Genomic DNA, 224,114 nt, shown 5'->3' on the forward strand with positions numbered 1-224,114 from the left:
TCGACGATTGCTGCCGCGAGAACCTGTGTCTGGTCCCCGACACCAGCATCTCGGGCGCAAGGGTGGCCCGAGAACTGGATGCACTGGTGCGGATCTATGGCAAGCCGGCTTGCATCGTCAGTGACAATGGGACGGAGTTCACCAGCCGGGCCATCCTGAAGTGGGCCGATCAGAACGACGTTGCCTGGCATTACATCGACCCCGGCAAGCCGCAGCAGAACGCCTTTATCGAAAGCTTCAACGGCAGCCTGCGCGACGAACTGCTGAATGAGGAGATTTTCGACACACTGGACGATGCCCGCCGAAAGATCGCCATCTGGCGCTACGACTACAACACCGTCAGGCCGCACTCCTCACTCGGCAACCTGACGCCACTCGAAGCGCGCCGGACGCTTGCGCTAACCGAGGGTTCCACGCCCGGCGCGCTTGCCCTGAAACCATCCGCCGACTACCAATCTCAAACCGGCAGACTCTCGTTATGACCGAGGGACCCACGGGGGGCAGGTCAAACCACGTGGCAGGGGGCAGATAGTCCTGCCTTCAGCGGTGGGAAAAATTGCGTGAAAACAGTGGGGCCTATCGCCGATGCGAAGATGGGATTGCCTTTTTTGTCACAAAGGTCTGCCTCTGATGGGCCGCAGCCCAATCTCTATTCCGTGTCTCGATCCGGTCCGACATGTCGTGGCGCTCCTTCCTGTTCCGCCAGTGGCGAAGCCATCGCTGCTTTTCACTTTGGATGACCTCATGTCATCCGAAGGGCAAAGCAGGGTGGGCGCAGCCCGACCTGCGGCCGGACGGTGATCTGACACACGGGGCCGGAGCGGTGAAATCGGGAGGGACCCGCGCGCTTGCGTGTGGGAGGAACCGGATTTCTCCGTGGAGGCTGACGCGCAGCGGCACCAGAGCCCGTGTTCGGATCGCCGGCCGGATGGCAGGCGGAAATACGAAATGAAGGATCGTCAGCCGTGCCAGAGCGAAGCGGAGGCGCGGCTGTCCTTTGGATCAGCGATCGCGGTGCCTGCGATCACCATATCTCTGAAAAGCAGCCTCTCAGCGACCTGGTCGCATCGACGCGAAGAGCCGAGGCTGTGTGGAAACTCGGCCTTATGGTAGACTTCGACATGGTGGCGGGAGATCGGCATGTCGGGTTTCATCGAAGGGACTGCGCGGGGACAGACGGCTCTTTTTCCAGATCGTCTTGAGGATTGGATTGGCGAGGATCACCTGGTTCGGGTGGTTGATCTGTTCGTCGATGAACTCGATCTGCCTGCGCTCGGATTTGCGCGATCGGCGCCGGCGCGGACGGGGCGACCCGGATATCATCCTGCCGTGCTGCTTAAGCTGTTCATCTACGGCTATCTGAACCGGATCCCGTCTAGCCGCAGATTGGAACGCGAAGCCGGGCGGAACGTCGAGCTGATGTGGCTGACCGGCCGCCTTGTCCCAGACCACAAGACCATCGCTGACTTCCGACGTGACAACGGCCCTGGTATCCGCCGCAGCTGCGCCCAATTCGTGGAGTTGAGCCGCCGGATCGGCGTGCTGAAAGGCGCCTGCGTTGCCATCGACGGGAGCAAGTTCCGGGCCGTCAACAGCCGGGATCGCAACTTTACCAAGGGCAAGATCGCCAGCCGCATCGCCCACCTGGAGGCGGACGTCGAGCGCTACATCGCGGAGATGGCGCGGGTCGATCGACAGGAGGAGGGCGAGGTTCGGGCTGAGAAGGTCGCGCATCTGGCCAAGCGTTACGGGCGTGTCCGGCAGCATATCCAACACCTGCAAGCCATGGGGCGGGCCTTGGCCGATGCGCCGGATGGGCAGATATCGCTGACGGACCCCGATGCCCGCGCCATGGCGACCAGCGCCCGGAACAGCGGAATGGTCGGCTACAATGTCCAGACCGCCGTCGACACCGAGACCCACCTGATCGTCGCGCATGAAGTCACCAACCAGGGTCATGACCGTGATCTTCTGGTGCCGATGGCAAAAGCGGCCAAGGATGCGCTTCGCCGCGACGAGATGCATGTGCTGGCCGACAAAGGCTACTTCAGCGGGCGGCAGATCCTGGCCTGTCACAAAGCTGGAATCACCACGACGATCCCGCGCCCCGAGACGTCGGGCAACCGCCTCAAGGGCATGTATGAAAAGGCGGACTTCGCCTATGAGGCCAACGCGGATATCTATCGTTGTCCCGCAGGGGAAGCGCTACCGTATCGCTACACGACCGAGGAAGACGGCTTGGAACTCCGCCGCTACTGGACCAGCGAGTGCGGCACGTGCCTGATGAAATCGCGATGCACGACCGGCAAGGAGCGCCGGATCACGAGGTGGGCGCACGAGCATCTGGTCGAGGCGGCGCGGGCGAGGCTGATCGGACCGACCGAACCGATGACAATCCGCCGAGGCACGGTCGAGCACCCGTTTGGCACCATCAAGGCGTGGATGGGCACGTCCCACTTTCTGACCCAACGACTGAGGAATGTGAAAACAGAGATCGCGCTGAACGTCCTCGCCTACAATATCAAGCGAATGGTAGCGCTGATCGGGGTCCAAGGGCTGATGAGCGCTTTGAAGGTGTGAAAAGCGCCGCTCCATGTGGTTTGTCTGCACTTCGCCAAACGCAAGTCAGATCTTCGCGTCAGATGCCCTTGGATGCCAGCATGCGCCGGCGTTTCCACACAGCCTAAGCCCGAAGCGGACAGGTTATGGCACCAACGAGAGGTCGGTTGGCTCTGGCTCTGCGCCCGCCGCTGTCAGCATAGCGTGGACCTGACCCCGATGGTGGCTTTCGTGATTGAAGAGTTCAACAGCACAGAGAGCTGTTGGTCTCTCCATTCGGGTTGAACCGTCCCCAGGATACCAAACAACTGTCCCGTTGAGATCAGCATCGACCAATCGGGCTGCCCATTCTTCGATTTCCTCGTTGCGTTGTGTACGCAGCACTTTGAAATCATCCCAGTTCGATGGGCTGGCAAGGGAATGCTTGATGGTTTCCTCTGGGCGTCCGTTTCCTTTTAGTCGCTCCAACATCAAGGCATCAGCCCAGTAAATGTGGTTCAGAGTAGCCGCAATCGATTGGAAGAAAGCACCTCGATCCTTCCAACGATCCGAATTTGTGAGTCCATCGGCGGCGTTTACCAAAGAGGTGTTCTGCCATGTACTGTAGCGGGCCATGAGACGGCAGTATTCGGATGAGATCATTTTCTCAGCCTCCGATGTTTCTGATGTGGGTTGATTCTGGAACGCTTATCCGGAAGCGTCGTCTATGGCGCTATTCCACGCCGGAGTGTCTGGCACGATCATCCTGATCAGGATGCCGGTACGACCAGCCAACTATGTTAAAATCAGCTATTTTATGGAAAGCGTCAAGCATCGGGTGTGACTGATTTTTCCCGCATAGCGGCCTTTCGACCGCCACCCTATTCAGTCTGCTATGCGGGACCTTCCGGTCATTCGCTGCAGTTGCATTGCAGCCACCTTTACCGCGAGGAGTGCGCGGACGAAGGGCGGAGAGCTGCCTCACGGCAGTGCAGAAGAATGCACTTCGCCAGCGGAAGCGGACGCTCGTGGAACCGAGCGGCGCGGCCCAGCATTGGTCTAAACATCGCCAGCGACGGCACGAGGACCGCATCAATCTTTATGCAGGTCCTTTAATGAAAAGCTATCGATAATATCTGAGGCCTGATTCAGTCCAGCGCGGTGGTCGCTCGAGGTTTTCGGCAAGACCGCCACATCAATTCCGCCAAATTCTACCGGCGGAGTAAACTTCAAGTGCTTTCCTTCCTCGGATCGTGCAAAGCCCAACCTGGAAAAAATAGCACCCATCCGCTTCGGCATTTCGTTTACATCACGACACGCTGACTTTATCTCATTAACTAGGCCCAACGAGCGACCGCTGAATTGACTTGCGTCCAAAAGCCTCTGGATGAGATGGTGCTCTCTCTTCGACTTGTTTATTTTCTCATCACATATGTAGAAATTCAGTGCTCGCCTGATGCGGTCCGAAACCTCTCCGTCATACAACTGCCTGCCAATAACGCTCGAAAGTTCGGCAGGTATAATCCCAATACCTGAGGTAATTTGCGTTGCGTCTGCAGAAAGAGCATCAGAAAGAGCGTTTTCTAGCTCTAGGATCCTAGCATCTTTGGTGCTCATCTCTGCATCGAAGGCGGCGATATAAGTGTCTACCTCATGGCCATCTGAAGCGCGAATATCCCTTAGTTTCCCCTCAATGCCCTTGCGCAACTCACGACTTTGAGCTTCTTGTAACGCCCGCCAATCCATCGCGTATGGACGACTAATGCTCGCATGATACTGGACTATGAAATCGATCATTGAGTTCGTAGTTGACGCTTGATGGTCTGCGTCAGATCTCTTGTAAAATTTTCGAATTATACCTCTACCGGGCAGGCAGATACCCACAGTTCCGCCATAAGGATTTTTGCCGTTAGTTACCTCCATCAAATCGATAGAAAAGCTTCGGTCTGGTTCAACAAATACATGTGCCAACCCCCCAAGGTCAAATGCCAACTTATCCGCATTAAGGCCTAGCTGATTATCATCATCTCTGCTTAGATAGATTTTCGGCAAGAGGCCATTCTCCATGCCGCTAATTATTCTAGAAGCCAAATCAACTTCATCACTGGTGATGCGATGTGGTTTATCGTCTATTATATGGTCGCCGTCTATTGACGCCCAACCATCCTTCAGCATCATCTTTATAAGAAAGGGCTTCTTCGGGCGTTGGAAGATTGCACCGACATCCGCAATGACGCACTGGCCGCGAATATGAGCCCATGCTTTATCTCGGTGAGTCAAAACGCACTCAGTTCGCCAGATACGTCCTTCATTATCTAGGATTTCGTGCTGCATACCGAGAGCTGAATGCTCAGCGCCGTTTACGTTTTTGATCCTTAAAGTTTCCGCTCCATCTTTTGATTTGAGAAGTATGTCATCGTCATATATTTCGGTTAAAGATTGTTCTACGAGAACCTTACTTGCCTTTACTCCATCCAACCAAGATATAAGTAGCTGAATAAAATTTGATTGCGTAGCCGGCCGACCAACAGGAAAGCACGTAGAAAATTCGTTCATTTTCACGACCTCGGATCATCTAAAATGTTCTTGCGAGTGCTACTACTACGAGTTTCAATGATGTAGCAGTCAGCCGCGATCTCTAAAAAGATAGACCACCTGATTTATCAGCCGTCAAGCAGCGGTATGACGGCATCGAAGACGCTATTGACCCAATATCGCTGCGTCACGCACCAGCAGCCGCTCTTGGTTAGCTGGACTGCACCTCCTGTCTAGTGACGACCGGCTGCTTTGGGCCGAGTGCGCGAGCCAGTGACGGCCCCATGCCGGTCCTGGCACCAGGGCCGGCAGATAGAGGCGAAGAGCCATTCGCCGACCCTTGTAACAGCCACAGCGAATGCGGGTGCAGCGAATACTAGCTTCCGCAGAACTGTCGGTCACGCTGATCCGGTTATTGCAGTGCAGCTGATTTAAAACAGCCGTTAGCCTTAGGCGCGGCGTGACTGGCCGTCCGGCGGTGGCATCTAAAGATGGCCTACCTACGCGCAAGGGCAATCTGCCCATAGAAGTCCCGAACGTCCGGAAGACCCGCGGCAGTTCGAGGGGAACGTTATCGAGGTGCCTGCCCACACAATCCTGACGCGTAAGGAGCTCGCCTACGCAGATGGACGTAGGTCCAAGCGTTCAATGGGAAAACTAGTCTTGCACCGCACGCCGCGATTGCAATCGAGCATCCTCGTCGGCAAAGTTCCGCCATAGATTGTCACGGATGGATTGAATGGAACCTGTTGCCGTTGTCGCATTGGTCTGGATGTTGCTGCCGTTCGTGCTGGCCGTCCTTTGGTTCCGAGCCAGGTCATCATCCCGACGTTCGTCTCAGGAAGCAACGGCTCTCAAGGAGCGTTTCGCTCCCGTTGTCTCGCTCGATACCGAGATCGCCCGCATGCGCGATGAGGCAGACGCAGCTCGTCGGGAAATGGCCCAGGTGCGGTCGACGTATGCCGAAAAGCGCGAGCTTCTAGATCAGCTGGAGCAGCAGGTGGCCGTTTACGATGAGCGGCTTTCGTTCGCGGAACTTGGTGTCTATGAGCCCCATTTCGATTTTTCGGACAGCGAGGAATACAAAGACTCAATTCGTAGATGCCGTGAAGAGCAGAAGCGGATAGTTTCCGATAAGTCCGCTGTTTCTGCCAACAACAACTGGACCGTCGACGGGAGTAAGTCGAAGGGACAGACCATGATAAACCGCCAAACGAAGCTGACCTTGCGGGCCTTTAATAATGAATGCGAGGCTGCCATTGCCAACGTTCGTTGGAATAACGTGAACGCAATGGAGAAGCGTATCCGCACGTCAGCCAGCCAGATTGATGGCGCGAACGCCTCGATGAACCTGCAGTTGGAGGAGGACTATATCGAACTGCGGATAGAGGAGCTCCGGCTCACGCACGAATATCGCGAAAAGCAAAAGGCGGAGAAAGAGGAACGTGCTGAGATGGCGCGCGCCGAGCGAGAGGAAAAGAAACTGCTCGCTGAGGCTGAAGCCGCCGAGAAGAAGGAAAGAGAATACAAGCGCCTTCTGGATAAAGCTCGCTCCGAAGTAGGTGCCGATCAGTCGAAAATTGCCGAGCTTGAAGCTCTGCTGGCCGAGGCTCATTCGGCGGCCGAGCGCGCACAGGCCATGGCGACGATGACGAAATCCGGCTACGTATACGTCATCTCGAACGTGGGGAGTTTTGGGGAAGATGTCGTCAAGATCGGGCTCACGAGGAGGCTCGATCCTGACGACCGTGTGCGGGAGCTGGGGGACGCCTCAGTGCCATTCGGTTTCGATGTCCACGCTATGATCTACTCGGAAGAAGCTCCCGCCCTGGAATCGGCGCTCCATCGGGAATTCGCTGAGCGGCGGATCAACATGACGAACTTCCGCAAAGAATTTTTTCGGGTCGGCCTGGAGGAGGTGGAAGAGGCGGTAGCTCGCCTCGCGCCGTCGGCATCGTTCTTCAAGGATCGTGAGGCGCAGGAGTGGCACGAGACGATGGCTCGCCGAAATGAGACACTCGCTCAGCTGCGGGCGAGGGTTGAGACGGCGCTGCCGGCTGAGATTTAAGCTTTCCCGGGATGAGGATTGAGAACGTGAGGAACTTTCCCGTCGCCGTTGCCGCGATCATTTTCGCGCTACCCGCAGCCGCAGAAATGACACCGCTTTCGGAGATTCTGACCCGACCGCCTGACCGCATAGAAGTGGGATATCCTTGGATCAGATGCGCGGCGCTATACACGGGAATAGAGCGCTACGCAGGCGTGAATTTAGGTCCGGATCTACTAGAAAGTTCCCGGAAAGCCGCCGAGCGGAGCTTAATATTTGCGGCGATGCTCCGCGTTCAGAAAGCCGAAGAGAGAGGGTTCGGCGAACTAGATGTTCAGAAGCAGGTTGATCATGCCATCACAGAGATGGAGCCAATCATGCTTGAATATGTCGACCGCTTTCGCGCAAACTTCGCCGCACAGGGCTCATTCATGGATGGCGACCAGATGTCGATGCAGGACTATAGTCTCTGCGCCGAAATGAGGTCGGTCGTATTGGGTGAGTAACCAGAAAGTTCGTGTCGCACGGCAGCAGGCAGTGGCCTTCCGATTTTGCTGCGCCAAGCACGAGCGTCTGCTCTCGGGAAGCAGCACGGCGCCGCCGCGACTATCTCGACCGGCCGCAATGGGCCGGAAGGCACTTGATGCTTGTCGTGTTTGAACGTATGCTTTCTTTGAGTTGACGCCCCAGCCTCCCCCCTCCGACGGGAAAGCATTCAGCATGTAGGGTAGAACGAGAGCTTTTTCTGTTCGAGCGCGCACATAAGGAGGGATTGTGTATATTTGCTCGCAATAGGAAAAACTCAGATGAACCTATCTGCGCCGATCAATGAACTGAAACGTAAAGCGAAGCTGTTGTGCCGGTCCGAAGGCATAGCGCTCAATCAGGCGTATGCGCTTATCGCCAAAGATGAAGGATATGCGAGCTGGGGTCTCTTGATCCGAGATCATGAAGCACAGACGACGAAGCCGAATGTGCCGCTCAAGGCAGGCTATATGATCACCGCTCTGCCGGTGGATGACGCACACCGCAAGGAAGCGATTGAGCTGGCCGACAGTACTTTCGAAATGGTGATGCGCCGAATTGAACCTGATAACCCAATTGAAACACGGCGGCTTTGGAATGCGGCAGAGTATATCGACCATCATCATTTAACCTCTGATATGCTTCCGATCGATAGTGAATACGCGTTTTCTTTGATCGAGGCGTTTCTGTTTCACTACGTAATAGATCTTGCAGTCCAAGCTGATCTCAAGGCGGAGACCTAAGCAAGGTGAAGCTGGTTGGAGGGCTCCCGTCCTCCAACCAATGACTGCTTCGGGGAATGCTTCGGTGCAGCATTCTTTCATGTGTTGAACGGAAGCTCCGGGCCGACTGCTCTTGCTGCGCCTGCATTCGCTGCGGGACAAACGAACGTCAGAGAAGGGCTCTTCGCGTCGATGATGCGCTGACTGCAGACCGTCTGCTTTCGTTAGTGTAACGCACGAGAGGCAGACTGCCTGACAGAAAAGGCAGCACTATGTGCCACAGAACACCACGAAAATGGTCGGAGCGAGAGGATTCGAACCTCCGACCCCCTGCTCCCGAAGCAGGTGCGCTACCAGGCTGCGCTACGCTCCGACCGTAGGACGGGCAGGTAGCGCCAGATGCGGGCGAATGCAAGCCCTCTCAGCGGCGGGGCGCCCACAATCTTTGCAGGATCGTCGACTTGGGCGCGGTCACCACCTCGGCGCGCAGGCGGGCGCTGGAGGCGGGGCGGTGGGCGCTGACGCCGCCCCTCCCCTCGCGCCAGACGACATAGATGCCCGAGGCAATGATCACCCCCGCGCCCAGCAGGGTGGCCGGGTCCACCCCCTCGCCGAACAGGAACCAGCCATAGATCGTGGCCCAGAGGATCTGCGAATATTGCATGGGGGCGACGATGGCGGCCTCGCCGGCGCGATAGGCCAGGATGACCAGGAAACCGCCCCCCAGGCCCAGCGCGGCGATGATGCCGGTCATCGCCAGGTGGATCAGCTCCATCGGCTGATAGGCGACGGACAGCGCCGCGCCCGTGGCCATGAAATTGCCCAGCATCGGCCACATCATCAGCACCATCGGCCGCTCGGCCCGGCCCAGGCGGCGGATGATGACGGCGGCCATGGCGCTGGCCACGGCCCCGGCCATCGCCGCAACATGGCCCAGCTGCAGATCCTGCGCGCCGGGGCGCAGCACGATCAGCACGCCCGACAGGCCCACCACCACCGCGGCCCAACGGTGCAGTCCGACCTTTTCGCCCAGGAGAGGGATCGACAGGATGGTGATCAGCAGCGGCGTGGTGAAGAGGATCGCATAGACCTGCGTCAGCGGCAGGGTCGAGAAGGCGTAGAACCCCGCCATCCCGGCGACCACCGCGCAGAGCGTGCGCAGGACCACCCAGCCCGGGTTGTTGGGGCGCAGCGTGCCGGGCTGCGGGTCGCGCATCAGAACGATCGAGACCAGCGGAAAGGACAGCAGCGAGGCGAAGAACAGGATCTGCATCGCCGGGTAGGTCTCGCCCAGCGTCTTGATCACCACGTCATGCGTGGCGTAGAGGCCCATCGCCGCAAGCTGCAGCAGGGCCCCGCGCAGATTTCCCGTCAGCGCCAATCAGGCCTCCAGCGCGGCGACGATGCGGTCGCCCATCTCGGCGGTGCCGACCGGACGCCCCCCCTCGGGGGTCATCAGGTCGGCGGTGCGCACGCCGTCCGCCAGCACCCGCTCGACCGCGGCCTCCAGCGCATCGGCGGCGGCCAGTTCCCCGAAGGAATAGCGCAGCGCCATCGCGAAGCTGAGGATGCAGGCGATCGGGTTGGCCATCCCCTGGCCCGCGATGTCGGGGGCCGATCCGTGGACGGGCTCGTAGAGCGCCTTGGGCCGGCCATTGGCCATCGGCGCACCCAGGCTGGCCGAGGGCAGCATGCCCAGCGATCCGGTCAGCATCGCCGCCGCGTCCGACAGGATGTCGCCGAAGAGGTTGTCGGTGACGATCACGTCGAACTGGCGCGGGTTGCGCACCAGCTGCATGGCGCCGTTGTCGGCGTACATGTGCGACAACTCCACGTCGGGATATTCCTGCTGGTGGACCCAGGTGACCTCCTCGCGCCACAGGATGCCCGATTCCATCACATTGGCCTTTTCCATCGAACAGACCCGGTTGCCGCGCTTGCGGGCCAGCTCGAAGGCGGACCGGGCGACGCGGCGGATCTCTCCGCTGGTATAGCGCTGCGTGTTGATGCCCACGCGACCGCCCTCGTTGTCGGGGTTGTTGTCGTCGGAATGGATGCCGCGCGGCTCGCCGAAATAGATGCCGCTGGTCAGCTCGCGCACGATCAGGATGTCGAGGCCCGCGACCACCTCGCGCTTGAGGCTGCTGAAATCTGCCAGCGCGTCGAAGCATTGCGCGGGGCGCAGGTTCGCGAACAGGTCCATCTCCTTGCGCAGGCGCAAGAGCCCGCGCTCGGGCTTCACGCTGAAGTCCAGCGCGTCGTATTTCGGGCCGCCGACCGCGCCCAGCAGGACCGCATCCACCGCCTGCGCCCGTGCCATCGTGGCGTCCGACAAAGGCGCGCCATGGGCGTCATAGGCCGCGCCGCCGACCAGATCGTGGCTGACGTCGAATTCCATGCCCCGGTTGGCCGCAAACCAGTCGATGACCTTGACGACCTCGGCCATGACCTCGGGGCCGATCCCGTCGCCGGGCAGGATGAGAAGCGAATAGCGGTCGGACATGATCCCTCCTTCTGGGGCCCGCGGCGCGGGGGGCGCGGGCTGCGGGTTCGGGTTAGACCCCGCCCGGGCCCCGGTCAAGATCGGCAAGGCTCCGCCGACCGCTCACGACAGTTTGCCTTGCGCCCCGCGCGCGGCTGGCCGACCTTTCGCGCGCAACACCAAGGGCCGTGATGGGGACCGCGATGAAAAGCCGGAATGTCATGTGGAGTGCCGCGATCTGCGTGGCCGCGATGGGGGCGCCCGCCATGGCGCAGGACGGGGTGCCGGGCGACCGGCTGGTGGTCCCGCTGCCCGATGTCTCGGCCCTGTCCGACGACGAGGCGCAGGCCCTGGCGCGCGAGCTGGCGCAGATGAACGTGATCACCTCGGAATGTCCCGACCACGATGTCAGCGACCCCGAATGGCAGCTGATGAACGGCACCACCGATGCGCTGCGGGAGCGGTTGGGGCTGGACCCGCTGGCCTATGACCGCGAGTATTTCCGCCCCGCCTTCTCGGTCCTCGACGATCCAGATGCCTGCGATCGCTTGGGCCCCGAGGCCCCCGCCCTGATCGCGCGGCTGGAACAGCTGGGCGGCGGCACCACGCCCGTCACCCCGGGCCTGCAGGCCGAACCCGGCACCGTGATCGACGCCGACACGCCCCCCGAACCCGACCCCGAGGCCGACACCGCCCCCTGACGCCGCCCCTCCGCAATTTGCACGTCTTGCAGCTTTCCCTCCGTTGGACCAGCGTGGCGCCGGGGAACGGAGGATCACATGCCCATCGTCACGGCCGGATTGGTCAGCCTCGTGCTGGCCTATATGCTCAGTCAATTCTATCGCGCCTTCCTGGCGGTACTGGCCCCGGTCCTGCAGGACCAGGTCGGCGCCACGCCCGGGGACCTGGCTTTGTCCTCGGGGCTGTGGTTCATCGCCTTCGCGCTGATGCAGATGCCGGTGGGGGCCAGCCTGGACCGTGTCGGCCCGCGCCGCACGGTGGCCTGGCTGCTGGCGGTCGGCGGATGCGGGGGCGCGATCCTGTTTGCGATGGCCGGGGCGCCGTGGCACCTGCATCTGGCGATGACGCTGCTGGGGATCGGCTGTTCCCCGGCGCTGATGGGCCCCTATTACATCTTCGCCCGCGAATACCCGCCCGCCGCCTTCGGGATGCTGGCGGGGATGCTGGTGGGCTTCGGCTCTCTGGGCAACATCCTGGGCGCCGCGCCGCTGGTCTGGGTGATCGAGGCCCTGGGCTGGCGCCAGACCCTGTGGGGGCTGGCCGCCGTGACGCTGATGGTGGCGGCGCTGGTGCTGGCCTGCGTGCGCGATCCGGCCCGTCTGGGGTCGGACCATCCGCAGGGCTCGATCGGCCAGATCCTGCGGCTGCGCGCGATCTGGTTCATCCTGCCGCTCTTTGCGGTCAACTATGCGGTGACGGCGGCGATCCGGGGGCTGTGGGCGGCCCCCTGGCTGGAACAGGTCCATGGCGCCGATGCGACCCAGATCGGGCGCGTCACGCTGGCCATGGGGCTGGCGATGGTCGCGGGTAGCTTTGCGGTGGGGCCCGCCGCCCGGCTGGCGGGCGGCCCGCGCCGCGCCACGATGATCTTCTCGGCCGTGATGATCGCGGTCATGGCGGTGATGATCGCGCAGCCCGCCCTCCCGCTGCCAATCATCACCGCGCTTTTGGTGGTGCTGGGCTTCTTCGGCTCAGCCTATCCGCTGCTGATGGCGCATGGCCGGTCCTTCCTGCCCCCCCATCTGGTGGGGCGCGGGATGACCTTCCTCAACATGGTCTCGATCGGCGGGGTGGGGATCATGCAATTCGCCTCGCGCCCCGTCTATCGGGCCGCCGAGGCCGCCTATCCCCCCGCGCAGGCCTTCGCTATGCTGTGGCTGTTCTTCCTGATCCCGCTGGTCGCGGGGTTCCTTCTGTATTTCCTGACGCCCGAGGCGCAAACCGACAAGGCCCCCGCATGACCGACACGCCGCTGGTGATCGCCCCCAACCTCAAGCGCCGCCTGTCGGGCGTGACGGCGACGGTGGTGCGGCTGATCCCGGTGCAGGCCCGCCTGATCGCCATCGCGGCCACCGGCCCCGGCCTGCCGCCCGAGGTGCCGCATATCCCGCTGTGGCGCGCCGCCACCCTGCCCCGCGACCGCTGGCGCATCTGGCATGCGCGGCGCAATACGGAAATGGCCCTGGGCCTGATCCTGCGCCGCCTGCTGCGGCGGCGCTACCGGCTCTTGTTCACCTCGGCCGCCCAGCGCCGGCACACCGGCTTCACCCGCTGGCTGATCCGCCAGCAGGACGCGCTGGTGGCGACCTCGCCGCAGGCGGCCAGCTATCTGGAACGCCCCGCGACCGTCATCCTGCACGGGGTCGACACGCAGGTCTTCACCCCCGCCCCCGACCGCGCCGCCCTGCGCCGCGATCTGGGGCTGGACCCCGATGCGCTGCTGATCGGCTGCTTCGGGCGCATCCGCGCGCAGAAGGGGGTCGACCTGCTGGTGCAGGCGGGGCTGGAGCTGCTGCCCGACCGCCCCCGCGCGCAGATCGTCTTCACCGGCCGTATCACGCCCGACAACCGCGCCTTTGCCGACGAGCTGCAGGACCGGATCAGGGCCGCGGGCCTGTCCGACCGCATCCGCTTTCTGGGCGAGCTGCCCTGGGACCAGCTGATCCGCCACTATCAGGCGCTGGACCTCTTCGCCGCCCCCGCCCGGTGGGAGGGTTTCGGCCTGACGCCCTTGGAGGCCGCCGCCTGCGCCGTTCCCACCGTCGCCGCCCGCGTCGGCGCCTACGAGACGCTGATCCAAGACGGCCGGACGGGCAGCCTGGTCCCCATCGACGACGCCCCGGCGCTGACGGCGGTACTCGCCCGCTGGCTGGACGACGACCCGGGCCGCGTCGCCGCAGGCCAGGCTGCCCGCGCCCATGTCGTGCAGACCCATGCGATCGAGGGCGAGGCCCGTGCCCTCGTCGACGTCTATCGCGACCTCCTGGCCCGGCCATGATGCCGCCCCGCCTGCCCTTCAGCCTCTCGGCGCTGGTTCCCGACCTGTCGCCCGCCCGGTTGGGCTTCGCCGCCGCCCGTCTGGCCCGGGCCGAGGCGCCCCTGGCCAACCTCTCGGTCCCGCAGCCCGACCTGCTGGCCGATCTGGCGGGGCGCCACGTGGCGCTGATCGGCAATGCCCGGGCGCTGGCGCAGGGCCGCCATGGCGCCGCCATCGACGCCGCCGATCTGGTCATCCGCATCAACCGCGCGCCTCTGCCCGACCCGGCCAGCCACGGCACCCGCACCGACTGGCTGGCGCTGGCCGTGCGCCTGTCGGACGCCGACCGCGCCCGCCTGTCGCCGCGCCGCATCCTGTGGATGTCGCCCAAGCGCAAGCGGCTGGACTGGGACAGCGCCCGCAGCCCGGGCTTCTACCTGCACCCGCTGGAGGATGTGCGGGCGCTTCGCGACCGGCTGGCCGCACCCCCCACCACCGGGGCGATGATGATCGACCTGGCCCTGCGCTCGGACCTTGCCTCGCTGACGCTCTACGGGTTCGACTTCTTTGCCAGTCTCAGTCTGTCGGGACGTCGCGCCGCCGGCGACGTACCCCATGATTTCGCCGCCGAGGCGGCCTGGGTCGGCGACCTGCGCCGGAACGACCCCCGCCTCAGCCTTACCACCTGAACCTTGACGAACCGTTAACGCCGGGCCCGCAAGCGGTGTACGCCCTGTGCCTCGTCGGTGCCGCCCCGGTGCACGCCCGGTGAGGCCCCCTCCCCAGCGTTTGCTGGCCTTTCCCGGGCCCCTTCGCCGCCCCCCGTTGCGCGCACAGCGCGTGCAACGCCCGCAGCCGTTGCGCGCGGCCCCCGCCAAGACCCTTCCCATGCGGGGCCGTTTGCGGTAGACGCCCCCGATCGCAGACAAAGGAGTTTCCCGACATGGGTTACAAAGTCGTCGTCGCCGGCGCCACGGGCAATGTGGGCCGCGAAATGCTGAACATCCTGGCCGAGCGCCAGTTCCCGGTGGACGAGATCGCCGTCCTGGCCTCGCGCCGCAGCCAGGGAACCGAGGTCAGCTTCGGCGACAAGACTTTGAAGATCAAGGATATCGAGCAGTTCGACTGGACCGGTTGGGACATGGCGCTGTTCGCCATCGGCTCGGACGCGACCAAGATCCACGCCCCCAAGGCGGCCGCCGCCGGCTGCGTGGTGATCGACAACTCCTCGCTCTATCGCTACGACCCGCAGATCCCGCTGATCGTGCCCGAGGTGAACCCCGAGGCGATCTTCGACTACAAGAACAAGATGATCATCGCGAACCCCAACTGCTCGACCGCGCAGATGGTGGTGGCGCTGAAGCCGCTGCACGACCGGGCCCGCATCAAGCGCGTGGTTGTCTCGACCTATCAATCGGTTAGCGGCGCCGGCAAGGACGGCATGGACGAGCTGTGGGACCAGACCAAGGGCATGTATGTGCCGGGTCAGGAAAAGGCCCCCAACAAGTTCCAGAAGCAGATCGCCTTCAACGTCATTCCCCAGATCGACGTCTTCATGGAAGACGGCTCGACCAAGGAGGAATGGAAGATGGTGGTCGAGACCAAGAAGATCATCGACAAGTCCATCAAGGTCAGCGCGACCTGCGTGCGCGTGCCGGTCTTCGTCGGCCATTCGGAATCGATCAACATCGAGTTCGAGGATTTCCTGGACGAGGACGAGGCGCGCGACATCCTGCGCGAGGCCCCCGGCATCCTGGTGATCGACAAGCGCGAGCCCGGCGGCTACATGACGCCGATCGAATGCGTGGGCGATTACGCGACCTTCATCAGCCGCATCCGGCAGGACGGCACGGTCGAGAACGGCCTGAACCTGTGGTGCGTCAGCGACAACCTGCGCAAGGGCGCCGCCCTGAACGCGGTGCAGATCGCGGAACTGCTGGGCAATCGCTGCCTCAAGAAGGGCTGATCCGGGTCACCCGGTGAACGACAGGGCGGCGGGGCACAAGCTCTTGCCGCCCTTGCCTTTTTGCGGCCCCCTCAGACCGTCACCCAACGCTTGCCGCCATCCTCGGCCTGGACCAGCGTGCCCTCAGTGATGTCATGCACGATGCCGTGCAGCGAGGTCTCTCCGGCCTCGACCGCCGCGCGGACGAAGGGAAAGGTCATCAGGTTCTCCAGCGAGACCAGCACCGCCTCGCGCTCCAGCGCGGGCACCTGGTCGGCCTCGGGCAGGTCCTTCACCCGCTCGTAGCCCGGGCGCAGGATGTCCATCCAGCGACCCACGAAGCTGGTCTTCTCCTCCAGTTCGGGGGCGGCGCCCGAGCACATCGCATGGCAGCCCGCGACGCCGCCGCAATTGGTGTGTCCGACGACGATCAGATGCGCGACCTTCAGCGCCGCCACCGCATATTCCACCGCCGCCGAGGTGCCGTGCTGCAGCCCGTCGGGTGCATAGGCGGGCACCAGATTGGCGATGTTGCGATGGATGAAGAACTCGCCCGAATCGGCGCCGAAGATGCTGGTGACATGCACGCGGCTGTCGCAGCAGGAAATCACCATGGCGCGGGGGCGCTGCCCCTCGGTCGCCAGGCGGCGGAACCAGGCGCGGTTCTCGGTATAGGAGGTCGCCTTCCAGCCATGATAGCGCTTGATCAGGTATTGCGGCAACGGAGACAGGTTGTGCATCTGGCACCTCGTTTCTGATCTGCGTGATAGGCCCTGATTGTGACAAATTCGAGCCTTTTCTTCTATCCCGATCAAGGCTTTTTTCACCGCTTCCTTGCCATCCTCGCCTCTGCAAGGATGGATCCTGCCGGAGGAAAGCTTGGTACATATTTCGGCCCTCGTCATTTCGGAAGCGGTCCGCGTGGACAGCCGCCGCGTGGCGGACATCATCGGCGAACTGGGGGAAACCGCGGCCCAGAACGTCATCGGCCTGGCGCTGGAACAGCTGGCCGGAACGCTGGTCGCGGTCCAGGAGGCGCTGGAGCGCGAGGACCTGGCCCAGGCCGCGGCCCAGTCCGACCGCCTGTCGCGCCTGTCCTGGCAGGTCGGGCTGCTGTCCCTGGCCGGGGTGGCGATGGATCTCAGTTCCATGGCGGAACGCGGTGATCTGCCGGCGGTGGCCGCGATCGGGGCGCGGCTGGCGCGGGTCGGCAACCAGTCGCTGACCGCGATCTGGGACCGCACCGCCCTGTCCTGAGGGACGGGCCTTGCGCCGGGGTTGCGGGCACGGGCCGGTCCTGTAGGCTGGCCGCCGATCTGCCAAGGATGCTGCCATGACCCTCGACTTCGCCCCCGCCTCGGACCCGGACACCGCGCTGCCGCTCTGGCTTCTTTGGTCGGACGAGGCCCTGCCGCCCGAGGCCGGGCCCTGGCCCGAGGCCAGCGGCTTCGCGGGCAAGACCGGCCAGATCTGCCTGCTGCCCGACAGCGCGGGCGGGCTGCGCGGCGCGATACTGGGCTTGGGCGACCGCGCGCAGGCGGGGCGGGACCGATTTCCGCTGGCCCGCGCCCAGGCCCTGCCCAAGGGCGACTGGCGCCTGGCCGGCCTTCCCTCGGGGCTGGACCCGGACCAACTGATCCTGGGCTGGCTTCTGGGCCAGTACCGCTTCACCCGCTACAAGGGCGCGCCGGTGCAGGGCCCGCGCCTCGTCTGCCCGGACGGGGTCGACGGCCCCCGCCTGCTGGCCATCGCCGAGGCCGAGTTCCTCACCCGCGACCTGATCAACACCCCGGCCAGCGATCTGGGCCCCGACCGGTTGGAATCCGCCGCCCGCGCCCTGGCCAACCAGATCGGCGCCCGGGTCGAGGTCATCTCGGGCACCGCGCTGGTCAAGCAGAACTTTCCGCTGATCCACGCCGTGGGCCGCGCCGCCGCGTCCGAGCCGCGCCTGATCGACATCCGGCTTGGCGACGCGGGGCCGATGCTGACCATCGTCGGCAAGGGCGTCTGCTTCGACACGGGCGGGCTGAACCTGAAACCCGGCGCCTCGATGGGGCTGATGAAGAAGGACATGGGCGGGGCGGCGACGGCGCTCGGCCTGTTGAAGATGCTGGCCGGCACCGGGGCGGCGGCGGGCCTGCGCATCCGGGTGCTGATCCCGGCGGTCGAGAACAGCGTCGCCGGCAATGCCTTCCGTCCCGGCGACGTGCTGTCCAGCCGCAAGGGGCTGTCGGTCGAGGTCAACAACACGGATGCCGAAGGGCGGCTGGTGCTGGCCGACGCGATGACCTACGCGGCCGAGGAAAACCCCGACCTGATGATCTCGCTGGCGACGCTGACGGGGGCGGCGCGGGTGGCGCTTGGCCCCGACCTGCCGCCGCTCTATTGCGACGACGAGGCGACCGCCCTGGCGCTGCAGCAGGCCGGGATGGCGGTGGGCGATCCGCTGTGGCGCATGCCCTTCTGGGACGCCTACGGGCCGCTGATCGAGCCCGCCATCGCCGATCTGGACAATGCCCCCTCGGGCGGGATGGCCGGGTCGATCACCGCGGCCCTGTTCCTGCGCCGCTTCGCCGAGGGCGCGGGGCGCTACGCGCATCTGGACATCTATGGCTGGCAGCCGGTGGCCGCGCCGGGCCGGCCCAAGGGCGGGGTGGGCCAGGGCGCCCGCGCGATCCTGGCCGCCCTCCCCCGGCTGTTCTGACCATGGACCGCCGCCTGACGCCCGCCACCGACCGTGTGGCGCTGGAGGCCCTGCGCGGCCAGCTGGACCGCCCGGCCTTCACGCCCGGCCTCCCTGCGCGGCTGGCCGTGCCGCTGGCCGACCTGCTGAGCGCACCGGACGGTCGCCGCGACCGGCAGGTGAATTTCGGCGCCGACCTGACGGTGATCGAGGAGCGAGGCCCCATGGTCTTCGTGCAGGCCGCCCTGGACGGCTATTGCGGCTGGCTTCCCCTTTCCAGCCTGACCTTCGAGCTGCCGCCCCTGACCCATCGCGTCACGGCCCCCGCCACCCATCTCTATCCCGGCCCCGACATGAAGCTGCGCGAGATGGCCTCGCTATCCCTCGGCGCCCGCCTCTCGGTCACGGGAACCGAAGGCGGCTTTGCCCATCTCGCCACCGGCGGCTGCGTCCCCCTGCAACATATCGGCGACCGCCCCGCATCCGACCCCGCCGCCGTGGCCGAGACGCTGCGGGGTACCCCCTATCTCTGGGGCGGCAACAGCCGGGCGGGCATCGACTGCTCGGGCCTCGTGCAGGCAGCGCTGACCGCGGCGGGCATCCCCTGCCCCGGCGATAGCGACCTGCAGCGCGCCGCCTTCCCCCCGACCGACGACATCCGACGCGGAGACCTGCTCTTCTGGCCCGGCCATGTCGCCATGGCCCTCTCGGCCGACCTGATGATCCACGCCACCGCCTGGACCATGTCCGTCACGACCGAACCGATCGCCGCCGCCCTGGCCCGCATCGAGGCCGCAGGCCAAGGCCCCTATCAAGGCGCGCGCCATCCGGCCTGAGCCAGCCTTTTCATCTTGGCGAAAATATCCCGGGGGAGTCCGAAGGACGGGGGGCAGCGCCCCCCTGCCCCCCTCACAGATTGAACACCCGCTCGGGCTGCACCATGCCGCCCTGATAGCGCCCGATGCAGACCGGCCCCTGCGCATCCATCACCCAGACCAGCTCGCCCCATTCCGCCCCGCCGGTCACCTCGCCGGGATTGCCGTTGCGGATGCGGATGCCGCCCTCGGGCGTGGCGCGCAGCATGGGGAGGTCCGTGAGCCCCGTCTCCAGCGGCAGGATCTGGCTCTCTAACCAGTCCTGCGCGTCGCGATCCACCCGGTCGAAGGCCACGGCATGCTCGACCTCGAAGGGCCCGGACCAGGTGCGGCGCAGATGGGCGACATGGCCCAGACAGCCCAGCACCCGCCCCAGATCGCGGGCGATCGAGCGCACATAGCCGCCCTTGCCGCAGACCATCTCCAGCCGGGCGAAGCCCTCGCCCGCCTCCAGCAGGGTCAGGCTGTCGACCCAGAGGGGGCGGGCGGCCAGCTCCATCTCGACCCCCTCGCGGGCCAGATCATAGGCGCGCTCGCCCTCGACCTTGACGGCGGAAAAGGCGGGGGGGATCTGCAGGATGTCGCCGGTGAAGCCCGCCAGCGCCGCCTGCACCTCGGCCTCCGACGGCCGCGCCTCCGAGGTCCGCAACACCTCGCCCGAGGCATCGTCGGTGGTCGTCTCGGCCCCCCAGGTCACCACGAAATCATAGCATTTCAGCGCATCGGTGACGATGGGCACGGTCTTGGTGGCCTCGCCCAAGGCGATGGCCAGCACGCCGGTCGCATCGGGGTCCAGCGTGCCGGCATGGCCCGCCTTCTTCGCATCCAGCGCCCACCGGACCTTGGCCACGACGGCGGTCGAGCCCACCCCTGCGGGCTTGTCCACGATCAGCCAGCCGCTGATGTCCCGGCCCTTCTTGCGCGCCATGCGATCACTCCTGCAAAACCAAGCGCCGGGGCATAGCGCCGCCGCATCGGGGGGTCAACCGCCCGGCTGGACCAGCCCGATGATCGGCCCCATGCTGCGCCCGAAATCCGCCCGGCGCACCGCAGGCGCATAGAGCCGCGAGATCGAGCCGTCGAAATAGAGCGCATCCCGCACCCCCAGCCGGTCGCGGAAGAAGCGCCCGAACTCGTGGAAGGTCACCGGGCGGCTGGAGATGGCGAACCACGCCGTCTGCCCGCCGGGCGCCACGCCCACGCCGTTGCGGATATAGCGGCTGTCGCTGTCCACCAGGAAGCGCGGATGCAGGTCGCCGTCGATGACCAGCATCGGACCGGACTGGCTGGCCAGACGGCAGTCGGGACGGGTCTCGGCGAACTCCAGCGTCTCGATCACCGCGAATGGCCGGTCTCCGCCAGTGCAGAAGACGCCGTTGGGCAGCATCCCGAAATTGTCGCGGCTGGCGCCGGTGACGATGGGCGACAACTCGACCCCGTCGATCACCAGCAGGCCCACGGCGCGGTAATCGGCATGGAACATGCCCGCATTCATGGCGAAGGACAGATCCTCGTCCGGGCCGAGGGTGCGGCGGACATTGGCGAAGTTGCGCAGGGGCGCGCCGTCCGGGCCGTCCTGCCACAGGCGCAGCGCGGGCTCCTGCGCGGCGGGAACCTCGCAGAGGACATAGCCCTGCCCGTCATGGTCCACCCGCTCGCAGGTCGCGGCCCCCCCGGGCAGCGCCATCGCCATCAGCATCCCGCAGGCCACCGCCAGGCGGCGCGGCAGGTCAGCGGGCATCATCATCCTCTGGGATGTCGTCGGGCGCCTCGACATCGCGGCGCACGCGCTCGTCCTCGAACAGGCGGCGGGTGTCGTCCATCATGTCGAAGGTCTCGTCCAGCTGGAAGCGCAGCTCGGGCGCGTATTTCAGCGTCATCCCCTTGGCGACCAGATGGCGCAGCTCGGGCGCGTTGCGTCGCAGGGCCAGCAGCGCCTCGTCGGCCTCGCGCCCGCCCAGGGGCAGCACGAAGGCCGTGGCGACCTTGAGGTCGGTCGAGGTGCGCACCTCGCCCACGGTGATGGAATGCCGGGTCAGCTCGGGGTCGTGGACATCGCCACGCGCCAGCACCTCGGCCAGCCTGCGACGGATCAGTTCGCCCACCCGCAGCTGACGCTGCGCCTTGGAGCCCTGACCATGGGAATTGCGGTTCTGTGCCATGATCCCCGATGTAGGGGGTCGCGGGCCGCGCCGCAACGGGGTAAAACGCCCCGAAACGCGGGGAGAATGACATGAGCGATCTGCAGAACACCGACCAGCCGCCGCGCCCCGGCGTGGTGGTCACCGGCGCCTCGGGGCGGATGGGGCAGATGCTGGTCCGGCTGGTGCTGGACCATCCCGACCTGCGGCTGGTCGGTGCGCTGGACCAGCCCGGGCAGCCCTGGATCGGGCAGGATATCGGCACGGCCATGGGCGGGGCGCCCGCGGGCGTGATCGTCAGCGACGATGCGGTGACGGCCATCGCGCAGGCGCAGGCGGTGATCGACTTCACCACCCCCGACGCGACCGTGGGCTTTGCCGAACTGACCGCCCAGGCCCGCGCCGTCCACGTCATCGGCACCACGGGGCTGGGTCCTGACCACTTGGCCGCGCTGGAGGCCGCCGCCCGCCACGCCCCGATCATCCGGGCGGGCAACATGTCGCTTGGCGTGAACCTGCTGGTCGGTCTGACCCGCAAGGTCGCCGCCGCCCTGGGCGAGGGCTGGGACATCGAGGTGGTCGAATCCCATCACCGCCACAAGGTCGACGCCCCCTCGGGCACCGCGCTGATGCTGGGCGAGGCCGCCGCCGAGGGGCGGGGCACGACCCTCGACGATGTGCGCACGCCCGCGCGCGAGGGGATCACCGGCGCCCGCCCCCCCGGCACCATCGGGTTCGCCGCCATCCGGGGCGGCGACGTGGTGGGCGAGCATGACGTGATCTTCGCCGCCGAGGGCGAGCGCATCGTGCTGCGCCATCTGGCCACCGACCGCGCGATCTTTGCCCGCGGCGCGATCCGGGCGGCGCTCTGGGGCCAGGACAAGGGTCCCGGCAGCTATGACATGCACGACGTGCTGGGGCTTTAGTCGCGCGGCTGGACCGAACAGCAGCCCGTCAGCATCCGGGGCCGGTCGCCCTGCAGCACGACCAGCGCCCGCAATCCGAACTGCCGGTCCGACATGCCGTCGCTGCAGGCCTGCGGGGTGGCGGTCAGGGTCATCCCCTCGGCCACGACCGCCCGGGTCGGATCGCGGAAGACGCCGGTCGACAGCACCGCCGTCAGCGGCATCGTCAGGTCGGGCTCGCCCAGTTGCTGCAGGGCGACCGCGTCCTCGGTCGCGCGCAGGTTCCAGAACGGCTCGGTCCCGTAGCACGCGAAGCCTTGGGGCAGCGCGCCCTCCTCCCAGACATCGGTGCGGTAATCCAGATAGCGCGACGAGACCCAGCCCGTCCCTTCGCCGCTGTTCACCCGCGCCCAGCCCCGGATCTCTTCGACCACCTCGATGCGGGTGGCATCAGGGGCCAGCGTGCCGATGATGTCCGCGCTGGCCGAGGGCTCGGCGCGGATGTTCAGCACATCGTCCGGGGCCACGCGGGCCACGTCGAACAGGGTGGGCAGGATGTATTCCTGCGTGGCCAGGGCGGGGCCTGCAAGGGCCAGGGTCAGGACAAGGGCGGTGCGCAGCATGGGGACCTCGGGGAATCGCGTCGGGCTATTCTAGCCCATCCGCGCGCCGGTTCGCACCCGGTTCCCCCCGACCCGACAAGCCGCTAGAACGGCGGGCATGAGCACGCGCCTGATCGCCTCCGAACCCCTGACCGCCGCGCTGGCGCGGATGCTGGCCGCCGATCTGGCGCCCGGCGCGACCGTGCTGCTGGAGGGTCCGGTGGGCGCAGGCAAGACGCATTTCGCCCGCGCCTTCATCCGCGCGCGGCAGGGCGATCTGGCCGAGGACGTGCCCAGCCCGACCTTCACGCTGGTCCAGACCTATGACGACCCGAGGGGCAGCCAGATCTGGCACGCCGACCTTTATCGCCTGACCGATCCGTCCGAGCTGTCCGAGCTGGGCCTGGACGAGGCGATGGACGAGGCGATCTGCCTGATCGAATGGCCCGACCGGCTGACGGCCCCGCCTCCTGGCGCGCTGACCGTCACCCTGTCCCCCTGCCCCGATCCCGACCTGCGCGGGATCGAGCTGGACTTTCCCGGCGCCGCGCGGCTGGCCGCACGGGCCGGCTTCGTCACGCAGGCGGGCTGGGACGAGGCGCGGGTGCTGCCCTTGGCGGGCGACGCCTCGGCCCGGCGCTACTTCCGGCTGGAGGGGCCGGGGGGCACGGCGGTGCTGATGGACGATGCCTCGGGCGCGGTGGCGCCCTTCGTGGCGATGACGGACTGGCTGCGCGACCGGGGCTTCGGCGCGCCCGCCCTTCTGGCGCAGGATGCCGCGCAGGGCCTTCTGCTGCTGCAGGATCTGGGCGACGATCTGGTCGCCCGCGTGCTGGCCCGGCAGCCGGATCTGGCGCCGGTCATCCAGGATCGCATCACCGACCTGCTGGTCGACCTGCACCGCCAGCCGGTGCCGGGTTTCGTGGCGCCGCTGGACGGCGCGGCCATGGCGGATCTGGTGCGGCTTTTCACCCAAAAGTACCCCGGCGCGGCTGCGGCGCCGCGGATCCCCGCCCTGATCGCCGAGCTTCACGACCGGCTGTGCAGGGACCTGCCCCCCGCCCTCAGCCTGCGCGATTTCCATGCCGAGAACCTGGTCTGGCGCGATGCGGCACCCCTGGGCCTTCTGGACTATCAGGACGCGGTGGCTGCCCATCCGGCCTATGATCTGGTCTCCTGCCTGCAGGATGCGCGGCGCGACGTGGACCCGGCGGTGGAACAGGCCCAGATCGCCCGCTATCTGGCCGCGACCGGCGCCGACGAGGCCGCCTTCCGTGCCGCCTATGCGCTGATCGGCGCGCAACGGGCGCTGCGGATCCTGGGCATCTTCGTCCGGCTGGCGGTGCGGGACGGTAAGCCGCGCTATCTGGACTTCATGCCCCGGGTCTGGGGGCATCTGTCGCGCAACCTGGCCCATCCGGCGCTGGCCCCGCTGGCCGATGCGCTGGCGGGCCTCCCCGCCCCCGACGCCGCGACCCGCGAAAGGATCCATGCCCGATGCCGCCCCTGATGATCTTTGCCGCAGGCCTGGGCACCCGGATGCGGCCCCTGACCGACCTCTGCCCCAAGCCGCTGATCGAGGTCGCGGGCCGCAGCCTGCTGGACCGCGCGCTGGATCTGGGGCGGCAGGCGGGGGCCGGGCCGATCGTGGTCAACACGCATTACCTGGGCGCCCAGATCGAACGGCATCTGCAGGGCCAGGATGTGGCCCTCAGCCCGGAGCCGGGCCAGATCCTGGAGACCGGCGGCGGGCTGCGCCACGCCCTGCCGCTGCTGGGCGACGGCCCGGTGATGACGCTGAACCCGGACGTTGTCTGGACGGGGCCGAATGTCCTGACCGCGCTGGCCGGGGCCTGGCGCGACGACATGGACGCGCTGCTGGCGCTGGTGCCGCTGGACCGCGCGACGGCCCGGCAGGGCGCGGGGGATTTCAGCCTGGATGCGGATCAGCGGCTGATCCGCCGGGGCGATTTTGTCTATGCGGGCGCGCAGATCATCCGCCCCGACCGGCTGGCCGAGATCGCCGACACGGCCTTCTCGCTCAACCGCTTGTGGGACCTGCTGATCGCCGAAGGGCGGGCCTTCGGGATGATCCATTCTGGCGGCTGGTGCGATGTGGGCACGCCGCAGGCGATCCCCCTGGCCGAGGCGCTGCTGCGTGAGTGAGATGCGCGGCCTCTATGCCCTGCCCCCCGGCGTCGATTTCGCGGAAGGCTTCGTGCAGGGCCTGCTGGCGCGGATGCGCGATCAGCCGCCCGAGGCGCTGGCCCGCGTCACCGTGCTGACCAATGCCGCGACCACGATGGGCGCGCTGCGCCGGGCCTTCGACAAGGCCGGGCCGCTGCTGCTGCCGCGCCTGCGCTCCATCACCGGGGTGGATCCGGGGCCGCTGGTCATGCCCGACCCGCCCGAGGCGCCGCTGGCCCGCCGCCTGCAGCTGGCCCGGCTGATCGCGCAGATGATGCGGCTGCGCCCCGATCTGGGCGCGGGCCATTCGATCCCCATGCTGGCGCAGTCGCTGTCGCAGCTGATGGTCGAGATGCAGACCGAGGGGCGCGACATCACCGCGCTGGAGGCGATCGACACCGGCGATCACGCACGCCACTGGCAGAACGCGCTGGCCTTCCTGCGGATCGCGGCGGATTTTCACCTGGGCAACCCCGCGCTGGACCGCCCCGCCCGGCAGCGCGCCGCCGCCGAGGCCGCGCAGACTGACTGGCCGCAAGGCGTGAACCTGCCCGAGGGGCCGGTGATCGTGGCGGGCTCGACCGGCTCGCACGGGGCGACGCGGCTCTACATGCAGGCGGTGGCGGCGCTGCCCAATGGCGCGGTGGTGCTGCCCGGCTTCGATTTCGACCAGCCCCCCGAGGTGTGGGAGGGGCTGGAACAGGCCGACGACCACCCGCAGGCCCGCTTTGCGCCGCTGATCGCCGCCGCAGGATACCCCACCCGCTGGACCGAGGAACGCCCTTGGTCCGAAGGCCGGGGCCGCCTGATCTCGCTGGCGCTGCGCCCCGCGCCGGTCACCGACCAGTGGATCGCCGAAGGGCCCGGCCTGCCCGACCTGATCCCCGCGACCGAGGCCCTGACCCTGATCGAGGCCGACCAGCCGGGGCAGGAGGCCGAGGCCATCGCGCTGGTCATGCGCGACGCCGCCGAACGCGGCACGCTGATCACCCTGATCGCGGCCGACAGCGGCCTGATCCGCCGCGTCACCGCCGCGCTGGACCGCTGGCACATCCGCCCCGACGACAGCGCCGGGCGGCCCCTGCCGCTGACCGCGCCGGGCCTGTTCCTGCGCCAGGTCGCCGCGCTGTTCGGGCAGCCTTTGACCATCGACCGGCTGCTGATCCTGCTCAAGCATCCGCTGACGGCCACCGGCTCCGAGGCGATCGGCCGCAACCAGATGCTGCGCGAGACGCGCGAGCTGGAACTGCAGCTGCGCCGCAACGGCCCGGCCTTTCCCGACGCCGCCACCTTGGCCGATTGGGCGACCAAGGGCGACGAGACGCGCAAGATCTGGGCGGGCTGGCTGGCCGGGATGCTGGAGCGCATCACGCCCCTGGCCCGCGACCGCGCGCCCCGCCCCCTGCCCGACCGCCTGGCCGACATGCTGTCGCTGGCCGAGGCATTGGCCGCCGGGCCGGGCGGCACGGTCGACGCCTCGCGCCTGTGGCAGGACAAGGCGGGCCAGATGGCGCAGGCCGTGCTGGCCCATCTGGCCGAACACGCGCCCCTGGGCCCCGAGATCGGCCCCACCGATTTCAGCGCGCTTCTGGTCACCGAACTGCAGGCCAAGGCCCTGCGCGAGGATGTGGCGGGCCATCACTGCCTGCGCATCCGCGGCCCGCGCGAGGCGCGGCTCTACGCCCATGGCACGGTGATCCTGTCGGGGCTGAACGAGGGCGGCTGGCCCCAGCCTTTGTCGCCCGACCCCTGGCTGTCGCGCCAGATGCGCGCGCAGGCGGGCCTGCCCCTGCCCGAACGCCAGATCGGGCTGGCCGCGCATGACTTCCAGCAGGGCATCGCCGCCGACCGGGTGTTCCTGACCCGCGCCCGCCGCGACGCCGAGGCCGAGACCATCCCCTCGCGCTGGCTGAACCGGATGCTGAACCTGATGGGCGGCCTGCCCGACCGGAACGGCCCGCAGGCCCTGGCCGCGATGCGGGCGCGCGGCGCCGAATGGCTGGCCATGGCCGAGGCGGTGGCCCGCCCCCCGGCGCCCGTGGCCCCCGCCCCGCGCCCCTCTCCAGTGCCGCCGGGGCCGCCCTTCCGGGAACTGCCGGTCACCGATGTCTCGCTGCTGATCCGCGATCCCTATGCGGTCTATGCCAAGCGGGTGCTGGGCCTGCGCCCCTTGCCGCCCCTGCGGCCCCAGCCCGATGCGGCCCTGCGCGGCCAGACCCTGCATGCCATCGTCGAGGCGCTGCTGAACAGCCGCCCCACCGCCGACACCCCGCCCAAGGCGCTGCGCGCGACCTTCCTGTCGCTGACCGCAGAGGTGCTGGAGACCGACGTGCCTTGGCCCGCCGCCCGCGCCTTCTGGTCGGCGCGGATCGCGGCCATCGCCGACCGGATCGTCGCCGACGAGCTGGCCCGCCTGGCCGAGGGCATGCCGATGGTCGTGGAAAAGCGGGGCCGGGTCGCGCTGTCGGGGATGGACTTCACCCTGACCGCCAAGCCCGACCGGATCGACCTGCTGACCGAGGGGCGGGTCGTCGTCTACGACTACAAGTCCGGCACGCCGCCCACCGATGCGATGATCCGCCATTTCGACAAGCAGCTGATGCTGGAGGCCGCGATGGCCCGGCGCGGCGGCTTCGACGCGCTCGGACCCGTGGACGTGGCGGGGCTGCGCTACATCCAGCTGGGCGGCGAGGGCAAGACCCATGACCGCGAACATTCCGACCAGATCGAGGGCGAAACCTGGGACGGCTTCGTGCGCCTGATCGAGGCCTATCTGACCGGGGATGCGGGCTTCACCGCCATGCGGGCGCCTCAGCGGACTTCCTATGCCGGGGATTACGACCATCTGGCGCGCTTCGGGGAATGGGCGCTGACCGATCAGGCCCGACCGCAGAAAGTTGGCGATCATGGATGAGGCGACGCTGAACCAGATCGCGGCGGCCGATCCGCTGCGGTCCACCTGGCTGACGGCCAATGCGGGCTCGGGCAAGACGCGGGTGCTGACCGACCGGGTGGCGCGGCTGCTGCTGGCGGGCACCCCGCCCGAACGCATCCTGTGCCTGACCTATACCAAGGCCGCCGCGACCGAGATGCAGAACCGCCTGCTGGCCCGGCTTGGCCGGTGGGCGATGCTGCCCGAGCCCGAGCTGCGTGCCGAGCTGGCCGATCTGGGCGAAGGTCAGGAGGCCGCCCCCGACTTGCCCGCCGCCCGGCGCCTGTTCGCCCGCGCCATCGAGACTCCGGGCGGGCTGAAGGTGCAGACCATCCACAGCTTCTGCGCGGCCCTGCTGCGGCGCTTTCCGCTGGAGGCCGGGGTGCCGATGGGGTTCGCGGAACTGGACGACCGCAGCGCCCGCGCCCTGCGAGGCGAGATCATCGAGGAGATGGCCGAGGCGGACGACCCGGCCATCGCCGACCTGACGCGGCTGCATTCGGGCGACGATCTGGACCGCTTCCTGGCCAGCCTGTCGCTGGCCGATTTCGAGGCCGCGCCCGATCCGGACGCGCTGTGGGCGGCGCTCGACGTGCCGCCCGGGCTGACGGCGGACAGCCTGCTGGCGCATGTCTTCCTGGGTGCCGAGGGCGATCTGGCCGACGCACTGATCCCCGCCCTGCGGACCGGCAAGGTCACGGATGCGAAGCTGGCCTCGGCGCTGGCGCAGGTCCGCTGGCGCGATCCCGGCATGGTCGATCTGACGCGCCTGTTCGGCTGCCTGCTGTTCGGCGGCAGTGCCAAGGTGCCCTTCGGCGCCAAGACCGGCAAGATTCCCACCAAGGATCTGGCGACCGGCGCCTGCGCGCCCTTCATGGACGATCTGAACGACCTGATGGAGCGGGTCGAGCTGGCCCGCCCGCAGGCCCTGGCGCTGACGGCGGCGGAAAGGTCGCTGGCCCTGCACCGCTTCGGCCATGCCTTCGCCACCCGCATGAATGCCGCCAAGACCGCGCATGGCTGGCTGGATTTCGACGACCTGATCCGCCGCACCGCGCAGCTGCTGGAGGAATCCAGCATGGCGCAATGGGTGCTGTGGCGGCTGGACGGCGGCATCGACCACATCCTGGTGGACGAGGCGCAGGACACCAGCCCGGAACAATGGCGCGTGATCCGCCGCCTGACCGACGAGTTCACCAGCGGCGCGGGCACCCATGACCGGCCCCGCACGCTGTTCGTGGTGGGCGATCCCAAGCAGTCGATCTATTCCTTCCAAGGCGCCGACATCGCCGTCTTCGAGGCGATGCGCGACCTCTTCGACCGGGATTTCCAGGCGGTGCAGCAGCCGATGCAGCGGCGCGGGCTGGCGCACAGCTTCCGGTCATCGCCGGCGATCCTGCGGCTGGTCGATGCGGTCTTTCAGGGCGAGGCGGCGGCCGGTCTGGGCGATCCGCCGCGCCATCTGGCCTTCCGCGACGCCCTGCCGGGCCGCGTGGACCTGTGGCCGGCCCTGCCCAAGCCCGACAGGACCGAGCCCGAGGACTGGACCCGCCCCGTCGACGCGCCAAGCGAGAACGATGCCGAGACGCAGCTCGCCCGCCACATCGCCGCGCAGATCGGCGCGATGATCGGCACCCCGATCCTGGACGCGAAGACCGGCGCCGCGCGGCCCATCGCGCCGGGCGATATCCAGATCCTGGTGCAGCGCCGGGCCGATCTGTTCGCCGCGCTGATCGCCGAGCTGAAATCGGCGGGCCTGCCGGTGGCGGGCGCCGACCGGCTGCGGCTGGCGGGCGAGCTGGCCGTGCGCGACATCACCGCCACCCTGTCGGTGCTGGCCACCCCCGAGGACGACCTGGCCCTGGCCGCTAGCCTGCGCTCGCCCCTGTTCGGGCTGTCCGAGGATGACCTCTACCGCCTGGCGCAGGGGCGCCACCGGGGGGAATACCTGTGGATGCGGCTGCGCGAGTCGCATCACCGCCATGCCCATGACGTGCTGAACGACCTGGCCGATCACGCCGACTACCTGCGCCCCCATGACCTGATCGCGCGCCTGCTGACCCGGCATGGCGGACGGGCCGCCCTGCTGGCGCGGCTTGGCCCCGAGGCGGTGGACGGCATCGACGAGCTGATGTCGCAGGCCCTGGCCTATGAGCAGGTGGAAACCCCCTCGCTGACCGGCTTCCTGGTCTGGCTGGCCAGCGACGAGGTCGAGGTCAAGCGCCAGCTGCCCGGCGGTGCGGGCGGGCTGATCCGGGTGATGACCGTGCATGGCTCCAAAGGCTTGGAGAGCCCGATCGTGATCCTGCCCGAGACGCAGACCCGCCGTGCCGCCAGCCGCCAGCCGCTGGTGCGGCTGGACCGGTTGCCCGTCTGGCGCGGCGCGGCGGCGGATCGCTGCGATTCCGTCGCGCTGGCCGTGGCCGATTGGGACCGGCGCCAGGACGAGGAACGGCGCCGCCTTCTGTATGTCGCGATGACCCGGGCGGAAAGCTGGCTGATCGTGGCGGCGGCGGGTGAGACGGGCGAGGGGCTGGACAGCTGGCACGCGATGGTGGCCGAGGGCGCGGGCCGCGCCGGGCTGGACCGATCCGACCTGACCGTCGAGGGACTCGGGACGGGCCTGCGCCTGTCCTGGGGCGACTGGCCCGAACAGGCCCCCTCCGCCGCCACGGCCCTGCCGCCGCGGCGCGATCCTCCGGACTGGGCGCTGCGCATGGCACCGCCCGCGCCCGCGTTCGAAGCCCCCGTCATCGCCAGCGGGCTGGGCGGCTCCAAGGTGCTGGCCGCCGCCTCGGACGGCGACCGCGAGGCCGCGATGCTGCGCGGCACCCGCCTGCACCTGCTGCTGGAGCATCTGCCGGCCCATCCCGCCTCCGACTGGCCCCGCATCGCGCAGGCGATGCTGTCGGGGGCCGAGGGCGGGTTGCCGGACGCCGCCGACATGGCCGAGCTGTTGGCCGAGGCGGGCGACATCCTGTCCGCGCCCGCGCTGTCGCAGGTCCTGCAGCCCGGCCCCGAGGCGCAGATCCTGTCCGAGGTCGCCCTGACGGCGCCCCTGCCGGGCCTTGGGGTGCTGAACGGGGTGATCGACCGGCTGGTCGTGACGCCCGACCTGATCACGGCGGTCGATTACAAGACCAATGCCGATGTCCCCGCCACGCCCGAGGCGGTGCCCGAGGGAATCCTGCGCCAGATGGCCGCCTATCGCGCCGCCCTGCGGGGCATCTGGCCGGGCCGGCCCCTGCGCATGGCGGTGCTGTGGACGGCCAGCCGCAGCCTGATGGACCTGCCCGATGCGGTGCTGGACCCGGTCATCGCCAGGCTGGGTGTCGAGATGCCTGCCTCTTGACCCCGGGCGCCTTGGTTCATAGCTGTTGAGGGAACCCATCCTGCCGGTCCCGTCCGGCCCCCCCCTGACAGGAGCTGACCATGGCCACCGTGCATGTGAACGACACCGATTTCGACGCCGAAGTGCGTCAGGCCGACACCCCCGTGATCGTCGATTTCTGGGCCGAATGGTGCGGCCCCTGCAAGCAGATCGGCCCGGCTCTGGAAGAGCTGTCGGACGAATATGCCGGCCGCATCAAGATCGTGAAGATCAACGTGGACGAGAACCCCGAGCAGGCGGCGGCGCTTGGCGTGCGCGGCATCCCGGCCCTGTTCATGTTCAAGGGCGGCGAGGTCGTCTCGAACCGCATGGGCGCGGCCCCCAAGGCGGCGCTGAAAAGCTGGATCGACGAATCGGTCTGATCCCTTCAATGCACTGATGGCAAAGGCGGCGGCCCCTCAGACGGGCCAGCCGCCTTTTCTCATGGCCGCCAGCAGCCGCTCGTCGGCATCGGGGGCCATCATGTCCAGGCTGGTGCGGCGCAGGAACCAGTCGAGATATTTCGCGGTCTGCGGCGCGTGATCGGGGGCGCGGGCCAGCGCCTTGTCGGCGCCAAGCCGCCCCGCATTCAGCGCGATATGGTGAAAGTCGCTTTGCGCATAGAGGACGACCGGCTTGCCCAGGATCAGCCCGTCGAAGCCGACCGCGCTGTTCTGCGTCACCACGAAGGCGCAGTCGCGCAGCCGGGCGGCAGTGTCGCCGCCGATGGTCACATTGCCATAGGCGCGGGCCAGCCAGTCCAGGGCGGCGCGATCCTCGTCGTCATAGACCTCCTTGGGATGCAGGGTGACGATGCAGGGGCGGCCGGTCGCGGCGGCATCGCGGATCATCTGCAGCGGGCTGGCCGACTGGAAGCTGCGCTGGCGGCGGATATGGCCCTGCAGCGGGATCAGGATGTGATCGCCGCGTTCGGGCGCGGGGCCCGGCAGCACGCGATTGCGCAGCCTCTGGACGAAGTCGCGCGCGGGTTCTGCCTCGATCCGCGACGGCTCGAACCGGGTCAGGGCGACCGGCCAGCGCCAGCGCTCGGCCTCGCGCTCCAGCCGCCAGTAGGGGAAGTGATAGGCCAGGCGGAAGGTCAGCGCCCGGTCATGGGTCGGGCGTTCCATGTTGTAGAGCGCATAGCCCGGGCGTCCCGGCGCCTCGGCCCGGGGGCCGGTGCCCGAGGGGCGCACCTCGACCCGCCAGCCGCGCGGCGCCAGGAGCGCCCGGATGCGGTTGAGAAAGCCCAGCTTGCCCGCCCGCGCTGTGTGCAGGATCGGCGGATGCAGATAGACGGTCAGCAGCAGATCGGCGGTCATGGCGCGACGCTAGGGCGGGACGGGTCGGGTTTCAATGGGTTGCATGGCCTGCCCGGCATCCATATCTGCGCATGGACAATGAATGATGAACGGAGCAGGCCCCATGGCAGAGGACAGATTTCCCGGCTGGCACGGCACGACGATCTTGGCGGTGCGCCGGGGCGGCAAGGTGGTCGTCGCGGGCGACGGGCAGGTCAGCGTCGGCCAGACGGTGATGAAGGGCAGCGCCCGCAAGGTGCGCCGCCTGTCCCCCGGCGGGCGCGACGTGGTGGTGGGCTTTGCCGGCTCGACCGCCGACGCCTTCACCCTCCTGGAGCGGCTGGAGAAGAAGCTGGAGGCCGCGCCCGGCCAGCTGCAGCGCGCCTGCGTGGATCTGGCCAAGGACTGGCGCATGGACAAGTACCTGCGCAATCTGGAGGCCATGCTGATCGTGACCGACGGGGTTGATCTGCTGGTCGTGACCGGCGCGGGCGACGTGCTGGAGCCGGAGCATGACGTGGCGGCCATCGGCTCGGGCGGCAACTTCGCGCTGGCGGCTGCGCGCGGGCTGCTGGAAAGCGACTTGGATGCCGAGGCGATCGCCCGCACGGCGATGGCGATCGCGGCGGATATCTGCGTCTATACCAATGGGCGGCTGACGGTCGAGACCATCGGTTGATGGGTATTTGGACAAAGAAGAAGGGGCGCGCGGTGCCTGGCGCCAAACCCCATGACCCCGTGACCGGAGAGAAGCATGAGTGACCTGACCCCCCGCGAGATCGTGTCCGAACTGGACCGGTTCATCATCGGGCAGACCGATGCCAAGCGCGCCGTCGCCGTGGCGATGCGCAACCGCTGGCGCCGCAAGCAGCTGGGGGACGATCTGCGCGACGAGGTCTATCCCAAGAACATCCTGATGATCGGCCCCACCGGCGTCGGCAAGACCGAGATCAGCCGGCGCCTGGCGAAGCTGGCCAACGCGCCCTTCATCAAGGTCGAGGCGACCAAGTTCACCGAGGTCGGCTATGTCGGGCGCGATGTCGAGCAGATCATCCGCGATCTGGTCGACGCCTCGGTCATCGACACGCGCGAGCGCATGCGCGAGGCCGTCAAGGCGCGCGCCCACAAGGCTGCCGAGGAGCGGGTCGTCGAGGCCTTGGCCGGCAAGGATGCCCGCGACGGCACCCGCCAGATGTTCCGCGACAAGCTGAAGCGCGGCGAGCTGGACGACACCATCATCGAGCTGGAGGTGCAGGACACCTCGAACCCCCTGGGCGGGATGGAGATGCCGGGCCAGCCGGGCCAGCCTCTGGGCGGGATGATGGATCTGTCGGGGCTGATGAAGGCCTTTGGCGGGCGGCGGGTGCGGCGCAAGATCGCCGTGTCGGAAAGCTATGACCTGCTGATCGCGGAAGAGGCCGACAAGCTTCTGGACGACGACGCGGTCAAGGCGGCGGCGCTGGAGGCGGTGCAGGAGAGCGGCATCGTCTTCATCGACGAGATCGACAAGGTCTGCGCACGCTCGGACGCGCGGGGCGGCGATGTCAGCCGCGAGGGGGTGCAGCGCGACCTGCTGCCGCTGATCGAGGGCACCACCGTCAGCACCAAATACGGCGCGGTGCGGACCGATCACATCCTGTTCATCGCCTCGGGGGCGTTCCATGTCGCCAAGCCCTCGGACCTGCTGCCCGAATTGCAGGGCCGCCTGCCGATCCGGGTCGAGCTGCGGGCCCTGACCGAGGAGGATTTCATCCGCATCCTGACCGAGACGGACAATGCCCTGACGCGCCAGTATACCGCGCTGATGGCGACCGAGGGGGTCGACGTCGCCTTCACCCAGGACGGCATCGCCGCGCTGGCCCGGATCGCGGCCGAGGTGAATGCCTCGGTCGAGAATATCGGCGCGCGGCGGCTGTACACGGTGATCGAGCGGGTCTTCGAGGAGCTGTCCTTCAACGCTCCCGACCGCAGCGGGCAGTCGATCAGCGTGGATGCGGGTTTCGTCGAGCAGCATCTGGGCGATCTGTCGCGCTCCCCGGACCTGTCGCGCTATGTGCTCTGATCGGGGGCATCATGGCCGGGGGGCGGTCCGCAGGGGAACCCCGGGCCGGCATGCGGTGTTGGCCCGCTGAACGCATAAGGGGACGGCTTCCATGGGTTGGCTATTCAGCATCATCATCTTTATCTTGGATGTCTGGGCCATCGCCCAGATCATCAACACGAACGTCGCGACACGCACCAAGATCCTGTGGATCCTGCTGATCGTGATCCTGCCGGTTCTGGGCCTGATCATCTGGTATTTCGCCGGACCGAAATCCAACGTTCGGATGTAGCCGGACCCGACCTCGTCACCCGGCCTTGGCCGGGCCCGCCGCAAGGCACAGGCGCGCGCGTCCCGGCAAACGGGGCGCGCGCGTCGTCATGTGAAGCGGCGCAGATAGACGTAATAGGCCCCGTCGCCGCCATGACGGTAATGCGCCGCCGTCACCTGCTGGACGGCAGCGGCCAGAGGCGGGCTGTGCAGCCAGTAGGGCACCTGATGGCGCAGCGCGCCGGGGCGGGTCGGCAAGGGGCCGTGATCTCCGCGCCCCTTGCCGGTGATGACCAGCACCAGCCGCAGCCCGGACCCCTGACAGGACAGGATGAAATGGATCAGTTCGGGATGGGCCGCCGACAGGGTCAGCCCGTGCAGGTCCAGCCGCGCCTCGGGCGCCAGGCGGCCTTGGCTCATCTTGCGATGAACCTTGGCATCCATGCGCAGCCCCGCCTGCGCCAGCCGCTCGGCGGGGGTCGAGGATCGGGCGAGATGGGGCGCGGGGGTGCCCGCCGCCTGGCCGATGCGGAAGCGCGGCAGGGACGCGGCGGCGGCGGCCGCGGTGGACGGCGAGACGGACAGGGATGCCGCCGGGCGGGCCGGCGGCAGGTCGGTCATCTGGGGAAGGTCGGCGGCCTGAACCTTGCGCTTGGGGTCAAGCGGAACGGCGGTCCGGGCCACCCGCGACCACAGATCGCGGTCCTCGGGCGACAGGCCCTTGCGACGTCGCATCAGCCAGTCGCGACAAGCTGCCAGTTCGGGTCGTCCTGACCCATCGGGCGGGCAAAGGTCCACATGTCCTTCTGCTTGCGCGAGACCTTGGGATCGCCCTCGATGACCTTGCCCTCGGCATCGCGGGTCGCGGCGATCAGCTCGCCCACGAAGCGGACCGAGACCTCGGCCATGCCGGTCGCCGGGTCGAACTCGGCCAAGGCCAGGCTGGTGTCGCGGGTGCCCAGATACTGGGCCTGCACGGTCTGGCCGTTGGCGACGCGCTGGTCGATGACCGACTGGAACGCCTCGGCCACGGGATCGGACAGGAAGGGCCGCACCTCGGACAGGTCGCCCCGCTCGAAGGCCATCAGGATCATCTCGTAGGCCTGGCGCGAGCCGCTGAGGAAGTCGCGCAGCCCGAAGGAGGGCTCGGCGCGCTTCATCGCGGCCAAGGCCTCGGCCGAGGGCGATCCCGCCTCGGCATGGTCCAGGATGTCATGGTCGATCTCGTCCGCCGTCCCGTCGATCACCTCGAATCGGGCCGGACGCACCACCGGCTGGTCGACCTGCGGCGGCTCGAAGCCGTCGCGCGTCCCCAGCACGTTGCGCAGTCGCAGGATCAGGAAGATCGCGATCCCGGCAAGGACGATCAGCTGGAGAAGCGGGTTGGACATGCAGGCAACCTCTGGGTCAAACGGGTCGTTGGTATTGGGCGGTCAGTGCATTATGTAGGGAGTGCCTTGGCGCAAGTCCAGTTTCCGCGCAGGCAGAAGGGGAATTCCGATGCGGCTGTTCGCACTGTTTCTTGTGGTCCCGATCATCGAGATCGCGCTGTTCATCCAGGTCGGCGGCCTGATCGGGCTGTGGCCGACGCTGGCCATCGTCGTGCTGACCGCCGTGCTGGGCACGATGCTGATGCGCAGCCAGGGGGCCCATGCCTGGCGCGAGATCCAGCGCAGCTTTCAGGAAATGCGCGATCCGACCGGGCCTTTGGCCCATGGGGTGATGATTCTGGTCGCGGGCATGCTGCTGCTGACGCCGGGCTTTTTCACCGACACGGTCGGCGTCCTGCTGCTGATCCCGCAGGTGCGGGCGGCGGTGATGCGGCAGGTCGGGCGGCGGATCACCGTCACCCGGATGGGCGCGGGATCTGCGACCATGGGCCGCGATCCGCACCGCCCGCCCTATGACGATGGCGTGATCGACGGCGATTACAGCGTGGCCGAGGATGAACCGCGTCCTTCCCGCCCTCCGGTGGACCTGCCGCCCGAGATCGACGACCTGCCGCCGCAGCGCAGCCCCGGTGGACCGGGATCGCGCGGATCGGGCTGGACCCGCCATTGAGGGCGGGCGGGCGGACTGATACAAGCAGGGCCGAATTCGCATCGAAAAGGTAGGACCCATGGCCGAAGATACCCCGCAGAACGGCGCCGCACAGCCGCAGGCCGCCCCGGCGCAGACGCAAGCCGCAGCGCAGCCGCGGATGCAGATCCTGGCCCAGTTCATCCGCGACCTCTCGTTCGAGAACGCGGTGGCCCAGAAGGGCGCGCCCCAAGGCGAGGTCCAGCCCGAGATCACCGTCCAAGTCAGCCTGGATGCACGCAAGCGGGGCTCGGAGACGCAGTTCGAGGTGATCACCAAGTTCCGCGTCACCTCGACCAACAAGGCCGACGGCGCGACGCTGTTCCTGGCCGAGCTGGATTACGGCGGGGTCTTCCAGATCGAGGGCGTGGCCACCGACCAGCTGCACCCCTACCTGATGATCGAATGCCCGCGCATGCTGTTCCCCTATGTCCGGCGCATCATTTCGGACCTGACGCGGGATGGCGGCTTTCCGGCCTTCAACATGGACCCGGTCGATTTCGTCGCCCTTTATCGTCAGGAACTGGCCCGGCGTGCCCAGCAGGCCGCGCAAAGCCAGGTCCCGGCCGACCAGAAGCTGTCCTAGGCCCGATGGCGCCGTCGCCCCGGCGGGCCTGGCAGCGAATGCTGTCGGGCCGCAGGCTGGACCTGCTGGACCCCACGCCCCTCGACATCGAGATCGAGGACATCGCCCACGGCTTGGCCTTCGTGGCGCGCTGGAACGGGCAGACCCGGGGCGACTGGCCCTATTCGGTAGCCGAGCATTCCCTGCTGGTCGAGGAGATCTTCGACCGGCAGGACCCGGGAGGCGATCCCTGCTGGCGTTTGGCCGCGCTGCTGCATGACGCGCCCGAATACGTGATCGGGGACATGATCTCTCCGGTCAAGGCGGCCTTGGGGCGGGAATACGGGGCGATGGATGAGCGGCTGGCCTCGGCCATCCATCGCCGCTTCGGACTGCCGGGCAGCCTGCCCCCGGCGATCAAGAAACGCATCAAGGCCGCCGACCGCATCTCGGCCCGGCTGGAAGCCATCTCGATCGCGGGCTTCGGCGCCGCCGAGGCGCGGCGCCTTTTCCCCGTCCCGGATGCCGCGATGATGGAGGGGCTGACGATCGCCCTGCGCCCGCCCTCGGACAGCCGTCACGCCTATCTGGCGCGGTTCGCCGACCTGATGGCGCTGATTGACGGGCGGATCTGACGGCGCCGGACCGTCCTGCCGGCAGACAGGAAAAAGGGGGCCGCGAAGGGCCCCCTTTTCCTTTTGTCCGAACCGGATCAGATCAGCAGATCGTCCAGTTCCTTGCCGCCATCCAGGCTTTCCTGAACCCATTTGGGTTTGCGGCCCCGGCCGGTCCAGGTCATCGTCGGATCGGTGGGATTGGCATATTTCGGCGCGACCGTGCCCGACCGCTTGGTTTTCGTGCCCGTCAGTTCGGCAAGGTTGAAGCCATGCTCGCGCGCGGCTTCCTCGACGGCGGACATCGCCTCGCGGCGTTTCCGGTCCTCGTAGGAATTGATCGCGCGGTCCAGCTTGACCCGCAGGTCGCGCATTTCCTTGAGGGACATGGTGTCGAAATCAATGCTCATGATGGTGCTTTTCTTTTCCGAGAATTATCTATGTCCTCCGAGATAACCGGAAAACATTAACTCTTCAAGAATGACATATGTTTATCTTGGACCGCGCTTTGCAAGAATGCGCTGAAGCGTGCGGCGATGCATATGCAATCTGCGCGCGGTTTCGCTGACATTTCTTTCGCATTGCTCATAAACCCGCTGAATATGTTCCCACCGCACGCGATCCGCGGACATGGGATTTTCCGGCGGCGGCGGCAGGAATTCGCCGCTGGACAGCAATGCCGACGTCACGTCATTCGCATCCGCAGGTTTTGCCAGATAATCGGTGGCGCCCATCTTGACCGCCGCCACCGCCGTCGCGATGGCGCCGTATCCGGTCAGCACGATGATCCGGGCATCGGCGCGCTTGTCGCGCAGCGCCTCGACCACATCCAGACCGTTCCCGTCCTCCAGCCGCAGATCCACCACCGCATAGGCCGGCGCACGACGTTCGATCAGCCGCATGGCGGCGGCCACCGACAGGGCGGTTTCGCTTTGAAACCCGCGCTTGTCCATCGCCCGGGCCAGGCGAGTCAGGAAGATCTCGTCATCATCGACCAGCAGCAGGGAGGGGTCAGAGCCGATCTGTGTGTTCATGTCATCCATTTCAGGCCCTTTGGGTCGGGAAAACTGCGATTTAAATGGGCTGCCTGTCCGGGAATATCAAACCCCATGCGACAAACTGCCTTAACTGGCTGCGTCGATATGACAGGCCACCGTCTCGGCCATCACCTCGGGCGGAGTATCGCGCGAAAAGAACTCGACGGTTTGTTCACCCGGCATGACCAGATAGGTATTCGTCATGTGGTCGACCAGGTAATATTCCTGATCCTCGGCATCGTTCGCCTTGTAGTAATTGCGCCAACCCTTGTTGACTGCGGCGATTTCCTCGTCGGTTCCGGTCAGCCCGATCATGTCGTCGGAAAACAGGCTGGTATAATCGGACAGAACCTCGGGCGTGTCGCGACGCGGATCGACGGTGATGAAAACGGTCTGCACTTCGCGCCCGCCCTCGTCGACCTGGGCTGCGGCCTCGGCATTGCGGGCGCTGTCCAGCGGGCAGACATCGGGGCAGAAGGTATAGCCGAAATACAGAAGCGAGGGCTTGTCGAAGACCTCGGCCGAGGTCACGCGCTGCCCGTCCTGCCGCGTCAGGGTGAACTCGGTCCCGAAGGCGTCCATTCCCCCCGCGACGGTGCTGGCGCTGCAGCCGGACGCGGCCCCGCCCTGCTGGGTCAGGAACAGGGCCCCGCCCGCCAGCAGGCCGATGGCTGCGGCAGAGCCGATCAGCAGGATCTTGCGGTCGCCCATGGCGGACCTCCTTCGTGTCAAATGCGCGCATTGATCGCTTATCCCCGCGCGGGTATCAAGATCAGGCAATGTCGCATCGAGGACCCTTGATGATCGCATCCGAGGTCCTGCAGGATCTGACCCCGATCGAGACGCCCAAGGCGGAACCGATCCGCATGCGCACGCTGGTGCATCTGCGCTGGTTCGCGATCGGCGGGCAGATGGCGGCGGTGGTGGTGGCCTGGTCCATGGGCATCGGATTCCCCAAGACGCCGATCATCCTGCTGATCGCGGCGTCCATCACCATGAACCTGTGGCTGTTCCTGCGCCCGCCCAAGCGGACCTCGGCCGGCCGGGCCGTGGGACAGCTGAGCTTCGATCTGGTGCAGATCTCGACGCTGATGGCGCTTACCGGGGGGATGGCCAATCCCTTCGCGCTGCTGGTGCTGGCGCCGGTGACCATCGCCGCCGCCTCGCTGAACGCCCGGCAGGTGCTGGCCCTGGGGCTGGCGACGGTGGCGCTGATCTCGGTCGCGGCGGTCTTCGGCGTGCCCTTGCGCGAGCCGGGGGGCGAGATCCTGCGGATGGAGCCGATCCTGGCGCTTGGCCACTGGGTCGCGCTGGTCATCGGCGTCGTGTTCTTCGCGGGCTATGCGCATCGGGTCACGGCGGAACTGTCGGACACCTCGGGCGCGCTGTTTGCCACTCAGATGGCGCTGTCGCGCGAACAGCGGCTGCAGCATCTGGGCGGCGTCGTCGCGGCGGCCGCGCACGAGATGGGCACCCCCCTGGCCACCATCAAGCTGATCGCCGGAGAGCTGGCGGACGAGCTGAAGGACGACCCCGACCTGCATGCCGATGCCATCGCGCTGCGCGTGGCCGCCGACCGCTGCGCCGCGATCCTGCGCAGCATGGGGCGGGCCGGCAAGGACGACCTGCACATGCGCGCGGCCCCCCTGCGCGCCGTGCTGGAGGATGCCGCCCAGCCCCATGCCGATCGCGGCCCGCTGATCGAGATCCATGCCCAGGGCCCCATCGTGCGCCGCGATCCCGCCATCATCCACGCCTTGCGCAACCTGATCCAGAACGCCGTCGATTTCGCCGAAAGCCGCGTGGTGATCGAGACGCAGGTGACCCAGGGCGCGCTGGTCGTGACGGTGCGCGACGACGGGCCGGGCTATCCGGTGCAGTTGCTGTCGCGGATCGGCGATCCCTACCTGACCCGCCGCGCCGAGGCGCAGCGCGGCAGCTACGAGGGGATGGGGCTGGGCCTCTTCATCGCCAAGACGCTGCTCGAACGCTCGGGTGCGCGGCTGACCTTCGCCAATGGCGGCCCGGGGGCGGTGGTGTCGGTGCGCTGGCCGCTGGACCGCATCCGCGCCGAGGATCGCATCGCCCTGGCGCACAACCCGAACTTCGAACCATGATCATCTTAACCGCATTTTAATCCTGTATTGTCTATGCTGGCCCGAACGTCTGAGTCGAAATGGGGCGGTCGTGAATATTCAGGGTGCGGCATTGGTTGGGACGGCGGTCCTGTGCGGGACCATCTCGGTGCTGCTGGCCGTGATCGCGATCCGCCTGTGGGACCGGGCCGGAATCCGGATGGGCGGGGGCCGGGGCGCCGCGCCGGCGCTGGAGGGGCAGGTCGAACCGATCATCTTCCTGTTCCGCGGCACCGTCCTGATCGACGCGACCCCCCCGGCCCGCGCGCTTCTGGACCGGATCGGCGGGTCCCAGGACGACTGGACGCGCCTGATGCGCTGGATCGGTCCCCGCTTTCCCGAGGCGCCGGACCGACTGGCCCAACTGTCCCGCCGCGCCCGGGTCGAGGTTCTGGGCCGGGAGGGGCAGGGCAGCGCGACCCTGCGCCTCGTGGCCCAGGATCTGACCGACGGGATCTGGCGGCTGACGGTCTCGGATCCCGCTGCAGACCATGCCGGGATCGTGATCGATTCGATGTCTCTTCAGGCGATGGAGGAGGAATTGCACCTGCTGCGCGGCGCGCTGGACCAGACCCCCATGCTGGTCTGGCGGCTTGATCCCGACGACCGCGTGACCTGGGCCAATGGCGCCTATCTGCGCCGGGCCGAGGCGCAGGGCGATGGCGCGATCGGCTGGCCCCTGCCCCGCCTTCTGGACGTGCCCCGACCCCTGCCGGGCACCGAGCCGGTGACGCGGCGGGCGGCGCTGGAGGATCGCGGCATCGCCTCGTGGTACGACTGCCACAGCCACCGCATGGGCGATCACATCATGATGTTCGCCCTGCCCGCCGATGCCGCCGTGCGGGCCGAACGCAGCCTGCGCGAATTCGTCCAGACCCTGACCAAGACCTTTGCCGACCTTCCGATCGGGCTGGCGATCTTTGACCAGGGGCGCAAGCTGCAGCTGTTCAACCCGGCGCTGATCGACCTGACCAGCCTGCCCACGGGCTTTCTGACCGCGCGCCCCTCGCTGGTCGACTTTCTCGACCAGCTGCGCGAACAGCGCATGGTGCCCGAGCCCAAGGATTATCGCAGCTGGCGCCAGCACATGGCCAATCTGGAAACCGCCGCCGCCACCGGCCATCACGTCGAGACCTGGTCCCTGCCCGGCGGCCAGACCTATCGGGTCACCGGCCGTCCCCATCCCGATGGCGCCGTGGCCTTCCTGTTCGAGAACATCACGACCGAGATTTCGGTCACCCGCAGGTTCCGGGCCGAACTGCTGCTGGGCGCGCAGGTGCTGGACGGGCTGGACGATGCGCTGGCGGTCTTTGCCGCGACGGGCCAACTGGTGCTGAGCAACCAGGCCTATCGCAGCCTCTGGGGTCCGCCCCCCGCCAGCCTGTCCGACGCGATCGCGGGATGGGAGGCGATGAGCGCCGCCAGCCCCGGCCTGTCCACCCTGCGCGGCGCGCTGACCTTGAGCGAAGGCCCCTCCTCCAGCACCCGGTCCAGCGGCACGATGACCGGACCACAGGGGCAATCCCTGGGATGGACGGTCATCGACCTGTCGGGCGGACGACGCATGCTGCGGTTCTGGACCGCCTCGGCCCAATCGCAGATGCCCGAGGCGACATCGCCCCCCCTGCGCGCGCTCTCCGCCACCCGGACCGCCGAGTGATGCCGGGCCGGACCGGGGCCGGCGCTGCCATCAGTAGTCGCGCTCGAAGAACAGCCCGAGCGAGCTGCCGCCGTCGCTGCCCACCGATCCCCGCGCCCGCAGAGATCGCGTGATGTCCAGATTGAGGTTGATCGAGGTGCGGCCCCCTTCGCCGACGGACAGGTCGGTATAGACGTTCTCGGTCAGATAGCGCCCCGCCCGCAGCTCAATATTGCCCTCGTCGTCGGTGGTCAGGTCCAGATCGTCCAGGCCCGCGCTTTCGCGCAGGTTGCCGATGATCCCGTCGCCGCCCCGCCCCGCCAGGACCGCGATGGCATTGGCCAGCTGCGCCGCCTGCAGCGGGCTGATGCTGTCCAGCCCGCGACCGAAGAGCAGCTGCGACAGCACCTCCTCCTGCGGCAGTTCAGGCGAGGATTCGAAGGTGATCTCGGGGTCGCGGACCTCGCCGTCGATGATGATGCGGGTGGTGATGCTGTCGCGCTCGGTCTCGGCCACCAGGCGGATGACCGGGATCAGGCTGCCCTGCAGCTCGACCAAGCCCTCGGTCAACACGAAGCGGTTGCCCAGCAGATCGACCCGGCCCCGGATCAGTTCCAGATTGCCGATCGGCACGACGTTGCGCGGCGTGCCGGTGATGCGGAAGCCGCCGCCCAGTTCGGCATCGACGCCCCGACCCCGGATGAAGACCCGGCTTGGCGCGGTGATGACCAGATCCAGCCGCGGCGGATCGGCCGGCGGCGTGGCGGGCGGCCCCGACAGGCCCGCCTCCTGCGCTGCCTGGCTGGGATAGCCCTCCAGCCCCGCCCGCGCCCGCGTGGCCCGGACCGGCGGGCGCTGGCTGCCCACATGGGTGATGTCGGGAATGGCCCGCGCGCCGCCGAGGCCCGTGGAGGGGATGCGGATCTCGGTCTCGCCCAGGGCGATCTGGCCCGCGATCAGCTGCCCCGCCGCCTGCGAGCCGCTGAAGCGGACATTGCCGGTCACGCTGGTCTCGTACAGATTGGGGTCGCGCAGGACCACCTCGGCCAGCACGACGGCAATGTCGACGGCGCCGTTCGACAGATCGACCGGCCCGTTCAGCGTCACGCGCCCCCCGGCCGAGACATTCGCCGCCCCGTCGATCTGCAGCCGACCGCCCTGAAATCCGGCGGTCACGTCGATCGCCTCCAGCCGCAGGCCCAGCCCCGGATCGGCCAGCTGCCCGTTCTGCAGCCGCACCTGCCCCGACAGGGCCTGCAGCGAGGGCGCGCCCTGCAGCCGCAGATCGATCGCCAGTTGCCCCGAGACGCTGCGGGTGCGCAGGGTCGTGTTGGCCAAGGCCGAATCGGCGCTGCCGGTGATCGCCAGATCGGTGGTCGATCCGTCCCGCGCCGCCGTGCCGGCGATCGCCAACTCGGTGCTGCCCGGGGCGGTGGCCCGCAGATCCAGCGCGAAGTTCGGCCCCTGTTCGCGCACGGTGCCGGTCACGGCGACCGCACCGGGGAATTCCGGAACGATCAGGCCCAGATCGGCCAGCCGCGCTTGCAGGTTGATGCCCGAGGCGGGTGCCCCGTCCGCCGTCACCTGCAGCTGCGGATTGGTCACGTTGAGGCGCTGGACAGAGAGCCCCTCGGCCCCCTGGCTGGCGGCCAGATCGAAGCTGGTCTGCCCCGCCAGGATCGGATCGACCTGAGGCTGGCCGACCGATAGGCCATTGGCCTGGCCCGTCGTCTCGATCCGGCGGGTGGTGCCGTCATCGGTCAGCCGGGCCTCGGCCGAGACCGCGCCGCTGATGCCATTGCCCAGAAAGCGCAGATCGACCGCCTCCAGATCGACCGCGACATCCGTCGCATCCGCGCCGACCTGGCCCGTCGCGCTGGCGGTCAGGCGGGGGTTTTCCACCTGCGCCGTCTGGATGGTGAAGATGCCGTCCTGTTCGGTGCCGGTGACGGCCAGCCGGGTCTCTCCGGCCAGCGCGCCATCGACCTGCGCCTGCCCGAAGGACAGGTCGCGCCCGGTTCCGGTCAGCTCGAGCTGCCGCAGGCCGTCGCCGGCCTCGCGGAAACTGCCCTGCGCCTGCAGGCTGCCGCGCCAGCCGGGCCCGAAGGGCGCCAGCGAGGCCACGTCGACATCGCCGGTCAGGTCCGTGACGCCCTCGCCATAGACGCCCTGCACGACCGCCCGAAGCTGATCGTTCGTCAGCCGACCGTCCGAGATCGTGATGACGCCATCGCGTTCCGACGCCTGGAAGGCCAGTTGCGTCGTGCCGGTCAGCGCGCCATCGGCCGCCGCCTGACCAAGCGACAGGTCCTGCCCGCTGCCGGTGACGTCGATCAGCCGCGCCCCGTCCTCTTCGGTCAGGGTCGCGCGGGCCTCGAACCCGCCCGACCAGTCGGCGCGGATCGAGGACAGGTCGGCGACCGCCACCTGCGCCACCGCATCCAGCGCGCCTTGGGCAAAGCTGCCTTGGGCCTCGGCGTTCAGCTGCGGGTTGGTCAGGCTGAAATCCTGCAGCTCGAAGCCCTCGGGCGACTGCTGGGCAGAGAGCGCCAGCTGCGTCTGGCCGCCAAGGGCGTTGTCCAGCGCCTCGATGCCGATGCGCAGGTCTTGGGTCTGGCCCGAGACGGTGACGCTCCGGGCATCCTGCGGACCGGTCAGCGCCGCCTCAGCCTCCAGCGCGCCGCCGAAATCGGGGCCGGCATCGGCCAGCGAGGGCATCGAGATGCGTGCCTGCAGGGTGCTGTCGGTGCTGCTGACCAGACCCTGAGCGGTCGCGGTCAGGCGGTTGGCATCGATGCGGAAATCCTCGATCTCCAGCCCCAGCTCGTCGCGCCGCGCCTGCAGCAGGATGTCCGAGGCCCCGCCCAGCAGCGGGTCCAGCTGCGGTTGATTCAGCGTGATGTCGCGCCCGGTGATGCGGGCGTCGATGTCGAAGCTGTCGTTCAGAAGGATGTAATAGCCCTCGACCGTGGCATCCGCGGCCCCGGTCAGCGGGCGGCCCGCCACCCCCGAGAGCCGCGCCAGATCAGTATAGCGCGCGCCGGCATCCACCGACAAAGTGATGCCGCTGCTGAGGCCCGAGACCAGGAAATTGCCGTCCAGCCCGTAATCGGACCCCCTCACCCGCAGGTTCGTGATGTCCAGCGCATTGCCGGGCGTGAAGTTGAAGCCGGTCCGCCCGGCGATCCCCGCGCCCACGGCCTGCGCCAGGTCGGCATCGTCGAAGGCCAGGTCGCTGACGTCGAAATCGATCGCGCCGATCACCTCGGACAGGGCGCCATCGTCCAGGAACACCTGTCCGCGCCCCGCCAGATCCAGAGCACCCAGGGCGACACCGTCCAGGGTCAGCGCGCCCACGCGGCCATCCAGCCGCCAGCCGTCGCTTTGCGCGGCATCGTAATCCAGCGACAGGCGGCCGGTCTCGACCGTCGTCTCGGGCCCTGCGAAGGGCAGCGGGACCGGCACCTGCGCGGCCCCGGCATCCTGCCCAAGGGTCATCTGCAGTTCGGCGCGCTGCGGGGCGGACAGGTCGTTGGTCGACAGCGATCCGGCGATGCGCAGCGCCTCGGTGCGGATGTCCAGCACGGGGATCTCCAGCCGCCCGGTCTCGGCCCGCCAGCCCTCGGCCAGCAGCTGCGTGTCGCGGCCGAAGAAGGCGCGATCCTCGGGGCGCAGCAGCGTGGCCACGTCGCCGCCCAGCTGGAACCGGAAGCCGGTGCCCGGCGTGCCATCCTCGCCGGTGCGGCCCGAGGCGCTGACCTGCCCGGTGATCCGGGGCTGGCCGTCGGTCGCCAGCCGGATGTCGGCGGCAAAGTCGCGGATCTGCCCCTCGCCGCTGATCTGGGCGGTGACGGCGGGGCGGTCGTGGACGCCGACCAGGTTGACCAGCAGGCCGTCGGCGGCCTCGTCCAAGCCCAGGTTCAGGCGCAGCACCTCTGTCTCGTTGCTGTAGCCCGCGTCCAGCACGAACTGGCCGCGTGGCCCGTCCAGCCGGTCGATGGTCAGCTGGGCCTCGCCCTCGCCGCCCTCCAGGCTGAAGCCGCCCGCGATGCGCAGCGCCGCCTCGACGCCGATCACCGGCTGGCCCAGCTCGACGCGCTCGACGGTGATCTGGTCGATGTTCAGGGACACGGGCAGTTCGGGCAGCGCGAAGACCGGCGCCTCGGCCTGAACGGCGGTTTCCTCGCCCTGCGGCAGGCGGGGCAGGATGATCTCGGCGGCGGACAGTTCGGCGATCTCGACCCGGCGGCGCAGCAGGGCCGAGCGGTTCCACTGGATCGCCCCGTCGCGCAGGGTCAGCCACGCGCCCTCGTCATCCGAGATGCGCATCTCGGTGAAGGTCGCGCGCGAGGACAGCGCGCCCTCGAAGCCCTCGATCACCACCTGGCGCCCGGCACCCGACAGGTTGCGTTCCAGAAGCCCGGTCAGGAAGCCGCGGTCGTCATCGGCCCCGGTCGTCAGATCGGACAGCCCCTGGGCCAGCACGGCCAACGGAAACAGCAGGGCGGCGAGGATGATCCAGAACTTGCGCATCAGAATGCCTGCCCCAATCCAAGGTAAAGTTGCACGCCGCTGCCGGTGTCGCCGCTGACCGGCCCCGCGACGTCGAAGCGCAGCGGCCCGATCGGCGTGTCATAGCGCAGGCCCAGGCCCGCGCCCGCATGGTCGTCGGTGTCGCCGCCGAAGCTGCCCTCGGTCCAGACCTGTCCGTAATCGGCAAAGGCCACCAGCCCGATATTCTCGCGGACCTGAAAGCGGACCTCGGCGGTGGCGCTGGCCACCGACAGGCCGCCGGTCTTGATCGGCACGCCGCCGGGACCGGCGATCTCCTCGACCCCGAGCGACTGGTAGGGATGGCCCCGCACCGTGCCGCCCCCGCCCGAGAAGAACAGGTAGTTGCGCGGCGTCGTCTCGATATCGGTGCCGAAGACCGACCCGGCCCGCGCCCGGCCCGCCAAGGTGAAGCGGTCATCCGCCCCGAACGACCGGTAGGCGCGGCCCTCGCCCAGGGCCCGAAAGCCCGAGCTGGTGCCGTCGAAACCCGAGAAGGGCGTGGCCTCGCCGGACAGGTAGAAGCCGCTTTTCGCGTTGTTCTGGTCGTCGCGGCGGTCCCAGATCACGTCCATCGGCAGGGCCAGCACCTTGAAGTCGGTGCGGCCATTGGCGTCGAAGACGCGCGAATACTGGTATTCCAGCGCGATGTCGGCGGTCAGGCGGTCGCTGAAGATGTGGGTGGCGCCGAAGCCGAGCGTGACGGTATCCTCGTCATAATCCTCCTCGCGCATCTGGGCGACCTCGGCCTCGACATAGGCGGTGGTGTCGGCGGTGATCGTGGCGGGACGGTCCAGGCGGATGGTCAGCTCGTCGTCGCGGTCGCTGGTCTCGGACCCGATGTCCTTGATCTGGCCGTCGATGCGCAGGCGTTCGCCCCCGCCCAGCAGGTTGCGGTGCATCCAGTAGGCCGAGACCAGCGCCCCGTCGAGGGTCGAGACCTCGAACCCCGCGCCGATGCGGCGGGGGGCCTGCTCGACGACGGTCAGGTCCATGTCCAGCGTGTTGCCGGGGCTGAGGGTGTCGGCCTCCTGCAGGGTGATGGCCGAAAAGATGCCGGTCCGGCGCAGGCGCGTGCGCACCGTCTCCAGTTCCTCGGGGTCGAAGCGGGTGCCCTCGGGATAGCCCGCGATCTTGCGCAGGCGGCGTTCGTTCAGGCGCTGGTTGCCGCTGACCGCCATGCGGCCGAAGGTGACGGCGGGGCCGGGCGCCAGGGCGATCCGGCTGTCGACCTGGGCGGCATCGTGATCGGCCACGATCTGCTGATCGCCCACATCGGCCTTGGCATGGCCGTGATTGCGCCAGCCGTCCACGCCCGCCAGCGCCGCGCTGCGCATCAGGCCGGTGCCGGCGATCTCTCCCTGGACATAGTCGGGGGGGATCTCGCTTCCGGGGGCGATGGGTGCGATCTGGGCGCGGGAAAAGCGGAATTCCCGGCCGGGATCGACGGCGACGACGATGCGATCGACCTGCGGCGGGGCGTCCAGCGGCGCGACCTCGGCGGCCTCGACCCCGTCCAGCGTGATGCTGATGGCGGCGTCGTAGAAGCCCTCGTCATACAAGAGGCCCAGCACGCGGGCATAATCGCCCCGCGCCGCCGCCAGAAGATCCTGTCCGGTGGTCCGGTCCTCGTCCAGCGCGCCGGTGATCAGCAGGGACTGGCGGATGCGCCGGGTCAGGGCGCCATCCTCGCCCCCCTCGTCGCCCGAGACCCGCAGGTCCAGATCGACCGGCCCCTCGGACCGGCTGCCGCCGCCGAAGAGGCCCGAGAAGGGCGACGAGCTTTGCGCCAGCGCCGTGCCGACGCCCGCGCCGCCAAGCGCCACCCCGGCCACCAGGAGTGCCTTGAAATATGCCTGCATCGCGCCTGCCCCGTTCTTCTTGCTTGCGCCAATAGAAACAGGATCGACCCTTTGAATCCAGCAGACTTTGGCCTTTTGGGCGGTTTCGGCGTTAACCTTTGTATGATCGGACGGGCGTCAGGACAGGGCGGCCAGGCAGCCGTGCAGGGCGGCCATGTCATCGCGGATCAGGAAAACCGGCGTGTTTTCGGGGATATGGCGCATATGCGCCTCGGCCAGGAAGGCCGGTTCGAACAGGGGCATCCGGTCGGCAATGCTGCGCCCCACGCTGCCCGCCAGAAACAGCCCCTCCAGCGGCATGAAGCGCAAAGCCAGCTCACGGCACAACAGGCCCACCAGTTCCGCGAACAGGTCATAGGTCGCCACGGCCTGCGGATCGCCCGCCTCGGCGGCCTCTGCGATCTGCTCGCTGCGGATCGTCCCGGTGCCGGTCAAGGCGGCATGCAGGCGCGACAGCCCGCGCCCGGCGAAGGTTTCCTCGGTCGAGAAGAACCCGGCCGCCGCATCCGGGCCGCAGCGGTCGATCAGCCGGGCCATGATGTTGGCGGGCAGATGGGTGTGGCCCTCTTCGGCCTCGAGGACGGTGATGGCGCCGCCGGGCAGCACGCGGACCGCGCAGACGTTGAAGCCGGTGCCCAGACCCACGACCAGCGCCTGCCCGTTGCGCGACCGGTCGTCGGGCGCGGCGCGCAGGGTGGCCAGATGATCGCCGGTCAGCGCGGGTGTGGAATAGCCCAGGGCGGACAGGTCGTTGATCAGCCGCACCTGATCGGCATCGGTCAGCCGCGCCAGGTTGTCCTCGTCAAAGGACCAGTCGCGGTTGGTCAGCCGCGCCTGGCCGCCGCTGACCGGGCCCGCCACGGCGATGCACATGGACGAGACATGGGGCTGATGCTGTTCGGCCATGAACTGGCGCACCACATCGTCGAAGCTGGCAAAGTCGTCGCCCCGGAACCGGGTGACGGTGGCCGGATCGATGGTCCCGTTGCGCGCGATCGCCAGCCGCGCATTGGTTCCGCCCACATCGCCCAGAAGCATCGCCATCCACTTACCTCATCAGTTCAACCGTTCCCCATCTGTAGGCGAGAAGTAGGACACTTTCGAGAGGTCGAATGCCAAGGGGAACATCGCCCGGGGCCGGACCGCGCTTTCGGCCCGCAGCCGCGCGGTGACCGCCTTGCCGCCCAGATGGGTGACGGCGAAGGTGTCGGCGCCCGCCGGCTCGACGATCTCGATCATCACCTCGCCGCCCGCGCCCTGCGCGGTGCCGGGCAGATGGGCGTTGCCGGTGGCCTCGTGGATGTCCTCGGGACGCACGCCCAGGATGATCTGGGCGGGCAGATCGCGGGCCACCGGGTCGGTGATGACCAGGGGCTCGGCGCCGTCGCGCGCGATCTCGATCCGGGTCTGGCCGGCATCGACGCGGACGCGGGCCGGGATCAGGTTCATCGCCGGGCTGCCCATGAAATCGGCCACGAACATGTTGGCGGGCCTGTTGTAGATTTCCGCCGGCGTGCCGATCTGCTGGATCACGCCGCCCTTCATCACCACGATCTTGGTGGCCAGCGTCATCGCCTCGATCTGGTCATGGGTGACATAGACGATCGACGCGTTCAGGTCCTGGTGCAGCTTCTTGATCTCGGTCCGCATGCTGACGCGCAGTTTCGCGTCCAGGTTGGACAGCGGCTCGTCGAACAGGAACAGCTTGGGATCGCGCACCAGCGCCCGGCCCATGGCGACACGCTGGCGCTGGCCGCCCGACAGCTGGCCGGGCTTGCGGTGCAACAACGGCTCGATCTGCAGCTGGCGCGAGACCTCGGCCAGCTTGGTGTCCTGCGTCGCCTTGTCGACACCGCGCACCTTCATGCCGAAGGTGATGTTCTTGGCGACCGTCATCGTCGGGTAAAGCGCATAGGACTGGAACACCATCGCGATGTCGCGGTCCTTGGGGCTGACGCCGGTCACGTTGCGCCCGGCGATCTGGATGTCGCCGCCGGTGATCGGCTCCAACCCCGCGATGCAGTTCAGCAGCGTGGATTTCCCGCAGCCCGAGGGGCCGACCAGGACCAGGAAGTCGCCCTCGTCGATGCTGATGTTGATGTCGTGCAGGATATGGGTGTCGCCATAGGCTTTCTGCAGGTGATCGATCTGAAGGATGGGCATGGGTTATCCCTTGACGCTGCCGGCGGTCAGGCCGCGGATGAAATACTTGCCGGCTATGACATAGACCAGCAGCGTGGGCAGGGCGGCGATGATCGCCGCGGCCATGTCCACGTTGTAGGCCTTCACGCCGGTGGTGGAGTTGACGATATTGTTCAGCGCGACGGTCACGGGCTGCGATCCGGCCCCGCTGAAGCTGACGCCGAACAGGAAATCGTTCCAGATCTGCGTGAACTGCCAGATGACCGACACGGTGATGATCGGCAGCGAGATGGGCAGGAAGATCGACCAGAAGATGCGGAAGAACCCCGCCCCGTCGACCTTGGCCGCGCGGACCAGTTCCTGCGGGATGGTGACATAGTAGTTGCGGAAGAACAGCGTGGTGAAGCCCAGGCCATAGATCACATGGACGAAGATCAGCCCCGGGATCGTGCCCGCCAGCCCCATCAGGCCCAGCATCTGCGCCATGGGAAGCAGCACGACCTGGAACGGGATGAAGCAGCCGAAGAGGATCGCGGCAAAGAGTAGGTTCGCGCCCCGGAACGTCCATTGCGCGAAGACATAGCCGTTCAGCGCGCCGATCACGGTCGAGATCAGCACCGCAGGCACCGCCATCAGCACCGAGTTCCAGAAGAACGGCCGCAGCCCCTCGCATTGAGTGCCGGCGCAGGCGGTGGACCAGGCCTCGGCCCAGGGGGCGAAGGTGATGTCGCGCGGCAGGGCCAGCAGGCTGCCGGTGCGGATCTCCTCGAGGCTTTTCAGCGAGGTCGTCAGCATGACGAACAGCGGCATCAGATAGAACAGGGCGAACAGGATCAGCATCCCGTACAGGCCCCAACGCAATGCGGTGTTACTGGTCACGGCGCGGCCTCAATTCACTGTACAGATACGGGACGACAATGGCGAAGATGACCATCATCATGATCATGGCGCTGGACGCCGCCTGCCCCAGATCGCCGCGCGAGAAGGCCATGGCATACATGTAGGTCGCGGGCAGGTCGGTCGCATAGCCGGGGCCGCCGCCGGTCAGTGCGATGACGAGATCGAAGGCCTTGATGGCCAGATGCGCCAGCACGATGAAGGCCGACAGGAAGATCGGCGCCATCGTCGGGATGATGATCGCGGAATAGATGCGGTGCGTCGGGATGCCGTCGACCTGGGCTGCGCGGATGATCTCGGTGTCGACCGACCGCAGGCCGGCCAGGAACAGCGCCATCACGAAGCCCGAGGCCTGCCAGACGGCGGCCAGCACGACGGTGTAGATCGCCATCTCGGGGCGGATCAGCCAATCGAAGGTGAATGTCTCGAACCCCCAGCCCCGCACGGCCTCCTGGATGCCCAGACCGGGGTTCAGGATCCATTTCCAGGCGGTGCCGGTGACGATCAGTGACAGCGCCATCGGGTACAGGTAGATGGTGCGCAGCACGCCCTCGGCCCGGATCTTCTGGTCCAGAAAGATTGCCAGCATCAGCCCGATCACCATCGAGATCACGATGAACAGCCCGCCGAAAAGGAACAGGTTGTTCATCGCCACGTCCCACCGGGGGGCGTCGAACAGGCGCTGATATTGCGTCACCCCGTCCAGTTCATAGCGCGGCATCAGCCGCGAGCGCGTGAAGCTGATCCAGGCCGTCCAGGCGATGAAGCCATAGACGAAGATCATGATCGCCGCAAAGGACGGCGCCAAGACCAGCTTGGGCACGTTGCGTTCAAGCCATTCCATTTTTCGGTAAACCCCCAGGGAAAAACCCCGCGCCCGGATCGGGGCGCGGGGTCGTCAGGCCGAGATCACATCGAGTTCGCGACGGCGTCGGCCAGCTGCGCCACGGCGTCATCCGACGACATGTCGCTGTTGAAATGCGCGGTCACCACATCGGTGATCGCACCGGCCGGCGCGCCACGCAGCGCCATGCCATGGGCATAGCTGGGCAGCAGCGAGCCCGCCTCGGCATCCGCTGTCATGTCGGCATTGGACTGGGTGGCGCAGTCGTCGAACCCGTCCAGCGCCACGTCAGTGCGCGCCGGGATCGAGCCCTTGTTCAGGTTGAAGGTCTGCTGGAAATCCGGCCCCATGATCAGGTTGGCCAGCAGCGCCTGGCCCTGCTGCTTGTCTTCACCATCCAGCTCGAAGAAGGCGAAGCTGTCGACGTTGTAGAGGAACCCCTCGCCCGGGGTCGGCGCGCAGACGAAATCGACGCCCGGCTCTTTCCCGGCGGCCAGAAACTCGCCCTTGGCCCAGTCCCCCATGATCTGGAAGGCGGCCTCGCCGTTCATGACCATGGCGGTGGCCAGGTTCCAGTCGCGGCCCGAGAAGTTGTCGTCGACATAGCCGCGAATGGTGCGCATCTCGTCGAAGACCGACTTCATGGTGTCCGAGGTCAGCGCCTCGGTGTCCAGATCGACCAGCGCCTGCTGGTAGAATTCCGGCCCGCCCAAACCCAGCACGACGGTCTCGAAGATGGTCGCGTCCTGCCAGTTCTGGCCGCCATGGGCCAGGGGCGTGACGCCCGCGGCCTGCAGCTTCTCGGCGGCGGCGTTGAACTCGTCCCAGGTGGTCGGCATCTCGATGCCATGCTCGTCCAGGATCTGCTTGTTGCCCCAGATCCAGTTCACGCGGTGCACGTTCACCGGCGCGGCGCACCACTGGCCCTCGCATTTCATGTGCTCGGCGATCTGCGCGGGCAGGACGTCGTCCCAGCCATTCTCCTCGGCCACGGGGCCGATATCGGCCAGGCCGACCTCTTCGTACCATTCCTGGATGGCGGGGCCCTTCAGCTGCACGGCGGTGGGGGCGTTGCCCGACAGCACGCGGGCGCGCAGCGCGGTCATCGCCGCATCGCCGCCGCCGCCCGCGACGGGCATGTCGGTCCAGGTGCCGCCTTCGGCCGCGAACTGCTCCTGCAGGACGGCGACGGATTTCGCCTCGCCGCCCGAGGTCCACCAGTGCAGCACTTCGGCGGTGGGTTCGGCCAGGGCGGGCCCGGCCAGCATCACGGCGGTCGAGGCCGCCAGCACGGATTTCATGTTCATGGATCCTCCCAGATCTCTGCCGCGCGGACATCGGTGATCCGCGTGTGGCGCCATCATGCCAAACCGGCAGCCATGTCCGCAACGCAGCACAGCCATGCGCCCAGCAGATTTCACGACCTTGCGTTACAGTCTGTTACGCAAACCGCCGCGCCGGTGTAGAACGGGCCCCGGAGGACCAAGGGGATGAGCCTGCACCGCCTGCTGCTGGTCGAGGATGATGCCGACATGGCCGCCATGCTGGCCGCCTATCTGCAGCGCCAGGGCTTTCATGTCGCCCGCGCCGCCGACCGGGCGGGCGCGCTGGCCGCACTGGCGGGCGCGCGGGTCGATCTGATCCTGATGGACGTGTCCCTGGGGGACGACAACGGCGTCGCGATCTGCGCCGAGATCCGCGCGGCGCAGGACGTGCCGATCATCATGGTCAGCGCCCTGTCGGCCGATCACCAGCGCATGGCGGGCTACGAGGTCGGCGCCGATGATTACATCGCCAAGCCCTTCAACCCCGACCTGCTGCTGGCCCGTATCCGGGCCGTGCTGCGTCGGGCGGGCCGCGCGCCCAGCCTGTCGCACCGGCGCCGCGACAGCCTGCTGACCTTCGGCGGCTGGCGCTATGACGCGCGGCGCGACGAGGTGACGGCGCCCGGCGGCTGGCAGGTGTCGCTGTCGGCGCGCGAGACCGCCCTGCTGCGGGTGTTTCTGGCCAACCCCCTGATTCCCCTGACGCGCGAGGAGATCGCCGCCGCACTGGACGACGACGAGGCCGCCGACAGGGCGTCTGCGGGCCGGGCCATCGACATGCTGGTGGGCCGGTTGCGCCACAAGACCGAGGCCGGGCTGATCCGGACCGAGCGCGGCACCGGCTATGTCCTGACGACCGAGGTCACGCGTGAGCCTCAGTGACCGCTTCAGCCTGCGCATGCTGGCCAGCCTGTGGGTGGGCCTTGCGATGGCGGCGGGGGGGCTGGCGGTCTGGCTGTGGATGGCCAGCGACGCCGCGTGGCGGGGGCATCTGGACCGGGCCTATGTGGCGGGGCTGGCCCTGGCCGACAGCCTGGACAACGGCAGCGGCCTGCCCGAGGGGATCCGGCTGGTGCAACTGCGCGACGCGCCCGCGCTGCCGCCGGGCTGGCGGCAGACGGTGATCACCCTGACCGGCGGCGGGCGCCCCGATCTGGCGCGCGGTGCGCGGCTGTCGCTGCGCATCCAGTCGCCCGACATCCTCTATCCCGTGGCCGAGGTGCAAAGCTTGGGCGGCGGCAGCCAGGCGGCGGGGCTGGCCTCGGTCGCGCGGACGATGGCACGGTTCTGCAGCGATCCGCACCTGTTCGTGCAGCAGGATGCCGGGCCGTGGCTGCGGGTCGAGGGCGCGGCGATCTGGGGCTGCGATGCGGCCCCGCCCGACCGGCGCCTGTGGGCCGGGGCGGCGGCCGTGGCGGCGCTGGCTTTGCTGCTGGGCTGGGTGGCCGAGGTCTCGGGCGCCTTCGCGGCCTTCGCGCGCGCTCTGGGCGATCACCGGGCCCGCACCGCCGCCCTGCCCGAGGGCGGGGTCGAGGAGCTGCGCCAGACCGCGCAGGCGGTGAACGCCTATGTCGCGCAGGACCGCGCCGCGCTGGAAAACCGCGCTCTGGTCCTGTCCGGCGTCAGCCACGATCTGGGCACCCCGGCGACCCGGCTGCGCCTGCGTTCCGCGATGATCGAGGATGCCGACCTGCGCGCCCGGCTGGAGCGCGACATCGACGAGATGACCGCGATGATCGACGGCGTGCTGACCTATACCCGGGCCGAGATCGGGGCCGAGCCCTTCCGCGACCTGTCCCTGACCTCGCTGGCCGAGGCGGTGGTGGCCGATTACCAGGATGTGGCGCTGCCCGTCACCCTGCAGACCGCCCCGCCCCGCCCCGCCCGGGCGGGCACGCTGTTCTCGCGCACGACCAGCCGGGCCGCGCCCGACGCCCAGACCATGCTGATGCGCGGCCAGCCGACCGCCCTGCGCCGCGCCCTGTCGAACCTGATCGACAATGCGCTGAAATACGGGCGCGAGGCGGTGGTCAGGGTCGGCGGCGATGCCGACGAGCTGTGGCTGACGGTCACCGACCGGGGCTCGGTCCTGACGGGCGACGACATGGCGCGGCTGACCGGCGCCTTCCAGCGGGGCGAGAATTCAGGGGCCCTGCCGGGGGTGGGGCTGGGTCTGGCGATCGTCTCGACCATCGCGGCCCAGCATGGCGGGCGGCTGGAGTTCGACCAGGCCCCCGAGGGGCTGGAGGCGCGGATGATCCTGTCGCGCCAATGGGCATGATGCAGCGAACAGGGCCCGAGGCCGTGCAAAACGGGAACCTTGGCCGCAAAGCCTGCGTTTTCCTGCGTATCATGCAAGAAAAGGCTGCATCCATGACCCGCGCAGATCGCATCGTCCGCCTTGGCCTCGCCGGCAGCGTCGTGCTGCTTGGCGCCATGCCCGCCCTTTCCGCCAGCCGGTCCGACCAGCCCGTTCAGGTCTGGAGCGCCATGCAGGGGATCGCGCCCGCGGCCCTGCTGGAGGATGTGCAGGACCTGCCTTTGTCCGACATGGCCATCGACGACCAGCCATACTGCGCCGGCGATCAGGAGATCGCCGCGACCCTGACCACCGATTTCAACGAGGTTCAGGTCGAGCAATCCGATACCAGCGGCACCGAGCTGTGGGGATCGGACCAGCTGGGCACCTGGACCCTTGTCGCGCCGCGCGCCGACGACACCAGCTGCATCATCGCCAGCGGAATCGGCTTCACCGCCGATCGCCAGACCGAGGCCTATTACACCGTCGCAGGCCTCTGATCAGCCCACCCGGCGCAGGAAGGCCCGCGTTCGGTCATCCTGCGCACGCCCGAACAGCTGTTCGGGCGGCCCCTGCTCGACGATCCGCCCCCCCTCCATGAACACCACGCGATCCGCGATCTCGCGGGCGAACTGCATCTCGTGCGTGACGATCATCATCGTCTGGCGCCCGTCCGCGATGCGCCGGATCAGGTCCAGCACCTCGCCCACCCATTCCGGGTCCAGCGCACTGGTCGGTTCGTCGAACAGCAGCAGATCGGCGTCCAGCGCCATCGCCCGCCCGATTCCCACCCGCTGCTGCTGACCGCCGGATAGGGCGGCAGGATAGCTGTCGCCCCGGTCGGCCAGCCCGATCTGCGTAAGGATGTCGTCAGCCCGCGCCTGCGCCTTGTCCTTGGACCAGCCGCGCACAGTCGTCAGACCTTCGGTGATGTTGGCGCGCGCCGTCTTGTTGGCGAACAGCGCATAGTTCTGGAAGACGAAGCCCGTCCGGCGCCGCAGGGCCAGCACATCGGCATTCTTGGCGCGCGCCGCATCGACGGTTAGGTCACCCACGCGGATCACCCCCTCCTCGGGACGATCCAGGTAGTTCAGGCAGCGCAGCAGCGTCGACTTGCCGGTCCCCGAGGGGCCGATGATCGCCACCCGTTCGCCGGGTTGCAGGCACAGGTCGATGCCGTCCAGCACGGTATTCGTGCCGAAACGCTTGACCAGGCCGGTGATCTCGATCTCGCAGCTCATCGTGCCACCGCCTTTCCCAGACTGATCTCAAGCCGCCGCTGGCCCACCGACAGCGTCTCGACGATGACCCAGTAGAACAGCGCCACCACCAGGAATGCCTCCAGATAGAGGAAGCTGCCGGCGGCCTCCTTCTGGGCGGCGCCCATCATCTCGGTCACGCCCAGGGTGAAGGCCAGCGAGGTGCCTTTGATCATGTCGATGAAATAGTTCATCAGCGTCGGCGCCGCCGTGCGCGCGCCCTGCGGCAGAATGATGCGGCGCAGCACCTGGCCCCGGGTCATGCCCACGGATTGCGCGGCCTCCCACTGGCTGCGGTCCACGCCCAGGATCGCGCCCCGGATGCTTTCCGCCATATAGGCCGAGAAATGCAGCGTCAGCCCGATGATCGCCGCCGTCACGCCGTCGATCCCGGTCAGCGCGGGCATCACCTGCGGCAGGCCGAAATAGAACAGGAACAACTGCACCAGCAGCGGCGTAGCGCGAAAGAAGCTGATGAACACCGCCACGAAGCGGTCCAGCACCGGGATGCGCAGCACCCGCACGATGGCCAGCGCCGCCCCCAGGGTCAGCGCGCCCACCATCGCCACGATCGCCATGAACATCGTCAGCGGCACATAGCCCGCGATGACCGGGATCAGGTCCCACATATAGGCGGTGTCCAGAGGCCGCATTTATTCGGTCGCAGGCTGGGTCACGTCGGCCTCCAGCCAGCGCTGCGAGATCTCGGCCAGGGTGCCGTCCTCCTTCAGCGTGGTGATGGCGGCGTCCACGCGGTCGCGCAGGGCCTGCCCCTCGGCATCGTTGCGGAACGGCAGGGCGTTTCGGATCTCGGCGAAGGGCGCCCCGGCCAGGGCCAAAGGCAGCGGGCTTTGCGCGATCACCTGCGCCGAGGACACGCGGTCCATGACGAAGGCATCGACGCGGCCAAGCGCGGTGTCCTGCTCGATATTGCTTTCATAGGTGCGGATCTCGATCTCGTCCGCATTGGGCAGGTCGCGCAGCAGCTGTTCGAAGTTCGACCCCAGGTTCACGGCCACCGTCCGGCCCGACAGGCTGTCCGGCCCGGTCACCTCGTCCTCGTTGCCCGCGCGGGTCACGACCTGCGCGCCGTCATAGACATAGGGCTGGGTGAAGACGAAGGCGGCCTCGCGGTCGGGGGTGATGGTGATCTGATTGGCGATCGTGTCGATCCGCCCCGATTCCAGCGAGCCTATCAGCCCGGAAAAGGACATGGTCACGAATTCGACCTCGTCCCCTGTTTCCTCGGCCACGGCATTGAGGAAATCCACCTCGAAGCCCTGCAATTGGTCGGCGCGGGTGAAGGTGAAGGGGAAATAGCCCCCCGACATGCCCACGCGAATCGTGTCGGCGGCGGCGGGAAGGGCTGTGGTCAGGGCAAGGGCTGCGGCGACGACAAGCTTGCGCATCGGAATTCTCCTGTAACTTCTGGCCCTTCAGGTGCGGGCGGAACGGGCGGTTCGCAAGCCGGGCGCGCGCAAATAAGAACGGCGTCGGCGTCCCGCGCAGCCCGAAGGGACGCGGTGATGCCGGGTAACGGCGGGGCCGGAACTTCGTTCCCGGAGCCTGCGGGGCCAAGGCCCTCAGATCGGGCCGTGCATCGCCTTGATCGCCGCGACATGCGCGGGCGTGGCGGCCAGCGCGTCGGCGGCCAGCGCCAGGGCTGCGGCCTGCAGGTCGGCCTCGGGCAGGATGCGGTCGACCAGACCCCAGGCCAGCGCCTCGGCCGCCTCGATCCGCGCCCCGCCCATCAGGATCATCCGGGCGCGCGAGGACCCGACCAGCCGCACCAGCCGGGCCGGATCGCTTGGCTGGGGCAGAAAGCCCAAGCGCATCACCGGATAGAAGAACCGCGCGCCGGGCACCGCCAGCCGGATGTCGCAGGCCAGCGCCATGCCGAAGGCGCCGCCCGCCAGCGTGCCGTTCAGCGCCGCGATGGTCAGGCAGGGCAGGCTGGCCAGCGCGCCCGACAGCGCCTCCCATTCGGGGGCGGTGGCCAAGGTGCCGGTCTGCGCCTCGGTCAGGTCGGCGCCTGCGGAAAAGACCCGCCCGGTCCCGGTCAGGACCAGCGCCCGGGCCTCGCGGCGCCGGGCCTCCTCGACGCCCGCATGAAGGTCGCGCAGCAGGGCGGCGGTCAGGGAATTGGCCTTGTCGGGACGGTCGATCGTCAGCAGGGACAGGCCCTGATCGTGGTGGCTGCGGATCACGACTTGTTCCCTTTCCCTTTCGAAGGCACTGTGTCAGGAATGCCACGGACTCTGGGTTTGCGAAAGGTCTTCCTCATGTCTCGTCCCCTTGCAACCTCGGCCCTTGCGCTGATTCTGGGCGCAGGCCCGCTGCTGGCCGATGTCACGCCCAACGAGGTCTGGCAGAACCTGCGCGACGGCTATGAACAGATGGGCTATCAGGTCCAGGTCGGCTCGGAAGAGGGCTCGGGCGACCAGCTGTCGCTGAGCGACGTGGTCCTGACCGCCGAGGACGAGACCGCCTCGGACATGACCCTGACCATCCCCCGGATCGACCTTGCCGCCACCGGCGACGGCGCTGTGCGCTCGGTCGTCGAGGGCCGGATGGTGCTGCAGATGCGCGACACCCTTCCCGAGGGCGAAGAGGTCGGCATCACCCTGACCCTGGACGCGCCGGGCAACCAGACGCTGTCCTCGGGCAGCGCCGACGAGATGCAGCACAGCTTCGTCATGCCGACCCTGGTGCTGGAAGGCCGCACGCTGGACGACAGCGACGAGGTGCCCGTCACCGCCACCCTGACCAATGTCGAGGGCACGCAGACCAATGCCACCGCCGCCGATGGCAGCGCCGCCCAGACCTATCTGGGCAGTGCCGACATGCTGGAGATGCAGATCAGCGCCACCGGCCCCGCCGCCGGCACTGACCCCGACATGCCGTCCGAAGACATGCCATCCGACGATGCCGCCCCCGAGGCCGAAGGCGAGGCCACCGCTCCGACCGACACGGCGGCCACCGACAGCTTCGATGCGACCTTCCGGATCAGCGACCTGACGCTGGAGGGCGAGGGCACCTCGCCGGCGGGCGACCTGAACTTTGGCAACCAGCCCGCCGCCGCGCTGGAAGCGGGCTTTTCGGGGGCGGGCCGCTTTGCGATGGGCGCCATCGCGGGCAGCTTCACCTCGGCCACGACCGGCGGCGAGGGCGAGGATGCCACGGCCAGCGGCGAATTCGCGGCCGCCAGCGGCGCGCTGGCCGTCTCGATGAGCGCCGAGGGGCTGACCTACGAGGGCAGCAGCACCGACATGACCACGCAGTTGACCTCCTCCGGGATGCCCTTCCCGATCTCTTACGCGGCGGCGCTGAACAGCTTCCGGCTGGCGATGCCCGTCGTGGCCTCGGAGGAGGAACAGTCCTTCTCGCTGCTCTACGCGCTGGAGGGGCTGACCTTGGACGACGCCATCTGGCAGGCGCTGGACCCCGAGGCCGCCCTGCCTCGCGATCCCGCCAGCCTGACCATCGACCTCGAGGGGCAGACGATCCTCAGCCAGAACTTCATGGATCCCGAGTTTGCCGATGGCAGCCAGACCGGGCCGGATGGCGAGCCGGTGATGCCCTATCAGCCGCGCAGCCTGTCGATCAACGACCTGTCGCTGGACGCGATCGGGGCCAGCGTGCAGATGTCGGGCGACCTGACCTTCGGTGACGATCCCAGCCAGCCGGTCGGCACCGTGACCGGCCTGTTCAGCGGCATCGACACGCTGCTGGACAGCCTGGCCACGATGGGCGTCGTCCCGCAGGACCAGCTGATGGCCCCGCGCATGATGATGGCGATGTTCGCCCGCCCGGTCGAGGGCAACCCCGACCAGCTGCAGACCGAGATCGAGTTCCGCGAGGGCGGGTCCATCTTCGCCAACGGGCAGCAGATCCAGTAAAACCGCGATCCGGCGGCCGGGGCCCCTGCCCCGGTCGTCGTTTTTTCAGACCTCCATTCAGATGAGCCCTTCATGACCGCCCACCCGACCGATCCGTTCCGCCTCAAGCATCTGGCCGAGGCTCTGGTCGAGGCCGCCCGCAAGGCCGGGGCGGATCAGGCGGATGCGCTGGCGGTCGATGGCCGGGCCATCGGCATCGACGTGCGGGCCGGCGGTCTGGAGCAGGCCGAGCGGTCCGAAGGGATCGAGATCGGGCTGCGCGTGCTGACCGGCGGGCGGCAGGCGACGGTGTCCTCGTCCGATCACGGCGACGAGGCCATCGCGCAGATGGCCGCGCGCGCCGTCGCCATGGCCCGCGAGGCGCCCGTCGACGACGATCTGGGGCTGGCCGATCCGGGGCAGCTGACCGCGCGCCGCGATGCCCGCCATCTGGACATCGCCGACGAGGGCGCCGAGCCCGACCCCGCCCATCTTCAGGACATGGCCCTGCGCGCCGAGGCCGCCGCCCTGTCGGCCCAGGGCATTGCCCAGGTCGAGGCCGCCCAGGCCAGCTACAGCCACCGCCGCATGTGGCTGGCGGCCTCGAACGGGTTCTCGGGCGGCTATGCCCGGACCGGCCATGCGTTGGCGGTCATGGCCATCACCGGCGAGGGGCTGGGCATGGAGCGCGACTATGCGAGCGAGTCCCGCGTCTATGCCGCCGACCTGCCCAGCCCGGAACAGATCGGAGCGCTGGCCGCCGAACGCACCCTGGAACGCGCGGGTGCCCGCAGGCCGCCGACCGGGGCCTTCCCGATCCTCTTCGACCGCCGCGTGTCGGCCTCGCTGATCGGGCATCTGCTGTCGGCGGTGAACGGCGCCGCCGTCGCGCGCGGGGCCAGCTGGCTGCGCCGCGACCTGGGCGAGGCCGTGCTGCCCCCCGGCATGGACCTGACCGAGGACCCGCTGCGCCCGCGCTATCCCTCGTCGCGCCCCTTCGATGCCGAAGGGCTGGAGACGGGCGTCCGCAAGATCGTGGCGGATGGCGTGCTGCAGGGCTGGACACTGGATCTGGCCACCGGGCGCAAGCTGGGCATGGCCAGCACGGCGGCAGCAGTGCGCGGGACGGCCTCGGCCCCGGCGCCGGGCCACAGCAATGTCATCCTGACGCCGGGCCGCGTCAGCCGGCAGGATCTGATCGCGCAGATGGGGCGCGGGCTGGTCGTGACCTCGATGCTGGGCGCGTCCATCAACGGCACCACGGGGGATTACTCACGCGGCGCCGCCGGGTTCTGGATCGAGAACGGCCAGATCGCCTGGCCGGTCAACGAATGCACCATCGCGGGCAACCTGCGCGAGATGCTGATGACGCTGGTCGCCGCCGACGATGCCCTGCCCTGGCGCGCGAACGAGGTGCCCAGCCTGCTGGTCGGGGGCATGACCGTTGCCGGCGCTTGAGGACGACCTGACCCTGCTGGCCGAGGCCGCCCGCGATGCCGGGCGGATCGCCCTGCGCTATTGGCGGCGCGATCCCCGGGCCTGGGACAAGGGCGGCGATGCCGGGCCAGTGACCGAGGCCGATCTGGCCGTCAACGACGCGCTGGAGGCCCGGCTGATGGGCGCGCGCGCCGATTACGGCTGGCTGTCCGAGGAAAGCGAGGCCGATCCGGCGCGGCTGGATGCGCGACGCTGCTTCATCATCGATCCCATCGACGGCACCCGCGCCTTCATCGACGGGCAGGAGGGGTTCTCCCATTCGCTGGCCGTGGCCGAGGGCGACCGCATCATCGCCGCCGTCGTCCATCTGCCGGTGCTGGACCTGACCTATACCGCCGTCGCGGAGGGCCCGGCGCTGCTGAACGGCGCCCCCATCGCGCCGACCGGGGCCGATATCAACGGCGCCACCGTGCTGACCTATCGTGCCGTGACCGAGGCCGCGAACTGGCGCGGCGCGCTGCCGCCCTTCCGGCGCGAGTTCCGGTCCTCGCTGGCCTGGCGGCTGTGCCTGGCGGCCGAGGGGCGGTTCGACGCCGCCCTGTCGCTGCGCGCGGCCTGGGAATGGGACATCGCGGCGGGCAGCCTGATCGCGGAACGCGCGGGGGCCGCGGTCAGCGACCGGCGCGGCCAGCCGATGCGCTTCAACAGCCCGCGCGCGCAGGTGGACGGGCTGATCGTCGCGGGCGACCGGCTGCACGGGCAGCTGCTGGCCGCGCTGGCCTGAGGCCCCGACCCTTCCGGATCAGAACAGTGGCGGCAGGCCGAATTCGTCGGTGGCGGGTTGCGTGGTCGCGATCGTGGCGCCCGGCCCCGACAGGGTCGCGATCTGCTGCGCCAGGATCGAGATCGCCTGGCTAAGCGCCACCGCCGTCTCGCCCGGCCCCTGCGCCGCCATCGGCACCCGGATGTCGAAGCTGCGCGCATGGTTGGTGCCGCCGCCGGTCAGCCCGTCATCCGACACGAAGTAGCGCCCCGACAGCCGATAGCTGTTGTCGGCCTGGGCCAGCGCCCGTTCGACCCGCACCTCCAGCCGGCGCGCGGGGGGCTGGGCCAGGGGCCAGGGCTCTCCGATCACGGTGGCGCCGGACACCTCGCCGATGGCACGGGCCAGCGTGGTGGTGAAGGCGCGCGAGGGGCTGTCGGCCCACAGGTTGTCCGGGTTCGACCGCACCGCGCCATCGGGAGACTGGTAGGCCACCTCCTGATCGCCCGCATATTCGGGCAGGGACACGTCCTTCAGCTCGGCGGTGCCGAGGCGGTTCGGGACCTGCACCCCGGCGGTGGGCGGGTCGATCAGGAAGCGGCCCGTATCCTCGGGGTTGGAACAGGCGGCCAGCAGGGCCGATCCCAGCAAAGCAAGAACGGGAAAAGAAGATTTGATCATGACTATCGTCCCAGAATGAAGGCGCGGGGATTGCGTTCGATCAGCCGGGCGACCGAGCCGATGGATTGAGTGGCACGGCGCAGCTCGCGCAGCGCGCCGATCAGTTCGCTGTTGAAGGCCGAGCGGTCGCCATAGCTGGCGAACAGCGTCTCGGCGCGTGCGGCGGTCTGCTGCAGGCTGCCGATCAGCTGCGGCAGCTGCTGGACCGAGGCCGCGATCTGGTCCGCCGCCCCCCTGGCCGAGGTCAGGGCGTTGTTCAGGCTGCCCACCGCCCCGCCGTCGCGCAGGTCGGTCAGCAGGCCCGTGGCGGCCTCCAGCGTGTTGGACAGGTTGCGCGGCAGCTCTTCGGCATCCTCGCTGCCCAGCATGGCGCGCAGATCGGCCAGGATTCCCTCGGCCTGCAGGCTGATCTCGGCAAAGCCGAATTCCTCGACCGAGGCGGCGGCGATGTCGATCTGGTCGACCATCTCGGGCACGCCCACGGCGGCCTCGCTGACGGCGGTGAAGGCGGCGGACGCCTCGTCCAGCATCCGTGCCAGGGTCTGGCCGCTGTCGGCGTCCCGCAGATCGCCGGTGATCGCGCTGATATCGGCCAAAGCCAGGCTGCCATCCTCGATGGCCTGCAGCACGGCGCCCGGAATCGCGCGGGTGTCCTGCGCGCTGGCCAGCACGGTCACGCTGTCCAGCATGTCGCGGGCCGAGGTCAGCACCTCCTCGATGGGCAGGTTGCCGATGCGGTTCACCAGCCCCTGAGCGCTGGCGGTGAAATCGTCCAAATCGCCCGGGACCGAGGGGATCAGCGGGTTCGGGTCCGCCGCCGTGTCCAGAGCCGCCTCGGCAGCATCGGGGATCTGCACCAGCTCGACCATCAGGGTGGTGCCGAGGAATCCGGCGCTGGCCACGCGACCGCGCAGCCCGCCCGCGACCTCTTCGGTCAGAAGCGCCAGTGCATCCTCGGCGGTCGCGCCATCGGGCAGGCCCATGCGGCGCGGCGAGATGATCATCGTGACCAGCTGCCGGGGCTGGGGCGCGCCGTCGGGACCCTCGGTCAGGCTGACGGCCAGATCGACGACGCGCCCGACCCGAAGGCCCTGGAACTGCACGTCGGCCCCCTGCTCCAGCCCTTCCAGGCTGTCGTCGATCAACATGCCGACCCGCAGCAACGAGCTGTCGTCGACCTCGAAGCGCGAGGCGCGGGCCGCGCCCTCGTCGGACTGGACGGCGAATTCCTGCCCCGGCGCGATGGGATCGCCGCCGCTGACGAAGGTCTCGAAGGCGACGCCACCCTGCAGCAGCGAGGACAGCGAGTTCACGTTCAGCGCCACGCCCTGCGCGCCAAGCGACACGGAAAAGCCCGAGGTGTCCCAGAAGACGCTGGCGCTGGTCAGGCGTTCGTTATGGGGGGCGTTCACGAAGGCGTCGGCCAGCACGCGGTCGCTGCCCTCGTCCAGCCGGATGTTCTCCAGCCGCCCGACCTCGACCCCCCGGAACAGCACCGGCGCGCCCTCGGACAGGCCATCGGCGCTGTCCATCGACAGGGTCACCCAGCTGCCCGGCTGATCCTCGCGGATCAGCGGTGGGCGGACCAGACCGACGAAGCGGTCGGCAGGGGCCGAGATGTCGGAATCCCAATAGCCTTCGATGAAGGCGCCGCTGAGGACGGTGTCCAGACGCGTCACCCCCTGCGCGCTGACCTGCGGGCGCACGATCCAGAAGGCGGCCTGATCGTCGATATATTGCGCGATCTCGGTATCCACGCGGACCGAGACGACGACGCGGGACAGATCCTCAGTGAACTTGACGCCCTCGACCTGGCCCACGGTGATCTCGCGAAAGCGCAGCGTGGTGTCGCCCGGCGTGATGCCGGTGGCATCGGCGAATTCGATCTCGACCACGCTGCCCCGGTCGCGGAAGGCGTTCCAAGCGATGCCGAGCGTCACGATCAGCGCCACGATGGGCACGATCCAGACGACATTGATCCCGGCCTGCGCCGCCTTGGCCGCAGTCTTCCGGACCGGACTGGCCGGTTGCAGGGGCGGGGGGGTCTCACTCATCAGTCGCTGTCCTTGGTCGTCATGTGTCGGGACCGATCAGTCGGTCTTGCTGCGCAAAGGCAGGCCCCGCCAGATCAATCTTGCGTCAAAGCTTTGTGCGGAAAGCATCGTGAAGGCAACGGAGAGCGCGAACGAGACCGCTGCCGGGCCGGGATGGATCGAGGCCACGAATCCCAGCTGCACCAGCGCCGACAGGATCGCCACCACGAAGACGTCGATCATCGACCAGCGCCCGATGAATTCCACCACCTCGTAGGTCTTCAGCCGGGTGTGCGCCTGATCGACCGTCGCGGGCCGCCCGGCCACCGTCGCCAGCCAGGCGATGGCGATGAACTTGCCCATCGGCACGATGATCGAGGCCACGAAGACGATGATCGCGATGTCATAGCTGCCGTAATGGATCAGCTCGGCCACGCCGCCCAGGATCGTCGCCTCGGAATTTCCTGCAAGGCCCGCGAAGGTCTGCGTGCTCATCATCGGAAAGACATTGGCGGGGATATAGCAGATCAGCCCGGCCAGCCACCACGCCCAGACCGCCTGCAGCCCGCGCCGGTCGGGCGGGACCAGATGCGCGCCGCAGCGCCGGCACTTGACCTGATCCGAGGGCCAGACCCGCCCGCAGCGCGCGCAGCCGGCCAGACCGGCGCGATGCGCGGTCAGGATCGGCGCGGCGGGCTGTCCGGTGGGCGCGCTCATGCGTCCTCGGGACGGGGCAGGGGTTGGGATGGGGGCGCGGGGGTCGCGCGGGGGCCGAATTCGGTCTGCAGCCCGGCATCCTCGATCGCGTCCCAGATCGAGGTCTGGCACATGAAGGCCCGGCTGGCGAGATTGACGAAGATCAGCGCGCAGAAGGCCCAGAAGGCCGGGCCCAGATGGACCGTCGCCAGGCCCGCAACCTTGACCAGCGCCACCGCCGTGCCGATCACGAAGATCTCGGCCATGGACCAGGGGCGCAGGATTTCCGACCAGCGATAGGCGCGGGCGGCATGGCGGCGGGGCGGGCGCCCCTGCGCCAGCGGCACCAGCGTGTAAAGCAGCAGGACGGACCGCAGGATCGGCAGGCCGATGATCATCGCCAGCACCGCCAGCACCAGGGGCAGCAGCACCCCCTCGGCAAAGGCCAGCGCCACGTCGAAGAGCGAGCTGGCATTGCCGAAGCCCATGGTCGAGACCTCGAGGAACGGGAAGAACACCGCCCCCACCAGCAGCACGACCGAGGTGAAGGCCAGCGCGATCAGCTGCGCGAAGGCCCCGTCGCGGGGCTTGGCCAGGACCGTGCCGCAGCGGATGCAACGCGCCGTCTCGCCCAGATCCAGGTCTTCCTCGACATGCAGGGCGTCGCAGCGCGGGCAGGCCATCAGCCCCCGTCCGGTTTTCAGGTCATAGGTCGGTTCGCGTTCCATTTGCAGAAGATAGCTCAGCACAGCCTTAGCGCAAGCGCGCTGCACGCCGATTTGAGCGGCGTCGCGGCGCTAATGTCGCGATCCCGCCCGGGCCGCCGAGGTCAGCACCACCTGCCGGGGGCTACCGGCCGGACCGAGGTTTCCCTGCGACAGCGTGAAGGCCAGCGACAGGCGATAGGCGCCGTCCTCTTCAGAAGCGCTGATGTCGCCCTCGAGCTGCATCGAGAAGGCCTCGATCAGCTGGCTGCCCAGCCCGGTGCTGCCGGCGGCGCCGCCGGGACCGGTGGAATTCGACACCTCCAGCAGGCCCTGCCCGGGGCTGGGCGAGGTCAGCGAGACGCGCACCCAAGGCGGGCCACCCTGCGCCGGCCTGCCCGCATATTTGACGGCATTGGTGAAGGCTTCGGTGGTCAGCAGGGTCAGCGGCACCGCCTGATCGGGCAGCATGGTCAGCGGCTGGATGTCCGAATGGATCCGCAGGTCGCGGCCCGACACGCGGGTGGCCGTGCTCAGCTGCGCGATGATGTCGGTGATCAGCCGGTCGGCATTCACCGCGTCCAGCTGTTCGGCCTGATAGAGGTTGCGATAGATCGTGGCCAGCGCCGCCACCCGGTCCTGGACCGAGCGCAGCACCCGCTTGGCATCGGGGTCGTCGATGAGCCGGCTCTGCATGTTGATGATCGAGGCGATCAGTTGCAGGTTGTTCTTCACCCGGTGATGAACCTCCTTCAGCAGGACGGTCTTTTCGGCGACGGCCTTTTCCATCGCCTCTTCGTCGCGGATCAGGATGCGGGCCATGTTGTGAAAGGTCTGGCTGACATCGGTGATCTCGGTCGGCGCATCCTCCAGCACCGGGGGGGCGGTGTCACGGTTGCCGATGGCAAAGCGCCGCATCTGGCCGCGCAGGACGGTGATATGGCGCAGGACCAGCCGGAAGACCGCGAAATAGGCCACCGCCAGCGACACCACCCACAGCGCGGCGGGCAGCATCACCGCCCCGAAGCGTGACAGCTGGAAAAGACCGATCCCGGAGCTGCGGGGACTCCAGCTGCCCAGGGCATAGACGAGGTTCGGTACGACCGGAACAACGGTGAAGACCCGCATTTCCCCGTTATTGGCAATGTCGCGGAAGGTCGTGTCCTTGGCTCCGGCCAGACTGGCCAGCGTCACGTCGCGGGGCAGAAGGCCGGTGGGATCGCCCTCTTGCCCGTCATCGGCGATCAGGATGCGACCGGACTGGTTGAAGGTCAGGATCCGCGCGCCCTCGGTGCCGAAATCCATCGCATGGGTCGATCGCAGCAGCTCCTGCGTCAGCGACAGCGCCGTCAGGCCCAAGAATTCGCGGTCGCGATACAGGGGCTGCAGCACGACCACCACCGGCTGACCGCTGGCCGGACCGCGCGGCAGCGAGGTCACCGTGGTCATGGGCATGGCCATCAGCTCGGTGACCAGCTCGTGTCCGGACAGATCCAGCGTCGGCGCCCCCGGTTCGGCGGACTGGCAGGCCACCAGGCCGTCGATCGGAATGAAGGCCGCATGACGATAGGTGCCGCTGCGCTGCACGAAATTGCGCAAGAGGTCCGAACAGATGCCGGGACGGTCCAAGGTCTCCAGAATGGCCGGCCCCAAGGCATCCGCCGATCCGAGCGCGCTTTGCAGCAGGGCCCTTTCGCCGGAGGCCGCCGAGGCGGTGCGTCCCAGCAGCGCCGTCTCGGCACTGCGCTCGGCCTCGCGCGACAGGTGCAGGTTCTGGACCAGAGAGATCAGGCCGATGGGCAGGATCGCCACGGACAGAAGCGCCCCGAGCCGAAACCCGAGGCGCCGCGTGAAGTCCATCCGTTCGGTGAGCCGCCGCAGCACCGCCCCGACTCAGCGCGAGTGCGAGTTGTTCTGGGCCATCACGGCGAGGGTCGCCTGATCGGTCATGTTGAGTTCCTCGCCCTGTTCCAGATGCAACAGTTCGGCCAGCTTGCGCCGCCCGCGATTGGCGCGCGACTTGACCGTGCCGACGGCGACACCCGTCATGTCGGCGGCTTCCTCGTAGGAAAAGCCCGAGGCGCCGACCAGGATCAGCGCCTCGCGCTGTTCGTCGGGCAGCTTCTGGAACGCGGTGCGGAAGTCGCGCAGGGCCAGACGGCCGTCATGGTCGGGCCGGGTGGCCTGCCGCGCGGCATGGATGCCGTCGCTGTCGCTGACCTCGCGCTTGGTCTTGCGGCGCGACGAATAGAAGGTGTTGCGCAGGATGGTGAACAGCCAGGCGCGCAGGTTCGTACCGGCCTGGAACTTGTCCATGTTCGTCCAGGCCTTGACGATGGTGTCCTGCACCAGATCGTCCGCCGCCGCCCCTTCGCGGGTCAAGGACAGCGCGAAGGCCCGCAGGGCGGGCAGATGATCGACCAACTGGTCACGGGGATGGGCCGTCGAGGGTTGGGTCATGAGACTATCTTACCGGCAGGCTGAGGCAGAATGAGGGGTGCTGTCGGGGACACCGTCATTCCTGATCCTTCAGCTTTTTCAGCAGATCAAGAAACCGATCCGGAATCTGGTCGGTGGCGTCCTGCTCGTAGACCCGCTTGAGGTTCTCGTCGATCTGCTTTTCCACTGCCGCTCTCCGACGGTCGTCTCGTTTGGCTGTCATATTATTGTTAGTCCCGACAAACTTGTGCGCACGCTATGCAACCGATAGGAGGTTCCGATGGTTCCTTGCAAGACGCGAAATAAGAGGACTGTGTAGATGACTGCTGCCGATCTGGCCCAATCCATCGGGCGCGAGCTTCCGTTCCTGCGCCGCTACGCGCGCGCCCTGACCGGCAGCCAAAGCGCCGGTGACAATTATGCGGCCGCCACGCTGGAGGCGATCCTGACCGACCGCAGCGTGCTGGACGGCGAGGATGACCTGCGCATCGCGCTGTTCAAGACCTTTCATGCGATCTGGCAAAGCTCGGGCCAGCCCGTCGAAGAGGCCGATATCAGCGCGCGCGAACGCCGCGCCCAGGACCATCTGCGTGGCCTGACCCCGAACTCGCGCGAGGCCCTGCTGCTGCGCACGATCGAGGAACTGCGCAGCGACCAGATCGCCCGCGTCATGCAGATCGAGCCCGCCGAGGCCGAGGAGCTGGTCCAGATCGCCCTGAACGAGATGAGCAGCACCCTGCGCGGCCGCGTCATGGTCATCGAGGACGAGATGATCATCGCGATGGACCTCAAGGGCATCGTGCAGGCCATGGGCCACGAGGTCACGGGCGTCGCCCGCACCCATACCGCCGCGATCGAGTTGGCGGGCAAGCACCGCCCCGACCTGATCCTGGCCGACATCCAGCTGGCCGACGGATCTTCGGGCGTGGATGCGGTGAACGAGCTGCTGGCCAGCATGGGCGACATCCCGGTGATCTTCATCACCGCCTTCCCCGAGCGGCTGCTGACCGGCGACCGGCCCGAGCCGGCCTTCCTGATCTCGAAGCCCTATAGCGAGGAGCAGGTCCGCTCGGCCGTCAGCCAGGCGATGTTCTTCGCGTCGACCGAGGGGCTGGAGGCCTGAGGCCACCCGCCACCCGGACGGAACAGGGCGCCCCTCGGGGCGCCCTTGTCATTTCGACTTCTCGGCCAGCAGTTCGTCGAAGCCGCGGCGCGCCTCGCGGGCGGCCCTCAGGCGGCGGCGGCGGGCCAGCTCGACATTGATCAGCGCGCCCAGAAGGACAGAGAACCCCGCCAGATAGAACCACATCAGCAGCGCCACCACCGTCCCGATCGAGCCGTAGATGCGGTTGTAGCTGTTGAAGCTGCCCAGATAGGCCGAGAACGCCATCGACCCCGCCGACCACAGCACGGCAGCGAACAGCGCCCCCCAGGTGAAGATCCGCGTGCGCGGCGTCTTCACGTTGGGACCGTAGCGGTAGAGGACGCCGATGGTCAGGATCACCAGCAGGAACATTCCCGCCCAAGGCAGGACCGTCAGCAGGCTGGAGCGGACCGGTGCAAAGACCATCAGGTTCAGGACTACCGGCACCACCACGATGGTCGCCAACCCCGCCAGCGAGATGCCCACGATCACCAGCGTCAGCAGATAGGCCAGCAGAAAGCCGAAGATCGTCGAATGCGCGCGGACCCCATAGGCCGCGTTCAGCCCCCGGATCAGCGCATCGACCCCGGCCCGCGCGGCGATGGTCGCGATCAGGAAGGACACGAACGAGGTCCAGCCGACCGAGGTCTGGCCGTTGTCGGTCAGGGTGGCGACCTGGTCGTCGACGATCTCGGCCGCGCCGCCGGGCAGGAACTCGTGCGCCACGTCCAGATAGGTCAGCACCACCAGCGGATCGAACCACAGGCTCCATAGCGCGATGATGGCGGCCAGGCCGGGAAAGACCGCGAACATGGCATAGAAGGCCACGCCGGCGGCGATCAGGGTCATGTGGGTCTTGTCCATCCGCTCGAAGATGGCGCCCCAGAACGACCCTATGTCACGCAGCCAGTTCAGCATCATTCCCCACATCGCTTTGGTCCAGCATGAGCCCGGGGGGGCCTGCGCGCAAGGACAGCCTCAGGGTGCGGCAAAACGCGCCCAGATGGCCTGATCGCCCAGGGCGGCCACGAAATCGGCGTGCGCCCTGGCCTCGGCCTCGGTCACCCGAGGCGGCAGGGCGCGCGGGCGCGGCGCGCGGGGCTGGATCCGGCCATCGGAATCGCGCGGGGCGTCGTCCGCGGCGGGCCTGTCCAGCACCAGGTCGGGCTGCCGGCCGCCGATCAGCTCCAGATAGACCTCGGCCAGCAACTCGCTGTCCAGAAGCGCTCCGTGCAGCTCGCGACCCGAATTGTCGATGCCGAAGCGGCGGCAGAGCGCGTCCAGCGAGGCCGGAGAGCCGGGAAACTTGGTCCGTGCCATGCCGACCGTGTCCAGCGCCCGCGACCAGGGCAGGACCGGATGGCCCGCGCGCTTCAGCTCGGCATTGAGGAATTTCATGTCGAAGCTGGCATTGTGGATGACCAGCTTGGCCTCGGACCCGACGAAGTCGAGGAAATCCTGCGCGACGGCGGAGAATTTCGGCTTGTCCCGCAGGAAGTCGTCGCCCAGGCCGTGGACGTCGAACGCCTCCTTCGGCATCGCGCGTTCGGGATTGATGTAGACGTGGAAGGTGCGGCCGGTGGGCAGGTGGTTCAGCAGCTCCAGCGCGCCGATCTCGACGATGCGGTCGGCGCCCTCGGCGTCGAAGCCGGTGGTTTCGGTGTCCAGAACGATCTCACGCATGGGCGGTGACCTCTCTCACGATGCGGGCGACGGCGGCGCGGGCCGCCTCGGGCGTGTCGGTCGGAATGATCCAGTCGGCCCGCCGGCGTTTTTCCACATCGGGCATCTGCCGCGCAAGGATCATCCGCAGCGTCTCGGGTGTCATGCCGGGACGCGCCAGCACACGGGCCGCCTGCGTGTCGGCATCGGTGGAGACCACAGCCACCCCGTCCAGATCGGGGGGCGCGGCGCTTTCGAACAGCAGCGGGATGTCCAGCAGGACCAGCGGGCGGTCGGCGTGGCGCGTCACGAAGGCCTGCCGGTCTCGGGCGACCAGCGGATGCACCAGTGCCTCGAGCCGCGCCAGCGCCCCCGGATCGGCGGCCAGCGCGTCCTTGAGCGCCGCGCGGTCGATCCCGCCGTCGCGCAGCGCGCCCGGAAAGGCCGCCGAAACCGGTCCCACCGCCGCACCGCCGGGGGCGTAGAGGTCATGGACGACCGCGTCGGCGTCCCAGACCGGATGGCCCAGGTCGCGGAACAGGCCTGCCGTGGTGGATTTGCCCATGCCGATGCTGCCCGTCAGGCCAAGGCGGTAGGTCATCCCAGGGCGATCCGCCGCGCCTCGTCATCGACCTCGGGGCGCTGGCCGAACCAGCGCTCGAACCCCGGGGCAGCCTGGTGCAGCAGCATGCCCAGACCGTCGACCACCTGACAGCCCCGCGCATGCGCCTCGGCCAGGAAGGGGGTCATCAGGGGCGTATAGACCAGATCCGTCACCACCGCGCCGGGCAGCAGCGCGTCCAGCGGCACGCGCAGGGGCTGCTTGCCCTCCATCCCCAGAGAGGTCGCGTTGACGACCGTGGTCGCCCCCTCCAGCATGTGGCCGACCTGCGCCCAATCATAGACGACCAGCCGGGCACCGAACTCGGCCCGGATCTGCTCGGCCCGCAGCCGCGTGCGGTTGGCGATGCGCAGTTCCCGGACACCGCTGTCCAGAAGCGAGGCCACCACGGCCCGCGCCGCACCCCCGGCCCCGATCAGCGCCGCCGGGCCCCGGTCGGGCTGCCAGTCGGGCGCATGCTGGCGCAGGTTGGCGATGAAACCGTAGCCATCGGTGTTGTCGGCATGGATCTTGCCGTCGGGGCGGAAGATCAGCGTGTTGGCCGCACCGATCAGCGCGGCGCGGTCGGTCACCGTGTCGGCCAGCGTCAGCACGGCCTCCTTGTGGGGGATGGTGACGTTCGCACCGACGAAGCCGGCGCGGGGCAGGATGCGCAGCACCTCGGCCAGATGCTCGGGCATGACCGGAAGCGGCACGTAATGCCCGGGCAGGCCATAGCGCGCCAGCCAGTGCCCATGCAGCCGGGGCGAGCGCGACTGCGTCACCGGCATGCCGATGACCCCCACAAGGGGCGCGTGGCGGATCTGGCTGGCGGGGACGGCGTCTTGCATGGGTTCATTCATCGCTGACCGGATTGAACCTGCAGACTAGGGCGAGATGAGGCGAGGCGAAAGGTCTTGTTGATCCGCCTCGGCCGGCGGGGGCGGAGGTGGCCTGCGCGCCTGTGGACAGAAGGCGGGGGGAATCGGTGCGGCGCCTGGAGACAACAGGCGTCAAGCCCTCGCGGGCGCTGAGTTTCACCCGGAACGGATCCGGAACGGGCTGGGCTTCTCCACAGGTGGACAACCCGGGCGGCGCTTTGGCCCGATCTGTGGACAGATTAAGGGCGCCGGCATTATCCTCAACCTTATCCACATTCGATCATTTTGTTTACAAACGATTATCAGGCATCGTGCCACTTTGCCCACGGGGTTGTCCACAAGCCCTGATTCTGAGGAAATCACGGTGGGCAGAGTCCAGATCCTTCTGTCCACAGCCCCTACTACAACAACATTCCTTTCTCTCTTCTTTCTCTTTAAGGGGAGGCAAGAGACGAGGTTGCGCGATGTTCGACTGGCTGGCCCTGATCTATCCCTATGCGAAGGCATTCCACGTCATGGCGGTGATCTCGTGGATGGCGGGGCTGTTCTATCTGCCGCGCCTGTTCGTCTATCATGCCGAACGCGGCCCGAACGGCCCCGAGCCGACAGCCAGTTTCGTCATCATGGAAGACAAGCTGCTGCGGGTCATCATGCGCCCGGCGATGATCGCCACATGGATCAGCGGGCTGAGCCTGGTCCTGACCCCGGGGATCGTCGACTGGTCGATGATCTGGCCCTGGGTCAAGGCGGCCTCGGTGATCGCGATGACCGTGTTTCACGTCTGGTGCGCCCGAGAGCGGCGGTCTCTGGAGGGCGGGCAGGCCCGGGCGGGGCGCAGCTACCGGATGATGAACGAGGTTCCGACGCTGCTGATGATCGCCATCGTGACCGCGGTCATCGTCAAGTTCTGATCGAAAAGATTGACTCGCCGGGGGTGGCGGCTTATGTGCGCCGCAACCCCGGCCGTCCGGTACGGGATTCCCGAAACACACCGTCTTCCCCGTCCGATCCGTCGCGCGGCCGAAAGTATTTGCCAAGATGACCGAAGAACGCCTCAATCTGCTTGATCTGAAAGCCAAAAGCCCCGCCGACCTGCTGTCGATGGCCGAGGAATGGGAGATCGAGAACGCCTCGACCATGCGCAAGGGCGAGATGATGTTCTCGATCCTCAAGGAGCATGCCGAGGAAGGCTGGGAAATCGGAGGCGAGGGCGTGCTTGAGGTCGTGCAGGACGGTTTCGGCTTTCTGCGGTCGACCGAGGCGAACTATCTGCCGGGACCCGATGACATCTATGTCAGCCCCGACATGATCCGGCAGCATTCGCTGCGCACCGGCGATTCGGTCGAGGGCGTCATCCGCGCCCCGGGCGAGAACGAGCGCTATTTCGCACTGACCAAGGCCGAGAAGATCAATTTCGAGGATCCCGAAAAGGCGCGCCACAAGGTCGCCTTCGACAACCTGACGCCGCTCTATCCCGATGAACGGCTGTCCATGGAGATCGAGGATCCAACCCTGAAGGACCGCAGCGCGCGGATCATCGACCTGGTCGCGCCGATCGGCAAGGGCCAGCGGTCATTGATCGTGGCCCCGCCGCGGACCGGCAAGACGGTGCTGCTTCAGAACATTGCCCATTCGATCGAGCGCAATCATCCGGAATGCTATCTGATCGTCCTGCTGATCGACGAGCGGCCCGAGGAAGTCACCGACATGCAGCGCAGCGTGCGTGGCGAGGTCGTCTCCTCGACCTTTGACGAGCCCGCCAGCCGCCACGTCGCCGTGTCGGAGATGGTGATCGAGAAGGCCAAGCGCCTCGTCGAACACAAGCGAGATGTTGTGATCCTGCTTGATTCGATCACAAGACTTGGTAGGGCGTTCAACACTGTTGTGCCCAGTTCGGGCAAGGTGCTGACCGGTGGTGTCGATGCGAATGCCCTGCAGCGTCCCAAGCGGTTCTTCGGCGCCGCGCGCAACATCGAAGAGGGCGGCAGCCTGACCATCATCGCGACCGCGCTGATCGATACCGGCTCGCGGATGGACGAGGTGATCTTCGAGGAATTCAAGGGCACCGGCAACAGCGAGATCGTGCTGGACCGCAAGGTGGCCGACAAGCGCGTCTTCCCGGCGATGGACATCCTGAAGTCGGGCACCCGGAAAGAGGAACTGCTGGTCGACGCCAAGGACCTGCAGAAGACCTACCTGCTGCGTCGCATCCTCAATCCGATGGGAACGACCGACGCGGTCGAGTTCTTGATCTCGAAGCTGAAGCAGACCAAGAGCAATGCCGAGTTCTTTGACTCGATGAACGCCTAGACGGGGCAGCGATGGATCTGATCTTTGCAGAAGCCACCCCGCCTGGTCGGGGGGGCGTTTCCGTCATCCGCCTGAGCGGGGAGGGCGCCCGAGCGACGGCTGAGCGTCTGGTCGGACCGCTGGATCAGCCGCGATACGCGTATTTTCGCGACCTCAAACATGATGGCGAGCCGATTGATCAGGTTCTGGTGACATGGTTCGCGCAGGGATCGAGTTTCACGGGCGAGGAAGTGGCCGAGCTGCACCTGCACGGGGCTCCGGTCATTGCGCGTCGCGTCGGGCGGGCCTTGGCTGACATGGGCGCGCGCCCTGCCGAAGCCGGGGAATTCACGCGTCGTGCCTTTCTCAACGGTCGGATGGACCTGGCTGAGATCGAGGGTCTGGGTGATCTGTTGGCCGCGGAGACCGAGGCACAGCGGAAACTGGCTCTGCAGGCCCTTTCGGGGGAGGTCGCCAAGCGGGCCGATGCGTGGCGGGCCTTGCTGATCGAGGCAGGGGCCTTGGTCGAAGTCAGCGTCGATTTCGCGGATGAGGATGTCCCCGAGGAGATCCCTGCGCGGGTCTTCGAGGCCGTGGCGGACCTGCGGGGCCGCATCCAGGCCGAACTTGATGGATTTCAGGCGGCAGAACGGATCCGGGAGGGGTTCGAGGTGGCGATCATCGGTCCCCCCAATGCAGGTAAATCGAGCCTTCTCAACCGCTTGGCTCGACGGGAGATGGCGATCGTCTCGGAGACTGCAGGGACAACGCGCGATGTCATCGAGCTTCGTTTCGATCTGAAGGGGATCGCCGTCACATTCCTGGACACGGCGGGCCTGCGGAACGCAGAAGATGGTATCGAAAGCGTCGGGATCGAGCGCGCGCGGATCCGGGCACAAGGCGCTGACTTGAGAATCCACCTTTCGGATACGGCCGAGCCCGTGTCCGATCTTTGGGCACCGGGAGATGTGATCGTGCGAGGTCGCGCGGACCAAGATCCGGGATATGGCGGTCTTTCGGTGTCGACACGTACAGGCTTGGGCATAGACGATCTCTTGGCACGCCTTGCGGACGAACTCTCGACGCGCATTGCGGGCGCGGGGATTGTCAGCCATGATCGCCAGCGGACAGAGTTGGTCGAGGCGGTCCGCGCGCTTGAAGGCTTGGAGGATCTGCCCGTCGAGTTGGTTGCAGAATCGCTCCGCATTGCGGCATCCTGTCTGGATCGGCTGGTGGGTTCGATCGGGGCAGATGACTATCTCGATGCGATCTTTTCATCTTTCTGCATCGGTAAATGAGGAATGTTCCACGTGAAACATTATGATGTTGCTGTCATCGGGGGTGGACATGCCGGTGTCGAGGCTGCTGCAGCCGCCGCTCGGATGGGATCGTCGGTCATTCTGGTGACGATGCGTCAGTCCGATATCGGCGCCTTGTCCTGCAACCCTGCGATCGGCGGGCTGGGAAAGGGGCACCTTGTCCGGGAAATCGACGCGCTGGACGGTGTCATGTCGCGGCTTGCAGATCGGGCAGGCATTCAGTTTCGGTTATTGAACCGCCGAAAGGGTCCTGCGGTCCGCGGGCCAAGAGCGCAGATGGACCGGCGGCGGTACCGGGAGGCATCTTGGGACGCCATGCGGACCTATCGGGGCGTCGATATCGTATTCGGGACAGTTACGGACCTTCTGCAGGTGAATGGCCGGGTACAGGGTATTCGTCTTGATGAAGGCCAAGAGATCAACTGTGCCGCAACGATCCTGACGACGGGAACATTCTTGAACGCCACCATCCATATCGGAGACGTATCTCGGTCTGCGGGCAGATGGGGTGATGGCGCATCGACCGGCCTCGCGGACGCTTTGCATCGGCTTTCCTTGCCGCTTGGTCGCCTGAAGACAGGAACGCCCCCCCGTTTGGATGGTGCGACGATCGATTGGGCGGCGCTGGAAATGCAGCCGGGCGACGCTGATCCGTCCCTGTTTTCCTACCTAAGCACCGGTCCGGAGATGCCGCAGATCTCCTGCGGGATCACGCATACCAATGAAGTGACGCATCAAATCATCAGAGATAATCTGGCCAGATCTGCCATGTATGGAGGCCATATTGCAGGTCGCGGCCCGCGGTATTGCCCCTCGATCGAAGACAAAATTGTCCGATTTGCGGACAAGACGTCTCACCAGATCTTCCTTGAGCCTGAAGGGGTCGACGAGACGTCCGTCTATCCGAACGGCATATCAACATCGCTGCCGGAAGACGTTCAGGATGAGTATGTCCGTTCTATTCGAGGGCTGGAACAAGTTCGGATTCTCCAGCCAGGGTATGCCGTCGAATACGATTACGTCGACCCGACATGTCTGGACAACTCACTCGCCGTGAGGTCTGTGCCGGGCTTGTTTCTGGCGGGGCAGATCAATGGGACGACCGGCTATGAGGAAGCGGCGGCTCAAGGACTGGTTGCCGGTATCAATGCCGCGATCGGGGCCGCTGGCAAGGCGCCGACATTTTTCAGCCGGAGTGAAAGCTATATCGGTGTCATGATCGATGACTTGGTCACACATGGTGTTTCCGAGCCCTATCGCATGTTCACCTCCCGGGCGGAATTCCGGCTGACCCTTCGCGCGGATAACGCCGACCAACGATTGACGCCATTCGGGATTACCCTTGGGTGTGTGGGTGATGCGCGGCGCGATGCTTTCGAGAAGCGGCAGTTGGCCTATGTCGAAGCGCGTGCAAAGGCTGAAATGACGTTGATGACACCATCCGAACTCAACCGCCTTGGCATCCAGGTGCGAAAGGACGGGAAAGCGCGGTCTGTGTTTGCCCTCCTCGGGCTGCAGGAGATGGATGATATAGAGGTGCAAAGCAAGATCCCTCTTCTGACATCGATCTCGGACGACACGTTGGCGCAGTTGAGGAACGATGCATTGTATGATCAGTATACGGACCGTCAGGATCGGGATGTGGCTGCCCTCAAGCAGCACGAGAACCTCCTGTTACCGCAGGATATGGACTTTCTCTCCCTTGGTGGCCTTTCAGGGGAGCTATCCCGGAAATTGGACGAGCGGCGGCCAAAGAACCTGGCGGAGGCCGCAAAGATTGAGGGGATGACGCCAGCGGCGCTGACGTTATTGATTGCATCCGTCCGGTTCGGGCAGCGGAAAATGGCATGACGGCTGTTTCACGTGAAACATTGCTACGCCTGGATATGTACCGGGGCTTGGTCGAAAAGTGGAACCCCAAGATCAATCTTGTTGCGGCATCGACTTTGCCGGATTTCCAATCCCGCCATTTGGACGATAGCCTCCAGCTTGTCGACATTGCTCGTCCTTCAGGGGGAACCTGGCTTGATCTTGGCAGCGGCGGCGGATTGCCAGGCATCGTGGTTGCGATCATGACCGCCGACCGCCCGCTCTCGATCATCTTGGTCGAGAGCGACCGTCGAAAATCTGCCTTCTTGCGAAACGTCGTTCGAAAGTTGTCCCTGCCAAACGTGTTGGTCATTTCTGATCGTATCATGTCGATTCCGCCCCAAAAAGCTGACCACATTTCCGCCCGCGCCCTCGCGCCTCTTCCGCAGCTGCTCGAGATGGTCCACATGCATCTGAAACCGACAGGAACGGCATATTTGATGAAAGGTCGAACGTGGCGCGAGGAATCTGCGTGGACGAAGGACGATTGGCAATTTGATCTCGAGGCCGTTCCGAGTAGAACAGATCCGGAAGCCGCAATTCTGAAAGTGACCGGAGTCTCTCATGCCTGAACAGCACATCGTGGCAATCGCCAATCAGAAGGGCGGTGTCGGCAAGACGACCACGGCGGTCAATCTGGGGGCAGCCTTGGCGCAGGCGGGACATGCCACGATTCTCGTGGATCTGGATCCTCAGGGCAACGCTTCGACGGGGCTGGGAATTTCGGCAGATCAACGTCAGCATACGATCTACGACCTTCTGACAGGCGACGTTGATCTGGAGACGGCATCGGTCGCGACCGACATTCACAACCTGCGTTTGGTCCCGTCCACGTCTGACCTCGCCTCCGCGGATGTGCAGCTGTCACACGTCATGGACCGAACCCGCCTCCTGGAGCGGCAGCTCGCCTCGGCCCCAGCAGGGACCATCATCCTGATCGACTGCCCGCCTGCTTTGGGCCTTCTCACCGTCAACGCGATGGTCGCGGCTTCAAGCGTGCTCGTTCCCTTGCAGGCAGAGTTCTATGCACTTGAGGGCCTGTCGCAGCTTCTGGCCACCGTCAAGCAGGTCCGGCAGGGCGCAAATCCCCGCCTGCGCATCAATGGCATTCTTCTGACCATGTCGGATTACCGGAACAACCTGTCTCAGCAGGTCGAGGCCGATGCACGCGAGACCTTGGGCGATCTGGTCTATCCCACGGTCATTCCCCGCAATGTCCGCGTATCAGAGGCCCCGTCGCATGCCCAGCCCGTGCTGATCTATGACCCCAGCTCGAAGGGCAGCGTTGCCTATCGTCAGTTCGCGACCGAGTTCACCGCACGCCTGAAACTTCAGCCGGAGATTGCCTGATGTCGGACAACAAGCTTGCCAAACGCGGCCTTGGGCGGGGCCTGTCGGCGCTCATGGCGGATATGGATCTGGATGGCGGTCCCGCAGGCCCTGCGGCGGCGACTCGTGATCGGACCCTGGTTCCGATCGAACAGATCACCGCAAATCCCGATCAGCCGCGACGGAGCTTCGATCCCGAGGCTTTGCAGGAACTGGCAGCGTCCCTCAAGCAGCGCGGGGTTTTGCAGCCGCTCATCGTGCGCCCTCACCCTCAGGACAAGGGGCTGTACCAGATCGTTGCCGGGGAACGCCGCTGGCGCGCGGCGCAGATGGCGCAATTGCATGACATTCCGGTCATCATCCGCGAGATGTCGGATACGGAGGTTCTGGAGGTCGCGATCATCGAGAACATCCAGCGCGCCGACCTGAACGCGATCGAAGAAGCCGCATCCTTCCGCCAGTTGATGGAGCGTTTCGGGCATACGCAGGAACGCCTCGCCGAGGCGCTCAACAAAAGCCGCAGCCATATTGCCAATCTTCTGCGCCTCCTGTCGCTGCCCGACTCGGTGCAGGACATGGTCAAGACGGGAAAGCTAAGTGCCGGTCATGCGCGGGCCCTGATCACGGCACAAAATGCCCCTCAGCTCGCCCAGAAGATCGTCGAGAAGGGCCTTTCAGTCCGGGACACGGAAGAGATGGTTCGGAATCTTGACCAGTCCGGGACCAAGCCTGCGCGCAAATCCTCCGCACGGGCCCATGACAAGGATGCAGACACCCGGGCGTTGGAGGCTGATCTGTCCGCCCACCTGAAGATGAAGGTCGACATCACCCATGTCGGGACCGAGGGCGGGCATCTCACGGTCACCTATCGAGATCTGGATCAACTGGATCGGCTATGCCAGCTTCTGGGCGGGCAATCCTGACCACATCTGGCGTTTCAACACGGTCAGTCCGCTAAATGTGCTATGCCTCGGGCCGGCTGATCAGATAAAGTGCGACGGTCGCACAGACCGCCGCCTGAACCCCCACGACCCAGGGCGGCATCCCGACATACCAGGACAGCGCGACGCCGCCCGTCATGGCGCTGATCGCCCAGATCTTGGCCACCCGCCCGACGGCGCCCCGCTCCTGCCACGCCTGAACCGGCGGGCCATAGGTCGGATGCTCGAGGATCCTGCGGTGCAGTACGGGCGAGGATCGTGCGAAGGCCCAGGCTGCCACCAACAGGAAGGGAACGGTCGGCATGACGGGCAGGGCGACGCCCACGATTCCAAGACCAAGGAACAGCCAGCCCACCATCAGCCATAACCGACGTCGCATGGCTCAGGCCGCCAGATCGCGCAGGATGGCGTTGAGGACCGGACGCCCCTCGGCAGTGGCATGAATCCGACCGTCCTGCCGACGGATCATCCCCAGATCGATCAGAGAGGCCACCGCCGCCGCGTCAAAGCCGTGGCCGGCCAGCGCGGCATAGCGCGCTTCGTCCAGCCCTTCGGTCAGGCGCAGGGCCATCAGCAGATACTCCGTCGCCTGTTCGTCCTGCGGGATGAACTCGCGCAGGCTCTCCCCCGTTCCCTCGGCCTCGACCGCGGCCAGCCAGGCGCCCGGAATCCGATGCGCCTCGGTCGCGATCCGTCCCTGGGGCAGGGTCAGCCGCCCATGCGCCCCCGGCCCGACCGCCGCCCAGTCCCCCTGGCGCCAATAGACCAGGTTGTGGCGGCTTTCCGAGCCCGCCCGCGCGTGGTTCGAGATCTCGTAGCAGCCCATTCCGGCAGCCTCGCAGATCTCCTGCGTGTCGAAATACATGTCCGCCGACAGGTCGTCATCGGGCAGGTCGCGCAGCGTGCCGGCGGCGGCGCGGCTGCCGAAGGCCGTGCCGGGCTCGATGGTGAGCTGATAGAGCGACAGATGGTCCACCGTCATGTCCAACGCTGCGCGCAGTTCGGCCCGCCAGGCGGCGCGGTCCTGCCCCTGGCGCGCATAGATCAGATCGAAGCTGACCCGCCCGAAGACCTCGCGCGCCACGTCGAAGGCCGCCCGCGCCTCGGCCACCGAATGCAGCCGCCCGAGGCGCCGCAAATCGGGGTCGTTCAGCGCCTGGATGCCCATGGACAGCCGGTTCACCCCCGCATCCGCAAAGCCGCGAAACCGGCCCTTCTCGACGCTGGTCGGATTGGCCTCCAGCGAGATCTCGATATCGTTGGCGAAGCCCCATCCAGCCTGCGCGGCCCGGATGACCGCATCCACCGTCTCGGGCTGCATCAGGGACGGGGTGCCCCCGCCAAAGAAGATGCTGCCCAGATGGCGGTCCGGCGTCTCGGCAGCCACCCGGGCGATCTCGGAGGTCAGGGCCGCCGCCCATCGCTTCTGGTCGACATGGGCGGTGACATGGCTGTTGAAGTCGCAATAGGGGCATTTGGCCGCGCAGAAGGGCCAATGGACGTAGAGGCCGAAGCCGCCCGCCCGCCAATCCTCCGACTGCACCGCGCCACTCGGTGTCATCCGCGGACCGCCCCGATCTCCGTGCAGAGACCGCAGGCCCGTCCGGCGTCTCGGGGCCATTGGGCGATCGGCTTACGCAAAGGCCGCCTCGATCATCCGGGCCACGGCGCGGGCGCGGTGGCTGAGGCTGTTCTTCAGCTCGGTCGGCATCTCGCCCAAGGTGACGCCATGGCCCTCGGGCTGGAAGATGGGGTCATAGCCATGCCCCTCGGCGCCGCGCGGAGGCCAGACGACCTGACCGGGCAGCACGCCCTCGAAGACCTCGTCATGCCCGTCAGGCCACATCAGCACCAGCGTGCAGCGGAACTGCGCGAGATAGGGGGCAGGGATGCCGCTGGCCTCCAGTTCGCGCCAGGTGCGGGCCATCGCCATCGGGAAGTCGCGGCCTGCGCCGGTCTCGGCCCAATCGGCGGTATAGACGCCCGGCGCGCCCCCAAGCGCATCGACGCTGATGCCGCTGTCATCGGCCAGCGCGGGCAGGCCCGTCGCCGCCACGGCGGCGCGGGCCTTGATGCGGGCATTGCCGACAAAGCTGTCCTCGGTCTCGACGGGCTCGGACAGGCCCATCTCGGCGGCGCCCACGACCTCGACGCCGTAGGGCGCCAGCAGCGCGCGCATCTCGGCCAGCTTGCCCGCATTATGCGTGGCGACCAGCAGGCGCTTTTCGGCGAATTGCCTCATGCCACGGCGGCCTTCTGGGCGGTGACCAGATCGGCCATGCCCGCTTCTGCCAGATCCAGCAGCCGGCCCATCTCGTCGCGCGAGAAGGTCGCGCCCTCGGCCGACATCTGCACCTCGATCAGACGCCCGGCGCCGGTCAGCACGAAGTTCCCGTCGGTTCCGGCCTCGCTGTCCTCGGCATAGTCCAGATCCAGCAGCGGCTGGCCCGCATAGATGCCGCAGCTGACGGCGGCCACATGGTCCAGGATCGGATCGCCGGAGATCGCCCCGGCCTTCAGCAGCTTGTTCACCGCCAGCCGCAACGCCACCCAGCCCCCGGTGATCGAGGCGCAGCGCGTCCCGCCATCGGCCTGGATCACGTCGCAGTCGATGCTGATCTGCCGCTCGCCAAGCGCGCTGCGGTCGATGCCGGCGCGCAGGCTGCGCCCGATCAGGCGCTGGATTTCCTGGGTGCGGCCCGATTGCTTGCCCTGTGCGGCCTCGCGGCGGTTGCGCGTGTTCGTCGCCCGTGGCAGCATCCCGTATTCGGCGGTGACCCAGCCAAGCCCGGTGCCCTTCAGAAAGCGGGGCGGGTTGTCCTCGATCGTGGCGGTGCACAGGACATGCGTGTCGCCGCATTTGATCAGGCACGAGCCTTCCGCGTGCCGCATCACCCCGGTTTCAATTGAAATCGGACGCATTTGGGCTAGATTCCGGCCTGACGGGCGCATGACTGTTCCTTTTCGTGAAGATACCGCCCCATACCGCCCGGGGGCACCATCACGCAACCCCGTCAGGGGTCACAAGACAGGGGCCATGGGTCAGGAAACGCTGCTGAACGAGCTGAACGACCGGTCCCGCGAAGTCTTTCGCCGGGTTGTCGAATCTTATCTGGACACCGGAGAGCCGGTGGGATCGCGCACCCTGACCCGGGCCCTGTCCGAAAAGATCAGCGCCGCCACGATCCGCAACGTCATGCAGGACCTGGAATTCATGGGTCTTCTGGACAGCCCCCACACCTCGGCGGGGCGTCTGCCCTCGCAGATGGGGCTGCGGCTGTTCGTCGACGGGATGATGGAGATCGACGCCGTCGCCCCCACCGACCGCGCGGCCATCGACCAGACGCTTGGCAATGACGATCCCGAGACCGGGGTCCTGCTGGACCGGGTCAGCACCGCGCTGTCCTCGATCACCAAGGGCGCCTCGCTGGTGCTGATGCCCAAGCACGAGGCCCCGATCCGACATATCGAATTCGTCAGCCTGGGGCCGGACCGGGCGCTGGTGGTGCTGGTCTTTGCCGATGGCCATGTCGAAAACCGCATCTTCACCCCGCCGCCGGGCCAGACGCCGTCCTCCATGCGCGAGGCCGGGAACTTCCTCAACGCCATGGCCGAGGGCAAGACCCTGGCCGAGCTGCGCGGCGGGCTGGCCCATCAGATCAGCACCCGGCGGCGCGAGCTGGACGTTCTGGCCGCCGAGCTGGTCGAATCGGGCATCGCGCTCTGGGGGGCCGAGGCCGCCGATCCACGGCTGATCGTGCGGGGCCGGGCGAACCTTCTGGACAGCGAGGCCGCAGACCTGAACCGCATCCGCATCCTGTTCGACGATCTGGAACGCAAGCGCGACATCGTCGAATTCCTGGAACTGACCGAACGGGGCGAGGGGGTGCGCATCTTCATCGGCTCCGAAAACAAGCTTTTTTCACTTTCGGGTTCCGCTCTGGTGGTTTCACCCTATATGAATGCCGACCGGAAAATTGTCGGCGCGGTGGGTGTCATCGGGCCGACCCGGCTGAATTACGGCCGGATCGTGCCGATTGTCGATTACACCGCGCAGCTGGTCGGACGTGTGCTGTCCGGCCGGAAAGGATGAAGTGACCATGAACGAGCAGAACGAACAGCCGATGGACGAATTTCTCGAAGACCCGCTGGCCGAGCAGGATGACGAGATCGCCCGCCTGACGGCGGAGCGCGACGAATTGCGCGACAAATGGATGCGGGCGCTGGCCGATGCGGAAAACTCGCGCAAGCGGGCCGACAAGGACCGCCGCGACGCCGAGCAATACGGCGGCTCGCGCCTGGCCCGCGACCTGCTGCCGGTCCATGACGCGCTGACCCGCGCGCTGGATTCGGCGACCGAGGAACAGCGCGCCGGCGCCTCGGCCCTGATCGAGGGGGTCGAGCTGACCCTGCGCGAGCTGTCCAACGTCTTCACCAAGCACGGGATCACCATCATCCGCCCCGAACCGGGCGAGCGATTCGATCCCACCCAGCACGAGGCCATGTTCGAGGCCCCCGTGCCCGGCACCGTCGCGGGCAATGTCATCCAGGTGATGGATAACGGCTTCCTGCTGCACGATCGCCTGCTGCGCCCTGCAAAGGTGGGTGTTTCCTCGACCCCGGCCAGCTGACGACCGCATCTGGCGGCCCGGCGATCGTGCCGGGCTGCTACCACCTTCCGCTGACTTGCCGAATGTTCCCAACAGCGCGACCTTTGGTCACGCCCGGTTCAGCCACAGGAGGGGATGATGACGAGCACTCAGGGGGTTCATATCCACCCGGCCATCGATCAAGGAATTCATCAGGCCAGTCCCGGCTTTTCGGGGGGGGTCCTGACCTGTCATTGCGCGTCCGACCCGGTCAAGGTCCGGATCGGCGCCCAGACCGCCCACAACCATGTCTGCGGCTGCACCAAGTGCTGGAAGCCCGAAGGGGCCGATTTCAGCCAGGTCGCCGTGGTCGCCCGCGATGCGGTCGAGGTTCTGGAAAACGGCGACAAGCTGGAAGTCGTCAATGCCGATGCTCCGATCCAGCGCCATCGATGCCGCGGCTGCGGCGTCCACATGTATGGCCGGATCGAGAACAAGGACCATCCGTTCTACGGCCTCGACTTCGTCCATACCGAACTGTCGCCCGAGCCCGGCTGGTCGCCGCCCGAATTCGCGGCCTTCGTCAGCTCGGTCATCGAATCGGGTGTTGAGCCGTCGCAGATGGACGGCATCCGGTCGCGACTGCGCGAGCTGGGGCTGGAGCCCTATGATGCCCTGTCGCCACCCTTGATGGATGCGATCGCGACTCATGTCGCCAAGAAGTCCGGTGCGCTGCCCGCCTGAGGGTCGCGTCGCCGGACGGTGATGCAAGAACCATGCCAAGGGGCCGCGTCGTCGGCCCCTTCGCCCTGAAAAGCCCCTGAGGGAGCGAGAGGAGACCAAGATGAGAACACGTGCCGCCGTAGCCCTCGAGGCCGGCAAGCCGCTGGAAGTGATGGACGTCAACCTGGAAGGCCCCAAGGCCGGAGAGGTCATGATCGAGATCAAGGCGACCGGCATCTGCCATACCGACGAATTCACCCGCTCGGGCGCCGATCCCGAAGGCATCTTCCCCGCGATCCTGGGCCATGAGGGCGCCGGAATCGTGGTCGAGGTCGGCGAGGGCGTCAGATCCCTGAAGGTCGGCGATCACGTGATCCCGCTCTATACCCCCGAATGCCGCGAATGCGCGTCCTGCCTGTCGGGCAAGACGAACCTGTGCACCAAGATCCGCGCGACCCAGGGGCAGGGCCTGATGCCCGATGGAACGACCCGGTTCAGCATGCTGGATGGGACGCCGATCTATCACTACATGGGCTGCTCGACCTTCGCCAACCACACGGTCCTGCCGGAAATCGCGGTGGCCAAGGTCCGAGACGACGCGCCCTTCGACAAGATCTGCTATATCGGCTGCGGCGTGACGACCGGCATCGGCGCGGTCATCAACACTGCCAAGGTCGAGATCGGCGCCAAGGCGGTGGTCTTCGGTTTGGGCGGGATCGGCCTGAACGTCGTGCAGGGCCTGCGACTGGCGGGTGCCGACATGATCATCGGCATCGATCTGAACAATGACCGCAAGGAGATGGCCGAGCGGTTCGGGATGACGCATTTCGTCAACCCGAAAGAGATCGACGGCAATATCGTCCAGCACATCGTCGAGATGACCAAGACGCCCTTCGACCAGATCGGCGGCGCGGATTACAGCTTCGACGCCACGGGCAGCACCAAGGTGATGCGGGACGCGCTGGAATGCACCCATCGGGGCTGGGGCGTGTCGGTCGTCATCGGCGTGGCGGCCGCAGGGGCCGAGATCAGCACCCGGCCGTTCCAGCTGGTCACCGGCCGCGTCTGGAAGGGCACGGCCTTCGGCGGCGCGCGTGGCCGGACCGACGTGCCCAAGATCGTCGACTGGTACATGGATGGCAAGATCGAGATCGACCCGATGATCACCCACACCATGCCGCTCGAGGAAATCAACAAGGGCTTCGACCTGATGCATCACGGCGAATCCATTCGCTCGGTCGTCCTTTACTGATCCTTCATGGCTGCTTAGGTATCTGTACGGCGGGGCCCCGGTCCCGCCGTCGCCATGAGAACAACGAGGAGCAGGCCCATGCGCCATCAATGGCTGGACGATGATGATGACGACGAGCCCGAGGACGATCGCCGTCATCAGGGCGACAAGGACGAGGGTCTGGGCCTTCCCGAAGGCGACAAGATCGGCAAGCTGTACTTCAAGTCGCGCACCGTGATCGTCGCGGGCGGCATCAACGACAAGCTGGCGCAGCGCACCGTGGCGCATCTGCTGGCCTTGGCCGAGGATGGCGACGGGCCGATCAACATGCTGATCTCCTCGCCCGGCGGGCATGTGGAATCGGGCGACATGATCCATGACGTGATCAAGTTCATCCGCCCCACCGTGCGCACCATCGGCTCGGGCTGGGTGGCCAGCGCGGGCGCGCTGATCTTCGTCGCGGCGAAGAAGGAAAACCGCTACTGCCTGCCCAACACGCGCTTCCTGATCCACCAGCCCTCGGGCGGGATCGGCGGCACCTCGTCGGACATGATGATCCAGGCCGAACAGGTGCGTCTGATGCGCGACCGCCTGAACCAGGTCTTTGCCGATGCCACCGGCCAGACCATCGAGCGGATCGAGAAGGACACGCAGCGCGACTTCTGGCTGAACACGCAGGAGGCGCTGGATTACGGCCTCTTGGGTCAGGTGATCCGGACCGTGGACGACCTGAAATGACCGGATCTGGCGGGGCCGTCATCCGCCCCGCCAGCCCCGACGATCACGACGCCATCTGGCAGATCCTCCGACCCGTCTATCGCGCGGGGAAGACCTACTGCATCCCCCGTGACATCACGCGCGACGACGCGCTGGCCGACTGGTTCGCCCAGCCCTTCACGGCCTTCGTGGCCGAGGTTGACGGACGCATCTTGGGCACCAGCCATGTTGGGGCGAACCGGCCCGGCGGCGGCGCGCATGTGGCCAATGCCTCCTTCGCCACCCATCCCGAGGCGCGGGGACGGGGCCTCGCCCGCGCCTTGGCGCAGCACGCCCTGTCCTGGGCCCGGGCGCAGGGCTATCGCGCGATGCAGTTCAATTTCGTCGTCTCGACCAATCTGGATGCCGTCCATTTGTGGCAGACGGTCGGGTTCGGGGTTGTGGGCCGCCTTCCGGGGGCGTTTCTTCATCCGCGACACGGGCCGGTCGATGCGCTGGTCATGTTCCAGACCCTGAAGGGAGACTCCGATGAGCCTTGAAACCCTGTCCGAAACCCGCAGCTTCGGCGGCACCCAGGGTGTCTATCGCCATGCCTCGCAGGCGACCGGCACCGACATGACCTTTGCGGTCTACCTGCCCGAGATGGCCCTGCACGGGCGCGTGCCCGTGCTGTGGTACCTGTCGGGCCTGACCTGCACCCATGACAACGCCATGACCAAGGCCGCCGCCCAGCAATGGTGCGACGAGGCGGGCATCGCCATCGTCTTTCCCGACACCTCGCCGCGCGGCGAGGGCGTCGCCAATGACGAGGCCTATGATCTGGGGCAGGGCGCGGGCTTCTATGTCAACGCCACCCAGGACCCGTGGAAGACGCATTTCCAAATGTGGGATTACATCACCGCCGAGCTGCCCGATTTGGTGGCCGAGAACTTCGCCATCGATGCCGATGCGATGGGGATCACCGGGCATTCGATGGGCGGGCATGGCGCGCTGACCATCGCGATGACCCATCCCGACCGCTACAAGTCGGTCTCGGCCTTCTCGCCCATCGCCAATCCGACGGAATCGGACTGGGGCCGCAAGCAGCTGACCGCCTATCTGGGCGAGGATCGCGACACCTGGCGGGCGCATGACGCCTCGATCCTGATGGCCGAGCGGGGCTATCCCGGCGAGGTGCTGATCGATCAGGGCGCCAATGACCAGTTCCTGGACCTGCTGCGCCCCGAATCGTTGGCCCATGCGATGATGGCCCGCCGCCAGCCGGGGCAGTTCCGGATGCAGCCGGGCTATGACCACAGCTACTTCTTCGTGCAGAGTTTCATGGCCGATCACGTGTTCTGGCATGCGGAACGGCTGATCTGAGGCGATTGCCGAAAATTCCCGGAACCCCTGCCGTTTAACCATAAGACTTTAGGGGCAAATGGCAGGGGCGTCGATTGACGCAAGGGGGTGCGCGACCAACACTCGTCCTATGGATAGTCGCGGATGGAGGAACTCCGTGGCACTGCATCCAGCGAGCGGAGGAGCACTCGATGAAACATCTCTTGAACAGCGCGGCTGTCGCGCTGATTCTGACTGGCGCGTCTGCATATGCGAACGAAAGCGTCCTGACCGAAACCGCCAAGCCCGAGCAATGGGCGATCCAGACCGGCGACTATGCCAACCAGCGCTATTCCGAACTTGACCAGATCACGCGCGAGAACGTGGGCGATCTGCGGGTGGCCTGGACCTTCTCGACCGGCGTTCTGCGCGGGCACGAGGGCGGGCCGCTGGTCATCGGCGACATCATGTATGTCCACACGCCCTTCCCCAACAACATCTTTGCGCTGGACCTGTCGGACAACGGCCGCATCCTGTGGCGGCACACCCCCCAGCAGGACCCCGAGGTCATCGCGGTCATGTGCTGCGACACCGTCTATCGCGGCGTGGCCTATGCCGATGGGCTGATCATCAGCCACCAGGCCGACACCACGCTGGTGGCGTTGGACGCGATGACCGGCGAGGTCAAGTGGTCGGTCCAGACCGGCGATCCGGCCATCGGCGAGACGAACACCGCGACCGTGATGCCCGTGGGCGACAAGGTCCTGGTCGGCGTCTCGGGCGGCGAATACGGCGTGCGCGGTCGCATCACGGCCTACAACCTCTCCGACGGCACCGAGGCATGGAAAGCCTATTCCACCGGTCCCGACGAAGAGATGCTGGTCAATGCCGAGACCACAATGCATCTGGGCGAGCCCATCGGCGCCGACAGCTCGCTGAACAGCTGGGAAGGCGACCAGTGGAAGATCGGCGGCGGCTCGACCTGGGGCTGGTTCAGCTATGACCCAGATCTGAACCTGGTCTATTACGGCACCGGCAACCCCTCGACCTGGAACCCCAGCCAGCGTCCCGGCGACAACCGCTGGTCCATGACGATCATGGCCCGCGACGCCGATACCGGCGAGGCGAAGTGGTTCTACCAGAAGACGCCCCATGACGAATGGGACTATGATGGCGTGAACGAGAACATCCTCGTCGACAAGGAGATCGACGGCGAGATGCGCAAGCTGCTGGTCAACTTCGACCGGAACGGCTTTGCCTACACGATGGATCGCGAATCCGGCGAACTGCTGGTGGCCGAGAAGTTCGACCCGGCCGTGAACTGGGCGACCGAAGTCGACATGGATCCGGAATCGGAAACCTATGGCCGCCCGATGGTCGTGTCGGAATACTCGACCGCGCAGAATGGCGAAGACACCAACACCACCGGCGTCTGCCCGGCGGCGCTTGGCACCAAGGACCAGCAGCCGGCGTCCTATTCGCCCAAGACCGGTCTGTTCTACGTGCCGACCAACCACGTCTGCATGGATTACGAACCCTTCCGCGTCGCCTACACGGCGGGCCAGCCCTATGTGGGCGCGACCCTGTCGATGTATCCCGCCCCCGACAGCCATGGCGGCATGGGCAACTTCATTGCCTGGGACGCCGTCGCCGGCGAGATCAAGTGGTCCCTGCCCGAGCAGTTCTCGGTCTGGTCAGGTGCCCTGGCGACTGCGGGCGACGTGGTCTTCTACGGCACGCTGGAGGGCTTCCTGAAAGCCGTCGATGCCGAGACCGGCGAGGAGCTGTACAGCTTCAAGACGCCCTCGGGCATCATCGGCAACACCATGACCTACGAGCATGACGGCAAGCAGTACATCGCCGTTCTGTCCGGGGTCGGCGGTTGGGCCGGGATCGGTCTGGCGGCAGGTCTGACGAACCCCAATGACGGTCTGGGTGCCGTGGGCGGCTATGCGGCGCTGAGCGACTATACCGAACTGGGCGGTCAGCTGACCGTGTTCGAACTTCCCGACTGAGCCTGGGTCTGACGGAACGTCTCATACTTTCGTTCCGCATACGCAGGCGTGATCTGTCAAGGCGCCGCCCCGGCGATAAGCTGGGGCGGTTCCGTTTTGAGGAGAGCAGACGGAAAATGGGAGGATATCCGACATGAAAGCGATCACCAGCCTGACGGCGCTGGCCCTAGGCGCATCCCTGGCGGGTATGGCTATGGCACAGACCGCACCGGCCCCCGATGCACAGGCCGGCGCCGGAGCGGCAACTGCCGTGTCCGGCGCAACCGAGACCCCGGCGACCGAGAGCGACACTGCCACCACCGACGAGGCCGCGCCCGAGGAAGCGGGCGCCGAGGTCGAGACCGCCGAGGGCAGCGTGCTGCCCAACGGCCAGGACATGACCCCGGTCGAGGAGATGGATGGCCGCTGGCGCAACGAGGAAGGCATCCCGACCTTCAAGGTCGAGGAGGGCGTGGTCGATTTCGCCACTTTCAACGGCTTTCGCCGCTATCACGCCGAATGCCATGTCTGCCACGGCCCCGATGGCGAGGGCTCGACCTATGCCCCCGCGCTGAAGAACTCGGTGCTGCGGATGGATTACTACGACTTCATGCAGGTCGTGGCCTCGGGCAAGCAGGGGTCGAACTCGGTGATGCCGGCCTTTGGCACCAACAAGAACGTCTGGTGCTATATCGACGACATCTATGTCTACCTGCTGGCGCATGGCACCGAGACGATCGGGCGCGGTCGTCCGGCCGAGCGCGGCGACAAATCGGACGAGTATACCGCGCAGGAAGATTCCTGCATGTCCAGCTGATGATGCGCCCGCGCATCCTGACAGCGATGGCCCTGGCGGTCGGCATGGCGATGCCGGCCGCAGCGCAGGTGGCCGATCTGCGGTCGACGACCCAGTTCCGGGTCTGCGCGGACCCGGCAAATGCGCCGATGTCCACGCGCGACGGGACGGGGTTCGAAAACCGGCTGGCCGATCTGTTCGGCCAGCAGCTGGGTCTTCCGGTCACCTATGACTGGTTTCCCTCGGGGATGGGCTTCATCCAGCGCACCTTGCGGATGGGCACCTGCGATGTGGTGATCGGCTATGCCCAGGGCGACGAGCTGGTCCAGAACACCAACCATTACTACACCTCGGTCTATGGGATCGTGACGCGCAAGGACGGCCCGCTGGCGCAGGTGGACCGGCTGACCGATGCCGCGCTGAAGGATCACGACATCGGCGTGGTCGCTGGCACGCCGCCCGCCACGCATCTGGCCCGCGCGGGGCTGGCGCCCAACATGCGCGGCGCCGATCTGTTCGTCGACCGCAGGGTCGAGGATCCGATGGGCGACATGCTGGAGGCGGTGCGTGCCGGCGATCTGGGGGCGGCCGTGCTGTGGGGTCCCCTGGCAGGGCCGCAGGTCAAGGACGATCCCGACCTGCAATTCGTGCCGCTGCTGCACGAGGAGGCCGCGCCGCGCCTGTTCTTCCGCATAACCATGGGCGTCCGGATGGAGGAGCAGGAATGGAAGCGCGAGCTGAACAGCCTGATCCGCCGCAACCAGGACGACATCAACGCCATCCTGGCCGAGGCGGGCGTGCCCCTGGTCGACGATTACGGCCGGGAGCTGCTGCCGTGATCCGCGCCGTGGCGCTGGCCCTGCTTCTGGCGGGGCCAGTCTGGGCCGAAACGGTCGCCGAACCCTCGGATTATCGCGGAGAGCCCTATCGCGCCCCGGTCCCGGTCACGCTGGCCGGGGCCGAGGTCATCGGCGCGGACCGGGCCCTTGCGCTGCATGACGAGGGCCGGGCGGCCTTCCTTGATGTGATGCCCCGCAAGGCCCGCCCCGAGGGGCTGCCCGAGGGGACGATCTGGAACGAGCCCCCTCACCAGACGATCCCCGGCGCGGTCTGGCTGTGGGATACCGGATATCAGGCGTTGGCCCCCGCCGAAGACGCGCGGCTGCGCGAAGGGCTGACCCGGGCGCAGGAGGGCGATGCCGACCGGCCGCTGGTCATTTTCTGTCGCACCGATTGCTGGATGAGCTGGAATGCCGCCAGGCGGGCCGTCGAATGGGGTTTCGATCCGGTGATCTGGTTCCCGGGCGGCTCTGATGCCTGGGAACAGGCGGGCCGGTCGCTGGTCAGGGCTGAACCGGTCGCCCCGTGAAACTGCCGAAGGCGCGGGGGCCCGAGGGCATCTCGATCGTCTGCGTGATCTGCAGAGTCGTCGCGTCCAGCACGACCAGCGTGTCCGAGTCCCAATTTGCCACCGCCACGCCGCTGCCATCGGGCAGGGCCGCGATTCCCTCGGGGTAATCGCCCACCGTCACCTCGTCCAGCACGGCCAGGGTCGTGGCGTCGAAGACGGTCACCGTGCCGTCATACTGGTTCGTCACGAAGCCGCGCCCGGCGGCGAAGGCCAGCGCATAGGGATGGCTGCCGGTCGCAAGGCTGCCCGTCAGCCGCCCGGTCCCCGGGTCGATCACCGAGACGCTGTCGCCCTGCACATCGGCCGTGAACAGGCGCCCGTCATGGAAGGTGATGCCGAAGGGATGCGCTCCCGCCGTGGCGACCTGATGCAGGCGCGTGCCGTTGGCCGCGTCGAAGATGCTGACCGCGTCGGCATCGCGATCCGCCGTGGCGACCAGCGCGCCATCCTCACTGACGGCGACACCTGCGGGCGCGGCCCCCGTCTCGGCGCTCCAGACCGGCTGCAGGTCCGCGTCCAGGCGCGTGACCCGGGCGCCGTACCAATCGGTGACCACCACCCCGTCGCCGGCCACCGCCAGCCCGAAGGCCCCGGCGCCCAGATCGGCCTGCGTCACGGGCCGGGCCTCTTCGTCCAGCACATGCAGGCGCCCGGTCTCGGCGGCGATGACATAGGCCCGCCTCTGCGCCGGAGCATAGGCCACCGGGGCGGGGGCATCGGGAATGTCGGCCTGTCCGAGGATCGTGCCATCGGCCAGATCGACGACCGACAGCGCATTGCCGTTCTGCGATGTCACGAAGGCAAGATCCCCGGACATGGCCGGGGATCCCAAGGCGGCGATCAGCGCCGCCGTCCAGAGGCGCATGGCGTTACTCGACCGTGCCGAAGCGTTCGGCCAGCGCCTCCAGCCCGGCGGTATAGATGCCGTTCACGCCCGCCATCGCGGCGTCGTCGTTCAACTCGGCCGGGGGGTCGTTGTTCGGGAACCCGCGATAGAAGCCGCCGCGCCACAGGACCTCGGCCTTGCCGTCCACATCCGTGACCGACAGGGTCGAGGAATAGTTCGTCACCGGCAGCACCGCCGTGTCGACCTCGGTGATCATGTAGCGATAGCTCATCTTCTCGGTGTCGATGCCCATCAGCTCTTCGGTCATCGTGGGCGCGCCCTCGGCGGCCAGGGTCAGCACCCGGGTCGATTCGTCGGGAACGTCGGCAGGCGATCCCTCGGGCAGCATCGCGGTCTCGGCCACGGCGGGATGCCAGCTCATGTCGTCGAAGCGGCCGATCACCTCCCAGACCTCGGCGGGGGTGGCGTCTAGCACGACCGTCTGTTCGGTCTTCAGCCGCGAGGGGCCATGAGCAGTCGCAGCACCCGTCAGGGCCAGGATCGCGCCAAGTGCGCCGGCCAGAATCGTCGTCGTCCTCATTTCTTTCGTTCCTCCCGAAAGATTACGTTTCTTAGCAGATAGCTGTAGCCACGCCGGAAGGCGTCGTCGGTATTGCCCCGGATCTCCACCGACCCGGCCTTCAGCGTCTGGCCGGTCTCGGCGTCGCGCAGGTGCAGGTTGATGGACTGGATCAGGTTCGACACCTTCTGCACCTCGCCTGCGATGACATAGTCGGACCCCATCTCGCGTGCGATCCGCGCATCTGCCCCGTTGGAATGGACCGGATTGCGGATCGAGGCCACGGCTTCGGCAGGTGGCTCGGTCAGGGTGAAGCCGCGCTCTGTCAGATCCGCGGCCACGAAATCCTCGGTCATCTCTAGTCGCGTGGTCTCGTCCGCGCGGATCCCGTTGATCGCCCCTTCGGTCGAGCTGTCGATGTAATGCAGCCCGAACCAGGTGGCCGTCCCGGGCGCGGGCACATTCTGCGCCAAAGCGGGCAGGGGGGCCAGCAGAGCCAGCGCAAAGGCAAGAGGGGGGCCGATCTGTGTCATCCTCCGACCATGCGCGCCTGTCCGGCGGGCGTCTATCAGACGAAAGGCGGAAGGCCCCCCGACCTTGGGATGAGGGAAAACTTCCCGTGTTCGACAGGAACATTAACCGTCTTGCCGCAACGGGAATCACCCCGCACCATGTCGGCAGGGAGAGACAAAATGCTCAAAGGAATCGTTGGACTTCTGGCGGGTGCCGCGGCACTGGCCCAGCCCGCTGCGGCCCAGGGAACCGATCCGGTGCTGATCCGCGCCGCCGTGTTGCGGGTGGACGATCCGGGCCTGCCGCCGATCTCGCGGCTGGATCTGCCGCCCGAGGATCTGGGCTTTGCCGGCGCCCGGCTGGCAATCGAGGACAATGACACGACCGGCCAGTTCATGGGTCAGGATTTCGAGGCCGTCGAGGTGACAGCCAGCCCCGACACCGCCGAGGCCGAAATGGCCAGGCTGCTGGACGAGGGGTTCGAGTTCATCGTCGTGATGGCCGACGACGCCATCACGCTGGCGCTGGCCGATCAGGTGGGCGACCAGGCGATGGTCTTCAACGCCCTGGCGCGCGGCGACAACCTGCGCGGCGCCGATTGCCGCTTCAACACCATCCATGTCGCGCCAAGCCGCGCGATGCTGGCCGACGGCCTGGCGCAATTCCTGATGTGGAAGAACTGGCCCGACTGGTTCCTGATCCACGGCAGCCATCCGCAGGATCAGGCCATGGCCGAGGCCTATCGCACGGCAGCTGCCAAGTTCGGCGCCCGCATCGTCGAGGAACGTCTTTACGAGGATACCGGCGGCGCCCGGCGCACCGACAGCGGCCATGTGCAGGTGCAGGCGCAGATCCCGGTCTTCACCCAACGGGCCGAGGATCATGACATCGTCATCACCGCCGACGAGGCCGATGTCTTCGCAGCCTACCTGCCCTATCTGACCTGGGATGCGCGCCCCGTCGCGGGCTCTGCCGGGCTTGTCCCGCGCAGCTGGCATCCGGCGATGGAGGCCTGGGGCGGGACCCAGTTCCAGTCCCGCTTCGAACGTCTGGCCGAACGCCCGGTGCGCGAGGAGGATTATCAGGCCTGGCTGTCCCTGCGCATCCTGGGCGAGGCCGCGACCCGCGCGCAATCGGGCGATCCCGAGGTCCTCAAGGAGTTCATCCTCGGCGACGATTTCGACGTGGCGGGCTTCAAGGGTCAGGCGCTGACGGTCCGGGACTGGGACCATCAGGTCCGCCAGCCGATCCTTCTGACCACGGGCGTTCTGACCACCTCGGTCAGCCCGCAGGAACAATACCTGCACCAGACCAGCCAATTGGACACGCTTGGCGTGGACCGTCCCGAAACCCAATGCCAATTCTGAGAGGCGACATGAAACATCTGCTTTCTGCCACCACCGGACTTGCCCTGCTGATGGCCGCAGGCCCCGCCATGGCCAACCGCGTCTTCGTCAGCAACGAGCGCAGCAATGACATCACCGTCCTGGACGGCGAGACGATGGAGGTGATCGGCACCTATCCCGCCGGCAACCGCCCCCGCGGCATCACCATCAGCCCGGACGGGACGGAACTGTATGTCTGCGCCTCCGACGACAACCTGGTGCGCGTCTTCGACCCCGAGACGATGGAGGAACTGCACACGCTGCCCTCTGGTCCCGACCCCGAGCTGTTCGTGCTGCACCCCTCGGGCAACCCGCTGTTCATCGCCAACGAGGATGACAACATCGTCACCGTGGTGGATGTCGAAACCCGCGAAGTGCTGGCCGAGGTGCCGGTGGGCGTCGAACCCGAGGGGATGGGCGTCAGCCCGGACGGCAGCGTCGTCATCAACACGTCGGAAACGACGAACATGGCGCATTTCATCGACACCGAGACCTACGAGATCACCTCCAACGTGCTGGTCGACAGCCGCCCCCGATTCGCGCAGTTCACCGCGGACGGGTCCAAGCTGTATGTCACATCCGAGATCGGCGGCACGGTCAGCGTGATCGACCCGGCGACGCAGGAAATCACCAAGAAGATCAGCTTCGAGATCCCCGGCGTGCTGCCCGAGGCGATCCAGCCGGTGGGCGCGCGCGTCACCTCGGATGGCAAGAAGCTGTATGTCGCGCTTGGCCCCGCCAACCGCGTGGCCGTGGTGGATGCCGAAACCGACGAGGTGCTCGACTATCTGCTGGTCGGCCAGCGCGTCTGGCAGCTGGCCTTCAACCCCGACGAGACGCGGCTCTACACCACCAACGGCAACTCGAACGACGTGTCGATCATCGATGTCGAGACGGACGAGGTGCTGCGCTCGGTCCAGGTGGGCCAACAGCCCTGGGGCGTCGTCGTCGCCCCCAACTGATCCCAACACCGGAGGAGAACACCCAATGAATACCATCACCAAATTGATGTCCGGGGCCGCGCTGGCACTTGTCATGGCCGCCCCCGTCCTTGCCCAGGACGCCGAGGCACCCGCAGCCGACGCGATGGCCGGCGAAGAGGCCGAGGCCGGCACCCAAGCGGGCATGGCCACCGATCAGGCCGCCGAAGGCATGGATGACGACGACGACGATGATGATGATGATGACGAGGAGGAGACGGAAGAGAGCGAGGGCGTCTACGAGGCGGGTGCCATGCACGAATACGGTTTCTCGGGCCTTCTGGCGCGCGAGAACCGCAGCGACCTGGCCCCGCTGACGCTGGCCTCGGGTCAGCCGGTCTCGGGTGGCGAATACACGATCAAGTCGGGCGGCTACTATCGCATCAACATCGTGGCCGACGGCAGCCAGGAACTGGCCCTGTCGGGCGGCGATTTCTTCCGCGCCATCTGGATCAACGAGATCGTCATCGGGGATACCGAGGTCCGTCCCATGGGCATCCACAGCCTGGAATTCGACGCCGAGGGCACGGCGGTGCTCAGCTTCGTGGCGGTCCTGCCGGGGCGGTACACGCTGTCGGTGCCGGGATCGTCGGGGGACACGATGCAGGCGGTCTTCAACATCCAGTGACCCCGTGACCGCCGCCGCGCTGCAGATCGACCATGTCAGCCACAGCTTCGGCGCCACGCAGGCGCTGACGGATGTGTCCCTGACCGTGCCGCGCGGCGGCTTCACCGCGCTTCTGGGGGTCAACGGGGCGGGCAAGACGACGCTCTTTTCGCTGATCACCCGGCTCTACAACAACCGCTCGGGCACCATCCGGGTCGGTGGGCATGACCTGCGGCGCGAGCCCTCGCGGGCGCTGGCCCGGCTTGGGGTCGTCTTCCAGAGCCGCGCGATGGATGCCGACCTGACGGTGCGCCAGAACCTGATCTATCACGCCAGCCTGCACGGCATCCCGGGGCGGCTGGCGCGGCCCCGGATCGACGAGGTGCTGGACCAGGTCGATCTGGCCGACAAGGCCGATGCCCGCGTCTCGGCCCTGTCGGGCGGGCAGTCGCGCCGGGCCGAGATCGCCCGCGCCCTGATCCACCGCCCCGACCTTCTGCTGCTGGACGAGGCGACCGTGGGGCTGGACGTGAAATCGCGGGCCGAGGTGCTGGCCCTGACCCGCCGCCTGATCGCGCGCGACGGGGTCTCGGCCCTGTGGGCCACCCATATCATGGACGAGATCGCGCCCGACGACGATCTGGTGATCCTGCACCGGGGCGAGGTGCTGCGCGCGGGCACCGCCGCCGCCATCGCCGGGTCGCAGGGCCTGACGCAGGCCTTCCTGGACCTGACCGGAGTGGCGCCATGACCCATCCCACCGGATCGGCCCGCGGCTGGCTGACCGCCTTTATGGGCATCTCACGCCGCGAGACGCTGCGCTTCATCAACCAGCGCGGCCGCTTCCTGGCGGCGCTGGTGCGCCCGCTGGTCTGGCTGTTCATCTTTGCCGCCGGTTTCCGCGCCGTGCTGGGCCTGTCGATCACGCCCCCCTATCAGACCTATGTCCTCTACGAGGTCTATGTGACCCCCGGCCTGGTCGCGATGATCCAGCTGTTCAACGGGATGCAATCCTCGCTGTCGATGGTCTATGACCGCGAGACGGGCGCGATGCGCACGCTGCTGGTCAGCCCCTTCCCGCGCTGGTTCCTGCTGGGGTCAAAGCTGATCGCCGGGGTGATCGTGTCGATCATCCAGGTCTTCACCTTTCTGGCGATCGCGTGGTTCTGGGGCATCCGGCCGCCGGTCTGGGGCTATGTCGCGGTGATCCCCGCGCTGATCGTCTCGGGGCTGATGCTGGGCGCGATGGGGCTGTTCCTGTCCTCGGCCATCCGCCAGCTGGAGAATTTCGCGGGGGTGATGAACTTCGTCATCTTCCCGATGTTCTTCGCCTCCTCGGCGCTCTATCCGCTGTGGCGGATGCGCGAAAGCTCGCCGCTGCTGCATGACATCTGCGCCTTCAACCCCTTCACCCATGCGGTCGAGCTGATCCGCTTTGCGCTCTATCTTCAGGTCAACTGGACCTCGCTGGCGGTGGTCATGGGATGTTTGGCGGGGTTCTTCGGGGCGGCCGCCTTCATGTATGATCCCCAGAAGGGCCTTTGGGCCCGCAGGAAAGGAGGCCCTGCATGATTCGTCCGACCCTGGCCGTGATGGCCCTGCTGGCAGCCGGCCCCGCCTTTGGCGCGGCGGGCACCGACCCCGACTGGCCTTGCATCCAGCGCAAGCAGCCCAACCTGTCCATGGGGCAGGTCTGGACCGGCCCGATCCCCGACGAGGCCGCCATTGAGCTGGCCCGCGACCCGCAGATCGTCCGGCTGGCCGACCGGCTGGAGCAGCGCCGCCTGCCGATCGAGGAGGCCGAGGCAACCATCGCCGATTTTGCCGCAGATGCCGAGGACGGCCAGCTGGTGGCCCTGATGCAGGCGATCTTCGACCGGATCGAGCGCGACCGCAGCGCGCTGATCGCGGGCATCGCCCGCTATGGCCAGTCGCAGCTGAGCCTGTCGCAGCGCATCGAGGAGCGCCGCGCCGAGATGGCCGCACTGGAGGCGGCCGAGAGCCCCGACTTCGACGCCATCGACGCCGCCGAGGAGGCCTTGGACTGGGATCAGCGCATCTTCACCGAGCGCCAGCAATCGCTGACCTATGTCTGCGAGACGCCGGTCATCCTGGAACAGCGCGTCTTCGCCCTGGGCCGCGCCATCGTCAGCCATCTGGACTGACGGGGCCGGGCAAGGGTCCTGACGGAAGCGCGGGCCCTTCTCCTGCGGGCCGCGATGCGCTAGGCGACAAGCGGCTTTTGGGACAGGAGGATGGCGCATGCTGCCGTGGATCGAGCTGGCATCGGCGGTGGCGCCGGGGGGCGACAGGTTGAGGCTGCTGCGCCGGGGCGACGAGTTCTCGATCCGCCTGCAGGGTGGCAACGAGCTGATGAACAGCCGGCTCGGTGGGTCCGAGGAGGCGCTGGCGACCCTGGCGCTGGACCGGCTGGCCGGCTGCCGCGCCCCGCGCGTGCTGATCGGGGGCTTGGGCATGGGCTTCACGCTGCGGGCCGCGCAGGCGGTCGCCCCGTCCGACGCCCGCCTGATCGTGTCCGAGATCCTGCCCGATCTGGTCGCCTGGGCCGGGCAGCACATGGCCCCGGTCTTCGGCACCTGCCTGTCCGATCCGAGGGTCGAGATGCGGCTCGGCGATGTGGGCGCGCAGATCGGTGCGGCGCCGGCGGCCTTCGACGCGATCCTGCTGGATGTCGATAACGGGCCGGGCGGGCTGACCCGGCCCGAGAACGACGGGCTTTACGGCGAGGCGGGCCTTGCCGCGGCGCATCGGGCGCTGGCCCCGAGCGGCGTGCTGGCGGTCTGGTCGGCCGAGCTCGATGCGGGCTTCACAAGGGCCCTGACCCGATCCGGCTTCGAGGCCCGCAGCCACACGGTCCGCGCCGCCCGGGGCGGGCGCGGATCGCGCCATGTGATCTGGATCGCGGTCCGGGCGAAGGGCTGAGGCAGGCCGCCCCGGCCTTTGCCCCCGCAGCGGGCGGATCCGCCGGCGCCGCCCTGACCGCCGCCCTCATTCGGCGGCGATGCGCGGGCGATGGCCGGCGACAAGGGCCGCCAGTTCGGGCCGGCACGAGCCGCAATTGCTGCCCGCGCCCAGGCAGGCGCCCAAGGCCTCGACGCTGTCCGCGCCCTCGGCCAGCGCGCGCAGGATGGTCGTGCGGCCCACATTGAGGCAGGCGCAGATCGTGGGGCCGGGATCGGGGCGGTCGGCGGGCGGGCGACCGGCCAGCGGATGGGCGTCGTCGCTGTCCAGAAGGCCCGCCAGATGGTCGCGCGAGAGCAGCACCGGGCCGGGCGAGACGAACAGCGCCGCCGCCAGCCTGCCGCCTTGGTGGAAGGCCATCCGGTGCACGCCCCGCAGCGGATCGCCCAACTGCATCGAGGGCGCGCCGAGGCCCAGCAGTCCCTGCGCCCAGTCCGACCAGTCGGGGGGCGTGGCGTCGCCCGCCATCTCGATCTGCCAGCCGCCGCGCAGGCGGGCGCGGGCCCAGTAGGCGCAGTCGGGCGTGACCTCGCGCGTGGTCAGCAGATAGCCGTGCCAGGCGGTGGCATGGCGGGTGACCGCAACCGGGGTCGACTTGCTGGCAGGCTGGCCCGAGACGGGATCGGTCAGCCCGGCCACCATCGCGTCGATGCGCCCGCTTGGCGCGGTCTGGCCGGTCCAGTGGATCGGCGCGAAGGGATGGCCCGGCGCCACGCGGTCGCTCACCAGGACGCGCAGGATCGCCCGGCCCTGCGGGCTGTTGACCCGGGCCAGATCGGCGGTGGACAGGTTCAGGCGGGCAGCGTCGTCGGGATGCAGCTCCAGATAGGGCTCGGCCAGATGGCGCGACAGGCGCGGCGACAGACCGGTGCGCGTCATCGTGTGCCACTGGTCGCGGATGCGCCCGGTATTGAGCAGCATCTGCCCCGGTTCTTGCGCGGGCAGGGCGGCGGTGACCGGCACCATCCGGGCACGGCCATCGGGCGTGTGGAAGCGACCCGTGCCGAAGAACCGCCCCCCCTGCTGCGCCGGCCCCTGCGGCCAGTGGATCGGGGCCAGCGCGTCGTAATCGGCGCCCTGCAGGTCCGAGATGTCGAAATCGCTGCCCAAGGCACCCGCCACGCCCGACAGCGCCGCATGCTCGGCAAAGATCTCGGCCGCCGAGGTCCAGTCGAAGCCCTCGAAACCCATGCGCCGCGCCACCTGCGCCACGGCCCACCAGTCGGGCCGCGCCTGTCCCGGCGGGGGCAGGGCGGCGCGCTGGCGGCTGATCAGGCGTTCGGAGTTGGTGACCGTGCCGTCCTTCTCGCCCCAGGCCGAGGCGGGCAGCAGCACATCGGCCAGGCGGGCGGTGTCGGTGTCGGGCCAGACCTCGCTGACCACCGTGAAATCGCAGGCGGCGATGGCGCGGGCCACGCGGTCGGCATCCGGCATGGTGACGGCGGGGTTGGTGTGGATGATCCACAGCGCCTTGATGCGGCCCTCTTCCACCGCGCGGAACATGTCCACGGCCTTGAGGCCGGGGCGGTCGGCCATGCGCGGCGCGTCCCAGAAGGTCTGGACCGCCGCACGGTGGTCGGGGTTCTCCAACTCCAGATGGCAGGCCAGCATGTTGGCCATGCCGCCGACTTCGCGCCCGCCCATGGCATTGGGCTGGCCCGTGACGCTGAAGGGGCCCATGCCGGGACGCGCGATCCGGCCCGTCGCCAGATGGCAGTTGAGGATCGCGTTCACCTTGTCCGTGCCGCTGTCGGACTGGTTGATGCCTTGGGAATAGACGGTGACGGTTTTCTCCGTGCCGGCCCATAGCTCGAGAAACGCCGCCAGATCGGCGGGGTCCAGCCCGGTCGCCTGGACCGTGGCGCCGCGTGCGGCGGTCAAGGCGGCATCGAAGCCGGTGACATGTGGCAGGAAATCCGCGCTGGTCCGTTCGGTGTCGAAAAGGTGGCACAGAAGCAGGTTGAACAGATGCGCATCCGCCCCCGGCGCGATGGCCAGATGCAGGTCCGCGCCCTCGCAGGTGGCGGTCCGGCGGGGGTCGATCACCACGATCTTCATGGCCGGCCGCGCGGCCTTGGCGGCCAGGATGCGCTGATGCAGGACCGGATGGCACCAGGCGAGGTTCGAGCCGGTCAGGACGACCAGATCGGCCAGTTCCAGATCCTCGTAGAGGCCCGGCACGGTGTCGGTCCCGAAGGCGCGGCGGTGGCCCGCGACGGACGAGGCCATGCACAGCCGGCTGTTCGTGTCGATATTGGCGCTGCCGATGAAGCCCTTCATCAGCTTGTTGGCGGCGTAGTAATCCTCGGTCAGCAGCTGCCCCGAGACATACATGGCGACCGAATCCGGCCCGTGCTGGGCCACCGCATCCGTGAATCGGTCCGCGATCAGGTCCAGTGCCTGGCCCCAGGGGGCGTCCACCCCGCCGATTCGCGGGGCCAGCAGGCGCCCCGCGATGTCGACGGTTTCCCCAAGCGCGGCGCCCTTGACGCAGAGCCGCCCCCGGTTCGCCGGGTGATCGGGATCGCCCGCGATCGCCAGTCCGCCCTTGCCGTCGGGCGTGGCCAGCACCCCGCAGCCCACGCCGCAATAGGGGCAGGTGGTCCGGACCGCGCCGCTCATGCGACGCGTCGGATGGCGGAGGCGTCCAGCAAGATCCGCCCGCCCTCGACCCGCACGGCATGGGTGGCGACCGCCCCGCTGTCGGCGCCCTGCGCCTGCCCGGTGGCCATGTCGAAGACCCAGTTGTGCAGCGGACAGGTGACCGAGGCGCCGTGCACGATGCCCTCGGACAGGGGGCCGCCCTTGTGGGGGCAGCGGTCGTCCAGCGCAAAGACCCGGTCGTCGGCAGTGCGGAAGACGGCGACGCAGCCCTGCGGCGTGCGCACCACGCGGGCGCCTTGCGGGGGGATATCCGCCAGCGCGGCGATGTCGATGAAACGGCTCATTCGGCAGCCCTCAGGCGCAGGTCGGCCACGGGCGCCCAATCGTCGGGACGGGCGGCATGTTCGGCCCAGGGGTCGGTCTGATAGATAGTCTGCGACAGGCGGAAACGCTCGATCAGCCCGGCGCGGATATCGGGATCCGCGACCTGAGCGCGGGCCCAATCCAGCCCCACCTTGTCCACCCATTTGTAGATCCGGTGCAGATAGCGCGCATGTTCGCGATAGAGTTGCACGAAGGCCGCGATCACGTCGCAGACCTCGTCCTCGGTCTCGACCGTCAGCAGCGGCACCGTCTCGCGCACATCCATGCCGGCGGCGCCCGCCACGCTGATCTGGAAGCCGCTGTCCACGCAGACGACGCCGATATCCTTGCAGGTGGCCTCGGCGCAGTTGCGGGGGCAGCCCGAGACGCCCAGTTTCACCTTGGCGGGCGTCCAGGAGCCCCAGAGCAGCTTCTCCAGACGGATGCCCAGGCCCGTCGAATCCTGCGTGCCGAAGCGGCAGAAATCCGTGCCCACGCAGGTCTTCACCGTGCGCAGACCCTTGGCATAGGCATGCCCCGAGACCATGCCCGCCTGATTGAAGTCCGACCAGATCGCGGGCAGATCCTCTTTCCGCACGCCCAGCAGGTCGATGCGCTGGCCGCCGGTGACCTTGATCATCGGCACGCCGTAGCGGTCGGCCGCGTCCGCGATAGCGCGCAACTCGGCGCTGGTGGTGACGCCGCCCCACATGCGCGGCACGACGGAATAGGTGCCGTCCTTCTGAATGTTGGCGTGATTCCTTTCATTGACGAAACGGCTCTGGCGGTCGTCGCGATAGTCCAGCGGCCAGTCCGCGATCAGGTAGTAGTTCAGCGCCGGACGGCAGGAGGCGCAGCCGCCCACGGTTTTCCAGCCCAGATCCTGCATGACGGCGGGGATGGATTTCAGCCCCATCGACTTGATCAGGCGCCGCACGTCCTCATGCGTGTGATCGGTGCATTTGCACATGGGCGGGTTCGCGTTGGCGGCAAAGCCGTCGCCAAGCGTCAGCGCCATGACCTGTTCGACCAGCCCGGTGCAGGTCCCGCAGCTGGCGCTGGCCTTGGTCAGCCCGCGCACGGCATCCAGCGTGGCGGCACCGCCCTGGATGGCGGTGACGATGGTTCCCTTGCACACGCCGTTGCAGCCACAGATCTCCGCCTCAGGCGGCAAGGCTGCAACGGCTGCCAGAGGGTCCGATTGGGCACCTCCGGCGAAGGCGGGGCCGAAGATCAGTGTGTCGCGGTCGGCGCTGATGTCCGCGCCGCTGCGGATCTTGTCGAAGAACCACGGCCCGTCGGCGGTGTCGCCATACATGACGGCGCCGATCAGGCGGTCGCCCTCCAGGATCAGGCGCTTGTAGATGCCGCGCCCGGGATCGCGGAAGACGATATCCTCGCGCCCCGGGCCCTCGGCGAAATCGCCTGCGCTGAACAGGTCGCAGCCGGTGACCTTGAGTTTCGTCGCGGTCTGCAGAGGCATGAAGGCGGCGTCCGTGCCCGCCAGCGTGGCTGCCAGGACCTTGGCCTGATCGTAGAGCGGCGCGACCAGACCGAACAGCTGCCCGTCATGTTCCACGCATTCGCCAAGCGCGAAGATCGCGGGGTCGCTGGTGCGCATCTGGTCGGTGACGGTGATGCCGCGCGCGACCTCCAGCCCCGCATCATTGGCCAGGCGCGTCTCGGGGCGGATGCCCACGGCCATGCAGACCAGATCGGCGGGATAGGTGGTGCCGTCTTCCAGCAGCACGGCCTCGACCTTGTCGGTGCCGAGGATCGCCTTGGTGGCGCCCTTGCAATGGATGCGGATGCCGCGCTTTTCCAGATCGCGTTGCAGCAGATAGCCTGCGGCGGGGTCCAGCTGACGCTCCATCAGATGGCCCATCAGGTGGATGACCGTCACCTCGGCGCCCCGCGCGGCCATGCCGGCGGCAGCCTCCAGCCCCAGCAGGCCGCCGCCGATGACCACGGCGGTCGCCCCGGGGCGGCTGGCCTCGATCATCGCGTTGGTGTCTTCCAGATCGCGGTACGCCACGACGCCGGGCAGCTTGTGGCCCGGCAGCGGGATGATGAAGGGCGCCGAGCCGGTGGCGATGACCAGCGCGTCGTATTCGACCGGGCCGCGCGCGCCATGGACGATCTGGGCCTCGCGGTCGATGCCCACGACAGCCTCGCCGAAGCGGCAGGTGACGCCCTGGGCGGCATACCAGTCCGTGTCATGAGTGACGATCTGGTCATAGGTCTTGTCGCCCGACAGGACCGGCGACAGCATCAGCCGGTTGTAATTGCCGCGCGGCTCGGCATTGAACAGGGTCACATCCCACTGGCCGGGGGCCTGGTCGAACAGATGCTCCAGCATCCGGCCCGAGGCCATGCCCGCGCCGATCACCACAAGTTTGCGTGTCATGGGCTTACTCCGCTGCTTCGACGAAGCGGTGACGTTCGTAGAGGAACCGCAGCACGGCCTCGCGCGCCTTCACGTAATCGGGCCGGCTGGCCAGGGCGATGCGGTCGCGGGGGCGGGCCAGCGGGACGGTCAGCACCTCGCCGATGGTGGCGGCGGGGCCGTTGGTCATCATGACGATGCGGTCGGCCAGCAGCACGGCCTCGTCCACGTCATGGGTGATCATGATCATCGTGTTGCCAAGCCGGCTGTGGATGTCCATCACCGCGTCCTGCAGATGCGCGCGGGTCAGGGCGTCCAGCGCGCCGAAGGGTTCGTCCAGCAGCAGGACCTTGGGCTCCATCGCAAGCGCCCGGGCGATGCCCACGCGCTGGCGCATCCCGCCCGAGATCTCGGCCGGGCGCTTGTCGGCGGCATGGCTCATCTGGACCAGATCCAAGTTCTGCATGATCCAGTCGTGGCGCTGCGCCTTGGTCTTGGACGATCCGAAGACCTTGGTCACCGCCAGCTTGATGTTGTCATAGACCGACAGCCACGGCAGCAGGCTGTGGTTCTGGAACACCACGGCGCGGTCGGGGCCGGGCGCGTTGACCTCGCGCCCGTCCAGCAGGATGCCGCCGGTGGTCACGTCGGTCAGCCCGGCGATCAGGTTCAGCAGGGTGGATTTCCCGCAGCCGGAATGGCCGATGATGCTGACGAATTCGCCCTTTTCGATGGTCAGGTTGATGTCGGACAGCACATGCGCCGTCTTGGCCCCGTTCACGAAGGTCTTGGACAGATGCTCGATTTGCAGGTATTTCATGGTCATTCCCCTTACACGGCCGTGCCGCGAGAGACGACGCGTCCGATCCAGCCGACCAGACGATCCAGGATGAAGCCCGTGCCGCCGATATAGGCCAGGGCCACGATGATGTCGCTGAGCCGCGAGGAATTCCACGCATCCCAGATGAAGAAGCCGATGCCCACGCCGCCGGTCAGCATCTCGGCCGCGACGATGGCCAGCCACGAGAGGCCGACCCCGATGCGGAGCCCTGAGAAGATGTAGGGGGCGGCGGCGGGGACCATGATCTTCCAGAAGAACTCGACCTGGTTCAGGCGCAGGACGGCGGCGACGTTGCGGTAATCCTGCGGGATGGCGCGCACGCCCGCGGCGGTGTTGATGATGACGGGCCAGATCGCGGTGATGAAGATCACGAAGATCGCGCTCGGCCCGCTGTCCATGAAGGCCGCCAGGCTGATGGGCAGCCAGGCCAAGGGGGGCACCGTGCGCAGGATCTGGAAGATCGGATCGAAGCCGCGCATCATCAGCGCCGATTGCCCGATGACCGCGCCGGTCAGCACGCCCACCACGGCCGCGAGGCCGAAGCCGTAGAAGACCCGCTCGAGCGAGGTCAGGACACGCCAGCCCAGGCCGATGTCCTGCGTGCCGTAGACGTAGAACGGCTCCATGAACAGAAAGCCGCTGTCGATCCAGACCTGCACCGGGGTCGGCAGGCCGCTGCCCTCGCCCGAGGCGCCGACCTGCCAGATGGTCAGCAGCACGACCAGCACCACGAGCGGCGGCAGGACGGCATCGACCAGCGCGCGCCCGCGCTTGCGCCAAGGCGCCAGACGGTCGGGGGTGCGGGGGGGCAGCGCCACGACGGGGGCTGCGGGCTTGGGGGTCAGGTCCAGCTTGCGCTTGAGGGTGGTCACGTTCACGGCCATCTCCCTCACACCATCGCCTTGATGGACTGAGCGTCCAGATAGGCCTGCGGGTCGGCGGGGTCGAAGATCTTGCCGTCGAAGAAGGTCTCGACGCCGCGGCTGTCGCCGAAATCGACCGTCAGGCCCAGACCCGCCGCCGCTGCCAGCCACAGGTCGCTGCGGTTGGTCGCATCGACCAGCGCGGCCGTGTCCAGATCGCCGGGCAGATAGCCCCACCGCTTGTTCTCGGTGATGAACCAGGCATCCAGCGACTTCCACGGATAGGAGGTCTCGCCGTTCTCGCCCCAGAACTTCATCGCCAGCTCGGGGCGCATCTCGTTCCTGCCATTGCCATAGTTGATCTGGCCTTGGATGCGGCCGACGATGTCCGCGACGGGGACGTTGTACCATTGGCGGCGACCGATGATCTCGGCCATCTCCTGCTTGTTCTCGGGCAGGTCGCACCACATCTGCGCCTCCATCACCGCCATCATGACGGCGATCGTGGCGTTGGGGTTGGCGTCGACCCAATCGGCGCGCATGCCCAGCACCTTCTCGGGGTGGCGCGCCCACAGCTCTCCGGTGGTGGCGGCGGTGAAGCCGATGTTCTGGTTGACCAGCTGCTCGTTCCACGGCTCGCCCACGCAGAAGGCCTCCATGTTGCCGACCTTCATGTTGGCGACCATCTGCGGGGGCGGCACGACGATCAGGTCGACCTCCTGGGTCGGGTCGATGCCGCCGGCGGCCAGCCAGTAGCGCATCCACAGGTCATGCGTGCCGCCGGGGAAGGTCATGGCGACCGGGATCTCCTCGCCGGCGGCGCGGCGGGCGGCGAAGATCTCCTTCAGCGGGCTGGAGTCGAGGCCCACGCCGCTGTCGGCATAATCCTGGCGCACGGACAGGCCCTGCCCGTCCTCGTTCAGGTTCAGCAGCGTGTACATCGGAAGGGACTGGCTGTTCTGCATGACGCTGCCGGTGGAATAGAGATGCACCTTGGGCCGCAGGATATGCCCGCCATCGATCCCGCCCGAGGCCGAGCCGAGCGCCATGTTGTCGCGCGTGGCACCCCAGCTGGCCTGCTTTTCGACCAGCACGTCGGGCATGCCATGCTTGGCGAAGAAGCCCTTCTCGACGGCGATGATCAGCGGCGCGCTGTCGGTCAGGGCAATGTAGCCCAGGGTGCAGCCGGTCACCTCGGGGGTGCCGGGGGTGGCGGCCCAGGCCCCACCGGGCAGGGCCAGGCGGGCGGCGGCCAGGGTGGCCAGCGCGCCGGTGGCTTGCAGGAAACGACGGCGGGAGGGCGGTTTGATCAAGCTCATCGGGCTTATCCTTGGCTGGCCCCCGACAGCGGGGGGCGGGCGCGAAAACGCGAAAAGCCACCGGTCGCCGCCCCAAGGTGGGGGCACGAACAGGTGGCGACATTGCCGTAATGGGGAGCCCGCGTCCTTGCGGGCAGATCGAAACGCGGTGCGCCGTTGCATCCGCCTTTCATCAACCATCGCCAGCGGGTGCCGGCCGGTCAATGCTTTCGACGCAGGGGGCGGGCGATCATCGCGCCATCGCTGCCGAACAGGGCAGCCTGCCCGCGATTTCAGCGCGTCGGAAACGCCGGGTCGAAGACATGGCCGTCGAAGAAGGCATCGGCGCCCAGAATCATCCGCCCCTGTTCGGCGGCGACCTGCGTCGGCGCGCGCATGGCGCCCTCGATCCGGGCCGAGGCACCGGGCAGATGCGCACCCGCCTCGCGCAGGTGGCGGCGATAGAGGTCGGTGCGGAAACACTCTGCCGCCTTCGCCGCCGCAGCGCCCGGGTCCAGCCCATGGCGCGCGGCCATCCAGGCGCCCATCATCGCGGCGATGCTGCGCCAGGGAAAGGTCGCGCCCTCGGCATGAAAGCGGATGAAGTCGGGGAAATCGCGCAGCTCTCCGGTCGAGGTGACGTGCAGGCGGCCCAGAAGGCCGCGCTCGCACAGTTCGGGCGACAGGTTCAGGTAATCGGCGCGCGACAGGATCTCGGCCGCGGTGCCGCGATTGCCGGGCCGGTCCAGCCAGCGCCCAGCCCGCCACAGGGCCCGCATCAGCCGCCCCGTCGCCTCGGGGCGCGTGTCCGCAAAGGCGCGGGTCGTCACCAGCCCCTTTTCAGGCGCCGCCGCCCAGATCGCCCGGCCCGGCAGCAGCAGCGCGCCCACCCCCCGCTCGACCGCGAAGGAGGCCCAAGGCTCGCCGACGCAAAAGGCGTCGACCTCGCCCGAGGCCAGCGCATCGGCCATCTGCGGGGGCGGGACGGTGTGCACCTGAAGCCGCGCCGACAGGGGGGTGTTCTGCAGCCAGTGGCGCACCAGCTCGGCATGGGTCGAGAAGGGAAACGGAACGCCCACGCGCAGGACGCCGGAATGGGCACGTTCCAGCGCGTCCCGCGCGGCGATGGGATCGTGGAAATCGAAGTCGTGGCCCTGATCGCGTAGGCGCTCCTCGATCGCCTTCGAGACGGCGATGGCCTGCCCGCCCTGCGACAGGATCATCAGCAGATCGAACGCGGGATAGGCAGGCCCCAGCCCCAAGCTTTGCGCGATGGGCATGGGCACCAGCATATGCGCCGCATCGAGGGCCCCGGTGCCCAGCAGATCGCGGCTTTGCGCCCAGCTGTCCACCCGGACCAGATCCAGCGCCAGCCCCTCTTCGGCGGCAAAGCCCAGCTCCTGCGCGATGATCAGGGTCGCGGCATCGGTCAGCGGCACATAGCCAAGGCGCAGGCGGTCGGTCATGTCAGCAGGCCCGCCGCCATCACCAGTTGCTGCGCGATATCGGCCACGCGGCGCTTCTGATCCATCGCGGTCTTGCGCAGCAGGGCATAGGCGGCCTCTTCGTCGATGCCGCGCGCCTTCATCAGGATGGCCTTGGCGCGGTCGATGATCTTGCGCTCCTCCAGCGCGGCCTTGGTGGCGGCCAGTTCGGCGCGCATCTTTCGGAACATGTGGAACCGGGCGATGGCGGCATCCAGGATCGGCTTGATGCGGTCGGTGTGCAGCCCGTCCACGACATAGGCCGACACGCCCGCCTCGATCGCCGCGCGGGTCAGCTGCTCGTCCGAGCGGTCGACGAACATCGCCACCGGACGCTCCAGCGGGCCCGAGACCAGCGCCAGCTCCTCCAGCACGTCGCGCGAGGGGTCGGCCACGTCGATCAGCACGATGTCGGGCTGCTGTTCGGCGATGCGGCGGGCCAGACCGGTTTCCTCGGCGATCACCGTCACCAGGTGATCGCCCGAGGCACGCAGCCCGTCGACGATCTTCAGCGCCCGGTCCCGGTCGCGCTCCACCACGATGATTGACAGCCGTTCCATGACGTTACCAGAGGCCCGCCGATCGCGGCTTGGCAAGGTCGCGGCGCCCGCAACGGCGCCGCAGATCGCAGATGCCCGGAAATCGGGCAGATCAGAGGAAGAAATCGCTCTCGGTCAGGGTCAGCGCGCCGGACAGGCGGATGATCCCCTCGGCGCGACCGTCGCCATCCGTGTCCAGCAGGACCCGCGTCTCCCGCCCGCCGCCGGTCTGGACATGGCGGAAGGTCAGCTGGCCCGCAGCGCCGGGCTGGAGGGCGCCGAAGCCCTCGAAGTCGAAGGCCTGGTTGCCGGGGCTGCGCCCGTCGGCGTCGATGGGGCGCAGGTCGATCCGGTCGGTGCCGTTGCGGAAATCGGTGATCAGGTCGGCCTGACCCACGCGGCTGTCGGCCAGGGTGCGGAAGACGAAGATGTCGGCGCCCGCGCCTCCGGTCAGCACATCCGCCCCCGCCCCGCCGATCAGCGTGTCGTTTCCGGCACCGCCCAGAAGTCGGTCGCGGTCGAGGCCCCCCAGCAGCCGGTCCGCCCCGGTTCCGCCGTCCAGCCTGTCCTTGCCCTGCCCGCCCAGCAGCGTGTCCGCCCCGGCGCCGCCGAACAGCCGATCCGCGCCGCCCCGGCCGATCAGCTGGTCGTTGCCCGCGCCGCCCTGCAGGGCATTGGCCCGCGCATTTCCCATCAGGACGTCGTTGCCCGCGCCGCCCTGGGCATTCTCGATGTTGCGGATGATGTCCCGGCCCATCCCCGTGTCCTGGCGCGAGGCGAGGGCCAGATCGACCCGCACCGCCCGCGCGCCCTGCGCCGTGATCCAGTCGATCCCGGTGCCGCCGTCGATCAGGTCATCGCCCGCATCCAGGGCCAGACGGTCATTGCCCGACCCGCCGAACAGCCGGTCCGCCCCGGTGCCGCCATACAGCATGTCATTCCCCGTGCCGCCGTTCAGCACGTCGTTTCCGGCGCCGCCGAACAGGGTGTCATGGCCGCCGCGCCCCGACATCGTGTCATTGCCGGCCAGACCGAAGGCCCGGTCGTTGCCCTGGCTGAGCGAAAAGACATCATTGCCCGCGAAGGCCCGCGACAGCAGCGCGAAATCATCGCTCCGCCCGATCGAGACGACGGCTTGGTCGACATCTCGCGCCGGTAGGCTCAGACCGGTGATGTCGAGAATCGGGAAGGTCTGGCTTCCCCTGTCATAGCCCAGCTCGAAAAAGGCCGTCACCGTGCCCGCCACGACATCACGGTTGTCCGTCATCCGAAAGCCGGACCCGCCAAAGATGGCCAGACGGGGAAAGTCTTCGGACATGAACTCGACCTGGATAATATCTTCATAGCGGGTGCCCCGGATCTCGACGAAGCCGTCATCGACAAATTCCGGCGCGCCGATGATGTCGATCCCGTAATGATGGATCGGGCTCAGATCGATCGCGGACTGATCGAACGGGGTATAGGCGGTCAACCTAGCCATGGGGCGTGCTCCTGCAAAGCGCATCGCAAATCCGACGTGTTACCATTGACTTATACAGAGCATATGTAGGTCGATCAGCGCTTGGGTTGTCAAACGTGATTTTCGGACAAGAACGTTTCCATGACCCGGGCGGGTGCGGGGCTACAGCCCCGCATCCTCGGGCAGGCCCAGCATGATGTTCAGGTTCTGCACCGCCGCGCCCGAGGCGCCCTTGCCCAGATTGTCCAGCACCGCGATGACCGTCGCGCATCCGGTCTCGTCATCGCCATGCACGCTGAGGCGCATCCGGTTGGTGCCGTTCATCGCGGTGGGATCGATGCGACCACCCAGCTCGGCGGCGGGAACCACCTGCACGAAGGCCTCGCCCGCGTAATGGTCGGCCAGCGCCTGATGCAGCGACGCCACACTGCGGTCGTCGTCCAGATGCAAGGGCAGCTGCACGGCCATGCCCTGCGCGAAATTCCCGACCGAGGGCGCGAAGACCGGCTGCAGCAGCAGCCCGCCATGGGTCATGATCTCGGGGATGTGCTTGTGGCGCTGGTCCAGCCCATAGATGAACTGCACCGGCGCGGTGCCCGCCTCGTATTCCGCAACCAGCGCCTTGCCGCCGCCGGTATAGCCGCTGACGGCATTGAGGGTCAGGGCCTGGGTCTCCTCGATCAGCCCGGCTGCGACCAGGGGCGCGATGATGGCGATCGAGCCCGTGGAATAGCAGCCCGGATTGCTGACGAACCGCGCCGCCGCGATCATCTCGCGCATCTCGGGGGCCAGTTCGGGAAAGCCGAAGACCCAGTCCGGGTGGATCCGATGCGCGGTCGAGGCATCGATCAGCCGCACGGACATGTCGGCGGTCAGCGCCACGGCCTCGCGCGCCGCATCGTCGGGCAGGCAGAGGATCGCCACATCGGCCTCGGCGAAGCAATCGGCGCGGGCGGCGGGGTCCTTGCGGTGGGCGGGGTCCAGCTGCACCAGACGGATGTCGTCGCGCCCCATCAGGCGGTCGCGGATCTGCAGGCCGGTCGTTCCGGCCTCGCCATCGATGAAGACGCTATGGGTCATGGGGCACCTTTTTCTGGATCACCGACTGTCTAGCGCAGGCCGGGCCCGGTCACAACGCCGCGCAGGCGTCAGATGCTGCACATCTCGGACCGGGTGAGGAAGCGCTTCTCGCGCCCGTTATCCAAGCTGAACATGCCGCCCCTTCCGGGCACGACGTCGATGATCAGATCGGTATGCTTCCAGGCCTCGGCCTGGCTGGCCGAGATGTAGAAAGGCGCGCCGCCGATCTCGCCCAGCTTCACGTCGCGGTCTCCGATGCGGAAATCGTCCTGCGGATAGCACATGGGCGACGAGCCGTCGCAGCAGCCCCCCGACTGGTGGAACAGGACCGGGCCGTGATCGGCCACGATCTCGTCGATCAGGCGCAGGGCGTCGGGGGTCGCGGTGACGGTGCTCATGGCTTCAGTCTCCTCCTCAGGAATGTCAGGACCTGCTTTTCCTCGGGGCGCAGGTCGTCATGGGTCAGGGTCTGCGCGATCTCGCCCTGCAGGTCCAGCTTCAGGTCATGGGCCAGATAGCCGTCGATGATCTGCGGATGGACATAGCATTTGCGGCAGATGGTGGGGGTGTTGCCCAGCCTGGCCGCGACCGTCTCGATCGCGTCGCGGACATTGCGCTTGGCGGCGGCCTCGCTGTCGGCCTTCTCGTATTCCGACAGGGCCAGCGCGGCCAGGACCGTGCCCGTCCAGGTGCGGAAGTCCTTGGCGGTGACATGGCGGCCGGTGATGTCGCGCAGATAGGCGTTCACGTCGCCCGAGGTCACCTGATGGCGGGTGCCGTCCTCGTCGACATATTGGAACAGATGCTGGCCGGGAAGCTCCTGCACCGCCCGAATGATCCGCGCCACGCGGCGGTCGCGCAGGCCCAGATCCCAGTCCTTGCCCGACTTGCCCTTGAAGCGGAATCGGATGCGGTTGCCTTCCAGCGAGACGTGGCGGGCGCGCAGGGTGGTCAGGCCGTGCGACTTGTTCTGCTTGGCATAGGTGGCATTGCCGACCCGGATCATGGTGTTTTCCAGAAGGAAGACGATGGTCGCCAGCACCTTCTCGGGCGGCAGACCGCGCCGCGCCATGTCGGCATCGACCCGCGCGCGAAGGCCGGGCAGCACCTGGGCGAAATCCAGCATGCGATCGTATTTGGTGCCGTCGCGGATCTCGCGGAAGCCGGGGTGATAGCGATATTGCTTGCGCCCCTTGGCATCGCGGCCGGTGGCCAGGATATGGCCCTGCGGATCGGGACAGATCCAGACATCGGTATAGGCGGGCGGCACGGCCAGCGCGGCCAGCCGCTTCCGCGTCGCCCGGTCGGTGATCGTCTGCCCCTGCGCATCGCGATAGGAAAAGCTCTTGCCCGCCCGGACCCGGCGGATGCCCGGTATGTCGTCGTTGACATAGACGAGGCCCGCGCTGATCGCGGCGTCCTCGGGGTCGATGATGGCATCCTTGGGCATGGCGCGCGTCTCTTGGTGGCGGTCCGGCTCAACGCGGCATGGGGGGCGGAGGTTGCGGGGACCCGAAGGCCCCCGCGCCCGGATCAGAAGAAGCCCAGCTTCTTGGGGCTGTAGCTGACCAGCATGTTCTTGGTCTGCTGGTAATGGTCCAGCATCATGCGATGGTTCTCGCGCCCGATGCCGGACTGCTTGTAGCCGCCGAAGGCCGCATGGGCCGGATAGGCGTGATAGCAGTTCGTCCAGACCCGGCCCGCCTGGATGGCCCGGCCGAAGCGATAGCAGGTGTTCGCGTCGCGCGACCACAGGCCCGCGCCCAGACCGTAGAGCGTGTCATTGGCGATCGACAGCGCCTCGTCATGGTCCTTGAAGGTGGTCACGGACACGACCGGGCCGAAGATCTCTTCCTGGAAGACCCGCATCTTGTTGTGGCCCTTGAAGACCGTCGGCTTGATGTAATAGCCGCCCGACAGCTCTCCGCCGTGATCGGCCTTGTCGCCGCCGGTCAGGATCTCGGCCCCTTCCTTCCGACCGATGTCGAAATAGGACAGGATCTTCTCCATCTGCTCGCTGGAGGCTTGGGCGCCGATCATCGTGGCGCTGTCGCGCGGATCGCCCTGCACGATGGCCTCGACCCGCTTTAGCGCCTTTTCCATGAACTGGTCGTAGATCTTTTCATGGATCAGCGCGCGCGACGGGCAGGTGCAGACCTCGCCCTGGTTCAGCGCGAACATCACGAAGCCCTCGATCGCCTTGTCGAAGAAATCGTCATCCTCGCGGCAGACATCCTCGTGGAAGATGTTGGGCGACTTGCCGCCCAGCTCCAGCGTCACCGGGATCAGGTTCTCGGCGGCATATTGCATGATCAGCCGGCCGGTGGTGGTTTCCCCGGTGAAGGCGATCTTGGAGATGCGCGGATTGCTGGCCAGCGGCTTGCCTGCCTCCAGACCGAAGCCGTTCACGATGTTCAGCACGCCCGGCGGCAGGATGTCGGCGATCAGCTCGGCGAAGACCAGGATCGTCGCCGGGGTCTGCTCGGCCGGTTTCAGCACGACGCAGTTGCCTGCGGCCAGCGCCGGGGCCAGCTTCCAGCAGGCCATCAGCAGCGGGAAGTTCCACGGGATGATCTGGCCCACGACGCCCAGGGGCTCGTGGAAGTGATAGGCGATGGTGTCGTTGTCGATCTCGCTGATGCCGCCCTCCTGCGCGCGAAGGACGCCCGCGAAATAGCGGAAATGGTCGACGGCCAGCGGCAGATCGGCGGCCATCGTCTCGCGGATCGGCTTGCCGTTGTCCCAGGTCTCGGCGGTGGCCAGCAGCTGCAGGTTCTGCTCCATCCGGTCGGCGATGCGCAGCAGCGCGTTCGAGCGTTCGGTGGTCGAGGCCTTGCCCCAGGCATCCTTGGCGGCATGGGCCGCGTCCAGGGCCAGCTCGATATCTTCGGCATTCGACCGGGCGATCTCTCCGATCGGGGCGCCGGTGATGGGGGTGGTGTTGGTGAAATATTTGCCCGAGCGGGGGGCAACCCATTTGCCACCGATGAAGTTGTCATAGCGGCTGGCGAAGGGCATCACGCCCACGCCCTTGAACTCGTGCGTCTGGTCGTTCGGCATCGGAATCCTCCTTGAAGATGGTCGCCGGACCTCCCCGTCCGGGCCTGAGGCAAAGATCGTGCACGACATGATTCGTGGCAAGCCGCCATCCACGCCGCAGTGCAGAAGCTGTCTCAGGGCTGAGACAGTCCCCCCGGATTATCGCCGATCCCCAAGCGCGCCATGCGCCGGTAGAGCGTCGCGCGCCCGATTCCCAGGGCCCGTGCGGCGGCCGAGACATTGCCCGAGGCCCGCGCCAGCGCCCGGATGACGGCGGCGCGCTCGCCCTTGTCGAAGCCGCGCAACTCGTCCTGACGGCCCAGAAGGTCGGCGGCGGGGCGCGGCCGCAGCGCGCCCTCGCGTTCCAGCCCCAGCACCCGGCGCGCGGCCCGCGTGGCCCCGATGGCCAGGTCGTCGCGGTCCACGGCCAGCAGCACCGCCTGGTCGGTCTGGTCGTCCGAGGCCATCACGATCCGCGCCTGGGGAAAGCTGAAGCGGAAGAACATCGCCTCGATCGCCCGGGCGGTCTGGGCGACCTGTGCCTGGATCAGCCGGTTGTAGCGCTCGGTCTGGTCGGCGCGCGCAGAGCTGACATCCAGCGCGGCCAGCAGCCGACCGTCCGGCCCCCAGATCGGCGCGTCCATGCAGGACATGGCGGTGTTGCGGGTGTGGAAATGCTCGTCGCGGTGGATGGTGACCTGCCGCCCCTCGGCCAGGCAGGTGCCGATGCCGTTGGTGCCCTGCGCCGCCTCGGACCAGACGGCGCCGCGCCACAGCCCCCAGTCCCGGAACTGCGCCGCGTCGCTGTCCGAGACGCGCTGGTCCAGCACCACGCCCTGCGCATCTGTCAGCAGCACGTTGCAGCCCGACAGGCCCACCAGCCCGTGCAGGTGGTCAAGCTGCGGCCCGGCGACATGCAGGAACGCCTCCATCGCCTGATGGCGTGCGGCCAGTTCGGGGGCGGACAGATGCTCGGGGCGGCGTCGGTCGGCAGGGTCCAGCCCATGCTTGACCAGCGAGCGCCGCCACGAGGCCGCCAGGGCCGAGGTCGCGCCGGGCGATTGCGACTTGGCGGCCACCAGGTCCGCATGGTTGCGCTGCATCAAAAGCCTCCCCTCCCCAAGGTCGGCGCAGCCTAGCACGGTTTTCCCGGTGCGATCAGCAAATTTGATCGCCTCCGCCGCCGGGGTCAGCGCACCGGGCCGACGGGCTTGATCAGCCCTTCCTCGATCCGGTCCCCACCCCTCTCATCCGGGGCTGTGGGCGTGCTGCCCATGCTGCCCGAGGGGGCGGCCGTGCGGGCCTGATAGGCGGGCGGCGGCCCGTCGCGATACAGCAGCGACTGCCCCTTGTGGAACAGGTGCAGCGCATGGGGATCGGCGGTCAGGCGCACGCGGCGGCCCTTGAGGTCGGGATGGATGCCCGGCAGCTTGGCGATGATCGGCACCGTGTCGGCATTGGTGCCGAAATAGAGCAGCGTGACCTCGCCCAGGGCCTCGGTCAGATCGACGGTGCTTTCGAAGACCGGGGTGCCCTCGGTCACGCGCATGTCCTCGGGGCGGACGCCCAGGTTCACCGGCATGTCCTGATCGCCCGCGCGGGTGGGGATGGCGACCTCGGCCTCCAGTCCGCCGTCCAGCGCGACGAGGGTCGTGGCGCCCACGGTCTTCACCCGCCCGGGCAGCAGGTTCATGGCCGGGCTGCCGATGAACTGGGCGACGAATTCGGTGCTGGGCCGTTCGTACAGCTCCAGCGGCGCGCCGATCTGCGCGATGCCGCCGCCCGCCAGCACCACGATGCGGTCGGCCAGGGTCATCGCCTCGGTCTGGTCATGGGTCACGTAGATCATCGTGCGGTCGGGCATGGAGGCCTTCAGCTGCGCGATCTCGATCCGGGTGGCGACGCGCAGGGCGGCATCCAGGTTCGACAACGGCTCGTCGAACAGATAGACCTGCGGGTCGCGCACGATGGCCCGTCCGATGGCCACGCGCTGGCGCTGGCCGCCCGACAGGGCCTTGGGCAGGCGGTCCAGATAGGGGGTCAGCTGCAGCATCTTGCCGGCACGGTCGGTGGCGGCGGTGATCTGCTCCTTCGACTGGCCGGCGATCTTCAAGGCAAAGGCCATGTTGTCGCGCACCGTCATGTGCGGGTACAGCGCATAGGACTGGAACACCATTGCGATGCCGCGCTGGCTGGGGGGGATATCGTTCATCACCCGGCCGCCGATCTGCAGCTCGCCGTCGCTGATCTGCTCCAGCCCGGCGATCATCCGCAGCAGGGTCGACTTTCCGCAGCCCGAGGGCCCCACGAAGACGATGAATTCGCCCGAGGTGATGTCCAGGTCGATGTCGCGCAGCACCTGCACGTCCCCGTAGGACTTGGCGACATGCCTCAGTTTCAGATCGGCCATTGCGGGTTCCTCCCCTATCCTTCGATGATCTGGACCTGCCACGGCATCAGCCCGCTTGCCTCGTCATCGGACAGGTTCGCGCGGATCAGCAGGGTCTGCTTGTCGTCCATCCGGCGGAAGGACAGGACCGGCCCCTCGGCCATGACATCGGTCATGGTGCCGCCGCGCAGCGCGCTGTGCTTGCGGCGCAGGCCGACGGCCCACCGGTAGTGATGCAGCATGGATTGCGCGTCGGCCTCCTGGGCCACGACGGTGCGCTGCAGATGGGTGTGCGGCACCGGCAGCCAGGGCTGGCTGGTGGAGAAGCCGCCATTCACGCCCATGTCCCAGACCATCGGCGTGCGGCAGCCGTCGCGGCCCTTGAATTCGGGCCAGAATTCGATGCCGTAAGGGTCGCGCAGCTCTTCGTGGCGCAACTCCGCCTCGGGCAGGCCCAGCTCCTCGCCCTGATAGAGGCAGACCGAGCCGCGCAGGCACAGAAGCACGGTCGCATAGGCCTTGGCGGCCTGATCGGGCAGCGACCAGCGGGTGATGTGGCGCACCACGTCATGGTTCGACATGGCCCAGCAGGGCCAGGCATTGGGCGCCTGGCTGGTGAGCCGGTCGAAGACATCGACGACCCGCGCCGCCGTCAGGTCGGTGCCCGACAGGAAGTCGAAGACATAGGACATCTGCACCCGGCCCGGCGTGCCGGTATAGACCTCCAGCAGCTCCAGCGCGCGTTCGCTGTCGCCGATCTCGCCCACGACCGAGGCGCCATAGGGCGCGATGGTCTGGTGAAACCGTTCCAGAAAGGCCACGTTCTCGGGCTGGGACTTGCTGAACTTGTGGCTCTGGTGGTTGTAGGGGTTCACGGCGGGCGCGGTGTCGGCCTTGCGCAGCCCGGGCGCCAAGGGCGGGTTGTCGCGCAACTCGCGGTCGTGGAAGTAATAGTTCACCACGTCCAGGCGAAAGCCGTCGACGCCCCGGTCCAGCCAGAACCGCGCCATGTCCAGAAGCGCCTGCTGCACCTCGGGATTGTGGAAGTTCAGGTCAGGCTGCGAAGACAGGAAATTGTGCAGGTAATACTGTTCCCGCCGCGCATCCCATTGCCAGGCGCTGCCGCCGAACATCGACAGCCAGTTGTTCGGCGCGGTTCCGTCTGGCTTGGGATCGGCCCAGACATACCAGTCGGATTTCGGATTGGCCCGGCTGGCCCGGCTTTCGCGGAACCAGGAATGTCGGTCCGAGGTATGCGACATGACCAGGTCGATGATGACCTTCAGGCCCAGATCATGGGCGCTGGCGATCAGCCAGTCGAAATCCTCCATCGTGCCGAACAGCGGGTCGATGCCCTGATAATCGGCGACGTCATAGCCGAAATCCTTCATCGGCGAGGTGAAGAACGGCGAGATCCAGACCGCATCCACGCCAAGCGAGGCGACATAGGGCAGCCTCTGGGCGATGCCGCCCAGATCGCCAGTGCCGCTGCCGGTCGTGTCCTGAAAGCTGCGCGGATAGATCTGATAGATGATCCCGCCCCTCCACCAATCCCCCGCCTGCACCGCTGCCTGTGTCGTCGTTGCCGTCAAGTCATCCACCTTTCACCGACCCGGCCAGCAATCCGCGGACCAGGTATTTCTGCATGGCAAAGAACACCAGCAAGGGAACGGCTATCGAGATGAAGGCCGAGGTTGCAAGGATCTCCCATTCACCTCCGCGCGAGCCCATCAGTTCGCGCAGAAGGCCGGTCATGACCAGCTGTTCGCGCGTATTGCCCAGAAAGACGGTGGCGACCAGCAGATCGTTCCAGACCCAGAGGAACTGGAAGATGGCAAAGCTGGCCAGGGCGGGGAAAGACAGCGGCAGGATGATCCGGCGAAAGATCTGGAATTCCGACGCGCCGTCCACGCGGGCGCTCTCGATCACCTCGCGCGGCAGGCCGACCATGTAGTTTCGCAGCAGATAGACCGCCAGCGGCAGGCCAAAGCCCGTATGGGCCAGCCAGATCCCCAGATATCCCTTGCCGATGCCCAGCTCGTTGTGCAGCCGCAGAAGCGGGATCAGCGCCACCTGCAGGGGCACGACCAGAAGGCCCACCACGCAGGCGGTCAGAAGCGCGCGGCCCGGAAACTGCATCCAGGCCAGCGCATAGGCGGCGAAGGCCGCGATCAGGATCGGGATGACGGTCGCGGGGATCGTCACCGTCATCGTGTTCATGAAGGCGCGGCCCAGGCCCCCCGCCGTCAGCACGCGGTTGTAATTGTCGATGGTGAAGCTGGGCGGCGACAGGGTGGTGGTGAAGATCCGCTCGCCCCGCGTCATCTCGAAGGGCTGGGCCGAGGTCATCTGATAGGTGCCGTCCCCGGCCACGGTGACGTTGACGCCGGGATCGATCTCGACCGTGTCCCCGGGGGCGAACTCGGCGGGGCTGCGGGCGCCGGTGCCCCAGGCCGTCAGCTCCTGCGTGCCCTCCAGCGCGGTGCCCTCGATCACGTAGAGCCCGTCGCGCTCGACCTGGTCGTCGGCGGTGCCGGTGCGGACGAAGCCGGTCTGTTCCGACCCCGAGAAGGACTGCCACCAGCCCGAGGTCGAGATCTGGTCGCGGTCGCGGAACGACGACACGAACAGACCCAGGGTCGGGATCGTCCACAACAGCACCAGCAGGAAGGCAGAGATGTTGACCACCCAGACCAGCGAGGATTTCTGTCCGGCCATGCCCTCCATCAGCGGACCTCCTTGCGTGCGTTGTAAATGTTCCAGACCATGATCGGGGTGACCAGGATCATCAGGACGATCGCGATGGCCGAGCCGCGCCCGTAATCGGGCGTGCCGCGGAACATCCAGTCATACATCAGGTTGGCCAGCACCTGCGTGCCCCATTGCCCGTTGGTCATGACGAAGACGATGTCAAAGACCTTCAGCACGACGATGGTGATGGTGGTCCAGACGACCGCGATGGTGCCCATGATCTGCGGCACCTTGATCTTGAAGAAGACCTGCAGGGGACTGGCGCCGTCCAGGATCGCGGCCTCGATCGTTTCCTCGGGGATGCCGCGCAGGGCGGCGGACAGGATGACCATCGCGAAGCCCGTCTGGATCCAGACCAGCACGATCATCAGCAGCAGGTTGTTCCAGACGGGCAGGGTCAGCCAGATCTGCGGCTCGCCCCCGAATTGCGTGACGATCCAGTTCAGCAGGCCGATCTGCGTCTCGCCCGAGGCGCGGTATTCATAGATGAACTTCCAGATGACGCCCGCGCCGACGAAGCTGATCGCCATCGGCATGAAGATCAGTGACTTGCCGATATTGCCCCATTTGATCCGGTCGGTCAGCTGCGCCGCGATCAGGCCGAAGACGGTGGACAGGGCCGGCACGACCAGCAGCCACATCATGTTGTTGACCATGGATTCGCGGAACTTCGCATCGCCCATCAGCCAGATGTAGTTGTCTAGCCCCACGAAGCTGGATCCGTTCGAGTTGAACAGCGACCGCCAGAAGCTGTCGAGGACCGGATAGACCAGATACATGGACAGAAACAGGATCGCCGGGCCCAGAAACAGCCAGGGCCGGATCTGGCCCGCGCGGCGGATGTTGTCGCCCGCCTTTGCGCCCCTCGGCGGATAGATCCGGTCCAGAAGCCAGTTCGACCCCCAGAACCACGCCACGCAGCCGAAGACGCCGATCACGATCGTGCTGACCGCCAACCACAGCAATTCCATCCCAGTCTCCCCCCTGAAGATAAAGGGCGCGGCGGACGGACCGCCGCGCCGACAGGCCCCTTAGTTCAGCGAGGCCCAGGTGCCTTGGATGCGATCCGCCACGTCCTGCGCCGGGGCGCCGCCGACGAAATCGATCATCCCGGTCCAGAAGGCGCCCGCACCGATGGCGCCGGGCATCAGATCCGACCCGTCGAAGCGGAAGACGGTGGCGTCCAGCAGGATCTCTCCCATCCGGCGGACGGTGGGATCGTCATAGGCCTCGACATTGGCGCCGCTGAAGGGCGTCACGAAGCCCTGCTGCGCCATCCAGATCTCGTGCGCGGCGGGGGTCTTCAGGAACTCGACGAAGGCCATCGCGGCGGGATTGTCCGACAGCACGGCGAACATCGTGCCGCCGCCCAGCACCGGCTGGCCCAGATCGCCCGAGGCGGGGGCGGGCATGTAGAAGAAGTCCGCATCCTCGCCCACGACCGTGCCTTCGGGGAAGAAGGTCGTGATGAAGCTGGCCTGACGGTGCAGGTAGCAGCCCGGAGGGCTGGCGAACAGACCCGCGGGGCTTTCGCGGAAATCGGTCGCGCTGACCGAGCCCACGCCGCCCGCCACGAAATCGGGGTTCTTGGCGAACCAGCCGAATTCCTCGATCGCGGCCACGACCTTGGGGTCGTTGAAGGGCATCGCGTTGGTGGTCCAGGCGTCGTAATCCTCGGGCGTCGAGGTGCGCAGCATCAGATCCTCGACCCAGTCCGTCGCGGGCCAGCCGGTGGCGCCGCCCGATCCCAGACCGATGCACCACGGCGTCTCGCCCTCTTCGGCGATCTGCTCGGTCAGGGTCTTCAGGTCCTCATAGGTCTCGGGGATCTCGTAGCCCGCATCCTCGAAGTTCTCGGGCACGTACCAGACCAGAGATTTCACATCGGCCTTGTAGGGGAAGGCATAGAGGGCCTCGGTCCCGTCGGCGCCCGCATAGGTGCCAAGCGCGGCCCAGCTTTCACCCGCCGCGTAGTTGTCGGTGATCCATTGCGCCGTCTCGTCGCCCAGGGGGCGCAGGAAGCCCCGTTCCGCCAGATCGGCGGCCAGGCCCGGCTGCGGAAAGACCGCCATGTCGGGAGGCGATCCCGCCTCGCTGTCGATGACGATCTGCTGCTCGAAGCTGTCCGAGCCGGAATAATTCGCCTGCGCGCCCGTCGCCTCGTTGAAATAGGCGATGACCGACTGGAACAGCTCCTGGTCGCCGCCCAGCCAAGGGCCCAGGATGTCGAAGCTTTCGCCTTCCAGACCCGGATGGGCGGCGGCGAATTCCTCAAGGCTGGCCCAGTTGATGCGGTCGTCGCTGCCGGGTTCGATCACCAGCTGCGCCTGTGCCATGCCGGTGCCAAGCGCAAGAACGGCGGCGGTCGTGAACAATGTGGTTTTCAAGTCTTCCTCCCTGAAAGTCCCGGGCATTCTTGCCCGATGTTATCGCCAACATCCGACGGTTCGCGCGAACCTGTCAAATGTTACTTAGTCCCACTCCAGCTCCTTGTAGGCAGCGGTCGCGTTGCGCGCCACCGTCGCAGGATAGGAATTCCAGAAGGTGCCGTAGGGTTGCAAGGCTTCGGCGATGACCGGAACGGCCTCGGACATGGCAAGGCCCGCTCCGATGGCGTCGCGGGTCTGGGTGGCCAGGGCGGTCAGGAAATCCTGCTGCGGGTCCACGGCCTCGGGCCATGATGTCGCAGCCGGTCCGTGGCCGGGCACGATCAGCGTCGCCCCGGCGGCGGGGTCGCCCGCCATCCACTCCAACCAGCCTTGCAGCGATCCGTCGATCACCGGAGTCAGGTCGCGAAAGATCAGGTCGCCGGTGAACAGCACCCCCGTGGCGCTGTCTCTCACGGTCAGGTCGCTGTCGGTATGGGCGGCGGGCCAGGCCCGCAGGTCCAGATGTCGGTCGCCCAGATCGATCCGGTCGCGGTCCTCGACCAGCCGGTCGGGCAGGGCGATCCGCGTGCCGATCCATTCGGGCGCGGGATAGAGGTCCTGCAGGCTGTGCAGATAGCTGCCCGCGCGGGCCTGCAGGGACTGGGGCAGGGCGTGATGGGCGGTGATCTCGGCCCCCGCCTCGGCCATGACTTCGGCGCCCAGCACGTGGTCGGGATGCATGTGCGTCAGGACCAGGTGGCGGATCGGCAGGTCGGTCAGCCGCCGGATCGCGACATGCATCGCCTGCCCCTCGGCGCGGGACACGCCGGCGTCGATCACCGCCACGCCCTCCTGCCCGATCACCACGCCCAGATTGGCGATGCGGCCATCCGCCGTCTCCTCCATCTGCCGCGAGGTGCCGAAATGGGCGAAGACGCCCGGCGCCAGTTCCTGCAGATCGGCGGCGGGCAGGTCGGCATTGGCACGACAGTCAGACGTGCCGCCGGTCAGATCGGGGCGGTCGGCCAGCCAGTCCGACACGATTCGGTCTGCCTGTGACCGGCACCCGGCCAGGTCCCCGGCATCCCCTGCCGGCAGCAGGATCTGCCCGCACTCGGCGCCCGACACGGCCAGGCAGGCACTCAGGATCAGGTGAAACATCGCGCCTTTTACCTTTTTCCCTGCATTTGATCACGAAATGGTCAGGAACATACGACCTAGGTCCTGTTGATTCATCCTGCCCCTGAACTACATTTGAATCCAGTCGCCTTCTTGCGCGGCAGTATTGGCATGTAGGAGGAGCACAGCATGGCCTGGACCAAACCGATCCTGACGGAAATTGCCTGCGGCATGGAAATCAACATGTACGCACCGGCCGAGGACGAACCCGTCCTGTTCTGAGCCTTTCATCAAGGCAAGAATGTGGCCCCGTCCGATTCGTTCGGTCGGGGCCTCTTTTTTCAAGGCACACCCCATGCAGATCATCATCCTGGGCGCCGCCGCCGGCGGCGGCCTGCCCCAATGGAACTGCGGCTGCGACAATTGCGATGCGGCGCGTGCGGGGCGGATCCCGTCACTGACGCAAAGCTCGATCGCGGTCAGCGCCGACGGGCAGGACTGGGCGATCCTGAACGCCTCGCCCGACATCCGTGCGCAACTGGCCGCGACCCCCGCGTTGCATCCGACCGGGCCGCGCCAGATGCCCCTGCGGGCCGTGCTGGTCACCAATGGCGACATCGACCATGTGGCGGGCCTGCTGACGCTGCGTGAAAGCCAGCCCTTCGATCTGTACGCGACGGCGGCGATCCACGACGCGCTGGCGGCCAACCCCATGATGCGGGCGGTGAACCCGGACTTCGTGCCGCGCCGCACGGTCGCGCTGGACCAGACGGCCGAGCTGACCCCTGGCCTGACCGCGACGCTGTTCGCGGTGCCGGGCAAGGTGCCCCTGTACCAGGAGGGCGAGGTGGTCGAGACCGGGTTGATGGGCGAGACGACCGTGGGGGTCGAACTGCGCGCAGGCGACCGGCGGGCCCTCTACATCCCCGGCTGCGCGGACCTGCCCGACGGGCTGCGGGACCGGATCGAGGGCGCTGACGCGCTGTTCTTCGACGGCACCCTGTGGCAGGATGACGAGATGATCCGCATGGGGCTGGGCCGCAAGACCGGACGCCGCATGGGGCACATGGCCGCGACGGACACGATGCCCGCCTTGGCCCAAACGACCATCGGACGGCGTATCTTCGTCCACATAAACAACTCGAACCCGCTGACCGATCCCGACAGCCCCGAGGCGGCAGAGGCCGCCGGGCAGGGCTGGCAGATCGGCCGCGACGGCATGGAGATCAGCTTGTGAAGGATATCCAGGACACGGCGCAATCGCCCGAGGATTTCGAGGCCCGGCTGCGGGCCATCGGGGCCGCGCGCTATCACGACCGCCACCCGTTCCACGCCCGCCTGCATGGCGGCGACTGCACCCCCGACGAGGTGCGTGCCTGGGTCATCAATCGCTGGATGTACCAGTCGCGCATCCCGATGAAGGATGCGGCCTTCATGTCCCGGGTGACCGATCCCGACCTGCGCCGCGCCTGGCGCAAGCGGATCGAGGATCATGACGGCGGCCCGACCGAGGGCGGCGGCATCCGCCGCTGGCTGGCGCTGGCGCAGGCCGTGGGGCTGGACCCCGATTATGTCGCCAGTGGCGTGGGCATCATGCCCGCCACGCGCTTTGCCGTGGACGCCTATGTGCGTTTCGTCCGCGACATGCCCCTGCTGGACGCCGTGGCCGCCAGCCTGACCGAACTGTTCGCGCCCCGGATCCATGCGCAGCGGATCGAGGGTCTGCTGCAGCATTATGATTTCGCCGACGACAGCAGCCTGTCCTATTTCAGGAAGCGCCTGACCGAGGCGCCCGAGGATGTGAAATTCGGCCTCAACTATGTCCTGACGCAGGCGGATACGCTGGAAAAGCAGGACGCGGCGGCGGCGGCGCTGACCTTCAAGACGGATGTGCTCTGGGCGCAGCTGGATGCGCTGTGGCACGGCTATGTCGAGGGGAACATTCCTCCCGGCGCCTGGCAGCCGGGCGAGGGGATGGCCCCATGACCCCGCTGATCGAACTGCATGACGTGCCCTATCTGCCGCGCGGCGTGCGGCTGCAGAGCGACCGGGTGCGCGGCATCCGCGTGCTGCAGGCGCCCGAGCGCGCGATGCAGCTGGACCAGATCGGCGAGGCGATCCTGTCGGAACTGGACGGCACCCGCAGCATGGACAGCATCGTGGGCGACCTCGCCGCCCGCTACAAGGCGCCGCCCGAGCAGATTGCCGGCGATGTGCGCGATTTCCTGACCGGGCTGATCGAACGGCGCATGGTCTTTCTGAAGGACGCCTCATGAAGGACGACCAGCAGCATCAGCCGCGCGATCTGGACGGCAACCCCGTCACCCCGGGCCTGCCCATGGCCATGCTGGCCGAGGTCACGCATCGCTGCCCGCTGGCCTGCCCCTATTGCTCGAACCCGGTCGAACTGGTCCGCGCCGCGTCCGAGATCAGCGCCGACGACTGGGGCCGGGTCTTCCGGCAGGCCGCCGATCTGGGCGTGCTGCAGGTCCATGTCTCGGGCGGGGAACCGGGCGTGCGCAAGGATCTGGCGCAGATCGTGGCACATGCGCGGGATGCGGGCCTCTATGTGAACCTGATCACCTCGGGGATCGGCATCACCCGCGACCGGCTGATCGAGCTGGACCAGGCGGGCGTCGATCATGTGCAGCTGTCCCTGCAGGGCATCCGCCCCGACATGGCCGACCGCATCAGCGGGCATCCGGGATCCTGGGACAAGAAGATGGCCTTCAGTGATTGGGTCACCGAGATCGGCTTTCCCCTGACCATCAACGCGGTCGTCCATCACCAGAACATGGACCGCCTGCCCGACATGATCGACCTGGCCGAACGTCTTGGCGCGCGGCGGATCGAGGTGGCGACGGTGCAGTTCCACGGATGGGCCGACCTGAACCGCAAGGCGCTGATGCCCACGCGCGAGCAGGCGGCCTTCGCCCGGCAGGTGGTGAACGAGGCCCGGCTGCGGCTGCGCGGGCGGCTGGTCATCGACTACGTCCCCGCCGACCATCATGCGATCTATCCCAAGGCCTGCATGGGGGGCTGGGGCTCGACCGGGCTGAATGTCGGCCCGGACGGGACCGTGCTGCCCTGCCATGCCGCGCAATCCATCGACTGGATGCGGTTCGAGAACGTGCAGGAGCGGTCGCTCTCCGACATCTGGCACCTCTCGGACAGCTTCAACGCCTTTAGGGGCACCGCCTGGATGCCCGAGCCCTGCCAGAGCTGCGAGCGCAAGACCGTCGATTTCGGCGGCTGCCGCTGCCAGGCGATGGCGCTGGCGGGTGACGCGCGGGCGACCGATCCGGTCTGTTCGAAATCTCCGCTGCATGCGGGTGTCGTGGCGAGGGCCGAGGAGGATGCGGGCGCCACGACAGCCGAGCTGATCTATCGGAGGATGAAAAAGGGAGGATAAGTGATGAAGCTGTGGCTGACCCTCGGCGCGGTCCTGCTGGCCGCGCCGGCCTTCGCGCAGGACAACGCGCTGCAACCCTCGCCGATCTGGGAGGATCTGCGATCCTCGATCATCGGCGTGGATGTCGATCCGCCGCTGGATGCCGTCGCGCTGGATCTGGAGGCGCCACCGCGCGCCCATGACGCGGCCATCGTGCCCGTGCGCCTGACGCAAGGCGCCGAAGCCCCGCCGCTGGAGGCCCTGACTTTGGTGGTCGACGGCAACCCCGCCCCGGTGGCCGCCGAATACGCCTTCGGTCCGGCGCTGATGCCTTTGGATTTCGAGGTCCGGCTGCGCGTCGACAGCTATTCCGATGTCCGCGCCATTGCCACGCAGGCGGATGGCACGCAGATCATGGCGGGCCGCTTCGTCAAGGCGGCGGGCGGCTGTTCGGCCCCTGCGGGCAAGGACATGGCCTCGGTCCGGGCGTCGATGGGGGAAATGCGCTGGCGCAGCGCTGCTGACGGACAGGACGGGCGTGCGACGGGCACCCTGATGATCCGCCATCCCAACTTTTCCGGCCTGCAGCGCGACCAAGTGACGCTGCTGAACATCCCCGCCCATTTCATCGACCGGCTGGAGGTGCGTCAGGGCGAGGATCTGCTGTTTAGCATGTCGGCCGGGATCTCGGTCAGCGAGGATCCGGTGTTCCGCTTTCAGTATCATCCGAACGGCCAGCCGGTCTCGGTCCATGTCGAGGACACCGATGGCAATGTCTGGGACGAGATCTTTCCCGTGGAGCGTGTGGAGGTCAACAAAAGCTAAACCCCTTCTCCGACTTTGGTCTGGGCATGACGCTTGCTTTATACGCAGGCGGGCCTAAACTGGTGGCAGCGGACGCACCTTGGAGGAGGGGCGCTTCGTTGAAACCCAGGGAGGACTGCCATGACCGCAACCGCCATGCAGGCGCGTCCTGCGCCGTCACCTCGACCGACCGCCGATCAGATCCGCGAGATCCTGATCGTGGACGACCACCCGTTGATGTGCGACGCGCTTGCCTTGACGCTGAAGATCAGCTTCGGGCTGAAGAATGTCCGCACCGCCCGGACACTGGCGGCGGCCGTGGAACAGATCCGCATGCAGGGCGCGCCCGATGCCGTGATCTTGGACCTGAACCTGCCCGATGCGCGGGGCGCCGAGGGGATCGTGACCCTGCGCCGCCAGCTGCCCGGCGTGCCGATCACCATGATCTCGGCCGATCTCGAGGGCTCGATGATCTCGACCGCGATGGCGGCGGGGGCGCAGGGCTATATCAGCAAATCCCTGTCGCGCGAGGGGCTGGTCGACAGCCTGCGCCGCATGTGGGAGGGTGAGCATGTCACCCCCGAATGCTATCGCCCCGAGCAGGACGGCGCAGGCGAGATGGCCAAGGCCGAGCTGGCGCGCAGCTTCTCGACCCTGACGCCGCAGCAGATGAAGATCCTGCGGCTGATCTGCAAGGGCAAGGCCAACAAGGAGATCAGCTACGAGCTGTCGATCGCCGAGGCCACGGTCAAGACCCACATCACCGCGATCATGTCCAAGATCAACGCGCGCCGCCGCACGCAGGCGGTGCTGCTGGCCAATTCCATCCGGCTGTTCGAGGCCGGCTGATGAACACCGGTCCGGAGGCGAGGGAGGGCGCCTCCGGGCCGGTCGCTGTGCAGGCCGACCGCGGCGGGACCGATCTGGTCCCGACCCTGCTGGACGGCCTGCGCGGCACCCATCCCGCGCTGGTGCTGCTGTTCGGCGCCCAGGGCGACGAGCTGGCGGCGCTGAACAATGCGCTGGCCCGAGAGCTGCCGCAGGATTGCGTGATCGCGGGCTGCTCCTCGGCCGGAGAGATCGGGCCGCAGGGCTACGCCTCGGACAGCGTGGTGGCGATCGGCTTTCCCGCCCGCCATTTCCGCGCCGCCGCCCTGATCCTGCCCGACCTGCCGGCGCTGCCCGTCTCGGCCTGGATGGCCAGCTTGCGCGCGATGGCCCGCGACTTCGGCCATGATCCGGCCCGCAGCCTGTTCGGGCTGATGCTGTCGGACGGGTTGACCGGGCAGGAGGATGTGCTGGTCGCCACGCTGGACGCGGCCTTGCCCACGGTCCCGGTGCTGGGCGGGTCCGCGGGCGATGGCCTGGATTTCCGCGTCACGACGCTGCTGGCGCAGGGCGTGGTGCAATCGAACGTCGCCGTCTTCCTGCTGGTCGAGACCGATCTGGCGATCCACGAGGTGACCTTCGCCCATTTCAGCCCCACCGCCACGCGCGCGGTCGTCACCGCCGCGCTTCCCGAACGCCGCCGCATCCTGGAGCTGAACGCCGAACCGGCGGCGGCGGAATATGCCCGCCTGACCGGCTTGCCGCAGACCGCGCTGACGCCGTCCGAGTTCGCGCGCTTTCCGCTGCTGCTGCGGATGGGGTCCCGCCACCATGTCCGCGCGATCAGCGCCATCACCGACGATGGCGGCCTGTCGCTGATGTCGGCCATCGACACGGGCACGGTGCTGACGCTTGGCCGGGTCGACGACATGACGCAGGGCTTTTCCGACATGCTGGAGGCGCTGCCCGCCCGCCCGCTGATGGTGCTGGCCTTCGACTGCATCCTGCGACGGCTGGCGCTGGAACGGGCAGGGCTCAGCGATCGGATCTCGGATCTCTACCGGCGCCACCGGGTCGCGGGCTTCAACACCTATGGCGAGCAGCACAGCGGCATGCATGTGAACCAGACCTTCGTGGGCCTGGCCTTCCTGAGGCCCGAACTGCCCGATCCGCCCGCGCCGTTCCCCGCGCCGGAGGGTGTCGATGCTGCGTGACGACGACCCGCCCGATCGGCAGGTCCAGAAGCTGACCCGGATCACCCAGGTCCTGATCGACCGCATCGACCGGCTGGAGGAAAAGCGCGGCTCGGCCTGGTCCACCTTCCAGGCCGCCGTCGCGTTGGAGCAGGAGGTGCTGGCCCGCACCCGCGATCTGGAACGCGCGATGGCCGATCTGTCGCAACGGAACCGTGAACTGGCCGTCGCCCGCGCCTCGGCCGAAGAGGCGAACCGGTCCAAGACCCGCTTCCTGCGCGCGGCCAGCCACGATCTGCTGCAGCCTCTGTCGGCGGCGCGGCTGTTCCTGTCGGCGCTGGCCGACACCGCGATGGATGCGAACCAGACCGAACTGACCAGCAGATTGGGCAGCGCCTTCGAATCGGTCGAGCAGCTGATGCATGCGGTCCTCGACATCTCGCGGCTGGACAGCGCGCGGATCGAGTTCAACCGCCAGCCTGTGGTGCTGGACGACCTGTTCCGCCGCCTGGCCGCCGAATTTGCCCCCGTGGCCCATGCCAAGGGGCTGCGGCTGACCTTCATGCCCACCGCCGCGATCGTGGACAGCGACCCGATCTTCCTGCGGCGCATCGCCCAGAACCTGGTGTCGAACGCGATCAAGTACACGCAGCGCGGCGGCGTGGCGGTGGGCGCACGCAAGCGCGACGGCATGTGCTGGCTGTCGGTCTATGACACCGGCATCGGCATCCCCGCCGTCGATCGCAACCGCATCTTCGACGAATTCCAGCGCCTGACGCATGATCAGGCCACCCCCGGCATGGGGCTGGGCCTGTCCATCGTGCGCCGCGCCTGTGCCAAGCTGGACCATCCGATCAGCCTGACCTCCGAGGCGATGCGCGGCACCGTCTTCCGCGTGGGCCTGTCGCTGGTCGGTGCCCGCCCCGAGACGGCGCCCCGGATCTCGGACACGGCGCTGCCGGCGCTGCGGGGGCGCGTGGCCTTGGTGGTCGAGAACGACGCCGACATGCGCCGCGGCTATCAGATGATCCTGCGCGACCGGCTTGGCATGGTGCCGCGCCTGGCCGGCGGCACCGCCGAGGCGCTGGCCACCATGGGGGACGAGCCGCCCGACGTGATCCTGGCGGATTATCATCTGGAGAACGGCGATACCGGATTCGCCGCCATCGAGGCCCTGCGCGCGGCGGCGGGCCGCCCGGTGCCGGCGGTCATGGTCACCGCCCATCGCGATCCGGCCATCTCGCGGCGCTGCGCGCGGATGGGGATGCATCTTCTGGAAAAGCCGGTGCGCCCGGCCGAGCTGGCCGAGATCCTGGCACGGCTTCTGGCCTAAGACCTAGGGGGGATGCGCAGCCTGCCGGGGCTTGCGCCCGGCCCCCTCTGCCCCCCATCATACCTGACGGAACGTTTGGGAGGACCGACCATGACACGCGCCTTTGCCCTTGCCCTCTGCGCCGGGTTGGCGGCCCTCGCCCCGCAGGCGATGATGGCCGCCGAGGCCGGAGACGCGGTCTTTGCCGAACGCGGCCCCTGGGATCTGGACGCCGCGCTGGAATGGCGCATGACGGTCGAGGGTCCGCAGGCCGAAGGGTTCCGTCCGCTGGCCGATGCCGCCGTGACCCTGGCCGAGACGATCGACCCCTCGGACCAGCAGCCGGTCCTGCAGCTGACGCAGGAGCTGGGCGCGAGCAGCCGCAAGATCGGGCCCTTCCCGATCTCGGGCGGCGATCCGGTGCTGACCTTCTTTCTGGAACAGACCGTGCGCGACATGTCCGCCCTGTCCGGCGGCAGCCCGCATTACATCCGCAACCGCATGAAGGAGGCGCTGTTTCGCGGCGGAGAGATCAGCCGCGACGGTGACGGCGTGACCGCCAGCTTCCAGCCCTTCGCCGAGGATGCGAACGCCGCGCGCATGGGCGGGTTCGACACGCTGCGCCTGACCTTCGTGATGGCCGATCCCGACCAGCCGATCCGTGAGCTGCGCGCCGAAACCGATGCCGTCCCCGGCTATCGCAGCGCGCTTGTCCTGCAATGAGGGCGCGGCATCCTGACGGCTTGGGTCCGAAAATATCCCGGGGGGGCGGGGGCTGGCCCCCGCTTCTGGCGGTCGTGGCCCTCCTGGCATCAGGATTGGGCGCCCCCGCCCAGGCTCAGGCCGTCAACGATTTCCCAACCAATGCGCGGGCGGAATACGTCTTCACCTGCCTGTCGACCAACGGCCAGACGCGCGAGATGATGGACCGCTGCTCCTGCGCGATCGACCGCATCGCCGAGATCCTGCCCTATCGCGACTATATCAGCGCCGAGACGGTCCTGCGCATGCGCCAGACCACCGGTGAGCGGTCGGGCATGTTCCGGGGCATGGCGGAGCTGACCGAGACGGTGGCGATCCTGCGCCGCGCCGAGGCCGAGGCGGAGATCATCTGCTTCTGAGACGCAGCCTCAGAGCGACAGGCCGATCCCCGCGCCCGCCGCCAAGGCCAGCACCGCCACCAGCCACAGGGGCACGGCGGGGCGGGTCTGGATCAGGGTCAGGCGCGCCTCCTCGGGATGGGCGCGTTCCCACAGCATCCGCTCGATGATGCGGGGCAGAAGCGGGCCATAGCGTCCGACGGTCTGGGCGATCTGCGCCAGATCATGGGCGGCGGCCTTGGGCCCGATCCCGGCCTTGATATAGTCCGACACGACCGGCTTGGCCGCGTCCCAGATGTTCAGCTGCGGATCGAGCGACCGCGCCACGCCCTCGACCACGACCATCGTGCGCTGCAGCAGGATCAGTTCGGTCCGGGTGGGCATGCCGAAACGCTCGGTCACCTCGAACAGGTAGGACAAGAGGTTGCCCATCGAGATCCGGCTGGCATCGGCGCCGAAGATCGGCTCTCCGACCGCGCGCAGCGCGCGGGCAAACGCCGCCTCGTCGCGGTCGCGGGGCACGTAGCCCGCCTCGAAATGCACCCGCGCCACCAGACGATAGTCGCGCTGGATGAAGCCGTACAAGATCTGGGCATAGACCCGGCGGGTATATTCGTCGATTTCGCCCATGATCCCGAAATCATAGGCGATCACGTCGCCATTGGCCGCAACCTTCAGGTTGCCGTGATGCATGTCGGCATGAAAGAACCCGTCGCGCAGCGCATGCGACAGGAACAGCTGGATCACCCGACGCGCCAGGTCGGTGGTGTCGTGCCCGGCGGCGATCAGCGCCTCGCGGTCGCCCATCGGCAGGCCCTCGGCCCAATCGGCGGTCAGCACCCGGCGCGAGCACAGCGCAAAATGCGGCAAAGGCACTTGGAAACCCGCATCGCGGGCGGTGTTTTCCGAAAACTCGGACGCTGCGGCGGCTTCCAGCCGCAAGTCCTGCTCGCCGGTGACGGTCTGCTCGAAATGGCTGACCACATCGCGGGGGCGCAGGCGGCGGGCGCCGGGCGACAGCATCTCGACCATGCGGGCGCCGAAATGGAAGGCGTCGATGTCGCGCTTGAAGGCCGGGCCGATACCGGGGCGCACGACCTTGACCGCGACCTCGCGGCCCGTCTCGCGCACGCGCGCCCGGTGGACCTGTGCGATCGAGGCCGCCGCCACCGGTTCCGAGAATTCCGAGAACAGCTCGTCGACCGGTGCGCGCAGATCGGCCTCGATCACCGCCTTGGCGATGTCGGTGGGGAAGGGGGGCAGACGGTCCTGCAGCATGCGCAGCTGGCCCGCCAGTTCCGGGCCGACGACATCGGCGCGCGTCGACAGGATCTGGCCGAACTTGATATAGGCGGGGCCAAGCGCGGTGATCGCCCGCGTGATCGGCGGCAGGGTCGGATCGCCCTTGTAGCCCAGCCAGCGGAACGGCCAGCCCATCACCCGCGCGGCCAGCCGTAGCCGCATCGGCGCATCCACCGCATCCAGCACGGCCGCCATCGCGCCGGTCCGTTCGAATGTGGCACCTGTGCGGATCAGGCGCAGGATGTTGTGGGGGCCGCGCATGATGCCTACAACTTCCAGCCGGAATGAAGCGCGGCGATGCCCAAGGTCAGGTTGCGCCATTGCACGCGGTCGAAGCCCGCCTGCCGGATCATCCGGGCGAACTCCTCCTGTTCGGGGAACTTGCGGATCGATTCGACCAGGTACTGATAGCTGTCGCGGTCGCCCGTCACCGCCTGGCCCATGGCCGGGATGACGTTGAAGCTGTAGCGGTCATAGGCCCATTGCATCGCGGGCACCGGGATCTGGCTGAATTCCAGCACCATCAGGCGGCCCCCGGGGCGCAGCACGCGGTAAGCCTCGGTCAGCGCGTCGCCGATGCGGGTCACGTTGCGGATCCCGAAGCTGATCGTGTAGCGGTCAAAGCTGTTGTCGGCGAAGGGCAGCGCCATCGCATCACCGGTGACCCAAGACAGGCGATCGGCCTTGTCCACGGCATCGGCGCGCTTGCGGCCCTCGACCAGCATCTGCTCGGTCATGTCGCAGACGGTCACGCGGCCGCCGGGCGTGCGGTCCAGAAAGCGGAAGGCCACGTCGCCGGTTCCGCCCGCCACATCCAGCAGGTGCTGGCCGTTGCGGGGCGCCAGCCAGTCCATCATCGCGGTCTTCCACGCGCGATGGATGCCGCCGCTCATCAGGTCGTTCATCAGGTCATAGCGCGAGGCGACCGAGGAAAACACCTCGTGCACCATCCCGGCCTTCTGGTCCTCGTCCACGGTCCGAAAGCCGAAATGGGTCTGTTTTCTGTCCGTCATCGCGCTTGCCGTTTGCCTGTTCCATCGCCAGATAGGTCCGGCCTGCCGCCCGCACAATGACCGCGATGCGTCATGGGTGCAATGCGACGGTTACGCCGCAGGCCTGCGGCGCGAAAGGACCCACCATGCCCGAACTGCCCGAGGTCGAGACCGTCCGCCGCGGCCTGGCCCCCCATCTGGAAGGCGCCCGCATCGCCAGAGCCGAGGTCCGCCGCCCCGACCTGCGCTGGCCGATGCCGGTCGATCTGGTGCAGGTGCTGACGGGGGCGCGGGTGACCGCACTGCGGCGGCGGTCCAAATACCTGCTGGCCGATCTGGACCGGGGCGGCACGGTGCTGTGGCATCTGGGCATGTCGGGCCGGATGCTGGTCGAGGGGGCGGGGCTGGCGGGGTTTCACCGCGATCCCGGCATTCATGCGCGCCATGACCATGTCGTGCTGACCACCGATGCGGGCACGACCATCACCTTCAACGACGCGCGCCGCTTCGGCATGGTCGATCTGATCCGCGAGGGCACGGCGCACCCGCTGCTGGACCATCTGGGCCCCGAGCCCTTTGATGCCGGCTTCACCCCCGACTATCTGGCGCTGGCCTTCGCGGGACGGCGCGTGCCGGTCAAGCAGGCGCTTCTGGACCAGCGGATCGTGGCGGGCCTGGGCAACATCTATGTCAGCGAATCCCTGTGGCGGGCGGGGATCGATCCGCGCCGGGCGGCGGGGCGCATCGGGGCGGCCCGCCTTGCGGCGCTGGTGGGCCATATCCGCGACGTGCTGACCGATGCCATCGCGGCGGGGGGCTCGTCCCTGCGCGATCACCGGCAGGCCAGCGGCGAGCTGGGCTATTTCCAGCACAGCTTCCGCGCCTATGACCGCGAGGGGCAGCCCTGCCTGCGCGCGGGCTGCGACGGCACCATCCGCCGCATCGTGCAATCAGGGCGGTCCTCCTTCTGGTGCCCCTCCTGCCAGAGGTGAACGCTTGGATTTACCCGGGCCAAGCTGATAGGACAGGCCCGGTAGCAACCTGGCAACGAGGTCCAAGCCTATGGCTTACGAAACCATCATCGTGGAGATCGAGGACGAGGTCGCCCTGATCCGGCTGAACCGTCCCGAGGCGCTCAACGCGCTCAACGCCACGCTTCTGGACGAACTCTCCAGCGCGCTGTCGGAGGCCGACCGCAACGACAAGGTCCGCTGCATCGTGCTGACCGGCTCCGAGAAGGCCTTTGCCGCCGGTGCCGACATCAAGGAAATGTCGACGAAAAGCTTCGTCGAGGTCTATGCGGCCGACCTGTTCGGCGCCCAGATCGAGGCGATCGGGCGCGTGCGCAAGCCGATCATCGCGGCGGTCAGCGGCTATGCCCTGGGCGGCGGCTGCGAGCTGGCGATGGTCTGCGATTTCATCATCTGCGCCGAGAACGCGAAGTTCGGCCAGCCCGAGATCAATCTGGGCGTGATCGCCGGCATCGGCGGCACGCAGCGCCTGACCCGATTCGTCGGCAAGTCCAAGGCGATGGACATGAACCTGACCGGACGCTTCATGGATGCGACCGAGGCCGAGCGCTCGGGTCTGGTCAGCCGGGTCGTGCCCACGGCCAAACTGATCCCCGAGGCGCTGGCCACCGCGCGCAAGATCGCCGACAAGTCCCTCATCGCCACGCGGGCGGTCAAGGAGGCCGTGAACCGCGCCTATGAGACGACCCTGCACGAGGGCCTGCTGTTCGAACGCCGGACCTTCCATTCGATGTTCGCGACCGAGGACCAGAAGGAGGGCATGGCCGCCTTCCTGGAAAAGCGCGAGGCGCAATTCCGCGACAAGTGAGGGCTCTGGCGCAAAGAGGCTTTTCTTTTTGCGCCCGTTGGCCTATAGGCCCGGGCTTACATGCGTGTGGGCCCGCTTTGGCAAGAATCATGACCGTCCCTGACTTGGGACGGCGCCATGGGGCTTTTGCACGTTCGATATTTTGACCTGCACCTGACCCGATAGGAAGATCCCATGGCCAATACGCCCCAGTCCAAGAAACGCGCCCGCCAGATCGAACGTCGCACCGACGTCAACAAGGCCCGTCGCTCGCGCATCCGCACCTACCTGCGCAAGGTCGAGGAGGCCATCGCCTCGGGCGACGCCGCCGCCGCCAAGACCGCCCTGCAGAATGCCCAGCCCGAACTGATGCGCGGCGTCACCAAAGGTGTCGTGCACAAGAACACCGCATCGCGCAAAGTGTCGCGTCTGGCGGCCCGCGTGAACGCGCTAACGACCGCCTGAGGGCCGGCCCCGAAAGGGGCGGGAATCCCCGGCTTTCGGGTCGTTGCGACCCCCATGACAGGATCGGGTGCAGGCGAAAGCCTTGCGCCCGATTTTCATTTCTGCAACCGCATCGATCCCGAAAATCGAGCGATTTCAGCGTTTTGCGAAAATTGTTAATCGAGTCAAAGGCCTCGCAGATTCGACAGGTCCAACGTGCTGTCAAGCGCAGAGTTCGGTTGCGGCGGTCGCATCCGTGGCGCTAGTTTCCTCCATGCGATTCACGTCGCTTGGGGGACGGGCCGGACCTCGCGGGATGATCTTCGGATCGTTCCGGGATGCATGGCCGGGCTGGGAAGAGCCTCTCTTCCGCCCTCGGAACCACATGGACGGCTGCCACCGACCATTGCAGGAACCGTGTCTTGAGATCGGAAACGGGCTGACGCCCCCGCGCGACCGCATTGCGGTCGTCGGGACAGCTGTTTTCCGCGATCAACCCCGGGTCGACGTGATTTCTGTCCCGCCGGATCATCCGGCGGGGATCGGGGACAGGCACGGGAAACGGGACGATGATGGACAGGATCTGGGGTCAGGCATGCGCCGAGCTGGAGCAGAGCGTGGGGCCGAACAACTACAACCACTGGATCAAGCCGCTTCGCCTGACCGCCATCGACGAGGGCGCGGCACGGTTCGTCAGCCCGACGCGGTTCATCTCGGATTGGGTGAACCGGCATTTTGCCAAGGACATCATGGCTGTGCTGACCCGCAACGGCGCGACGGTCGAACGCCTGCGCTTTGACGTGGGCAGCCCGGCGCCGCGCGCCACGGCCCAGGCCGCCGCCCCTGCCGGGCAGGCGCCCGAAGCGCCGACCACCCGCGCGCCCCGCACTGATCTGGGCGCGCCGCTGGACCCGCGCTACACCTTCACCAATTTCGTCGTGGGCAAGCCCAACGAACTGGCCCATGCCGCCGCGCGCCGCGTGGCCGAGGGCGGGCCGGTCGGCTTCAACCCGCTGTTCCTCTATGGCGGCGTGGGCCTGGGCAAGACGCACCTGATGCATGCGATCGCGCAGGACTATCAGGCCCGCCACCCTTCGGCCCAGGTGCTGTACCTGTCGGCCGAGCAGTTCATGTACCGTTTCGTGCAGGCTCTGCGCGAAAGTTCGATCATGGATTTCAAGGGGATGTTCCGCAACGTGAACATGCTGATGGTCGATGACGTGCAGTTCATCGCCGGCAAGGACAGCACGCAGGAAGAATTCTTCCATACCTTCAACGCGCTGGTCGATCAGGGCAAGCAGATCGTGATCTCGGCCGACCGCGCCCCCGCCGAGATTAAGGGGCTGGAGGAACGCATCAAATCGCGCCTGTCCTGCGGGCTGATCGTGGACCTGCACCCCACCACCTACGAGCTGCGCCTTGGCATCCTGCAGTCCAAGACCGAGGTCTTCTGCGCCCAGCAGCCCGATCTGGAGATCGGCGCGGGCGTGCTGGAATTCCTGGCCCATCGCATCACGACCAACGTGCGGGTGCTGGAAGGTGCGCTGCAGCGCCTCTTCGCCCATGCCAGCCTGTTGCGCCGCGAGATCACGCTGGAGGTGGCACAGGAATGTCTGGCCGACATCCTGCGCACCAACGATCGCAAGATCAACATCGACGACATCCAGCGCAAGGTGGCCGAGCATTTCAACATCCGCCTGGCCGACATGATGGGCCCCAAGCGGGCCCGCAACGTCGCACGGCCCCGCCAGATCGCGATGTACCTGTCCAAGCAGCTGACCAGCCGCTCGCTGCCCGAGATCGGCCGCCGCTTCGGCGGGCGCGACCACACCACGATCATGCATGGCGTGCGCAAGATCGAGGAGTTGCTGGTCGAGGACAGCGCCATGGTCGAGGATATCGCCGTGCTGAAGCGGATGCTGGAAGCCTGATCACGAAAATCTTGTGAGCGCCCGCGCGGGCGGTTACACATCAGGTCCGACGAACGGGCCGAAGCGCCTATGTGGACAGGGGACACAGATGAAATTCTCGATCGAGCGGGCCGTACTGGTCAAGGCCGTGTCGCAGGCCCAATCGGTCGTGGAGCGCCGCAACACCATCCCGATCCTGGCCAATGTGCTGATCGAGGCCACGCCCGAGGGCGTCAGCTTCCGCGCGACCGATCTGGACACCGAGGTCGTGGACAGCGCCATCGCGCAGGTGGAACGCCCCGGCGCCACCACCGTCAGCGCCGTGATGCTGAACGAGATCGCGCGCAAGCTGCCCGACGGGGCGCTGGTGCAGCTGGCGCTGGACGCGGCCACGGGGCGGCTGTCGGTGCAGGCCGGGCGGTCCTCGTTCAGCCTGGCCACCATGCCGCGCGACGATTTCCCGGCCATGGCCTCGTCGAAATACAGTGCCAACTTCAAGGCGCCCGCCACGGTGCTGCGGCGGCTGTTCGACAAGTCGAAATTCGCCATCTCGACCGAAGAGACGCGCTATTACCTGAACGGCGTCTACATGCATGTGTCCAAGTCCGAGGACGGGCCGGTGCTGCGCTGCGTGGCGACCGACGGCCACCGTCTGGCCCGCATCGACGCGCCCCTGCCGGTGGGCGCCGAGGACATGCCCGGCGTGATCGTGCCCCGCAAGACCGTGGGTGAGCTGCGCAAGCTGCTGGACGATGACGAGGCCGAGATCGCGGTCAGCGTCAGCGAGACCAAGGTCCGCTTCGCCACGCCCACGCTGACCCTGACCTCGAAGGTCATCGACGGCACCTTCCCCGATTACAGCCGCGTCATCCCGCAGGGCAACACCCGCAAGCTGGAGGTGGACGCCGCCGATTTCGCCCGCGCCGTCGACCGCGTGGCCACCGTCAGCAGCGAACGCTCGCGTGCGGTCAAGCTGTCGCTGGACGCGGACCGGCTGGTCCTGTCGGTGAACGCCCCCGATGCGGGCGCCGCCGAGGAGGAGTTGATCGTGGCCTATGCCGACGAGCCGCTGGAGATCGGCTTCAACGCCAAGTACCTGCAGGAGATCGCATCCCAGGTCGATCGCGACAATGCGGTCTTCCTGTTCAACGGCTCGGGCGATGCCGCCCTGATCCGCGAGGGCAGCGATCTGAGCGCGGTCTATGTCGTCATGCCGATGCGCGTGTGACGCTGACGGCGCTGCGCCTGTCGCAGTTCCGGTCCTGGCCCCGGCTGGATCTGGATCTGGATGCGCGCCCGCTGGCGATCTGGGGCCCGAACGGCTCGGGCAAGACGAATATCCTCGAGGCGGTCTCGATGCTGGCCCCCGGTCGGGGATTGCGCAGCGTGGCCGCACCCGATCAGGCGCGGCAGGGGGTCGAGGCGGGCTGGCGGCTGCGCGCCACCCTGGGGGACCATGTGGTCGAGACGCTGGCCCCGCCGGGCCAGACCCGCAGCGTCAGCATCGACGACAAGCCCGTGACGCAGACGGCGCTGGCGCGGCTTGTGCGGGTCATCTGGCTGGTGCCCGCGATGGACCGGCTGTGGTCGGACGCGCCCGAGGGGCGGCGGCGGTTCCTGGACCGCGTGACCCTGTCGCTGCAGCCCGACCATGCCGATCACGCGCTGGCCTATGAGAAGGCGATGCGCGAACGCAACCGCCTGCTGCGCGACGAGATCCGCGATCCCGGCTGGTTCCGCGCGCTGGAGGCGCAGATGGCCGAGGCGGGGGCCGCGCTGACCCGCAACCGGCAGGCCGCCCTGGCGGCGATCATGGCCGCGCAGGATGGCGGCAGCGATTTCCCCGCCGCCCGCCTGACCCTGCTGCCGGGCGAGGGGGCGGCCGACGATCCCGACCCCGCCAGCATCGCCGCCCGCCTGGCCGCGATGCGCCCCCGCGATCTGGCCGCCGGACGCACGCTCAGCGGGCCGCATCGCGCCGATCTGGGGGCCCATTGGGGGCCGCAGGACATGCCCGCCGCCCTGTCCTCGACCGGTGAGCAGAAGGCGCTGCTGCTGTCGCTGATCCTGGCCAATGCGCGCGCGTTGTCCGACCAGCCGGTGCTGCTGCTGCTGGACGAGGTCGCGGCGCATCTGGATGCGGACCGGCGCGCGGCGCTCTATGACCGCATCGCCGTGCTGCCGGCGCAAAGCCTGCTGACCGGCACCGGCCCCGAGCTGTTTCAGGCCCTGGGCCCCGCCGCCCGGCACCTGTCGGTCACGAAATCCGAAGGCCGCTCGCATGCCGAGGCGCCGGCCTGAGGCCACCCGGGCCCCGTGGCGTAGAAAACCCGCCGACGGAACCGAAAAACCCAGTCAAAGCCGTGACTTTGCCCGCCTCAGGGCCTATATCAGGGCATGATGTACAGGAAGCCCGACGCATGACCGACACCGCCGCCCAGCCTGCCGAATATGGCGCAGATTCCATCAAGGTTCTCAAGGGGCTGGACGCCGTTCGCAAGCGCCCCGGCATGTATATCGGCGACACCGACGACGGCTCGGGCCTGCATCACATGGTCTACGAGGTCGTGGACAACGGCATCGACGAGGCGCTTGGCGGCTTTGCCGACTATGTGACGGTCATCATCCACAACGACAGCAGCGTCAGCGTGCGCGACAACGGGCGGGGCATCCCGACCGACATCCACACGGGCGAGGGCATCAGCGCGGCCGAGGTGATCATGACCCAGCTGCATTCGGGCGGAAAGTTCGACCAGAACAGCTACAAGGTCTCGGGCGGTCTGCACGGCGTGGGCGTCTCGGTCGTGAACGCCCTGTCCGACTGGCTGGAGCTGCGCATCTGGCGCAACGGCAAGGAACATTACGTCCGCTTCGAACGCGGCGACACGGTCAAGCCGCTGATCGTCGTAGGCGATGCGCCCGAGGGCGAGAAGGGTACCGAGGTGCGCTTCATGGCCTCGGCCAAGACTAACGACCCCGAGGGGACGTTCAGCAACCTGGATTACAGTTTCAAGATCCTGGAGAACCGCCTGCGGGAACTTGCCTTCCTGAACAGCGGCGTGCGGATCATTCTGGAGGATCGCCGCCATGCCGAGGTGCAGACCTCGGAACTGTTCTACGAGGGCGGCGTGCGCGAGTTCGTCAAGTATCTGGACCGCTCCAAGACCTCGGTCATGGCCGAGCCGATCTTCATCACCGGCGAAAAGAACGGCATCACCGTCGAAGTGGCGATGTGGTGGAACGACAGCTATCACGAGACCGTCCTGCCCTTCACCAACAACATCCCGCAGCGGGACGGCGGCACCCATATCGCGGGGTTCCGCGGAGCGCTGACGCGGGTGATCAACAATTACGCGCAATCCAGCGGCATCGCGAAGCGCGAAAAGATCGACTTCACCGGCGACGATGCCCGCGAAGGCCTGACCTGCGTGCTGTCGGTGAAAGTGCCCGATCCGAAATTCTCCAGCCAGACCAAGGACAAGCTGGTCTCGTCCGAGGTGCGTCCGGCGGTCGAGGGGCTGGTCGGCGAAAAGCTGGCCGAATGGTTCGAGGAAAACCCCCTGCAGGCCAAGGCGATCACCGGCAAGATCATCGAGGCCGCGCTGGCCCGCGAGGCGGCGCGCAAGGCGCGCGAGCTGACGCGGCGCAAGACGGCGATGGACGTGGCCTCGCTGCCCGGCAAGCTGGCCGATTGCCAGGAAAAGGACCCGGCCCTGTCCGAGCTGTTCATCGTCGAGGGTGACTCGGCCGGCGGTTCGGCCAAGCAGGGCCGGTCGCGCCAGAACCAGGCCGTGCTGCCCCTGCGCGGCAAGATCCTGAACGTGGAGCGCGCGCGCTTCGATCGGATGCTGGGCAGCGACCAGATCGGCACGCTGATCACCGCGCTTGGCACCGGCATCGGGCGCGACGAGTTCAGCCTGAAGAAGCTGCGCTACCACAAGATCGTCATCATGACCGATGCCGACGTGGACGGCGCGCATATCCGCACGCTGCTGCTGACCTTCTTCTTTCGGCAGATGCCCGAGCTGATCGAGGGCGGGCATCTCTATATCGCGCAGCCGCCGCTCTACAAGGTGGGCCGGGGGCGGTCCGAGGTCTATCTGAAGAACGAGGCCGCGCTGGAGGATTACCTGATCCAGCAGGGCGTCGAGGGGGCCGGTCTGCGCCTGGCCTCGGGCGAGGAGATCCGGGGCCAGGATCTGGCCCGCGTGGTCGAGGAGGCCCGGGCCGCGCGGCGCATCCTGCGCGCCTATCCGACCCATTACCCTCCGCACATCACCGAGCAGGCCGCCATCGCCGGCGCGCTGGTGCCGGGGCGGCTGGATCAGGATGCGCAGGGCGTGGCCAGCGCCATCGCCGACCGTCTGGACCAGATCGCCGAGGAATACGAACGCGGCTGGCAGGGCCGCCCCACGCAGGATGCCGGCATCCGCCTGTCGCGCACCCTGCGCGGCGTCGAGGAGAACCGGACCCTGGACGGGCAGATGCTGCGCAGCGGCGAAAGCCGTCGCTTGGGCGAGATGACCGGCAGCCTGCAGGACATCTATGCCAAGCCCGCCCGCCTGATCCGCAAGGATCGCGACCAGCCGATCCACGGGCCTCTGGGCCTGCTGCAGGCGGTGTTCCTGGAAGGCGAGAAGGGCCTGTCGCTGCAGCGCTACAAGGGTCTGGGCGAGATGAACCCCGAACAGCTGTGGGAAACCACGCTGGACCCCGTCGCCCGCACCATGCTGCAGGTCCGCATCGAGGACGTGGCCGAGGCCGAGGATCTGTTCACCAAGCTGATGGGCGACGTGGTCGAACCGCGCCGCGAATTCATCCAGCAGAACGCCCTGAACGTGGAAAACCTGGATACCTGACCGGCCTCCAGGCCCTCCTGTTGCATAAATCACACGCCAAACCGACCGGTATCTCCGCCGTCGGTGAAAGCGTCTGCGCCATCATTTGCCCCATGTGTTAGTTCGTGCGCTAATTAATGCCGCGTTCAACAGTTCGCCGCAGGTTGCGGCTTAGTACATGGGGTCCATCATGACTATCAAATCCTTGCTCATCCTTTGCGTCGCTCCCGCTGCCCTGATGTCGGCAACGTCAGCCGCCCATGCCGGCGGCTCGGTCGCGTCGGTCGTCGATCTGGCCCCGATCGAGGTCGCCTTCGCGCCCGCCATCGGCCCGTGGGAGGGCGCCTATGCCGGCGGTGCGCTTGGCTATTCCTTCGGAGGAGATGACGAGGTCGGCCTGCAGTTCCGCGAAGGCGACGCGCCGGTCGGCCGCCAGACCGGTCTGGGCAAGATCAAGATCAATGGCCTAACTGCCGCCGCTCAGGTCGGCTATCGCTGGCAGCGCGATCGGTGGGTGTTCGGCCCAGAGCTGGGCGCCGAGTTCGGGGCGGTCATGGACGATATCGAGATCACCGTCGGGTCTGGTGCGGACGCCGTCTCGGGCGATGTCGAAAGCGAGATCAACAACATCCTCTCGCTGGTGATGAAGACCGGCTATGCCGTCGATCCGCAGACGCTGGTCTTCGGGACGTTCGGGGTCTCGCGCGTCGATGGCGATTACAAGCTGTCGACCGAGGACGGATCGTCGACGGTGGGCTACAATGCCACCGGCCTGACCGCCGGCTTCGGCGTCGAGCGGATGATCAACGAGACGACCTCGGTCTTCGGGGCCTATCAATACCGCGACTTCGGCACGTCCAATGTCGATTTCACGGATGGGGACGGGGTCGCGCGCACGGTCGGCACGCCCTCGCACAGCAACATCAAGGTCGGCTTCAACGTGAAGTTCTGACCTTCCGGCATCGCGGATCGACGGGCCGGCCCCCTGGGGCCGGCCTTTGTCATGCGCCGGCGGCCCGTGTGGCAGACCGGCGGCTGCGCGGTGCGAACCCGACAGGGACCGGCAGGGCGCGGGTCCCGCAGGCGATGGCCAGCCCCTGCGGGACCAGCGCCGACAGCACGCGGTCATCGACCGGCAAGCCGCCGGTATAGGCGCCGAAGGCCGGCAGGATCAGATGGTCGCGGCCGACCAGAAAGCAGCGCCGCCGCTGTCCGGCCAGCCGCAGGCAGGGATGGTAATGCCCCGAGACGTCGGGACCCACACCCGCCTCGTGGCGCAGGATCAGGCCGTCCTGCACCTCGTCCACGGCAGAGCCCGGCAGGCGCGGGCAGATCGCCCCGGGATCGTGGTTGCCGCTGACCCAGATCCAGACGCGCCCCTGCGCCAGCGCCTGCAGCCGCGCGCAGATGGCGTCGGGCAGGCCGCGCCCCGCCGCATCGTCGTCGAAGCCGTCGCCCAGGCTGATGACGCGGGCCGGATCGGTCGCGGCGATCTCGGCCTCCAGCCGGTCCAGCGTGGCCTGCGTCTCGTAGGGGGGCAGCAGCGCGCCGCCGCGCCGCGCCATGCGTTCGGACTTGCCCAGATGCAGGTCGGCCACGACCAGCCAGCGCCGGGCGGGCCAGTACAGCGCACCCGAGGCCCGGGCCTCCAGCCGCTGGCCGTCGAAGTCGAAGGAATGGGCGGTCACGTCAATCCTGCCTCTGCCATCAGGGCCTCGGCCTCTGCCTCGGCCAGCCGCTCGACCCCGTGGCCCGCGATGGGAACGCGCCCGTATTCCAGCAGCAGGGGGGCGGCCAGAGGCGAGACGCGGTCCAGCATCCGGTGATCCAGACGGTCCGAGCGATCCAGCATCTCTTCGATCCGGCCGAAATCCACAAGCCCCCGCCGCGCCTCGTCCGCCGTGATCCGCAGCATCAGGTGGTCGGGATCATAGCGGCGCAGCGTGTCGTACAGGATGTCGCTGGAAAACGTCGCCTGCCGCCCGGACTTGCGCGTGCCGGGCAGGTTGCGCTGGATCAGCCCGCCGATCGTGGCCACGTTGCGAAAGCTGCGCTTCATCACCGCATTGCTGCCCAGCCAGTCGCCCAGACCCTCGCGCAGCGCATCGCGGTCCAGCAGGGGGGCGGGGTCGGTGACCGCATCCAGCGACCAGATCAGCAGCGCGTAGTCGGTGGCGATGAAGCCCAGAGGGCCCAGGCCCGCCACCTCCATCGTGCGGGTCATCAGCAGGCCAAGCGTCTGCATTGCGTTGCGCCCGGCAAAGCCGAACAGCGAGAAATGCCAGCGCCCGTTGCGCGGGAAGGTCTCGCAGACCAGCGTGCCGGGGCGGGGCAGGGCGCTGACCCGGGCCTGCAGGGCCAGCCAGTCGCGGGTATCCTCGGGCAGGGCGGCGTGGCGGGTGGGATCGCCGATCATCGCCAGCACCCGATGCGACAGCTGGGTCGAGGTCGCCAGCTTGAGCCCGGAATAGAGCGCGATCTTGGGCTCCTTGGCGGGCTGGCGGGTGACCTCGACGACCATCTCGCGCAGGGCGTCATAGCGGACGGTCTGCCCGCCGATCAGGAAGGTGTCGCCCGGTTCCAGCGTGGCCGCAAAGCCTTCCTCGACCTCGCCCAGCATCGCGCCACCGCGGCCGCGATAGCGGACCTTCAGCGATTCGGGCTCGACGATGGTGCCGATGTTCATGCGCAGGTCGCGCGCCGCACGGGGATCGCGCAGCCGCCACAGCCCGTCGCGGGCCATCAGCCGCTGCCAGCGGTCATAGGCCCGCAGCGCATAGCCCCCGGTCGCCGCGAAATCCAGGCAGGCGTCGAAATCTTCGCGCGCCAGCGCCGCATAGGGGCCGGCGGTCCGCACCTCGGCAAAAAGCGCGTCGGCATCGAAGGGCCCCGCGCAGGCGGTCAGCAGGATATGCTGGCAGAGCACGTCCAGGGGCCCCGGCCCGCGCGGGTCGCCGTCCAGATCGCGCTCGCGCACGGCGGCGAGGGCGGCCACGCATTCGATCACCTCGAAGCGGTTGGCGGGCACGATGCGGGCGCGCGAGGGCGCGTTGTAGCGGTGGTTGGCCCGCCCGATGCGCTGGACCAGCCGCTTGACGTTCTTGGGCGCGCCGACCTGGATGACCAGATCCACCGCGCCCCAGTCGATGCCCAGATCCAGGCTGCCGGTGGCCACCACGGCGCGCAGCTCGCCCGCCGCCATCGCCGCCTCGACCCGCTGGCGGGCCTCGCGGGCCAGGCTGCCGTGATGCAGGCCGATGGGCAGGTTGTCGTCGTTCTGCGCCCAGATCGCCTGGAAGAACAGCTCGGCCTGGGCGCGGGTGTTCATGAAGATGATGGTCGTGGTGGCGCGCGCGACTTCGGCCAGCACGTCGGGAATGGCGTAATGCCCGCCGCCGCCCGACCACGGCGCCGAGCGCGCGGTCGGCAGCATGGCGATGTCGGGATCGGGGCCGGGATCTGCGTTGATGACCCGGGCGCCGCCCATGAACGCCGCCAGCCGGTCGGGGTCCTCGACCGTCGCCGACAGGCCGGTGACGATCAGGTCCGGCGCGAGCGTCCGCAGCCGTGCCAGCCCCAGCATCAGCTGATCGCCGCGCTTGTTCTCGGCCAGCGCGTGCAGCTCGTCCAGCACCACCCGGCGCAGCCCCCCGAAGATCGCGGGCGCCTGTTCATAGGACAGCATCAGCGCCAGCGATTCGGGTGTGGTCAGCAGAATGTCGGGCGGATCGACCTTCTGGCGCGCCTTCTGGCTGGCGCGGGTGTCGCCGGTGCGGTCCTCGATGCGGACCTGCAGGCCCAAGGCCTCGACCGGCCGCGCCAGATTGCGCGCGATATCCGCCGTCAGGGCCTTCAGGGGCGAGACATAGAGCGTGTGCATCCCCTTGTGCGGTGCCTGCAGCTCGACGAGGCTGGGCAGGAACCCTGCCAACGTCTTGCCGCCGCCCGTGGGCGCGATCAGCAGGCTGTCGCCCGTGGCGTTCAGCAGGTCGATCTGATGGGGATGGGGTTCCCAGCCCTGGGCCGCGAACCAGTCCCGAAACGCCGGGGGCAGGGTCACGGGATCATGTCCTTCAGCGTCTGCAACCGGTCAGCCTCGGCGGCGGGCTTGTCCCATCGGATGCGGCTGATGCGGGGAAAGCGCATGGCCACGCCGGACTTGTGGCGGGGCGAGGCGTTCAGCCCCTCGAACGCGACCTCCAGCACCAGCTTGGGGGCGACGGATCGGACGGGGCCGAAGCGCTCGGTGGTGTTGTTGCGCACGAATCGGTCCAGTTCGCGCAATTCCTCGTCGGTGAAGCCGAAATAGGCCTTGCCGACCGGGACCAGCACCTCGCCGTCCCACAGCCCGAAGGTGAAGTCGCTGTAGAAGCCCGACCGCTTGCCATGCCCGCGCTGCGCATAGAGCATCACCGCATCGACGACCATCGGATCGCGCTTCCACTTGAACCACGGCCCGCGCGGGCGCCCGCCGACATAGGCGCTGTCGCGGCGCTTGATCATCACGCCCTCGATCACGATGCTGGGGGGATCGGCGCGCAGGGCGGCCAGATCGTCCCATGTGGCGAAGGGCAGCAGCGGCGACAGATCGATCCGCTCGCTGCCGAAATCTGCCGTCTCCAGGATCGCGCGGCGCTCCTCATGCGGCAGGTCGCGCAGGTCGCGGCCCTGCCAGATCATCGCGTCATAGACCCGCAGCGAGGCCGGATGACTGTCCAGCATGGCCCGGCCCACCACCTTGCGTCCAAGCCGCTTCTGAAGATCGCCAAAGGGCGCCACGTCGAGGCCCCGCCGCACCAGCAATTCCCCATCCACCGCGCCGTCGAAGTTCAGCGCCTCCAGCAGGTCGGGGAAGGCGGCGCCGACATCCTCTCCGGTGCGGGAATAGAGGCGCCGCGTGCCGCCATCGTTGATCGCCTGCACGCGGATGCCGTCCCACTTCCATTCGGCGGTGTACAGCGCCGGATCGAAGGCCCGCAGCTGGTCCAGATCGACCGGGGTGGACAGCATGACGGGCCGGAAGGGCGCCAGCGCGGCATGTTCGGGCCGCGTGCCGCCCGCGATCCAGTCGAAGAGCGGCTGGTAGGGGGGCGTCAGGCCGTGCCAGATCTCCTCGATATCCTTGACCTGCGGCTCGCCCATTTCGGCCAGCGCGATCCGGGCCATGCGCGCCGACAGGCCCACGCGCATGTTGCCCGTCGCCAGCTTCAGAAAGGCCAGCCGCTGCGAGGGGCCAAGCCGGTCCAGCATCGCGGTGATGGTCGAGGGCAGACCCGCGCGGCCCGTCTCGGACAGCAGCGCCACGGCCTGATGCAGCGGCACATCCTCGTCGCGGTCCGTGTCCCACAGCAGCGCGATGGTTTCGGCCAGATCGCCCACGAAATCATAGGACATGGCGAAGAGCTGCCCGTCGATCCGCTCGGCCATCAGCCCGCGCAAGAGGCCCGGCGTGACGGCGCGCAGCTTCAGGTCGCCGGTCAGCGCGGCCAGCGCATAGCCGCGATCGGGGTCCGGCGTCTGTTCCAGGTAATGCCGCAGCAGCCGCAGTTTCGCGTTGCGCGCGGCGGTGAAGGCCAGCCGTTCCAGCAGATGCGCGAAACCCCTCATTCGGGTTCGTCCTCGTAGCCCACCAGCCGCAGGGGGCGCGAGGCGATGCCCTGCAATTCGCACCAGCGCATCAGGCCTTCCTCGGTGCCGTGGGTGATCCAGACCTCCTCGGGGGCCAGGTCCGTGATCGTCTGCGTGACCTGCGGCCAGTCCACATGGTCGCTGATGACCAGGGGTAGCTCGACCCCGCGCTGCCGGGCGCGGGCGCGGACCGCCATCCAGCCCGAGGCGAAGCCGATCACCGGATCGCTGAACCGCTGCACCCAGGCACTGGCAAAGGCCGAGGGGGGCGCGATGACCAGCTGGGCCTGCACCTCTTTCGCGGTGGCGGGCACCAGCGGGCCGAGGTCTATGCCCTGCTCCACATGGTAATCCGACAGGCGCTGCAGCGCGCCGTGGATGGCGATGGGGCCGTCGATGCCCGCCTGACGCGCCAGCGCGATCACCCGCTGCGCCTTGCCAAGCGCATAGGCGCCGATCAGATGCGGGCGTTCGGGAAACTCGGCCATGCTGGCGATCAGGCGCGTCATCTCCAGCAAGGGATCGGGGTGGCGAAAGACCGGCAGGCCGAAGGTCGCCTCGGTGACGAAGATGTCGCAGGGTACCGGCTCGTAGGACGCGCAGACCGGGTTCGGCGCCCGGCAGTAATCGCCCGAGACGACGATCTTGGGCCCCTTGTCCGGCATCACCGCGATCTGCGCCGATCCCAGGATATGGCCCGCCGGATGGAAGCTGACCTGCACGCCGCCGATCCGCGCCACGCCCTTTGCCGCTTGCCGGCTGGCGGTGAAATCCTCGCCATAGCGGATGGCCATGATGTCCAGCGTCTGCTGCGTGGCCATCACCGCGCCATGGCCCGCCCGGGCATGATCGCCATGGCCATGGGTGATCAGCGCGCGGGGAACCGGGCGGACGGGATCAATGTAGAAATCGCCGGGCGGGCAGTAGAGACCGGCCTCGGTCGGGTGCAGGATCTGGTCGGCGCGCATGGAATCCATATGCCAAGGGCTTCGGCGATCTCAACGCCCGACGCCCACCTGCGGGTCCGTCAGCTGGGGGGAGGCCGGCGCACCGGCGGTGCCTTGGACAGCTGCACGGCGAGAATCCCCAGCATGATGATCGCCACGCCGATCACGTCGCCCGCGCCCAGATCCTCGCCCAGCAGCAGGGCGGCGGTGGCGACGCCGAAGAAGGGCGTCAGGAAATGGAAGGTCGCCGCGCGCACCGCGCCGATCCGGCCCACCAGCAGGAACCACACCCAGGTCGCCAGCAGCCCCGGCACGACCGCCGTATAGAGGAACGCGACGATCAGGCGCGGGGTATAGGTGACGGTCCAGTCCTCGACCCAGGGCGCGATCAGGCCCAGGGTCACCGCGCCCACCAGCATCTGCAGGCCCACGATCATCATCACGTTGCCGCCCGAACTGGCGCCGCGCACCGTCAGCGTGGCCACGGCCAGCGCCAGGGCTGCGACGAAGCACATGACGATGCCGGTCGGGTCGCTGCCGCCCTGCAGCCGCGCGCCCATGATGATCGCCACGCCCAAGACCCCCAGCAGCAGCCCGCCGGTGCCCATCGGGCGCAGGCGCTCGCCCATCAGCGTCCAGCCAAGAAAGGCCACCAGCAGCGGCATGGTCGCGGCGATGATCGAGGCCAGTCCCGCCTCGATCCACTGCATCGCCGTCCAGTTCAGCCCCAGATAGAGCGCGTTCTGGCACAGGCCCAGGATCACCACCGCGCGCCATTGCATCCGCGTCAGCCCCCGCCAGCTCTGCCCCATCGCCAAGGCGATCAGGATGCCGATGCCGCCCGACAGCGCAAAGCGCAGTGCCAGCGACAGCAGCGGCGGCGCCTCGGTCACGATCATCCGGGTCGAGGTGAAGGCCGAGGCCCACATCACCGCAAACCCGAGGCCCATCAGCAGCGCACGAACATCCATGGCGGAGGCCTTTCTTGCAGGTGATGCAAAACGGCTAGCAGAGCGGTCCTGCGGCGGAAAGGCGCAAACGTGACCCCCCGGCAGGATTGCCGAAACCGGCGGCAGCCGGGGCACAGCAAGGGCGGGCAGAATGGAAAAAGGGGCCGCGCCCGAAGGCGCGACCCCTGATGTCATCGGCTCAGGCCGGGATCAGCTGTTGACGCTGTCCTTGAGGGCCTTGGCGATGGTGAACTTGACCTGCTTGTCGGCGGGCTTGGTCATCATTTCCTGGGTCTGCGGATTGCGGACCTGACGCTCGGGGCGTGCGCGGCAGGCGATCTTGCCCAGGCCGGGCAGGGTGACCGCGCCGCCACCGGCGACTTCGCGGGTCACGACCGCCACGATCGCGTCCAGCGCGGCCGTGGCCGATTTCTTGTCCGAACCCATTTCCTCGGCGATGGTCGCCACCAGTTGGGTTTTGGTCATCGGTTTTGCAGCAGCCGTAGCCATGGTCTGTCTCCTCTTGCCCTGTTCCGACGGGCCCACAAATTGCGCCTTTTGCGGCATAACGCCTGCTACACACGGTTTTCACCGGCAGATCAAGCCTTTTTCGCCCGACGCGCGAAAACCTGCATTTGCTGGCGTTTTGTCGCCACGTCAGAGAAATGCCGTCTCGGTGAAGGATCGCAGCTTGCGGGAATGAATCCGCTCCAGCGGCATCTCGCGCAGCTTCTCCATCGCCCTTATGCCGATCAGCAGGTGGTTGGCGACCTGGGTGCGGTAGAAATCGGTGGCCATGCCGGGCAGCTTCAGCTCTCCGTGCAGGGGCTTGTCGCTGACGCACAGAAGCGTGCCATAGGGCACCCGGAACCGGAAGCCGTTGGCGGCGATGGTCGCGCTTTCCATGTCCAGCGCCACGGCCCGCGACAGCGACAGGCGGTGGACCGGCCCGGACTGGTCGCGCAACTCCCAGTTGCGGTTGTCGATGGTGGCGACGGTGCCGGTGCGCATGATGCGCTTCAGCTCGTAGCCGTCCAGCTGCGTGACCTCGGCCACGGCCTGCTGCAGGGCGACCTGTACCTCGGCCAAAGCGGGGATCGGCACCCACACCGGCAGGTCGTCGTCCAGCACGTGATCCTCGCGCAGATAGGCATGAGCCAGCACGAAATCGCCAAGCGACTGGCTGTTCCTGAGACCCGCGCAATGGCCGACCATCAGCCAGACATGCGGGCGCAGCACCGCGATGTGGTCGGTGGCGGTCTTGGCGTTGGACGGGCCCACGCCGATATTGACCAGCGTGATCCCCTGCCCGCCCGCCCGTTTGAGGTGATAGGTCGGCATCTGCGGCATCTTGGACAGAGGCGTGATCTGGCCCTGCGGGTCGGTGATCTGCTGGTTTCCCGGCGCGACGAAGCCGGTATAGCCTAGGGAGGGGTCCGACAGGGCACGGCGCGCGAAGGCCTCGAACTCGTCGACATAGAACTGGTAGTTGGTGAACAGCACGAAGTTCTGGAAATGCTCGGGCGCGGTGGCGGTGTAATGGGCCAGCCGTGCCAGCGAATAGTCGACGCGCTGCGCGGTGAAGGCCGCCAGATGCTGGCTGCCATCGGGCATGGGCCCGGCCACCCCGTTGACGATGTCGTCGTTCATGGTGTTCAGGTCGGGCACGTCGAAGACGTCGCGCAGGCTGAAATCCAGCACGCCCTCCTGCGGGACGGCCAGATCGCTTTGCGCGGCGACGGCGAAATGGACGGGCATCGGCGTGTCCGAGGGGCCGATGCTGACCGGGACGCCGTGATTCTTGACCAAGAGGCCCAGCTGCTCGACCAGATAGCTGCCGAAAAGATCGGGCCGGGTGATCGTCGCCGCATAGACGCCCGGCGCCACGACATGGCCGAAGGACAGGCGGCTGTCGATCTTGCCATGCGTGGGCACGACCAGCCGCACCTCGGGATAGAAGGCGCGATAGCGCGCCTGAGGCGCCGCGCCGTTCAGGATGGCGGTGAAATGGTCCAGCAGGAATCCCGTCGCCTGAGCATAAAGCGCCTGCAGATGGTCCACGGCCTGGGCCGCGTCGGTGAAGTCGCGGCGGGGCTGGGGCTGCGGGCTGCTGACGGGCAGAAAGCGGGAATCTGGGGTCATCTGGTCTGGTCCTTCCGGTTGCCCTGACCCTGCCAGCAGGCTGCCCGGCAGGCAAGCATCTGGCGCCGCCCGTCGCGCGCCGTTACGGTGTGGTCATGAAGATGCTCGTATTCGGCCATGGCTATTCCGCCGGCTATCTGACGCCCCTGCTGACCGCGCGGGGCTGGCAGGTCACCGGCACCACCCGCAGCGACGCGGACCGCGTGGCGGCCTGCGGCGCCACCCCCCTGATCTGGCCCGGCCAGGAGGACGCGGTGCGCGCCGCCATCCCCGATGCCGACGCGATCCTGGTCTCGACCGCGCCGGGGGACGAGGGCGACCCGGTGCTGCACGCCTTTCGCAACGACCTGACCCGCGCCCGGCCGCGCTGGCTGGGCTATCTGTCCACCACCGGCGTCTATGGCGACCGGCAGGGAGGCTGGGTCGACGAGGACAGCGAGCTGGACGGATCGGGCGCCCGCGGCCAGGCCCGCATCCGGGCCGAGGCCGACTGGCGCGCGCTGGCGCGCGCCCATGGCCTGCCGCTGCATATCTTCCGGCTGGCGGGGATCTATGGCCCCGGGCGCGGGCCGTTCCAGAAGGTCCGCGACGGCACCGCGCGACGGATCATCAAGCCGGGGCAGGTCTTCTCGCGCATCCATGTCGAGGATATCGCGCAGGTGCTGCTGGCTTCGATCGACGCGCCCGCACCCATCGGGATCTACAACGTCTGCGACGATGACCCGGCCCCTCCGCAGGACGTGATCGCCCATGCAGCACGGCTTCTGGGCCTGCCCGTCCCGCCCGAGGTGCCGTTCGACCAGGCGCAGATGTCGCCCATGGCGCGGTCCTTCTATGCCGACAGCAAGCGGGTCCGGAACGACCGCATCACCCGCGACCTGGGGGTGCGGCTGCGCTATCCCGACTATCGCAGCGGCCTGGCGGCGCTGCTGGCCGCCGAAGAACACGGCTGAGGCCCCGCGCCGCATTGCCTTCAACTTGTCCCCATGCATTGATCCGCAAATGAAACATGACGTTGATGTTCTGATTGCCGGGGGCGGGCTGAACGGCCCGACCTTGGCGCTGGCGCTGGCCGGCGCGGGCCTGTCGGTGGCGGTGGTCGATCCGCGCCCCGCGACCGCCCGCTCGGGCGAGGGGTTCGACGGGCGCGCCTATGCGCTGGCCCTGGCCTCGGTCCGGCTGCTGACGGCGCTGGACCTGTGGGCGGAACTGGCGGACGACAGCCAGCCCATCCGCCAGGTCAAGGCGTCCCAAGGCCGCCCCGGCGACGGCGCGGCTCCGTTCTTTTTGCATTTCGACAGCGCCGAGACCGAAGACGGCCCGGTGGGCCACATGCTGGAGGACCGCTTCCTGCACCGCGCGCTGATGGCCGCGATGGCGGACCGGGTCACGCATCTGCCCGGGATCTCGGTCACCGGCCAGGAGCCCGGCCCGGCGGGCGTCACCGTCACGCTGTCGGACGGGCGGCGGATGCAGGCGCGGCTGCTGGTCGGCGCGGACGGGCGCGGATCGGGCGTGGCGTCCCGCGCGGGCATCCGGCGGCAGGGCTGGGATTACGGCCAGACCGCGCTGGTCGCGGCCATCGACCACGACCTGCCGCACGAGGGCATCGCGCATCAGTACTTCATGGCAACCGGGCCGCTGGCGATCCTGCCGCTGCCCGGCAACCGCTCCAGCGTGGTCTGGTCCGAGACGCGGGCCAATGCCGGCGCCATCGCGGCCCTGTCGGATGACGACTTCCTGGCCGTGCTGCGCCCGCGCTTCGGCGATTTCCTGGGCGGATTGCGGCGGGCCGGGCCGCGCTTCACCTATCCGCTCAGCCTGTCTCTGGCCGAACGCTATGCCGCGCCCCGCGTGGCGCTGGTGGGCGATGCGGCGCATGGGGTCCATCCCGTGGCGGGGCAGGGGCTGAACCTGGGCCTGCGCGACGTGGCCGCCCTGGCCGAGGTGCTGGTCGAGGCCGCACGGCGCGGCGAGGAGATCGGCAGCGAGCTGGTGCTGGAACGGTATCAGGGCTGGCGCCGCTTCGACGGCACGGCGCTGGCCTTGGGCATGGACGGGGTGAATCGGCTGTTCGGGACCGACAACGCGCTGATCTCGGCCCTGCGGGGCGCGGGGATGGGGATCGTCACGGCGCTGCCGGGGCTGCGCCGGGGCTTCATGCGGCAGGCGGCGGGCCTGTCCGTCGATCCGATGCCGCGCCTGCTGGCGGGACGCGCGCTCTAGCGGGTGGCGGTGATCGCGGTTTCGCGCCATAGGGGGCGTGCATTCCGAGGGGCCCCATGACGCATGATCACATGACGCTCGATCAGTTTCTGCAGGATCTGGACCGCGACATCCGCGCCGAGGGCGATTGGGGCGAAGTCGCCGATTACATCCCCGAACTGGGCCGGATCGACCCGGCCCAGTTCGGCATGGCCATCGCCTTGGCGGACGGTCAGGTGCTGACCGCGGGGCAGGCGGGCCAGCGCTTCTCGATCCAGTCGGTCAGCAAGGTCTTTGCCTTGGCCTGCGTGCTGGGCCGGATCGGCGAACAGCTGTGGCGGCGGGTCGGGCGCGAGCCCTCGGGCGACCGCTTCGATTCGATCCTGCTGCTGGAGCAGGAGAAGGGCCGCCCCCGCAATCCCTTCATCAACGCGGGCGCGCTGGTCGTCACCGACGAGCTGCTGACCGGGCGCAGCCCCCGGCAGGCGCTGGCCGAGATCCTGGCCTTCGTGCGCGCGGCCGCCGAGGATGACGACATCCATATCGACAAGGCGGTGGCCCGGTCCGAGGCCGGCTCCGGGCACAGGAATACTGCGCTGGTCCATTACCTGCGCAGCTTCGGCAACCTGAAGGCGCCGCCCGATCACGTGCTGGGCACCTATATCCATCAATGCGCCATCGAGATGAGCTGCGTGCAGCTGGCCCGCGCCGGACGGGTGATCGCCGGGCTGGATTGCGCGCCCGTGCTGCTGTCGCCGGTCAAGCAGCGGCGGATCAACGCGATGATGATGACCTGCGGGCAATATGACGGGTCGGGGAACTTCGCCTTCCGCGTGGGGATGCCCGCGAAATCCGGCGTGGGCGGGGGGCTTCTGGTGATCGCGCCGGGCAAGGCCTCGATCGCGATCTGGTCGCCGGGGCTGGATGGCTGGGGCAATTCGCGCATGGGGACGCTGGCCGCCGAGCGGCTGGCCGAGTTCACGGGCTGGTCGGTCTTCGGCTGAGCGCCGCGCGGCGGCGAGGGGAGAGGGGGGCTGCCGGCCCCCCTCTTGGCCTGCGGCCAATTCACCCCCCGGGGATATTTCTGCCAAGATGAAATCAGGCGGTGAGTTCGGCGGCGCGGGTCAGGTCGGCGCGCAGTTCCGCCAGCGCCGCGGGGGCGCGGTCGGGGGGCAGGCGCAGGATCAGGCTGGGATGCCAGGTGATGAGGACCGGGCCGCCGTCGAAGGCGGGCTCGATCGTGCCGCGACGGGGGGTCAGCGGCTTGCGGTTGCCGGTCAGGGCGAAGGCCGCGGTGGCGCCGAGCGCCAGGGTCAGGCGCGGGGCGGTGAAGCGGCGTTCGAGGTCCAGCCACCAGCGGCAATGCTCGATATGGGGGCGGTCGGGGGTCTGGTGCATCCGCCGCTTGCCGCGCGGGGTGAAGCGGAAATGCTTGACGGCATTGGTCAGCCAGGCGCGGTCGGCGGGCAGGTCGGCCTCGGCCATGGTGCGGCGCAGAAGCTGGCCTGCGGGGCCGACGAAGGGCTTGCCCTGCAGATCCTCGTGATCGCCCGGGGCCTCGCCCACGATCATCAGGGGCGCGGTGGGGGCGCCCGTGCCCCAGACGGTCTGGGTCGCGGCATGGCAGAGATCGCAGCGCGTGCAGCGGGCGGCCCGGGAGGCGGCCTGGTCCAGCGTTTCGGGCAGGCTGTCGTCGGGCTGCTGGCGCAGGCGGGCGGTGATCTTGGGCGCGAAGGCCGGGGCGTCGCTGGCGCCGGCGTCGCGCATGGCCTGCACCCGGCGCGGGGCATCGGCCAGCATCTCGGGGATCAGCCGCGTCTCGGGCAGGTTCTTCCAGTATTTCTTCGGCATCTCGGACCGCATGGCGTTGGTCTTGATGCGGGCCGGGTTGAAGATATTGGCGAAATAGGTCTGCCACAGGACGTGGTTCGCATCGTCGGGCAGGTCGGGGCGCGGGGCCGGGTCGTCATAGGCGATGCCCGCGCCGGTGAAGCGGGCGGTCCCCTCGGGCGTGGCGATCAGCCAGTCCATGTCGGCGAAGCGCTTGGCGAAGAACGGCGTGCCGGCCTCGAGGATCGGGTGTTCGGGTTCAAACCAGGCGCCGAAGCTGCGGCGGGGGCCGTCCGAGGGCAGTTCGTGGAAGCGGACGAAGGCGTGCATCTTGTGGATGTCGCGGCGCACCGACTTGGCCAGCCGCGTCAGCCGGTCCAGCATCGGATCGGCGGGGTTGCTCAGGTAGCGCCGATCGGACTGCGCCCGGATCAGTGCGGCGTAGAGCAGCGACCAGCGTTCCGGGTCGGAATGGCTGGCGACCTGGCGGGCCAGTTGCAGGAAGTCCTGCGTGGCGGTGACCGGGTGATTGCCGGGCGGCGGCAGGGGGTCGGCGCCGAAGAGATCGGGGGGCGTGTCGGGATCGGCCCAGGTCACCTCCTCGGGGGGGATGCGGGCGGAGGCCAGGTCGCGGGCCGCCGCGCGCCAGGCGTCGAAGCGGCCGAAGCGCGGCAGCGGGACGCGGATCATCAGAACAGGGACAGCTGTTCGGGCGGCGGCGCATAGCGGGCGCGCAGGCCCGCGCTGTCGGTCAGCGCGCCGGGGGTCCAGTCGGGCAGGGTCACGAAGGGCTGCGCCTTGGACATGATCGCGCCCATGCGCAGCAGGTCGGCGTAGCGCAGCGCCCCGTTGCGGCGCGCGGCCAGGATGCGGGTGACCGTCTTGGTGCCGAAGCCCGGCACGCGCAGCAGCATCTCGCGCGGGGCCTGGGCCACGTCGACGGGGAACTGCGCCCGGTTGGCTAGCGCCCAGGCCAGCTTGGGGTCGATGGCCAGATCCAGGTTGCCCGAGGGGTGGGCCGCGCCGATCTCGTCCGCGTCGAAGCCGTAGAAGCGCATCAGCCAGTCGGCCTGATACAGGCGATGCTCGCGCATCAGGGGCGGCTTGATCAGCGGCAGCGCGGCGGAGGCGTCGGGAATGGGCGAGAAGGCCGAGTAATAGACCCGCTTCAGCAGATAGCCGGAATAGAGATTGGCCGAGGTCGTCAGGATGTCGCGGTCGGTGGCCGCATCCGCGCCGATGATCATCTGCGTGGACTGGCCCGCGGGGGCGAAGCGGGGCGGGCGCTTGCCGGTATGGCTGCGGTCCTTGGCGGCCTCGCGGCCCAAGCGGACATCGGCCATGGCGGCGCGGATCGTCTCGGGCCGCTTTTCGGGGGCCAGCTGGCGCAGGCTGGCATCCTGGGGCAGCTCGACATTCACCGACAGGCGGTCCGCGAACAGGCCCGCCTGCGCGACCAGATCGGGCGAGGCGTCGGGGATGGTCTTCAGATGGATGTAGCCCTTGAAGCCATGCTCGATCCGCAGCATCCGCGCGATCCGGACCATGTCGCCCATGGTCTGATCGGGGCTGCGGATGATGCCCGAGGACAGGAACAGCCCCTCGATCATGTTGCGGCGATAGAATTCCAGCGTCAGCTTGACGACCTCTTCGGGCGAGAACCGGGCGCGTTCCACGTTGCTGCTGACGCGGTTGATGCAATAGGCGCAGTCATAGATGCAGAAGTTCGTCATCAGGATCTTCAAGAGGCTGATGCAGCGCCCATCCGGCGTATAGGCGTGGCAGATCCCCGAACCGCCCGCCGATCCGATCCCGCCCGAGCGCGAATCGCGCCGCGTCGTCCCGCTGGACGCGCAGGAGGCGTCGTATTTCGCCGCGTCCGACAGGATCGCCAGTTTCTGGTCGAGGGTGCGCTGTGCCATATGGGCAAGATATGTTCCGTTTGTGTTCCCGACAAGGCGCCTGCATTGAAACAAATGATGCGGAACCGTCACGGGGCCGCGATTACTGCCTCATCGTCCATCCGCCAGACGTGATGTGCATCGCGCAGGCGTTGGGATATGATCGAGGCCATGAACATACGCACCCTCGCCCTCGCGCCCGCCCTTCTCGTCGCCATGGCCTTTCCGGCCTTGGCAGAACGCATCTCGCTGAATGAGATATCTCGCTATCTCAACAGCCTCACCACGGTCACCTCCGAATTCACGCAGATCAATCCCGACGGCACGGTGTCCACCGGCACGGTCTATATCCAGCGCCCCGGCCGGGTGCGCTTCGAATACAACAACGACCCGACGCTGGTGCTGGCCTCGGGCGGCAACGTCGCCGTCTTCGATGGCAAGTCGAACAGCGGGCCGCAGCAATACCCGCTGTCGCAGACGCCGCTGTCGATCATCCTGGATGCGAATGTCGATCTGGGCCGTCAGGGCATGGTCACCGGCCATAGCGAGCAGAACAACGCCACCGTCGTCACCGCGCAGGATCCGCAGCGCCCGCAGAACGGCAATATCGCGATGGTCTTCACCGCGCCCACCGAACTGCGCCAATGGGTCGTCACCGATGACAGCGGCCAGAAGACCACGGTGATCCTGGGCGAGATGGCCAAGGGCGGGTCCATCCCCTCGTCGCGATTCTCGATCCAGTCCGAGATGGGGCGCCGCTGAGGCGCATCTGCCCGGCAGATTGCGTTCCCACAATTGCGTGATTGACGTTGTCCCCGACCGGGGGCAACGCTGCGAAACCGTCATAAGGTTTCGCCCATGTCCAATGCCCGCATCTTCACGCCGGTCCTGATCGGCGGCTCGCTGATCCTCTTGATCAACTTCGCGCTGCGGGCCAGCTTCGGCGTGTTCCAGATCCCCATCGCCGAGGATTTCGGCTGGCCGCGGGCCGAGTTCAGCCTGGCGATCGCCATCCAGAACCTCGCTTGGGGCGTGGGCCAGCCGATCTTCGGCGCCCTGGCCGAGCGGTGGGGTGATCGGTGGGCGATCATCCTGGGCGCGATCCTCTACAGCGCCGGGCTGATCCTGACGGCCTTCGCCACCACCCCCGCCGGGGTGCAGCTGCTGGAGATCGTGGTGGGCTTCGGCATCGCGGGCACCGGCTTCGGGGTCATCCTGGCCGTGGTGGGCCGGGCAGCCAGCGACGAGAATCGCAGCCTGGCGCTTGGCATCGCCACCGCCGCCGGATCGGCGGGGCAGGTCTTCGGCGCGCCTTTGGCCGAGATCCTGCTGGCCTTCTATGCCTGGCAGTCGGTCTTCATCATCTTCGGCGTCATCGTGCTGGCCACGATGCTGTTCCTGCCGCTTCTGGGCGACGGGAAGCCCGCCACCCGCAGCGAACTGGAGGAAAGCCTGGGCACGGTGCTGAACCGCGCCTTTCGCGATCCAAGCTTCATGATGATCTTTGCGGGCTTCTTTTCCTGCGGCTACCAGCTTGGCTTCATCACCGCGCATTTCCCGGCGATGATCACCGAGATGTGCGGCCCCATCGACCCTGCGGGAATGCTGGCGGGGCTGGGGATCACCACGACCTCGGCGCTTGGCGCGGTCGCCATTTCGCTGATCGGTCTGGCCAATATCGGCGGCGCGATCCTGGCGGGATATCTGGGCAAGCGCTATACCAAGAAGTACCTGCTGGCGGGCATCTACACGCTGCGCACCATCGCCGCCGCCGCCTTCATCCTGACGCCGATCACGCCCGGCACGGTCATCGTCTTCTCGCTGGTCATGGGCGCGCTGTGGCTGGCCACGGTGCCGCTGACCTCGGGGCTGGTCGCCTATATCTACGGGCTGCGCTACATGGGGACGCTCTACGGCTTCGTCTTCCTGTCGCACCAGATCGGATCCTTCATGGGGGTCTGGCTGGGCGGCTGGCTGTACGACGCCTCGGGCGATTACCTGCTGGTCTGGTGGATCGGCGTAGGGGTGGGCGCCTTCAGCGCGCTGATCCACCTGCCGGTGCGCGAGGCGCCCGTGCGGATCGCCGCCCCTGCGGCGGCCTGACGCGGACCCGCCGGTTTGACCCCGGCCCGCGCCCGGCCTAAGCCAAGGGCCGCGCGCGATGACAAGGACCGACCCATGACCGCCACCCGCATCCCCCATGACCATGCCATCGCCGTGCGCTACCAGCAGGCCTCGGCCGAGGTGCGCGCGTTGCAGCGGCAATGCTACATGCTGGCGACCCTGCGGCTGCGGGCGGCGGTGGATCAGGCGGGCGGCGGCGCCGGTCTGGCCGTCCTCAGCGACATCGACGAGACGATCCTGGACAACAGCGCCGTCATGGCGATGGCGATGGGCCACGAGGGGATGTTCCAGAACCACGACACCTGGAAGCTGTGGGAACGCGAGGGCGACCCGCATCTGATTCCCGGCGCGGCGGACTTCTTCCATCTGGCCGACAGCCTGGGCGTCACGATCTTCTACGTCTCGGACCGGTTCGAGGAGAACAAGCTGGCCACCATCGCCACCCTGTCGCGCTTGGGCCTGCCGCAGGTCCATGCCGACCGGGTGCTGCTGTTCGGCCCGCCCAAGGCGGAACGCCGCGCGCAGGTGGAGCGCGATCATCGGGTCATCCTGCAGCTGGGCGACACGCTGCACGATTTCCATGGCGCCTATGCGGGCGCCGCGCTGGAGGATCAGCACCGTCTGGCCACCGACCATGCCGACCGCTTCGGCCAGGACTGGATCGTCTTTCCCAATGCCGCCCATGGCACCTGGATGCAGGCCGAACTGCGCCCCTGGCAGCCCGCCTGACGCTCCGACGAAAAAAAATGCCGCGATCCTGCATCCGTTCGCCCGGGACGCGAGTCCCCCGATCAGGAGGCCCGCAAAAGGCCCCTGTCCAACGGATGAGGAGAACCCCATGACCCGCAGCACACGCCCGCTGTCCCGCGCCGCCCTGGTGTCCGGCGCAGCCTTCGCCGCCCTGCTGTCGACGACCGCGCTGGTGCGCGCCGACGAGACCGCCCCCTGCAACGTGGGCGCCGGTGCCAACTCGACCGAATGCGGCGTGAACACCACCGCCGACGGCGATTTCTCGGTGGCCGTGGGCGACGGCGCCACCACCGACGCGAGCGCCATCGACGGCGTGGCCATCGGCTCCGAGGCGATCGTGACCGGCCCCTCGACCACCGCCATCGGCGGCGAGACGGTCGCGACCGGCCCGGGCGCCAGCGCCATCGGCTGGCAGGCCGAGGCCACCGCCGAGCGCGCACAGGCCATCGGCCATCTGGCCACCGCGCAGGGCGAACGCTCGCTGGCCGTGGGCGAGAATGCGGATGCGGTCAGCGAGTTCTCGACCGCCATCGGCAATGAAACGATTGCCGATGGCATCGACGCGCTGGCCATCGGCGACACCGCTGCGGCCACCGGCCCCTCGACCACCGCCGTCGGCGGCGAATCCGTGGCCACCGGCCCGGGCGCCAGCGCCATCGGCTGGCAGGCGCAGGCCACCGCCGAACGCGCGCAGGCCTTCGGCCATCTGGCGACCGCGCAGGGCATCCGGTCCATGGCCATCGGCGAGAATGCCGATGCGGTCAGCGACCTCTCGACCGCCATCGGCAACGAGAGCATCGCGGACGGCATCGACGCGCTGGCCTTGGGCGATACCGCGATCGCGGACGGCACCTCGACCACCGCGCTTGGCGGCGAATCGGTCGCGATGGGCGCGGGGGCCAGCGCGATCGGCTGGCAGTCCATGGCCACGGCGGAACGCGCGCAGGCCATCGGCCACCTGGCCACCGCACAGGGCATCCGCTCGCTGGCGGTCGGTGAGAACGCCGATGCGGTCAGCGACTTCTCGACCGCCATCGGCAACGAGAGCATCGCGGACGGCATCGACGCGCTGGCCTTGGGCGACACCGCGATCGCGGAGGGCACCTCGACCACCGCGCTTGGTGGCGAAAGCATCGCGCAGGGTGCGGGCGCGACGGCCATCGGCTGGCAGTCCCGCGCCACGGCGGAACGCGCGCAGGCCTTCGGCCATCTGGCCGCCGCGACCGGCGTGCGCTCGACCGCAGTAGGCGAGGCCGCGATGGCCATGGGCTCGGGCGCCATCGCCATCGGCAACGAGGCCGTGGCCAGCGCCGACAATTCGGTCGCCATCGGGGACGGGGCCACGGCGACGCGCGCGAACGAGTTCGTGCTGGGCAACGGCGCGAACACCTATCGCGCCGCGGGCATCGCCTCGGATGCCAGCCGCGCCGCACAAGGCGTGCCCGTCGGCGTGGTGACCTCGGATGCGGCGGGCAACCTGGCCGTCGACCGCTCGATCGGGGCGACCATGTCCTCGCTGGACGGGCGGGTCCGCTCGCTTGGCAGCCAGGTCGCGGACAACCGCGAGGGCATCGCCATGGCGATGGCGCTGAACACCCCCTATGTCCCCGAGGACAAGACCTATGCGGTCTCGACCAGCCTGGGCGCCTTCGACGGATCGACCGCGCTGGCGGCCTCGATGGGCTATCGCTTCAATGCCAACACCCAGTTCGACGCGGGCATCACCTATGGCGTCGACCGCAATCAGGTCGGCGGCCGCATCGGCGTGACCTACGCGTGGTGACCTGCGCCAAACTTCTGTCCGGGACGGGGCCGCACGCCCTGTCCCGGGCTTTTGCCCTGTCGCTGGCCCTGATCGGGGCCGGCGTACAGGCGCAAGAGACGCCTGACACGGCGCCCCCCACTGATGCGGTCCCGCTGGTCGAGCCCAGCTACGCCACCGCCCTGATCCGCGACGTGCTGGCGGCGGTCAATCACGGCAACTGGACCGGCAATTACACCGTGCTGCGCGACCATGCCGCGCCTGAATTCGCGCTGGCCAACGATCCCACGCGGCTGGCCGGGCTGTTCACCACGCTGCGGACCGAGCGGCTGGACCTGCTGCAGGCGATGGTCGTCGACCCGGTGATCCTGCAAAGCGACCTGAGCCAAAGCGGGCAAGAGCTGCGCCTGACCGGCTATGTGCCGCTGCAGCCGCGCCATGTCAGCTTCGATCTGGTCTTCGGTCAGGAGGGTCGACGCTGGCTGCTGCTGGGCATCTCGGTCGGCGCCTTCGACCCGATCGAGCCCCCGCCCACGGAATAAGCTTCGGGGCTCACGCCGCAGGGTCCGCCCCCGACGGGCATCTCGCCCTCTTGCCCTGCCGAAGTCGACCGCAGGCCACGCCTCATGCCGTCACGGCCCGACGCTCAGAAGACGACCAGCACCACCGTGACCCACAGGATCAGGCTGGCGCCGTTTGCGGTGGGCCGTAACAAGGTGGTCCGGGTGGTCCGGGTGGTCCGGGTGGTCCGGTTCTGGGATGGGTCGCGGCGCAGGAACGCCTCGGTCTGGATGTCGAACATGATGTCCTCGGTCTGCTGCCGTGATGGCGGCGATCCGTTCGGGAAAGGCGGCGATGATGCCGACCGCAATCCTGACCGCCCGCCTGCCCGCGTCTACCACAACAGTGTTTACGGTGTCTTAACGGGCTGGAGTCTCTCCGTGACGGAAAGCGCCGCGCCCCCGGGATCCGCCTCCCGCCCCGCACGGCCTGCATTGCCCTCTCTGGTGCCGGCAAAGGCTTTGGCCTACACCCGGGATCAGCCGCAAGAAGGACGCCTCCGCCATGTTCACCGTCTCGCTGATCGCCCATCCGGACGCCGCCAATCTGGACGCCGATCTGCCCGGCGGCCTGTCCGATCGGTGGGGCGGCGACATCCCGCGCTGGCTGGCCCACGGCATCGCGGCCGAGTTCGACATCGCCCGCGCCCCCGAGGGTGCCGACACTGTCTGGGCCGACCTGCAGACCATCGGCATCGACCTGGCGATCCAGCCCGCCGAAGGCCGGCGCAAGCGCATCCTGATCGCCGACATGGATTCGACGATGATCGGGCAGGAATGTATCGACGAGCTGGCCGATTTCGCCGGCGTCGGCCCCCGCGTGGCCGACATCACCGCCCGGGCCATGAACGGAGAGCTGGATTTCAACCAGGCCCTGATCGAACGCGTGGGCTTGCTGGCCGGCCTGCCCGAAGCGGCGATCACCCAGGTCCTCGAACAGCGCATCACCCTGGCACCGGGCGGCGCGCAGCTGGTCGCCACGATGCGGGCCTTCGGCGCCTATACCGCGCTGGTCTCGGGCGGGTTCACGGCCTTCACGCAAGCCGTCGCCCTTCAGCTGGGCTTCGACGAGGAACGCGCCAACACGCTTCTGGCCCAAGACGGCACCCTGACCGGACAGGTCGCCCTGCCGATCCTGGGGCGCGAGGCCAAGATCGAGGCCCTGACCCAGATCGCCGCCCGCCTTGGCACCACGCCCCAGAATGCCATCGCGGTGGGCGACGGGGCCAATGACCTGGGCATGATCCAGCTGGCCGGCACGGGCGTGGCGCTCCATGCCAAGCCCGTCGTCGCGGCGCAGGCCCATGTCCGCATCAACCACGGCGACCTGACCGCGCTCCTCTATCTTCAGGGCTATGCGGCCGAGGATTTCGTCACCCCCTGACCCTGGCCCTGACTCCGCCGCCCTTTCGCCTTGGCGCAAATATCCCACGGGGGTGCGGGGGTGTGAAACCCCCGCCTCCGCCCCCGCCACCAGGACCACGCCCCGCCATGATCGACCTGAGCCTCGACCTGCTCCTTCTGCTGATCGCGGCGGCCTTCGCCGCCGGCTTCGTGGATGCCATCGCCGGGGGCGGCGGACTGATCACCGTGCCGGTGCTGATGCTGGCGGGCCTGCCGCCTGCGCAGGCGCTGGCCACGAACAAGGTGCAGGGCGTCTTCGGCGCGGGCACCGCAGCGCTCAGCTATGCGGCGCGGGGGCTGGTGGACCTGCGCAGCCAATGGCGGTCGGCGCTGATCGCCGCGGCGGCGGGGGCCGGGGGGGCGGCGCTGGTCAGCGCGCTTCCGACCGAAGGGCTGCGCCTGATCCTGCCGGTGATCCTGATCGGGATCGCGCTGTTCTTCGCCTTCAAGCCGGGGCTGGACGATCTTGACCGCACGCGGCGCCTGACGGCGGCGGTCTTCGCGCTGACGGTGGTGCCCCTCGTGGCCTTCTATGACGGGCTGATCGGACCGGGTGCGGGGGCCTTCTACATGATCGGCTTCGTGACCCTGGCGGGCTATGGCGTGCTGAAGGCCACCGCCCATACCAAGCTTCTGAACTTCGCCTCGAATCTGGGCGGGCTGGGGGCCTTCGCGCTGGTGGGCCAGCCGCTCTGGGCCTTGGGGATCGCGATGGGGGTGGCGCAGATCGCGGGGGCGATGCTGGGGGCGCGGCTGGCCTCGCGCATCGGGGCGCGGCTGATCAAGCCCTTGCTGGTCGTGACCTCAACCGTGCTGGCCTGCCGGCTGATCTGGCAGATGATCTGACGCCCGGGGCCGGCGCCGCCTCTGCCAAGGGGCGCCGGATCGGGGGCGAGGGACAGGGGACGCGTCCCGACGCCATCAAAGCAGAAAAACGCGGCAATTTCGTGACAATCCGCACCGGACGCCTCAGGTCGGAAAGCCCGGCGCGCGGCGCAGGGCGCCGGTGACGCGGCCCCGGCAATTCGCCAGCGGACCGTCCAGCAGCTGCTGGGCCGTCGGGTCCCGGGCATCCAGCACGCCCAGATGGATCAGCAGCGCGGTGATCGCGGCCTCGCTGGCGCGGGTGGCGCCGTCGGTGATCTTCAGCGCGATGCCCAGGCCCTGCTCGGGCAGGATCGCCACGAAGACCGCCTCGGCCCCGGTCTTGACCGCGACCGCCCCGCCCATGGCGCGCATGAGCCCGGTGCAGGACCGCCCCTCGCCGGCGACCATCTCGGGATGGCTGCGCATGGCATCGACCAGTCGCCGCATGGCCTGACCGCGCCGGTCCGGACCGGGATTGGCGAAGCGGGCCATGGCGCGCGCCAGCCCTTCCACCGTGCAGGCCCAGTTCGGGGCCGAGCAGCCGTCGATGCCGAAGCCGGGGCTGGTCTCGCCCGTGACCTCCTCGAAGGCGGCCTTGACGGCCTGCTGGACCGGATGGTCGGGCTCGACATAATCGGGGCCGCCCTTCAGGTGGCGGTTCAAGGTCAGGAAGCCCGCATGCTTGCCCGAGCAGTTGTTGTGCAGCTGGCAGGGGGCGCTGTCCGAACAGGTCAGGCGCCGGTTCTCGGCCGGGTCGCGGGGCATGTGGGTTCCGCAGCGCAGGTCGGGCTCCGACAGGCCCAGCCCCGTCAGCCAGCCATCCACGGCCTCCACATGCAGCGCCGCGCCGGAATGGCTGGCGCAGGCCAAAGCCAGCTGCCGGTCGGTCAGCCCCGCCGCGTCGGCGGCGCCGCTTTCGAGCAGCGGCAGCGCCTGGATCATCTTGCAGGAGGATCGGGGATAGATCACCTCGGCCGGGCGGCCCCAGGCCTCGACCACGCCATGGGCATCGCAGATCACCGCATGGCCGGCATGCCGGCTTTCGCACAGCTCGCCGCGCCACAGGTCGATCATCTCGGCGGACCGCATCGCGATTTCTCCCTGACAATTGCGCGATTGTGCTTGCGCAGCCTTCCACGGGCGGCGATTTTCGATATCCTGACGACAGATGGTTGAAAAGACCACAGCAATCAGGAAGAACGCTGCTTGACGTGGCGAAATGAATGGCAGGAGACCACAGCATGATGACCACCACCCTGCGCGGCATGGGCGCCAGCCTTGTCCTGATCGCCTCTCTGGGCACGGCGGTTGCGCAAGAATCCAGCAACGTCGTGGCGACCGAGGGGGACTGGACCGTCTTCGCGGCCGACAACCCGCGCGAATGCTGGGCCGTCTCGCCCCCCCGCTCGACGCTGAACACCCGCGACGGCCAGACGGTCGAGGTCGCCCGCGGCGACATCCGCCTGTATGTCGCCTATCGCCCCGGCCAGAACGGCGAAGTGTCGTTCAGCGGCGGCTATCCCTTCGCCCCGGATTCGACGGTCGAGGTCGATGTCGGCGGCCGCACCTTCGACCTGTTCACCGAGGGCGAGAGCGCCTGGACGGGCAGCCCCTCGGATGACGAGCAGATGATCACGGCCCTGCGCGCCGGATCGAGCGCCGTGGTGACGGGCCGGTCCTCGCGCGGGACGACGACCAAGGACACGTTCAGCCTGTCGGGTATCACCGCCGCGACCAACAGTGCCCGCGAGCGCTGCCAGTAAGGTTGGAAGGGGGGCGCTGCCCCCCGTCCTGCGGACTCCCCCCGGGATATTTGCGCCAAGATGAAAGAGGCGGCGGCGGTTGATTTCCGGCGCCGCTTCGTCTATTTGCAGGTCTTTCACGCAGATCTCTGGTAGGTTCATGACCGTCGTATTCCCGCAGGCCGCAGGCGCGGCTCCGATCACGCAAGATGTGCTGACCCTTCCGCGCAAGCTGCCGGAGGGTGGGCCGATCAATCTTGTCGGGCTGACGCGGGACCAGCTGCGGGATGCGCTGATCGCGGCGGGCACGCCCGAGAAGCAGGCGAAGATGCGCGTCGGTCAGGTCTGGCAGTGGATCTATCACTGGGGCGTGCGCGATTTCGCGCAGATGACGAACCTGGCCAAGGACTATCGCGCGCTGCTGGCGGCGAATTTCCAGATCACCCTGCCCGAGGTCGTGACCCGGCAGGTCAGCAGCGACGGCACCCGCAAGTATCTGGTCCGCATCGCCGGCGGCCACGAGGTCGAGGTCGTCTATATTCCCGAAGAAGGTCGCGGAACGCTCTGCGTCAGTTCCCAGGTGGGCTGCACGCTGACCTGTTCGTTCTGCCATACCGGCACGCAGAAGCTGGTGCGCAACCTGACGGCGGGCGAGATCGTGGGCCAGTTGATGCTGGCGCGCGACGATCTGGGCGAATGGCCCGTGCAGGGCGCGCCCAAGGACGAGACCCGGCTGATCAGCAACATGGTCCTGATGGGCATGGGCGAGCCCTTGTACAATTTCGAGAATGTCCGCGACGCGATGAAGATCGTGATGGACAACGAGGGGCTGACCCTGTCGCGCCGTCGCATCACCCTGTCGACCAGCGGCGTGGTTCCCGAGATCGCCCGCACCGCGCAGGAGATCGGCTGCCTGCTGGCCGTCAGCTTTCACGCCACCACCGACGAGGTGCGCGACCGGTTGGTGCCCATCAACAAGCGCTGGAACATCGAGACGCTGCTAGCGGCCCTGCGCGATTATCCGCGCCTGACCAACAGCGAGCGGATCACCTTCGAATACGTCATGCTGGCGGGGGTGAACGACAGCGATGCCGATGCGCATCGCCTGGTCGACCTGATCCGCGGCATTCCGGCCAAGATCAACCTGATCCCCTTCAACGAATGGCCCGGCGCGCCCTACAAGCGGTCCAGCAACAACCGCATCCATGCATTCGCGGACATCATCCACAATGCCGGCTATGCCAGCCCGATCCGCACGCCGCGCGGCGAGGATATCATGGCTGCCTGCGGCCAGCTGAAATCCGCGACCGAGCGGGGCCGCAAGTCCCGCGCCCAGATCGCCGCCGAGGCTGCCGAGTAATACCACTGGGCACCCGGGCGACGCGCCGGGTTCAGCGACGCTTGCCGCCTCGGGGAATGGTCGTGCGGTTGCCGCGCGGGCCGGTCTGGACCGGGGTGTTCGCGGTATTCTCCTCTGACAGCTTGCGCCAGCGCTCCAGCCGCTCGGCGGACAGGGTGCCTGCCGCGATGGCGGCCTGCACGGCGCAGCCCGGCTCGTGCGCATGGGTGCAGTCGCGGAACCGGCAGAGGGGTGCCAGCTCGGTGATCTCGGCAAACAGCATCTCGAGGCCCGCCGCCACGTCCGCCACATGCAGCGTGCGCATGCCGGGCGTGTCGATCACCCAGCCTCCGCCCGAGATCGGGTGCAGCGACCGCGCGGTGGTGGTGTGGCGGCCCTTGGCGTCGCCCTCGCGGATGGCGCCGGTCAGCTGGGCCTGACCCTCGGCCTTGTCGGCCAGCGTGTTCAGCAGCGTCGACTTGCCCACGCCCGAGGATCCGACCAGCGCCACGGTGCGGCCCGTCCCGCACCAGGGCGCCAGCACGGTGGCGGCATCGGGGTCCTTGGCGTTCAGCAGCACGACCTCCAGCCCGCGCTGCAGGGCCAGGGCCTGATCGCGCCAGGGGGCGGGGTCGTCCACCTTGTCGATCTTGGTCAGCACGATCACGGGCTGGGTCCCGGCCTCGTTGGCCAGGGCCAGATAGCGTTCCAGCCGGGCGGCGTTGAAATCGTCATTGCACGAGGTCACGATGAACAGCGTGTCGATATTGGCGGCGATCAGCTGGCGGGTGTCGGCGCCCTCGGTCCGGCGGCGCAGCAGGGCGCGGCGGTCCAAGCGGCGGGCCAGCACCCGGGTGTCGGCATGGGCCAAGACCCAATCGCCCACCGCATAATCGGCGGTCGTCGCGTGCAGCGGCAGTTCCAGCCGGACCTGCCCCGCCCCGGTTTCCGCCGACAGCCGCGAGCGGTGGACCGAGGCCACGCGCATGGGCACCAGCCCCGCATCCTCGGGGGTGACCTGTTCGGCGAAGAAGGGCTGCCAGCCAAGATCTTGCAGCATGTCACTCATGCGATCTGAATGGCGGGGGCATTCGACAGATGCAAGTCTTTCCGTCACATACACTTTCTGATTGTGTTAATGAGCGGGAATCATCCTGATCCGACATGCCTTGGGATCAGGATGATGTAAGACCCCAAGGGAAAAACGAGGTCTTGAATGACGGATATGGCGCGCGCCTATGACAGGATCGCCACGGCAGCCCTGCGCGTGGGAACGGCGATCGAAGGGTTGGACCGGTTCGCGCGATCTGCCCAAGGGCCACTGACCAGCCTTTCGGCGGGCGAGGTGACTGGTCGTGCGACCATGACCTGCAAGGGGCACGGCAACAGCCTCTGGCGGGGCCATGGAAGCGCCGTCGTGCGATCCCGCATCGAGATCGTGGGCAACAACAACATCGTCTTTCTGGGCGGCTTCAGCCAGTTGCGGGCTTCGGATATCCGTCTGAGGGGTGATGGCTGCCTGTTCTTCTTCGGGCCGCTGTCGACGACAGGCTCGATCCTGTGCATTGCCAAGGGTGGGCGGCAAATTATCGTGGGCGAGGACTGCATGTTCTCGACCGACGTCACCATCGAGACATCGGACCATCATGGGATCTACGACGCGGCTTCGGGCTTGCGGGTGAACCTCGAGGCCGACATCGTCATCCATACCCATGTCTGGATCGGGCGGCGCGTCAGCATTGCCAAGGGCAGCGAGATCGGCGGCCATTCGGTCATCGGGCAGGGTTCGGTGGTCACCGGGATCACTGCGCCCGACAGTGTCCATGCGGGCGTTCCGGCGCGCTGTATCAGGTCGGGCGTCCAATGGTCGCGGGGATCGGCAGACAGTCTGGACGCTGCTGCGGAAACTTCCGTCATCCGCACCATCGACCGCCGCCGCCGCGACTATGTTGCCCATCTGTCGCGTTGAACTCGCCGATGGTCACGCCTGCGGGGTCGGCCATTCGTCGATGATGGCGGCGGCCTCGGCGGCGGTCTCGACGAAATGCAGCAGGTCCAGATCGGCCTCGCTGATGGTGCCGGCGCGGGCCAGCGCCTGCCAGTTCACGATGTCGCGCCAGAAATCACCGCCGAACAGGATCAGCGGCACGCGGGCCATGCGGCGGGTCTGGATCAGGGTCAGCGCCTCGAACAGCTCGTCCAGCGTGCCGAAGCCGCCCGGAAAGACAGTGATCGCGCGGGCGCGCATCAGGAAATGCATCTTGCGGATCGCGAAATAGTGGAAGTTGAAGCAGAGGTCCGGCGTCACATAGGCGTTGGGGCTCTGCTCGTGCGGCAGCACGATGGACAGGCCGATGGACCGCCCGCCCGCATCCTGCGCGCCCAGATTGCCGGCCTCCATCACGCCCGGGCCGCCGCCGGTGCAGATGACCAGATCATGCCCGCCGCCCGCCAGGCTGCGTTCGGTCATCAGGCGGCCGAATTCGCGGGCCTCGGTGTAGAAATGCGACAGCGCGCCCAGTCCGGGGGTGCGCGCCTCGGAGGCGCGCTCGGGCGAGGGGATGCGGGCGCCGCCGAAGATCACCACGGTCGAGTTGATCCCGTGTTCCTCCATCAGCATCTGCGGCTTGAGCAGTTCCAGCTGCAGGCGGACCGGGCGCAATTCCTCGCGCAGCAGGAAATCGGGGTCGGAGAAGGCCAGCCGATAGGACGGCGCCTCGGTCTGGGGCGTGTGGGGCGCACGGGCGGCGCGGGCGGCATCCTGGGCGCTGTCGGGCAGGGGGTGGGATCGGTCGTCCGTCTGGCTCATCACATCCTCGGGCGGCTTGGCGCGGATTGCGCGGGCTTTCAGGGGTGCTTATAGCCCTGAGGGACCAGTTTCCACCCGGACGCGACGAAACAGCAAGAGGCCCCGATGACCCAAGCCCTGGAACAAGCCATTGAGACCGCGTGGGAGGCCCGCGCCGAGATCACCCCCGCCACCACCGGCGAGACCCGCGATGCCGTGGACGAGACCCTGCGCCAGCTGGACGCGGGCAGCCTGCGCGTCGCCGAGAAGCGCGGCGCCGACTGGCATGTGAACCAATGGGCGAAGAAGGCCGTGCTGCTGTCGTTCCGCCTGAACGACATGGAAGAGATGTCGGGCGGCCCGCAGGGGTCGAACTGGTGGGACAAGGTCCCGTCGAAATTCCATGGCTGGGGCGACAATCAGTGGCGGGCGGCGGGCTTTCGCGCCGTGCCGGGGGCCATCGTGCGGCGGTCGGCCTTCATCGGCAAGGGCGCGGTGCTGATGCCGTCCTTCGTCAACCTGGGTGCCCATGTGGGCGAGGGCACGATGGTCGACACCTGGGCCACGGTCGGCTCCTGCGCGCAGATCGGCCGGAACGTCCATCTTTCGGGCGGCGTCGGCATTGGCGGCGTGCTGGAGCCCTTGCAGGCCGGCCCCACGATCATCGAGGATGACTGCTTCATCGGCGCGCGCTCCGAGGTGGTCGAGGGCTGCATCATCCGCGAAGGCTCGGTGCTGGGGATGGGCGTCTATATCGGGCAGTCGACCAAGATCGTGGACCGCGAGACCGGCACGGTCAGCTATGGCGAGGTGCCCGCAGGCTCGGTCGTCGTGTCGGGATCGCTGCCGTCCAAGAACGGGGTGAACCTCTACTGCGCGGTCATCGTCAAGCGGGTCGATGCGCAGACGCGCTCCAAGACCTCGGTCAACGAGCTGCTGCGCGACTGATGACGACGCTCTACATCGACGCGGACGCCTGTCCGGTCAAGGCCGAGGCCGAACGGGTGGCCGTGCGGATGGGCGTGCCGATGGTGCTGGTCTGCAATGGCGGGCTGCGGATGCCCACGCATCCGCTGGTCCGGCTGCAGATCGTCGCCGCCGGCCCCGACGAGGCCGACAAGTGGATCGCGGACAGCTGCGGTCCGGGCGACGTGGTGGTCACCAGCGACCTGCCGCTGGCGGATCGCTGCATCAAGGCGGGGGCCGCCGTGCTGACCCATGCGGGCGAGGTGCTGAACGTGGCCAATATCGGCCCGCGCCTGGCCACGCGCGACCTGATGGCCGACATCCGCGAGGCCAATCCCTTCCATCAGGGCGGCGGTGCGGGTTTCGGCAAGGCCGACCGGGCGCGCTTCCTGCAGGCGCTGGACCGGGCGCTGACCGCTGCCCGCCGCATCCCGCGCAGCTGAGGGCGAACCGTCCGCCGCCCAACCGCGTTGGGCGGCGGCCCGGCAGGAGAGACCGATGCACGACGACCAGACCATCACCGGCATGACCGACCGCGTCCGCGAGGCCGCCTCGGACGAGACGATCAGCGTGGCGCAGATCACCGCGGCCTTGGGCCAGGATTCGCTGCCTCCGAACCTGATGATCCCGGCGCTGGCAGTGGTGTCGCCCCTGTCGGGAGTGCCGCTGTTCTCGTCGGTCTGCGGGATGCTGATCGCGCTGATCTCGGCGCAGATGCTGATCGGGCGCGACCATGTCTGGCTGCCGGGCTTCCTGATGAGGCGCAAGCTGGGCTCGGCGCGGGTGCGCGGCGCGCTGGACTGGATGCGCCGCCCGGCGGCGTTTCTGGACCGCATCACCTCGGAACGCCTGACCGTGCTGGTGCGGCGCCCGATCCGCTGGATCATCCAAGGGGTGTGCCTCTGCTGCGGGCTGGCCATGCCGTTTCTGGAGCTGATCCCCTTCACCTCGTCGCTGATGGGGGTGGTGGTCAGCCTGCTGGCCTTCGGCCTGCTGGCGCGGGACGGGCTGTTCGTGCTGCTGGGGCTGCTGGCGATCGGCGGGATCGCGGCGCTGGTGCTGACCCTGCTGCCCTGACGGCGTTCAGACCCCGATCAGCACCATCAGCACCGGCAGCGTCACGATGCTGGCCGCCGTCGAGATCAGGATCGCGGTCGAGACGCGCTGCTGCGCGATCCCGAAATGCTGTGCCAGGATATAGACGTTCCCCGCCACCGGCAGCCCGGCGGCCACCACCATCACCCCCGCCGCGAAGGGATCGACACGCAGGGCCCAGGCCGCCAGCCCCACGGCCAGCGGATGCAGGCCCAGCTTGGCAAAGCTCAGCCAGCCGGCAGGGGCCAGCCGCGCCAGGCTGCGCCCCGCCAGACTGGCGCCGATGGCGAACAGCGCGCCGGGCGTGGCCGCGGCGCCCAGCAGGGCCAGGAACTCGTCCAGGGGCGCGGGCATGGGCAGCGCCAGCCCGCCCCAGGCCAGCCCCGCCACCATCGCCAGGATCATCGGATTGGCCGCGATCCCGCGCAGCACCGGCAGCACCGCCGCGACCCGCAGGCCGCCATGGCGCGAGGCATGCACGATCAGCGTGATCAGGGTCGAGAACACCAGCATGTCGATGGTCAGCACCATCAGCACCGGCCCGACGGCGCGCTCGCCCAAAAGGACGACCAGCATGGGCACGCCCAGAAAGCCGGTATTGCCGATCATGCAGCATTGCGCCTCCATCGCGGCCTCGGCCAGGCCCAGGCCGCGCGCGCGGGCCACCGCGATGCCTGCGGCCCAGACCACCGCCGAGCCGCCCAGATAGGCCAGCGCGAATCGCAGGTCGAACAGCGCGCCCAGGTCGATCCCGGCGGCAAAGCGGAACAGCATCGCCGACAGCGCGAAATAGAAGACGAAGCGCGTCAGCCAGGCCGCGCCCTCGGGCGGGAAGAAGCGCATCGCGGCGGCCGCCCAGCCCAGCCCGATCAGGCCGAAGAAGGGCAGGGTCTTCAGCAGGATCTCCAGCACGCGGCAGCCCCCTTTCGGGGAATGTCAGCCCGATCCGATCAGCACCCCTACGGCCAGCACCAGACCACCGCCCACGACGACTTGCAAGGTGGCCCGCCAGAAGGGCGTCTGCATCCAGCGGTTCTGGATCCAGGCGATGGCCCACAGCTCGACGAAGACCACGATGATGGCGATGGTCGTGGCGGTCCAGAAATCCGCGATCAGATAGGGCAGCGCATGGCCAAGCCCCCCCACCGTGGTCATCACCCCCGACGAGAGCCCCCGCTTGATCGGCGATCCGCGCCCCGAGACGACGCCGTCATCCGACGCGGCCTCGGTGAAGCCCATGCTGATGCCCGCGCCGATGCTGGCGGCCAGCCCGACCTGGAAGGTCGTCCAGGGATCCTGCGTGGCAAAGGCCACCGCGAAGATCGGCGCCAGGGTCGAGACGCTGCCATCCATCAGCCCCGCCAGCCCGGGCTGCACCCAGGTCAGCACGAAGTCGCGATGGGCGACGGCGTCCTCCTCGGCGCGGCTGTCGGCATCGACCAGCTGCTCGGTCAGTTCGCGCGCACGGTTCTCGTGGCCGCGCTCGGCGGCGGCCAGATCGCCCAGCAGCATGCGGGTGGGGGCATGCAGGCTTTGCTGGGCGGCGCGGGCGTAGAATTCGGCGGCATCCCGTTCCATCCCGGCGGCCTCGGCGCGGATCGTGTCCAGCGACAGGTTCTCGATCATCCAGGCCGGGCGGCGGGTGACATAGCCCGCAACATGCTCGCGCCGGATGACCGCGATCGAATCGCCCCACCGGACCCTGTGGATCTCCAGCAGCATCCGGCGGTGGCCGTCCTCCTCGGCGCTCATGGCGTCGAAGACGGCGGCGGTCGCGGGATAGTCCTGGCGCAGATGCGCGGCCCAGTTGCGATAGATGCGGGCGTCATCCTCCTCCGAGGCGATGGCCAGGGCCACGATCTCGCGCTCGGACAGTTCCGACAGCCGCTTGCGGGCAGAGAGGAAGGGCATGGTCATCTTCGGTCTCACATATCCTCGGGGGTGAGGCCGCCTGCGGCCGAGGGGGCGGAAGGCCCCCGTGCGACCGTGAACTCATGCGCGCCGTCACCCAGATCGCGCAGGGCGACCATGGCATGCCCCGCCACCTCGCAGTAATGCGGCACATCGACCAAGGCCATGGAATCCGTGGCAATCAGGCGCAACATTCCGCCCTGGGGCAGCGCCATCAGCGCCTTGCGCAGGCGCAGGACGGGCAGGGGGCACAAAAGCCCCCGGGCATCCACCTCGGGGAGGGGGGTCAAGACGGGACCGCGAATCGGTCCAGGCACCAGTCCCGCAGCGCCTGCGGGTCCAGCCGGACGGCCAGATCGCCCGCGAAGTCCAGGAAGGCCGCCTGCTGCTGGCGCGGCACGTACAGAAGCACCGGCTGGCCCTCGGCCGCGGCCCGCCCGATCAGATCGCGAAAGCCGCGGCCCATCGCCTCCTGCCGGCCGAACTTGGGGATGACCACCAGCCCGGCGCCCTCCAGATGCGGCGCGGTCCGTGCCACCGCCTCCTCCAGCGCGCCGGTGTCCAGCCGGCAGCCCTGCGCGCCCGGCCCCAGGGATTGCGAGATGCGCAGCGGCGCGCCCGGATCGCCCAGCACGACGATCTCCATGTCGCAGGCGCAGTCGGGGCCCAGATCCAGGTTGCGCTGCACCGCACCCGCCACGGCCAGGCCGCGGGCGCGCAGATCCGTCGCCAGATCCTCGATCAGCCGGTCCGCCGCCCCGGGCGCGGCGCCCTCATCCGTGGAAAACCATGCCAGCATGCCGCCCCCTCACACGCCGCTGTCCAGCGCGAATTTCATCAAGCCGTTGATCCCGTCCACGCCCAGCTTCCGCTTGAGCGCCGACGAGGTGTTGGCGGCGGTCTTGTAGCTGACATTCAGCCGGTCGGCGATGGCCTGCAGCCCGTGTCCCTGCCCGATCAGCGTCAGCACCTGCCGTTCGCGGTCCGACAGCGCGCCAAGCGGATCGTCCGGCGCGCCGGCACGCAGCGTGGCCAGCGCCATGGCCTGCTTGGGGGCCAGATAGAACTCTCCGGCCTCCAGCTGGCGCACCGCGTCGCGGAAATCGGACGGAGGCGCGTTCTTGGACAGGAAACCCTGCGCGCCCGCCTGCAGGGCGCGGGCGGCAAAGCCGGTCTGGTCGTTCATGGAAAAGACCAGGATCCGCCCCTGCGGCGCCAGTTCCCGCAGCGGGCCCACCAGATCCAGCCCGCCCGCGCCGGGCAGGCTGATGTCCAGCACGATCAGGTCGGGCGCGGGGCCGGTGGCCAGCTGGTCCAGCGCCTCCTCGCCGGACATGGCCTGGCCTACCGGATCATAGCCCAGGTCGCGCAGCAGGCGGCTGGCGCCCAGATGGGTGATCGGGTGGTCGTCGATGACCAAGGCGCGTTTCGTCACGTCGTCGTCCTGTTCCTGGTTGCGGGCGTGCGGGGCAGCCGGGCCTCCAGCACGGTGCCCGAGGCATCCGTCCGGATCTGCAGGTCGCCGCCCAGAAGCGTGATGCGTTCGCGCATGCCGGTCAGCCCCGCGCCCTCGCGCCGACCCTCGGCGATGCCCGTGCCGTCATCGGCCAGGATCATGCGCCAATGCGCCGGATCGGTCCAGAGCCGGATGTCGATCCGCCCGGCCTGGGCATGGCGCAGCGCGTTGGTCGTACCCTCCTGCAGGATGCGGAACAGGGTCAGGGCGCTGGCCTCGTCGGGCTCGGGCAGGGCTGCGGCGACATCGAGGCGGACATCCGTGCCGGGAAAGCGGCGCGTCAGGTCGTCGACGTAATCGCCCAGCACCACGGGCAGGGGCAGCTGGCCCACCGCCATCGGGCGCAGGTCGTTCAGCAGCGCCCGGTTCACGCGCGAGATCTGCTCGGCGATCGCGGCGATCTGCTCGGCGGACTGGGCGGTGGCGGCGTCGGGGGCGGCCGCGCGCAGGGCGTCGGCCTCGACCCGAAGGCCGAAGAGGCAGGGGCCCATCTCGTCATGCAGGTCGCGGGCGATGGCCTTGCGTTCGGCGTCGCCCCGCGCGACGATCTGGTGCTGCAGGCGGATGCGGTCGGTCCGGGCCTGTTCCAGCGCCTGCGCCAGCGCATCGGCGTGACGCGCCAGCGGCGCCAGGTCGGGCTGGGGCAGGGGGCCGATGCGGGCCTCCAGCTCTCCGCGGGTCAGGTCCGACAGGCGGGCGGCGATGGTGGCGACGGGGCGCAGGCCCTGGCCCACCGCCCATGCGATCAGCCCGGCCTGCAGCGCTGCCGTGCCAAGCGCCAGCGTCATCAGGTCGCGCATGTCGCGCCAGGCGCGGGCGATCTCCTCGGCCGGGTCGCCGGTGATCAGCACATAGCCGCGCGGGCGCCCCTCGATCACCACGGGCAGGCGGGTTTCCTGCGGGTCGGGGGCGACCAGCGCCGCGAACCAGCCGGGGCTGCGGTCGGCGGGATCGGCCGGTCCAGGCGGCTGGCGCAGGGTGCCGTCCAGCGCGTCGACGACGCCGATGCGGGCATGGCGCGGCTCGGCCAGGCGTTCGGGCAGGCGGGCCATGATCCGGTCGGCGGGCACCGCGCCCTGCATCGTGCCGATCGTGGCCAGCACCAGGTTGCGCGCGGTCTGGGCGCCCATGCGCGTCTCGGTCGCGATGTCGCGGCGCAGCCGGTCCAGGCTGCCCAAGGCCAGCACCCCGACCAGCAGCAGCTGCATCGCGACGATGACGAGAAGGATCCGGGCGCGCAGCGTCATGGGCGGCAGAGTGGCGGCAAGCCCGGCTCAAGGCAATGGGGGGCGCGGGGGTGCCCGTGGCGGGGGTGGCAGGGGGGCGCTGCCCCCCGTCCTGCGGACTCCCCCCGGGATATTTTCGCCAAGGCGAAAGGGCGGGCTTTCCTGTCCCGCGCTGCCTGCGTAGGAAGGAGGGATGAGCGAATATGATACCCTTGCGGCCCGCATCCGGGCCCTCTGTGCGGGCGAGACTGACGAGGTCGCGCTGATGGCCACCGTGGCCTGCGAATTGCATCATTCCGACGAGCGGTTCGACTGGACCGGCTTCTACCGGGTGGTGGCGCCCGAGGTGCTGAAGATCGGGCCCTATCAGGGCGGGCATGGCTGCCTGGTGATCCCCTTCGCGCGCGGCGTCTGCGGGGCGGCGGCGCGGACGCGCGAGGTGCAGATCGTGGCGGATGTGGAGGCGTTTCCCGGCCATATCGCCTGTTCCAGCAGCACCCGGTCCGAGATCGTGCTGCCCGTCATCGGCGCGGGAGATCGGCTGATCGGGGTGCTGGACATCGACAGCGACCGACCCGATGCCTTTGATCAGACGGATGCCCGGGCCCTGACGGCGATTCTGGCGGAGGTGTTCCATGGCATCTGACCTGATGGGATCCGAGCTGACGGGCCGCTGCCTGTGCGGCGCGGTCACCTTTCGGGGGCGACGGGGCGGCGATGCCCTGCAGGCCTGCCATTGCGGCCAGTGCCGCCGCTGGTCGGGCCATGTCTGGGCCGCCATCGGCCTGACCGACCTGAGCATCGCGGGGCCGGTGCGCTGGCACGCCTCGTCCGAGCGCGCCGAGCGGGGGTTCTGCCCCCAGTGCGGCAGCGCGCTGTTCTGGAAGGCCAAAGGCGGGGCCGAGACCGAGGTGGCGGCGGGCGCCTTGGACGCGCCCACGGGGTTCCAGTTGGCGGGGCATATCTTCACCGCCGACAAGGGTGATTACTACCCGATCGCGGATGATCTGCCGCAATGGCCGCAGGAGGCGCAGGAATGATCTGGGACACCTTGGCCAACGTGCCCGCCGGGCAGATGACGGCCTTCATCGCGGGCGGGTTGGTGCTGAATTTCGCGCCGGGGCAGGACGTGTTCTTCGCCAGCGCCTGCGGCATCCAGGGCGGGCCTCGCGCCGGGGCCTGGGCCGGAGTGGGCGTGGGTCTGGGCGTGCTGATGCATGTGACGCTGGCCACGGTGGGCCTGGGCGCGCTGGTCGCCGCCCATCCCGAGGCGCTGCGGGCGATCAAGTATGCGGGCGCGGCCTATCTGCTGTGGCTTGCGTGGAAAAGCTGGCGGGCGGGCGACGTGGATCCGGCGGCGCGAGGCAGCGTGCGGATCTGGAACATCCTGCGGCGCGGCTTCCTGTCCAATGCGCTGAACCCCAAGCCGGTGCTGTTCATGCTGGCCTTCCTGCCGCAGTTCACCAACCCGGCCTGGGGGCCGGTCTGGCAGCAGATTCTGGGGCTGGGGCTGATCTTCGCCGTCACCGGCACGCTGGTGACCATCGGCTATGGCATCGTCGGCGGCGTCGCGGGGCAGGTGATCGGCAAGCGTCTGGGGCTGGTCAACAAGATCGCCGCCGTGATGTTCGCGGGGCTGGCGCTGCGCCTCGTCTGGAAATGACCGGCTTCGTCTATGCGCCGCCCGCCGACATTCCGGTGGTCATCCATGCCGACGATCAGGTGCTGGTCGTGGACAAGCAGGCGGGCCTTCTGTCGGTGCCGGGCCGCGGCGAGGATCGGGCCGATTGCCTGATCGCGCGCCTGCGCGAGGCCTTTCCGACCGTCCTGCTGGTGCATCGGCTGGATCTGGACACCTCGGGGGTCATGGTCTTCGCGCTGACCCCCCATGCGCAGCGGCACCTGTCCAGGCAGTTCGAAGAGCGGCGCACCAAGAAGGTCTATGTGGCCCGGGTGGCCGGGCGGTTGCAGCCCGAGACCGGGCGGGTCGATCTGCCGCTGATCGTGGACTGGCCCAACCGCCCGCGCCAGAAGGTCGATCATGTCGAGGGCCGGGCTGCCCAGACCGACTGGCGGGTGGTCCGCTCCAGTGATGACGAGACGCGGGTGCGGCTGATGCCGGTCACCGGGCGCAGCCATCAGCTCCGCGTGCACATGGCCGAGAGCGGGCATCCGATCCTGGGTGATCCGCTTTATGCGACGGGGGCGGCGGCGGATCATCCGCGCCTGATGCTGCACGCGGAAAGCCTGCGCTTTCGCCATCCCGACAGCGAAGTGCAGATCGGGTTCACGGCGCCGGTGCCGTTCTAGGCGGCAGTCCTCAGGCGGATGGTGCGGGCCGCCTGCGGCGCAGGCGCCGCGACAGCCAGCGGGCGATCCAGGGAAACAGCGCCAGCGCCACGATGACCGCGATGATGCGGGGGCCGATGATGTCCGAGATCTGATCCAGCTCGGCCAGCTGGGTTCCTGCGGCGCTGAGGATCGCCTTGTTGGGCAGCACGCCCACGGCCGTGACGGCAACGAAGACCCGTGCCGCCAAGGCACTGACCCCGGCGGCCAGGTTCAGCACGAAGAACGGGATCGCGGGCGTCAGCCGCAGGCTCAGCAGCGCCAGCGCCCCATCCGCCGCGACCCTGCGGTCCAGCTGGTCGATGCGCGCGCCCAGAAGGCGGCGGACCTGCCCGGTCAGAAGATGCCGCGCCGCCAGAAAGGTCAACACCGCCGCCAGGATCGTGCCCAGCAGCGACAGGACCAGCCCCAGCCAGAAGCCGAAGAAGGCCCCTCCCGCCAGGGTCATCAGAACCACGACCGGTACGGGCAGCGCGGCCAGCACCGTGAATCCGCCCAGATAGGCCAGCACGGCCAGTCCGGGATTGCGGTCCCGCCAGCCCTGCCCGTGATCCAGGATCTGGTGCAGCCGGGTCAGGTCGGATTGCAGGGCGGGCAGCGAGGGCCACAGCCACAGAGCGAAGACCAGCGCCGCCGCCGCAGCGGCAGCCCAGAGGGCGATCCGCAGCGGGGTCATCCGGGATCAGGCCGCGCCGTCTGGATACCAGTCGGCGATGACCACCTGCGCGCCCGAGCCGCCCTCCTCCACCAGCCGGGCGAAGGCCTCCAGATCGCTGTCCCTGTGATGATAGGGATAGACCACTCCGGGGGCGAAGGCCGTGACCGCCCCGGCGGCCTGCTCGACCGTCATCGTATAGGGCAGGTTCATCGGCAGGAAGGCCACGTCGATCTCGGTCAAGGCACGCAGTTCGGGCGTGTCCTCGGTATCGCCGGCGATCAGGAAGCGCTGGCCGCCGATGGTCAGAAGATAGCCATTGTCGCGACCCTGCGGGTGATACTCGGCCCGCTCGGGGGTGATGTTGTAGGCGGGCACGGCCTCGATCGTCAGGCCCAGCACCTCGCCGGCATCGCCATTGGCCATGGTCGTCGTCCGCTCGGCCATGGCGGCCGGCAGCATCGCGACCACGGCGGGGTTGGCGATGATCCGCACCTCGGGCAGGGCGTCCAGCGTCGGCTGGTCGTAATGATCGCCATGCTCGTGGGTGATCAGGATCAGGTCGGGCGCGGGCAGGTCGGCATAGGCCTCGGCGCCGCCGACCGGGTCGACATAGATGACCCCGGCAGGCGTCTCCAGGACCATCGAGGCATGGTCGACGGGATGGATCACGACCTCGCCGCCCTCGACCGGATGACTGAAGGGGCCGGGCAGGGGTGCAGCCCCCTGCGCGCGGGCGGGGTTCGAGGCGATCACGGGGATGACGGCGCTGCCGATCAGGGCGGCGGCCAGTTGCAGTCCGGTCCGGCGGGTCAGGCGCATGATGTCTCCTTAGGATGGATCAGGGCTCGGGGCAAAACACCCGGCAGGGGCGGGGGTTCCCTTCCTTGCGAGCCGCCGTCACCTGACCTACACATTCGGGCGAACGCAACCGCAGGGGCAAGGGGCACCGGGGATGACACATCTGTGGGTCAGGGCGGAAAGCCGCCCGAACGAGGATCGCACCGGCATCACCCCGGACGGCGTGGCGCAGCTGATCGCGGAGGGCATGACGATCACGGTCGAGGACAGCCCCCGTCGCATCCTCCCGACGACGGACTATGCCCGGGCCGGGGCGGCCATCGCCCCCGAGGGCAGCTGGCCCGAAGCGCCCGCCAATGCCATCGTCTTCGGCCTGAAGGAACTGCCCGAGGACGGCACGCCGCTGCGCCACCGCCACATCATGTTCGGCCATGCCTACAAGGACCAGCCGGCGGGCCGCGTCCTGCTGGACCGGTTCCGGGCCGGGGGCGGGATGCTGTGGGATCTGGAATACCTGACCGACGCGGACGGGCGGCGGCTGGCGGCCTTCGGCTATTGGGCGGGCTATGCGGGGGCGGCGGTCTCGCTGCTGGCCTGGGCGGCACAGCAGGGCGGCGGCATCTGCGGGCCGGTCGCGGCCTGGTCCGACCAGGAGGCCCTGCTGTCCGATCTGCGCGCCCGCATGGACGCCACCGGCCGCCCGCGCCCGCGCGCCATCGTGATCGGCGCCAAGGGCCGGGTCGGCCGGGGCGCCTCGGATCTGCTGGGGGCGACCGGCGTTCCGGTCACGGCCTGGGACATGGCCGAGACCGCGCATGGCGGCCCCTTCCGCGAGGTGCTGATGCACGACATCTTCATCAACGCGATCCTGGCCCGGCCCGGCGCGCCGGTCTTCGTCCCCGCCAGCGCCGTGGCGCCGGGCCGCGCGCTGACGGTGATCGGCGACGTGGCCTGCGATCCGGACAGCGATTTCTCTCCGATCAAGGTCTATGACCGTGCGACCAGTTGGCACGCCCCGGTGCGGCGTGTGGCCGAGACGCCGCCGCTGGACGTGATGGCGATCGACAACCTGCCCTCGCTGCTGCCGCGCGAAAGTTCGGTGGATTATGCCGCGCAATTGCTGCCTGTGCTGATCCAACTGGCCGATCCGCAGGCCGGACCCTGGGGCCGCGCGGCGGCGCTTTTCCGCGATCATGCCGGCCGCGCGGGGGTGTGATCCCTGACAGGATCGTGACCCCGGGGCCCGGAACATGCCGCAAGGCGGGGCATTCGGTCGGTCCAACCGATCTGTCTGAGGAGACCAGATGATGCGCCGCACCCGCCGCACGACGACAAGCCTGACCGCCCTTGCCGCCACCGGATTTCTGGCCGGGGCGGCCGTCGCACAGGATTTCAACGCCACCGAACCCAACGGGGCCGCTTACGACCAGACCCCCGCCTTCGAGGGCCAGACCCGCGCGCCCGAGCTGGAGGGCGACGTGGCCCTGCAGCAGACCGTGCTGGCCGAGGGGCTGGAGCACCCTTGGGGACTGGTCGAGATGCCCGACGGCAACTGGCTGGTGACCGAGCGTCCGGGCCGGATGCGCATGGTCTCGCCCGAGGGCGAGTTGTCCGAGCCGATCACCGGCCTGCCCGAGGTCGATGCCCGCGATCAGGGCGGGTTGCACGATGTCTCGATCGCCGAGGATTTCGCCGACACCCGCCGGGTCTGGTGGACCTATGCCGAGCCGCGCGGCGACGGCGAGAACGCGACCGCCGTCGCGACCGGCATCCTGTCCGAGGACGGCACCGCGCTGGAGGAGGTCGAGCGCATCTGGCAGCAGCAGCCGGCCTGGGCCTCGACCAAGCATTTCGGTGCGCGCATCGTGCATGACGGCGAGGGCAACATCTTCGTCGGTCTGGGCGAGCGGTCAGACCCCGAGCCCCGCGTCTATGCCCAGGATCCGCAGGCGACGCTCGGCAAGATCATCCGCATCGATGCCGAGGATGGCAGCCCCGCCGGCGCCGACATCGAGGGCGCCCTGCCCGAGATCTGGTCGATGGGCCATCGCAACATCCAGGGCGCGGCCATGGGCCCGGACGGCCAGCTGTGGATGAACGAGCACGGCCCCCAAGGCGGTGACGAGCTGAACGCGATCGAGGCGGGCGTGAACTACGGCTGGCCCGAAGTGACCTACGGCGTCGATTACAGCGGTGCCGAGATGGGCGTGACCGAGATGGAAGGGACCGAGCAGCCCGTCTATTACTGGGATCCCTCGCCCGCGATCAGCGGCATGGCCTTCTACGAGGGCGACATGTTCGCCGACTGGCAGGGCGACGCCCTGATCGGCGGGCTGCGCTCGGGCGACATCATCCGCCTGGACATCGAGGATGGCATGGTGACCGGCGAGGCCCGCCACGCCACCGGCATCGGCCGCGTCCGCGAGGTCGAGGTGGCCAGCGACGGTGCGCTGATGGTCATCATCGACGAGGAAGACGGCCAGCTGATCCGCATCACCCCCGAGGGCTGACCTCAGGTCCACCGGCAAAGGACAGGGGCGGCCCTCAGCGGTCGCCCTTTCTGCTGTCCGGCGGGTGCCGCGTCAGACCCTCTTCGAGGAATCGGTTGCCCAGCATCCGGATTGGCGTGCGCGATGCGCTCTGCATGGCCGAGGGCGCGTGAAACACGCCCGGCGCGACGGGCCGCAGCAGCGCAGTCCCGTCACCGCCCCATGATCGCCCGGTGCTGCTCGAGCAGCAAGGTCACGAAGGCCGGGACGCGGGAGGGGCGGTATCGCCCCGGCGGATAGACCAGATAGACGCCGCCTTCCGGCAACACCCATGATGGGGCAAGGTGGATCAGCCGCTTCGCCGCGACATGCCCGGCCACCACGAAGTCGGGAAGCACGCAGACCCCGGCTCCTGACAAGGCCGCGCGCAATGCGGCCTGTGTCGTATCCACGCTCAGCACCGGCGTCAGGGTGACAGTCGTTTCCTGCCCGCCCTGCGTGAAGGTCCATCGCGATGGCTGGGGCAGCGCCATGTTCGCGATAAAGGGCAGTCGGGCAAGGTCGTCTGGCTGCCCCACCTCGCCCAGTCCCTTGCCAACGGACGGATGACACACGGCGATCTGCTGGAAGCGGCCGATCCGCTGCGCGGTGTTGGGGCTGTCCTCCAGCCAACCGAGACGGATGGAAAGGTCCAACTCACCCCGCGACAGATCGAAGACCTGATCGTCGGATCGCAGCCTTGCGGCACAGTCTGGGTAGCGTTTCAGAAAGGCCGACAGGGCAGGCACCACCACCGCCGTGCCATAGTCGTGCGGGGCCGTCAGCGTCAGGGTTCCCCTCGGTTCGGCGCTCGTCTCTGCCGCAGCCTCGTAAACCTCGTCCAACTCGCCCAGCAGGGACTTGGCGCGCGCATAGAGACGCCGTCCCGCCTCGGTCGGCTCCACGCGCCGGGTCGTGCGGATCAAAAGGGTCGTGCCGATCGTCGCCTCCAGTCGCGCGACCTGTCGGCTGACCAGCGTCTTGGCGACCTTCAGCGAGGCAGCGGCGGATGTGAAGCCGCCCTGCTCCACCACTTCGACGAAGAAGCGCAACGGGTTCAGGTTCAGCCTGTCGGTCATGGGATTGTCCACCGGAATGCAACGATTGGGCATAATTGCAGGCAATACCCGCCCCGTTCGGGAACGGCTATATCCACCGGACCATACACTCCATGAAAGTCCCGCCATGACCGCCCTGACACTCACCTATTTCTACGACCCGCTTTGCGGCTGGTGCTATGCCAGCGCCCCGGCGCTGGCCGAGGTGGCCCAGAGGGACGACGTCGATCTGCGCATGATGCCCTCGGGCCTCTTTGCGGACGCCAATGCGCGCCCCGTCGCCTCCATGGCGCAGCACGCCTGGACGAACGACATGCGCATCGCGCAGATGACGGGCCAAGAGTTCACGACCGTCTATCGCGACCGGGTGTTGAGGAAGCCGGACGGCCGTTTCGATTCGGGGCACGCCACCCGCGCCATCGTTCTTGCCGGAAATGGCGACGCCCGTGTCGAGGCGGCGCTGCTTCACCGTCTGCAGATCGCCCGCTATGTCGAGGGGCGTGACACCAGCACCCTGTCCGAGGTCTTGGCCATCACGCGCGACGCCCTGACCGCGCTTGGCCGATCCTCCACCGGAATTGACCCGTTACACCAAGGCGATGCCGAACTGCACCGGCGGGCGGAGGACCGCGTGGCCGCGTCGGAGTGCGAAATGGCCGCGCTTGGGATCAGCGGCGTGCCCCAGATGGTGGCGACGCAAGGTGACACGCGGCATCTCATCCCAAGTGCCGCGCTTTACGGCGGGGCATCGGCGATAGGGCAGGCTCTGGCGGAACTGGCAGGCTGAACCGGTACACGATGTGGTGTCGCAAGATCGACGGACAGTGTCTGCCCGGCATCTGCGGCAATGAGGTCGTCGATGCTGTCATCCTCGCGAGGCTCGCCCTTGACGGCCGTCCCCGTGGCAGCGGCAGAGGGGGCCACCGTCTCGGTCCGCGCCCCCCACGCGGCACGATGGCACGACCGTCTTGCGCCGGCGCCTTGCCGGCATCGTCACGCGGGGCAGGTCGGGGCCCGTGGCTGCGGGTTAGTTCAGGGAGGCCTCGACCAGCGCGGACAGTCCGAGGAACACGATGACGACGAAGGCGGTCAGGGTGGCCGCGGCCCGTCCCACCGCTTGGACGATACCGATGCGGGCCTCACGCTTCACCCAGACCGCCAATGCACCGACATACCACCCGATGGCCCCCAAGGTCAGGGTGAGGGCGGCGACGCCGGACATCGGCCGTTGCGCCGCGATCAGGGCGAGGTCGACGACAAGGATGAAGGGTGTGGCGAGATAGCAATGGCTGTAGAAGGGTGGCCGCAGCGTCTCGCGCGTCACCGCCGCGCCCTTCCTGCGCAGGTCCAGCACCGCACAGAAGAGGGGAAGCAGGCCGAAGACGCCAGCCCGGAAGATCAGCAGGTCGCGATCGTCCTCGAACAGCCAGGACATGGCTCTCGCGAGTTCCTCCGACGGAGGGATTTCGATGAGGTGCAGAAGGGCCAATGTCAGAATGAGAAGGATTGGGGGGCTGAGCGCCTCGGCAAAGCGGTGCTCGGACTTGTCGGTGAGTTCGGAGGCGCCATACCGCATCATCCGGATGGGATGCCGAACGCATTTCCAAAGCGTCAGAGGAAAGAACAGGACCCACGAGGCGATCTCGTAGAGCAATTCCTCGATCGAACGGACGAGCGCCATCAGGTCCATGCAAGTTCCTCTCCCGACATGCCCAAGTATGCGCCGTCTACTCTCCTTGGCCAATTGCCGGCGTCGCGCGCCACAACGCCGATCATCGCGAGATCGCCGACCGATCCGGCGGGTTCGAGCACAGGGGAGGCGTGACGGCAGGCCGCTGTGGCGCCGGTCGGCCCGCGATTCGTCAGGCCTTCCGATGCCCGGCCAGGAAGGACTGGAACCGGCCCGCTGCGCGGGCAGCATCCGAAGCAGGGACGACCGTCAGGTTCGGGGTCTTCAGGCCATGCGCCGCGCAGCCCTTGAAGACCGGACATCCGGGCTGGACAGACCCACCCCAAATCCGAGCCACCAGAGGCCGGGACGGCACAGCTAGCGCCCGAACAGCCGCTCGATATCGGACAGGGGCAGCTTGACCCAGGTCGGGCGGCCGTGGTTGCACTGACCCGAGCGCGGCGTCCGCTCCATCTCGCGCAAGAGCGCGTTCATCTCCTCGGCGCTCATGCGGCGGCCCGAGCGGACCGAGCCGTGGCAGGCCATCGAGGACAGCACCGCGTCGATGCGCGCCTGCAGCCGGTCCGAGGTGCCCTGATCGGCCAGATCGTCCAGGATGTCGCGGATCAATGCCCGGCCATCCAGCCGCGCCAGCATCGCGGGCACTTCCCGCAGGGCGATGGCGCCGGGGCCGAAGGGCTCGATCACCAGCCCGAGGGCGGCCAGATCACCGGCAATGGCCAGCAGGCGGTCGGCCTCGGCCGGGGACAGCTCGACGATCTCGGGGATCAGCAGGGCCTGGGCGGGGATGCCGCTGTCCTGCGCCTGCGCCTTCAGCCGCTCATAGACCAGACGTTCATGCGCGGCGTGCTGGTCGACGATCACCAGCCCGTCGGCGGTCTGGGCGATGATGTAATTCTCGTGGATCTGCGCGCGGGCGGCGCCCAGGGGGGCATCCGGGCTGGCGGGGGCGTCGTCGAGGACCGGCTCGAACCGGGCCGAGGGCGTCTCGGCAAAGCCCGGCGCGGCAAGGCTCGGCCCGGAAAAGTTTGGAGCGGGCATCTGCATGTCCAGCCCTGCGCGGATGGCCGCGCCCGAGGGGCGGTCGGACTGCCAGGCGGGCGGGTGCCTTTGCGGAGCCGCGCCGGCCGCAGGCTGGGGTTCGACCTGCAGCGCCGCCAGCGTCGCGGTGCCGCCGGTGGATGCGGCGCGGTGCCCCGCCCCGGCCATCGCATGGCGCAGCGCACCGACCAGCAGCCCGCGCGCCGTCTGCGGGTCGCGGAACCGCACCTCGGCCTTGGCGGGGTGGACATTGACGTCGACCAGCTGCGGATCGCAGTCCAGATACAGCACCGCCGCCGGATGCCGCCCCGGCGCCAGCACGTCCATATAGCCCGCCCGCAGCGCCCCGGTCAGCATCTTGTCGCGGACCGGGCGGCCGTTGACGTAGAGGTGCTGCGCCACCGCGGCACCGCGCGAATAGGTGGGCAGCGCCGCAAAGCCGCTCAGCGCGATCCCGTCGCGTTCGGCGTCCATCGGCAGGGCGTTGTCGATGAACTCGACGCCCATCAGCCGGGTCACGCGGGTGGTGAGGGCGCCGAACAGCTCTCCCTGCTCGGCATCGGCGCGGAAGATCTCGCGCCCGTCGGCACTCAGCGAGAAGCCGACATAGGGCTCGACCATGGCCAGGCGGCGGACGACCTCGGCCACGGCCTGCGTCTCGGCCCGCTCGGTGCGCAGGAATTTCAGCCGTGCGGGGGTGGCGAAGAACAGGTCGCGCAGCTCGACCACGGTGCCGGGATTGGCCGCCGCCGGGCGGGGCGGCGTCAGGCGGCCCCCGGTGACGGCGACGACCGCGCCCTCGGCCCCTGCCGCGCGCGAGGTGATGGTCAGCCGCCCCACCGCGCCGAGCGAGGGCAGCGCCTCGCCCCTAAAGCCGAAGCTGGTGATGGCCAGAAGGTCGGTCCCGTCGATCTTGCTGGTCGCATGGCGCGACAGGGCCTGGGGCAGGTCTTCGGGCGTCATGCCGCAGCCGTCGTCGGTGACCCGGATCAGCCGCTTGCCGCCCTCTTCGATGGCGATCTGGATGCGGGTGGCGCCGGCATCCAGCGCGTTTTCCACCAGCTCCTTGACCGCCGAGGCCGGACGCTCGACCACCTCGCCCGCCGCGATGCGGTTGGCGGTGGCCTCGTCCAGCTGACGGATCACGGGGCGCATCTGGGGGGGGGGAGTGTCCATGGCCCCAGATCTAGCATCAGTTCAATCGAGGGGCCAGAGATTCGCTGTCAGGATGCGGTCCAGACGCCCGTTCAGTGGAGGGGTGGTCGGGGGGCGCTGCCCCCCGTCCTTCGGACTCCCCCCGGGATATTTACGGCCAAGATGAACGCGGCAGGAGGCCGGTTCAGTTCGTGGCCGTGTCGTCCGCGATGCCCTCGGGGCGGCCCACCAGCACGAAACGCAGGCTTTCGGGGTCCAGAAGGCGCCCGGCGACGCGGGCCACATCCTCGGCGGTGACCGCCTCGACCTTGTCGTTCCGGGTGTCGATGTAGTCGATGGGAAAGCCGATCAGCTGCATCCCCGCCAGGATCGAGGCGATGCGCCCGTTGCCGTCGAAGCGCAGCGGGTATTCGCCGGTCAGGTAGGTCTTGGCATCGGTCAGCTCACGCTCGGTCACGCCCTCGGCCATGCGGGCCCATTCCGCGCGGATCAGGTCGACCGCCTCGGCGGTGGTGGCGTTCGATCCCGACATGCCGCCCTGCCAAGTCTGGCCGTAGAGGCCGGTGGCCAGGGCGGTGCCCACGCCATAGGTCAGTCCGCGTTTTTCGCGGATCTCGGCCATGAGGCGCGAGCTGAAGCCGCCGCCGCCCAAGATGTGGTTGGCCACGAAGGCCGCGAAATAGTCCGGATCGTCGATGGCGATGCCGGGCCCCGCGAAGGACACCACGGTCTGCGGGCTGTCCCAATCGATGACGGTCGTCCCGCCGGTCAGCTGCAGGTCGGCCCGGTCGGGCAGGGGCGCGGTGGCGTCCTGGGGCAGACCGCCCAGGATGCGGTCCAGAAGCAGGCCCAGATCCTCGGCCGAGATGTCGCCCGCCGCCCCCACGACCACCCGGTCGCGGGCCAGCACGCGGTTCTTGGCGGCGACCAGATCCTGGCGGTTCAGCCCGGCCACGCTGTCGGCGGTGCCGTTGATCGAGGTGGCATAGGGGTGATCGCCCCAGGCCTGGCGGGCCATCTCGATGGCGGCGATGCTGCCGGGATCGGTCGCCTCGGACCGGATCACCGCCTGGACCTGGGCGCGGACGCGGTCGACGGCATCCTCGTCGAAGCGGGGCTGCGTGAGGGCCTGCGCCAGAAGGTCACCGGCCTCGTCGCGCGTTTCGGTCAGCGCGCGGAAGCCCACCGAGACGGTGTCGTCGCCGGCGCGGAAGGACAGTTGCGCACCCAGATCCTCGACGGCCTGGGCGAATTGCGTGGTGTCGCGGCGGCCCGCCCCCTCTTCCAGCAGCGAGGTCATCAGGTTGACCGCGCCGCGCTTGTCGGGGGCGTCCATGCTGGCGCCGCCGCGGAACTGGATGTCCAGGGCGACGAAGGGGATGCTGTCATCCTCCACCAGCCAGGCCTTGATGCCGCCCGGAGAGGTGACGTCCTGGATCTCGATCGCCTGAGCCGGGACGGCCAGCAGGGCAAGGACGGTGGCGATGGCGGCACGGATCATCCTTGCACCTCGGGGCTGGTCTGGGTTTCGGGCACGGGTGCGTCGCCGGGCATCGGCGCGGGCGCGTCGGTCGGCATCTCGGCGGGCATCTCGGTCGGCGTCTCAGGGGCCGGGGCGTCGGCGGCGGCGACAGCCTCGGCGGGCAGCAGCCAGCCGGTGACGGTGCCCTGATCCGACAGGACCTCGCGCGCGGCGGCCATCACCTGATCGGCGGTGACGGCGCCCAGGATGTCGGGCCAGTCGGTCACGTCCTGGACCGTCAGGCTGGTCGACAGGCCCTGGCCATAGTCATAGGCCCGGCCATGCGCCGAATCGCGGGCATAGATCTGGGCGGCGCGCAGGCGGGTGCGCACCCGGTCCAGATCGGCCTCGTCGACCCCGTCCGTCAGGAACTGCGCCAAGGCGTCGTCCAGTGCGGCCTCGGCCTCGGCGGGGTCCATGTCCTGGGCGGGGATCAGCGACAGGCGGAATTCGGTCGGGTCCAGCGACAGGCCGTCATAGCTGGCCCCCACCCACAGCGCCCGGCCCGGCAGCATCAGCCGCTGCGCCAGCACCGAGGTCTGCGTCGAGCCGCCCAGCAGATCGGCCAGCACGGTCAGCGCCGCCGCCTTGTCCTGATCGCCCGCGTTGCGTTCGGGCGCCAGCACGGCGCGGATCATCGTGGGCTGGGCCACGCGGGGGTCCGACATCTCGATCCGCCGCTCGGTCCGCTTGGGGGGCTCCTGCGGGCGCAGGCGGGGTTCGGCCTCGCCCTTGGCGGGGATGGGGCCGTAATGCTCCTCGGCCAAGGCGCGGGCCTCGTCGGGGGTCACGTCGCCCGCGATGACCAAGATCGCCTCGTGCGGGGAATAATGCGTGTCGTACCAGGCGATCGCATCGTCTCGGGTCAGCGCCTCGATCTCGTCCCGCCAGCCGATGATCGGGCGGCCGTAAGGGTGGTTGTCATAGAGGATCGCGTTCATTTCCTCGGCGAACAGAGCCTGGGGGCTGCTGTCCACGCGCTGCGCGCGCTCCTCCAGAACGACCTGGCGTTCGGCCCGCCAGTCGTCGTCCGAGATCTGCAGATTGGCCATCCGGTCGGCCTCCATCTCCATGATCAGGGGCAGGCGGTCGCTGGCGATGCGCTGGAAATAGGCCGTGAAATCCCACGAGGTGAAGGCGTTGTCGCTGCCGCCATTGGCGGTGACGGTCTGCGAGAACTCTCCGGGCTCCAGCGTGTCGGTGCCCTTGAACATCAGGTGTTCCAGGTAATGGGCGATGCCGGACTTGCCCGGAACCTCGTCGGCAGCGCCGATCCGGTACCAGACCATCTGCACCACGACCGGGGCGCGCTCGTCTTGGATGACCACGGCCTCCATCCCGTTGGGCAGGGTGAAATGGGTGATGTCCTCGGGCATGGTGCCCGAGGCGGGGGGCGCGGAGGTCTCGGCGGGCTGGGCCGCGTCGGTCTGGGCCTCGGGGGCCTGGATGTCGGGGGACGGGGCCGGTGCGGGCTGGGCCAGCGCGGGCAGGGACGTGCTCAGGGCCAGGGCCGTGATCAGGGCGGAACGGAATGCGGGGCGACGCATGGGTGGGGCAACCTCCTCTTGCTGCGCCGAAACTTGGACCTCGGGCCGGGGCGGCGCAAGCGCCCTCGCGGGATTGTGCGGCGGGCGGGGCCATCGGTCGCGGCTGCCGGTCGCCCCGTGCGGTCAGGCCGCCAGCCGCAGCGGCAGGTGCAGGGGGCCATGCGCCTGAAGGCCCGGTTTCCAAGCGGCCGTCCCCGCCAGCGCCAGATCCGGCGCGCGGGCCAGTAGGGCGGTGAACAGCACCTCCATGTTCAGCCGCGCCAGGTTGTTGCCCAGGCAGACATGGGGCCCCGCGCCGAAGGCCAGATGCAGGTTCGGATGGCGGGTGATGTCGAAGGCATCGGCGCGCGCGAAGGCGTCCGGATCGCGGTTGGCCCCGGCATAGAGCAGCCCGAACTTCGTCCCCCGCGCCCAGTCCTGCCCGCAGATCGTCAGGTCCTGCGCGGCATAGCGGTGAAAGAAGGGCAGCGGCGCGGCAAAGCGGAACATCTCCTGCACGGCGCGGGGCATCAGGCCGGGATCCGCGCGCAGCAGGGCCAACTGGTCGGGATGGGTCAGCAGCGCATGCAGCCCCGATCCCATCACGTCGATGGTCGAGCCGTGCCCTGCATGCAGGATCTGCATGATCGTGGCGATCAGCTCGTCATGGGTCAGAAGGCCCGCGCGTTCCGCCCCGATCATCGCCGACATCAGGTCGTCGCGGGGCCGGGCGGAGCGTTCTGCGTGCAGATCCTCCAGCAGGACGGCAAAGAGGCGTGTCGCCTCCTCGGCGCGGGCCTTCTTCGCGGCGGTGCGGTCGATGTCGAAATAGCTGACCACCTGGTCGGACCATTCGGTCATCTGCGCGGCCAATGCCGGGTCGGTGCCGATCAGATGGCCGATCACCTGCCCCGGCAGCAGCGCCGCCAGATCGGCCACGAAGTCGATCCGCCCGCGCGGGATCAGCCGGTCCAGCGCGCCTTCGACCCAAGCCGTGACGAAGCCGCGCAAGGCCTCCAGCCGGGTCTTGGTGAAGAACGGGAACACCGCGCGGCGCAGCCGGTCGTGATCGGGGCCGTCCGTGTCCAGCATCGAGGTCTGCACGAAGCGTTCGTGGAACGGCATGTCGTGGAAGTTGCCCGCGACCTGCAGGCGCCGCACCTCGGCGGGCGGGGCGAAGGCGGCGGGGTCGCGCACTATGCGGCGGTCCAGCGCGAGGGCGCGCACATCGGTTATCCGCACGGCCAGATGCCCGTCGAAGCCCGGCCAGAAGGGCAGGCCCGGCTGTGCCCGGAGCCGCGCATAGGCGGGCCAGGGATCGGCCCCGAAGCCGGGGGCCGAGGGGTCGAAATCGGCCTGTGTCATGGGGGCCTGCGTCAGTCCGCGACGGGCGCGGGCGCGGTCGAGGTGATGGCCCCGGCGCGCTGCCAGCGCAGCTGCTCGGTCGCGGCATCCAGCGCCATGGGGGCATAGGCGCGCTGATAGACGGGGGTGCCGGCGATCCGCTCCAGCGGGCGGCGGCCGTTGCGGGCGCGCCAGTCGGCATCGGCCTGGGCCAGCCGCGCGCGGATCTGCGGATCGCTGCCGCCGCGCCCGGCATGGGCCACCAGCGCCTGGTCCGAGGCGCCGACGCCGCGATCGGCCAATCGGTCAGGGCTGCCGCCCAGGGCCGCGACCGCATCGCCCAGGGGGGTGGGGTCGGTGATGTTGGCGCCACCCGGCGTGGGCGCAGGCAGCACGGCCAGATCGGCCGGCATCGCAAGGGACCGCGTGGGCAGGATCGCGAATTCGTCGGGACCGGTCTGCCCGGACCTGAAATTGTTCAGGGTCCCGCCGCCCGAACAGCCCGCAAGGCCCAGTACAGCCGCAAATCCGATCACCAGCGCGCGTGTCCGCATGTCTTGGTCCCCTTGTTCCTTACCCCCGGTCTAGCCGGATTTTCCGTCGCCGTCACGACCCTCTCGCTCGGTCGGCGCAAAGAGGTCGGGCTGATGCGGCGCCGGGCGCGGCCCTTTCGACGACTCCGGGGCGGTGACCGGGGGGCGCTTGGTCTTGGGGGGCGTGCGCGTGGGGGCGGCAGGGGCCTCGGCCTTGCCCTGGGGCATCAGCACCAGTCCGATCGCACCCGCGAAGATCGAGATATCGGCCACGTTGAAGCTGTAGGGGTTCTGCCAGTTCGGCAGCGACATGTTCAGGAAATCCGCCACCGCGCCATAGAGGAACCGGTCCACGACATTCCCGAGCGCGCCGCCGATCAGCAGCCCCGCCGAGACGCGGGCGAACCGCCCTAGGGCGGCGCGCCAGATCCAGATCCAGACCCAGGCACAGATCGCCAGCGCGATGCCGATCAGCACCCACCGCATGAAGTCCTGCCCCGAGGACATCAGCCCGAAATTCACCCCCTGATTCCACGCCATGCGCAGGTTCAGCCAGGGCGGCAGCACGTCGATGTTGCGCACGACATCCAGGTTCAGCACATGCACGACCAGGTATTTCAGCGCCTGATCCACCACGAAGATCGCCGCCGCGACCCACGCGACCAGCCGCATGTCGCTGCGCGGCGGGCCGGCGGGGGTCTTGGGGGCCGCCGGGCGCGGCTTGCGCGGGCGAGGGGCCTTCGCCGCCCCCGGGGTGACCGGCGCGGCCATCAGTGGCGGAAATGGCGCTGGCCCGTCAGGACCATCGCCAGCCCAAGCCGGTTCGCCGCAGCGATCACCTCGTCATCGCGCATCGAGCCGCCGGGCTGGATCACCGCGCGGGCGCCCGCCTCGGCCAGCGCCTCGATGCCATCGGCAAAGGGGAAGAACGCGTCCGAGGCCACGGCGGACCCCACCGTCAGCGGCTGGTCCAGCCCCATGGCCTGTGCCATGTCCTCGGACTTGCGGCGCCCGATGCGGGTGCTGTCCACGCGGCTCATCTGGCCCGCGCCGATGCCGACGGTGGCCAGATCCTTCGCATAGACGATGGCGTTCGATTTCACATGCTTGGCGACGGTCCAGGCGAACATCAGATCGGCCAGCTCGTCCTCGGATGGCTGGCGCTCGGTCACGATGCGCAGGTCGGCGCGCGCGACATGGCCGTTGTCGCGGCCCTGCGCCAGAAACCCGCCCGCGACCTGGCGGAAGGTCAGGCCGCCCGCACGGGGATCGGGCAGCCCGCCCGTGGTCAGCAGGCGCAGGTTCTTCTTGGCGGCGAAGATGCGCTTGGCATCCTCGTCGGCATCGGGCGCGATCACGACCTCGGTGAAGATCTTCACGATCTCCTCCGCCGTGGCGCCGTCCAGAGGCCGGTTCAGCGCGATGATCCCGCCGAAGGCCGAGGTGCGGTCGCAGTCGAAGGCCCGCCTGTAGGCCTCCAGCGCGGACGCGCCCTGCGCCACGCCGCAGGGGTTGGCATGCTTGATGATCGCGCAGGCCGGGCCTTGGGCCGCGTCGAATTCGGCCACCAGTTCGAAGGCGGCGTCGGTGTCGTTGATGTTGTTGTAGGACAGCTCCTTCCCCTGCCACTGGCGGGCCGAGGCCACGCCGGGCCGGGTCTCGCCGGAGACATAGAAGGCCGCCTGCTGGTGCGGGTTCTCGCCATAGCGCAGCCCCTGCGCCAGCGTGCCGGCAAAGGCGCGGCGGCGGGGCGTGGCCTCGCCGATCGCCCCGGCCATCCAGGTGCTGACGGCTGTGTCATAGGCGGCGGTGCGGGCGTAGGCGATCTGGGCCTGACGCTGGCGGAAGGGCAGGGTGGTGCCGCCGTCGTTCGCATCCAGTTCGGCCAGGACGGCATCGTAATCCTGCACATCCACGACCACGGTGACGAAGCCGTGGTTCTTGGCCGCCGCCCGGATCATCGCCGGGCCGCCGATGTCGATGTTCTCGATGCAGGTCTCGTAATCGGCGCCCTTGGCGACGGTCTCCTCGAACGGATAGAGGTTCACCACCAGCAGGTCGATGCCGCCGATGCCATGCTGCTCCATCGCCGCGACATGGTCAGGATTGTCGCGCAGCGCCAAGAGCCCACCATGCACCGCCGGGTGCAGCGTCTTGACGCGACCGTCCATCATCTCGGGGAAGCCGGTGATCTCGGCCACGTCGGTGACCTCCAGCCCGGCCTCGCGCAGGACCTTGGCGCTGCCGCCGGTGGACAGGATCTGCACCCCGCGCGCCGCCAGGGCGGTGGCGAATTCGGTCAGGCCGGTCTTGTCGGAAACGGAGATCAGCGCACGCCGGAGGGCAACGGAAGCGGTCATGGGGGCCTCGTGTCTGGTTTGCCCCCGGTTACCGAAGCCCGGGCCGAAGGTCCAGCACGGAAGCCCCCGAAGGACCTCAGCGCCCGCCGAACAGCCTGCGCGCCAGACCGGCTGCGGCGACGATCATCACCGCCGTCCCGATCCCCGAGGCCAGCCCGCCGGCCCCGCGCGACACGGTGGTGCCGCTGCGGGTCCGCAGGACGGCCTGCGCGACCTTCAGTCCCAAGGCGATATATCTCAGTTTCATGCTGTCATCCTTTCGGGGTCACGGGTGCCGGCAAAAGCCGCAACGGGCGGCGCCGGTTCCCTCACGAAGGCGTTCGCAGCCGGGCCATGTAGAACCCGTCCATGCCGCCCCGATCGGACCAGTAATCCGGGCGCAGGCGCAGCCCGCCCTCCTCGGTGATCCAGGCCGGGTCGAGGCCGGGCAGGTCGGGGCGCTCGACGCTCACGCCGGGATGGCGCTCCAGCGCCTCGGCCACCTGCACCTCGCCCTCGTCGGGGATCAGCGAGCAGGTGGCGAAGACCAGCCGCCCGCCGGGGCGCAGCAGGGTCAGGGCGTGGTCCAGCAGGGCCGCCTGCAGCTCGATCAGCTCGGCGATGCCGTGGCCGTCGCGGATGAAGGGCAGGTCGGGGTGGCGCCGGATGGTGCCGGTGGCCGAGCAGGGCGCATCCAGCAGGATCGCGTCGAAGGCCGTGTCGGGGCGCCAGTCCAGAACGTCGGCCGCGACCAGATCGGCGGTCAGGCCGCAGCGGGTCAGGTTCTCAGTCACCCGGCGCAGGCGCCCCTCGCTGATGTCGACGGCGGTGACCCAGGCCCCGGCGGCGGCCAGTTGCAGCGTCTTGCCGCCCGGCGCGGCGCAGAGATCCGCGATCCGTTCGCCGGGGCGCGGGTCCAGCAGGCGCACGGGCAGGGCGGCGGCGGCATCCTGCACCCACCAGTCGCCCGCCTCGAAGCCCGGCAGGGTCGAGACCTGCGCCGGTCCGGTCATCCGCCAGGATCCGGTCGGCAGCGCCTCGGCCCCCGGCACCGGCGTGGCGCCGGGCTTCAGGGTCAGGTCCAGGGGGGCGCCCTGCTGATGGGCGGCCTCGATCGCCCGCATCACCGTATCGCCATAGGCCTCGACCAGCGGGCTGCGCAGCCAGTCGGGCAAGGGTTGCGGCGGCAGGTCCGCCCAGCCCTCAAACGCGGCGGCCTTGCGCAGCACCGCGTTCACCATGCCCGCCGCCGCCTGTCCGCGCGCGCCAAGCGTGCGGGTCAGATCGACGGCGGCACCGACGACGCCATGGCCGGGGGCGCCCAGCTCCAGCATCTCGACCACGGCCAGACGCAGCACATCGGCGATCTGGGGGGCGGGCTTGCGATTGACCAGCCCCTCGATCACCCGGTCGGCCCGGCCCTGATGGCGCAGCGTCTCGGCCGCCAGCCGGGCCGCGCGGGCCTGATCGGCCACGGGCAGGCTGCGCAGCGCGCCGGTCTGGTCGCCAAGCGACCGCCCCTCGCGCACGCCCTGGATCAATCGCAATGCGCCCTTTCGCGCCATATCGCCGCCCGGCTTTGCCAAAACGCTTTCCTTTGCCTACATGTTGTTCAAGACTGGCCGCGACCCATACCCCCATTCGGGAGATGTTTCCATGAGTGATGACACCACGCTTCCCCCCGCCGCGCAGCGCGCCCTGGCCGAGGCCGAGGAACGCCGCAAGCAGCAGGCGGGGCAGATCCTGCCCGTCGAATATGGCGGGCGCGACGGCCCCGAGGCCGTGCGCTATGGCGATTGGGAAAAGAACGGCATCGCGGTGGATTTCTGAATGGCCATGGACTGGCTGAAGGCCTCGGCCACCCAGCAGGGCCGCGCGATCCTGGCGGGCGTGCTGGACCCGATCGACCAGACCGAGGCCTATCTGGCCGCCGCCAAGGCCCATCCCGACAGCGCCCGCATCTTCGCCCGCCTGACGCCCGAGCGCGCGCGGTCCGAGGCCGTCGCCGCCCATGACCGCGCCAAGCAGGAACGTCGCCACAGCCTGCTGGACGGCGTGGCGATCAGCTGGAAGGACAATATCGACAGCGGCGGCACGGTGACCGAGGCGGGCTCCAGGCTGCTGGAGGGGCGGGTGCCCCGCAAGGATGCCAACATCCTGGCCCGCGCGGCCCGGCGCGGCATGGTCTGCCTGGGCAAGACGCATCTGACGGAGCTGGCCTTTTCCGGGCTGGGGCTGAACCCGGTGACGGCCACGCCGCCCAATGCGCTGGACCCCGATCTGGCGCCGGGGGGCTCGTCCTCGGGGGCGGCGGTCTCGGTGGCCCTGGGGCTGGCGGCGGCGGCGATCGGATCGGATACGGGCGGATCGGTGCGGGTGCCCGCCGCCTGGAACGGGCTGGTGGGCTTCAAGCCCAGCCACGGCGCGCTGCCCGAAAAGGGGGTGGTGCCCTTGGCGCGCAAGTTCGACATCGCCGGCCCCCTGGCCCGCAGCGTCGAGGATTGCGCCCAGCTGTTCGCGATCATGGCCGATCAGCGCGCCCCGGATCTGGACGGGGCGACCGTGGACGGGCTGCGCCTGATGGTGCTGGACGGGCTGCCTTATGACGGCGCCGAGGCCGGGCCCGTCGCGGCCTTCCAGGATGCGGTGGACCGGCTGGCCAAGGCCGGTGCCACCATCACCCATGTCACGACCGACTGGCTGGACCGCGCCATGGCCCTGTCGCCGCAGCTGTTCGCACCCGAGGCCTATGGCATCTGGCGCGCGCAGATCGAGGATGCGCCCGAACTGATGTGGAAGCCCATCCTGGACCGGTTCCGGGGCGGGGCCGAGGTCAGCGGGCCGGATTACGTGGCCGCTTGGGAAACCCTGATGCGGGTGCGGCGCAAGTGGATCAAGGAGGTCGTGGGCGGCTATGATGCCGTTCTGGTCCCCACCGTGCCAATCATGCCCCCCAACGCGCAGCGCCTGATGGAGGACGAGGCCGAGTTCGTCCGCGCCAACCTGCTGACGCTGCGCAATACCCGCATCGCCAACCTGCTGGGCCTGCCGGCGGTCACGCTGCCGACCGGGCACCCGGCCTGCGGGATCTCGCTGATGGGCCATGCGGGCCAGGACCGCCATCTGCTGCGCGTGGCGGCAGGGGCCGAGGCCGCGTTGGATGTCGGGACGGCGTGACGGGGTCTTTGCTGGACGCAAGGGTGCGATCACGCTAAAGTTTCCGCCAAGGAACGGGGCGCAGACCCCGGAAAGCGAGGCAGAGATGGCATTCCCCGAGCGGTTCACGAACCTGCCGGACTACGCGTTCCCGCGCCTGCGGGCGCTGCTGGCGGATATCCCCCCCGGGCTGGCCCCCGGCGAGGCCCCGATGATTCTGACGATCGGAGAGCCGCGCCACCCGATGCCCGGCTTCGTGGCCGACGTCATGGCCGCCAGCATCGGCCAGCTGTCCAAGTATCCTCCGAACGAGGGCACGCCCGAGCTGCTGGCCGCGATCGGCGGCTGGCTGTATCGCCGCTATGGTCTGGACGTGGCGCCGGGGCGGCTGATGGTGCTGAACGGCACGCGCGAGGGGCTGTTCAACGCGGCGCTTGCGCTGTGCCCCGAACGGAAGACCGGCCAGCGCCCTGCCATCCTGATCCCCAATCCCTTCTATCAGGTCTATGCCGTGGCCGCCGCCGCCGTGCAGGCCGATCCGATCTTTGTCGCGGCCACGCCCGTCACCGGCAATCTGCCCGACTACGGCGCGCTGGATCCGGCGCTGCTGGACCGGGTGGGGCTGGCCTATCTGTGCTCTCCGGCCAATCCGCAGGGCGCGGTGGCGGATGCGGCCTATCTGGAGGCACTGGTCACGCTGGCCGAGCGGCATGATTTCCTGATCCTGGCCGACGAATGCTATTCCGAGATCTGGCGCGACGCCCCGCCGCCCGGTGCCCTGCAGGTGGCGACCGCCATGGGCCTGCCCGACCGGGTGGTGATGTTCAACTCGCTGTCCAAGCGGTCGAACCTGCCCGGGCTGCGGTCCGGCTTTGCCGCCGGCGGCGCGGCCCAGATTGCCCGGATGCGCCAGCTGCGCAACTATGCGGGTGCGCCCCTGCCGCTGCCCGTGCAGCACGTCAGCGAGGCAGCCTGGGCCGACGAGAATCACGTCGCGGCCAGCCTGGCGCTGTACCAGCAGAAATACCGCATCGCGGACGAGGTGCTGGGCGACATCCCCGGCTACCAGTCCCCCCAGGGCGGGTTCTTCCTGTGGCTGCCGGTCGCGGATGGCGAGGCCGCCGCGCGCAAGCTGTGGGCGCAGGCGGGCATCCAAGTGCTGCCCGGCGCCTATCTGTCGCGCGAGGTGGACGGGTCCAATCCGGGGGCGGGCTTCGTCCGCGTGGCGCTGGTGGCCGATGCGGCGCAGACCCGCGACGCCCTAACGCGCCTGCGCGCGGTTCTTTACGACGACACGGCGGAGGGCTGAGACCATGGCAAGCTGGCAGGCGAAACATCGCGATCCGCTGTTCGACCAATCGACCCAAGCGGCGCTGGAACGGCGCGGGAAAGAGGCGCTTGGCGCGGCGCTGATCGTGCTGGGCATCGTCATCGCGATGATGCTGGGCAGCTGGACGCCCGACGATCCCAGCTTCGGCTCGGCCACGGACGCGCCCGCGCAGAACATGCTGGGCGGGTTCGGGGCCATCGTCGCCTCGGCGCTGATCATGATCGCGGGCTATGGGGCCTGGGTGCTGGTCGTGGCGGCCTGGGTCTGGGGGTTGCGGCTGATGCTGCACAGGGGCGAGGAGCGGCTGATGCGCGGCATCTTCACCCCCGTGGCGGTGGTGCTGGTGTCGGTCTATGCCAGCACGCTGGTGCCGGGGCCGGGCTGGCAGCAGAACTATGGTCTGGGCGGGCATTTCGGCGACATGGTGATGGGCGCGATGCTGAACCTGCTGCCGATGAAGGTGCAGCTGGGCATCCGCCTCGCCGCGCTGCTGGCCGCGCTGGCCGTGGTCGCTGCCGGGGCCTTCGTGCTGGGCTTTGACCGCGAGGAGCTGACCGGGCTGTGGCGCCGCTTCCGCAGCGGCCTGACCCTGGCCGCCCGGGGCGCCATGCAGGTCGGATCGCAGGCCGCCGGCGCCGTCCAGCGGATGCGCCAGCCGCGCGAGGACCGGCCCGCCCGGGTGAAGGAGACGACCGTCATCTCGCCCGCCCGCCGCCGCGCCGCGCCCGCCTCCGAGTTCCGGCTGGAAGAGGAGATGCCCGAGCCCGAGCTGATCGAGCGCGATGCCGACTATGACGGCGACGCCCCCTCCGAGGCCGAGGTGCGCGGGCGCATCAGCGACGCGATCCGCTCGAGTACGGCAAAATCCTCGGTCCTCAAGACCGTCGCCTCGCGGCTGGTGCAGGGGGGCAGCATCGCGCCGCCCCCGCCCGAACTGATGCCAGAGCCCGAGCCCGAGGACGACATCGCCGATCCGCGCCCCTTCGGCGCCGAGACGCCGCGCCAGATCATCGCCCCCGCCCGCAAGCCCGAGCCCTCGAAGACGGCCCGCGCCGAGGCCGAGCCGACGCTGCGCTTCGAGGAGGGCGCCTCGGGCTATGAACGCCCGCCGCTGTCGCTGCTGTCGGCACCCTCCGAGACCGACGTGGTGCCCGTGTCGCACGAGGCGCTGATGGAGAACGCCCGGATGCTGGAGGCGGTGCTGGACGATTACGGCGTCAAGGGCCAGATCACCGAGGTCCGCCCCGGCCCGGTCGTGACGCTCTACGAGCTGGAACCCGCGCCGGGCCTGAAGGCCAGCCGGGTGATCGGTCTGGCCGACGATATCGCGCGGTCCATGTCGGCCCTGTCGGCGCGCGTCAGTACCGTGCCGGGCCGCACCGTGATCGGGATCGAGCTGCCCAATGCGCGGCGCGAGAAGGTCCTGCTGCGCGAGATCTTCGCCTCCCGTGCCTTTGGCGATGGCACGCATCCGCTGCCTCTGGCGCTTGGCAAGGATATCGGCGGCGATCCGGTCGTGGCGAACCTGGCCAAGATGCCCCACCTGCTGATCGCGGGCACCACCGGGTCGGGCAAGTCGGTGGCGATCAACACGATGATCCTGTCGCTGCTGTATAAACTGACGCCGGACGAGTGCCGGCTGATCATGATCGACCCCAAGATGCTGGAACTGTCGGTCTATGACGGCATCCCGCATCTGTTGTCCCCGGTCGTCACCGACCCCAAGAAGGCCGTCGTGGCGCTGAAATGGGTCGTCGGAGAGATGGAGGACCGCTATCGCAAGATGTCCAAGATGGGTGTCCGCAACATCGAGGGCTATAACGGCCGCGTCATCGAGGCCCTGCGCAAGGGCGAGATGTTCAAGCGCACCGTGCAGACCGGCTTCGACGAGGAGACCGGCGACGCGATCTGGGAGACCGAGGAATTCCAGCCCGAGACCTTCCCCTATATCGTCGTCGTCGTGGACGAGATGGCCGACCTGATGATGGTCGCGGGGAAAGAGATCGAGGCCTGCATCCAGCGTCTGGCGCAGATGGCCCGCGCCTCGGGCATCCACCTGATCATGGCCACGCAGCGCCCCTCGGTCGATGTCATCACCGGCACGATCAAGGCGAACTTCCCGACCCGGGTCAGCTTCCAGGTGACCTCGAAAATCGACAGCCGCACCATCCTGGGCGAGCAGGGGGCCGAGCAGCTGCTGGGCCAGGGCGACATGCTGTACATGGGCAATGGCGCCCGCATCACCCGCATCCACGGCCCCTTCGTCAGCGACGAGGAGGTCGAGGAGATCGTGACCCATCTGAAATCCTTCGGACCGCCCAGCTACAAGTCGGGCGTGGTCGAGGGGGTCGAGGATGACAAGGCCGACGACATCGACGCGGTGCTGGGCCTGGGCGGCGAGGGCGGCGACGATGCGCTGTACGATCAGGCGGTGATGATCGTGGCCAAGGACCGCAAGTGTTCCACCAGCTACATCCAGCGCAAGCTGGCCATCGGCTACAACAAGGCCGCGCGCCTGGTCGAGCAGATGGAGGAGCAGGGCGTGGTGTCCAGCGCCAACCATGTGGGCAAGCGCGAGGTGCTGGTGCCCGAGGTCTGACCCTCGGGCACGCGGCGGGGGATCTTTCCGACGATGACGATCTGGCACCTGCATCTGCTGAACGCGCGCAACGCCCTGACATGGGTGATGCCCGAGATCCGCGCCACCGCCCGCGCGGCCGTGGCCCTGGCGGAGGGGCATGTCGATCTGCCGCGCTTCGATCTGATCGTGCGGGCGGCAGGGCAGCCTTTGCCCGACAGCGGCATGGCCGGTCGGGTGACCGGGCCGGGGGTGATCGAGGTCACCCTGACGCCCGGACGGTTCCAGCCCGACGCCCTGCGGCGCCTGCTGCTGCGCGAGATGGTGCATCTGCTGCGCACCGACCGGCCCGGGGGAATCCCCTCCTTGGGCGAGGCGGTGGTCAGCGAAGGGCTGGCGGGGCAGTTCGCCCAAGCGGTGCTGGGCGGCGAGGCCGATGCGCGCGACGCGATGCGCCCTGCGCAGGGCTCGCTGCGGCAGGCGGCGAACCTGTGGGCGCGGCGGGATTACGATCACGACGAGTGGTTTTCCGGGCGTGGCCGGATGCGCAGGGGCACGGGGCAGGGCATCGGCCACCGCCTGATCGCCGAGCATCTGGCCCATGCGCCCGGCGAGGATGTCATGTCCCTGCTACTGGCCTCTGCCGACAGCTTCCGCCCCGCCCTGCGCCGGTTGCTGGCGACCGAGGGGATCGAGGCGCCGGAGGAGGAGGCTGAGGTGAGTGAGGCTGAGGCTGAGCAGACACAGGCCAGTGGCGAACCCGAGGTTTCTGAGTTGGATGTCACCGGGAAGGACGCCCTGTCCGAGGATGGGTCCGGGGACGAGCTTCCTGTCGGTGACGGTGACGAAACCAAGGAACTGATTGCGTCCCGCGACACCGGGGGGCCAGCCCCGTCGCCGGCTGGTCCTCGGACCAGTGGCGGACCAGCCGGCGACCCCCGGGATATTTGACGACCGAAGGAAGGCAGGCCGGTCGGCTGACCCAAGCACAGGATTCGGAGGCTGCGATCGAGAGGAATTTTGCCCGGTGCCGTCCTGTCAGGCGCGGCGGGGCAGGATGGCGAAGATCAGACCGAGGGCGAGGCCGGTCAGGGCGCCGCCCAGATGCGCCTCCCATGCGATGGAGGGCATCAGCAGCGTCAGCGCGACGTTCAGGCCCAGGATCAGCGCCACCGCCCGCACCAGCGGCGCCATCGAGCGGCGGCGGCGGCGCAGGGTGATCGCGGCATGGCCCACCAGCGCGGCGGCCAGTCCGAAGACCGCGCCCGAGGCGCCGACCATGGGCCCGGCCTGCGGCTGCATCAGCGCGAAGACCGCGCCGGCGCCGATCTGGCTGGCCAGATAGATCAGCGCCATGCGCCCGGCGCCGATCATGCGCGTCAGCTCCCGTCCCACGGCGGCCAGCGAGATCATGTTCATCGCCAGATGGAGCAGGCCTGCGTGCAAAAGCCCATAGGTCAGGAACATCACCGCCCCCTGCCCGGGATAGAGGCCCGTCCCGCCTCCGAGGAGGGGCGACCAGAAGCCCCCCAGCATGAGGCTGACGGCCCGGGCGCTGCCCAGGCCCAGAAGGGGGGCGGCCAGAAGCAGGCCCTCGACCAGGCAGCAGGCCAGGATGACGGCGCGCAGCCAGAGCGGCAGGCGCAGCGGGCCCTGGCCAAGACGGTAGGTCGAGGTGGTTTCCGGCGCGGGCGCCCGGCCGGGGCGGTCTTTGGGGCGCGGAACGGCCGGGATGGCGACCGGGCGGTCGGGATCAGTCATGCGCGGACCGGCCGGGGGGTGCGGGGCGGATGCCTGCGACAGAGGGCCCTACGCGGGGGTCAGTCATCGGCACGGATCTGGCGGGCCTCGTCGATCAGCATGATCGGGATGCCCGAGCGGATCGGAAAGGCCAGCCCCGCCGCGCGCGACACCAGCTCCTGTGCGGCAGCGTCGTAATGCAGCGTCGTATGGGTCACGGGGCAGACCAGCGCCTCGATCATGTGGCGGTCGAAGGCGGGGGTCGGCAGGGGGGCGTCGGTCATTGCAGTCGTTCCTCGTTCTCGCCGCCATGCAGGGCGAATTCGACCAGCCCGACCAGCAGCTCGCGCCGGTCCGACAGGGTGGGGGATTCCAGCAGCGCCTGCTTGTCGCCGGTCGAGAAGGGCAGCATCATCGACAGCGAGTTGATCAGTAGCTCGTCCTCGGCCCCGGCGGCGGCGTCCCAATCGGTGGACAGGTCCTGCGTCTCCATGTAGCGGCCCAGCAGCGCGAACAGCGCCTTGCGGTCCAGTCCCGGATCCTGCTCGGTCCCGCCCAGATCCCGCACGAAGGAGGTCCAGTCGATCTGCGCCCGCAGATAGGGGGCAAAGCCCTCCTCGACCTCCAGCAGGCGGAAGCGCGAGACGGCGCCAAGCGAGATCATCATCCGCCCGTCATCGGTTTCGGAAAACGCCACCACGCGGCCCGCGCAGCCGATGGCCGACAGCCCGTCGCCCTCGGGCTGGATCATGCCGATCAGGCGATGCTCGGTCTTCAGCGCATCCTCCAGCATCTGCAGGTAGCGCGGCTCGAAGATGTGCAGCGGGATGCGGGCGCGCGGCATCAGCACCGCGCCCGGCAGCGGGAACAGGGGAATGCGGTCGGGCAGGTCGAAGCGGCGCGTCATGGCGTCAGGCGAAGATCAGCGAGGACAGCCGGCGGCGGCCCTTCTGGCCGATCGGATCGTTCGGCTTGAGGCTGTCGAAGATGGTGATCAGCTGGGCCTTCGCGGCGCCCTCGTTCCAGTCGCGGTCGCGGCGGAAGCTGTCCAGAAGGATGTCGATGGCCTCCTCCAGACGGCCCGCCGCATGCAGGGCCTGCGCATATTCCAGCCGCGCCTGCTGGTCGGCGGGATCGGCCTCGACCCGGGCCTGCAGGTCGTCCAGCGGGCCTGCGGTGGCGGCCTGCTGGGCCAACTGCAGCTGGGCGCGGGCGGCCTCGACGGGCCCCGATTGCGCGACCGGTCCCGGCACCTGCTGCAGGGTCGAGGCGGCGGCGGCGGTGTCGCCCGCCGCCAGATGGGCGCGGATCAGCCCGCCCCAGGCTTCGGGGCTTTCGGGCATCTCGCCGATGATGGCGGTGAAGGTCTCGATCGCGTCGGCGGCCTCGCCATCCTCGATCATCTGCTCGGCTGCAGCGAGCGCATCGCCCAGGCCCCCGTCATCGCCGGACATCGCGGCCAGCTTGTCGACGAACTGCTTGATCTGGCTGGCCGGCAGCGCGCCCTGGAAGGCATCGACGGGCTGGCCCTTGAAGAAGGCAAAGACCGTGGGCACGGATTGCACGCGCAGCTGCCCGGCGATCATCTGGTTCTGGTCCACATCGACCTTGGCCATGCGGACGCGGCCCTTGTGGCGGGCCACCTCGGCCTCCAGCGCGGGACCGAGCGTCTTGCAGGGCCCGCACCAGGGCGCCCAGAAATCGACGATGACGGGCACCTCCATCGAGGCTTCCACGACCTCGGCCATGAAGGTCGCCTCGGTCACGTCCTTGATGAAGTCTTCGGTCTTGGGCGCCTGGGCCCCGTCGAACAGCATGGTCATCTTTGCCCCGGGTGCTTTGGGTTGGATACGGTTCGGCACAATATGGGGCGTCGGGCCAATGAACAAAAGGGCGGAATGTGCGTTGCCCCGTCGCAGACCTCACGCGGGCGTGAGGCCGAGGGACAAGCACAGGGGCACGCCATGACGCAGACGACCGGGATCACCGACGAGAAACGGGCCCTGCCGCCCCTGCCATTGGCGCTGCTGCCGATCGTGCTGACGCTGGGGCTGCTGGCGATCCAGCTGTTCTGGTACGGCGATTTCACCCCGCATATCCCGCTGGTCCTGGGGCTGGCGATCACCGGCCTGCTGGGCGTCCTGCGCGGGCAGAAATGGATGGACATCCGCGAGGGGGTCTTTCACGTCATCCACGTGTCGATGCCGTCGCTGTCGGTGCTGATCGTGGTGGGGATGATCATCGGCGTCTGGATCTCGTCCGGGACCGTGCCGACGCTGATCTATTACGGGCTGACCATCCTGAACCCGCAGATCTTCCTGGTGGCGGCGATGATCCTCTGCGCGGTCGTGTCGCTGTCCTTGGGGACCAGCTGGGGCACGGTGGGCACGGTGGGCGTCGCGCTGATGGGGATCGGCGCGGGCTTCGGCATCCCGACCTACTGGACCGCCGGCGCCGTCGTGTCGGGGGCGTTCTTCGGAGACAAGGTCTCGCCCCTATCGGACACCACGAACCTGGCGCCGGCGGTGACCGGGGTGAATGTCTTCGACCATATCAAGAACATGCTGCCCACGACCGTGCCCGCCATGCTGATCGCCCTGGCGATCTATGCGGTGGCTGGATACGGGCTGATCACTCCGGCCGAGACCAGCTTTGCGCGGATCGAGGCGATCACCGACACGCTGGCCGCGCAGTTCAGCCTGGGGCTGGTGCCGCTGATCCCGGCGTTGGTCGTCGTGGTGCTGGCGGTGACGCGGCGCCCGCCGCTGCCGTCGCTCTTCTCGGGCGTGCTGCTGGGCGGGCTGGTCGCGATCTTCTGGCAGGGCGAGGGGCTGCACGACGTCTTCACCTATGCCCAGTCCGGCTATGCGATCGAGACCGGCGTCGAGGATATCGACAGCCTGCTGAACGCGGGCGGCATCCAGTCGATGATGTGGACCATTTCGCTGATGCTGATCGCGCTGGGCTTCGGCGGTGCGCTGGAACGCACCGGCTGCCTGGAGGCGATCATCAACGCCATCATCGGCCGTGTCAAAAGCTTTGCCGCCGTGCAGAGCAGCGCCATCGCCACGGCCTTCGCGACGAATGTGGTGGCGGGCGACCCCTATATCTCGATCGCGCTGCCGGGGCGGATGTATGCGCCGCTCTATCGCGGGATGGGCTATTCGACGCTGAACCTGTCGCGCGCGGTTGAGGAGGGGGGCACCCTGATGTCGCCGCTGATCCCGTGGAATGCGGGTGGCGCCTTCGTCATCACCGCCCTGTCGCTGGGGGTGATGGACGGCAACCTGACGAACCTGCTCTATATCCCGCTGGCCTTCGCCTGCTGGACGGCGCCGCTGATCGGCATTCTTTATGCCGTCACCGGCTGGTTCTCGCCCCGCGCCACCGACGACGAGCGCGGCGAGTGGGACCGGCAGGACGAGGATGTGCTGGACCTGGGCGATCACGCCCTGGGCGGCGAGACGCCCGACTAGAGGTCGAAGCTGGCCAGCACCGGCACGTGGTCGCTGGGCTGGTCCCAGCCCCGGACCGGGCGCAGGATGCGGCTGGAATGGGCGGCGCCGGCGATGTCGGCGCTGGCCCAGATATGGTCCAGCCGGCGGCCCTTGTCGGCGGCGTCCCAGTCCTTGGCGCGATAGCTCCACCAGCTGTAGAGCAGCCCCGAAGGGATGTCCTGACGCGTCACGTCGACCCAGTTCCCGGCCTCCTGCGCGGCCAGAAGATGGTCGACCTCGATCGGTGTGTGGCTGATGATCTTCAGCAATTGCTTGTGCGACCAGACGTCATCCTCGCGCGGGGCGATGTTCAGATCGCCCACCAGGATCGACTTCTGCGGGCGGTCGGCGTGGAAGACGTCGCGCATCTCGGAGATGAAATCCAGCTTCTGCCCGAACTTCTCGTTGACGGTGCGGTCGGGAATGTCGCCGCCTGCGGGCACATACATGTTGTGGATGACCACGCCGTTCTCCAGCCGGGCCGAGACGTGGCGGGCATGGCCCAAGCGCGCATAGTCGCGGTCGCCGGCATCCTCCAGCGGCAGGCGGGACAGGATGGCGACGCCGTTATAGCCCTTCTGCCCACGCGCGACGATATGGGTATAGCCCAGCTCGGCGAAGCGGGTCAGGGGGATCTTGTCGACCGGCGCCTTGCATTCCTGCAGGCAGAGGATGTCGGGGGATTCGTCTTCCAGGAAGCGGGCGACCAGCCCCTCGCGCAGGCGGACCGAGTTGATGTTCCAGGTGGCGATGGTGAACATGGGCGGGCTCCTTTTTGGGGCGGACCCTAGCGGCGCGTCCGGGGGCTGTCGAGCATCGGGGTGGGCGCACGGCCCGTGCACAGGGCGTGCACAGGGCGTGCACCGGCGGTGCCGCACCGGGCCGGGGGGCGCTGCAGGGTTGTTTTGCGTCACGATCGCGTTATTGCTTTGCGCAAGATCGATCCTGCAGGAGGGAAGACGCATGAAACTGACCATCGACGAGGCGCTGACGCGCGGCGGCACGGGCACCTTCCAGTGGCGGCTTCTGGGCATCTTCGGCCTCGTCTGGGCGGCGGATGCGATGCAGGTGATCGCGGTGGGCTTTGCCGCGCCCTCGGTCGCCGTCACCTTCGGGGTGGAACGCGTGACCGCGCTGCAGATCGGCACGGTGTTCTTTCTGGGCATGTTCCTGGGCGCCTTCGTCTTCGGCCGGGTGGCCGACCGGATCGGGCGCAAATGGGTGCTCGTGGGCACGGTCGCCATGGACGCGATCTTCGGCCTGGCCTCGGTCATGGCGGGGGATTTCACCTGGCTGTTGATCCTGCGCTTCCTGACCGGGGTCGCGGTGGGCGGCACGCTGCCCGTCGACTATGCGATGATGGCCGAGTTCCTGCCGCCGAAGAATCGCGGCCGCTGGCTGGTCTGGCTGGAGGGGTTCTGGGCGGTGGGCACCATCGTCGTAGCGCTGACGGCCTGGGCCGCCGCCAGCTTCGGCGCCGCGGCACCGTGGCGCTGGATCTTCCTGGTCGCGGCCCTGCCGGCGCTGATCGGTTTCGGCTTGCGGTTCTGGATCCCGGAATCGCCGATGTATCTGGTCCGCAAGGGCCGCCAGATCGAGGCGCGGACGGTGATCGACCGGGTGCTGCGGACCAACGGCGCCGCCCCCCTGCCGGCGGACGCGCATCTGATCTCGACCCCCGTGCCCGAGGGCGCGGCGCGGTCGATCCTGGACGCGCCCCTGCGCCGCACCACGATCGGCGTGCTGGCGGTGTGGTTCCTGGTGTCGCTGTCCTATTACGGCGTCTTCGTCTGGGTGCCGGGGCAGCTGGCGACCGAGGGATTCGGCTTCGTGCGCGGCTATGGGTTCCTGGTGATCCTGGCTTTGGCGCAGATCCCCGGCTATGCGCTGGCGGCCTGGGGGGTCGAGGCCCTGGGGCGCAAGCCCACGCTGACCGGGTTCCTGATCCTCAGCGCGGCGGGCTGCGGGCTGTTCGCCGTGGCCACCGGCCCGGTGCTGGTCGCGACCGCGCTGATCGTGATGAGCTTTGCGCTGCTGGGCACCTGGGGCGCGCTCTATGCGCTGACGCCGGAACTGTATCCCACGCATCTGCGCGGCACCGGCATGGGCACGGCGGGCGCGATGGCGCGGTTGGGCGGCATCCTGGCGCCCAGCCTGCTGGCGGTGGTCTTTGCGCGCGGCTTTGGGCTGGCCATCGGCAGCTTTGCCGTCCTGCTGCTGCTGGCCGCCCTGGCGCTGCTGCTGGTCCGGGTCGAGACGCGCGACCGTGCCATCGGCTGAGGGGGGGAAGACGGGGGGGGGGGGGAACAAGGGGCGGCGGCTGTCCGTTTCCCCCCATATCACCGAAAGGAATTCCCATGGGCCAACTGGTCGACGGCGTCTGGAAGGACGAATGGTACGACACCGACAGCACCGGAGGCGAGTTCAAGCGCAGCACCTCCAAGTTCCGCAACTGGGTGACCGCAGATGGCAGCCCCGGCCCCACGGGCGAGGGCGGCTTTGCGGCAGAGAGCGGGCGCTATCATCTCTATGTCAGCCATGCCTGCCCCTGGGCGCATCGCACGATGATCTTCCGCGCCCTGAAGGGGCTGGAGGAGCATATCGAGGTCTCGGTCGTGCATCCCGAGATGCTGAAGGAGGGGTGGGAGTTCCGCACCGATTTCGACGGCGCCACCGGCGACCGGCAGTTCGGTCTGGACTATCTGCGGCAGGTCTATCTGAAGACCGATCCGAAGATGTCGGGCCGGGTGACGGTGCCGGTTCTCTGGGACAGCCGGACGGGTCGAATCGTGTCCAACGAAAGCGCCGACATCATCCGCATGTTCAACTCTGCCTTCGACGAGGTCACCGGCAATCGCGACGATTACTGGCCCGAGGCCCTGCGCGACCGCATCGACGAGGTCAACGACCGGGTCTATGGCACGGTGAACAACGGCGTCTACAAGGCGGGCTTCGCCACCAGCCAGGAGGCCTATGACAAGGCCGTCCATCCGCTGTTCGACAGCCTGGACTGGATCGAGGGACTTCTGGCCGATCACCGCTACCTGACCGGCGACCGGATCACCGAGGCCGACTGGCGGCTGTTCACCACCATCCTGCGCTTCGATGCCGTCTATCACACGCATTTCAAGTGCAACCGGCACCGGGTGATCGACTATCCGAACCTGTGGGGCTGGGCGCGCGAGTTGTATCAATGGCCGGGCGTGGCGGGCACCGTGCATGCCGACCATTTCACGCGGCATTATTACTTCAGCCACGACATGATCAATCCGAACCGGATCATCCCGATCGGCCCCCAGATCGACTGGTCTGAACCGCACAACCGGGGCTGAGATGAAAAAACCCCCGGCGCGGAGGGGCGCGCCGGGGGGCATCAGAGAGGGGAGAAGAATGTGGCCGCATCCTCCGACCACTGGGCTTCGGGGATAAAACGCCGCATCCCCCTTGCGGTTCCCGCGCAAAAACGATGCGCAGGAATTTGCCGAAGGGACCTCAGGCGACCAGGCGATAGCCGCCCGATTCCGTCACCAGAAGCCGCGCATTCGAGGGGTCGGGCTCGATCTTCTGGCGCAGGCGGTAGATGTGGGTCTCCAGCGTGTGCGTCGTGACGCCGGCATTGTAGCCCCAGACCTCGTGCAGCAGCACGTCGCGGGCCACCACCCCGTCCTGCGCGCGGTACAGGAACTTGAGGATGTTCGTCTCTTTCTCGGTCAGGCGGATCTTGCGGTCCTTGGTGTCGATCAGCATCTTCATCGAGGGCTTGAACGTGTACGGCCCCAACTGAAAGATCGCGTCCTCGGACTGCTCATGCGTGCGCAGCTGCGCGCGCAACCGGGCCAGCAGGACCGGGAACTTGAAGGGCTTGGTCACATAGTCGTTCGCGCCCGCATCCAGACCCAGGATGGTGTCAGCATCGGTGTCATGCCCGGTCAGCATCACGATGGGGCACTTGACGTTCAGCTTGCGCAGCTTCTTGCACAGCTCGCGCCCGTCGGTGTCGGGCAGGCCGACATCCAGCACGACCAGATCGAAGAGGGCGTTCTTGGTGGCCTCGACGGCCTCGGCGCCGCTGCCGGCCTCGGTCACGTCGAAATCGTCGGTCGCGGTCAACTGCTCGGCCAGCGCCTCGCGCAGGTCTTCCTCGTCATCGACCAGCAGGATCTTCTTCAGTCCGGCCATGGTTGCCTCCTTTGGTTACTTGGGTAATGAGTTGGAGGGGACGCGGCCTCGCGTCCAGCGCGATCTCGGAAACCTCACATGGAGTTGTCGGATCGACGCGTTATGTTTCAGACTGTTACAAAGACCTAACCCCGATGAGCCTGATCCCGACCCTTGCCGAGACAATTTCCCGTGCCCGCGCCGACCTGCGCATGGGGCTGCCCGTGGCTCTGGGCGATCAGCTGGCCGCCGCGGTGGAAACACTGACGCCGGCCCGGCTGGCCGACCTGCGCGCCCTGGGCCGCCCGGTGCTGGCGCTGACCGGCCGGCGGGCCGAGACGCTGAAGGCCCGCGCCTATGACGGAACCTTGGCCAGGGTGATCCTGCGACCCGAGGCCGATCTGGCCTGGCTGCGGGCGCTGGCCGATCCGGCCGGCGATCTGAGGACGCCGATGAAGGGCCCGCTGGCGACCGAGCGCGGCGGCGACGTCACCGCCCATCGTGCCGCGCTGGCGCTGGCCAAGTCGGCGCAGCTGCTGCCCGCGATGCTGGTCGTCGCCGCGCCCGCGCCCGAAGGCCTGACCCGGCTGGCCCCCGGCCCGGCGCTGGCGCAGCTGGCGACCGAGGCCGCGATGCACCCCGTGGCCGCCGCCCGCCTGCCGCTGATGTCCGCCGAGCGGTCGCGCCTACATGTCTTCCGTCCCGATGACGGCGGCGAGGAGCATTACGCCATCGAGATCGGCGATCCGCCCCGCGACGCCCCGGTCCTGGCGCGGCTGCATTCGGCCTGCTTCACCGGCGACGTGCTCGGCAGCCTGAAATGCGATTGCGGCCCGCAATTGCAGGCGGCGCTGGCGGCGATGGGGCAGGCGGGGGCGGGGGTGCTGCTCTACCTGAACCAGGAGGGGCGGGGCATCGGGCTGGCCAACAAGATGCGCGCCTATGATCTGCAGAATCAGGGCTTCGACACGGTCGAGGCGAACCACCGCCTGGGTTTCGAGGATGACGAGCGCGATTTCCGCATCGGCGCAGCCCTGCTCAGGCGCCTGGGATTCGGCGCGGTGCGGCTGATGACCAACAACCCGCGCAAGGTGGCGATGATGCAGGCCCATGGCATCGCGGTCCCGGACCGGGTGCCGCTGATCGTGCCGCGCAACCCCCACAATGCGGGCTATTTGGACACCAAGGCCGGCAAGTCGGGGCATCTTTTGTGACCGCGATGGTCCTGACCCCGCAGGGCCTGCGCGTCGGGAGCCGCGTGCTGCCCTGCAGCATCGGCCGCGCCGGGATCACCCAGGCCAAGCGCGAAGGCGACCACGCCACGCCCGCGGGCCTGCACCGCATCACCGGCCTCTGGTATCGCCCCGACCGGCTGGCCCAGCCCGCCCCCTGGGCGCGACCCATCGGTCCGGGCGATCTGTGGTGCGACGATCCCGCCCATCCGCTCTACAACCACCCCGCCCGTGTGCCGCTGTCCGCCAGCCACGAGCGCCTGCGCCGCGCCGACCCGCTCTACGACCTGATCCTGACGACCGACTGGAACTGGCCCCGGGCCATCCCGGGTTACGGCTCGGCCATCTTCCTGCACCAATGGCGCCGCCCCGGCTATGGGACCGAGGGCTGCATCGCCGTCGCCCGCCCCCACCTGATCTGGCTGGCCCGCCACGCGCGGCCCGGCACGCCCCTGCGCGTCCCGGCTTCTTCTTTGCCCAAATACCCGAAAATCCAAACCTAGCCGACAGCCCGCGCCCCGAAGATCGCCGAGCCGATCCGCACATGCGTGGCCCCTTCGGCGATGGCCGCCTCGAAATCCGCGCTCATGCCCATCGACAGCCCCGGCAGCCCGTGTGCCTCGGCCAACCCGCGCAGCAGGCGGAAATGCGGCACCGGATCGCGGCCCTCGGGCGGGATGCACATCAGCCCCGAAGGCGCCAGCTCCAGCTCGGCGCAGAGCGTCAGGAAGCCCGGCAGCTCATCGGCCAGGATGCCGGCCTTCTGCGGCTCGTCGCCGGTATTGACCTGCACGAAGACCTGCGGGCGGCGGCCCTGCTCGGCCATCTGCGCCGCCAGCTTGCGCGCCAGCGTCACGCGGTCCAGCGTGTGGATCGCGTCGAACAGCGCCACGGCGGCGCGGGCCTTGTTCGACTGCAGCGGCCCGATCATGTGGACCGAGACGCCCGGATGGGCGGCATGCCAGGCGGGCCATTTGGCCTGCGCCTCCTGCACGTAATTCTCGCCATAGACGGCATGGCCCTGGGCCAGCACGGCCTCGACGCGCTCGGGCGGCTGCAGCTTGCTGACCGCGATCAGGGTCACGCTGCCCGGCGCGCGCCCGGCGGCAATTTCGGCCGCGCTCACGCGGCGGGTGATGTCATCCAGTCCCATGCGCCCACCTGACAAAAAGAAAAGAGCGGGCGCAAGGCCCGCTCTTTCCGGAAAGTGACGATTGATCGCGAAGGATCAGAAGTCGAAGCGGACGCCGAAGTCGCCGCGCACGTCCTCGTCGTAGCCACGCTCCAGCGAGCCGGCCAGGTAGGCGCCGCCCAGGTCGTAGCGGGCGCCGATGCCGAACGCGTTGTCGCTTTCGTTGCCGTCCGCATCGTTGTTGGCGATATAGGCCGACAGCGTGGTCAGCGGAGCGACGACATAGTCGCCGTACAGGACCAGGGTCTTGCCGTTGTCGACGAAGTCGTCGCCATCGGTGTAGGAGCCGTTGTCGCTGTAGTTCAGGCCGACGCCGTTGTCGGTCCCGGCCAGGGTGTAATAGGCACCCACGAAGAACAGGTCGTTGCCGTCCAGACCGGCACCGTCCTTGACGGCGGCTGCCGACAGGGCGAACTGGTTCCAGTCGTAATCGACCGAAACGCTCAGCTCTTCACTGCCAGTGCCCGTGGTCTGGTCGGGATCGACATAGGAGAAGCGCGCGGTCAGCGCGTCGACGGCATACTCGACCGAAGCGCCAAGACGGTTGCGCGTCTGGTTTTCGGCAATGATGCCGCAATCGACTTCCGGCTCTTCGACATCGCAGGTGTCGACGAAGGCGGCCGAGCCGTAGGCTTTCGACGAATAGGCATAGAATTCGCCGGTGTTGGCGAACGAACGGCTGATCAGACCGACTTCCGATTCATAAAGCAGGCCGGCATTGTCATAGGCGGTGCCGACGTTGCCGACGGCGACGGTGAAGCCGCTTGCGGTAACGTAGATCTGGCCCGGCGCGATCGAATCGATGCCCGCATCGCCCTGGTCCCACTGCAGACGCAGACGGGCACCGAAGTCGACGCCCTGGTCGGTCGAGGTCGTGGCATGCACGTTCATGCGGACGCGGGCCGACATCTGGGCCTCGGTGTCACGACCTTCCTGATAGTCGACCGCGGTCCGGCCATAGCCCGAGATGGTCACGTCGGCGGCGGCGATGCCGGCGGACAGGACCAGCGCGGTGGAGGCGAAAAGTGCCTTTTTCATGGTGTGTTCCCTCTTGATCTCTCTGATGCCCAGGTCGGCTGTCCCGCACTGGGTATGCAATTTGTTTCACCTTTCCGCGATTGCGATGCAACAAAATCAGGTGCGGCCTGTTTTCTTTGCCCATTTCCATGATGCACTTGGGCCACACCTGAGCCGGGCGAGGCTGCAGGTCTTGGGCGGACGGGCGTTAGGCATGGTCCAAGGCGCTTGTTTCGGGGGCGCGATCCGGGCTAATGCTGCCCCGGACACCGACACGACCCGGGGGATGGAATGACCTATGCACGCGCCGCGCGCCTGATGATCGCCACGACGCTGTGCGCGGGGCTTGCGGCCTGCGGCGGCGGCTCGGGCAATTCGCAGCCGGCCGGCGGGACGATGTTCGACGGTCCCGACATGGCGCCCGCCAATCGCGGCACCCGGATCCAGGACGTGTTCCGCCGGTCCGAGGATCCCAACCGCGCGGTGGGCGTGAACAAGTATCTGTGGAATGCCAGCCTCGAGGTGCTGGACTTTCTGCCGGTGCAGACGATCGATCCCTTCACCGGGGTGATCCAGACCGGCTACGGCACGCCTCCGGGCGGCGGTCGGTCCTATCGCGCCACCATTCAGGTCAGCGACCCGGCGCTGGACGCGCGCAGCCTGCGCCTGTCGCTGCAGGGCCCCGGCGGGGCTGCGGTCGAACCCGGCACCGCGCGGGCGGTCGAGGATGCGATCCTGACCCGCGCCCGCCAGTTGCGGATCCGCGACGGGCGCCTGTAAGGGGGCGGCTCTGGACCCGCGCGGGCGGGGCGTATAGACCCTGCGGGCAACGCATCAGGCCCGAGGTTTCCCATGCCCTATGATCCCGCGACAAGCGAAGCCCGCTGGCAGGCAGCCTGGGCCGAGGCCGGCAGCTTCACCGCCATCCGCGACGACCGCCCCAAGTATTACGTGCTCGAGATGTTCCCCTATCCCTCGGGGCGCATCCATATGGGCCATGTGCGCAACTACACGATGGGCGATGTGGTGGCGCGGTTCAAGCGGGCGCAGGGGTTCAGCGTGCTGCATCCGATGGGCTGGGACGCCTTCGGGATGCCTGCCGAGAACGCCGCGATGGAGCAGGGCGGCCATCCCCGCGACTGGACCTATGCCAATATCGCGACCATGCGCGACCAGTTGAAGCCTCTGGGCCTGTCCATCGACTGGAGCCGCGAATTCGCCACCTGCGACGACGCCTATGTGGCCCAGCAGCAGGCGCTGTTCCTGGACATGCTGGAGGCGGGCCTCATCACGCGCAAGTCCGCGCAGGTGAACTGGGACCCGGTCGACATGACCGTCCTGGCCAACGAGCAGGTCATCGACGGCAAGGGCTGGCGGTCGGGCGCTGCAGTCGAGCGGCGCGAGCTGACGCAGTGGTTCTTCAAGATCAGCGATTACAGCGACGAGCTGCTGGAGGCGCTGGACGGGCTGAAGGGCTGGCCCGAGAAGGTGCGGCTGATGCAGGCCAACTGGATCGGCCGCTCGCGCGGGTTGCAGTTCAGCTTCAAGACGATCGACGCGCCGAAGGGCCATGACGCGATCGAGGTCTACACGACCCGTCCCGACACGCTGCGGGGCGCCAGCTTCGTGGCGCTGTCGCCGGACCATCCGCTGGTCCGCGACATGGCGACCCGTGCCGACATCGCCGCCTTCATCGAGGAGTGCCGCAAGACCGGCACCACCGAGGAGGCGATCGAGACCGCGCCCAAGCTGGGGCTGGACACCGGCCTGACCGTCTCGCATCCGCTGGACCCGGACTGGCACCTGCCGGTCTGGATCGCGAACTTCGTGCTGATGG

General features: G+C 68.2%; 219 protein-coding genes and 1 tRNA gene (1 of these 220 running past the window's edge). 113 read left to right on the forward strand and 107 right to left on the reverse strand.

The window, feature by feature from the left end:
* Positions 1-482, forward strand: a 482-nt coding sequence (locus FA743_RS07640; RefSeq protein ID WP_136885290.1) for an integrase core domain-containing protein, incomplete at its 5' end; no start/stop codon positions are given.
* A gap of 658 nt (positions 483-1,140) precedes the next feature.
* On the forward strand, positions 1,141-2,580 hold the full coding sequence (locus FA743_RS07645) for an IS1182 family transposase (protein ID WP_136885291.1): 1,440 nt from the start codon (positions 1,141-1,143) through the stop codon (positions 2,578-2,580).
* Positions 2,581-2,703: 123 nt separating this feature from the next.
* Here the strand turns inward: FA743_RS07645 and FA743_RS07650 are convergent, their stop codons facing one another.
* Positions 2,704-3,201, reverse strand: a complete 498-nt coding sequence (locus FA743_RS07650) for a DinB family protein (RefSeq protein ID WP_136885292.1) — start codon at positions 3,199-3,201, stop codon at positions 2,704-2,706.
* 429 nt (positions 3,202-3,630) lie between these two features.
* A complete protein-coding gene (locus FA743_RS07655) occupies positions 3,631-5,094 on the reverse strand; it encodes a hypothetical protein (RefSeq protein WP_136885293.1) in 1,464 nt (487 codons plus the stop codon).
* A gap of 718 nt (positions 5,095-5,812) precedes the next feature.
* Between FA743_RS07655 and FA743_RS07660 the strand changes: the two genes are divergently transcribed.
* From FA743_RS07660 to FA743_RS07670, 3 genes are all read left to right on the forward strand, one after another.
* Entirely contained in the window at positions 5,813-7,141 is a 1,329-nt protein-coding gene (locus tag FA743_RS07660) for an SNIPE associated domain-containing protein (protein WP_136885294.1), read from the forward strand.
* Between the two features lie 11 nt (positions 7,142-7,152).
* The gene (locus FA743_RS07665; RefSeq protein WP_136885295.1) at positions 7,153-7,626 is read left to right on the forward strand and encodes a hypothetical protein; all 474 of its coding nucleotides are present in this window, start codon (positions 7,153-7,155) and stop codon (positions 7,624-7,626) included.
* 300 nt (positions 7,627-7,926) lie between these two features.
* Complete coding sequence (locus FA743_RS07670) at positions 7,927-8,388, forward strand: P-loop NTPase family protein (protein WP_136885296.1); 462 nt, start codon at positions 7,927-7,929, stop codon at positions 8,386-8,388.
* Positions 8,389-8,663: 275 nt separating this feature from the next.
* Here the strand turns inward: FA743_RS07670 and FA743_RS07675 are convergent.
* From FA743_RS07675 to leuB, 3 genes are all read right to left on the reverse strand, one after another.
* Positions 8,664-8,740 (reverse strand) — tRNA-Pro (locus tag FA743_RS07675).
* A 48-nt stretch (positions 8,741-8,788) separates the two neighbouring features.
* The gene (locus tag FA743_RS07680; protein WP_136885656.1) at positions 8,789-9,742 is read right to left on the reverse strand and encodes a DMT family transporter; all 954 of its coding nucleotides are present in this window, start codon (positions 9,740-9,742) and stop codon (positions 8,789-8,791) included.
* 6 nt (positions 9,743-9,748) lie between these two features.
* Complete coding sequence (gene leuB, locus FA743_RS07685) at positions 9,749-10,870, reverse strand: 3-isopropylmalate dehydrogenase (protein WP_136885297.1); 1,122 nt, start codon at positions 10,868-10,870, stop codon at positions 9,749-9,751.
* A gap of 182 nt (positions 10,871-11,052) precedes the next feature.
* On the opposite strand from leuB, the gene FA743_RS07690 reads away from it, so the two are divergent.
* From FA743_RS07690 to FA743_RS07710, 5 genes are all read left to right on the forward strand, one after another.
* Positions 11,053-11,550, forward strand: a complete 498-nt coding sequence (locus FA743_RS07690; RefSeq protein ID WP_211242215.1) for a hypothetical protein — start codon at positions 11,053-11,055, stop codon at positions 11,548-11,550.
* A gap of 78 nt (positions 11,551-11,628) precedes the next feature.
* Positions 11,629-12,831 (forward strand): MFS transporter, encoded by a 1,203-nt coding sequence (locus FA743_RS07695; protein ID WP_136885298.1) that lies wholly within the window; start codon positions 11,629-11,631, stop codon positions 12,829-12,831.
* Positions 12,828-13,868 (forward strand): glycosyltransferase family 4 protein, encoded by a 1,041-nt coding sequence (locus FA743_RS07700; protein WP_136885299.1) that lies wholly within the window; start codon positions 12,828-12,830, stop codon positions 13,866-13,868. Before FA743_RS07695 ends, FA743_RS07700 begins: the two co-directional genes overlap by 4 nt.
* Positions 13,865-14,536, forward strand: a complete 672-nt coding sequence (locus FA743_RS07705; RefSeq protein WP_246054883.1) for a glycosyltransferase family 29 protein — start codon at positions 13,865-13,867, stop codon at positions 14,534-14,536. Before FA743_RS07700 ends, FA743_RS07705 begins: the two co-directional genes overlap by 4 nt.
* Before the next feature lie 254 nt (positions 14,537-14,790).
* Positions 14,791-15,813 carry an aspartate-semialdehyde dehydrogenase gene (locus FA743_RS07710; RefSeq protein WP_136885300.1) on the forward strand — a complete coding sequence of 341 codons (1,023 nt, stop codon included), beginning with the start codon at positions 14,791-14,793 and terminating at the stop codon, positions 15,811-15,813.
* Positions 15,814-15,884: 71 nt separating this feature from the next.
* Here FA743_RS07710 and FA743_RS07715 read toward each other — a convergent pair whose 3' ends face one another.
* Positions 15,885-16,532 carry a carbonic anhydrase gene (locus tag FA743_RS07715; protein ID WP_136885301.1) on the reverse strand — a complete coding sequence of 216 codons (648 nt, stop codon included), beginning with the start codon at positions 16,530-16,532 and terminating at the stop codon, positions 15,885-15,887.
* 139 nt (positions 16,533-16,671) lie between these two features.
* Here FA743_RS07715 and FA743_RS07720 point away from each other — a divergent pair, with 139 nt between their 5' ends.
* The 3 genes from FA743_RS07720 to FA743_RS07730 all read left to right on the forward strand — a co-directional run bounded on the left by FA743_RS07720 (position 16,672) and on the right by FA743_RS07730 (position 19,311).
* On the forward strand, positions 16,672-17,049 hold the full coding sequence (locus tag FA743_RS07720) for a hypothetical protein (RefSeq protein ID WP_136885302.1): 378 nt from the start codon (positions 16,672-16,674) through the stop codon (positions 17,047-17,049).
* A gap of 76 nt (positions 17,050-17,125) precedes the next feature.
* Positions 17,126-18,496, forward strand: a complete 1,371-nt coding sequence (locus FA743_RS07725) for a leucyl aminopeptidase family protein (protein ID WP_136885303.1) — start codon at positions 17,126-17,128, stop codon at positions 18,494-18,496.
* Positions 18,497-18,498: 2 nt separating this feature from the next.
* Positions 18,499-19,311, forward strand: coding sequence for a C40 family peptidase (locus FA743_RS07730; protein WP_136885304.1), 813 nt, complete (start codon positions 18,499-18,501; stop codon positions 19,309-19,311).
* Positions 19,312-19,384: 73 nt separating this feature from the next.
* On the opposite strand, the gene truB is transcribed toward FA743_RS07730, so the two are convergent.
* Genes truB through rbfA form a run of 3 tightly spaced genes read right to left on the reverse strand, consistent with a single transcriptional unit; the run spans position 19,385 to position 21,512 of the window.
* A complete protein-coding gene (gene truB, locus FA743_RS07735) occupies positions 19,385-20,278 on the reverse strand; it encodes a tRNA pseudouridine(55) synthase TruB (RefSeq protein WP_136885305.1) in 894 nt (297 codons plus the stop codon).
* 54 nt (positions 20,279-20,332) lie between these two features.
* On the reverse strand, positions 20,333-21,091 hold the full coding sequence (locus FA743_RS07740; RefSeq protein WP_136885306.1) for a phosphodiester glycosidase family protein: 759 nt from the start codon (positions 21,089-21,091) through the stop codon (positions 20,333-20,335).
* Positions 21,081-21,512, reverse strand: a complete 432-nt coding sequence (gene rbfA, locus FA743_RS07745) for a 30S ribosome-binding factor RbfA (protein ID WP_136885307.1) — start codon at positions 21,510-21,512, stop codon at positions 21,081-21,083. The genes FA743_RS07740 and rbfA overlap by 11 nt, the downstream gene beginning before the upstream one ends.
* 71 nt (positions 21,513-21,583) lie before the next feature.
* Here rbfA and dapB point away from each other — a divergent pair, with 71 nt between their 5' ends.
* Complete coding sequence (gene dapB / locus FA743_RS07750) at positions 21,584-22,417, forward strand: 4-hydroxy-tetrahydrodipicolinate reductase (protein ID WP_136885308.1); 834 nt, start codon at positions 21,584-21,586, stop codon at positions 22,415-22,417.
* Here the strand turns inward: dapB and FA743_RS07755 are convergent.
* Positions 22,414-23,019 carry a COG3650 family protein gene (locus tag FA743_RS07755; protein ID WP_136885309.1) on the reverse strand — a complete coding sequence of 202 codons (606 nt, stop codon included), beginning with the start codon at positions 23,017-23,019 and terminating at the stop codon, positions 22,414-22,416. The genes dapB and FA743_RS07755 overlap by 4 nt on opposite strands.
* Positions 23,020-23,116: 97 nt before the next feature.
* On the opposite strand from FA743_RS07755, the gene tsaE reads away from it, so the two are divergent.
* The 5 genes from tsaE (at position 23,117) to trxA (ending at position 31,870) form a co-directional block, all read left to right on the forward strand.
* The gene (gene tsaE, locus FA743_RS07760; RefSeq protein ID WP_136885310.1) at positions 23,117-24,508 is read left to right on the forward strand and encodes a tRNA (adenosine(37)-N6)-threonylcarbamoyltransferase complex ATPase subunit type 1 TsaE; all 1,392 of its coding nucleotides are present in this window, start codon (positions 23,117-23,119) and stop codon (positions 24,506-24,508) included.
* The gene (locus FA743_RS07765; protein WP_246054884.1) at positions 24,496-25,164 is read left to right on the forward strand and encodes a nucleotidyltransferase family protein; all 669 of its coding nucleotides are present in this window, start codon (positions 24,496-24,498) and stop codon (positions 25,162-25,164) included. The genes tsaE and FA743_RS07765 overlap by 13 nt, the downstream gene beginning before the upstream one ends.
* Before the next feature lies 1 nt (position 25,165).
* Positions 25,166-28,099 (forward strand): double-strand break repair protein AddB, encoded by a 2,934-nt coding sequence (gene addB, locus FA743_RS07770; protein ID WP_136885662.1) that lies wholly within the window; start codon positions 25,166-25,168, stop codon positions 28,097-28,099.
* Complete coding sequence (gene addA / locus FA743_RS07775; RefSeq protein ID WP_136885659.1) at positions 28,092-31,469, forward strand: double-strand break repair helicase AddA; 3,378 nt, start codon at positions 28,092-28,094, stop codon at positions 31,467-31,469. Before addB ends, addA begins: the two co-directional genes overlap by 8 nt.
* An 80-nt stretch (positions 31,470-31,549) precedes the next feature.
* On the forward strand, positions 31,550-31,870 hold the full coding sequence (trxA, locus tag FA743_RS07780; protein WP_135314148.1) for a thioredoxin: 321 nt from the start codon (positions 31,550-31,552) through the stop codon (positions 31,868-31,870).
* A gap of 36 nt (positions 31,871-31,906) precedes the next feature.
* On the opposite strand, the gene FA743_RS07785 is transcribed toward trxA, so the two are convergent.
* Positions 31,907-32,809, reverse strand: a complete 903-nt coding sequence (locus FA743_RS07785; RefSeq protein ID WP_136885311.1) for a hypothetical protein — start codon at positions 32,807-32,809, stop codon at positions 31,907-31,909.
* Positions 32,810-32,912: 103 nt separating this feature from the next.
* On the opposite strand from FA743_RS07785, the gene hslV reads away from it, so the two are divergent.
* The 3 genes from hslV (at position 32,913) to FA743_RS07800 (ending at position 35,121) form a co-directional block, all read left to right on the forward strand.
* Complete coding sequence (gene hslV / locus FA743_RS07790) at positions 32,913-33,467, forward strand: ATP-dependent protease subunit HslV (RefSeq protein WP_136885312.1); 555 nt, start codon at positions 32,913-32,915, stop codon at positions 33,465-33,467.
* A 75-nt stretch (positions 33,468-33,542) separates the two neighbouring features.
* The gene (gene hslU, locus FA743_RS07795; RefSeq protein ID WP_136885313.1) at positions 33,543-34,850 is read left to right on the forward strand and encodes an ATP-dependent protease ATPase subunit HslU; all 1,308 of its coding nucleotides are present in this window, start codon (positions 33,543-33,545) and stop codon (positions 34,848-34,850) included.
* Between the two features lie 91 nt (positions 34,851-34,941).
* Positions 34,942-35,121: a PLDc N-terminal domain-containing protein gene (locus FA743_RS07800; protein ID WP_136885314.1), complete on the forward strand. Its 180-nt coding sequence runs from the start codon at positions 34,942-34,944 to the stop codon at positions 35,119-35,121.
* Positions 35,122-35,207: 86 nt separating this feature from the next.
* Here FA743_RS07800 and FA743_RS07805 read toward each other — a convergent pair whose 3' ends face one another.
* Entirely contained in the window at positions 35,208-35,834 is a 627-nt protein-coding gene (locus FA743_RS07805) for a Smr/MutS family protein (RefSeq protein WP_136885315.1), read from the reverse strand.
* The gene (locus FA743_RS07810) at positions 35,834-36,490 is read right to left on the reverse strand and encodes a Tim44/TimA family putative adaptor protein (RefSeq protein ID WP_136885316.1); all 657 of its coding nucleotides are present in this window, start codon (positions 36,488-36,490) and stop codon (positions 35,834-35,836) included. Before FA743_RS07810 ends, FA743_RS07805 begins: the two co-directional genes overlap by 1 nt.
* Before the next feature lie 109 nt (positions 36,491-36,599).
* On the opposite strand from FA743_RS07810, the gene FA743_RS07815 reads away from it, so the two are divergent.
* From FA743_RS07815 to FA743_RS07825, 3 genes are read left to right on the forward strand one after another with little or no spacing between them, the layout of a single operon-like run.
* The gene (locus FA743_RS07815; protein ID WP_136885317.1) at positions 36,600-37,160 is read left to right on the forward strand and encodes an FxsA family protein; all 561 of its coding nucleotides are present in this window, start codon (positions 36,600-36,602) and stop codon (positions 37,158-37,160) included.
* Positions 37,161-37,218: 58 nt separating this feature from the next.
* Positions 37,219-37,764 (forward strand): protein-export chaperone SecB, encoded by a 546-nt coding sequence (gene secB / locus FA743_RS07820; protein WP_136885318.1) that lies wholly within the window; start codon positions 37,219-37,221, stop codon positions 37,762-37,764.
* A 5-nt stretch (positions 37,765-37,769) separates the two neighbouring features.
* The gene (locus tag FA743_RS07825) at positions 37,770-38,378 is read left to right on the forward strand and encodes an HD domain-containing protein (RefSeq protein ID WP_136885319.1); all 609 of its coding nucleotides are present in this window, start codon (positions 37,770-37,772) and stop codon (positions 38,376-38,378) included.
* A gap of 77 nt (positions 38,379-38,455) precedes the next feature.
* Here the strand turns inward: FA743_RS07825 and FA743_RS07830 are convergent, their stop codons facing one another.
* From FA743_RS07830 to FA743_RS07840, 3 genes are all read right to left on the reverse strand, one after another.
* Positions 38,456-38,767, reverse strand: coding sequence for an H-NS histone family protein (locus FA743_RS07830; protein ID WP_136885320.1), 312 nt, complete (start codon positions 38,765-38,767; stop codon positions 38,456-38,458).
* Positions 38,768-38,848: 81 nt separating this feature from the next.
* Entirely contained in the window at positions 38,849-39,400 is a 552-nt protein-coding gene (locus tag FA743_RS07835) for an ActR/PrrA/RegA family redox response regulator transcription factor (RefSeq protein WP_136885321.1), read from the reverse strand.
* Between the two features lie 81 nt (positions 39,401-39,481).
* Positions 39,482-40,105, reverse strand: a complete 624-nt coding sequence (locus FA743_RS07840) for an SCO family protein (protein ID WP_136885322.1) — start codon at positions 40,103-40,105, stop codon at positions 39,482-39,484.
* A gap of 89 nt (positions 40,106-40,194) precedes the next feature.
* Between FA743_RS07840 and FA743_RS07845 the strand changes: the two genes are divergently transcribed.
* Both FA743_RS07845 and FA743_RS07850 read left to right on the forward strand, forming a co-directional pair.
* Positions 40,195-41,511 carry an ActS/PrrB/RegB family redox-sensitive histidine kinase gene (locus tag FA743_RS07845; RefSeq protein ID WP_246054885.1) on the forward strand — a complete coding sequence of 439 codons (1,317 nt, stop codon included), beginning with the start codon at positions 40,195-40,197 and terminating at the stop codon, positions 41,509-41,511.
* A gap of 70 nt (positions 41,512-41,581) precedes the next feature.
* Positions 41,582-43,189 carry a PAS-domain containing protein gene (locus FA743_RS07850; RefSeq protein WP_246054886.1) on the forward strand — a complete coding sequence of 536 codons (1,608 nt, stop codon included), beginning with the start codon at positions 41,582-41,584 and terminating at the stop codon, positions 43,187-43,189.
* Positions 43,190-43,219: 30 nt separating this feature from the next.
* Here FA743_RS07850 and FA743_RS07855 read toward each other — a convergent pair whose 3' ends face one another.
* From FA743_RS07855 to FA743_RS07885, 7 genes are all read right to left on the reverse strand, one after another.
* Positions 43,220-47,701, reverse strand: coding sequence for a translocation/assembly module TamB domain-containing protein (locus tag FA743_RS07855; protein WP_136885324.1), 4,482 nt, complete (start codon positions 47,699-47,701; stop codon positions 43,220-43,222).
* Positions 47,701-49,581 carry an autotransporter assembly complex protein TamA gene (locus FA743_RS07860; RefSeq protein WP_136885325.1) on the reverse strand — a complete coding sequence of 627 codons (1,881 nt, stop codon included), beginning with the start codon at positions 49,579-49,581 and terminating at the stop codon, positions 47,701-47,703. Before FA743_RS07860 ends, FA743_RS07855 begins: the two co-directional genes overlap by 1 nt.
* A 117-nt stretch (positions 49,582-49,698) precedes the next feature.
* Positions 49,699-50,625, reverse strand: coding sequence for a glucokinase (locus tag FA743_RS07865; RefSeq protein ID WP_136885326.1), 927 nt, complete (start codon positions 50,623-50,625; stop codon positions 49,699-49,701).
* A gap of 12 nt (positions 50,626-50,637) precedes the next feature.
* A complete protein-coding gene (locus FA743_RS07870; RefSeq protein WP_136885328.1) occupies positions 50,638-51,744 on the reverse strand; it encodes an ABC transporter ATP-binding protein in 1,107 nt (368 codons plus the stop codon).
* Positions 51,745-51,747: 3 nt separating this feature from the next.
* Entirely contained in the window at positions 51,748-52,563 is an 816-nt protein-coding gene (locus FA743_RS07875) for a carbohydrate ABC transporter permease (protein ID WP_246054897.1), read from the reverse strand.
* 28 nt (positions 52,564-52,591) lie between these two features.
* Positions 52,592-53,464 (reverse strand): carbohydrate ABC transporter permease, encoded by an 873-nt coding sequence (locus FA743_RS07880; RefSeq protein WP_136885332.1) that lies wholly within the window; start codon positions 53,462-53,464, stop codon positions 52,592-52,594.
* A gap of 65 nt (positions 53,465-53,529) precedes the next feature.
* Entirely contained in the window at positions 53,530-54,771 is a 1,242-nt protein-coding gene (locus tag FA743_RS07885; RefSeq protein ID WP_425467177.1) for an ABC transporter substrate-binding protein, read from the reverse strand.
* A 183-nt stretch (positions 54,772-54,954) separates the two neighbouring features.
* Between FA743_RS07885 and FA743_RS07890 the strand changes: the two genes are divergently transcribed.
* The 3 genes from FA743_RS07890 to FA743_RS07900 all read left to right on the forward strand — a co-directional run bounded on the left by FA743_RS07890 (position 54,955) and on the right by FA743_RS07900 (position 57,588).
* Entirely contained in the window at positions 54,955-55,671 is a 717-nt protein-coding gene (locus tag FA743_RS07890; RefSeq protein WP_136885334.1) for a response regulator transcription factor, read from the forward strand.
* Positions 55,658-57,070, forward strand: a complete 1,413-nt coding sequence (locus FA743_RS07895; RefSeq protein ID WP_136885336.1) for a sensor histidine kinase — start codon at positions 55,658-55,660, stop codon at positions 57,068-57,070. Before FA743_RS07890 ends, FA743_RS07895 begins: the two co-directional genes overlap by 14 nt.
* Positions 57,071-57,162: 92 nt before the next feature.
* Complete coding sequence (locus FA743_RS07900) at positions 57,163-57,588, forward strand: hypothetical protein (protein WP_136885338.1); 426 nt, start codon at positions 57,163-57,165, stop codon at positions 57,586-57,588.
* On the opposite strand, the gene FA743_RS07905 is transcribed toward FA743_RS07900, so the two are convergent.
* From FA743_RS07905 to FA743_RS07920, 4 genes are all read right to left on the reverse strand, one after another.
* Positions 57,589-58,329: an amino acid ABC transporter ATP-binding protein gene (locus FA743_RS07905; protein WP_136885340.1), complete on the reverse strand. Its 741-nt coding sequence runs from the start codon at positions 58,327-58,329 to the stop codon at positions 57,589-57,591.
* Positions 58,326-59,000, reverse strand: coding sequence for an amino acid ABC transporter permease (locus FA743_RS07910; RefSeq protein ID WP_136885342.1), 675 nt, complete (start codon positions 58,998-59,000; stop codon positions 58,326-58,328). Before FA743_RS07910 ends, FA743_RS07905 begins: the two co-directional genes overlap by 4 nt.
* Positions 59,001-59,756, reverse strand: a complete 756-nt coding sequence (locus tag FA743_RS07915) for an amino acid ABC transporter substrate-binding protein (RefSeq protein ID WP_136885344.1) — start codon at positions 59,754-59,756, stop codon at positions 59,001-59,003.
* A gap of 174 nt (positions 59,757-59,930) precedes the next feature.
* Positions 59,931-60,554, reverse strand: a complete 624-nt coding sequence (locus tag FA743_RS07920) for an enoyl-CoA hydratase/isomerase family protein (protein ID WP_136885346.1) — start codon at positions 60,552-60,554, stop codon at positions 59,931-59,933.
* Between the two features lie 75 nt (positions 60,555-60,629).
* Here FA743_RS07920 and FA743_RS07925 point away from each other — a divergent pair, with 75 nt between their 5' ends.
* The 3 genes from FA743_RS07925 to FA743_RS07935 all read left to right on the forward strand — a co-directional run bounded on the left by FA743_RS07925 (position 60,630) and on the right by FA743_RS07935 (position 64,446).
* On the forward strand, positions 60,630-62,246 hold the full coding sequence (locus tag FA743_RS07925) for a DUF2125 domain-containing protein (protein ID WP_136885348.1): 1,617 nt from the start codon (positions 60,630-60,632) through the stop codon (positions 62,244-62,246).
* A 72-nt stretch (positions 62,247-62,318) separates the two neighbouring features.
* Positions 62,319-63,683 carry a TldD/PmbA family protein gene (locus tag FA743_RS07930; RefSeq protein ID WP_136885350.1) on the forward strand — a complete coding sequence of 455 codons (1,365 nt, stop codon included), beginning with the start codon at positions 62,319-62,321 and terminating at the stop codon, positions 63,681-63,683.
* A complete protein-coding gene (locus FA743_RS07935) occupies positions 63,670-64,446 on the forward strand; it encodes a 3'(2'),5'-bisphosphate nucleotidase CysQ (RefSeq protein WP_136885353.1) in 777 nt (258 codons plus the stop codon). The genes FA743_RS07930 and FA743_RS07935 overlap by 14 nt, the downstream gene beginning before the upstream one ends.
* Positions 64,447-64,464: 18 nt before the next feature.
* Here FA743_RS07935 and FA743_RS07940 read toward each other — a convergent pair whose 3' ends face one another.
* The 7 genes from FA743_RS07940 to FA743_RS07970 are packed head-to-tail and all read right to left on the reverse strand — an operon-like array spanning position 64,465 to position 71,165.
* The gene (locus tag FA743_RS07940) at positions 64,465-65,106 is read right to left on the reverse strand and encodes a PqiC family protein (protein ID WP_246054887.1); all 642 of its coding nucleotides are present in this window, start codon (positions 65,104-65,106) and stop codon (positions 64,465-64,467) included.
* A 2-nt stretch (positions 65,107-65,108) separates the two neighbouring features.
* Positions 65,109-67,160 (reverse strand): PqiB family protein, encoded by a 2,052-nt coding sequence (locus FA743_RS07945; protein ID WP_136885357.1) that lies wholly within the window; start codon positions 67,158-67,160, stop codon positions 65,109-65,111.
* 36 nt (positions 67,161-67,196) lie between these two features.
* Positions 67,197-67,856 carry a paraquat-inducible protein A gene (locus FA743_RS07950; protein WP_136885359.1) on the reverse strand — a complete coding sequence of 220 codons (660 nt, stop codon included), beginning with the start codon at positions 67,854-67,856 and terminating at the stop codon, positions 67,197-67,199.
* Entirely contained in the window at positions 67,853-68,584 is a 732-nt protein-coding gene (locus tag FA743_RS07955) for a paraquat-inducible protein A (protein WP_342774378.1), read from the reverse strand. Before FA743_RS07955 ends, FA743_RS07950 begins: the two co-directional genes overlap by 4 nt.
* Positions 68,585-68,632: 48 nt before the next feature.
* The gene (locus FA743_RS07960; RefSeq protein ID WP_136885363.1) at positions 68,633-70,423 is read right to left on the reverse strand and encodes a sensor histidine kinase; all 1,791 of its coding nucleotides are present in this window, start codon (positions 70,421-70,423) and stop codon (positions 68,633-68,635) included.
* 9 nt (positions 70,424-70,432) lie between these two features.
* Complete coding sequence (locus FA743_RS07965; RefSeq protein ID WP_135314113.1) at positions 70,433-70,999, reverse strand: RNA polymerase sigma factor; 567 nt, start codon at positions 70,997-70,999, stop codon at positions 70,433-70,435.
* A 55-nt stretch (positions 71,000-71,054) separates the two neighbouring features.
* Complete coding sequence (locus FA743_RS07970) at positions 71,055-71,165, reverse strand: NepR family anti-sigma factor (RefSeq protein WP_228461377.1); 111 nt, start codon at positions 71,163-71,165, stop codon at positions 71,055-71,057.
* Positions 71,166-71,297: 132 nt separating this feature from the next.
* Between FA743_RS07970 and FA743_RS07975 the strand changes: the two genes are divergently transcribed.
* Positions 71,298-72,101, forward strand: coding sequence for a response regulator (locus tag FA743_RS07975; protein WP_136885365.1), 804 nt, complete (start codon positions 71,298-71,300; stop codon positions 72,099-72,101).
* A gap of 48 nt (positions 72,102-72,149) precedes the next feature.
* On the opposite strand, the gene FA743_RS07980 is transcribed toward FA743_RS07975, so the two are convergent.
* From FA743_RS07980 to FA743_RS07995, 4 genes are read right to left on the reverse strand one after another with little or no spacing between them, the layout of a single operon-like run.
* Entirely contained in the window at positions 72,150-73,052 is a 903-nt protein-coding gene (locus FA743_RS07980; RefSeq protein ID WP_136885367.1) for a YihY/virulence factor BrkB family protein, read from the reverse strand.
* Positions 73,053-73,100: 48 nt separating this feature from the next.
* A complete protein-coding gene (gene dnaQ / locus FA743_RS07985; RefSeq protein WP_136885368.1) occupies positions 73,101-73,805 on the reverse strand; it encodes a DNA polymerase III subunit epsilon in 705 nt (234 codons plus the stop codon).
* Complete coding sequence (gene coaE, locus FA743_RS07990) at positions 73,798-74,385, reverse strand: dephospho-CoA kinase (RefSeq protein ID WP_136885371.1); 588 nt, start codon at positions 74,383-74,385, stop codon at positions 73,798-73,800. The genes dnaQ and coaE overlap by 8 nt, the downstream gene beginning before the upstream one ends.
* Positions 74,382-75,236, reverse strand: coding sequence for a shikimate dehydrogenase (locus tag FA743_RS07995; protein WP_136885373.1), 855 nt, complete (start codon positions 75,234-75,236; stop codon positions 74,382-74,384). Before FA743_RS07995 ends, coaE begins: the two co-directional genes overlap by 4 nt.
* Positions 75,237-75,730: 494 nt before the next feature.
* Between FA743_RS07995 and FA743_RS08000 the strand changes: the two genes are divergently transcribed.
* From FA743_RS08000 to FA743_RS08030, 7 genes are all read left to right on the forward strand, one after another.
* On the forward strand, positions 75,731-76,177 hold the full coding sequence (locus FA743_RS08000; protein ID WP_136885375.1) for a CopD family protein: 447 nt from the start codon (positions 75,731-75,733) through the stop codon (positions 76,175-76,177).
* Positions 76,178-76,304: 127 nt separating this feature from the next.
* Positions 76,305-77,576, forward strand: a complete 1,272-nt coding sequence (gene rho, locus FA743_RS08005) for a transcription termination factor Rho (RefSeq protein WP_136885377.1) — start codon at positions 76,305-76,307, stop codon at positions 77,574-77,576.
* Positions 77,577-77,587: 11 nt separating this feature from the next.
* Complete coding sequence (gene mnmE, locus FA743_RS08010) at positions 77,588-78,853, forward strand: tRNA uridine-5-carboxymethylaminomethyl(34) synthesis GTPase MnmE (protein WP_136885379.1); 1,266 nt, start codon at positions 77,588-77,590, stop codon at positions 78,851-78,853.
* 12 nt (positions 78,854-78,865) lie between these two features.
* Entirely contained in the window at positions 78,866-80,725 is a 1,860-nt protein-coding gene (mnmG, locus tag FA743_RS08015; protein ID WP_136885381.1) for a tRNA uridine-5-carboxymethylaminomethyl(34) synthesis enzyme MnmG, read from the forward strand.
* A complete protein-coding gene (rsmG, locus tag FA743_RS08020) occupies positions 80,722-81,315 on the forward strand; it encodes a 16S rRNA (guanine(527)-N(7))-methyltransferase RsmG (RefSeq protein WP_136885383.1) in 594 nt (197 codons plus the stop codon). Before mnmG ends, rsmG begins: the two co-directional genes overlap by 4 nt.
* A complete protein-coding gene (locus tag FA743_RS08025; RefSeq protein ID WP_136885385.1) occupies positions 81,308-82,093 on the forward strand; it encodes a ParA family protein in 786 nt (261 codons plus the stop codon). The genes rsmG and FA743_RS08025 overlap by 8 nt, the downstream gene beginning before the upstream one ends.
* Complete coding sequence (locus FA743_RS08030) at positions 82,093-82,995, forward strand: ParB/RepB/Spo0J family partition protein (RefSeq protein WP_136885387.1); 903 nt, start codon at positions 82,093-82,095, stop codon at positions 82,993-82,995. The genes FA743_RS08025 and FA743_RS08030 overlap by 1 nt, the downstream gene beginning before the upstream one ends.
* A gap of 40 nt (positions 82,996-83,035) precedes the next feature.
* Here FA743_RS08030 and FA743_RS08035 read toward each other — a convergent pair whose 3' ends face one another.
* The 4 genes from FA743_RS08035 to rph all read right to left on the reverse strand — a co-directional run bounded on the left by FA743_RS08035 (position 83,036) and on the right by rph (position 85,965).
* Complete coding sequence (locus tag FA743_RS08035; RefSeq protein WP_136885389.1) at positions 83,036-83,392, reverse strand: YbaN family protein; 357 nt, start codon at positions 83,390-83,392, stop codon at positions 83,036-83,038.
* A 3-nt stretch (positions 83,393-83,395) separates the two neighbouring features.
* Entirely contained in the window at positions 83,396-84,574 is a 1,179-nt protein-coding gene (gene hemW / locus FA743_RS08040) for a radical SAM family heme chaperone HemW (protein WP_136885391.1), read from the reverse strand.
* Positions 84,575-84,646: 72 nt separating this feature from the next.
* Positions 84,647-85,255, reverse strand: a complete 609-nt coding sequence (locus FA743_RS08045; protein ID WP_136885393.1) for a non-canonical purine NTP pyrophosphatase — start codon at positions 85,253-85,255, stop codon at positions 84,647-84,649.
* Positions 85,252-85,965: a ribonuclease PH gene (gene rph / locus FA743_RS08050; RefSeq protein ID WP_136885395.1), complete on the reverse strand. Its 714-nt coding sequence runs from the start codon at positions 85,963-85,965 to the stop codon at positions 85,252-85,254. Before rph ends, FA743_RS08045 begins: the two co-directional genes overlap by 4 nt.
* Positions 85,966-86,050: 85 nt before the next feature.
* Here rph and hrcA point away from each other — a divergent pair, with 85 nt between their 5' ends.
* The 11 genes from hrcA (at position 86,051) to FA743_RS08105 (ending at position 95,752) form a co-directional block, all read left to right on the forward strand.
* A complete protein-coding gene (gene hrcA / locus FA743_RS08055; protein ID WP_136885396.1) occupies positions 86,051-87,106 on the forward strand; it encodes a heat-inducible transcriptional repressor HrcA in 1,056 nt (351 codons plus the stop codon).
* Between the two features lie 7 nt (positions 87,107-87,113).
* Positions 87,114-87,644: a nucleotide exchange factor GrpE gene (locus tag FA743_RS08060; protein WP_136885398.1), complete on the forward strand. Its 531-nt coding sequence runs from the start codon at positions 87,114-87,116 to the stop codon at positions 87,642-87,644.
* A 114-nt stretch (positions 87,645-87,758) separates the two neighbouring features.
* Positions 87,759-88,346, forward strand: a complete 588-nt coding sequence (gene gfa, locus FA743_RS08065; RefSeq protein WP_169308811.1) for an S-(hydroxymethyl)glutathione synthase — start codon at positions 87,759-87,761, stop codon at positions 88,344-88,346.
* Positions 88,347-88,446: 100 nt separating this feature from the next.
* The gene (locus FA743_RS08070; protein WP_136885402.1) at positions 88,447-89,577 is read left to right on the forward strand and encodes an S-(hydroxymethyl)glutathione dehydrogenase/class III alcohol dehydrogenase; all 1,131 of its coding nucleotides are present in this window, start codon (positions 88,447-88,449) and stop codon (positions 89,575-89,577) included.
* A gap of 78 nt (positions 89,578-89,655) precedes the next feature.
* A complete protein-coding gene (locus FA743_RS08075) occupies positions 89,656-90,294 on the forward strand; it encodes an ATP-dependent Clp protease proteolytic subunit (RefSeq protein ID WP_135314092.1) in 639 nt (212 codons plus the stop codon).
* Positions 90,291-90,812, forward strand: coding sequence for a GNAT family N-acetyltransferase (locus tag FA743_RS08080; RefSeq protein ID WP_136885404.1), 522 nt, complete (start codon positions 90,291-90,293; stop codon positions 90,810-90,812). The genes FA743_RS08075 and FA743_RS08080 overlap by 4 nt, the downstream gene beginning before the upstream one ends.
* Complete coding sequence (gene fghA / locus FA743_RS08085) at positions 90,802-91,635, forward strand: S-formylglutathione hydrolase (RefSeq protein WP_136885406.1); 834 nt, start codon at positions 90,802-90,804, stop codon at positions 91,633-91,635. The genes FA743_RS08080 and fghA overlap by 11 nt, the downstream gene beginning before the upstream one ends.
* Positions 91,636-91,805: 170 nt before the next feature.
* A complete protein-coding gene (locus FA743_RS08090; protein ID WP_136885408.1) occupies positions 91,806-93,608 on the forward strand; it encodes a methanol/ethanol family PQQ-dependent dehydrogenase in 1,803 nt (600 codons plus the stop codon).
* Positions 93,609-93,741: 133 nt separating this feature from the next.
* Positions 93,742-94,404 carry a c-type cytochrome, methanol metabolism-related gene (locus FA743_RS08095; RefSeq protein ID WP_136885410.1) on the forward strand — a complete coding sequence of 221 codons (663 nt, stop codon included), beginning with the start codon at positions 93,742-93,744 and terminating at the stop codon, positions 94,402-94,404.
* The gene (locus FA743_RS08100) at positions 94,404-95,222 is read left to right on the forward strand and encodes a quinoprotein dehydrogenase-associated putative ABC transporter substrate-binding protein (RefSeq protein ID WP_136885411.1); all 819 of its coding nucleotides are present in this window, start codon (positions 94,404-94,406) and stop codon (positions 95,220-95,222) included. The genes FA743_RS08095 and FA743_RS08100 overlap by 1 nt, the downstream gene beginning before the upstream one ends.
* Entirely contained in the window at positions 95,219-95,752 is a 534-nt protein-coding gene (locus tag FA743_RS08105) for a PQQ-dependent catabolism-associated CXXCW motif protein (RefSeq protein ID WP_136885412.1), read from the forward strand. The genes FA743_RS08100 and FA743_RS08105 overlap by 4 nt, the downstream gene beginning before the upstream one ends.
* Here FA743_RS08105 and FA743_RS08110 read toward each other — a convergent pair.
* Genes FA743_RS08110 through FA743_RS08120 form a run of 3 tightly spaced genes read right to left on the reverse strand, consistent with a single transcriptional unit; the run spans position 95,727 to position 97,733 of the window.
* Positions 95,727-96,659 carry an outer membrane protein assembly factor BamB family protein gene (locus FA743_RS08110; RefSeq protein ID WP_136885414.1) on the reverse strand — a complete coding sequence of 311 codons (933 nt, stop codon included), beginning with the start codon at positions 96,657-96,659 and terminating at the stop codon, positions 95,727-95,729. The two genes, FA743_RS08105 and FA743_RS08110, sit on opposite strands and share 26 nt — an antisense overlap.
* A gap of 4 nt (positions 96,660-96,663) precedes the next feature.
* The gene (locus FA743_RS08115; RefSeq protein ID WP_136885416.1) at positions 96,664-97,221 is read right to left on the reverse strand and encodes an SRPBCC family protein; all 558 of its coding nucleotides are present in this window, start codon (positions 97,219-97,221) and stop codon (positions 96,664-96,666) included.
* A complete protein-coding gene (locus tag FA743_RS08120; protein ID WP_136885419.1) occupies positions 97,218-97,733 on the reverse strand; it encodes a DUF3280 domain-containing protein in 516 nt (171 codons plus the stop codon). Before FA743_RS08120 ends, FA743_RS08115 begins: the two co-directional genes overlap by 4 nt.
* Positions 97,734-97,892: 159 nt before the next feature.
* On the opposite strand from FA743_RS08120, the gene FA743_RS08125 reads away from it, so the two are divergent.
* From FA743_RS08125 to FA743_RS08155, 7 genes are all read left to right on the forward strand, one after another.
* Positions 97,893-99,080, forward strand: a complete 1,188-nt coding sequence (locus tag FA743_RS08125; RefSeq protein WP_136885422.1) for an ABC transporter substrate-binding protein — start codon at positions 97,893-97,895, stop codon at positions 99,078-99,080.
* Between the two features lie 8 nt (positions 99,081-99,088).
* On the forward strand, positions 99,089-100,060 hold the full coding sequence (locus tag FA743_RS08130; protein ID WP_169308812.1) for a YVTN family beta-propeller repeat protein: 972 nt from the start codon (positions 99,089-99,091) through the stop codon (positions 100,058-100,060).
* Positions 100,061-100,085: 25 nt separating this feature from the next.
* Positions 100,086-100,706, forward strand: coding sequence for a cupredoxin domain-containing protein (locus FA743_RS08135; protein WP_246054888.1), 621 nt, complete (start codon positions 100,086-100,088; stop codon positions 100,704-100,706).
* A gap of 4 nt (positions 100,707-100,710) precedes the next feature.
* Entirely contained in the window at positions 100,711-101,436 is a 726-nt protein-coding gene (locus FA743_RS08140; protein WP_136885425.1) for an ABC transporter ATP-binding protein, read from the forward strand.
* Positions 101,433-102,257 carry an ABC transporter permease gene (locus tag FA743_RS08145; RefSeq protein ID WP_136885427.1) on the forward strand — a complete coding sequence of 275 codons (825 nt, stop codon included), beginning with the start codon at positions 101,433-101,435 and terminating at the stop codon, positions 102,255-102,257. The genes FA743_RS08140 and FA743_RS08145 overlap by 4 nt, the downstream gene beginning before the upstream one ends.
* Positions 102,254-102,850, forward strand: coding sequence for a hypothetical protein (locus tag FA743_RS08150; RefSeq protein ID WP_136885429.1), 597 nt, complete (start codon positions 102,254-102,256; stop codon positions 102,848-102,850). Before FA743_RS08145 ends, FA743_RS08150 begins: the two co-directional genes overlap by 4 nt.
* Before the next feature lie 97 nt (positions 102,851-102,947).
* Positions 102,948-103,628 (forward strand): spermidine synthase, encoded by a 681-nt coding sequence (locus FA743_RS08155; RefSeq protein WP_136885433.1) that lies wholly within the window; start codon positions 102,948-102,950, stop codon positions 103,626-103,628.
* Between the two features lie 66 nt (positions 103,629-103,694).
* On the opposite strand, the gene FA743_RS08160 is transcribed toward FA743_RS08155, so the two are convergent.
* The 20 genes from FA743_RS08160 to FA743_RS08255 all read right to left on the reverse strand — a co-directional run bounded on the left by FA743_RS08160 (position 103,695) and on the right by FA743_RS08255 (position 128,293).
* Positions 103,695-106,289 (reverse strand): nitrate reductase, encoded by a 2,595-nt coding sequence (locus FA743_RS08160; protein WP_136885437.1) that lies wholly within the window; start codon positions 106,287-106,289, stop codon positions 103,695-103,697.
* Positions 106,286-106,615, reverse strand: a complete 330-nt coding sequence (gene nirD, locus FA743_RS08165) for a nitrite reductase small subunit NirD (protein WP_136885439.1) — start codon at positions 106,613-106,615, stop codon at positions 106,286-106,288. The genes FA743_RS08160 and nirD overlap by 4 nt, the downstream gene beginning before the upstream one ends.
* Positions 106,612-109,041, reverse strand: coding sequence for a nitrite reductase large subunit NirB (gene nirB / locus FA743_RS08170; protein ID WP_136885442.1), 2,430 nt, complete (start codon positions 109,039-109,041; stop codon positions 106,612-106,614). The genes nirD and nirB overlap by 4 nt, the downstream gene beginning before the upstream one ends.
* Positions 109,042-109,045: 4 nt before the next feature.
* Positions 109,046-109,840, reverse strand: coding sequence for an ABC transporter ATP-binding protein (locus FA743_RS08175; RefSeq protein WP_211242217.1), 795 nt, complete (start codon positions 109,838-109,840; stop codon positions 109,046-109,048).
* A gap of 11 nt (positions 109,841-109,851) precedes the next feature.
* Positions 109,852-110,739, reverse strand: coding sequence for a nitrate ABC transporter permease (gene ntrB, locus FA743_RS08180; RefSeq protein ID WP_211242218.1), 888 nt, complete (start codon positions 110,737-110,739; stop codon positions 109,852-109,854).
* A gap of 11 nt (positions 110,740-110,750) precedes the next feature.
* Positions 110,751-112,043 (reverse strand): CmpA/NrtA family ABC transporter substrate-binding protein, encoded by a 1,293-nt coding sequence (locus FA743_RS08185; protein WP_136885447.1) that lies wholly within the window; start codon positions 112,041-112,043, stop codon positions 110,751-110,753.
* A 272-nt stretch (positions 112,044-112,315) separates the two neighbouring features.
* Entirely contained in the window at positions 112,316-113,488 is a 1,173-nt protein-coding gene (locus FA743_RS08190; protein ID WP_136885448.1) for an ABC transporter substrate-binding protein, read from the reverse strand.
* Entirely contained in the window at positions 113,485-114,066 is a 582-nt protein-coding gene (locus tag FA743_RS08195) for an ANTAR domain-containing response regulator (RefSeq protein ID WP_136885450.1), read from the reverse strand. Before FA743_RS08195 ends, FA743_RS08190 begins: the two co-directional genes overlap by 4 nt.
* A 91-nt stretch (positions 114,067-114,157) precedes the next feature.
* Positions 114,158-115,525 carry a calcium-binding protein gene (locus FA743_RS08200; RefSeq protein WP_169308814.1) on the reverse strand — a complete coding sequence of 456 codons (1,368 nt, stop codon included), beginning with the start codon at positions 115,523-115,525 and terminating at the stop codon, positions 114,158-114,160.
* A 141-nt stretch (positions 115,526-115,666) separates the two neighbouring features.
* A complete protein-coding gene (gene argC, locus FA743_RS08205) occupies positions 115,667-116,584 on the reverse strand; it encodes an N-acetyl-gamma-glutamyl-phosphate reductase (protein ID WP_136885454.1) in 918 nt (305 codons plus the stop codon).
* A gap of 68 nt (positions 116,585-116,652) precedes the next feature.
* Positions 116,653-116,982, reverse strand: coding sequence for a DUF779 domain-containing protein (locus FA743_RS08210; RefSeq protein ID WP_136885456.1), 330 nt, complete (start codon positions 116,980-116,982; stop codon positions 116,653-116,655).
* The gene (locus tag FA743_RS08215) at positions 116,979-118,034 is read right to left on the reverse strand and encodes a DNA topoisomerase IB (RefSeq protein WP_136885458.1); all 1,056 of its coding nucleotides are present in this window, start codon (positions 118,032-118,034) and stop codon (positions 116,979-116,981) included. The genes FA743_RS08210 and FA743_RS08215 overlap by 4 nt, the downstream gene beginning before the upstream one ends.
* A gap of 83 nt (positions 118,035-118,117) precedes the next feature.
* On the reverse strand, positions 118,118-119,644 hold the full coding sequence (gene adh / locus FA743_RS08220) for an aldehyde dehydrogenase (protein ID WP_136885460.1): 1,527 nt from the start codon (positions 119,642-119,644) through the stop codon (positions 118,118-118,120).
* Positions 119,645-119,757: 113 nt separating this feature from the next.
* Complete coding sequence (locus FA743_RS08225; RefSeq protein WP_211242219.1) at positions 119,758-120,726, reverse strand: GAF domain-containing protein; 969 nt, start codon at positions 120,724-120,726, stop codon at positions 119,758-119,760.
* An 86-nt stretch (positions 120,727-120,812) separates the two neighbouring features.
* Positions 120,813-122,033, reverse strand: a complete 1,221-nt coding sequence (locus FA743_RS08230; protein WP_136885462.1) for an ABC transporter ATP-binding protein — start codon at positions 122,031-122,033, stop codon at positions 120,813-120,815.
* A 14-nt stretch (positions 122,034-122,047) separates the two neighbouring features.
* On the reverse strand, positions 122,048-123,613 hold the full coding sequence (locus FA743_RS08235; RefSeq protein WP_136885464.1) for an alpha-amylase family glycosyl hydrolase: 1,566 nt from the start codon (positions 123,611-123,613) through the stop codon (positions 122,048-122,050).
* Positions 123,606-124,739: a carbohydrate ABC transporter permease gene (locus tag FA743_RS08240; protein WP_136885466.1), complete on the reverse strand. Its 1,134-nt coding sequence runs from the start codon at positions 124,737-124,739 to the stop codon at positions 123,606-123,608. Before FA743_RS08240 ends, FA743_RS08235 begins: the two co-directional genes overlap by 8 nt.
* Complete coding sequence (locus FA743_RS08245) at positions 124,739-125,734, reverse strand: carbohydrate ABC transporter permease (RefSeq protein ID WP_136885468.1); 996 nt, start codon at positions 125,732-125,734, stop codon at positions 124,739-124,741. The genes FA743_RS08240 and FA743_RS08245 overlap by 1 nt, the downstream gene beginning before the upstream one ends.
* A gap of 60 nt (positions 125,735-125,794) precedes the next feature.
* A complete protein-coding gene (locus FA743_RS08250; protein ID WP_425467178.1) occupies positions 125,795-127,150 on the reverse strand; it encodes an ABC transporter substrate-binding protein in 1,356 nt (451 codons plus the stop codon).
* An 84-nt stretch (positions 127,151-127,234) separates the two neighbouring features.
* Entirely contained in the window at positions 127,235-128,293 is a 1,059-nt protein-coding gene (locus FA743_RS08255) for a quinoprotein relay system zinc metallohydrolase 2 (RefSeq protein ID WP_136885470.1), read from the reverse strand.
* Between the two features lie 147 nt (positions 128,294-128,440).
* On the opposite strand from FA743_RS08255, the gene pqqA reads away from it, so the two are divergent.
* From pqqA to FA743_RS08310, 11 genes are all read left to right on the forward strand, one after another.
* Positions 128,441-128,533, forward strand: a complete 93-nt coding sequence (pqqA, locus tag FA743_RS08260) for a pyrroloquinoline quinone precursor peptide PqqA (RefSeq protein ID WP_042250260.1) — start codon at positions 128,441-128,443, stop codon at positions 128,531-128,533.
* A 73-nt stretch (positions 128,534-128,606) separates the two neighbouring features.
* Positions 128,607-129,488 (forward strand): pyrroloquinoline quinone biosynthesis protein PqqB, encoded by an 882-nt coding sequence (gene pqqB / locus FA743_RS08265; RefSeq protein ID WP_136885472.1) that lies wholly within the window; start codon positions 128,607-128,609, stop codon positions 129,486-129,488.
* Positions 129,485-130,237 (forward strand): pyrroloquinoline-quinone synthase PqqC, encoded by a 753-nt coding sequence (pqqC, locus tag FA743_RS08270; protein ID WP_246054890.1) that lies wholly within the window; start codon positions 129,485-129,487, stop codon positions 130,235-130,237. Before pqqB ends, pqqC begins: the two co-directional genes overlap by 4 nt.
* Entirely contained in the window at positions 130,234-130,527 is a 294-nt protein-coding gene (gene pqqD, locus FA743_RS08275; protein WP_136885474.1) for a pyrroloquinoline quinone biosynthesis peptide chaperone PqqD, read from the forward strand. Before pqqC ends, pqqD begins: the two co-directional genes overlap by 4 nt.
* Positions 130,524-131,663 (forward strand): pyrroloquinoline quinone biosynthesis protein PqqE, encoded by a 1,140-nt coding sequence (gene pqqE, locus FA743_RS08280; RefSeq protein WP_136885476.1) that lies wholly within the window; start codon positions 130,524-130,526, stop codon positions 131,661-131,663. Before pqqD ends, pqqE begins: the two co-directional genes overlap by 4 nt.
* Positions 131,664-131,666: 3 nt before the next feature.
* Positions 131,667-132,467: a quinoprotein dehydrogenase-associated SoxYZ-like carrier gene (locus FA743_RS08285; protein WP_136885478.1), complete on the forward strand. Its 801-nt coding sequence runs from the start codon at positions 131,667-131,669 to the stop codon at positions 132,465-132,467.
* Between the two features lie 120 nt (positions 132,468-132,587).
* Positions 132,588-133,295 carry a response regulator transcription factor gene (locus tag FA743_RS08290; RefSeq protein WP_136885480.1) on the forward strand — a complete coding sequence of 236 codons (708 nt, stop codon included), beginning with the start codon at positions 132,588-132,590 and terminating at the stop codon, positions 133,293-133,295.
* Positions 133,295-134,488 carry an FIST N-terminal domain-containing protein gene (locus FA743_RS08295; protein WP_136885481.1) on the forward strand — a complete coding sequence of 398 codons (1,194 nt, stop codon included), beginning with the start codon at positions 133,295-133,297 and terminating at the stop codon, positions 134,486-134,488. Before FA743_RS08290 ends, FA743_RS08295 begins: the two co-directional genes overlap by 1 nt.
* Positions 134,478-135,800, forward strand: coding sequence for an ATP-binding response regulator (locus FA743_RS08300; RefSeq protein WP_136885483.1), 1,323 nt, complete (start codon positions 134,478-134,480; stop codon positions 135,798-135,800). Before FA743_RS08295 ends, FA743_RS08300 begins: the two co-directional genes overlap by 11 nt.
* 90 nt (positions 135,801-135,890) lie before the next feature.
* Complete coding sequence (locus tag FA743_RS08305) at positions 135,891-136,502, forward strand: hypothetical protein (protein ID WP_136885485.1); 612 nt, start codon at positions 135,891-135,893, stop codon at positions 136,500-136,502.
* A gap of 95 nt (positions 136,503-136,597) precedes the next feature.
* Positions 136,598-136,900: a hypothetical protein gene (locus tag FA743_RS08310; RefSeq protein ID WP_246054891.1), complete on the forward strand. Its 303-nt coding sequence runs from the start codon at positions 136,598-136,600 to the stop codon at positions 136,898-136,900.
* A gap of 9 nt (positions 136,901-136,909) precedes the next feature.
* Here the strand turns inward: FA743_RS08310 and ubiB are convergent, their stop codons facing one another.
* Complete coding sequence (ubiB, locus tag FA743_RS08315) at positions 136,910-138,442, reverse strand: 2-polyprenylphenol 6-hydroxylase (RefSeq protein WP_136885487.1); 1,533 nt, start codon at positions 138,440-138,442, stop codon at positions 136,910-136,912.
* A gap of 5 nt (positions 138,443-138,447) precedes the next feature.
* Complete coding sequence (ubiE, locus tag FA743_RS08320; RefSeq protein WP_136885489.1) at positions 138,448-139,194, reverse strand: bifunctional demethylmenaquinone methyltransferase/2-methoxy-6-polyprenyl-1,4-benzoquinol methylase UbiE; 747 nt, start codon at positions 139,192-139,194, stop codon at positions 138,448-138,450.
* A 125-nt stretch (positions 139,195-139,319) separates the two neighbouring features.
* On the opposite strand from ubiE, the gene mutM reads away from it, so the two are divergent.
* From mutM to FA743_RS08360, 8 genes are all read left to right on the forward strand, one after another.
* On the forward strand, positions 139,320-140,165 hold the full coding sequence (gene mutM, locus FA743_RS08325; protein ID WP_136885492.1) for a bifunctional DNA-formamidopyrimidine glycosylase/DNA-(apurinic or apyrimidinic site) lyase: 846 nt from the start codon (positions 139,320-139,322) through the stop codon (positions 140,163-140,165).
* A gap of 70 nt (positions 140,166-140,235) precedes the next feature.
* Complete coding sequence (locus FA743_RS08330) at positions 140,236-141,012, forward strand: enoyl-CoA hydratase (protein ID WP_136885494.1); 777 nt, start codon at positions 140,236-140,238, stop codon at positions 141,010-141,012.
* A 174-nt stretch (positions 141,013-141,186) separates the two neighbouring features.
* The gene (gene rpsT, locus FA743_RS08335; RefSeq protein ID WP_135314245.1) at positions 141,187-141,456 is read left to right on the forward strand and encodes a 30S ribosomal protein S20; all 270 of its coding nucleotides are present in this window, start codon (positions 141,187-141,189) and stop codon (positions 141,454-141,456) included.
* A gap of 548 nt (positions 141,457-142,004) precedes the next feature.
* Positions 142,005-143,366, forward strand: coding sequence for a chromosomal replication initiator protein DnaA (gene dnaA / locus FA743_RS08340; RefSeq protein ID WP_169308815.1), 1,362 nt, complete (start codon positions 142,005-142,007; stop codon positions 143,364-143,366).
* 88 nt (positions 143,367-143,454) lie between these two features.
* Positions 143,455-144,573, forward strand: coding sequence for a DNA polymerase III subunit beta (dnaN, locus tag FA743_RS08345; RefSeq protein ID WP_136885497.1), 1,119 nt, complete (start codon positions 143,455-143,457; stop codon positions 144,571-144,573).
* On the forward strand, positions 144,570-145,646 hold the full coding sequence (gene recF / locus FA743_RS08350) for a DNA replication/repair protein RecF (protein WP_136885499.1): 1,077 nt from the start codon (positions 144,570-144,572) through the stop codon (positions 145,644-145,646). Before dnaN ends, recF begins: the two co-directional genes overlap by 4 nt.
* Before the next feature lie 119 nt (positions 145,647-145,765).
* Positions 145,766-148,204: a DNA topoisomerase (ATP-hydrolyzing) subunit B gene (gene gyrB, locus FA743_RS08355; protein ID WP_136885501.1), complete on the forward strand. Its 2,439-nt coding sequence runs from the start codon at positions 145,766-145,768 to the stop codon at positions 148,202-148,204.
* A gap of 217 nt (positions 148,205-148,421) precedes the next feature.
* A complete protein-coding gene (locus tag FA743_RS08360; RefSeq protein WP_169308816.1) occupies positions 148,422-149,135 on the forward strand; it encodes an outer membrane protein in 714 nt (237 codons plus the stop codon).
* Positions 149,136-149,184: 49 nt separating this feature from the next.
* Here the strand turns inward: FA743_RS08360 and pdeM are convergent, their stop codons facing one another.
* The 7 genes from pdeM to FA743_RS08395 form a co-directional block, all read right to left on the reverse strand.
* On the reverse strand, positions 149,185-149,871 hold the full coding sequence (pdeM, locus tag FA743_RS08365; protein WP_136885505.1) for a ligase-associated DNA damage response endonuclease PdeM: 687 nt from the start codon (positions 149,869-149,871) through the stop codon (positions 149,185-149,187).
* Positions 149,868-152,243, reverse strand: a complete 2,376-nt coding sequence (locus FA743_RS08370; RefSeq protein ID WP_136885507.1) for a ligase-associated DNA damage response DEXH box helicase — start codon at positions 152,241-152,243, stop codon at positions 149,868-149,870. Before FA743_RS08370 ends, pdeM begins: the two co-directional genes overlap by 4 nt.
* On the reverse strand, positions 152,240-153,790 hold the full coding sequence (locus FA743_RS08375; protein WP_136885509.1) for a cisplatin damage response ATP-dependent DNA ligase: 1,551 nt from the start codon (positions 153,788-153,790) through the stop codon (positions 152,240-152,242). The genes FA743_RS08370 and FA743_RS08375 overlap by 4 nt, the downstream gene beginning before the upstream one ends.
* Positions 153,787-154,779, reverse strand: coding sequence for a ligase-associated DNA damage response exonuclease (locus FA743_RS08380; RefSeq protein WP_136885511.1), 993 nt, complete (start codon positions 154,777-154,779; stop codon positions 153,787-153,789). The genes FA743_RS08375 and FA743_RS08380 overlap by 4 nt, the downstream gene beginning before the upstream one ends.
* A gap of 59 nt (positions 154,780-154,838) precedes the next feature.
* Entirely contained in the window at positions 154,839-155,729 is an 891-nt protein-coding gene (locus FA743_RS08385; RefSeq protein WP_136885513.1) for a DMT family transporter, read from the reverse strand.
* A 189-nt stretch (positions 155,730-155,918) separates the two neighbouring features.
* Positions 155,919-156,218 (reverse strand): HU family DNA-binding protein, encoded by a 300-nt coding sequence (locus FA743_RS08390; RefSeq protein ID WP_131574342.1) that lies wholly within the window; start codon positions 156,216-156,218, stop codon positions 155,919-155,921.
* A gap of 147 nt (positions 156,219-156,365) precedes the next feature.
* Complete coding sequence (locus tag FA743_RS08395; protein WP_136885515.1) at positions 156,366-157,850, reverse strand: AMP nucleosidase; 1,485 nt, start codon at positions 157,848-157,850, stop codon at positions 156,366-156,368.
* 95 nt (positions 157,851-157,945) lie between these two features.
* Between FA743_RS08395 and FA743_RS08400 the strand changes: the two genes are divergently transcribed.
* From FA743_RS08400 to FA743_RS08410, 3 genes are read left to right on the forward strand one after another with little or no spacing between them, the layout of a single operon-like run.
* Positions 157,946-158,803 (forward strand): SDR family oxidoreductase, encoded by an 858-nt coding sequence (locus tag FA743_RS08400; protein WP_136885517.1) that lies wholly within the window; start codon positions 157,946-157,948, stop codon positions 158,801-158,803.
* Between the two features lie 49 nt (positions 158,804-158,852).
* Entirely contained in the window at positions 158,853-160,076 is a 1,224-nt protein-coding gene (locus tag FA743_RS08405) for a UbiH/UbiF/VisC/COQ6 family ubiquinone biosynthesis hydroxylase (RefSeq protein ID WP_136885519.1), read from the forward strand.
* Positions 160,077-160,132: 56 nt separating this feature from the next.
* Entirely contained in the window at positions 160,133-161,059 is a 927-nt protein-coding gene (locus tag FA743_RS08410) for a glutaminase (RefSeq protein ID WP_136885522.1), read from the forward strand.
* A gap of 94 nt (positions 161,060-161,153) precedes the next feature.
* Here FA743_RS08410 and FA743_RS08415 read toward each other — a convergent pair whose 3' ends face one another.
* On the reverse strand, positions 161,154-162,575 hold the full coding sequence (locus tag FA743_RS08415) for a UdgX family uracil-DNA binding protein (protein WP_136885523.1): 1,422 nt from the start codon (positions 162,573-162,575) through the stop codon (positions 161,154-161,156).
* Positions 162,575-163,807 carry a putative DNA modification/repair radical SAM protein gene (locus FA743_RS08420; RefSeq protein ID WP_136885525.1) on the reverse strand — a complete coding sequence of 411 codons (1,233 nt, stop codon included), beginning with the start codon at positions 163,805-163,807 and terminating at the stop codon, positions 162,575-162,577. Before FA743_RS08420 ends, FA743_RS08415 begins: the two co-directional genes overlap by 1 nt.
* Positions 163,808-163,957: 150 nt before the next feature.
* Here FA743_RS08420 and FA743_RS08425 point away from each other — a divergent pair, with 150 nt between their 5' ends.
* From FA743_RS08425 to FA743_RS08445, 5 genes are all read left to right on the forward strand, one after another.
* Positions 163,958-164,548 (forward strand): LolA family protein, encoded by a 591-nt coding sequence (locus tag FA743_RS08425; protein ID WP_136885527.1) that lies wholly within the window; start codon positions 163,958-163,960, stop codon positions 164,546-164,548.
* Positions 164,549-164,644: 96 nt separating this feature from the next.
* Positions 164,645-165,889 carry an MFS transporter gene (locus FA743_RS08430; RefSeq protein ID WP_136885529.1) on the forward strand — a complete coding sequence of 415 codons (1,245 nt, stop codon included), beginning with the start codon at positions 164,645-164,647 and terminating at the stop codon, positions 165,887-165,889.
* A gap of 75 nt (positions 165,890-165,964) precedes the next feature.
* The gene (locus FA743_RS08435) at positions 165,965-166,639 is read left to right on the forward strand and encodes a 5'-nucleotidase, lipoprotein e(P4) family (protein ID WP_136885531.1); all 675 of its coding nucleotides are present in this window, start codon (positions 165,965-165,967) and stop codon (positions 166,637-166,639) included.
* A 109-nt stretch (positions 166,640-166,748) separates the two neighbouring features.
* The gene (locus tag FA743_RS08440; protein WP_136885533.1) at positions 166,749-168,443 is read left to right on the forward strand and encodes a YadA-like family protein; all 1,695 of its coding nucleotides are present in this window, start codon (positions 166,749-166,751) and stop codon (positions 168,441-168,443) included.
* A complete protein-coding gene (locus FA743_RS08445; RefSeq protein ID WP_136885535.1) occupies positions 168,440-168,964 on the forward strand; it encodes a hypothetical protein in 525 nt (174 codons plus the stop codon). Before FA743_RS08440 ends, FA743_RS08445 begins: the two co-directional genes overlap by 4 nt.
* Before the next feature lie 104 nt (positions 168,965-169,068).
* Here FA743_RS08445 and FA743_RS20265 read toward each other — a convergent pair whose 3' ends face one another.
* Positions 169,069-169,224, reverse strand: a complete 156-nt coding sequence (locus FA743_RS20265; protein WP_169308817.1) for a hypothetical protein — start codon at positions 169,222-169,224, stop codon at positions 169,069-169,071.
* Positions 169,225-169,487: 263 nt separating this feature from the next.
* On the opposite strand from FA743_RS20265, the gene serB reads away from it, so the two are divergent.
* Together serB and FA743_RS08455 are read left to right on the forward strand one after the other, a co-directional pair.
* On the forward strand, positions 169,488-170,366 hold the full coding sequence (gene serB, locus FA743_RS08450; RefSeq protein WP_136885537.1) for a phosphoserine phosphatase SerB: 879 nt from the start codon (positions 169,488-169,490) through the stop codon (positions 170,364-170,366).
* 107 nt (positions 170,367-170,473) lie between these two features.
* Complete coding sequence (locus tag FA743_RS08455) at positions 170,474-171,232, forward strand: TSUP family transporter (protein ID WP_136885538.1); 759 nt, start codon at positions 170,474-170,476, stop codon at positions 171,230-171,232.
* A 123-nt stretch (positions 171,233-171,355) separates the two neighbouring features.
* Here the strand turns inward: FA743_RS08455 and FA743_RS08460 are convergent, their stop codons facing one another.
* Positions 171,356-172,342 carry an asparaginase gene (locus FA743_RS08460; RefSeq protein ID WP_136885540.1) on the reverse strand — a complete coding sequence of 329 codons (987 nt, stop codon included), beginning with the start codon at positions 172,340-172,342 and terminating at the stop codon, positions 171,356-171,358.
* Positions 172,343-172,494: 152 nt separating this feature from the next.
* Here FA743_RS08460 and FA743_RS08465 point away from each other — a divergent pair, with 152 nt between their 5' ends.
* Positions 172,495-173,016 carry an invasion associated locus B family protein gene (locus FA743_RS08465; protein ID WP_136885542.1) on the forward strand — a complete coding sequence of 174 codons (522 nt, stop codon included), beginning with the start codon at positions 172,495-172,497 and terminating at the stop codon, positions 173,014-173,016.
* Positions 173,017-173,155: 139 nt separating this feature from the next.
* Positions 173,156-174,355 (forward strand): dual-specificity RNA methyltransferase RlmN, encoded by a 1,200-nt coding sequence (rlmN, locus tag FA743_RS08470; protein ID WP_136885544.1) that lies wholly within the window; start codon positions 173,156-173,158, stop codon positions 174,353-174,355.
* A gap of 31 nt (positions 174,356-174,386) precedes the next feature.
* On the opposite strand, the gene rsgA is transcribed toward rlmN, so the two are convergent.
* Positions 174,387-175,394 carry a ribosome small subunit-dependent GTPase A gene (gene rsgA / locus FA743_RS08475; RefSeq protein ID WP_246054892.1) on the reverse strand — a complete coding sequence of 336 codons (1,008 nt, stop codon included), beginning with the start codon at positions 175,392-175,394 and terminating at the stop codon, positions 174,387-174,389.
* Positions 175,395-175,550: 156 nt separating this feature from the next.
* Here rsgA and FA743_RS08480 point away from each other — a divergent pair, with 156 nt between their 5' ends.
* Positions 175,551-176,303, forward strand: a complete 753-nt coding sequence (locus FA743_RS08480; RefSeq protein ID WP_136885547.1) for an LbetaH domain-containing protein — start codon at positions 175,551-175,553, stop codon at positions 176,301-176,303.
* Between the two features lie 12 nt (positions 176,304-176,315).
* Here the strand turns inward: FA743_RS08480 and FA743_RS08485 are convergent, their stop codons facing one another.
* Complete coding sequence (locus FA743_RS08485; protein WP_136885549.1) at positions 176,316-177,143, reverse strand: LOG family protein; 828 nt, start codon at positions 177,141-177,143, stop codon at positions 176,316-176,318.
* 105 nt (positions 177,144-177,248) lie between these two features.
* Between FA743_RS08485 and dapD the strand changes: the two genes are divergently transcribed.
* The 3 genes from dapD to FA743_RS08500 are packed head-to-tail and all read left to right on the forward strand — an operon-like array spanning position 177,249 to position 179,165.
* Positions 177,249-178,070 carry a 2,3,4,5-tetrahydropyridine-2,6-dicarboxylate N-succinyltransferase gene (dapD, locus tag FA743_RS08490; RefSeq protein ID WP_136885551.1) on the forward strand — a complete coding sequence of 274 codons (822 nt, stop codon included), beginning with the start codon at positions 177,249-177,251 and terminating at the stop codon, positions 178,068-178,070.
* Positions 178,070-178,531 carry a YaiI/YqxD family protein gene (locus FA743_RS08495; RefSeq protein ID WP_136885553.1) on the forward strand — a complete coding sequence of 154 codons (462 nt, stop codon included), beginning with the start codon at positions 178,070-178,072 and terminating at the stop codon, positions 178,529-178,531. The genes dapD and FA743_RS08495 overlap by 1 nt, the downstream gene beginning before the upstream one ends.
* A gap of 55 nt (positions 178,532-178,586) precedes the next feature.
* Entirely contained in the window at positions 178,587-179,165 is a 579-nt protein-coding gene (locus FA743_RS08500) for an exopolysaccharide biosynthesis protein (RefSeq protein ID WP_136885555.1), read from the forward strand.
* A 6-nt stretch (positions 179,166-179,171) separates the two neighbouring features.
* On the opposite strand, the gene FA743_RS08505 is transcribed toward FA743_RS08500, so the two are convergent.
* From FA743_RS08505 to FA743_RS08530, 6 genes are read right to left on the reverse strand one after another with little or no spacing between them, the layout of a single operon-like run.
* Positions 179,172-180,095 carry an AEC family transporter gene (locus FA743_RS08505; RefSeq protein ID WP_136885558.1) on the reverse strand — a complete coding sequence of 308 codons (924 nt, stop codon included), beginning with the start codon at positions 180,093-180,095 and terminating at the stop codon, positions 179,172-179,174.
* Positions 180,096-180,119: 24 nt separating this feature from the next.
* A complete protein-coding gene (gene mbfA / locus FA743_RS08510; protein ID WP_136885682.1) occupies positions 180,120-181,094 on the reverse strand; it encodes an iron exporter MbfA in 975 nt (324 codons plus the stop codon).
* Between the two features lie 14 nt (positions 181,095-181,108).
* Positions 181,109-181,384, reverse strand: coding sequence for a sulfurtransferase TusA family protein (locus FA743_RS08515; RefSeq protein ID WP_136885560.1), 276 nt, complete (start codon positions 181,382-181,384; stop codon positions 181,109-181,111).
* Positions 181,381-181,893, reverse strand: a complete 513-nt coding sequence (locus FA743_RS08520; protein WP_136885562.1) for a DUF2478 domain-containing protein — start codon at positions 181,891-181,893, stop codon at positions 181,381-181,383. Before FA743_RS08520 ends, FA743_RS08515 begins: the two co-directional genes overlap by 4 nt.
* Before the next feature lie 9 nt (positions 181,894-181,902).
* Positions 181,903-182,529 (reverse strand): response regulator, encoded by a 627-nt coding sequence (locus tag FA743_RS08525; RefSeq protein WP_136885564.1) that lies wholly within the window; start codon positions 182,527-182,529, stop codon positions 181,903-181,905.
* The gene (locus tag FA743_RS08530) at positions 182,526-183,857 is read right to left on the reverse strand and encodes a histidine kinase (RefSeq protein WP_136885565.1); all 1,332 of its coding nucleotides are present in this window, start codon (positions 183,855-183,857) and stop codon (positions 182,526-182,528) included. The genes FA743_RS08525 and FA743_RS08530 overlap by 4 nt, the downstream gene beginning before the upstream one ends.
* A gap of 172 nt (positions 183,858-184,029) precedes the next feature.
* Here FA743_RS08530 and FA743_RS08535 point away from each other — a divergent pair, with 172 nt between their 5' ends.
* The 4 genes from FA743_RS08535 to FA743_RS08550 are packed head-to-tail and all read left to right on the forward strand — an operon-like array spanning position 184,030 to position 186,146.
* Complete coding sequence (locus FA743_RS08535; RefSeq protein WP_136885566.1) at positions 184,030-184,482, forward strand: GAF domain-containing protein; 453 nt, start codon at positions 184,030-184,032, stop codon at positions 184,480-184,482.
* Entirely contained in the window at positions 184,472-184,876 is a 405-nt protein-coding gene (locus FA743_RS08540) for a GFA family protein (RefSeq protein WP_246054893.1), read from the forward strand. Before FA743_RS08535 ends, FA743_RS08540 begins: the two co-directional genes overlap by 11 nt.
* A complete protein-coding gene (locus FA743_RS08545; protein ID WP_136885569.1) occupies positions 184,873-185,499 on the forward strand; it encodes a LysE family translocator in 627 nt (208 codons plus the stop codon). The genes FA743_RS08540 and FA743_RS08545 overlap by 4 nt, the downstream gene beginning before the upstream one ends.
* A complete protein-coding gene (locus FA743_RS08550) occupies positions 185,496-186,146 on the forward strand; it encodes a pseudouridine synthase (protein ID WP_136885571.1) in 651 nt (216 codons plus the stop codon). The genes FA743_RS08545 and FA743_RS08550 overlap by 4 nt, the downstream gene beginning before the upstream one ends.
* Positions 186,147-186,156: 10 nt before the next feature.
* On the opposite strand, the gene FA743_RS08555 is transcribed toward FA743_RS08550, so the two are convergent.
* On the reverse strand, positions 186,157-186,861 hold the full coding sequence (locus tag FA743_RS08555; protein ID WP_136885573.1) for a TVP38/TMEM64 family protein: 705 nt from the start codon (positions 186,859-186,861) through the stop codon (positions 186,157-186,159).
* Positions 186,862-186,867: 6 nt separating this feature from the next.
* A complete protein-coding gene (locus tag FA743_RS08560) occupies positions 186,868-187,662 on the reverse strand; it encodes an MBL fold metallo-hydrolase (RefSeq protein WP_136885575.1) in 795 nt (264 codons plus the stop codon).
* A gap of 133 nt (positions 187,663-187,795) precedes the next feature.
* On the opposite strand from FA743_RS08560, the gene FA743_RS08565 reads away from it, so the two are divergent.
* Positions 187,796-188,857, forward strand: a complete 1,062-nt coding sequence (locus FA743_RS08565; RefSeq protein ID WP_136885578.1) for a saccharopine dehydrogenase — start codon at positions 187,796-187,798, stop codon at positions 188,855-188,857.
* A gap of 88 nt (positions 188,858-188,945) precedes the next feature.
* Entirely contained in the window at positions 188,946-190,151 is a 1,206-nt protein-coding gene (locus FA743_RS08570) for a PQQ-dependent sugar dehydrogenase (RefSeq protein ID WP_136885580.1), read from the forward strand.
* Positions 190,152-190,342: 191 nt separating this feature from the next.
* Here FA743_RS08570 and FA743_RS08575 read toward each other — a convergent pair whose 3' ends face one another.
* Positions 190,343-191,248, reverse strand: coding sequence for a LysR family transcriptional regulator (locus FA743_RS08575; protein WP_169308818.1), 906 nt, complete (start codon positions 191,246-191,248; stop codon positions 190,343-190,345).
* Between the two features lie 106 nt (positions 191,249-191,354).
* Here FA743_RS08575 and FA743_RS08580 point away from each other — a divergent pair, with 106 nt between their 5' ends.
* Positions 191,355-192,014: a DsbA family protein gene (locus FA743_RS08580; protein WP_169308819.1), complete on the forward strand. Its 660-nt coding sequence runs from the start codon at positions 191,355-191,357 to the stop codon at positions 192,012-192,014.
* A 240-nt stretch (positions 192,015-192,254) separates the two neighbouring features.
* Here FA743_RS08580 and FA743_RS08585 read toward each other — a convergent pair whose 3' ends face one another.
* From FA743_RS08585 to FA743_RS08625, 10 genes are all read right to left on the reverse strand, one after another.
* The gene (locus FA743_RS08585) at positions 192,255-192,917 is read right to left on the reverse strand and encodes a hypothetical protein (protein ID WP_136885585.1); all 663 of its coding nucleotides are present in this window, start codon (positions 192,915-192,917) and stop codon (positions 192,255-192,257) included.
* 357 nt (positions 192,918-193,274) lie between these two features.
* Entirely contained in the window at positions 193,275-195,134 is a 1,860-nt protein-coding gene (gene mutL, locus FA743_RS08590; RefSeq protein WP_136885587.1) for a DNA mismatch repair endonuclease MutL, read from the reverse strand.
* Positions 195,135-195,297: 163 nt separating this feature from the next.
* Positions 195,298-196,614: a M16 family metallopeptidase gene (locus FA743_RS08595; protein WP_136885590.1), complete on the reverse strand. Its 1,317-nt coding sequence runs from the start codon at positions 196,612-196,614 to the stop codon at positions 195,298-195,300.
* The gene (locus FA743_RS08600) at positions 196,611-198,011 is read right to left on the reverse strand and encodes a M16 family metallopeptidase (RefSeq protein ID WP_136885687.1); all 1,401 of its coding nucleotides are present in this window, start codon (positions 198,009-198,011) and stop codon (positions 196,611-196,613) included. Before FA743_RS08600 ends, FA743_RS08595 begins: the two co-directional genes overlap by 4 nt.
* 294 nt (positions 198,012-198,305) lie before the next feature.
* The gene (locus FA743_RS08605; RefSeq protein ID WP_136885592.1) at positions 198,306-199,526 is read right to left on the reverse strand and encodes a cytochrome P450; all 1,221 of its coding nucleotides are present in this window, start codon (positions 199,524-199,526) and stop codon (positions 198,306-198,308) included.
* 11 nt (positions 199,527-199,537) lie between these two features.
* Positions 199,538-200,059: a DUF3035 domain-containing protein gene (locus FA743_RS08610; RefSeq protein WP_136885593.1), complete on the reverse strand. Its 522-nt coding sequence runs from the start codon at positions 200,057-200,059 to the stop codon at positions 199,538-199,540.
* Between the two features lie 30 nt (positions 200,060-200,089).
* Entirely contained in the window at positions 200,090-200,809 is a 720-nt protein-coding gene (lspA, locus tag FA743_RS08615; RefSeq protein WP_246054894.1) for a signal peptidase II, read from the reverse strand.
* Complete coding sequence (purH, locus tag FA743_RS08620) at positions 200,809-202,398, reverse strand: bifunctional phosphoribosylaminoimidazolecarboxamide formyltransferase/IMP cyclohydrolase (RefSeq protein ID WP_136885595.1); 1,590 nt, start codon at positions 202,396-202,398, stop codon at positions 200,809-200,811. Before purH ends, lspA begins: the two co-directional genes overlap by 1 nt.
* Before the next feature lie 76 nt (positions 202,399-202,474).
* Complete coding sequence (locus tag FA743_RS20270; protein WP_169308820.1) at positions 202,475-202,645, reverse strand: hypothetical protein; 171 nt, start codon at positions 202,643-202,645, stop codon at positions 202,475-202,477.
* Between the two features lie 61 nt (positions 202,646-202,706).
* Positions 202,707-203,942 (reverse strand): RsmB/NOP family class I SAM-dependent RNA methyltransferase, encoded by a 1,236-nt coding sequence (locus FA743_RS08625; RefSeq protein WP_136885596.1) that lies wholly within the window; start codon positions 203,940-203,942, stop codon positions 202,707-202,709.
* A 91-nt stretch (positions 203,943-204,033) separates the two neighbouring features.
* On the opposite strand from FA743_RS08625, the gene FA743_RS08630 reads away from it, so the two are divergent.
* From FA743_RS08630 to FA743_RS08650, 5 genes are all read left to right on the forward strand, one after another.
* Complete coding sequence (locus FA743_RS08630) at positions 204,034-204,207, forward strand: DUF1674 domain-containing protein (protein ID WP_135819058.1); 174 nt, start codon at positions 204,034-204,036, stop codon at positions 204,205-204,207.
* 6 nt (positions 204,208-204,213) lie between these two features.
* On the forward strand, positions 204,214-205,554 hold the full coding sequence (locus FA743_RS08635) for an amidase (RefSeq protein WP_136885692.1): 1,341 nt from the start codon (positions 204,214-204,216) through the stop codon (positions 205,552-205,554).
* Positions 205,555-205,639: 85 nt separating this feature from the next.
* On the forward strand, positions 205,640-206,842 hold the full coding sequence (locus FA743_RS08640) for an aminotransferase class I/II-fold pyridoxal phosphate-dependent enzyme (RefSeq protein ID WP_136885598.1): 1,203 nt from the start codon (positions 205,640-205,642) through the stop codon (positions 206,840-206,842).
* 4 nt (positions 206,843-206,846) lie between these two features.
* On the forward strand, positions 206,847-209,462 hold the full coding sequence (locus tag FA743_RS08645; RefSeq protein WP_136885600.1) for a DNA translocase FtsK: 2,616 nt from the start codon (positions 206,847-206,849) through the stop codon (positions 209,460-209,462).
* A 33-nt stretch (positions 209,463-209,495) separates the two neighbouring features.
* On the forward strand, positions 209,496-210,392 hold the full coding sequence (locus tag FA743_RS08650; protein ID WP_136885602.1) for a DUF2268 domain-containing putative Zn-dependent protease: 897 nt from the start codon (positions 209,496-209,498) through the stop codon (positions 210,390-210,392).
* 87 nt (positions 210,393-210,479) lie between these two features.
* Here FA743_RS08650 and FA743_RS08655 read toward each other — a convergent pair whose 3' ends face one another.
* From FA743_RS08655 to FA743_RS08670, 4 genes are read right to left on the reverse strand one after another with little or no spacing between them, the layout of a single operon-like run.
* The gene (locus tag FA743_RS08655; RefSeq protein ID WP_136885604.1) at positions 210,480-211,202 is read right to left on the reverse strand and encodes a rhomboid family intramembrane serine protease; all 723 of its coding nucleotides are present in this window, start codon (positions 211,200-211,202) and stop codon (positions 210,480-210,482) included.
* A 59-nt stretch (positions 211,203-211,261) separates the two neighbouring features.
* Positions 211,262-211,465, reverse strand: a complete 204-nt coding sequence (locus FA743_RS08660) for a Trm112 family protein (protein WP_136885605.1) — start codon at positions 211,463-211,465, stop codon at positions 211,262-211,264.
* Entirely contained in the window at positions 211,462-212,088 is a 627-nt protein-coding gene (locus tag FA743_RS08665; protein WP_136885606.1) for an LON peptidase substrate-binding domain-containing protein, read from the reverse strand. The genes FA743_RS08660 and FA743_RS08665 overlap by 4 nt, the downstream gene beginning before the upstream one ends.
* Positions 212,089-212,092: 4 nt before the next feature.
* Complete coding sequence (locus FA743_RS08670) at positions 212,093-212,998, reverse strand: tetratricopeptide repeat protein (protein WP_425467179.1); 906 nt, start codon at positions 212,996-212,998, stop codon at positions 212,093-212,095.
* 147 nt (positions 212,999-213,145) lie between these two features.
* On the opposite strand from FA743_RS08670, the gene nhaC reads away from it, so the two are divergent.
* On the forward strand, positions 213,146-214,657 hold the full coding sequence (gene nhaC, locus FA743_RS08675) for a Na+/H+ antiporter NhaC (protein WP_136885610.1): 1,512 nt from the start codon (positions 213,146-213,148) through the stop codon (positions 214,655-214,657).
* Here the strand turns inward: nhaC and FA743_RS08680 are convergent.
* A complete protein-coding gene (locus tag FA743_RS08680) occupies positions 214,654-215,439 on the reverse strand; it encodes an exodeoxyribonuclease III (RefSeq protein ID WP_136885612.1) in 786 nt (261 codons plus the stop codon). The two genes, nhaC and FA743_RS08680, sit on opposite strands and share 4 nt — an antisense overlap.
* Positions 215,440-215,641: 202 nt before the next feature.
* Between FA743_RS08680 and FA743_RS08685 the strand changes: the two genes are divergently transcribed.
* Complete coding sequence (locus FA743_RS08685) at positions 215,642-216,958, forward strand: MFS transporter (RefSeq protein ID WP_136885614.1); 1,317 nt, start codon at positions 215,642-215,644, stop codon at positions 216,956-216,958.
* Between the two features lie 77 nt (positions 216,959-217,035).
* Positions 217,036-218,010, forward strand: a complete 975-nt coding sequence (locus FA743_RS08690; protein WP_136885616.1) for a glutathione S-transferase family protein — start codon at positions 217,036-217,038, stop codon at positions 218,008-218,010.
* Positions 218,011-218,170: 160 nt separating this feature from the next.
* On the opposite strand, the gene FA743_RS08695 is transcribed toward FA743_RS08690, so the two are convergent.
* A complete protein-coding gene (locus tag FA743_RS08695) occupies positions 218,171-218,857 on the reverse strand; it encodes a response regulator transcription factor (RefSeq protein ID WP_135311647.1) in 687 nt (228 codons plus the stop codon).
* A 134-nt stretch (positions 218,858-218,991) separates the two neighbouring features.
* Here FA743_RS08695 and ribA point away from each other — a divergent pair, with 134 nt between their 5' ends.
* Positions 218,992-220,050: a GTP cyclohydrolase II gene (gene ribA, locus FA743_RS08700; RefSeq protein WP_136885618.1), complete on the forward strand. Its 1,059-nt coding sequence runs from the start codon at positions 218,992-218,994 to the stop codon at positions 220,048-220,050.
* A 5-nt stretch (positions 220,051-220,055) separates the two neighbouring features.
* Positions 220,056-220,571 carry a L,D-transpeptidase family protein gene (locus tag FA743_RS08705; protein WP_136885694.1) on the forward strand — a complete coding sequence of 172 codons (516 nt, stop codon included), beginning with the start codon at positions 220,056-220,058 and terminating at the stop codon, positions 220,569-220,571.
* Here the strand turns inward: FA743_RS08705 and FA743_RS08710 are convergent.
* Together FA743_RS08710 and FA743_RS08715 are read right to left on the reverse strand one after the other, a co-directional pair.
* Positions 220,568-221,221 carry a YggS family pyridoxal phosphate-dependent enzyme gene (locus FA743_RS08710; protein ID WP_136885619.1) on the reverse strand — a complete coding sequence of 218 codons (654 nt, stop codon included), beginning with the start codon at positions 221,219-221,221 and terminating at the stop codon, positions 220,568-220,570. The genes FA743_RS08705 and FA743_RS08710 overlap by 4 nt on opposite strands.
* Positions 221,222-221,296: 75 nt before the next feature.
* Positions 221,297-222,298 carry a porin gene (locus FA743_RS08715; RefSeq protein WP_136885621.1) on the reverse strand — a complete coding sequence of 334 codons (1,002 nt, stop codon included), beginning with the start codon at positions 222,296-222,298 and terminating at the stop codon, positions 221,297-221,299.
* A gap of 270 nt (positions 222,299-222,568) precedes the next feature.
* Here FA743_RS08715 and FA743_RS08720 point away from each other — a divergent pair, with 270 nt between their 5' ends.
* On the forward strand, positions 222,569-223,057 hold the full coding sequence (locus FA743_RS08720; RefSeq protein ID WP_136885623.1) for a DUF3576 domain-containing protein: 489 nt from the start codon (positions 222,569-222,571) through the stop codon (positions 223,055-223,057).
* Between the two features lie 72 nt (positions 223,058-223,129).
* Positions 223,130-224,114, forward strand: partial view of a leucine--tRNA ligase gene (gene leuS / locus FA743_RS08725; RefSeq protein ID WP_136885624.1) — the beginning only. 1,553 nt of this gene lie beyond the right edge of the window; the window shows 985 of its 2,538 coding nt (coding positions 1-985); it begins with the start codon at positions 223,130-223,132; its stop codon lies beyond the right edge, outside the window.

The organism is Paracoccus gahaiensis (genome assembly GCF_005048225.1).
Taxonomy (GTDB): domain Bacteria; phylum Pseudomonadota; class Alphaproteobacteria; order Rhodobacterales; family Rhodobacteraceae; genus Paracoccus; species Paracoccus gahaiensis.

Bases quoted from the DNA above. Each gene is read 5' to 3' on its own strand.
- FA743_RS07645 (WP_136885291.1), top strand. From the start codon at position 1,141: ATGTCGGGTTTCATCGAAGGGACTGCGCGGGGACAGACGGCTCTTTTT.
- FA743_RS07650 (WP_136885292.1), bottom strand. From the start codon at position 3,201: ATGATCTCATCCGAATACTGCCGTCTCATGGCCCGCTACAGTACATGG.
- FA743_RS07655 (WP_136885293.1), bottom strand. From the start codon at position 5,094: ATGAACGAATTTTCTACGTGCTTTCCTGTTGGTCGGCCGGCTACGCAA.
- FA743_RS07660 (WP_136885294.1), top strand. From the start codon at position 5,813: ATGGAACCTGTTGCCGTTGTCGCATTGGTCTGGATGTTGCTGCCGTTC.
- FA743_RS07665 (WP_136885295.1), top strand. From the start codon at position 7,153: ATGAGGATTGAGAACGTGAGGAACTTTCCCGTCGCCGTTGCCGCGATC.
- FA743_RS07670 (WP_136885296.1), top strand. From the start codon at position 7,927: ATGAACCTATCTGCGCCGATCAATGAACTGAAACGTAAAGCGAAGCTG.
- leuB (WP_136885297.1), bottom strand. From the start codon at position 10,870: ATGTCCGACCGCTATTCGCTTCTCATCCTGCCCGGCGACGGGATCGGC.
- FA743_RS07690 (WP_211242215.1), top strand. From the start codon at position 11,053: ATGAAAAGCCGGAATGTCATGTGGAGTGCCGCGATCTGCGTGGCCGCG.
- FA743_RS07695 (WP_136885298.1), top strand. From the start codon at position 11,629: ATGCCCATCGTCACGGCCGGATTGGTCAGCCTCGTGCTGGCCTATATG.
- FA743_RS07700 (WP_136885299.1), top strand. From the start codon at position 12,828: ATGACCGACACGCCGCTGGTGATCGCCCCCAACCTCAAGCGCCGCCTG.
- FA743_RS07705 (WP_246054883.1), top strand. From the start codon at position 13,865: ATGATGCCGCCCCGCCTGCCCTTCAGCCTCTCGGCGCTGGTTCCCGAC.
- FA743_RS07710 (WP_136885300.1), top strand. From the start codon at position 14,791: ATGGGTTACAAAGTCGTCGTCGCCGGCGCCACGGGCAATGTGGGCCGC.
- FA743_RS07715 (WP_136885301.1), bottom strand. From the start codon at position 16,532: ATGCACAACCTGTCTCCGTTGCCGCAATACCTGATCAAGCGCTATCAT.
- FA743_RS07725 (WP_136885303.1), top strand. From the start codon at position 17,126: ATGACCCTCGACTTCGCCCCCGCCTCGGACCCGGACACCGCGCTGCCG.
- FA743_RS07730 (WP_136885304.1), top strand. From the start codon at position 18,499: ATGGACCGCCGCCTGACGCCCGCCACCGACCGTGTGGCGCTGGAGGCC.
- truB (WP_136885305.1), bottom strand. From the start codon at position 20,278: ATGGCGCGCAAGAAGGGCCGGGACATCAGCGGCTGGCTGATCGTGGAC.
- FA743_RS07740 (WP_136885306.1), bottom strand. From the start codon at position 21,091: ATGCCCGCTGACCTGCCGCGCCGCCTGGCGGTGGCCTGCGGGATGCTG.
- rbfA (WP_136885307.1), bottom strand. From the start codon at position 21,512: ATGGCACAGAACCGCAATTCCCATGGTCAGGGCTCCAAGGCGCAGCGT.
- dapB (WP_136885308.1), top strand. From the start codon at position 21,584: ATGAGCGATCTGCAGAACACCGACCAGCCGCCGCGCCCCGGCGTGGTG.
- FA743_RS07755 (WP_136885309.1), bottom strand. From the start codon at position 23,019: ATGCTGCGCACCGCCCTTGTCCTGACCCTGGCCCTTGCAGGCCCCGCC.
- tsaE (WP_136885310.1), top strand. From the start codon at position 23,117: ATGAGCACGCGCCTGATCGCCTCCGAACCCCTGACCGCCGCGCTGGCG.
- FA743_RS07765 (WP_246054884.1), top strand. From the start codon at position 24,496: ATGCCGCCCCTGATGATCTTTGCCGCAGGCCTGGGCACCCGGATGCGG.
- addB (WP_136885662.1), top strand. From the start codon at position 25,166: ATGCGCGGCCTCTATGCCCTGCCCCCCGGCGTCGATTTCGCGGAAGGC.
- addA (WP_136885659.1), top strand. From the start codon at position 28,092: ATGGATGAGGCGACGCTGAACCAGATCGCGGCGGCCGATCCGCTGCGG.
- trxA (WP_135314148.1), top strand. From the start codon at position 31,550: ATGGCCACCGTGCATGTGAACGACACCGATTTCGACGCCGAAGTGCGT.
- FA743_RS07785 (WP_136885311.1), bottom strand. From the start codon at position 32,809: ATGACCGCCGATCTGCTGCTGACCGTCTATCTGCATCCGCCGATCCTG.
- hslV (WP_136885312.1), top strand. From the start codon at position 32,913: ATGGCAGAGGACAGATTTCCCGGCTGGCACGGCACGACGATCTTGGCG.
- hslU (WP_136885313.1), top strand. From the start codon at position 33,543: ATGAGTGACCTGACCCCCCGCGAGATCGTGTCCGAACTGGACCGGTTC.
- FA743_RS07800 (WP_136885314.1), top strand. From the start codon at position 34,942: ATGGGTTGGCTATTCAGCATCATCATCTTTATCTTGGATGTCTGGGCC.
- FA743_RS07805 (WP_136885315.1), bottom strand. From the start codon at position 35,834: ATGCGACGTCGCAAGGGCCTGTCGCCCGAGGACCGCGATCTGTGGTCG.
- FA743_RS07810 (WP_136885316.1), bottom strand. From the start codon at position 36,490: ATGTCCAACCCGCTTCTCCAGCTGATCGTCCTTGCCGGGATCGCGATC.
- FA743_RS07815 (WP_136885317.1), top strand. From the start codon at position 36,600: ATGCGGCTGTTCGCACTGTTTCTTGTGGTCCCGATCATCGAGATCGCG.
- secB (WP_136885318.1), top strand. From the start codon at position 37,219: ATGGCCGAAGATACCCCGCAGAACGGCGCCGCACAGCCGCAGGCCGCC.
- FA743_RS07825 (WP_136885319.1), top strand. From the start codon at position 37,770: ATGGCGCCGTCGCCCCGGCGGGCCTGGCAGCGAATGCTGTCGGGCCGC.
- FA743_RS07830 (WP_136885320.1), bottom strand. From the start codon at position 38,767: ATGAGCATTGATTTCGACACCATGTCCCTCAAGGAAATGCGCGACCTG.
- FA743_RS07835 (WP_136885321.1), bottom strand. From the start codon at position 39,400: ATGGATGACATGAACACACAGATCGGCTCTGACCCCTCCCTGCTGCTG.
- FA743_RS07840 (WP_136885322.1), bottom strand. From the start codon at position 40,105: ATGGGCGACCGCAAGATCCTGCTGATCGGCTCTGCCGCAGCCATCGGC.
- FA743_RS07845 (WP_246054885.1), top strand. From the start codon at position 40,195: ATGATCGCATCCGAGGTCCTGCAGGATCTGACCCCGATCGAGACGCCC.
- FA743_RS07855 (WP_136885324.1), bottom strand. From the start codon at position 47,701: ATGCGCAAGTTCTGGATCATCCTCGCCGCCCTGCTGTTTCCGTTGGCC.
- FA743_RS07860 (WP_136885325.1), bottom strand. From the start codon at position 49,581: ATGCAGGCATATTTCAAGGCACTCCTGGTGGCCGGGGTGGCGCTTGGC.
- FA743_RS07865 (WP_136885326.1), bottom strand. From the start codon at position 50,625: ATGGCGATGCTTCTGGGCGATGTGGGCGGAACCAATGCGCGGCTGGCG.
- FA743_RS07870 (WP_136885328.1), bottom strand. From the start codon at position 51,744: ATGCCCATCCTTCAGATCGATCACCTGCAGAAAGCCTATGGCGACACC.
- FA743_RS07875 (WP_246054897.1), bottom strand. From the start codon at position 52,563: ATGCTGATCCTGTTCGCCCTGTTCTATCTGATGCCGCTGTTCGTCATG.
- FA743_RS07880 (WP_136885332.1), bottom strand. From the start codon at position 53,464: ATGGAATGGCTTGAACGCAACGTGCCCAAGCTGGTCTTGGCGCCGTCC.
- FA743_RS07885 (WP_425467177.1), bottom strand. From the start codon at position 54,771: ATGAACATGAAATCCGTGCTGGCGGCCTCGACCGCCGTGATGCTGGCC.
- FA743_RS07890 (WP_136885334.1), top strand. From the start codon at position 54,955: ATGAGCCTGCACCGCCTGCTGCTGGTCGAGGATGATGCCGACATGGCC.
- FA743_RS07900 (WP_136885338.1), top strand. From the start codon at position 57,163: ATGACCCGCGCAGATCGCATCGTCCGCCTTGGCCTCGCCGGCAGCGTC.
- FA743_RS07905 (WP_136885340.1), bottom strand. From the start codon at position 58,329: ATGAGCTGCGAGATCGAGATCACCGGCCTGGTCAAGCGTTTCGGCACG.
- FA743_RS07910 (WP_136885342.1), bottom strand. From the start codon at position 59,000: ATGCGGCCTCTGGACACCGCCTATATGTGGGACCTGATCCCGGTCATC.
- FA743_RS07915 (WP_136885344.1), bottom strand. From the start codon at position 59,756: ATGCGCAAGCTTGTCGTCGCCGCAGCCCTTGCCCTGACCACAGCCCTT.
- FA743_RS07925 (WP_136885348.1), top strand. From the start codon at position 60,630: ATGTCTCGTCCCCTTGCAACCTCGGCCCTTGCGCTGATTCTGGGCGCA.
- FA743_RS07930 (WP_136885350.1), top strand. From the start codon at position 62,319: ATGACCGCCCACCCGACCGATCCGTTCCGCCTCAAGCATCTGGCCGAG.
- FA743_RS07940 (WP_246054887.1), bottom strand. From the start codon at position 65,106: ATGATCAAATCTTCTTTTCCCGTTCTTGCTTTGCTGGGATCGGCCCTG.
- FA743_RS07945 (WP_136885357.1), bottom strand. From the start codon at position 67,160: ATGAGTGAGACCCCCCCGCCCCTGCAACCGGCCAGTCCGGTCCGGAAG.
- FA743_RS07950 (WP_136885359.1), bottom strand. From the start codon at position 67,856: ATGAGCGCGCCCACCGGACAGCCCGCCGCGCCGATCCTGACCGCGCAT.
- FA743_RS07965 (WP_135314113.1), bottom strand. From the start codon at position 70,999: ATGACCCAACCCTCGACGGCCCATCCCCGTGACCAGTTGGTCGATCAT.
- FA743_RS07975 (WP_136885365.1), top strand. From the start codon at position 71,298: ATGACTGCTGCCGATCTGGCCCAATCCATCGGGCGCGAGCTTCCGTTC.
- FA743_RS07980 (WP_136885367.1), bottom strand. From the start codon at position 73,052: ATGTGGGGAATGATGCTGAACTGGCTGCGTGACATAGGGTCGTTCTGG.
- dnaQ (WP_136885368.1), bottom strand. From the start codon at position 73,805: ATGCGTGAGATCGTTCTGGACACCGAAACCACCGGCTTCGACGCCGAG.
- coaE (WP_136885371.1), bottom strand. From the start codon at position 74,385: ATGACCTACCGCCTTGGCCTGACGGGCAGCATCGGCATGGGCAAATCC.
- FA743_RS07995 (WP_136885373.1), bottom strand. From the start codon at position 75,236: ATGCAAGACGCCGTCCCCGCCAGCCAGATCCGCCACGCGCCCCTTGTG.
- FA743_RS08000 (WP_136885375.1), top strand. From the start codon at position 75,731: ATGTTCGACTGGCTGGCCCTGATCTATCCCTATGCGAAGGCATTCCAC.
- rho (WP_136885377.1), top strand. From the start codon at position 76,305: ATGACCGAAGAACGCCTCAATCTGCTTGATCTGAAAGCCAAAAGCCCC.
- mnmE (WP_136885379.1), top strand. From the start codon at position 77,588: ATGGATCTGATCTTTGCAGAAGCCACCCCGCCTGGTCGGGGGGGCGTT.
- rsmG (WP_136885383.1), top strand. From the start codon at position 80,722: ATGACGGCTGTTTCACGTGAAACATTGCTACGCCTGGATATGTACCGG.
- FA743_RS08025 (WP_136885385.1), top strand. From the start codon at position 81,308: ATGCCTGAACAGCACATCGTGGCAATCGCCAATCAGAAGGGCGGTGTC.
- FA743_RS08030 (WP_136885387.1), top strand. From the start codon at position 82,093: ATGTCGGACAACAAGCTTGCCAAACGCGGCCTTGGGCGGGGCCTGTCG.
- FA743_RS08035 (WP_136885389.1), bottom strand. From the start codon at position 83,392: ATGCGACGTCGGTTATGGCTGATGGTGGGCTGGCTGTTCCTTGGTCTT.
- hemW (WP_136885391.1), bottom strand. From the start codon at position 84,574: ATGACACCGAGTGGCGCGGTGCAGTCGGAGGATTGGCGGGCGGGCGGC.
- FA743_RS08045 (WP_136885393.1), bottom strand. From the start codon at position 85,255: ATGAGGCAATTCGCCGAAAAGCGCCTGCTGGTCGCCACGCATAATGCG.
- rph (WP_136885395.1), bottom strand. From the start codon at position 85,965: ATGCGCCCGTCAGGCCGGAATCTAGCCCAAATGCGTCCGATTTCAATT.
- hrcA (WP_136885396.1), top strand. From the start codon at position 86,051: ATGGGTCAGGAAACGCTGCTGAACGAGCTGAACGACCGGTCCCGCGAA.
- FA743_RS08060 (WP_136885398.1), top strand. From the start codon at position 87,114: ATGAACGAGCAGAACGAACAGCCGATGGACGAATTTCTCGAAGACCCG.
- gfa (WP_169308811.1), top strand. From the start codon at position 87,759: ATGATGACGAGCACTCAGGGGGTTCATATCCACCCGGCCATCGATCAA.
- FA743_RS08070 (WP_136885402.1), top strand. From the start codon at position 88,447: ATGAGAACACGTGCCGCCGTAGCCCTCGAGGCCGGCAAGCCGCTGGAA.
- FA743_RS08075 (WP_135314092.1), top strand. From the start codon at position 89,656: ATGCGCCATCAATGGCTGGACGATGATGATGACGACGAGCCCGAGGAC.
- FA743_RS08080 (WP_136885404.1), top strand. From the start codon at position 90,291: ATGACCGGATCTGGCGGGGCCGTCATCCGCCCCGCCAGCCCCGACGAT.
- fghA (WP_136885406.1), top strand. From the start codon at position 90,802: ATGAGCCTTGAAACCCTGTCCGAAACCCGCAGCTTCGGCGGCACCCAG.
- FA743_RS08090 (WP_136885408.1), top strand. From the start codon at position 91,806: ATGAAACATCTCTTGAACAGCGCGGCTGTCGCGCTGATTCTGACTGGC.
- FA743_RS08095 (WP_136885410.1), top strand. From the start codon at position 93,742: ATGAAAGCGATCACCAGCCTGACGGCGCTGGCCCTAGGCGCATCCCTG.
- FA743_RS08100 (WP_136885411.1), top strand. From the start codon at position 94,404: ATGATGCGCCCGCGCATCCTGACAGCGATGGCCCTGGCGGTCGGCATG.
- FA743_RS08110 (WP_136885414.1), bottom strand. From the start codon at position 96,659: ATGCGCCTCTGGACGGCGGCGCTGATCGCCGCCTTGGGATCCCCGGCC.
- FA743_RS08115 (WP_136885416.1), bottom strand. From the start codon at position 97,221: ATGAGGACGACGACGATTCTGGCCGGCGCACTTGGCGCGATCCTGGCC.
- FA743_RS08120 (WP_136885419.1), bottom strand. From the start codon at position 97,733: ATGACACAGATCGGCCCCCCTCTTGCCTTTGCGCTGGCTCTGCTGGCC.
- FA743_RS08125 (WP_136885422.1), top strand. From the start codon at position 97,893: ATGCTCAAAGGAATCGTTGGACTTCTGGCGGGTGCCGCGGCACTGGCC.
- FA743_RS08130 (WP_169308812.1), top strand. From the start codon at position 99,089: ATGAAACATCTGCTTTCTGCCACCACCGGACTTGCCCTGCTGATGGCC.
- FA743_RS08135 (WP_246054888.1), top strand. From the start codon at position 100,086: ATGAATACCATCACCAAATTGATGTCCGGGGCCGCGCTGGCACTTGTC.
- FA743_RS08145 (WP_136885427.1), top strand. From the start codon at position 101,433: ATGACCCATCCCACCGGATCGGCCCGCGGCTGGCTGACCGCCTTTATG.
- FA743_RS08150 (WP_136885429.1), top strand. From the start codon at position 102,254: ATGATTCGTCCGACCCTGGCCGTGATGGCCCTGCTGGCAGCCGGCCCC.
- FA743_RS08155 (WP_136885433.1), top strand. From the start codon at position 102,948: ATGCTGCCGTGGATCGAGCTGGCATCGGCGGTGGCGCCGGGGGGCGAC.
- FA743_RS08160 (WP_136885437.1), bottom strand. From the start codon at position 106,289: ATGAGCGGCGCGGTCCGGACCACCTGCCCCTATTGCGGCGTGGGCTGC.
- nirD (WP_136885439.1), bottom strand. From the start codon at position 106,615: ATGAGCCGTTTCATCGACATCGCCGCGCTGGCGGATATCCCCCCGCAA.
- nirB (WP_136885442.1), bottom strand. From the start codon at position 109,041: ATGACACGCAAACTTGTGGTGATCGGCGCGGGCATGGCCTCGGGCCGG.
- FA743_RS08175 (WP_211242217.1), bottom strand. From the start codon at position 109,840: ATGAAATACCTGCAAATCGAGCATCTGTCCAAGACCTTCGTGAACGGG.
- FA743_RS08185 (WP_136885447.1), bottom strand. From the start codon at position 112,043: ATGAGCTTGATCAAACCGCCCTCCCGCCGTCGTTTCCTGCAAGCCACC.
- FA743_RS08190 (WP_136885448.1), bottom strand. From the start codon at position 113,488: ATGACCGACCGCCTGCGCCTTGGCTATGTGCCGCTGACCGATGCCGCG.
- FA743_RS08195 (WP_136885450.1), bottom strand. From the start codon at position 114,066: ATGGAACGGCTGTCAATCATCGTGGTGGAGCGCGACCGGGACCGGGCG.
- FA743_RS08200 (WP_169308814.1), bottom strand. From the start codon at position 115,525: ATGGCTAGGTTGACCGCCTATACCCCGTTCGATCAGTCCGCGATCGAT.
- argC (WP_136885454.1), bottom strand. From the start codon at position 116,584: ATGACCCATAGCGTCTTCATCGATGGCGAGGCCGGAACGACCGGCCTG.
- FA743_RS08210 (WP_136885456.1), bottom strand. From the start codon at position 116,982: ATGAGCACCGTCACCGCGACCCCCGACGCCCTGCGCCTGATCGACGAG.
- FA743_RS08215 (WP_136885458.1), bottom strand. From the start codon at position 118,034: ATGCCCAAGGATGCCATCATCGACCCCGAGGACGCCGCGATCAGCGCG.
- adh (WP_136885460.1), bottom strand. From the start codon at position 119,644: ATGCCGAACGACCAGACGCACGAGTTCAAGGGCGTGGGCGTGATGCCC.
- FA743_RS08225 (WP_211242219.1), bottom strand. From the start codon at position 120,726: ATGCAGCGCAACCATGCGGACCTGGTGGCCGCCAAGTCGCAATCGCCC.
- FA743_RS08230 (WP_136885462.1), bottom strand. From the start codon at position 122,033: ATGGCCGATCTGAAACTGAGGCATGTCGCCAAGTCCTACGGGGACGTG.
- FA743_RS08240 (WP_136885466.1), bottom strand. From the start codon at position 124,739: ATGGAGGGCATGGCCGGACAGAAATCCTCGCTGGTCTGGGTGGTCAAC.
- FA743_RS08245 (WP_136885468.1), bottom strand. From the start codon at position 125,734: ATGGAATTGCTGTGGTTGGCGGTCAGCACGATCGTGATCGGCGTCTTC.
- FA743_RS08255 (WP_136885470.1), bottom strand. From the start codon at position 128,293: ATGTTTCACCTGATCCTGAGTGCCTGCCTGGCCGTGTCGGGCGCCGAG.
- pqqA (WP_042250260.1), top strand. From the start codon at position 128,441: ATGGCCTGGACCAAACCGATCCTGACGGAAATTGCCTGCGGCATGGAA.
- pqqB (WP_136885472.1), top strand. From the start codon at position 128,607: ATGCAGATCATCATCCTGGGCGCCGCCGCCGGCGGCGGCCTGCCCCAA.
- pqqD (WP_136885474.1), top strand. From the start codon at position 130,234: ATGACCCCGCTGATCGAACTGCATGACGTGCCCTATCTGCCGCGCGGC.
- pqqE (WP_136885476.1), top strand. From the start codon at position 130,524: ATGAAGGACGACCAGCAGCATCAGCCGCGCGATCTGGACGGCAACCCC.
- FA743_RS08285 (WP_136885478.1), top strand. From the start codon at position 131,667: ATGAAGCTGTGGCTGACCCTCGGCGCGGTCCTGCTGGCCGCGCCGGCC.
- FA743_RS08290 (WP_136885480.1), top strand. From the start codon at position 132,588: ATGACCGCAACCGCCATGCAGGCGCGTCCTGCGCCGTCACCTCGACCG.
- FA743_RS08295 (WP_136885481.1), top strand. From the start codon at position 133,295: ATGAACACCGGTCCGGAGGCGAGGGAGGGCGCCTCCGGGCCGGTCGCT.
- FA743_RS08300 (WP_136885483.1), top strand. From the start codon at position 134,478: ATGCTGCGTGACGACGACCCGCCCGATCGGCAGGTCCAGAAGCTGACC.
- FA743_RS08305 (WP_136885485.1), top strand. From the start codon at position 135,891: ATGACACGCGCCTTTGCCCTTGCCCTCTGCGCCGGGTTGGCGGCCCTC.
- ubiB (WP_136885487.1), bottom strand. From the start codon at position 138,442: ATGCGCGGCCCCCACAACATCCTGCGCCTGATCCGCACAGGTGCCACA.
- ubiE (WP_136885489.1), bottom strand. From the start codon at position 139,194: ATGACGGACAGAAAACAGACCCATTTCGGCTTTCGGACCGTGGACGAG.
- mutM (WP_136885492.1), top strand. From the start codon at position 139,320: ATGCCCGAACTGCCCGAGGTCGAGACCGTCCGCCGCGGCCTGGCCCCC.
- FA743_RS08330 (WP_136885494.1), top strand. From the start codon at position 140,236: ATGGCTTACGAAACCATCATCGTGGAGATCGAGGACGAGGTCGCCCTG.
- rpsT (WP_135314245.1), top strand. From the start codon at position 141,187: ATGGCCAATACGCCCCAGTCCAAGAAACGCGCCCGCCAGATCGAACGT.
- dnaA (WP_169308815.1), top strand. From the start codon at position 142,005: ATGATGGACAGGATCTGGGGTCAGGCATGCGCCGAGCTGGAGCAGAGC.
- dnaN (WP_136885497.1), top strand. From the start codon at position 143,455: ATGAAATTCTCGATCGAGCGGGCCGTACTGGTCAAGGCCGTGTCGCAG.
- gyrB (WP_136885501.1), top strand. From the start codon at position 145,766: ATGACCGACACCGCCGCCCAGCCTGCCGAATATGGCGCAGATTCCATC.
- FA743_RS08360 (WP_169308816.1), top strand. From the start codon at position 148,422: ATGTCGGCAACGTCAGCCGCCCATGCCGGCGGCTCGGTCGCGTCGGTC.
- FA743_RS08375 (WP_136885509.1), bottom strand. From the start codon at position 153,790: ATGAGGGGTTTCGCGCATCTGCTGGAACGGCTGGCCTTCACCGCCGCG.
- FA743_RS08380 (WP_136885511.1), bottom strand. From the start codon at position 154,779: ATGCGCGCCGACCAGATCCTGCACCCGACCGAGGCCGGTCTCTACTGC.
- FA743_RS08385 (WP_136885513.1), bottom strand. From the start codon at position 155,729: ATGGATGTTCGTGCGCTGCTGATGGGCCTCGGGTTTGCGGTGATGTGG.
- FA743_RS08390 (WP_131574342.1), bottom strand. From the start codon at position 156,218: ATGGCTACGGCTGCTGCAAAACCGATGACCAAAACCCAACTGGTGGCG.
- FA743_RS08395 (WP_136885515.1), bottom strand. From the start codon at position 157,850: ATGACCCCAGATTCCCGCTTTCTGCCCGTCAGCAGCCCGCAGCCCCAG.
- FA743_RS08400 (WP_136885517.1), top strand. From the start codon at position 157,946: ATGAAGATGCTCGTATTCGGCCATGGCTATTCCGCCGGCTATCTGACG.
- FA743_RS08405 (WP_136885519.1), top strand. From the start codon at position 158,853: ATGAAACATGACGTTGATGTTCTGATTGCCGGGGGCGGGCTGAACGGC.
- FA743_RS08410 (WP_136885522.1), top strand. From the start codon at position 160,133: ATGACGCATGATCACATGACGCTCGATCAGTTTCTGCAGGATCTGGAC.
- FA743_RS08415 (WP_136885523.1), bottom strand. From the start codon at position 162,575: ATGATCCGCGTCCCGCTGCCGCGCTTCGGCCGCTTCGACGCCTGGCGC.
- FA743_RS08420 (WP_136885525.1), bottom strand. From the start codon at position 163,807: ATGGCACAGCGCACCCTCGACCAGAAACTGGCGATCCTGTCGGACGCG.
- FA743_RS08425 (WP_136885527.1), top strand. From the start codon at position 163,958: ATGAACATACGCACCCTCGCCCTCGCGCCCGCCCTTCTCGTCGCCATG.
- FA743_RS08430 (WP_136885529.1), top strand. From the start codon at position 164,645: ATGTCCAATGCCCGCATCTTCACGCCGGTCCTGATCGGCGGCTCGCTG.
- FA743_RS08435 (WP_136885531.1), top strand. From the start codon at position 165,965: ATGACCGCCACCCGCATCCCCCATGACCATGCCATCGCCGTGCGCTAC.
- FA743_RS08440 (WP_136885533.1), top strand. From the start codon at position 166,749: ATGACCCGCAGCACACGCCCGCTGTCCCGCGCCGCCCTGGTGTCCGGC.
- FA743_RS20265 (WP_169308817.1), bottom strand. From the start codon at position 169,224: ATGTTCGACATCCAGACCGAGGCGTTCCTGCGCCGCGACCCATCCCAG.
- serB (WP_136885537.1), top strand. From the start codon at position 169,488: ATGTTCACCGTCTCGCTGATCGCCCATCCGGACGCCGCCAATCTGGAC.
- FA743_RS08455 (WP_136885538.1), top strand. From the start codon at position 170,474: ATGATCGACCTGAGCCTCGACCTGCTCCTTCTGCTGATCGCGGCGGCC.
- FA743_RS08460 (WP_136885540.1), bottom strand. From the start codon at position 172,342: ATGCGGTCCGCCGAGATGATCGACCTGTGGCGCGGCGAGCTGTGCGAA.
- FA743_RS08465 (WP_136885542.1), top strand. From the start codon at position 172,495: ATGATGACCACCACCCTGCGCGGCATGGGCGCCAGCCTTGTCCTGATC.
- rlmN (WP_136885544.1), top strand. From the start codon at position 173,156: ATGACCGTCGTATTCCCGCAGGCCGCAGGCGCGGCTCCGATCACGCAA.
- rsgA (WP_246054892.1), bottom strand. From the start codon at position 175,394: ATGCTGCAAGATCTTGGCTGGCAGCCCTTCTTCGCCGAACAGGTCACC.
- FA743_RS08480 (WP_136885547.1), top strand. From the start codon at position 175,551: ATGACGGATATGGCGCGCGCCTATGACAGGATCGCCACGGCAGCCCTG.
- FA743_RS08485 (WP_136885549.1), bottom strand. From the start codon at position 177,143: ATGAGCCAGACGGACGACCGATCCCACCCCCTGCCCGACAGCGCCCAG.
- dapD (WP_136885551.1), top strand. From the start codon at position 177,249: ATGACCCAAGCCCTGGAACAAGCCATTGAGACCGCGTGGGAGGCCCGC.
- FA743_RS08495 (WP_136885553.1), top strand. From the start codon at position 178,070: ATGACGACGCTCTACATCGACGCGGACGCCTGTCCGGTCAAGGCCGAG.
- FA743_RS08500 (WP_136885555.1), top strand. From the start codon at position 178,587: ATGCACGACGACCAGACCATCACCGGCATGACCGACCGCGTCCGCGAG.
- mbfA (WP_136885682.1), bottom strand. From the start codon at position 181,094: ATGCCCTTCCTCTCTGCCCGCAAGCGGCTGTCGGAACTGTCCGAGCGC.
- FA743_RS08520 (WP_136885562.1), bottom strand. From the start codon at position 181,893: ATGCTGGCATGGTTTTCCACGGATGAGGGCGCCGCGCCCGGGGCGGCG.
- FA743_RS08530 (WP_136885565.1), bottom strand. From the start codon at position 183,857: ATGACGCTGCGCGCCCGGATCCTTCTCGTCATCGTCGCGATGCAGCTG.
- FA743_RS08535 (WP_136885566.1), top strand. From the start codon at position 184,030: ATGAGCGAATATGATACCCTTGCGGCCCGCATCCGGGCCCTCTGTGCG.
- FA743_RS08540 (WP_246054893.1), top strand. From the start codon at position 184,472: ATGGCATCTGACCTGATGGGATCCGAGCTGACGGGCCGCTGCCTGTGC.
- FA743_RS08545 (WP_136885569.1), top strand. From the start codon at position 184,873: ATGATCTGGGACACCTTGGCCAACGTGCCCGCCGGGCAGATGACGGCC.
- FA743_RS08550 (WP_136885571.1), top strand. From the start codon at position 185,496: ATGACCGGCTTCGTCTATGCGCCGCCCGCCGACATTCCGGTGGTCATC.
- FA743_RS08555 (WP_136885573.1), bottom strand. From the start codon at position 186,861: ATGACCCCGCTGCGGATCGCCCTCTGGGCTGCCGCTGCGGCGGCGGCG.
- FA743_RS08560 (WP_136885575.1), bottom strand. From the start codon at position 187,662: ATGCGCCTGACCCGCCGGACCGGACTGCAACTGGCCGCCGCCCTGATC.
- FA743_RS08565 (WP_136885578.1), top strand. From the start codon at position 187,796: ATGACACATCTGTGGGTCAGGGCGGAAAGCCGCCCGAACGAGGATCGC.
- FA743_RS08570 (WP_136885580.1), top strand. From the start codon at position 188,946: ATGATGCGCCGCACCCGCCGCACGACGACAAGCCTGACCGCCCTTGCC.
- FA743_RS08575 (WP_169308818.1), bottom strand. From the start codon at position 191,248: ATGACCGACAGGCTGAACCTGAACCCGTTGCGCTTCTTCGTCGAAGTG.
- FA743_RS08580 (WP_169308819.1), top strand. From the start codon at position 191,355: ATGACCGCCCTGACACTCACCTATTTCTACGACCCGCTTTGCGGCTGG.
- FA743_RS08585 (WP_136885585.1), bottom strand. From the start codon at position 192,917: ATGGACCTGATGGCGCTCGTCCGTTCGATCGAGGAATTGCTCTACGAG.
- mutL (WP_136885587.1), bottom strand. From the start codon at position 195,134: ATGGACACTCCCCCCCCCCAGATGCGCCCCGTGATCCGTCAGCTGGAC.
- FA743_RS08595 (WP_136885590.1), bottom strand. From the start codon at position 196,614: ATGATCCGTGCCGCCATCGCCACCGTCCTTGCCCTGCTGGCCGTCCCG.
- FA743_RS08600 (WP_136885687.1), bottom strand. From the start codon at position 198,011: ATGCCCGAGGACATCACCCATTTCACCCTGCCCAACGGGATGGAGGCC.
- FA743_RS08605 (WP_136885592.1), bottom strand. From the start codon at position 199,526: ATGACACAGGCCGATTTCGACCCCTCGGCCCCCGGCTTCGGGGCCGAT.
- FA743_RS08610 (WP_136885593.1), bottom strand. From the start codon at position 200,059: ATGCGGACACGCGCGCTGGTGATCGGATTTGCGGCTGTACTGGGCCTT.
- lspA (WP_246054894.1), bottom strand. From the start codon at position 200,809: ATGGCCGCGCCGGTCACCCCGGGGGCGGCGAAGGCCCCTCGCCCGCGC.
- purH (WP_136885595.1), bottom strand. From the start codon at position 202,398: ATGACCGCTTCCGTTGCCCTCCGGCGTGCGCTGATCTCCGTTTCCGAC.
- FA743_RS20270 (WP_169308820.1), bottom strand. From the start codon at position 202,645: ATGAAACTGAGATATATCGCCTTGGGACTGAAGGTCGCGCAGGCCGTC.
- FA743_RS08625 (WP_136885596.1), bottom strand. From the start codon at position 203,942: ATGGCGCGAAAGGGCGCATTGCGATTGATCCAGGGCGTGCGCGAGGGG.
- FA743_RS08630 (WP_135819058.1), top strand. From the start codon at position 204,034: ATGAGTGATGACACCACGCTTCCCCCCGCCGCGCAGCGCGCCCTGGCC.
- FA743_RS08635 (WP_136885692.1), top strand. From the start codon at position 204,214: ATGGACTGGCTGAAGGCCTCGGCCACCCAGCAGGGCCGCGCGATCCTG.
- FA743_RS08640 (WP_136885598.1), top strand. From the start codon at position 205,640: ATGGCATTCCCCGAGCGGTTCACGAACCTGCCGGACTACGCGTTCCCG.
- FA743_RS08645 (WP_136885600.1), top strand. From the start codon at position 206,847: ATGGCAAGCTGGCAGGCGAAACATCGCGATCCGCTGTTCGACCAATCG.
- FA743_RS08650 (WP_136885602.1), top strand. From the start codon at position 209,496: ATGACGATCTGGCACCTGCATCTGCTGAACGCGCGCAACGCCCTGACA.
- FA743_RS08655 (WP_136885604.1), bottom strand. From the start codon at position 211,202: ATGACTGATCCCGACCGCCCGGTCGCCATCCCGGCCGTTCCGCGCCCC.
- FA743_RS08660 (WP_136885605.1), bottom strand. From the start codon at position 211,465: ATGACCGACGCCCCCCTGCCGACCCCCGCCTTCGACCGCCACATGATC.
- FA743_RS08665 (WP_136885606.1), bottom strand. From the start codon at position 212,088: ATGACGCGCCGCTTCGACCTGCCCGACCGCATTCCCCTGTTCCCGCTG.
- FA743_RS08670 (WP_425467179.1), bottom strand. From the start codon at position 212,998: ATGCTGTTCGACGGGGCCCAGGCGCCCAAGACCGAAGACTTCATCAAG.
- nhaC (WP_136885610.1), top strand. From the start codon at position 213,146: ATGACGCAGACGACCGGGATCACCGACGAGAAACGGGCCCTGCCGCCC.
- FA743_RS08680 (WP_136885612.1), bottom strand. From the start codon at position 215,439: ATGTTCACCATCGCCACCTGGAACATCAACTCGGTCCGCCTGCGCGAG.
- FA743_RS08685 (WP_136885614.1), top strand. From the start codon at position 215,642: ATGAAACTGACCATCGACGAGGCGCTGACGCGCGGCGGCACGGGCACC.
- FA743_RS08690 (WP_136885616.1), top strand. From the start codon at position 217,036: ATGGGCCAACTGGTCGACGGCGTCTGGAAGGACGAATGGTACGACACC.
- FA743_RS08695 (WP_135311647.1), bottom strand. From the start codon at position 218,857: ATGGCCGGACTGAAGAAGATCCTGCTGGTCGATGACGAGGAAGACCTG.
- ribA (WP_136885618.1), top strand. From the start codon at position 218,992: ATGAGCCTGATCCCGACCCTTGCCGAGACAATTTCCCGTGCCCGCGCC.
- FA743_RS08705 (WP_136885694.1), top strand. From the start codon at position 220,056: ATGGTCCTGACCCCGCAGGGCCTGCGCGTCGGGAGCCGCGTGCTGCCC.
- FA743_RS08710 (WP_136885619.1), bottom strand. From the start codon at position 221,221: ATGGGACTGGATGACATCACCCGCCGCGTGAGCGCGGCCGAAATTGCC.
- FA743_RS08715 (WP_136885621.1), bottom strand. From the start codon at position 222,298: ATGAAAAAGGCACTTTTCGCCTCCACCGCGCTGGTCCTGTCCGCCGGC.
- FA743_RS08720 (WP_136885623.1), top strand. From the start codon at position 222,569: ATGACCTATGCACGCGCCGCGCGCCTGATGATCGCCACGACGCTGTGC.